This window comes from Pseudooceanicola sp. NS-SX9 (assembly GCF_057380705.1).
In genome coordinates this window covers 57672-279459 of sequence record NZ_JBXXRN010000002.1, presented here as the reverse complement: position 1 = coordinate 279459, position 221788 = coordinate 57672, and the positions used below count along the sequence as shown (strand labels likewise).

The window sequence follows — 221788 nt, the reverse complement described above, 5'->3', positions numbered from 1 at the left end:
TGCGGCCCGGGCCCCGATCAGCAGGGCATGCACGGCATTGGTCGGATCACCCTGCAGCGTGTGGTTTCCCGCGAGCGCCGGGGCCAGCAGGCCCATCCCCTCGCCCCGGACCCCGTGGCAGGCGGCGCAGTTGACCTCGTAGGCCAGCGCGCCGCGCTGCATCGCGGCAGTTCCCGGATCGAGCGGCTGCGGCGGCGCCCCGGCGGCGGCGGGCACCGATTTGAGGTAACGCGCCATCGCCAGCAGGTCATCCCGGGTCAGGTATTGCAGCGAATGCTCGACCGCCTCGGCCATCGGCCCCGAGGCCATGGCATGTCCGTTGGTCCCGGTGCCAAGGTAATCGGCCAGCGCCTGCGTGCTGTCCGCCCCGATGCCCAGATGCGGGTTCGAGGTGATGTCGGGGGCAAACCAGTCGCCCAGCGACGCCCCCTGCAGATAGCGGCCCGCGATCTCGGCCCCAAGCGCATTTCGCGGGCTGTGGCAGGCCGAACAATGCCCGCCCGCATCCACCAGATAGCGGCCCCGGTCGGCCCCCGTGGCATCGCCGTCAAAGCCTCGGTTGTCGAAGAACAGCATGTCCCAGCCCAGCATGGCCAGGCGGATGTTGTAGGGGAAGGCCATGCCGCCGTTCTCGTCGATGCGGTTCGATACCGGCGCCAGGGTCGACATGTAGGCCCAGAGGTCGTGCATGTCCTGATCGGTCAACTTGGCATAGGCGGTATAGGGCATCGCGGGATAGAGGAATCCCTTGCTGCCCTGCCCGTTGCGCACCGCGTCGAAGAAGTCGCGCTCGGTCATCGCGCCGATGCCGGTGGCGCGGTCGGGTGTGATGTTCGACGACACCAGCGTGCCGAAGGGCGTGGCGATCCGGTAGCCGCCGGCCATCTCTCCCTGGTCGCGGGTGTGGCAGGCGGCGCAGTCGGCGCTGCGCATCACGTAGGCGCCACGCTTGATGGCGGCGGCATCGGTGCTGTGCACATCCGCCAGCGCCACCCGGTCATCCGCCCCGCCGTTGCGCGCGGTGCTAGCGGTGCGCCAGGCCCAGCCGCCCGCTGCCGCGGCCGCAATGACGGCCAGCAGCGCGATGCCGATGCCGATCTTCCTGCGGCGCGGCGCCGTTTTCACCATGGGTTTTGCCATTTGTTAAGCCTCCACCAGCGGGCCGGGGTTGCGCAGATAGGTCTGATGGATCGCCTGGGCGGTGCGGATCGCCAGCGCGCCCACCGTCCCCGTCGGGTTGTAGCCCGAGTTCATCGGGAAGACCGAGGCCGAGCAGATGAACAGGTTGTGGCAGTCCCAGCTTTGCAGATAGGGGTTCACCGCCGAGGTCTTCGGATCTGCCCCCATCGGCGTACCGCCGATGACATGGTCCGAGGCGATGATCGAGGTGGTGAACGGCTTGTCGGCGAAATTGAAGGGCGTGATGTGCTGCGCGCCCATCTCGCGGGCGATCTCGACCGCGCGGTCCATGGTGAATTTCGCCATGTTCCGGTCGCTTTGCGAATAGTCGTAGGTCAGGCGCAGCAACGGCTGGCCAAAGCGGTCGCGATAGGTCGGATCCAGGTCCAGATAGCCCTGCTTGATCGGCATCGACGAGCCCTGGTTGAAGATCGTCGTATAGCCCTGGTAGCTGTCCCGGTAGGCCTGCTTGAAGCCCGCGCCCCAGCGGGGGGCGCCTTCGGGCAGCTTGCCGGCCTTGCTGATCGGCGCCCCGTCGCGCGCCAGCGTCAGCATCCCCGCGCCATGCAGGAAATCAAGGTCGCTGTGGTCAAAGTTGTCGGCGTTGAAATCGTCGATCTGGCTGCCCAGGCCGCCGGCGCCGATGAAGGGGTTCATCTGCTCGCCCTCGATCCACATGTCGACGCCCGACACGGTCTGGAAGCTGAAGTTGCGCCCGATGACGCCCGACTGGTCGCGCGGATCATAGGGCTGGCCGATGCCCGACAGCAGCATCAGCCGGGTGCTGTCGACCTGGAAGGCGGTGATGCAGACGATGTCGCCCTGCTGGCTGTGTTCCCGGCCCTGCGCATCGACATAGGTGACGCCGGTGACGGTCTTGCCGTCGGCGGCCTTGTCGATGCGGATCACGCAGCTTTCCGTCAGCAGGCGGAAGTTCGGCCGCCGCATCAGCACCGGCAGCACGCAGGCCTGCGGCGAGGATTTCGAGAAGTTGCCGCACCCGAAGCCCAGGCAGAAACCGCAATAACTGCAGGCCCCCATGCTGACGCCCAGCGGGTTCACATAGGGCTGGGACAGGTTGGCGACCGGAATGGTGAACGGGTGATAGCCCATCCGCTCGGTTGCGGCATTGAACACCTCCATCGAGCGCAGCGTCTTCAGCGGCGGGGTGGGGTAGTCGCGCGCGCGCGGCCCCTCCAGCACGTTGCCGCCGGGGATCTTCGTGCCGGCGATGTTGCCCGCCTTGCCAGAGATCCCGGCGATGCGTTCCCAGCGGTCGTAGAAGGGTTCCAGCTCGTCATAGGTGATGCCCCAGTCCTGCAGCTGCAGCTCGCCGTCCTCGGCGCGGGCCAGGCCATAGCGTTCGATGGTCTTGGAACGGATTTCGAAATCGTAGGGGTTAAAGCGCCAGGCCATGCCGGCCCAGTGGAAGCCCGCGCCGCCAACCCCGCCGCCCAGCTCGAAGATGCCGAAGTCGCGCTGCGGTGCGGCGGTCTGCCCGAGGGTGTTGCGGAAGGTCAGGGTGTTGTCCTTCGGCGGAGAGAACAGCTCCTTGCGGATGCCCCACCGCAGCTCGTCGGGATCGACGGCCGGGGGCGTGTGGGTCGAGGTGTCGGTCCAGGGGCCGCGGTCGATTGCCACGACGTTGAGGCCCGCACGGGTCAGTTCTTCGGCCATGAGCGAACCCGCCCAGCCGAGGCCGACGACGATGACGTCGGCTTTGTCCTTGGTTGCCATATCTGCTGCCTTGCTATGGGGCCGATCCGCCGCGTCAGTCGCGCGGGATCAGGCTGACAGGTTCGAGGTCGAGCTTTTCGCCCACCCGGTCGACGTAAAGCCGGTAGTCGTAGCGCGCGCCGGGAAAGCCGATCAGCTTCCAGCCCGCCATGTCCCGGTTGCCGCCATAGATCGGATCGGCGAAATACCCTTCGCGGACGTTCTGCAGCATCAGTTCGAAGAAGGCCTTGGTGTTGATATCGGCCCCGAGGCTGAGCGAGCCGTCTTCCATGCCGGTCAGGATTTCATCCTGGCGATTGGGCTGCAGGTCGGCGAAAGCGGCGCCATCGGTCTTCTGCGCATAGGCGTCCAGTGCCTTCAGCCCGGTGTCGTAGCGTTCGCGCGGGGTTGCGATGAACTGCGGTGCCTGGGTCAGCGCATCGTCGCCGGGCCGCTTCGGCCCCGCGCGATACAGCTGCGCCCCCGCGCCGAACCGCCCCGCCAGCTGGCTGTCCAGGAAATCGACACAGCCTGCCTGGCTGGCCGAGGGGCCCAGATCGTCGGCCGGGATCAGCCGGTCGAAGACCGCGGTCACGGTGCGGCGGGCCGTATCGTCGGTCAGCACCTGCATCTGGCCGCCCCTCAGGGCGGGGCTGGGCAGGAAGGCCTGGTCCAGGGCCATGGTCGTGGGATAGCCGCGCATCTCGGCGGCGGCGGCACGGCCGGCAACGGTCCCTGCGGCGGCCATGGCGCCGAAGGACAGCAACGCTTCGCGTCTGTTCATCGTGTTCACTCGCTTCTGCGCCGGAGAGAGAGGCCGGCGATGGGGCCGCTCCGTCCGGCCGGACACGACAGGGCAGGGCGATCGCCGCTGCGACAGGCAGGGCGATGCGCCTGCGGCCGGGGCAGGAGACGGAGGGTCGCGTGCCGGATAGGCGTGGCGTCCGGCCGTGACAATCGGCCGCCCGCCGGAATGCGGCCGGGCGTCGCCAGAACCTCTCAAAATGAAAGAAGGGAAGGGGGGTGCCGCCCGGGAAACCGGCTGCCGTGGCCGGGCCTGTCCCGTGTGGCCCGAACGCTCCTGCCCCGGGCCTGCCGTAGCGACATCCGGCGGGTCGGATCGATGATGGATCTGCTGGCGCCCGGGTCCAGCGGATGCCGTCCCAAGGCGAAATCCCGCCGGGCGTCCTGACCCGGCCGGGCAGATGGCAGACCCCCAGCGACATCCGCCAGATCCGCGCCGCCGTGGCGATTGCACCGGTCTTTCGGATCTGTCGCGTCCCCGGCGGGGGCCCGCCGCCGCGCCGACAAGGGCTGTGTCATTCGCTGCCCCATCCCGTTTGCGTCATGGATCAGGCGAAGCGCCACAGCCGGGAAAGGCCAGGATGTGGGGCGGTTCTGCGAACCGGACACCTCTGTCGGGGAAGGATGGAGGGGCTGGGGCCGAAGGCCGAGTTCAAGCTGACCATCAGGATCTTGCCACCGGTCGCGATCAGCTCGGATCGCGGCGGATGGCACATCGTCAGCCATGCCACGAGGCAGTACAGGGCCATGCAGGTGCCTGCCCGAGCGGCCATTTGGACGGACCCTGCCCCTCCCTTCGGACATCGCCGTGCAATGTCCTGTCGGGAGGCGAACCGGCGGAACCCGACCCTGGCCTTCCAAGGGGGCGGCCCAGGTCCCGCAGGCGGCAATGCCGGGCCCTGTCCTTCCCCGGCCGGATCGGCATGCACCGTACCTCCCGCGCATATCGTTGCCGCTGGATCTGCGCATCCTGCGATGACGGACGGGCTTGGGCATGGTCATGCAGCCCGTCTGACCGCATGGCCGCGCGATGTGACACCTGCACCGGCTGCGGTGCGCCTCAACGCGCCTTGCCACCGGTCTGTCCCGGGTGACACCGCGCGCGTCTGCTGAGGAACCGGAACAGCTACGGCGCGGCGTGCGCAGCCCGAGACTTCTGGGACCAATCGGCCGCTGACGAGCGCGTCAGGGGCAGGCGGTCAAAACCGCTATCTGACGGACAAGCGCCCGTTCGGTGGCATGCTGGCACATATGGCGCATCGCCTCCTGAACGTCTTCGGACCAGAGCGCTTCGAGCGCGTGCCATGGATCGGGCCCCGGGGCCGCCACGCGGACGTTCACCAGGGCACACAGCCGCCGTGCTGCAGGCGGACAGCAAAAGCATGCGCGGGCACCGTGCCGCGTTGTGCGGTTCGGGCGGCCGGCCATCGGTCGACCCTGAACGCATGTACCGGATGCTGCAAAGGGGCCGGCGGGCCGGGAAAAGGCCCGAGAGCGCCGCCGCCTGCGGTGATCGTCATCGCAGCCCCGGCCTTTGGGCCGAGGCTGTCATCTAATCGCATGTCATACTGCAGTACCTTTCCGCTGTTTGGGAGACATCCTGTGCGGGGAGCAGTGTCATCTTTGCGGTCGGCATATGCAGCCGGATGGTGGGACTTCGCGGAGAACCTTCCAATGTGTGGCGCGCATGTATCGGCTTGGACGGATCGGCTGGTGCAACAGCCTCGGCGGAATGGTTCTGGCCACGTCCCGGCAGGGACGTCCGGGTCGCGTCGAAAGTCGACGCGGAATTGGTTGCGGTTCAGACCACGGGGTCGGCTTGTCGTTGGAAAGTCTGACCGGATTTCAGCATCGTGTGCATGAGAACCGCCAGCTTGCGCGCCACTGCGACGACGGCGCGCTTGCAGCCGATCCGCTCCCTTGGCTTCAGGCCCCAGGATCTCAGCGCGCTGTCGACCGTGGTTCTGGTCAGCACCACGGTGGCCGCCTCGTAGAGCAAGCCCCCAGATGGGCGTCCCCGCGTCGGGAGACATGGCCGTCGTCGTCGACCTTGCCGGACTGATAGCGACGCATGGTCAGCCCTATCCAGGCAGCGACCGATCGGGAATTTCTGAAGTTCGCGGGATCTTCGATGGCCGTGGTGAAGGACATCGCGGTGATCGCTCCGATGCCGGGGATGGACATCAGCCGCCGGCAGGCCCCGTTACGCCGGGCGCGGCGCAGCAGCTGGCGCCCCAGTTCAGCGGCGCGACTGCGGACATTGATCCAGGCTTCCAGCAACGGCAGAAGGACATGTTCGAGGTTGCCATAACCTGCAAGGCGTCGCCGGACTTCCACCTCGAAATGGCCTCCCTTTGAGGCGGGCACGATCAGGCCGAAGGTCTTCATCAATCCGCGGATCTGATTGGAAAGCTCGGTCGAGACCCGAACCAGGCGCCGGCGTGCCGCGACCAGCCTGCGCGCCAGCATACTGTCGTAACTCTTCACGCGGACCTCGCGGTAGAAACCGATCTCGGCCGAATGGGCCAGGCCGTCGGCATCATTGGCGTCGGTTTTGTTCGGAGCCATGTCGAGCGCGGCCTTTGCATGTCTTGCGTCGATGCAGATCGCAGGAATGCCTTCGGCGCTCAGGGCGTGAAAGAACCAGACCGACAGCGGACCGGTCTCAAATACAACCCGCTTTGCATCCGGGGCGCGCCACCGAAGAACCGCCGCAATTGCACGTGGATCCGAGGTGCATTTGCCGCGCCAGACCCGTTGGCCGCCCCGGCGAACGGAGATTGCCGTCTCTTTCAGGGATACGTCCAAGCCGATATCGTCACGCATGGTTGTTCTCCATTCGATGTCTGGGCCCGGTGTCCATCGTGAGCCCGTATCCGCATCCTATCGGGGAACAACCACCGGCCCAAAATCCGCAAGGCACTATGGCTGCGGGCGACTCGCGCCCGCGATTACCCCATGTGAGGAGGATCCCCTCACCCCGGCCCGCCGGTGGTTCTGCCGCCTCGTCTAGACAGATCGGGGACCGGATCGTTCCAGCTTTTCACGGGCCCGCCAGCGATGGCGCTGAGACAGGGGTCTGTATCGGCCCCCGTTCAAGGACATGCTGGCGCGGGTGGCTGGGGCGCGAGGACAGCCGCTGCACCCGGGGCGATGTCAAGGGATGGGCTGTTCTGGCAGGCGGGCCTCGCGTGCCAAACGGCAATGCCGACAGCAATCCTGCCCCCGCCAAAGCGGCACAGGCCCTTCTTCGCCGGCCCCCCAACGATATGACCGATCCGTCTCACGCGGTCATCGTCGCGGCCAAGACCACCTTTCCAATCCGCCGTGCCGCAGTTGGGCCCCTGCGACAGGGGCCTGATCGTCCGACGGATCACTTGCCTCTGTCCCGCCAGCACCTGGCGGCCGATACGGGCCAAAGCTGCGGATATGCCCGGCTGGCGGGTCGAAGGGCGGGGCGGATCGGGCCCCATATCCCGGTGTCCGGCAAGTCCGAAGGGGTGCCACGGCCATTCCGGCGAGGGCCTGCAGCCTTACTCTCCAGGCCGGGGCCTGCACCTGTCCGGGCAGGATGACGACGAAGACATTCTGGCGAACCCTGCGCCAGGCACACATCGGCCCGATCAGGGACAATGCCCCGCGTCACGACACGGGCCGGTTGCATGGGCCGCGCCCGCCAGCAGCCCTCCGAAGCGAAATCTTCGCAAGCGCGCGAAACCGTTCCCGCAACAGGGCCGCCCGGGGGCCGGACATGCCGCCCGCAGCCACCTGGACCTGAGGCCGAGACAAGACCGTTACAACGGAAAACGCGGGGTCTGTCCGGTCGAGGCAGATCCGCCCCTTGGCCCATCAAGACAGTCAACCTTGGAAAACGCGCCGGGCCGCAGCACGGGCATATGGCGCCCAAGAAGGCCCCGCCATGCCCGAACAGGGGCGGCCTTCTGGTGCTGCGCATCCCTTCCGGGCCGTGTGATCAGCAATTTTCCGACAGCAGGATCCTGAAGGGAAACTCCTGCTTTTTGATCAATGCATCTTCGGCGCCTGTGGCCCATTCCGCGATCGCGGCGATTGCGCCGTCCATGATCTCGAGGCCGGGATGTTCGAGGATCACATGGACCCGTCCCGCCTTCAGCATCGCCCGGGTCGCGGCCGTAAGTTCGTTGCCGACGACAAGGATGTCCGGCCTGCGCGCGTCGCGCAACGCATTGACGGCGCCTTCCAACCCGCCACCGACAACGAAGATCCCGCGCAAGCGGCTGCCGGCCTTGCCCAGAAGCGTGGTCACCGCCCGCGCCGCACCCATGTCGCATTCGCCGCTGGAGAGGGCGGGCAGGACGCTCAGGCGGCTGTCCCTTTCCCTCAGGAACGCCCGGAAGCCTTCTTCCTCGACCCACTGATTGCGAAAGAAGGCGCCACCGTTCACCAGACCGATACAGCCCTCCGGGCCTGCCAACCTGGACATGAACCAGGCCGCCGTACGCCCAAGGTCGCTTTCGTTGCTTCCCACCACGCCCGGCGTCGCCGCACAGCCAAGCCCCGATATCACCGGCAGGACGGGGATGCCCCGGCGGTCAAGATCCTGGACAGCCGCATGAACCGTCGGGTGGTCGATGCAGTGGCAGGCGATGACGTCGCAACGCAGCGCCAGGTCCGACAGGGCGGCAACCGTGGCCTCGGGTTCGGGCCGGGACAGGTGCCGGGTGATGATCCGCGCCTGGATGTCGTGGCGTCCTTCCGCCGTGGCTGACGCACGCCGCGCCATGTCCAGAAAGGTGCGCCGGGTGCTGGCGTTCAGCAACAGGCCGATGCGGCAATGGGGGGCCCCTGTTCGCAAGCGGCTGCGGATCACGCCAGTGCCGTGAAAATTCACCTCGGCCGCGATTTCCAGGACATGTTCAATCGTTGCCCGCTTGACCGGCAGGCGTCCGGTCATGATGCGATCGACGGTCGACACGCTGACACCTGCGGCCTTTGCCAGTCCCTTGTGCGTGATGCGCTGCAATTCGGTCCCCGCGTCCTTGCAAGCCTGCGCATTGGCGCCTCGGCCCGGCCCGGGGCGCTCCATCCGGCCGGGCCCCCTCAGTGTCTTTCATTTTGACGCTTTCCGAAAGCGTTCTTCGGCCTTTTCTTGGCCGTGTGAAATTGCGTTGATCTAAGAGGCCCTCGTGATGCAACACAGGGGGCCCGTCGCCGGCGGGCCCCGCCAGGAGGGGGGCAGGGGGTGGATCGCTGGGCCGAGTTTCAGGTCTTCGTCAAGATCGCCGAGGCGCGCAGCATGACCCGCGCGGCCGAGGTGCTGAACAGCTCGACCTCGGGTGTCAGCCGCCAGCTGACCAATCTTGAAACCCGGCTGGGTGTGCGGCTGATCCAGCGCTCGACCCGGCAACTTAGCCTGACCGACGAGGGTGAACGCCTGTATGGTCAGGCCCGCGATCTGCTGTCCACCTGGGAAGAGGCCGAGGCCAATGTCCGCCTCGGGTCGCATCTGCCGACAGGGCGGCTGCGGGTGGGCGCTTCGCTGTCGTTCTCGCTGTTGCACCTGATCCCGGCGGTTGCGCATTTCCGCGCGCGCTATCCGCAGATGGCAGTCGAGATCGTGTCCTCGAACCGCTACTACGACATCATCGAAAACGGGCTGGATCTGGCGATCCGCCTGCGCCGGGTCGAGGCCGACAGCTCTATCACCATCCGCCGCATTGCAGAGACGCGCCGCCTGCTGGCCGCATCGCCCGACTATCTGCAGCGGCACGGTGTGCCGCAACATCCAGAGGATCTGCTGTCCCATGACCTGATCCTCTATTCGCTGGCGGACAACTGGAACGACCTGTTGTTCACCAGGGGCGCAGACCGCGTGAAGGTCGCCGTCGATGGTGCGCTGATCATGAACGACGGCCAGCTGATCTGCGCCGCCGCGCGGGCGGGGCTCGGCATTCTTGCCCAGCCCACCTATATCCTGCAGGCCGATCTGGACGCCGGGCGGCTGGTGCGGGTGCTGGATGACTGGGATCTGCCGCGCCTGACAATGAACATCGCCTATCCCAGCAAGTACTTCGTCCCGCTGCGCACGCGCCTGTTCATCGACTTCCTGGTCGAGGACTTCCGCCGCAACGGGTTCGAGGAACGGTGGACGGCATGACGCCCGCTTTTTGCAAATCCCGCAAGAATGTTTCCCGGACCGGGCCGTTAATCCCGCTTCGGGAAATTGTTAGACCCTTGCACAGGCGGACGGCGCGGTACCTTGGAGGGGGCCGCGCCACATGGATCAGCCGCCGAAAACTCTCTGGGAGGAGAATGGATATGAGGAAAACACTGGCCCTGGCCATCCTGTCGTCGACCGTCCTTGCCAGCGCATCGCTTGCTGCCGATACCAGCAAGGTGTTCTTCCTGCTGCCGAACACGACCACCATCCGGTTCGAAAGCCGCGATGCGCCGTTCTTTGTCGAGGCCATGAAGGACCGTGTGCCGGGCGCAACCGTGACCGTGCAGAACGCTCAAGGGGATCCCCAGCAGCAACAGCGCCAGATCGAGGATGCCATCGCCCAGGGCGCCGATCTGATCGTGCTGACCTCGGCCGATGCCAACCTTGTCGCCGGTGGCCTGGCCGCCGCCGAGGCGGACAATATTCCGGTCATCCTTTACGATCACGACGCGATCGGCGGCAAGGCCGATGCGCATGTGGTGTTCGATTCCCTCTCGGTCGGCCAGGCGCAGGGCCGTCGCGCCGCCGCGCTGATCGAGGCGATGGACAAAAGCCCGGTCAAGGTGGCGCGGATCAAAGGCAACCAGGGCGAATACGGCACCAGCCAGTATGAAAAGGGCCAGGACGAATTCCTGATGCCGCTGGTCAAGGCAGGCAAGGTCAAAATCGTCTGCGACCAGTACATCCAGAACTGGGATCCGACGCTGGCACAGGCCTTTGCCGAGGACTGCCTGACCCGCAATGGCGGTGATGTGGACCTGTTCCTGGGCATGAACGACGGCACCACCGGCGGCGCAGTGGCTGCGCTGATCAGCCAGGGCTATGCGCCGGGCGACAAGATCGTCACCGGTGGTCAGGACGCAACGGTCGAGGCGCTGCGCTATATCGCGCAGGGCTGGCAGGACAATTCGGTGCTGAAGGACCTGCGCAAGGAAGCCGACGCCGCCGCCGATGTCGCAGCGTCGATCCTGGCGGGCCATGGTGTGCCGGCCAAGCTGGTGAACGGCACGGTCAACAACGACTACATGGATGTGCCGGCGGTCTTGCTGCCGGTCAGCAACATCACGCGCGACAGCCTTGGCGATGTCGTGTCCGCCGGTGTCTGGACCTGGGCCGAGATCTGCCAGGGCATCGAAGACACCGAGGTCTGCAAACAGAACCACTAAGCCAAACCGCAGGCGGCGCACCCCGTCGCCTGCACCATCCATACACAGGGGAGGAACCACCATGACGGACATGAGTGCCGGTCGGGAAAGGCATGCCCAGACATCGGGCGCGGTGCCGCTGATCTCGATGCGCAACATCCACAAGAAATTCGGCTCGCTGCATGCGCTCAGGGGGGCGTCGATCGATGTTCACGCCGGCGAGGTCGTGGCGCTGGTGGGCGACAATGGCGCGGGCAAGTCCACGATGGTCAAGGTCATGGCGGGTGTCCACATGGCGACCTCGGGCGACTACGAATTCGAAGGCAAGCCGGTCAGGATCACGTCGCCGACAGATGCCAATGCCCTGGGCATCCAGACCGTCTATCAGGATCTTGCGCTTTGTTCGAACCTCGATGCGGTGCAGAACCTGTTCCTGGGCCGCGAACTGACCGGATCGGGTCTTTTCGGACGCCGCATCCAGCGCGCCGAATGCGAGGTCAGGGCGCGCGACGTGCTGAAGCGGATGCGCCTTGGCAACCTGTCCCTGACGCGCCCCGTCGGTGCCATGTCGGATGGTCAGCGCCAGAATATCGCCATCGCCCGGTCGATCCTGTGGACGCCCAAGGTGGTGATCCTGGACGAGCCGACCGCAGCACTCAGCCATTCCGCCGCCGAACAGGTGGCCGAGCTGATCCGCACACTGGCCGATCAGGGCCTGGGCATCGTCGTGGTCAGCCATGACATCCACAATTTCGTCGTCAACGCCACCGACCGGATCGAGGTCATGCGCCTGGGCGCAAACGCGGCCAGTTTCCGCACCGGCGATGTGACCGGCGAACAGGTCGTCAACGCCATGGTCGGCGGCAATGAAGGCGTCAATCTCGCGGGGTGACCGCAGCAGAAATCGGAGGAATTCCCCATGGCTGAAGCCATCACATCCGCGCCGCCGCTGGTGCGCCGCCGCAGCATCGGCGACCTTCTGGCCCGTGACCTGCGCGCGCTGCCCATCGTCATCGGCCTGATCGCGCTGTGGATCTTTTTCGCGGTGCAAAGCGACGTGTTCCTGACGGCGCGCAACCTGTCCAACCTTCTGGTGCAAAGCACCGTGGTCGGCATCATGGCCCTGGGCATCATGTTCGTGCTGCTGGTCAAGGAAATCGACCTGTCGGTCGCCGCAATCAACGGTGTGACATCCGTCTTCATGGCGAAACTGATTGTCGAGGCGGGCGTGCCCCCCTGGGTTGCGGTGCCCGTCGCCATCGGGCTGGGCGCCGTCATCGGCAGCCTCTCGGCCCGCTGGGTCACCTTTGTCGGCGTGCCATCCTTCGTGGTCACGCTGGGCCTTGGACTGGCGCTGAACGGTCTGCAACTGATCCTGCTGCCCGCAACGGCGCGCTACAGCCTGAACGGCACCGGGCTGGAAAAGATCGCATTGATCAACATCGACGGCATCTGGGCCTGGGTCGTGCTGGCCATCGGCATCCTCAGCTTTGCCGGGCTGGTGTTTTCCGAAGCAGCCAGCCGCACCAGGGCCGGGCTGGAAACGCCGGTGATGCGCGCCGTTGTCCTGCCCATCGCAGCCGCCGCGCTGTTTGGCGGCCTTGTCGTGGCGATCCTGTCGGCCCACAAGGGCATCCCGCTGGTGGTGCTGATCTTCGGCATCCTGCTGGGCCTCGGCGGCTATGTCCTGAAACAGACGCAATTCGGCCTGTACCTGTACGCGGTCGGCAACAATGAAGAAGCAGCGCGCCGGTCGGGGATCAAGGTTCACCGGATCAAGATGGTGGCCTTTGCCATCGCGGGCGGTGTCGCGGCGCTGGCCGGCGTGATCGCCGCCTCGCGGACCCTGGGGGTTGGCGTCTTTTCCGGCGGCGGTGTCGGCGGGGGCACGCTGCTGCTGGAATCCATCGCGGCGGCGGTCATCGGCGGGGTCAGCCTGTTCGGCGGACGCGGCTCGATCCATGCGGCGCTTCTGGGGGCGCTGGTCATCGGCACCGTCAGCAACGGTCTGAACCTCATGGGTGTCGAAAACGAAATCCGCCTCATCGTCACCGGCCTTCTGCTCGTCCTGGCTGTCTCCATCGACAAGCTGATCGAGAAGGCCACGGGTCAGCAAAGCTTCTGACCCATCCGGGCCCGCGCCAATGCTCCCTCCCGGCGCGGGTCCGACAGTTTCACGGGTGGCTGGGCGCCACCCTGCGCAAAGGACAGACGCCATGTTGCAGACATCAGACGCGCCGTTCGACGGCGGCTATTTCGAAGAGGAAAGATCGGCGGATGTGGTCAATTCCCGCATCGGTGACGGTGCCGACCCCCGCCTGAAGCAGGTCGTCAGCATCCTGACCAGACATCTGCATAACGCGGTCAAGGAAATCGAACCGACCCACGAGGAATGGTTCGCCGCGATCCGCTTCCTGACCGAGACCGGGCACATGTGCAACGACTGGCGGCAGGAATTCATTCTGCTCTCGGACGTTCTGGGGGTGACCATGCTGGTCGATGCGATCAACCACCGCCGCCCCTCCGGTGCTACGCCGAACACGATCCTGGGGCCGTTCTACATCGAGGGCGCACCGCATTACCCGAACGGGGCCAATATCTGCCTTGACCACAAGGGCACGCCGACGCTGGTGCGCGGGCGTATCCTGGACGTCGACGGCAACCCGGTCGCAGGCGCGCGGATCGACGTCTGGCAGACCAATGACGACGGGTTCTACGACGTGCAACAGCAGGGCGAACAGCCGGAATACAACCTGCGCGGCGTCTTTGCGTCGCAATCCGACGGGCGCTACTGGTTCCAGACGGTCAAGCCGCGCTTCTACCCGATCCCCGATGACGGCCCGGTGGGCAGGATGCTGGGCGACCTGCACCGCCACCCGAACCGCGCCGCCCACATGCATTTCATCGTCACCGCCGACGGCTATGACGAGATCATCACCCACATCTTCACACCCGACTGCCCCTACCTGAAGGAAGACACGGTGTTCGGCGTGAAGAAGGACCTGGTGGCCGAATTCCGCACCATCGACGACCCCGAAATGGCCGCCGCATACGGAATGGCGAACCCCTTCCTGATGGTGGATTGGGATTTCGTGCTGGCGGCCAAGGCCAAGGCAAACGGACAACAGTCATGAACATCAAGGATATCAGCCTCTGCGCATCCTACTGGACGGTTGCGGGCAACACCTATCCCGGCGCCCCGTCCGAGATCAGCCCCTTGTCCCTGGCCGAACGGGCCGAGGTCTGCGGGCGCACCGGCTGGCAGGGCATGGGCTTTGTCATGGATGACATCGAGGCGTCGATCGCCCGCTACGGCATGGCCGGGGTGCGCGGCATCCTTGCCGACAACAACATCCGCAATGTCGAACTGGAATTCCTGGTCGACTGGCACCTGACCGGCGACCGCCGGGCGCTGTCGGACCGGATGTATGCCCGGATGCTGGAGATCAGCGATGCCCTGGGTGTGGTCAAGATCAAGCTGGGCGGCGGCGTCTTTGAAACCGGGGCGCCCGACACCGGCGCCATGCGCGCGGCGCTGTTCGACATCTGCGAAAAGGCGAAGCCGCTGGGCATCGACATCGCGATCGAATTCCTGCCGTTTGCCAGCATCAACACCATCGACCGGGGGCTGGAGCTGTTCCGCGATCTGGGCGTGACCAACGGGGGGCTGCTGGTCGACACCTGGCATGTCGAACGCGGTGGCATGACGGCGGATGACATCCGCAAGATCCCGGCCGAATTCCTGCGCGCCGCCGAACTGGACGACGCGGGCCCCGAGGTGATCGGCGATCTGTTCAACGATTCCACCCATTACCGCAGGCTTTGCGGTGAAGGCTCCATCGACATCGCGGGCCAGATCCAGGCGATGCTCGACCAGGGCTATCGCGGCTATTGGGGGGTAGAGCTGATCTCGGCCTACCACCGCCACCTGCCGCTGGAGATGGCCGCGCAGCGCGCCTTCGACACCACCCTGCAACAGTTCGCCGCCGTGACCTTTCCGGCCGACTGACACGCATATCCAAGGACAAGACAGATGATCGGAATAGCAGTTCTTGGCGCAGGCCGGATTGGCAAGATCCATGCCGGCAACGTCGCCGCCAACCCCCGCGCCCGGCTGATCGCCGTGGCCGACCCCTTTGCCGAAGCATGCGCGCCGCTGGCCGCCAAGTACGGCGCCGAGGCCATGACCGACCCGATGGCCGCCATCGCCCGCGATGACGTGGACGCGGTGGTGATCGGCACGCCCACGGACACCCACATCGGCCTGCTGACCCGCGCGGTCGAACTGGGCAAGGCGGTGCTGTGTGAAAAACCCATCGACCTCGACCTGGGCAAAAGCACCGAGGCCGCAGCCCGGATCGAGGCGCTGAAGGGCCGGGTCATGCTGGCCTTCAACCGCCGCTTCGATCCGACCTTTGCCGAGGTGCGCCGCGCCATCGACGCAGGCCAGATCGGCGCGGTGCGCCAGGTGGTGATCTCCAGCCGCGACCCGGGCATGCCGCCCGAAGGCTATGTGAAATCGTCGGGCGGGCTGTTCCGCGACATGACGATCCACGATCTGGACATGGCGCGCTGGCTGCTGGGCGAAGAGCCCGTCAGCGTCACGGCGATGGCATCGCGCATCGTCGATGCGGAAATGGTCGGGAAATACGACGACTATGACACCGCCATGGTGATCCTGCAGACCGCCAGCGGCAAGCAGGCGCATATCAACAACTGCCGCGAGGCGGTCTATGGCTATGACCAGCGGATCGAGGTGCTGGGCGAAACCGGCATGCTGACCCATGACAACCTGCGCCCGACCACCATGCGCCTGACCACGGCCGACATGACGGACGCACAGCAACCGCTGCTGAACTTCTTCCTCGAACGCTACACCGCCGCCTACCGGGCCGAGATGGATGCCTTTGTCACGGCGCTGGCCGACGGCACGGCCCTGCCGACCACCGCCGCCGATGGCGTGCAGGCGCTGCGCCTGGCCGAGGCCGCGCTGCAATCCGTGCGCACCGGCCAGACCGTTTCCCTGTAATCCCAAGGAGAAAACCCCATGACCTATGCCATCGGCGCCGATACCCCGCTGGGGATTGCCTGCCTCGGGATCACCCATCCGCACACCTCGGGCCGGGTGAAGGCGTTCCAGCGCATGCCCAACGCCCGCGTTCTGGGCGCCTATGACGACAGCCCGCTTCTGGCGCCTTTCGTCGACGCAATGCAAATCGAGGCGCGCAGCAAGGAAGACATCCTGGCGGACCCCGCGGTCCATGCCGTGATGATCCACCCCAAAAGCTACCGCATGGCCGACTGGGCCATCGAGGCGATGGAGGCGGGCAAGGCGGTGCTGTGCGAGAAACCCGCCGGACGCGGATCTGCGGACACCGAACGGCTGGTAGAGACCGCCGAACGCACCGGCCAGCTGTTCCAGGTCGGCTATTGCTGGCGCTATGCGCCCTCGGTCGACAAGATGCAGGAGGTTCTGCAAAAGGGCCAGCTGGGCAAGATCGTGCAGGTGCGCGCCCATGCCGGCTGTTCCCACGGCGAGGCCGACACCGATCACATGCGCCAGCCCGGCGACATCGGCGGGGCCTTCTATGTGATCGGCTGCCACACCATCGACCGGCTGCTTCTGCACTTCGGGATGCCGAAATCGGTCAACGCACGGATCACGAAATTTCCGGGGCTCATGCCCGACGCCGCCCGCGAAGATGTCGCCGGGGCGATCCTGACCTATGACGACAAGATGATCACCGTCGATTTCATGTCCTGGGATCCGATGCCCTGGACCGAAAGCTGGGACATCACCGCCTATGGCACCGATGGTGTCATGTCATCCCGCCCGATGCCCGCAACCTACAGGATCTACAGCACCGGCAAGCACGGCCTGCCGATGGGCTGGACCGAATACAACGAAAATTCCTTCCCCGAGATCTGGGCCGTGCGCAAGACCGTTTATTCCCCCGAGATCGCCGAGATCGGCAACCCGGTCTACTTCGACCGCGAGGCGGCGGCCTTTGAACACGCGTTGCGCAGCGGGGCGCCGTCCAATGTGCCCGCCAGCCAGGCGCATAACATCAACCTGATCCTCGAGGCGCTGTTTGCCTCGTCCCAGCAGGGCGGGGCCGAAGTCACGCTCTGACCCGGGTCAATATCGGGCAGACCATCGCCCGCCCGCGTTTCGGGCAGGCGGTCACCACATCCGGGAGGACATCATGATCAAGCATATCGTCATGTGGAACATGGCCGGCGCCACCGCCGAGGAACGCACCCGTGCCGCCGAGCATCTGCGCGCCCGGTTCGAGGAAATCCGGGGCGAAATTCCGGGGTTGCTGCACCTGGAAGTCGGGTTTGACCACAGCCGCGTGGCATATGCCTGCGATGTCGTCCTCTACACGGAATTCGACAGCCAGGAGGCGCTGGACGCCTATGCCACCCATCCGGCGCATCTGCGGGTCAAGGACGCGCTTGGCGCATCCCGCATCGCCCGGCATCAGGTCGATTACCGCGTCTGAGATGCCCGGGCCAGACACGCATCATCAAAGGACATGTCCATGAAGGATTTCACCTATACCGCCCTGCCGTCCAGGGTGGTCTTTGGCCCCGGCAAGCTGGCCTCCGTCGCCGACGAGGTTGCAGCCATCGGCGCCAGCCGCGCGCTGGTCCTGTGCACGCCACCGCAGCGGGCGCAGGCCGAACAGGTGGCGGCCCTTCTGGGCGACCGGCTGGCGGGCATCCACGACGGGGCGGAAATGCACGTTCCCATCGAAAGCGCCCGCATGGCCCGCAGGCTTGCGCGGGACCTGGATGCGGATTGCGCCGTGGCGGTGGGCGGCGGTTCGACCATCGGCCTGGGCAAGGCCATCGCGCTGGACTCGGCGCTGCCGATCATCGCCATCCCGACGACCTATGCCGGATCCGAGATGACGCCCGTCTATGGCATCACCGAAAACGGTATCAAGACGACGGGCAAGGACGCGCGTGTCGTGCCGAAATCGGTCATCTATGACCCGGAACTGACCTATTCCCTGCCGGTGGGCATGTCTTTGGTCAGTGGCATGAACGCCATCGCCCATGCCGCCGAAGGGCTTTATGCCAGGGACGGAAACCCGGTGATGTCGCTGATAGCCGAAGAAGGCATCAGCGCGCTGGCCGCAGGGATGCCGGTGCTGCAGAGCCGCCCGGATGATGTCGGGGCGCGGTCGCAATGCCTTTATGGCGCGTGGCTGTGCGGCACGGTTCTTGGCCATGTCGGCATGGCCTTGCACCACAAGCTTTGTCACACGCTGGGCGGCAGCTTCAACCTGCCGCATGCCGAGACACATACCATCGTCCTGCCCCACGCGCTGGCCTACAACAGTCCCGCCGCCCCTGACGCCATGTCCCGCATCGCCCGCGCCATCGGGGCGGACGATGGTCCGGCGGGGCTGCACGCGCTGGCCCGGCAACTGGGTGTTCCGACGGCGCTGCGCGATCTGGGCGTTGCGGAGGCAGACCTGGATCGAGCTTGCGAAATCGCCCTTGCAAACCCCTATTGGAACCCGCGTTCCATAGAGGCGGCACCGCTGCGGGCCCTGTTGCAGCGGGCCTGGGAGGGAGCCGAGCCGCAGCCGTGAGAGGCCCCCGCATCTGGCGGGGTGCAGCGGCTGGCTTGCCGCCCGACGGGCCATGCAGCTGCCTGTGCGCGTCTGTCATCGGGCAGTCGCGCCCCGCTCGATTTCGCTTCGGACCTGGGGCGGTGCCTCTCATCGGGGTCACGTTTCCATGCGCCGTCTCATCTGGCCTGCCATGGCGCCGGCCCCTGCATGCCGGTGCCGGACCAGCGGCCGGGCGCCCTGCCAACTGTCGCGGACTGTTCCAGCCGCACAAGGCATCCACGCCATCCCCTACGGGCCCGTCGTGGTTTCGGCAGGCTTCAGATCATGGGGGACCTGATGACCATGGCAAAGCTTTGCGTCATCCCCCGGCATGCGGTGCCTGACCAGGGCAAGCTGGCGGGATACGGCCACGATCACGCCGCCGATCCGGCGATGGGTCTTCTCCGGATGCCACCGTCAGCCGCACACGGCCATCTGAACTGGCTGATGACCCAAATGTGCCGCAGACACGGCCTAGACCACCACGTCGATCTCCGGGGGCGGGGCCCCGGCTGCCACGGCCGAGAGGTTGGCGATCATCCGCCGCAGCGTATCGGCAAGGCTGTCGGCCGAGACCGCCCCCACATGCGGCGTCACGATCACCCGGTCGAGCCCCAGAAGGGGGTTGTCCGGGGGCACCGGCTCTTCGGCAAAGACATCGACGGCGGCGCCGCGCAGATGGCCCGACAGGACCGCCTGCGCCAGGTCGGCCTCGACCACCACGCCGCCGCGCGCCAGGTTCACCAGCAGCGCGCCGGGCTTCATCTGCGCCAGCCGCCGGGCGTCGATCAGGCCGCGGGTCCCCTCGTTCAGCGCGCAATGCAGCGACACCACGTCGGACCTGGCCAGCAGGTCATCCAGCGGGGCGAAGCGCACGCCAAGCGCGTGTTCCTCGGGGGCGGTCAGGGGGCTGCGCTTGGTATAGAGGACCTCGCAGCCAAAGCCCGCCAGCAGACGCGCCAGCGCCTTGCCGATATGGCCCAGCCCCACGATGCCTACCGTCTTGCCCGACAGCCGGTAGGATCCCGGCGCCAGTTCCGCCTTGCGCCAGTGTCCGGCCTGCAGCCCGACATGGCCGCGCACGATGTTGCGCTGCAGTGCCAGCATCATGCCCAGCGTCGTCTCGGCCACCGCCACCGCGTTCGAGCCCGTCGTGCGCAGCACCCGCACGCCATGGGCGCGCGCGGCGTCGCAATCAATGTTGTCATAGCCCACGCCCCATTTGTGCACCGCCCGCAGGCCGGGCGTGGCCATCATCGCGGCATCGACGGGGACGTCTCCGGTGATGGCGAAATCGGCACCCTGCAGTGCGGCGCGCTGATCCTCGGGCGCGCGCGAGGCGGCGGTCGCGACCTGCCAGCCGTGGGGCAGGAAGGCGCGGATCTGCTCCAGCCGTTCGGGGCGGGCGGGGTCCAGCATCACCAGGCGGATCATCGCGGCCCCCTAGAGCGCAAAGCGCACGCCGGGCCGCGCCAGGCCGCCGCCCAGGGCCGCCACCGTGCCGTCGGCGCGCCAGCAGGCGGCACCGGTCATCATGCCGTCGGGGCCGAAGGCGATGGCATTCATGCCGCCGCCGATATGGGGGACCACCCGGACCTCGTGGCCCATGGCCTGCAGGGCAGGCAGCAGGGGGGCGAAGGCGGGCTCGATCTCGACCGGGCCGCCTTGGGTCCAGATGCGGGGGGCCTCGACGGCCTCTTGGGGGCTCATGCCGTGGTCGATCAGGTTGAGGATCGCCTGCATCGCCGAGGGGAAGATGCGCACCGCGCCGGGCAGGCCCAGGGCGAAGGCGGGGCGGTCGTCCTTCAGCACGATCATCGGCGCCATGCTGGTGGGCACGCGCTTGCCCGGCGCGATCGACAGCGCCCGGCCGGGCGTCGGATCAAAGTTGCACATGTAGTTGTTGGGAATGATGCCGGTGCCGGGCACCATGAAATTCGCCCCGAACAGCCCGTTGATCGTATGGGTGGCGCTGACGATCATGCCGTCACGGTCGGCGACGGTGACATGGGTGGTGTCGTGGCTTTCGCGGCCCTCGGGGCCCAGAGGCGCCGCACCGCCGGTGTCGCGCAGCCGCGCCAGGCAATCGCGCGCATAGGCCTTGGAGGTATAAAGATCCACCGGCACATCGACGAAGGCCGGATCCCCCGAAGCCGCCCGGCGGTCCTCGAAGGCCACGCGCAGGACCTCGGCGATCAGGTGCAGCCCCTCGGGCGCGCCAAAGCCCATGCCCTTGATGTCAAAGTTTTCCAGCATGTTCAGCATCTGTGCCACATGCACCCCGGATGAGGCCGGAGGCGGCGGCCCGGCAATCCGGAACCCCCGGTAATCCGAAAAGATCGCCTCGCGTTCGATGGCCCTGTAGCCGGTCAGGTCATCAAGCGTCAGATAGCCCGCATCGGGGCCGCCGGTCTGCATCCGCGCGACCAGGGCGCGGCCCAGCTCTCCGCCGTAAAGGGCCGCGGCGCCGTCGCGCTGGATCAGCTCCAGGCTGGTGGCATAGTCGGGCATGGTCAGCCGCTCGCCCACCTTGGGCGCACAGCCGCCGGGCAGCATGACGGCGGCGATGGCGGGATCGGCGGCCAGGTCGGCGGCATGGGTCTGGATGGCGCCCTGCAGGTAATGCGTCACCGCAAAGCCGCGTCGCGCCAGGGCGATCGCAGGGGCGATCACATCGGCAAAGGGCAGGCGGCCGTAGCGCGCCTGCATCTGGCACCAGCCCGCCAGGTTGCCGGGCACCGCCACGGCCGAGGCGCCGATCAGGTTGCGCCGGTCCTTGGCGACCAGGAAGGTGGCATCTGGCACCTCGTCGGGTTCGTAGATCTGGTCGTGCATCCCGGCGGCGGCAGTGGCCAGGGCATCGACCACCACATGGCGCCCGTCGGGCAGGCGGATATGCGACACGCCCCCGCCGGCAATGCCAACCATCATCGGCTCGACCACAGTCAGCGCCAGCAGCGAGGCGACGGCGGCATCTACGGCATTGCCGCCCTCGGCCAGCACCTGCTGACCCGCGGCCGAGCCCAGCGGATGGTTCGTCACCACGACGCCACCGGCGCCCGAGGCGGGCTGTTTCTCGCAGTCGAAGGGCAGGGGGGCGGGATGCGGCATGGTCTTTCCTTGATCGTTTCCCGGGGCCGGTAAGGCAGCGCCGGTCCGGCCGAGCCTGACCCAGATCCCCGGCGATGTGCAAGGGTCGCCGGGCGGCAAAGCCCCGCCTTTGCGCCCGGGCGCCCGTTGCCCGGGCACGGCACCGTCTTCCGCCCCGGTGCGCCGTAACGGCAGCACAGGGGGGCTGCGGTTTTTCTTTACAGGTGGTTTTCCGGCTGCTACCGGTAAGGGGCTTCTGGCCGCGCCAGAGGCATCGGCCTGCCAAAAGAGCCAGGCCGCAAAGCGCCCGGGCCATGTCCCGGCCCCTTTCCCATAGTGCCATTCCGCTGCCGGCCCGCTGTGCCGGGGCCTGATGCCGTCCGCTGCCGTTCCGGGTACGTCCCCGGCGGTCCGGGCGATGGGAAAGTTGCGCCAAATCATCCCATCAGTGAGGTACGCAATGAACATCACCCGTCGCCAGACGCTGGGCCTGCTCGGCTCGGCCGCCGCCCTGTCCTGCCCCGGCATCCTTCGCGCCAAGGAGGCTCCGATCATCGTTTCGGGCCTTTACGACCTGTCGGGGGGCCTCGACGTCTATGGCAAGCCGATTGTCGACGCGCTGAAATACGCGGTGGCCGAGCAGAATGCCAAGGGCGGCCTGCTGGGCCGCGAGGTCCAGCTGAAGCTGTTCGACCCGCAGTCCAACATGCAGCTTTACGCCCAGTTCGGTCGCCAGACCGTGCTGGCCGACAAGCCCGCCGTGGTCTTCGGCGGCATCACCTCTTCCTCGCGCGAGGTGCTGCGGCCGATCATGCGCCAGTTCAAGACGCTCTATTTCTACGCCAACCAGTACGAGGGCGGCGTCTGCGACCGCAACATGTTCGCAACCGGCGTGACCCCGGGCCAGACCGTTGAAAAGCTGGTGAAATATTCCTGCGACACCTTCGGCAAGAAGGTCTATATCGTGGCGGCCGACTACAACTATGGCCAGATCACCGCCGACTGGGTGAAGAAGTTCACCGCCGACAATGGCGGCGAGGTGCTGGATGTCGAATTCTTCCCCCTCGACGTGACCGACTTCAAGACCTCGATTTCCAAGATCCAGGCGGCGAAGCCCGATTACGTCTGGTCGGCGCTGGTGGGGGGCGCGCATATCTCGTTCTACCGGCAGTGGCAGGCGGCGGGGATGCACGGGCAGATCCCGCTGTCCTCGACCACCTTCGCCGGCGGGAACGAGCATGTGATCCTCACGCCCGAGGAATGCAACGGCTTCATGGTCTGCCAGAACTACCTGCAAGAGCTGGACAATCCGGTGAACAAGGCCTTCGTCGCGGGCATCCACAAGATGTACGGCGCCGATTATCCCTATATCACCGAACTGGCGGCGGGCGCCTATCAGGGCTTCCAGCTGTGGGCCGCGGGCGTCGAGAAGGCCGGCACCCCCGAGCGCATGGCCGTGACCGAGGCGCTGGAAACCGGCATCGGCCTTGAGGGGCCCAGCGGTCACGTGCAGATCGACCCCAAGACCCACCACACGATCATGGATGTGCACATCGCCCGGGTCGAGAACCGCGGCCTTGAGCTGGTGCAGACCTTCCCCCAGCAGCCCCCCGCCGATACCGCGATGTCCTGCGATCTGCAGGCGCATCCCGACGACACCAAGCAATACGTCATCAGCTTCTGAGACCGGGCATGGATTTTGCTTCTCTTCTGACGATCGAGATCCTGGGATCTGCGGCCGTCCTGGTGCTGATCAGCATCGGGCTGGCCGTGGTCTTCGGGATGATGAAGGTCATCAACATGGCGCATGGAGAGTTCCTGATGATCGGGGGCTACATCGCCATCTATGCGACGAACCACCTTGGCCTCAGCTTCTGGCTGGCCTCGCTGGTGGTGGCGCCGCTGGGCGTGGGCCTGCTGGGGCTGGCGCTGGAATGGCTGGTGGTGCGGCACCTTTACGGCCGGATGCTGGACACGATGCTGGCGACCTGGGGCATCAGCCTGGCGCTGATCGGGGGGATGACGATGCTGGTGGGCAACACGACCACCGGGATCTCGACGCCGCTGCCCAGCGTCACCATCGGCGCCTATTCGGTCAGCGGCTATGGCATCTATCTGATCGGGCTGGCGGTGGCGGTCTTTGCGGGGCTTTACGCGCTTTTCAAATTCACGCCCTTTGGCCTGCAGGCCCGTGCCACCACCCAGAACCCCGCCATGGTCGAGGCGCTTGGCGGCAATCCGCGCCGGATCTATGCGCTGACCTTCGCGCTTGGCGCGGCGCTTGGCGGACTTGGCGGGGCGGCGCTGGCGCCCATCACCGGCGTGATCCCGACGATCGGGGCCACCTATATCGCCAAGGCCTTCATCACCGTCATCTGCGGCGGTGGCGCGGTGATCGCGGGCAACCTGTCGGCCTCGCTGCTGTTCGGCACCGTCGGGCAGGCCTTCACCTTCCTCTACACCCCGGTGATCGGAGAGGTCATGCTGCTGGTCGCGGCGGTGATCCTGATCCGCATCCTGCCCCAGGGCATCACCGGGCGCTTCTTCCGGAGGTCCATCTGATGACCCGTTCCCTGCAGGCCACGGGCCTTGCGGTGATCCTTGCGGCGGGCCTCTGGCTGCCGCAGGTGATCGAACTTTATACCATCTACGAGCTGACGATCTATGTCGTCATGGCCACCCTGGCGCTCAGCCTCGCGTTCATCTGGGGCAAGGGCGGCATCATGTGCCTGGGCCAGGCCAGCTTCTTCGGGCTGGGCGCCTATGCCTATGCGGTGGCGGCGATCAACCTTGGGCCGGGGCTGGCGGCGGTGGCGATCTCGGTCGCGGTGCCGGCGCTGTTCGCGGCGGTGCTGGGCTATTTCATGTTCTACGGCCGGATCAGCGACATCTACGTGGGCGTCATCACGCTGGCGGTGTCGCTGATCCTGATGAACCTGGTGAACTCGACCTCGGGGCCGCAGTACCATATCGGCGCGGCGCAGCTGGGGGGCTTCAACGGCATCACCGCGATCCCGACGCTGGCGGGCCCGGGCGGCACGCCGCTGGATCCGGCCGACATCTTCCGGCTGTCGCTGGTGCTGCTGGTCGTGTGCCTTGCGGGCATCGCGCTGTTCCTGCGCACCCGCCCCGGCAAGGTCGTCATCGCCATCCGCGAGAACGAGCACCGGGCGGAACTGCTGGGCTACAACGTGGCGCTGTCAAAGCTGCTGACCTTTGCCACCGGCGGCGCCATCGCGGGCCTTGCGGGCTGCATGTTCGTCAACTGGGGCGCCTTCGTCAGCCCGACGATCTTTGCCCTGGTGCAATCGGCGCAGATCATCATCTGGGTCATCGTCGGCGGCCGCGGCACGCTGGTCGGGCCGATCCTGGGCTGCATCGCGCTGCAATGGGCAACGACCCGTCTGGGCGCCCAGCAGGCCATCCAGGTCAATCTGGTGCTGGGCGTGGTGCTGACCTTCTTCGTGCTGGTGGTGCCCGCGGGCCTGGCGCCGCTTTTGGCCGGGCTGATCCGCCGGGTGATCCCGCGCCGCCCCGTTGCTGCCACAAAGGAGACCCGCGCATGACCTCCGACATCATCCTAAAGGCCGAGGGGCTGGGCATCAGCTTTGGCGGCGTCCATGCGGTCAAGTCAGTGGACTTTGCCTTGCGCGCGGGCGAACTGCGCTGCCTGATCGGGCCGAACGGGGCCGGCAAGACCACCTTCTTCCGGCTCCTGAGCGGCCAGTACAAGCCCACCCGCGGCACCGTCACCTTCCGCCGGCAGTCTCTGGCCGGGCTGCTGCCCTACCAGATTTCCCGGCTGGGCATCGGCATCAAGACCCAGGTTCCCAGCCTGTTCGACGGCATGAGCGTGGCCGAGAACCTGGAACTGGCGCTGCCCCGCCGCCTGCCCCGCCCCGAGGCCCAGACCCGGCTGGAGGAGGTCCTGGCCGACATCGGTCTGGCCGATCTGCGGGACCGCCCCTGCGCCGAGCTGGCCCATGGCCAGCGCCAGTGGGTCGAGCTGGGCCAGATCCTGGCTGCCCGTCCGGCGGTGGCGCTGCTCGATGAACCCGCCGCCGGCATGACCCATGCCGAAAGCCTGAAGACCGTCGCCATCATCCGCGACATCACCCGCCACAGCGCCGTGATCGTGGTCGAGCACGACATGGATTTCATCCGCCTGATCGGCGAGCGCGTCACCGTCTTCGAACAGGGGGCCGTCATCGCCGAGGGCCGCTTTGAGGACGTCGCCCGCGATCCGCGGGTGCGCGAAGCCTATCTGGGCCGCAAGGAGACCGCCGATGCTTGAGATCACCGCCCTCAATTCCGGCTATGGCCGGGTGCCAGTGCTGCGCGATCTGGGCCTGAGCGTCGGGCAGGGGGACTGCGTGGGCGTGCTGGGCCGCAACGGCATGGGCAAGACCACTCTGCTGCGCGCCATCATGGGTGAACTGCCCGCCTGGTCCGGCCAGATCCGCAAATCCGGCCAGGACCTGACCCGGGCCGCCACCCGCGCCCGCGCCCGCGCTGGCATCGGCTATGTGCCGCAGGGCAAGCAGCTGTTCCGAAACCTCAGCGTGCAGGACAACCTGCGTATGGGCTGCGTCAAGGATTTCTCCGGGGCGGGGGCGGAAATGGCCGCCGTTTTGCGCCTCTTCCCGCGGCTTGAACGGCTGCTGGAGCGTCAGGCGGGGATGCTGTCGGGCGGCGAACAGCAGCTGCTGGCGCTGGCACGTTGCCTCTGCGGGCGCCCCGACCTGATCCTGCTGGACGAGCCGACCGAGGGCATCCAGCCCTCGATCTGCGACGAGATCATCGACGTGTTGCTGGAGCTGCGGCGCACCCGCGGCCTGTCGATCATCCTGGTCGAGCAGGACATCGCCTTCCTGTGGCAGATCTGCGACCGGGTGCTGGCCATCGACAAGGGCAGCGTCGTGCGCACGCTGGACCCGAAGGCGCCCGGTTCGACCGAGGGCGCCAGGACTTTCATTGGGATCGAAGGGTAATCCATGACCATCCGCAAACCCGGCACGGCAGATGTCGCCGCTGCCAGCCTTCACTATGACCTGGGTCTGGACGCCCCCGCCATCGCGGCCTTCCGCGACCTGCTGGAGGGCGTGGCCGAGGATTACCGCATCGTCGACACCCTGACCGAGGATCTGCCGCCCGTTCGCTATCCGCGCACCCCCGGCCAGCGTCCCGCCCCCGAGGACAACCCCTTCAACGCCTGGTACATCCGCACCCGTGTCGAGGGCGCGCCCGAAGGCCCGCTGAAGGGGCTGCGGGTGGCGCTCAAGGACAACATTTGTCTGGCGGGCGTGCCGATGATGAACGGCGCCGACACCCTGCGCGGCTACACCCCCGAGATCGACGCCACCCTGGTCACCCGGATGCTGGACGCCGGCGCGGTGATCGAGGGCAAGGCGCAATGCGAATATTTCTGCGTCTCGGGCAGCAGCCACACCAGCGCGCTTGGTCCGGTGCCGAACCCGCATGATCCGGCGCGCTCGGCCGGGGGGTCGTCTTCGGGGTGCTCGGCGCTGGTGGCGGCGGGGCTGGTCGATGCGGCGATCGGCACCGATCAGGGCGGATCGGTGCGCATTCCCGCGGCCTATGCGGGCTTTGTCGGCATGAAACCCACCCACGGGCTGGTGCCCTATACCGGCCTGATGCCGGTCGAGATGACGCTGGACCATCCCGGCGTCATGGCGGGCAGCGTGGCCACCAATGCCCGCGTGCTGCAGGCCATCGCCGGCCCCGACGGTCTGGACCCGCGCCAGATGAACCTGCCCGAGGCCCGCGACTATACCTCGGATCTGGATCGGGGCTGCAAGGGTCTGCGCATCGCCGTCATCCCCGAGGGCTTCGGCTGGCCGAATTCCGAACCCTGCGTCGACGATGCCGTCCGCGCCGCCGCCGCCCGCTATGCCGATCTGGGGGCAGAGGTGGCGCAGGTCACGCTGCCGATGCACCGCAAGGGGCACGCGATCTGGACCCCCATCGCGGTCGAGGGCACGGTGCACCAGATGGAGGGGCTGAACTATGGCTCGAACTGGAAGGGGCTTTACCTTGGCTCGCTGATGCGGGCGCAGCGCGACTGGCGGGCCAATGCGGCGCTGTTCCCCGATGATCTGAAATCGGTGCTGCTGGCGGCGCATGTCTTCGGCACCCGCCACCACGGCGCCTATTATGCCAAGGCGCAGAACCTGGTGCGCCAGCTCAAGCGGGCCTATGAAACCGTGCTGGCCGATCACGACCTGCTGCTGATGCCCACCGTGCCGCTGCAGGCGCCAAAGCTGCCCGATCCCGATTGCGATCCGGCGACCTTCGTGGGCCGGGCGCTGGAAATGAACGCCAATACCGCCCCCTTCAACGCCACCGGCCTGCCCGCGATCAGCCTGCCTTGCGCGCGGGTCAACGGGCTGCCCGTCGGCATGATGCTGATCGGGCGGGACTTTGCCGAGGGGATGCTGTACCGTGCCGCGGCAGCCTTCGAGGCCGCCCATGACTGGAAGACCCTGTGATGCACCCGCTGACCTGCACGCGGGACGGCCTGCCCGTGGGGCTGCTGTTCTCGGAGATGAGCCCCACCGCTGCGGTCGAGGCCACCCAGGCCGCCGCGACCGAACTGGCCATCGAAGAGGTCAATGCCGCGGGCGGCATCAACGGCATTCCGCTGGTGCCCTACCGGGTGCCGGTGGGGCCGCGCCCCGCGGATTACCTGCGCGCGGCCGAGGCGCTGTGCGACCAGTTCGGCGTGCGCACCCTGTTCGGCACCCATATGTCGAATTCCCGCAAGGCGGTGTTGCCGATGATCGAGGGGCGTCAGGCGCTGCTGTTCTACCCGACCCTCTATGAAGGCTTCGAGTTCTCGACGCATTGCATCTACACCGGCGCGGCGCCGAACCAGAACTGCCTGCCGCTGGCGCGCCACCTGCTGCGCCACCATGGCCGGCGGGGCTATTTCATCGGCAACAACTACATCTTTGCCCATGAATCGAACCGCATCATGCGCGACCTCTTCGAACAGGCCGACGGAGAGATCCTGGGTGAAGACTACCTGCCCATCGGTGCCCCGCCCGAGGCGCTTTCGGCGGTGATGGCCCGGCTAGAGGCCGCCCAGCCTGATTTCGTCTATTCGACCGTGGTGGGCAGCGACACGATCCGGCTGCACCGGGCCTTTGCGGGCACCACCTTGCGGGCGCGCGGGGTGCCGATTGCCAGCCTGGCGACCAACGAATCCGATCTGGCGCGGATGGGCTCGGACCTGGCCGAGGGCGCGATTGCCGCCGCCCCCTATTTCCAGACCCTCGACACGCCCGCCAGCCGCGCCTTCGTGGCCGGGATGCAGGGCCGGTTCGGCGATGCGATGGCCGTCACCTCGGGGGCCGAGGCCGCCTATTTCCAGGTCCACCTGTTTGCCGCCGCCGCACGGCGTTGCGGCACGCTGGCGCTGGAACGGGTGCGCGAGGCGCTTTGGGACGTGACCCATGAGGCACCCGAAGGCCCGGTGCGGCTGGACCGTTCGACGCATCACACCCACCTCTGGCCGCGGGTGGCGCAGGCCGATGCCGGGGGGCGCTTCCGGGTGCTGGAAAGCGCCGCCCAAAGCGTGCGCCCCGAACCCTACATGGTCGACCACTGCATCGAGGAACGCCCGACCGAAGATGTCTAGCGCGCGCCGCAAACCCCGTATCAGCGAACTGAAGGGGACCCGCGTGCTGGTCCTGCTGCCCCCCGGCGACGAAGCCGAGGGGCTGGTGACGCACCTCATTCGGATCGGCTGCCTGCCACGGCTGGAATGGCCGATCCCCGCCCGCCTGCCCGAGGACACCGACGTGGCCATCGTCACCGTCGAGGCCGATGCCCGCGAAGAGGTCCGCCGCCTGATCCAGAACCTGACCGAGCGCAGCCCGCCCACCATCGCACTGACCGGCTACGAGGATCCCTCGACGTTGCAGCTGGTGCTGGAACTGGGGGCTTCGGCGGTGATCGAGCGGCCGATCAAGCCCTTCGGGCTGCTGACAAACCTGATGATCAGCCGCGAAGCCTGGCGCCGCCGCCAGGCCGATGCCCGCCGCATCGCCGAGGCCGAGGCACAATCCCTGGGCCTGAGCGTGATGCAGGTGGCCAAGCTGATCCTGTGCCACCGCGACGGCATCGAGATGGCCGAGGCCCACCGCCTTCTGCAGCGCCGCGCGATGAACGGCCGCCGCCCCGTCGAGGCCGTGGCGCAAGAACTGATCGTCGCCCAGCCGGGGCTGGCGCTGCGGCTGGGTGATCCGCAGGACTGACGGGGATCCGCCCCCGATGGCGTGGCAATGACCCTCGCGGCCGTCCTCGCCATCGATGACGCCTGCAGGGTGCAGTGCGCTACTGTTCTGGCAGCAGGCGCCTTCCATCGCCGGATCGACGCTGTGGGCGTGGTCATCGGTCGGCAGGCCAAAGGTGGTTGTCGACATGCCGGACCCCGTGATCGTGCCGGACACCGGCAGCGGGCCGTCCAGATCGGTGCTAAGGTCGTTGGTCTCGTCGCTGTAGATCCCGAAATTCGATACCGTCCCCGAGGTCGTCGAGGCGTCGAAATCGGCAGTGATCGCCAGCGAGCCCGGGGCATTGAAGATGCCGCCTTCCCTCTCAGGCCCGATGCCTAGGTTGCCCAAGAGGGCGGCGCTGGCGTCGGGCAGGGTTTCGGCGATGCCGGCCTTGGCCAGGGATACCGGCTCCGATTGGGTCCGCGCGCGTTCGAAGACGGCGCCGATGTCGGCGGCAGGGGCGGTCTCGTCGGCGAGATATTCGCCCGAACCTCACTCCGAAAGGCATCCAGACAGGACCGGGAGGAGGGCTCCGCCTTTGGGGACGGCCCCCATGTCGGGATGGTCTGCCGGATGGAATGAACCGGCGGGCCGCATCGGCCTCATGGCTTCGTGGGAAGGGCAACCCAAAGGCGAAGGTCCAAGCCTGAACTGCGCGCGGTCTTCAATGCTTTCAGCGGCATGTGGTGCCCCGCCGGGATCCTGAAGCGATGACATTCCGGGCGCCCGGCCGTAAAGGTCTTGGCAGGGCTTGACAGGGCCCGTGCCCCCCGTGCAGCCGACACGGCATACACACGGCATTCACCATGTCATAGGGCCCCGGGACCCAGAGAGGGGATGGCGTCCGAACGCGCATCCGGCTGGCGCCGCCCTTGTCCGCAAGGGGCCGGAAGGCGGTCACGATACGGCAAGGCTGCCTTTTCATTTTTAGGTGCATTTGATTTACATGATTCTCCTTTAGCGTGCAATTAACCACGCTTTCCAGCCGCGAGGCTGCGGACCAGACTGACTGACGCGCTTCCGAGGGAGGATCAGACATGGCGCTTCTGGATGTGGCCCTGGCCCAGAGTTCCGTCACCTACGTGGACACCACCACCAGCCCGGACGAGACCGACCTGGTGGATGCCGGGGTGCTGACGGCCGACACGGTGGTCTATTACGGCAACGGCACGCTGAACCTGACCGATGTGCTGGGGGCGAATGCGCTGACCGATGGCTATACGGTGGTCACCGGCGGGGCGGATGTGACCTATGATGTCGGGATCCTGGACGTCAGCGCGCTGACCTCGAACACGATGATCATCGACGGCGACAGTTCGATCACGCTGGATGCCAGTGCGATCAGCGTCGCCAGCAGCGTGACCAACCTGCTCAACAATACCACCATCGCCTTCAGCGGCTCGGGGGCGGGGACCTTTACCTACGAACGTCCCACCATCGGCCTGCTGTCGGCCACCTACATCACCGTCGAGGAAATGGGCGGCGGCGACAAGGTCGTGATCCCGATTGCCGGCGACGGCTTTCTGGGCGGCAACCAGTACACGCTGCGGGTGGCGGCGGCGGGCTACAGCGGCGGCTACCTGACGCTGGTGAACGGCACGGGTCTGAACGCGGTCTATGTCCAGATCGCCATGACCCAGGCGGAATACGATGCCTTCGCCGCCAACCCCACGGCCTATCTGAATGGCGCGACCGACACCTTCACCTTTCCCGGCACCGATACCGGCGATGTCTACGAAATCCCCTGCTTTCTGCGCGGCACGCTGCTGGACACCCCCGGCGGCCTGCGCCGGATCGAAGACCTGGCGGTGGGCGATCTGGTGCTGACCCGCGACCACGGCCCCCAGGTGGTGCGCTGGATCGGGGCGCGCAGACTGTCGCGGTTCGACCTGCTGCGGCAGCCGAACCTGGGGCCGGTGCGCATCCGGGCCGGGGCGCTCGGGCGGGATTGTCCGTCGCGTGACCTGCTGGTGTCGCCGCAGCACCGGGTGCTGGTGCGCTCGAAGATCGCGCAGCGGATGTTCGGCCAGACCGAGGTTCTGGTCGCCGCCAAGCAGCTTCTGGACATCGAGGGCATCGAGTTGGCGCAGGGGCTGGCCGAGGTCGAGTATTTCCACTTCCTCTGCGACGACCACGAGATCGTGCGATCGAACGGCGCCGAGACCGAAAGCCTGTATCTGGGCCGCGAGGCGCTGAAAAGCGTGGGGTCCGAGGCGCGGGCCGAAATCGCCGCGCTGTTCCCGACGCTTCTGGCCGGGGCGGCGGAACCCGCGCGGGCACGCGTCATGCCGCGCGGACGGGTGGCCCGCCGGATGGTCGACCGGCACAACCGCAACCATCGCGCGCTGGTGTCCTGACGCCGGTCTGGCCCGCCCCCGGCAGGGACGGGCCTTTCGTGAAAGGGCCTTTCGCGACTAGGCTTTTCGCGACAGGGCCTTGCGGAGCGGGGCCTTGCGGGAAAGGGGCGCCTCAGCGCGCCCATTCGCCCTTGCGGAAGACCGGCACCCGGGTGCCATCGGTACGCAGGCCGTCGATGTCGGTGTCAGGCCCGCCGATCATCCAGTCGACATGGATCATCGAGCTGTTGCCGCCCTGTGCCGCGATCTGCTCGGCGCTCAGGCTGGCGCCGTCCAGGAAGCACTTGGAATAGCACTGACCCATGGCGATGTGGCAGGCGGCGTTCTCGTCGAAGAGGGTGTTGTAGAACAGCAGCCCCGTCTGCGAGATCGGCGAGCTGTAGGGCACCAGCGCCACCTCGCCCAGCCGCCGCGCGCCCTCGTCACTGTCAAGCATCCGCTGCAGCACGGTTTCCCCCTTCGAGGAGCGCGCCTCGACGGCGCGGCCGTCCTCGAAGCGCATCTGGATCTCCTCGATCAGGGCGCCGTTGTGCGACAGCGGCTTGGTGGCGCGCACGGTGCCGTTGACGCGATGGGCATGGGGGGTGGTAAAGACCTCTTCGGTGGGGATGTTGGGGTTGCAGGTGACGCCGTTCTGCGCCGCCGATGCCCCGCCGTGCCATTCGTGCCCCTCGGCCAGGCCCACCGTCAGATCGGTGCCGGGGCCGGTGAAATGCAGCGCCTCGAAGCGTTCCTCGTTCAGCCAGGACGACCGGGCCCGCAGCGCGGCATTATGCGCGGCCCAGGCGGCGACCGGATCGTCGTTCATCACGCGGCTGGCGGCAAAGATCGCATCGGCAAGCTTCGCAATGGCCTCGGCCTCGGGCAGGTCGGGGAAGACCTGTCGCGCCCAGCCTGCGGTCGGATAGGCGGTGATGTTCCAGTTGATCACGAAGGTCGAGATCTTTTCCAGCGCCGGCTTGTAGGCCATGGAATTGGCCTTGTTGGCGCGGGCGACCTTCTCGGGGTCCTGGGCGGCCAGCGCCATCGGATCGGCCCCGGCGATGGCCATGCGCGCGGCACCTGCGTCAAAGGCCTGCGCCATGCCGCGGTACAGCCAGTCGGGCGCACGGTCAAAGCTGGCGTCGGGGGCGTTCTGGAAGCGGGCGCGGGCGATCTCGTCATCCGACAGGATCGGGGTGACGATGCCGGCACCGGCGCGGTAGGCGCTGGCGGCGATCTCGCGCACCAGGGGCAGGGCCTCGGCGGGGGCGGTCAGCACCAGGTCCTGACCCGGCTGAAGGTTGAGGCCGACGCGCACCGCGACATCGGCAAGGCGGGCCAGCAGGACGGGATCTAGGACGGGGGCGGTCATGGCAACTCCTTCGGTCTGGGGGCTCGGGTGGCGAAGCCCTGAGAGGAACCTGCCGATCCCGGCGGCGAGTGCAAGGGGGGCGGTCCGGTTTGGCGATGTTCATCGCGGCCCTGAGGGGCTAGACTGCGCCCCGGAGGGGTCGCCGCGGCGGCCCGTGGGACGGCCCGAAGGCACCGCTGCCCCGGGAAGAGAGGAGGCCACCATGCCACAACCCGAAATCCTGCCCCTTGCCATCGCGGCGCTGGTGCTGCTGGCGGCCTATCTGGCGGTGCGCATCGTGCCGCAATCGGAAAAGCATGTGATCGAACGGTTCGGCCGGCTGCGCGCGGTGCTGGGCCCGGGGATCAACTTCATCCTGCCCTTCGTCGACCGGGTGGCGCACAAGATTTCCATTCTGGAGCGCCAGCTGCCCACCGCCGAGCAGGACGCCATCACCTCTGACAACGTGCTGGTGAAGGTCGAGACCAGCGTCTTCTACCGCATCACCGAGCCGGAAAAGACCGTCTACCGGATCCGCGATGTCGATGCCGCCATCGCCACCACGGTCGCGGGCATCGTGCGCTCCGAGATCGGCAAGATCGAGCTGGACCAGGTGCAGTCGAACCGCACCGCCCTGATCGAGCAGATCCGCGAGGCGGTGCGCGCCATGGTCGACGACTGGGGCATCGAGGTCACCCGGACCGAGATCCTGGACGTGAACCTGGATGATGCGACGCGGGCGGCAATGTTGCAGCAGCTGAACGCCGAGCGCGCCCGCCGCGCGGCCGTCACCGAGGCCGAGGGCCGCCGCCGCGCGGTCGAACTGCAGGCGGATGCCGACCTTTACGCCGCCGAGCAGGCCGCCAAGGCCCGCCGTGTCACCGCCGATGCCGAGGCCTATGCCACCGGCGTCGTCGCCAAGGCCATTGCCGAAAACGGCATCGAGGCGGCGCAATACCAGGTGGCGCTGAAGCAGGTCGAGGCGCTGACCGCTGTGGGGCAGGGCAGCGGCAAGCAGACGGTCATCGTTCCGGCGCAGGCGCTGGAGGCCTTCGGGGATGCCTTCCGCATGCTGCGGGGCAAGTCGTGATCCCGGGCTGGGCCTGGCTGGTCGGCGGCTGCGTGCTGGCCATGCTGGAGCTTCTGGCCCCGGCCTTCGTGTTCCTGGGCTTTGCCATCGGCGCGGCGCTGACCGGGGTTCTGGTCTGGACCGGGCTGCCGCCGGGGGGCTGGATGGCGGTATCGTTGGGGCGGCAGTTGATGGTCTTTGCGGTGCTCTCGGTGCTGGCCTGGCTGGCGCTGCGCCGCTGGGCGGGGGTGCGCCGCGGCCAGGTCAGGATCTGGGACCGCGACATCAACGACTAGGCGGCGGCCAGCCCTGCCGGGCCCGCCACAGCACCGCCGCATCGGCATAGCCCAAACGGCGGGCCAGTTCGGCGCGGCTGTCGATGCCCTCGGCCTCCAGCATCGCCAGGCGGCGACGGCGTTCCTCGGCCAGCAGGGCACCCAGGTTCTGGCCCTCGGCGGCCAGGCGGCGCTGCAGGCTGCGCGGCGCCATCCCCAGATCGCCCGCCAGCGCCGCCAGCGTCACCGGTGCCACCCCCAGCCGGGCCGAGATCCGCCCCCTTAGCCGCGCCGCCACCGGTCCCGCGCCGCCCCCCATCACCAGGTCCGAGACATGGCGCCGGATCACCGCGATCAGGTCTCGGTCCTCGGGGCGCACGATCCGGTCGATGCCGGGCTGGTCGCACAGGATGCAGTCGCTGGCCTGGCCGCCCACCACCGGCCCGCCGAACAGATGTTCCAGCGGCCCCGGATCCGGGACCGGCTGCACCAGCTGCACCTCGAGCGGCGCCCAATCGGGATCAAAGCCCAGCCGGATCAGCTGGCTCATCGCGGCCAGGCTGAAGACCGCATCCTGCGGAAAGCGGCCGGGCGCGGTGCCGATCACCCGATAGCCCAGCACCACCATGCCCTCGGCCCGGCGGACCGAGACCTCGGTCGCGCCCTGCAGAGCCGAAGTATACCGCGCCAGCCTCTGCAGGCCGCGCCAGATGCTGGCGGATTGCAGCACCAGAATGCCCAGCGGCCCCAGATCGCCGGGCCGGATCCGCGCCCCCAGCCGGGCCCCCAGCAGGGGGTCGCGGGCGCGGGCGGCAGCGGCTTCGAAAAACGTCAGGTAGGCCCCCAGCGGCACCGGCGCGTAATCGTCGGTCAGTGCCTCGGGATCGATCCCCGCCGCCTGCAGCGCCGTCCCGATCAGCGCCGGATCAGCCGAGAAATGGTCCAGGATCGGCCGCAGGACCGTGGCGCGTACTGCCACATTTCCGGGCAGCCCGGGTGAATCATGCATGCTGGATGTCATTTATGCCCCAAGAGCCGCAAACAGTGGCGTGAATTATCGCAGATCTGGCGCGATTTACAATTTCAGCGTCGGCCTGTCCCGCAGTCTTGCCCCAACGTGAGACACCAGACAGTGAGACAGGAATGACCACCGCATCAAACGCGGGTCAGCTGACCCGGAACTCCATCGGCCTCGCCCATATCGTCTTTTTCGTCGTCGCCGCGGCCGCGCCGCTGACGGCGGTGGTGGGCGCGACGCCCCCCGCCTTTGCCTTCGGATCGGGCGTCGGCGTGCCCGGCGCCTTCGTCGTCGCCGGGCTGATCTACCTGGTCTTCTCGGTGGGCTTCACCGCCATGAGCCGCCATGTCGGCAATGCCGGCGCCTTCTACGCCTATATCACCCAAGGTCTGGGCCGCCCGGCGGGCATCGGCGGGGCGCTGATGGCGCTGGCCACCTATTTCGCCGTGCAGCTGGCGATCTACGGGCTGATCGCGGTCTTTCTGGGGGGCGCGATGCAGGGGCTGGGGATCACGCTGCCCTGGTATGTCTGGTCGCTGATCGTGCTGGGGCTGGTCACCATCTGCGGCCAGTTCAACATCGCCGTGTCGGGGCGGATCCTGGGCCTGTGCATGCTGGCGGAAATCGCCATCCTGACGCTGCTGGATCTGGGCATCATCCTGAAGGGCGGCGCCCAAGGCATCACCTTGGACGGTCTGCACCCGGCGCAGGTCTTCGGCCCCGGTTTCGGCGTGACGCTGGTCTTCGTCATCGGCTCCTTCATCGGCTTCGAGGCCACCGCCATCTTCGCCGAAGAGGCGCACCGCCCCGAACGCACCATCCCCCGCGCAACCTATCTGGCCGTCGCGATCATCACCGTCTTCTACGCCTTCTCGACCTGGGCCATCGTGCAGTACTACGGCGCGGCCAAGGTGGTCGAAGTGGCCAATGCCTCGCTCGATGCGTTCTACTTCACCGCCGCCGGAGACGTGCTGGGCGGCTGGGCCGTGGCGGTGCTGAACATCCTGCTGATCACCAGCCTGTTTGCCTGTGTCCTGAGCTTCCACAACACGCTGAACCGCTACCTGTTCGCCCTTGGCCGCGAGAAGCTGGTGCATGAGGTGCTGGCGAAGGTCCACATGGACCATGGCTCGCCCTACATGGCGGGGCGGGTGCAGGCGGTGCTGGTTGCCGTGGCGATCGCGATCTTTGCCCTGCTGCAGGCCGATCCCTATACCGTGGTGTTTTCCTGGATGTCGGGGCTGGCGGTGGTGGGCATCCTGGCGGTGCAGGTGCTGGTTTCGGCCGCGATCATCGCCTTCTTCCGCCGCAACAGCTTTGGCCGCAGCCCGCTGGTGACGCTGGTCGCGCCGCTGGTGGCACTGGTCCTGCTGGCCGCCTGCTTTGTCCAGGTGGGGCTGAACTTCGGCATGCTGACCGGCAGTTCCAACCCCGTGGTGCTGGCCTTCCCGGTGCTGATGCTGGTGCTGGGTCTGGCGGGCGGCCTTTTCGCCCTGCGGATGCGCAGCGCCGATCCCGATGCCTATGCCCGGCTGGGCAAGGCCTTCGACTGACTTCGGGCGCTCCGGCGCCCTACTGAAAGACAGGACAATTCCATGAACACCCATGTTTCCCCGCAGGCCACCCTGCCGCGCCACCCGCTGGACCCGATCACCGCGGCCGAGGTGCAGATCCTGAAAGCCACCCTGGCCGAGGCCGGCATCGAAGGTCCCGCCATCCGCTACAGCTATGTCATGCTGCGCGAACCCGCGCGCGAGACTCTGGCCGCCTGGACCCCCGGCGCCACGGTGCCGCGCGAAATCGGCGTGCTGGTGATGGACAAGGACGCCAACACCGCCCGCGAGATGGTCGTGGATGTGGTCGCCCGCAGCATCGTCCATGACCACGCGCTGAACCCCGCCACCGATGGCTGGGGCCCGATCCTGGACGAGGATTACGTTGCCGCCGAAGAGATCGCCAAGGCCGATGCGGGCTATCGCGCGGCGCTGGCGAAACGCGGCATCACCGATCTGGACCGGGTGCGCTGCGCGCCTCTGTCCGCCGGGGTCTTCGGTCATGAGGACGAGGTCGGGCTGCGCATGATCCGCGTCCTGAGCTTCCTTGATACCGAGGGCACGCATGCCATGTTCGCCCATCCGATCGAGGGCGTGGTGGCCCATGTGGACCTGACCGGGCATCGGGTGCTGCGGCTGGTCGATACCGGCTATCCCACCGTTCCGGCGGAAAGCGGCGACTATCTGGACCCCGCCGTCACCGGGCCGCTGCGCACGGACATGAAACCCCTGCACATCACCCAGCCGGAAGGCGCCAGCTTTACCATGAAGGACCACGTCCTGCGCTGGCAGAACTGGCAGATCCGGGTGGGCTTCAACGGCCGCGAGGGGCTGACGCTGCACGACATCGCCTTCAATGATCGCGGCCGGATGCGCCCGATCCTGAACCGCGCCTCGGTGTCGGAAATGGTCGTCCCCTATGGCGAGCCGCAACCCACCCACGACTGGCAGAACTACTTTGACGCCGGCGAATACCAGTTCGGGCGGCTGGCGAATTCGCTGGTGCTGGGCTGCGACTGCCTGGGCAAGATCCATTACGTCGACGCCACCGTGGTCGATGATTTCTGCGAACCGGTGCTGCTGCCCAACGCCATCTGCATCCACGAGGAAGACTTTGGCACCCTCTGGAAGCACACCGATTTCATGACCGGTCAGGGCCAGGTGCGCCGCCAGCGCCGCCTTGTCATCAGCTTCTTCGTGACGGTGGGCAACTACGACTACGGCTTCTACTGGTACTTCTACCTCGATGGCCGGATCGAGCTGGAATGCAAGGCCACGGGCGTCGTCTTCACCTCGGGCCACCCGGGCGGAGCCTATGAATTCGCGACCGAAATGGCCCCCAGCCTTGGTGCGCCGATCCACCAGCACATGTTCTCGGCGCGCCTTGACGTGGCGATCGACGGCCCCCGCTGCCATGTCGATGAAATCGAGGTCGCGCGGCTGCCCATGGGGCCTGAAAACCCGCTGGGCAACGCCTTTACCCGCACGATCACCCGCCTGACCAGCGAAACCGACGCCCAGCGGATCGCCGACAATGCCAAGGGCCGCGTCTGGCGCATTGCCTCGTCCGAGGCGAAGAACCGCGTGGGCGAGCCCACCGCCTTCGTGCTGGTGCCCGAGGGCCAGCCACTGCTGCTGGCGGCGGACGAAGCCTCGATCCGCAAGCGGGCGCATTTCGCCACCCGCAGCCTGTGGGTGACGCAGTTCGACCGCGATCAGCTGTGGGCGGCAGGCTATACCCCGAACCAGCATCCGGGCTATGCCGGTCTGCCCAGCTATGCCGCCGGCAACCGCAGCGTCGATGGCGAGGACATCGTGGTCTGGCACAGCTTCGGCCTGACCCACTTCCCCCGCCCCGAGGACTGGCCGATCATGCCGGTGGACTACGCGGGCTTCAAGCTGCGCCCCGAGGGGTTCTTTGACCGCAACCCGACGCTCGATGTGCCCGAAGACCCGAACGGGCGCGAACATTCCGCGCGCTGCTGCGGCATGGGGCACTAGGGGCATGGGCCTGTGGCACCTTGGACTGCTGGGGCTGGCGGGGGCGGCAACGGCGATCTGCCTGCGCACCGCGCCGTCCCGGGCCATCGCGCTGCAGGCCCTGCTGTCCTTCGGCGCGATGGCGGTGGCGATGCTGGCACCATGGCCCGCCGTGGCCCATGCGGCGGTCTGGGTGCTGGTGGCGGCGGGGACCCTGCCGCTGCTGCTGCGCCTCGCCCCCGGAGACATGACGCTGCACCGCTCGGTCTCGTGCCTGGCGATGGGGGTGGTGATGGCGGGGGCGGCGGCGCTGAACAGCGGCGTGATCTGCGGCGGCGGCCAGATCGCGCTGCTGAGCGCGCAGGGCCTGTTCCATACCCTGCTGCCCGCCGGCACGATGTACCTGGTGCATCTGGCGGCGCTGGCCGCGGGCCTTTACCTGGTGCTCAGCCTGGGGTTGGCGCTGCGCATGGCCCCGCGCGCCCACCGGGCCGAGACGCTGCTGATGTGTGCCGCGACCCTCGGCATGGCCTTGCCTGCGCCCTGAGGGCGCTCTGGCGTTCCGGCGCCGGGTTTGCGATCCTTGCGGGCCTTGCCACCGGTCCGGGACGTGATCATGCCGCTTTCCTTTCTTGTTGCCGCCTGGGCGCTGTGCCTGGTGATCTCGGCGCTTGGGTTCCTGCGCAGCGACTGGTTCATCAGCATCGGCTACGGGCTGTCGATTTCGGGGATGGCGGTGCTGTCGGCGCTGTGGTTCGCGCCCTCGCTGGGGGGCATGGCGGCGGTACAGTTGCTGCTGCTGCTGGCCTATGGGCTGCGACTGTCGATCCACCTGATCCGGCGCGAGGGGCGCCCGTCTTACGCTGCGGAACTGCAGGCCTCGAAGGCGCGCAGTGCCGGGATCCGGGGCGGGGCGAAGGGGGCGATCTGGCTGGGCGTTTCGGCGCTTTACGTGGCCATGGCCTGGCCCGGCGCGGTGGCTGCGGCGCATCCGGGGCTGCGGCTGTCGGGCATTGCGGGTCTGCTGGTGATGGCGGCGGGGCTGGTCGGTGAATACCTGGCGGATGTGCAGAAGACCCGCGCCAAGGCCACGGCCCCCGGCGCCTTCGTGCGCACCGGTCTTTACGCCCGCTGCCGCTATCCCAACTATTTCGGCGAGATGGTCTTTTGGTTCGGCAATGCGCTGGCTTCGGTCGCGGTGCTGGGCACGCCGCTGTCATGGGGGCTGATGGTGGTGGGGCTGGCCTGCATCTGGCTGATCATGCTGGGATCGGCCCGGCGGCTGGAGCTGAAGCAGCAGGCGCGCTACGGCGCCGATCCCGCCTTTGCCGATTACGTCGCCCGGGTGCCGGTGCTGGTGCCGTTCGTCCCGCTTTATTCCCTGCAACGGCTGAGGATCTATCTGGGCTAGGCGGCCAGCGCCGGGTAGGTGAACAGCAGCAGCTGCAGCAGGTTAAAGCCGAAATGGCACAGCACCGCGCTGCGCAGCCCGCCGCCGAACTGATAGGCCACCCCATAGGCTAGCCCCGCGCCCCCGGCCAGCACCGCAAAGGCGGCTCCGCCCCCAAGATGGGCCAGCCCGAACAGCGCCGCCACCGTCAGGATCGCGGGCCAGCGCCCGATGCGGGGGGCCAGCCCGGCCTGCAGGTAGCCGCGAAAGAAGGCCTCTTCCGGCAGGCAGGTCAGCAGCAGGTTGCCGGCGATGAACAGCGGCAGCCAGCCCGGCACCGAGACCTCCCAGGCGATGAAGCGGATCTCCAGCGCCAGCGCAAGGACCAGCGCCAGGATCAGCGCCGCCCCCCCGATCGCGCCACGCTGCAACGGGCCGGGCGCACGCAGCAGCCCCGGAAGGGCCAGAAGCAGCAGGAAGAACGAGAACGGCTTTTCCAGTCCGACGCCGTAATCGAAGGGCAGGCTGCGCGGGCCGGTCTGGACCTGGGCCAGCAGCACCACCCTGTCCGAGCCGGGCACCAGCCCCAATCCGAAGGCCAGGCAAGCCAGGATCAGCGCCGCATGGCCAAGGGGATGCAGGCGCGCGGGCAGGCGTGGCAGGCGCGCCGCCGCCAGCAGCGCCGCCGCGCAGACCGCCGAAGTGCCCGGGCCCTGTACGCCGGTGATGCAGGCCAGCAGCGCCGTCAGGGCCAGCAGCACCAGCGCGGCGACACGCCAGCCGCGCCAACCGGCGCTCAGCGCCAGCAGCAGGGGCAGCCAGGGGGTGATCTGTGGCCAGGGGGCTGCCAGGGTCATCGGTGCGGGCCTTTCGGGGCTGCGGCCCGGGCCGGGGCCGGGCGGGAAACTGTCGCGCCGGATCTAGCAGCCCTGTCCACTGCTGGCACCTGCAAAGGGGCGGATCAGCCCGCCGGGGCCGGCGTCGCGAGGTAGGCCATGACCATGCCGATGATCATCGCCTTCTGTTGTGCGCGCAGCTCCGGGGCCAGCATGTCGCGTTCGAACAGCGCCTTGAAGCTATGCCGGTTGGCCACCCGAAACACGCACAGCGCCGAGATCATCTGATGCAGGTCCAGCGCCGCAACGTCGCGGCGGAACTGCCCGGCCTGCTGCCCCCGCTGCAAGATCTCTGCCAGCAAATCCAGGATCCCGCCGTTCTGCGATCGCAGGACCTTCGATTTCAGCAGGTGCTCGGCGCGGTGGATATTCTCGATCATCACCAGCTGGACAAAGTCGGTATTGTCCGTGTCGTGATCGAAGGTCGAGGCGATCAGCTGTTCCATCGCCTGTTCAGGCGGCAGGCGGTGCAGCTGCAGGTCGGCTTCCAGCGCGCGGATCCTGGCATAGGCCTGTTCCAGCACCGCCAGGAACAGGCCTTCCTTGTTGCCGAAGTAATAAAAGATCATGCGTTTTGAGGTCTGCATCTGTTCGGCGATGCGCTCGACCCGGGCGCCCTGGTACCCTGCGGCGGCGAATTCATGGGTCGCGGCCACCAGGATGTCGTCTCGGGATTTCTGGGCGGCGCGCTGCCGCTGGGTCTGGGGAAGGTCCTGCATGATGGCGCGACTAAGCGGTTCGCGGGGGGTGCTGGCAAGCCCGAAGCGGAAGGGGCTGACGCGAAAGTGACCGTTTTCCGGCGCGACATTCCGTCTCTGGCCATCAACCCAAAAGTGAACGGTTTCAGCGGTATGATGCCGATGGAGGGCGCCCCGGCAGGGGCAGCATGCGCCTTGGGCATATCCGCTATGCATGGCATTTCGCGACGAAAGCGGTATGGCGGCGGCGGGACTCATGTACCGTGCGGTTAATGAAATTCCGCAACGGGGGTCAATGCAGTCAAACGGACGGATTGAGATGACAGAGAACACATACGCGGTCTCCAGGACCGCGCGGGGTGTCCTGGTCGTGCTTGGCATCCTGTTCGCCCTGGTCGGGCTTGGCCTGGCGGGCGGAGGGATCATGCTGATCACCCGGGGCGGAAGCTGGTACTATCTGGCGATGGGCCTGGCGGTGCTGGTGGCGGGCGTGCAGATCGCCCGGGGCCGGATCGGCGGGGCACGGCTGTATTTCGCGGCGGTGATCCTGACCGCGATCTGGGCCTTCTGGGAGGCCGGGCTGAACTTCTGGGCGCTCGAGGCCCGCATCCTGACCTTCACCATGGCGGCGCTGGTGCTGTCGTTCTTCGTGCCGCTGCTGCGTCGCGCCGGAGGGTTGGCGCCCAAGACGGGCCCGGCGGCCAGTCTGATGGTGCTGCTGGCGGTGGTGAACGGCGGGCTTTTTGCCGGCATGTTCCTGCCCCATGGCATCCACAATGCCAACATCGACACCGCGGCCCTTGCCGCCGCCCAGCCGAACCCGCAGCAGAACTGGTCCAGCTACGGCGGCAATGGCAAAGGCCAGCGCTTTGCCGCGCTGAACCAGATCACCCCCGCCAACGTGCAGGATCTGAAGGTTGCCTGGACCTTCCGCACCGGTGACGTGCCGCAAAGCCCCGGTGGCGGCGGTGCCGAGGACCAGACCACCCCGCTGCAGATCGGCGACACGCTTTATGTCTGCACGCCGCACAACAGCGTCCTGTCGCTGGACGCGACGACCGGCAAGGAAAACTGGCGCCACGATTTCCCGACCGACACCCGGACCTGGGTGCGCTGCCGGGGCCTGGCGTATTTCGACGCCACCCAGCCGCTGCCGCAACCCGACCTGCCGCAGTCCAGCCCGGTCACCCCGGTCAGCCTGGATGCGGATGCGACCTGCCAACGCCGCATCTTCATGAACACCATCGACGCCGTTCTGGTGGCGCTGGATGCCGATACCGGCAAGCTGTGCAGCGATTTCGGCACCGACGGCAAGGTCGATCTGAAGGCGGGTCTGGGGGCGGCGCAAAGCCCGCTTTATTCGCTGACCTCGCCGCCGACGGTGGCAGGTTCGACCGTGGTGGTGGGCGGCCGGGTGGCCGACAACGTGGCGCTCGACATGCCAGGCGGCGTGGTGCGCGGCTTTGACGTGATCACCGGCCAGCTGAAATGGGCCTTCGACCCCGGCAACCCCCAGGACCGCGCGGCCCCCGCTGCGGGCCAGACCTACACCCGCTCGACGCCGAACGTCTGGGCGCCGATGACCTATGACGCGCGCTCCAACACCGTCTTCATGCCCGTCGGCAACGCCGCCATCGACCTTTGGGGCGTGCCGCGCACCCAGCTGGACGAGAAATACGGCGCCTCGATCCTGGCCCTCGATGCCACCACCGGCAACGAGAAATGGGACTACCAGACGGTGCACCACGATCTGTGGGACTATGACGTGCCGATGCAGCCGACGCTGCTGGACTTCACCGCAGCCGATGGCAGCAAGACCCCGGCGCTGGCGATCGGCACCAAGATGGGCCAGCTGTTCGTGCTGGACCGGGTCACCGGCCAGCCGCTGACCAAGGTCGACAACATCCCCGTCAAGCCCGGCCCTATCGAGAACGAGCAATATGCCACCACGCAGCCGCTCTCGACCGGGATGCCGCAGATCGGGGCGCCGGTCCTGCATGAAACGGACATGTGGGGCATGACGCCCTTCGACCAGCTGGCCTGCCGGATCATCTTCCGGGGCATGCGCTATGACGGGCTGTTCACCGCACCGGGGCGCGACACTTCGCTCAGCTTCCCGGGTTCGCTCGGAGGGATGAACTGGGGCGGGCTGTCCTACAACCCGGTGACCCAGACGCTGTTTGCCAATGACATGCGCCTTGGGCTGTGGGTCAACATGGTGCCGCAGCAGGCGAATGCCAAGGCCAGCAACGGCAGCGAGGCCGTCAATGCCGGCATGGGGGCTGTGCCGCTGAAAGGCACGCCCTATTCGGTGAACAAGAACCGCTTCTTCTCGCCGCTGGGCATTCCCTGTCAGACCCCGCCCTTTGGCACGCTGAGCGCGGTCGACATGAAGACCCAGAAGCTGGCCTGGCAGATCCCGCTGGGCACCGTGCAGGACACCCGCCTGTTCGGCATCAAGATGAGCCTGCCGATGCCGATCGGCATGCCGACGATCGGCGGGTCGCTGGCGACGCAGGGCGGGCTGGTGTTCTTTGCCGCAACGCAGGACTTCTACCTGCGGGCCTTTGACCAGACCACCGGCAAGCAGGTCTGGAAGGCCCGTCTGCCGGTCGGCAGCCAGGGCACGCCGATCAGCTATGTCTCGCCCAAGGACGGGCGTCAGTATGTCGTGATCTCGGCCGGGGGGGCGCGCGACAGCGACATCCGCGGCGATTATCTGGTGGCCTATGCGCTGCCCGAGGCAGCGCACTGACCCTTCCGCATGCGGACAGACCATTGGGGGCGCCGAAGGGCGCCCCCTTTTGCATTTGCCCCCATTTACATTTGAGGCCGGGCGCGCTGCCCCATGCCGCTGGCGGATCTGCGCCCGACAGAGCGCCCTTGGGGGGCGTGCCCCCCAAGGCCGGGATCAGACCCGCAGCAGGGATTTGATGGCGCGCCGTTCGTCCATCGCGCGATAGCCCTCGGCCACATCGGCCAGCGGCAGCTCCAGGTCAAAGACCCGGCCCGGATTGATCTCGCGGCGCAGGACGCTGCCGATCAGATCGGGCAGGAAGCGGCGCACCGGGGCCGGCCCGCCCAGCAGCTGACGCTGTGCAAAGAACAGCTCGGCCCCGTCGAAGGTGACGCCATGGGGCACGCCGACAAAGCCCACCGCCCCGCCGGGACGGGCACCGTAGATCGCCTGGCGCATCGACTGGGCATGTCCCACGCATTCCATCACCGCATCGGCACCGACACCGCCGGTCAGCTCCTGGATCTTGCGGATACCGTCTTCGCCACGATCACTGACGATGTCGGTGGCGCCGAACTCCAGCGCCAGCGCCTGGCGGGCGGGGTGGCGCGACATGGCGATGATGCGTTCGGCCCCCATCTGCCGGGCCGACAGCACCGCCATCAGCCCGACCGCCCCGTCGCCGACCACCGCCACCGTCATGCCCGGCTGCACCCCGGCCGCATCACAGGCAAAGTAGCCCGTGCCATAGACATCCGAAACCGCCAGCAGCGACGGGATCAGGTCTTCGTCAGGCGGGGCCTCCAGTGCCACCAGCGTTCCGTCAGCCAGCGGCACCCGCGCCAGCGGCGCCTGCGCCCCGGTCATGAATTCCCGCTGCTGGCAGGAGGACTGAAAACCATGGGCGCAATGCGGGCAGCTGTTGTCGGACAGCACGAAGCTGCCGACAACGAACTGTCCCGGACGGACCGAGGTAACCTGTGCCCCGACGGCCTCGACCACGCCGCAGTATTCATGACCCATGGCCTGCGGGGCGGTGACCGGCTGGGCACCGCGATAGGGCCAGAGGTCGGACCCGCAAACGCAGGAGGCCGCCAGGCGGATGATCGCATCGGTGGGTTTCAGGATCTCGGGCTCGGGCACGTCCTCGAAGCGGACATCCCCGGCACCGTAGAGCATCGTGGCTTTCATGGATCTTCCTTTCGTTTCCGGCGGCAAGATAGGCCTGCGGACCCGAACGGATTAGCCCGCGACGCGCGCTTGCGGTGATGCGCGGGCGTCATGAATGGCGCCACCTAATCGCGGTAGCGCAGCGCCTCCAGCACCAGCCGGAAGGCGGGCGAGGCCTGCCGGCGCGACGGATAATAAAGGTGATAGCCCGGGAAGGGCGGCGAGAAGGCCTCGAGCACCGGTTCCAGCCGTCCGGCCGCGATCATCTCTCGCAGGTGGTAATCGGGCAGGCAGCACAGGCCCAGCCCGTCGAGGCAGGCGGCGATGATCACATCGACATCATTGCTGACCAGCTGCCCCCCGACCCGCAGGTTGAGCGGCCTGCCGTCATGTTCGAATTCCCATGGGTAAAGCCCCCCAAGCGTCGGCAGGCGCAGGTTGATGCAATTATGCGCGGTCAGCGCCTGCGGCGTTTCGGGGCGGCCATGGGCGGCGAAATAGGCCGGGCTGCCGACTGTCAGCATCCGCAGGTCGGGTCCGATGCGCAATGCGATCATGTCCTTTTCGACATCCTCTCCCAGCCGGACCCCGGCGTCGAAGCGGCCTTCGACGATGTTGGTCATCTGCTGTTCGATGGCCAGTTCCAGCTGCACGTCGGGATGTGCGGCCAGCACCGGCGACAGCCGCGGCCAGAGGATCTCGGTTGCGGCATGGCGCGAGGTGGTGATGCGCACTGTCCCCGCCGGCCGGCTGCGCAGCGCATCAAGCGAGGCCAGCCGGCCGGCAATGTCGTCGAAGGCGGGGCGCAGGGTCTCGGCCAGCTGCTCTCCGGCGGGGGTGGGGGCGACATTGCGGGTGGTGCGCGTCAAAAGCCGCAGGTCCAGCCGTTCCTCCAGCCGCCGGACCGTATGGCTGAGGGCGCTCTGCGAGGTCCCCAGCCGCGCCGCGGCACGGGTAAAGCTGCGCTCTTCGCAGACCGCGAGAAAGGCCATCAGGTCTCCCAGTTCATCGCGCTTCATTCCGCGCCTCCTGCGTGAAAGGACAAAGCCTGCATTGCTAGCGGGGCCGCGGCGGGCCGGTCAAGGCGCCGCGCATCCGGCGGTGGGGGGGCAAAGCCCCCGAAGGCGCCAGGCACGGGGGGGGGGCGGTGGATGCGGGCCCTGCAATATCGGGTTGGCCGGGCCCCATCCCACAAGCCCCATCCCAAAGACCATGCCTGCCACAGGCAAGCCCCGGCGATCCGGGCGGGACGCGGTGGGGTGGCCCCCGACCCGGATCGTCGGGGCAAGGCCAGGCCAGGGCCTGTGCGGTGGCCGGTATGCCCCGGAGCACCGGCAAAGATTAGCCCGGTTCGCGATATTGTCGTGATGCGGCCGCTTCATCAATGTTGCGCCCGATCCTGCACCGAAGGGGCCTGCGGTGCCCCGGGCCGGACGCCCCGGCGCAGGCGGCTTGTCGGACAGCCCCCGTTTTCGCAGGTCGCAGCCGCGCCGCGATCCGGCCATGCCCCGATGGCGCCGAAGGCCGCCGTCCGGGGATAAGGGCCTGAAAGATGCCCCGCCCCCAGCGGGATGGGGGGTTAGCGGACCCAAGGCGGGGGGCGTTTCCCGAAAAAGGCGTCGATGCCCTGGATGGCTTCGCTGTCTTCCCAGCTGTCCGCCAGCCGCTCGATCGTGGCGTCGATGGTCGCGGCGTCGATGGCGGGCCCAAGAAAACGGGCCAGCGCCTTGGCGCGGCCGACGGCGCGGGGTGCCGCGGAAAGGTAGGGCAGGACTTCGGCGTCAATGGCCGCGTCCAGCTGTCCGGCGGGGACCGAACGCGCCACGATGCCAAGCGCGGCGGCCTCGGCGCTGTCGAAGAGGCGCCCGGACATGAAGACCCGCCGGGTGCATCCCTCGCCCAGCCGGGCCATGACATAGGGGCCGATCGTGGCCGGGATCAGGCCCAGCCGCGTTTCGGTCAGCCCGAACCTGGTGCCCTCTGCCGCGATGGCGACATCGCAGACGCAGGCCAGGCCGATCCCGCCGCCGAAGGCGCCGCCGTGGATGCGCCCGATCAGCGGCACGGGCATCGTGTTCAGCGCCTGCAGCATCCCGGCCAGCTGGCGGGCCGCATGCAGGCGCGTCGCCCGGTCGGCATGGATCTGCGCCTGCATCCAGCCCAGATCCCCCCCGGCGCAAAAGACCTTGCCCGCGCCGGCCAGGACCATCGCGCGGGTCGTGTCCCGGGTGCCGATGCTCTGGGCAAGAGAGGTCAGCTCGGCGATCATGGTCGCGCTCAGGGCATTGCGCGTATCGGGACGGTTCAGCGTCACATAGACGATACCCCGGTCATCCCGGCGCAGATCAAGGGTGTCATAGGTCATCGCGCATCTCTCAGGCCCTTGGCAAAGTCCGCCGCGACCGCCAGCCGGTCGGCGTCGATGCCGGTTGTCATTCCCTGCTCCGCCAGGAAGGCGATGACCCGTTCGGTTGCGACATTGCCCCTTGCGCCCGGGGCATAGGGGCATCCCCCCAGACCTGCGACGGCCGCATCAAAGCAGCGCAGCCCGCGGTCCAGGCTGACGGCGATGTTGCGCAGGGCCAGGCCGCCGGTGTCGTGGAAATGGCCGGCCAGACGGTCCGCGGGGATGGCTTGCAGCACGACATCCAGCATCGCGCCGACGCGCCCGGGGGTGCCGGCGCCGATGGTGTCGCCAAGGCTGATTTCGTAGCATCCCATCGCCAGCAGAGCCTGTGCCACGGTGGCGACGCTTTGGGCGGGGACCCTGCCGTCATAGGGGCAGTCGGTCACGCAGGACACATAGCCGCGCAGCGGCAGGCCCGCCGCCCGGGCCGCCGCCGCCACCGGGGCAAAGCGGACCAGGCTGTCGGCAACCGAGCAGTTGATGTTCGCCCGACTGAACCCCTCCGAGGCCGAGGCGAAGATCGCCACCTCATCCGCCCCGGCGGCCAGGGCGGCCTGGAAGCCGCGCAGGTTCGGCACCAGGGCGGCATAGGCGGTGCCGGGGACGCGGCGGATGCCCGTCAGCACCGCCGCCGCATCGGCCATCTGGGGCACCCATTTCGGACTGACAAAGCTGGTGACCTCGATCTTGCGAAAGCCGCAGGCGGCCAGCAGCTCGACCAGCCTGATCTTGCGCGCCGTCGGGACCTGGGTACGCTCGTTCTGCAGGCCGTCGCGGGGCGCCATCTCGAAGATCGTGACGGGGTCAGTCATGGTGGGGCTCCAGGGTCAGCAGGATCGCGCCATTGCCGACCTGCTCGCCCTCGGCAGCCAGCAGCTCGGCCACGATGCCGTCGCGGGGCGCCCTTAGGGTGTGCTCCATCTTCATGGCCTCCAGCACCAGCAGGGCATCGCCCCGGGCAACCTGGGCGCCGACCGCCGTGGTGACGGCGCGGACCAGCCCGGGCATGGGGGCGGTGACGACATCGCCGCCCGCATCATCCTCTGCCGCCACAGCCAGCACATCGGGCACCCGGAACCCGAAGCCCTGGCCATCCAGGAAGACCGAAACCTGCCCGCCCCGGCACAGCACATGGGCCGAGCGCTGCCGCTGCGCGGTCAGAAAACGCACGTCGCTTCCCCGGATGGCCAGGACCGACAGCTCCAGCGTCTGCGGGCCATCGCAGATGCGGTAGTCGGCCGGTCCCGCGAAGGCCACGGTCAGTGCCTTGCGGGTCCCGTCGGCCTCCAGCGTGACCGAGTGCTGCGCGGTTTCCCAGTGTCGCCAGCCCGAAAGGCAGCTCCAGGGATCGTCAGATGCCGCAGGGCGCAGCAGGCCGAGGGCGCCGAGGGCGGCCAGCGCGGTGACCTCGGGAGGGGCTGCGGGCGGCGGCATCAGCACCGCAAGATCGCGCCCGATCAGCCCCGTGTCGACCTGCCCCCTGACCACCGCGTCATGGCGTGCCAGCGCGCCCAGAAAGGCCAGGTTGGTGACCGCACCGGCGATCCGGCAGCCCTCCAGCGTGGTTGCAAGCCGGTTCAGCGCGGCATCCCGGGTCGGGCCATGGACGATGACCTTGGCAATCATCGGATCATACCACGGGCTGATCTCGTCCCCGTCCCGCACGCCCGCGTCGATCCGCACGGGGCCGCGATCAAAGGCAACGGCATCGGGAAAGTGCAGGTGGTCCAGCCGGCCGGTCGCGGGCAGAAAGCCCTTCTGCACGTCCTCGGCGTAGATCCGCGCCTCGAAGGCCCAGCCGTCGATCCGCAGTTGATCCTGCGTCACCGGCAGCGGTTCTCCGGCTGCCACGCGCAGTTGCAATGCGACGAAATCAAGGCCGGTGATCGCCTCGGAGACCGGATGTTCGACCTGAAGGCGGGTGTTCATTTCCATGAACCAAAAGCCGTCCTCGCGCAGCGGACCCGAGGCATCGACGATGAATTCGACCGTCCCGGCCCCGCTGTAGCCGATGGCCCGGGCCGCATCGACCGCCGCCCGCCCCATGGCCTGACGCAGGGCGGGGGGCATGTCGGGCGCGGGGGCTTCCTCGATGACCTTCTGGTGGCGGCGCTGCAACGAACAGTCGCGTTCGAACAGGTGGATCACATGGCCATGGGCATCGCCGAACACCTGGATCTCGATGTGGCGCGGCCGGGCGATGTATTTTTCGATCAGGCAGGCCGGGTCACCAAAGCTGGCCTGCCCCTCGCGGCGCGCGCCTTCCAGCGCCGCCGGGAAATCTTCGGGCCTTTCGACCAGGCGCATGCCCTTGCCGCCGCCGCCCGCGCGCGCCTTGATCAGGACGGGATAGCCGATCCGCGCCGCCTCGGCGGCCAGCAGATCGGGGTCCTGGCTGGCGCCGTGATAGCCCGGCACGACCGGGACACCGGCCTGTTCCATCAGGGTCTTGGCCGCATCCTTCAGCCCCATCGCCCGGATCGCGGCGGCGGAGGGGCCGATGAAGACAAGGCCCGCCGCCTCGACTGCGGTCACGAAATCCGGGGCCTCCGACAGAAAGCCATAGCCCGGATGGATCGCTTCGGCGCCGGTGCGCAGGGCGGCCGCGATGATCTTGTCGCCCAGAAGATAGCTTTCGGCGGCGGCAGCCGGGCCAAGGCGCACCGCTTCGTCGGCCATCGCGACATGACGGGCGCGGGCGTCGGCATCGGAATAGACGGCCACCGTCCGCACCCCCAGGCGCCGGGCGGTGGCGATGATACGGCAGGCGATTTCCCCCCGGTTGGCGATCAGGATCTTCTTGAACATCGGGGCCTCCTTACATCCTGAACACGCCAAAGCGCGTCGGTTCGATCACCGCGTTCAGCGCCGCCGAAAGGGACAGGCCCAGGACCTCGCGCGATTTGCGCGGATCGATGATGCCGTCATCCCAGAGCCGCGCAGAGGCATAGAGCGGATGCGACTGGCGTTCGAACATCTCCAGGGTGGGGCGCTTGAAACGCGCCTCGTCTTCGGCGGACCAGCTGCCGCCCCCGCGTTCGATCCCCTCGCGGCGCACGCTTGCCAGCACGCCCGCCGCCTGTTCGCCACCCATGACCGAGATCCGGGCATTCGGCCAGCTCCACAGGAAGCGCGGGCCGTAGGCGCGCCCGCACATGCCGTAATTGCCCGCCCCGAACGATCCGCCCACCAGCAGGGTGATCTTGGGGACCCGGGTGGTGGCAACGGCGGTGACCAGCTTGGCGCCATCCTTGGCGATGCCGCCGGCCTCGTAGCTGCGCCCGACCATGAAACCGGTGATGTTCTGCAGGAAGACCAGGGGGATGTTGCGCTGGCTGCACAATTCGATGAAATGGGCGCCCTTGACGGCGCTTTCCGAAAACAGGACCCCGTTGTTGCCGATGATGCCCACGGGCATCCCCATGAGATGGGCAAAGCCGCAGACCAGGGTCGTGCCGTAGCGCGCCTTGAACGCATCAAAGCGAGAGCCGTCGACCAGCCGGGCTATGACCTCGTGGATGTCATAGGGGATGCGCAGATCGGCCGGCACGACGCCCAGGATCTCTTCGGGATCATAGAGCGGCGGCTCGATCGGGGCACGCTCCAGCTGCTGCGGCTTCGTCAGGTTCAGATTGGCCACCGCCCGGCGCGCCAGCGCCAGGGCATGGGCGTCATCCTCGGCCAGGTCATCGGCCACGCCCGACAAGCGCGTATGCACATCGCCGCCGCCAAGCTCCTCGGCCGAGACGACCTCGCCGGTGGCGGCCCTGACCAGCGGCGGTCCGGCCAGAAAGATCGTGCCCTGGTTCTTCACGATGATCGTGACATCCGACATGGCGGGCACATAGGCCCCGCCCGCCGTGCACGCCCCCATGACCACGGCGATCTGCGCAATGCCCTTGGCCGACATGTTGGCCTGGTTGAAGAAGATCCGGCCAAAGTGATCGCGGTCCGCAAAGACCTCGTCCTGGTGCGGCAGATGTGCCCCGCCGCTGTCGACCAGATAGACGCAGGGAAGGTGATTGGCCTCGGCGATCTCCTGGGCGCGCAGGTGCTTCTTGACCGTCATCGGATAGTAGGTGCCGCCCTTCACGGTGGCATCGTTGCACAGGATCATGACCTCGCGGCCGCAGACGCGCCCGATCCCGGCAATCAGGCCCGCGCCGGGCGAGGCCCCGTCGTAAAGGTCATGCCCGGCAAACAGGCCGATTTCCAGGAAGGGGGCGCCGGGATCCAGCAGGCCCGCAACCCGGTCCCGCGGCAAAAGCTTGCCACGGGCAAGATGCCGGGCCCGCGCCCTGTCGCCGCCGCCTGCGGCCGCCATCGCGGCGGCCGCCCGCACAGGTGCCATGGCCGCTTCGTGCGCGGCGCGGTTGGCGGCAAACGCCGCAGAGCGGGGCGAAATCGAGGACTGCAGCACGCTCATCAGCGCATCGCCCCCATCAGTTCCCGCCCGATCAGCATGCGCCGGATCTCGGATGTGCCGGCGCCGATCTCCATCAGCTTGGCATCCCGGAAGATCCTGCTGACGGGGGTTTCGTTCAAAAAGCCCGCGCCCCCCATGGCCTGCACCGCCTGATGCGCGACCACCATCGCCTCTTCCGAGGCATAGAGCACGCAGGCCGCCGCATCCTGGCGCGTCACCTGGCCACGATCACAGGCGCGGGCCACTTCGTAGACATAGGCGCGGGCCGAGTTCATCTTGGTGTACATGTCCGCGATCTTGCCCTGCATCAGCTGGAAATCCCCGATACTTCGGCCGAACTGCCGGCGCTGGACCATGTAGGGCATCACCTCGTCCAGGCAGGCGGCCATGATGCCAAGGCCGATCCCCGACAGCACCACCCGTTCATAGTCCAGCCCCGACATCAGGACACGCACCCCCTCTCCGACCCGGCCCAGGACGTTGTCGCGGGGCACTTCGACATCCTCGAAGATCAGTTCCGCCGTGTCCGATCCGCGCATGCCCAGCTTGTCGAGATGCGGTGATTGCGAAAAGCCGGGCATGGTCCTTTCGATCAGGAAGGCGGTGATGCCCCTGGATCCCGCGTCGGGATCCGTCTTCGCATAGACGACAAGCGTATCGGCCTCGCCGCCATTGGTGATCCAGAACTTGCTGCCGTTCAGCACGAAGCGGTCGTCCTTGGGGGCCGCGCGCAGGGCCATGCCCACGACATCGGATCCGGCCCCGGCCTCCGACATCGCCAGAGCGCCGACGTGTTCCCCGCGGATCAGCCCGGGCAGGTAGCGCTGTTTCTGCGCCGGGGTGCCGTTCAGCGCGATCTGGTTCACGCACAGGTTCGAATGCGCCCCGTAGGACAGCGCCACCGAAGCGCTGGCCCGGGCGATTTCCTCGATGGCGACGACATGGGCCAGATATCCCATCCCCGCGCCGCCATCGGCTTCGGCCACGGTGAGGCCCAGCAGGCCCAGGCGGCCCAGCTCTTGCCAGAGCGCGGAGGGAAATGCGTTGGTCCTGTCGATCTCCTGCGCCATCGGTCGCAGCCGGTCCTGCGACCAGCGCTGCACCATGGCGCGCAGGGCGTTCACCTCTTCGCCCAGGTCGAAGGTCATGGATGCCGTGAACATGTCGTCTCCTCCTCATGCCGCGATGGCGCTCTTGCTGCGGTTGGGCCGTGCCAGGCGGATCCGGTCCCGTCCCTGCGTCCATCCCTGGCGGGAGCGCCGGCGGAGCGGATCACCACCGCGCCCCTCCCGTGGCGACAGCAACCCTAAGGGGATCATAGCCGTATCCGGCTCTGCGCCAAGATGTCGTGACGGGGCCGCTCCGTCGGCCAGGTCTCGCAGCCGCCCGCGCAACACCGTGTCCGGCGCGCGCGGCGGCGGATCAGCGGACCACCTTGCGATCCACCCCGACACCCCTGCATGCCCGCCGTTTCCGAGAACCGGAAGGGAAGGCATCGACCTGCCCATCCGGGGGGCGCCCAGCAAAGGCCTGCCGGTCCCCTGGCCAGGGGGCGGGCGGATGGCGGCCCCAAGGCACTGTCGGCCTGAATTCCGCGCCCTGTGGACATCCTGCCGGGTCATCTGGCTGCGGCACCGGGCATTGCCGCTTGACCTTGGCCCTGGTTCGCGCCAGCCCTGCGCGGCAAGGAGACCCCGACATGACGGCCCCAACGCAGATCCGCCTTCCCGGCCTGCCCGACCTGCAGCTGCAACCGATGCAGGCCTGTCATCTGGACGGGCTGCACGCGCTTTCCGTCAGCATCGGCTGGCCGCACCAGCGCGGCGACTGGATGGCCAATCTGGCAGCGGGGCAGGGCATCGTCGCGGTGGACGGGCTGGGCCGGGTGCAGGGTTCGGCGATGCATTTTTCCTATGCCGAGGGGCCCGCAGCCGTGGGCATGGTGATCAGCCACCCGGGCCTGCCGGGTCCGGCGCTGAAGATGACCCTGGCCCAGGAGATCGCCGCCCGGGCGGGGGCCGGGGGCACATTCCTGAATGCCTGCGGCTTCAATACCACCGCCTTCGGCCGGCTGAAGGCGCGGCCCGTGGCGGGCGTCTTCCAGTTCCAGGGGGTGCTGGGCGCGCTGCGGCACGAAGGGCCCTTCCGTACCGAGGCCGCGGGTCCCGCGGATCTGCCGCAGATCGCCGCGCTGGATCATGGTGTCTACGAGGCCGACCGCTCGGCCGTTCTGGGGGCGTTGCTGAAGGGCAGTGACGCGCGGGTGATCCGGCGGGGTGGGCAGGTCGTGGCCTTCGCGCTGTGTCGAGCGTTCGGCCGGGGCGTGGCGGTGGGGCCGGTGGTGGCGGATGACGATGCCATGGCGCTGTCTTTGGTGGCAGAGCTGCTGGCGGGGCGTCAGGGGGTCTTCGTGCGGGTCGATACCCGCAGCGCCCAGGGGCTGTTCGCCGATTTCCTGCGCGCCCTGGGCCTGAGGGTGAACCAGGTTGTCACCACCATGGCGTTTCGTCCCCCGGCCCAGAGGCGCTTCCGGCGATGCCAGGCGCTGTCGGGGCAATCGACCGGTTAGGCGGCCCGCGCTCGCGCATCACGCAGGTGTCAGGGCGCTGACGCAGCTATGAATTGATCTTGCCGGGCTTTGCAGGCCCAATGCACAAAGCCAGCCCGTGCCCTGCACGCATCAGCCATCCGTTTGACCCCTTTCCCTTTTTCCGGCCCCCCCCGGGCCGATGACCGGAGACCCTTTCCCGATGACCAAGACCGAGACCCTTCCGATGCGGGGGCTGATGGACAGCCCCGACAGCTATGGCCTCGTCTCGAGGCTGTTTCACTGGGCGCTGGCCGCCCTGATCCTGTGGCAACTGGTGGGCATGATCCTGAAGGTCAGCCTGGGCCGGGTGCCCGTGGTGTCCTTCTTCGTCAGCCATCACCAGCAGCTGGGCAGCATCATCTTCTGCCTGGTGGTGCTGCGGATGATCTGGGCGGCGCTGAATGCCGGCCGTCGTCCCGGCCATGGCCCGGGCCTGCTGGGGCGGGCCGCGCGGCTGGGGCAGGGTGCGCTGTATCTGGTGATGCTGGCGGTGCCCGCCATCGCGCTGATCCGGGCCTGGGGCGGCACCCGCGGCTTTGCCCCCTGGGGCTTTCCTATCTTCACCCCGCGCGACACCGCCATCGGCTGGACCCGTGCGCTTGGCGAATGGCACGGCACGCTGGGCTGGGTGCTGCTGGCGCTGATCGCGGGCCATGTCGTGATGGCTCTGGTGCACCAGTTCGCGCTGCGCGACGGCACGCTGCGCCGCATGGCCTGACGACACTTCCGGCGCGGCGTGATTCTCTGCCGCGCCGGAGGCTTTCCCAGCGTCACCCCTAGATGTAGTAGGCGAACGGGCCCCTTACCTGTTGATGTGGTGGAAGCGTGGAAAAAAATTCCTCTTGCACGATCCAAGCACAACCCTGTGGACAAATTCCGGCACAAATTTCAGGGGGACGGCAAGCCGACTGAATCCCAACAGCTTTTCGTCCCCACCGGGGGATAGCGGTTTTGCCCCCATCTGGGGGTATGTCGCCCCCCGCGTCCGCACCCGGGAAATGCGGAAAAACCCGGTTGACCGAGGCCGGTGTCCTCCCCCAAATTGTGATTATTCGAGGGGCCGCCACTAGATCTGGTAGGCATTCCGCGCTTCAGGACAAGTCACCTTCGCCCGCCTGCTGCTGTTGCGGCCGGACACCGCGCGCCTTTCTCTCGGGTGTGTGAAGGGGTGCCCTGCGGCCAGGACCGGTGCGTGTGCGCCCCACGGTGTGTCCGGAACGGGCCCCAGGCCAGTCCGTTCCGTTGTCTGGGTATTGGGATCGGGGGCAATCGGAATGAAGATCGAACGCAGGTTCACGCAGGCCGGGCAGGACGCCTATGCCGGGATCACCTTCGTCACCACCACGTCGGAGATCCGCAATCCCGACGGCACCGTGGTCTTCCACCTCGACGCGCTGGAGGTTCCCGCAAGCTGGAGCCAGGTCGCCTCGGACGTCATCGCGCAGAAGTATTTCCGCAAGGCCGGGGTCCCCTCGGCCCTGAAGCCTGTCCGCGAAAAGGACGTGCCCGAATTCCTGTGGCGCAAGGTCCCGGCCGAAGGCGCAAGCCTGGGCGGAGAGACCTCCTCGAAGCAGGTCTTCGACCGGCTGGCGGGCGCCTGGACCTACTGGGGCTGGAAGGGCGGCTATTTCAGCACCGAAGCCGACGCCCAGACCTATTTCGACGAGATGCGCCACATGCTGGCCACCCAGATGGCCGCGCCCAACAGCCCGCAATGGTTCAACACCGGCCTGCACTGGGCCTATGGCATCGACGGTCCGGGGCAGGGCCATTACTATGTCGATTTCAAGACCGGCAAGCTGACGCGCTCGGCCTCGGCCTATGAACATCCGCAGCCGCATGCCTGCTTCATCCAGTCGGTGAAGGATGACCTGGTGTCGGATGGCGGCATCATGGACCTGTGGGTGCGCGAGGCGCGGCTGTTCAAGTACGGCTCGGGCACCGGCACCAACTTCAGCTCGCTGCGGGCGGCGAATGAACGGCTGTCGGGTGGCGGCAAGTCCTCGGGGCTGATGGGGTTCCTCAGGATCGGCGACCGGGCGGCGGGCGCGATCAAGTCGGGCGGCACCACGCGGCGCGCGGCCAAGATGGTCATCGTCGATGCGGACCATCCCGACATCGAGGACTTCATCAACTGGAAGGTGAAGGAGGAACAGAAGGTTGCCTCCATCGTCGCCGGTTCGAAGATGCACGAGCAGAAGCTGAACGCGATCTTCGCCGCGATCCGCGATTTTGACGGCAAGGACGGTGAGCACTACGAGCCCGCGGAGAACGCCGCCCTGAAGACGGCGATCCGCGCGGCCAAGTCCTGCGCCATCCCCGAGACCTACATCAAGCGCGTGCTGGATTACGCGCGGCAGGGCTATGCGGGGATCGAATTCCCGACCTATGACACCGACTGGGACAGCGAGGCCTATGCCAGCGTGTCGGGCCAGAACTCCAACAACTCGATCCGCGTCACCGATGCCTTCCTGAAGGCGGTGAAGGAGGATGCCGACTGGGAGCTGATCCGGCGCACCGACGGCAAGGTCGCCAAGACGATCAAGGCGCGTGATCTGTGGGAAGACATCGGCCATGCCGCCTGGGCCTGTGCCGATCCCGGCATCCAGTTCCACGATACCGTCAACGCCTGGCACACCTGTCCCGAAGATGGCGCGATCCGCGGATCGAACCCGTGTTCGGAATACATGTTCCTGGATGACACGGCCTGCAATCTGGCCTCGATGAACCTGCTGACCTTCCTCAAGGACGGCCAGTTCCAGGTCGAGGACTACCTGCACGCCACCCGCCTGTGGACGCTGACGCTGGAAATCAGCGTGACCATGGCGCAGTTCCCGTCGCAGGAAATCGCCCAGCTGTCCTATGATTTCCGCACCCTGGGCCTGGGCTATGCGAATATCGGCGGGCTGCTGATGAACATGGGCCTCAGCTACGACAGCGACGCGGGCCGGGCGCTGTGCGGCGCGCTGACCGCCATCATGACCGGCACCGCCTATGCCACCTCGGCCGAGATCGCGGCCGAGCTTGGCCCCTTCGCAGGCTATGCCCGCAACGCCGACCACATGCTGCGCGTCATGCGCAACCACCGCACCGCCGCCTATGGGGCCACCGAAGGCTACGAGGGGCTGACCGTCAGGCCGGTGCCGCTCGACCTGTCGAACTGCCCCGACCCGACGCTGGTCAAGGTCGCGATCGCCGCCTGGGACGAGGCCGTGGCGCTTGGCGAACAGCATGGCTACCGCAACGCCCAGACCAGCGTCATCGCGCCCACCGGCACGATCGGGCTGGTGATGGATTGCGACACCACCGGGATCGAGCCCGACTTTGCCCTGGTCAAGTTCAAGAAACTGGCGGGCGGCGGCTATTTCAAGATCATCAACCGCTCGGTGCCCTCGGCGCTGGCCAAGCTGGGCTATGGCCCCGCGCAGGTCGAGGAAATCGTGGCCTATGCCGTGGGTCACGCCAGCCTCGGCAACTGCCCCGGCATCAACCACACCGCCCTGATCGGCCACGGCTTCGGCCCCGAGGAGCTGGCCAAGGTCGATGCGGCGCTGAAATCGGCCTTCGACATCCGCTTCGTCTTCAACAAGTGGACCCTGGGCGAGGCCTTCTGCCACAAGACCCTTGGCATTCCGACGGCCAAGCTGAACGACCCGACCTTCGACCTGCTGCGCCATCTGGGCTTTGACCGGTCCCAGATCGAGGCGGCGAACGACCATGTCTGCGGCACCATGACCCTGGAAGGCGCGCCGCACCTGCGCCCCGAACATCTGGCGATCTTCGATTGCGCCAATCCCTGCGGCAAGAAGGGCAAGCGCTTCCTGTCGGTGAACAGCCACATCCACATGATGGCGGCGGCGCAGTCGTTTATCTCGGGGGCGATCTCGAAGACGATCAACATGCCCAACAGCGCCACGATCGAGGACTGCAAGGCCGCCTACGCGCTGTCGTGGTCGCTGGGCATCAAGGCCAATGCGCTTTACCGCGACGGCTCGAAGCTGTCGCAGCCGCTGGCCGCCGCGCTGGTCGCGGATGACGACGAGGCGGCCGAGGTGCTGGAAAGCGGATCGGTCCCCGAAAAGGCCGCCGTGCTGGCCGAGAAGATCGTCGAGAAGATCATCGTCCGCGAGGTCGCCCGCGGCCGCGAAAAGATGCCCGAACGCCGCAAGGGCTATACCCAGAAGGCCATCGTCGGCGGTCACAAGGTCTATCTGCGCACTGGCGAATACGAGAACGGCACCCTGGGCGAGATCTTCATCGACATGCACAAGGAAGGTGCGGGCTTCCGGGCGATGATGAACAACTTCGCCATCGCCGTGTCGGTCGGGCTGCAATACGGCGTGCCGCTGGAGGAATTCGTCGACGCCTTCACCTTCACCAAGTTCGAACCGGCGGGCATGGTGCAGGGCAACGACAGCATCAAGAACGCGACCTCGATCCTGGATTACATCTTCCGGGAATTGGCGGTGTCGTATCTGGACCGCACTGACCTCGCGCATGTGAAGCCGCAGGGCGCCACCTTCGACGACATCGGCCGCGGCGAGGACGAGGGCAAGTCGCAGCCCGCGGCAGACACGGCCGCGTCGAAATCGCTGGAGGTTCTGAAACACATCTCCTCGACCGGCTATCTGCGCAAGCGGGTCCCGCAGGAGCTGATGGTGCTGAACGGCGGCAGCTTTGCCGAGGTCGCCTCGGGGCTGGCGGCGGCACCGCAATCAAGCACGGGCCTCGCGTCCGGCGCGGTGACGATGGATGCGCGCGCCAAGGCCCGGATGCAGGGCTACGAGGGCGACCCTTGCGGCGAATGCGGCAACTACACGCTGGTCAGGAACGGCACTTGCATGAAGTGCAATACCTGCGGCGGCACCTCGGGGTGCAGCTGATGCAGGGCAATGGCTGGGGCCGTCGCCCCAAGGCACAGGTGAAACCGCGTGGCCCCCTGTCCGGGGCCACCAGGAAGAAAGGCCAGAGGGCCATGTCGAAACACCATGTTCATCCCCAGGAAACGGACCGTCCCATGGAGCTGATCGTCGGGAACATGCGGGTCGTGCCGAAGGAAATGCACCTGATCCCCGGCGGGGCCGTGGCGGAACTGACGGGGCCGGCGCTGTATTCCGTGCTGGATGCCACCTGCGACGGGCGCGTCTCGGTCGAGGTGTTCGGCACCAAGGGCGGCACCCGGTCGATGACCGTGACCGAGATCAAGATGCGCGGCGCCACCTCGACGGTGACGCTGCAGGAAAGGGGACCGGCCGTCGTTCTGAACTGACGTCCCTTTCCGCGCAGACGGGGCCGCACCGACGGGTGCGGCCCCCTTCGGCGCTTTGGCCTGACTTGACCGGCTTGGCCGGACGGGCAGGGCCCGCAGCCCCGCAGATCCGCCCCAAGCCCCCGCCGGAAACGCGCCGCCCCCGGCGGTCCTTGCCTGTCGGCCCCCGCCGGTTACGGGCGCCCCCCTCCGGGCAGTCCTTGCTTGCCAGCCCCCGCCATCGCGCGGGCGCCGCGTCCTAGACGCTGATCAGCTGGCATCCTGCGTCCCGGCAGGCGGCTTGGACGGCATCAGGCAGGGGACCTGCCTGCACCACCACCTCGTAATCCCAGATCCGGCCCGCCCCCATCGGTACCGCGCGCCCGATCTTCGAGCTGTCGAAGACCAGCACCCGGCACGCGGCACTGTCCGCGATCGCCGCGCGGGCGCGCAGTTCGTCCATGTTGAAATCCAGCACCTCGCCCTGCGGGGACACGCCGCCGCAGGAAAACACCGCCGTTTCCAGCCGGTAGGGCCGGAAGAAATCCAGCGCATCCGCCCCGATCACGTCAAGGTCCCGCAGCCGCACCGCGCCCCCCGCCAGCCGCGCCTGCAATCCCGGCGCACCGCGCAGCGCCATCAGCGCATGCAGGCTGTTGGTGGCCAGGAACAGGTCCCGCCGCACCGCCAGCGCCCGGGCGATTTCCTCGAGCGTGGTGCCGGTGCCAAGGGCAATGCGCGCGCCATCCCCGATCAGATCCGCCACCGCAGCCGCAATCCGCAACTTTTCGCTGCGCGCCACGCTCAGCCGTGGCTGATAGCCGATGTTCTCGGCCGTCTCGGGCAGGCAGGCGCGGCCGTGGCGGCGGCGGATCCGGCCGTCCTCGTCCAGCGCCCGCAGGTCGCTGCGCAGGGTCTGCACGCTCACCTGCAACCGGTCCGACAGCTCTTGCGCCGAAAGCGGGCCGTGCAGCGACAGCAGGGTCAGGACATGATCGCGACGCCGGGCCAGATGGGTCATGGGCTTTCCTACGAAACCTTTGGTGCTTCTGGCCTAGGGGATCGTGGCAGGCTTTCATAGCGTCAATTGTGCTTTCTTCCGAAATGTCACGGAGGTGTCATGAAGGGGCTGTAGCCGGAACAGGCCCGCCGAAGGCCGAAGATGGCTTTCGAACGAAAACAGTTCAGGAAACGGATGTTCCAATGAAACTGCGTGTCGCTGCTCTTCTTGCCGCCCTTCTGCCGCTGTCGGCCCAGGCGGAAACCCTGACGCTTTACACCTCGCAGCCCAATGCCGATGCCCAGGCGACGGTCGATGCCTTCATGGCCGCCCATCCCGACATCAAGGTCGACTGGGTGCGTGACGGCACCACCCAGCTGATGGCCCGCCTGCAGGCCGAGATCTCTGCCGGTGCGGCCCAGCCCGACGTGCTGCTGATCTCGGATACCGTCACGCTGGAAGGCATGGCGCAGCAGGGCCAGCTGATGGCCTATAAATCCCCCGAGGCGAAGGCCTATGACCCCGCGCTTTTCAGCCCCGAGGGCTATTATTATTCGACCAAGCTGATCACCACCGGCATCGTCTACAACACCGCCGCCAAGGATCAGCCGACCTCCTGGGCGGATCTGGTGGGGCCGGACATGAAGAACATGGTCGCCATGCCCTCGCCGCTTTATTCCGGCGCCGCGCTGATCCACCTGGCGACGCTGACCGGCGACAAGGATCTGGGCTGGGATTACTACCGCGACCTGGCGGCCGAAGGCACCCGCGCCGAGGGCGGCAATGGCGGCGTCTTCAAGGCCGTCGCCTCGGGCGAGAAACCCTATGGCGTGGTGGTCGACTACATGGCGATCCGGGCCGAGGCCAAGGGATCGCCGGTCAAGTTCGTCTTCCCGAAAGAGGGCGTGTCCTACGTGACCGAACCGGTGGCGATCCTGAAGGACGCCAAGCATGTCGATGCGGCGAAGGCCTTTGTCGATTTCCTGCTGTCGCAGCAGGGCCAGGAGCTGGTGCTGAAGATGGGCTACATCCCGGCGCGCGCCGATATGGGCGTGCCTGCAGGCTTCCCGGCGCGCGACCAGATCCGGCTGATGTCCTTTGACCCGGCAAAGGCGCTGGCCGATGCCGACAAGAACAAGGCCGCCTTCGCCGAGATCTTCGGTGTGAAATGAGCGTGATCCACGCGCGCAACCCTCAAGGCAGCCGGTCCGAGGGCCGGCTGCTTTCCCTCATGATGATCCCCGTCATCGTCCTGACGCTGGCCCCCGTGGCGCGTCTGCTGATCGAGGGGCTGAGCGGTCCCGCAGGCCTGCAGGCCATGGCCGGGGTTCTGACGGCCGAGACGACGCGGACCGCGCTGTGGCATTCGCTGGGGACGGCGGGGCTGGGGACGGTGATCTCTTGCCTGCTGGGCGGGGCCTTTGCCTTTCTGGTGGCGCTGACCGATCTGCGCGCCAAGGCCGCGCTGGTCTTTTGCCTGATGATCCCGATGATGATCCCGCCGCAGATCACGGCCCTCGCGTGGACGCAGCTGACGGGGCCGTCGTCGGTGCTGTTGAAGACGCTGGGGATCGCGCCGCCGCTGGGCGCGCCGCAGCCGCTTTATTCGCCGATGGGCATCGCGCTGCTCTTGGGGATCCAGCATACCTCCATCGTTTTCCTGACCCTGCGGGCCGGGCTGCGCGCCATCCCGCCCGAGGCGGTCGAGGCCGCCCGTGCCGCAGGCGCCCGGGGATTTCGCCTGTGGCGCCAGGTGGTTCTGCCGCTCAGCCTGCCCAGCCTTGCCGCCGGTACCGCCATGGCCTTTGTCACCGCCCTGGGCAATTTCGGCATTCCGGCGATGCTGGGGATCCCTGCGCGCTATTCGACGCTGCCGACGCTGATCTACCAGCGCCTGTCGGGGATGGGCCCTTCGGTGCTGCCCGAAATTTCGGTGCTGGCGCTGCTGATCGGGGCGGTGGCGCTGCTGGGGGTGATTGCCAACCGGTTGTTCCTGCGCCGCCGCGCCTATGGGCTGATCGGGCTGGCGAACCGCCCGCTTGAGGTCTCGCTTGGCCGGGCGCGTCCGCTGGTCGAACTGCTGCTGTGGGGCGTGATCCTCGCGATCCTTGTGCTGCCGCTTCTGGCGCTTGTGGCGACCTCCCTCGTGCCGGCCTACGGGGTGGCGCTGTCGCTGAAGACCATGACCTTCGCGGGCTGGTCCGAGGCGCTGCTGCATCAGCCGGTGACCGCGCGGGCCTTCGGCAATTCCTTCCGGCTGGCGGGGGCGGCGGCGCTGGTGCTGATGGCGATCTGCCTGCCGCTGGGCTGGCTGATGCTGCGCCGTCCGACCCGGCTGACGCGGATCTTCGATCTGCTGGTGGATCTGCCCTATGCGCTGCCGGGCGTGGTGCTGGCCATCGCCTGCATCCTGCTGTTCCTGAAGCTGCCCTTCACGGACCGCACGCTCTACGGCACCGCATGGATCATCTTCATCGCCTATCTGGCGCGTTTCTTCCCGATCATGCTGCGCCCGGTGCAGGCGGCGCTGGCGCAGCTGGACCCGGCGATGGAGGAAGCCGCGCAATCGGCCGGTGCCTCGCTGCCCAGGCGCCTTGCGACCATCCTTCTGCCCCTCATCGCCCCGGCTGCGGCGGCGGGCGCGATCCTGGTCTTTCTGACCGCCTTCAACGAACTGACCGTCTCGGCGTTGCTGTGGTCCTCGGGGACCGAGACGCTGGGGGTCGTGATTTTCAACCTTGATGACAGTGGCGAAACGGTCATGGCCTCGGCCGTGTCGGTCGCCGTGGTGGGGGTGGTGGTGGCGCTGATGGCGCTGATCCAGGCCTGCGCCCGTCATCTTCCGAAAGGAGTTGTCCCATGGCAGAACTGACGCTGCGGGGGCTGGGCAAGCGGTTCGAGGGCGCCCCGCGTCCGGCGCTGGCCGATGTAACCGCGACCATCGCCGATGGCGAATTCATCGCGCTGCTGGGGCCTTCGGGCTGCGGCAAGACCACGCTTTTGCGGCTGCTGGCGGGCTTCGAGGCCCCGACCGAGGGCGAGATCGCGGTGGATGGCAGCCCCATCGCCTCGACCCGCCAGATGGTCCCGCCCGAGGACCGCAACATGGGCATCGTCTTTCAGAGCTACGCGCTATGGCCGCATATGTCGGTGGCGCGCAACATCGCCTATCCGCTGGAAATCCGCGGTGTGCCCCGGGCCGAACGCCGCACCCGTGTCGCCCGCGCGCTGGAAATGACGGGCCTTGCCGACTATGCGGATCGCGCGCCCGCGGCGCTGTCGGGCGGGCAGCGGCAGCGGGTGGCGCTGGCGCGCGCGCTGGTGGCCGAGCCCTCGGCGGTGCTGCTGGACGAGCCTCTGGCGAACCTCGATCTGGCGCTGCGCGGCACCATGCAGGAGGTCTTTGGCGATTTCCACGCCCGCACCGGTGCCACCATGGTCTATGTCACCCATGACCAGACCGAGGCGATGGCCATGGCCAACCGCGTCGCCGTCATGTCCGAAGGGCGCATTCGCCAGTTCGCCGCCCCGGAAACCCTCTATAACGAACCCGCCGATGCCTTCGTGGCGGGCTTTGTCGGCGATGGCGCCGTGGTGCCCGTGCACCCAGAGGGGCCGGGCCATCCCGGTCACGCCCGCGTCAGCCTGCTGGGCCAAAGCCTTCAGGCCCGCGCCCGCGCCGATGCCCCCGATCACCTGTGCATCCGCCCCGAGGACATCACCCTGTCCGACGACGGCCCGATCCGCGCCCAGGTCACCACCTGCACCTATCAGGGCGGCCGCTTCCGGTTGCGGCTGCGGGCGGGGCAGGGGCTGGATCTGGTGGCCTTCAGCCGCGCCCGCCTGCACGAGGGCGCGCCCCTTGGCCTGCGGATCGGCACCCCCTGGGCGTTCCGGGCAGGTCAGCATGGCTGAGGTCCAGATCCTGTCGGGGCTGGGCGACAAGGGCCCGGCCTGCATCCGCGTCACCCATCCCGGTGGCTGCTGGCTGCTGGATTGCGGCCATGGCCCCGAGGCCTCGGCGCCGTTCCGTCCCGAATGGCTGCGCGGGGTGGATGCGGTCTTCATCAGCCATGATCACGTCGATCACATCGGTGGCGCTGCCCATGCCATTGCCGCCGGTCTGCCGATCCGTTGCACCGCGATCACCGCCCGCGCCCTGCCGCCCGGCGCCCTGTTGCAGGAGATCCCCGTGCAGGGGCAGACGGTCTTCGAGGGCGTCACCGTCACCACTGGGCGCAATGGCCATGCCCTGGGCGGGGTCTGGCTGCATCTGGATCTGGGCGAGGGGCTGTTCTATTCCGGCGACTGGTCCGAGGAATCCCGCTGGTTCGCCTTTGACGCCCCGCCGCCTGCGCGCACCGCGCTGATCGACGCCAGCTACCACCTGGATCCGGTGCCCCAGGCCGAGCGCAAGCGCGATCTGGACCGACTGCTGGCGGGGCTGAGGGGGCAGGTGCTGTTGCCGGTGCCGCCCTCGGGCCGGGCGGGAGAGCTGGCGCTGCACCTGATGGCACGTGGCGAGGTCAGCCTGGACGACACCTGCCGCGACATCCTGCGCCAGGCGCTGGCGGCGGGGGCGCCCGCAGGCATCCGCCCCGGCGCGGCGGCCCTTGCCCCGCTGCTGGGTCGGCCCTTCGATCCCGACGCGCGGTTCCTGATCTGCGACAACCCCAATGCGGATGCCGGTCAAAGCTGGGCCATGGTGCAGAAGGCGCGCGATGCCGGGCGGCTGGGGCAGGATTTCCACGTCGTCTTCACCGGCCACATGACCGCCCATGCCCGCGCCATCGGCCGCCACCCGGGCGGGCATTTCACCCGCTGGAACGTGCACCCGCCGCTGCCCGACCAGATGGCGCTGGTCGGGCGTCTGGGAGCGGCCCGCTTTGCGCCGCTCTTCTGCCCCTTGCCCGAGGATTACCTGGTCGAGGACCGCACCCGGGCCGAGCTGTTCTTCCACGAAAGGGTGGTGCTGTGATCCGCAATACCTTCCCCCGCCGCGCCTTCTGCGTGATCCGCCATGGCGAGACCGACGCCAACCGCGCAGGCCTGATCGCGGGCCGGACCGAGGCGCTGCTGACCGATGTCGGGTTGCGGCAGGCACGCGCCCTTGCGGATCTGCCCTGGCCGGAGCGCCTCTCGGTCTTCGTCAGCCCGCAGGCGCGCGCCCGCCACACCGCCGCGCTGGCCTTTCCCGGACGCTCTGCCGTGGTGCTGGAGGGCCTGCGCGAACGCAACTGGGGCGATCTGGAAATGGCGCCGGTGTCGCAACTGACGCCCCGGGCCGAGACGCCCCCCGCGGGCGAGCCCTGGGACGACATGCTGACCCGCGTGGCGCGCGCCCTGGGGCAGGCGCTGTCGCTGCCGGGGCCGGCGGTCCTGGTCGCCCATTCCGGCACGATCCGCGCCATCCGCCGCCTGACGGGGGGCAGCGAACATGGGCCAAGCCCCCGAAATGCCGCCCCGATCCTGTTCCGACCCGGCCCGGGCGGATGGCAGGAGGCCGGGCTGACCCACGACCTGAACGAGAAGGATCTGAACGATTGGATTGCGTGATCTTCGATATCGACGGCACCCTGGCGCGCTTTGACAGCGACCGGCTGGGCCATCTGGTGCATGATGCCGAAAAGCAGTGGGATGCCTTCCACGACGCCATGGCCGACACCCCCGAGATCGAGCCCGTCGGCCGTCTGCTGCGCAAGCTGAAGGCGGGGGGCGATGCCATCGTGCTGTGCTCGGGGCGGCCCGAGGGCTGGCAGCATCGCACCGAAGCCTGGCTGGCGCAGGCGGGGCTGCCCTATGACGGCATCTACCTGCGCCCCGAGGCCGCCGACCGCTGGCCCGACCCCGAGGTCAAGGCGCATCTGCTGGAAAAGATCCGCGCGGATGGCTTCCGGCCCTGGCTGGTGGTCGATGACCGCGCGTCGGTCGTGGCGTTCTGGCGGGAAGCGGGGCTGGTCTGCCTGCAATGCGCGCCGGGGGATTTCTGAAACGAAAACGGCGCCTTGCGGCGCCGTCCCTTCGGGGAGAGTATTTTCGGTCAGATGAAAGAACCGGGCGCTTTTCGGGGGCGCCCGGTTGTCCTGTCAGGCGCGGCGCCAGGCCACCAGCCAGATCGCGACAAGGATCAGCGAGGCAATGGCATTCCAGCTGGCCATCGACAGGCCCCACATCGACCAGGCGACCTGATCGCACTGCACCAGCGGCGCCGTCATGATCTGGTTGAACAGCTGGTCCGAGCTGAGGGCACCCACACTGCCGGAGGTGCAGGTTGTGGGGCCTTCGACGATGTGGCGTTCGACCAGGGTATGGTAGAGGCCGGTGCCCGCGGTGGTCAGGGCCGCGAGGGCGCCCAGAGGCGCAATCCAGCGCCAGCCGGTCAGCGTGGCCAGAAGCCCCAGAACCACCGCCACCACATGGGGATAGCGTTGCAGCAGGCACAGGTGGCAGGGCGCCAGCCCGCCGATGAACTGGAAGCCCAGGGCCCCCAGGAGGAGGGCGGCGGACCCGGCCGCGGCCAGGAGCGTCGTCTGTCTGTAGGTCATATGTACTTCACCACCAGGAAACCGGCGATCAGGATCACGAAAAACACGGTGAAGACAAGGCCGAGGCGCTTCTCGATGAAGTCACGAACGGGTGACCCGAATTTCCACAGCAGCGCGGCGATGATGAAGAAACGCAGGCCACGCGCGACGATCGAGGTGATGGTGAAAGTGACAATGTTCATCCCCGTCCAGCCGGACATGATGGTGATCACCTTGTAGGGGAAGGGCGTGATGCCGGCGCCCAGCACGGCCCAGAAGCCGGCATTGTTGAACTTCTGGTTGAAGGTCTCCATGGAATCCGCCTTGCCGAGGTGTTCCAGGATGGGCTTGCCGATGCTGTCGAAGGCGAAGGAGCCGATCGCGTAGCCCAGCATCCCCCCCAGCACCGAGGCGATCATGGCCACGAGGGCGATGGTGAAGGCGCGGCTGGGACGGGCGATGATCATCGGGATCATCAGCAGGTCCGGAGGGATCGGGAAGAACGAGCTTTCCACGAAGGCGACGAGCGCCAGCGCCCAGAGCGCATGGGGGTGATCCGCCATGCGGATGGTCCAGTCATAAAGTCTTCTGATCACGGGAATGCCTGAAATTGCTTGTGCCAAAGGGCTTGTGCGCTCCAGAGACCATGGGCTTTGGCGGGGGTCAAGCCGTTGCAGGGGTCGCGGCCCATGCACGCGGGGCGAGCGGCGGATGGCCGCGAAAATGCTTCGCAAAGAGGCTGGACCTGTCCCTTCGGGGACGCTACACGGAGCGGGCGGCCCAAGTGGCGAAATGGTAGACGCAGGGGATTCAAAATCCCCCGCCGCAAGGCGTGTCGGTTCGAGTCCGACCTTGGGTACCATAAACAAAACGCCCTGTGACATGATCCGTCGCAGGGCGTTTTTTCATTGGGTTTTATGGCCTTTTGAGTGCTGTTCCGGTTGCGTTCCGGTGGCACTTCTGGGCACTTGGTTACGCAGATATTCCGCATGGTGCGTAAACTTGGCCTCGATACGAAAACTCGCAACTGGATGGCGTGCCGAAGTGGCGCGCAAGGGGGTTCGTACCTCCAAGGTATTCCCCACACAGCGGGAAGCCAAGGATTGGGCGGCGCGGCAGGAATACTTGATCCTCAATCGGGAAGCGGTTGCCTCGGCGACGCTCTTCGCGGATGTGCTGGACCGGTATGCCCGCGAGGTGTCCGTGACCAAGCGGGGCGAGATGTGGGAAGTCCGCCAGATCGAACGTCTGAAGACGGGGGCCTTGGCAAGGAAGGCGGTATGCGACCTGACGGCCGAGGATTTTGCCGGCTGGCGGGATGCGCGGCTGCGCGATGTGGCACCGGCGACCGTGAACCGGGAAATGAACCTGCTGTCGGCGGTGATGACCCAGGCACGGCGGGAATGGGGCATGGTCTCGCGCAATCCGATGAGCGACGTGCGCCGCCCCACGGCCCCGCACAAGCGCGAACGGCGGCCCCAGCAGGAAGAGCTGAAGCGCCTGGCGCATGTTGCCGGGGATGACTTGGGCATGGCCCAGGCGCGGGCCTATCATGCGTTCCTGTTCGCGATCGAGACCGGGATGCGGGCGGGGGAAATCTGCGCGATGTACTGGGCCGATATCGACCTGGAGCGCCGCTTCGTGCGTCTGCCCAGGACGAAGAACGGCCGCTCGCGCGATGTACCCCTGTCAGCCGAGGCTGTACGGCTGCTGGAGGCGTTACCCAAGGCCGCGCCGGTCTTTGCCATGACCTCGGCGCGGCTAGATGCCAACTGGCGCAAGCTGCGCGGGCTGGCGGCAGTCGATGGGCTGACTTTCCACGATTCTCGCCACGAAGCGATCACGCGCCTGTCGCGGAAACTGGATCCGCTGGCGCTGGCCAAGATGGTTGGGCACCGCGACATCAAGATGCTGATGATCTATTACGATGCCACGGCTGAGGAATTGGCCCAGCGGCTTGACTAAGCCGCTGGAACCTTGACTTGCCGTGTCCGCCCGTGGCCGCGCACTTCGATTTCGCCGGCGTTGATCCGACGGTAGATCGTTGATCGGTCGCATCCATATCGGGCCGCCGCCGCGGTGATAGACAGCCATTGCGGTGCCGGTGTGATCATCGCCCCGCGCAGCGCGGCCGTCAGCTCCTGGACGTCGCGACGCAGCGCGGCCAGTTCCGCAACCGGCACCAGGGCGAAGGTCCCTTCATTGCTCATTTGCTGCACTCATTCTGGTCCAGTTCCACTTCCACCTTCTGATCTGGTTGACGATAGATCGTCATCCGCGGGCCGTCCGCGTGCCATGTCGCGACGTATCCATCCTTGTGGTTGGCCATGATGGCCACGACCTGCGGTTCATCCCCAAGGTCGAGGGTGTCTTCCAGATCCTCGGGGGACGTGAGGTCGTCACTGCTCCAGCCCTGTCCTGGGCCATGGGCAAGTGCAGCTACGTCGAACGTCGCAGGTAGGGCGGGATCGAACGCCCACCTATCGCCGTCCTTGGTCGCGGTGTGATAGGTCAGATCGACAGCGGAACACGGGAAGGATTGGCCGTCCCTTGCCGGGGCGTCGCGTGACCATTCGGGATCTGGCTTTGCCAGCCAGTTGGCCCAGCCGTCCAGCGTCGGATCGCAGGGCACAACTTCGTCCGCGAAATCGTCCAGGTAGTAGAGCGTTTCGACCTGATGCGCGGGTGCCTGGACGCCGGCGGCCGGTTTTCCGTGAGGGCGGGTCATGGAAGGATCTCCTCCCCGCGCTGGTGCAGCATCATGGCGAAGATCGCCACGTCCACCGGATCGCCCTTATCGACATGGCCGCGCAGCAGGTCGGACAGGAAGCCCCGGCTGCACGCCTCCTTGTCGTCCCAGCCGCCTCGCCCTTCGCTGCGCTTCTTCGCCAGCTTGGCCTTCATCACGACAGCGAACCGGTCAACGGCATCGTCGTCCGGGTGGGCGTCTGTGGCGAGGTCGAGGGCAGAGAGGATGCGGCGCTCGTGGTCCTCATCGCACCCAGCCATGGCATCCGCCTCGTCCTTGAACGGGGCGCAGCCGGGACGGCTCGCAGTAAATCCCGCCTTGCCTTGGTGGCGGTACCCCCATCTTCCGAAGTCGAAGCAAACGGTATAGGAGAACTCTCCACACCTGCCTATGCGATAGGTTTCCCCCTCGGGCGGGTCATACCACACCAGCGGCTTGACCCGCACGCGAGCCGGGGCTGCGTCGAGCTTGGCCTCGGGGGAGCAGACCGGGCAGCATGCGTCGCCCATGTAGACAAGTCCGCCGCATGTCTGGCATGGGGCTTCCGCCTGTCCGGCCCTCAAGGCCTCGTTCTCGGCGCGCAGGGCGGCAAGCTCGCGCCGCAGGGTAGACATGCTGTCGAGTTTCCCTTCGGCCTTCTGCGCCCGTCTATGGAACCGCTGCGCACGGGCCTCTGCCTGTTTGGTTCGTCCGGCCTCGGCTGCAAGTATCACGGACAGCGATTGGATGGTTTTCTGCGTTCCTTGCATCCCATAAAAACCCTCCATTGCGAGATATTCGTCCACGTCCTTTTGGGCCGGCGCCTGCGGTTTCTGCTGGTCAGTCATCGCTCTACCTCCAGAGAAACAGCCAGAGGGGCCAGGTGAGGCCAACGCCAAATCCGATGACGAAATAGGCTGCGAAGGCAAATGCCAGGACGGTCCCCAGGACTGTGACGACGAAATACGAAATGTCCCTCATGCCTTCAGCTCCCGCCGCATGCCGCGCAGCATCTTGCGCATTTCCAGCGCCAGCGCGGTGCAGACCAGCCGGACGTGCCGATTGTCGCTTTCGTCTGCAAGCTGCTGCGCCTGGTCCTTCGCCTCCTTGAGGCGCGTGTATTCATCGAGCATGGTCACTCCTTTCTGGTGGTCGCGTCGGCGCGCCAGGGCTGGCCGGCGTCTTCGCTGTGGCGGTAATGGGGGCGGCCTCCGAGGATCTCGGCGGCGGCTTGCAACGCGATGGGGCTGCGGCTGTTTAGGGCTGCCTCGATCAGGTTGAGCGCATCGTCGCTGGCGTCGGTCATGGCGTTGGCGAGATGGCGGCGCTGGTCGGCGCGGCGGAGGCTGTCGCGGGCGGTGACGGTCATGCGGCCAGCTCCATCGGCACCGCAAGGTGCGCGCAGTTCGCCCGTACCAGCGCCTCGGCCACGGTCGGGCAGACGCTGTTGCCGCAGCAGCTGATCTGCACGTCCTTCGTGAAGGCGTTCCAACGCCAGTCTTCGCCGTCCTGGAGCCAATGGCCCTCAATCACGTAGTCGCGCGGGAAGCCCTGTGCGGTGAACAGCTCGCGCGGCGTGAGCATGCGCATCCCGATGTCCACGATCACGTAGGTGATCCCGTCGATCTCCAGCGTCACGAACTCGCCGCCATCCCATGCGTCGTGGGCGCGCAGGAAGTCCGCGACCTGGCGCGCCCGGACTGCGTGGGCCTCGCTGAAGGGCGGCACGTCCAGGTTCGCCTGCATGTGAGCCATGCGATTCTTCGTCGTGATCGTGTGGTACGGGGCATCCGTGCGGGCGCCGGTGCCGGTGCCGTAGTATTTCGCGAAGAAGGCCGCGACCGGCATCTGCTGGCTTCCGCTGGCGGTGATGGTTGCCATGGGGTCCGTCGCCGGGCGTCCGGGGTTTACGCTGCCAGGGCGCCGGCCATCGTTGTTGTGCTGGGCGAGGAAAGCCGCGCAGGTCGCATGCTTGGTGCCGCCTGCGACCACCGTCCCGAGAGGGCGGTGGATGTCGAGCGATCGAGGCGCTTGCCCCTGGCGCTCGCCATATCCGGTCTGGATGAGCGTCGGCACGATCACGGAATTCTGGTCCTTGGTGCTGGCGCAGATCGTGTGGTGCGGATCCGTGACGGACCGGCAGCGCCCGCCCTGCTGGGCGTAGGTCAGGACCGGCGCCAGGAGGGCGCTGTGACCGCCACCCGCAAGCACGGTGGGGTGCGGCGCGGTGATGGCGCTGTCGCGCCTGTCGGTACCCTTCAGGGACATCAGCGAGGGCGCGACGACGGCATGCTGGATGCCGCCCATGGTCACGGTGCCCAGGGGGTCGGTCAGCGGGTATTCCCGGCGCCCGCCGCTGTCACCATGCGCGATGCTGGCGAGGTAGGGCGAGAGCATACCGAGAGGCGCCGCGCCGCCCGGGCGCTTCACGTAGCTGTTGGCGGTGACGGTCGGCAGAGGGGCATCCATGGCGGAGCCCGTGGCGCCGGAATTGAACCGGGTGATGCTGGGGGCAATGAGGGCCTTTTCGCCGCGGTGCGCCGCCGTGATCGTGCGGAAGGGTTCGTTCACCGCTTCCAGCCGCCCGCCATGGGTCAGGTTGACCAGGAACGGCTGGTCGCTGTCCAGCACATAGCGCTTCATGCCGCGTGCGATCCGGGCCAGCGTGTTGTTCGCCAGCGGGCGCACCGCGCGGAGCCCGTGCTTTTCCAGGACCTCGGCCTTGGTGTCGAAGATGCTGGGGCAGGGCTGGGACCAGTCGATGCACTCGGCGGCGGTACGGTAGGGCAGGCGCTTGCCCTGCCGGACAGCGCGGCTGGACGGATCGCCGTGGGACGGCTTCGGCCAGACGATGGGCTTGCCGTCGAAGCGGATGATGACGAAGAGCCGCTTGCGGATCGTTGGGGCGCCGAAGTCGCAGCCGCGCAGCTCGCGGGTGGCGATCTTGCCGCCAAGGCGGCGGATTTTCTTGCACCAAGCGGCGAAGGTCTGGCCGCGCCGGTCGGGGCAGGGCATCAGGCCCTTGGGGGTATCGACCAGCGGTCCCCAGTCCTTCCATTCTTCCACGTTTTCCATGATCACGACATCGACCTTGCCGCCGGTCTTCTGGATCCGCTCGATCCAGCCGGGGATGATCCACGCGAGATCCCGGATATTGCGCTCGACCGGCTTGCCGCCCTTGGCCTTCGAGAAATGCTTGCAGTCAGGGCTGAACCACATGAGGCCGATGTGACGTCCCGCGAGGCGGTCCGCTGGATCGACGTGATAGACGTTCTCGGACAGATGCAGGGTTTCGGGGTGGTTGGCCGCGTGCAGGGCCAGAGCCGCCGCATTGTGGTTGATGGCAATGTCGGGGCTGCGGCCAAGGGCCATTTCAATCCCGGTCGAAGCACCGCCACCGCCCGCGAAGCTGTCCACGATGAGCGGGCGGGTTTCGTCGGTGGGGCCGATGGGCTCGGGGAAGTGGAAGAGGGAAGATCCGTCCATCACGCCATCCCCAACGCTTCCATGTACATCTGCGTCACCGCCTCTTCCTCGGCGATGTCGTTCTTGTCGCGCTTGCGCAGGGCGATGATCTTGCGCATCACCTTTGTGTCGTAGCCACGGCCCTTGGCCTCGGCCATGACCGCCTTCTGCTGGTCGGCAATGTCCTTCTTTTCCGCCTCCAGGCGTTCGAAGCGTTCGATGAACTGGCGCAGCTCGGTGGCCGAGACACGGTAGGCCTTGTCGGCGACTGCCTCGTCCTCCGGCGTGTTCTTCACCGGCGGTTTGCCGGCGGCGGCGCGCGCCTCCTGGTCGAGCTTGCGCATCGCGGCGCCGCGCTTCACCGCTTCCAGTTCCCTGCGCAGGTCGTCCACGGTCACGACCGTGCGCTTACCGAGGTGATCGGCCGGGCTGACGATGCCGATGGCCTGCAGCTGGCCGATGATCCGCGAAGCACGGCCATAGCCGATACCGAAGGTGCGCTGGATGTAGCTGGTCGAGGCGACCTGTTCCTTGATCACGTGGCGGGCGGCCTCGTTGAACAGCTCGTCCCGGGGCTCGGTGATCTTGCTGCCGATCATGGAATGGATTTCGCCGTCCGCGAGGGGGATCGTCGTCTGCATGGTCATGGTGATGTCCTGGTCAAGCATGGTCTGGCTCTGGCTGGGTCAGGCGCGCATCGGCATCAGGACCCACAGCGCCTGCGGGTCATCCGAGACGATGCGCGCCGGTGCCGAGGGCTCGGCGGTGGAAAGGGTGAAGGTCGGCGTCACGGCGCCCTGCGCGCGCAGGTATTCGATATTGAAGCTGGCGCGGGTGTGGGGGCATCCATCCGAAATGGTGCCCTGGAGCGGCATGGCCATGGTGTTCCCCTCGGGGGACCGGACCGTCATCCGGCCTGCGGCCAGATCCAGTTCCGCCGCATTGCACCGCTGGTTGCAAACCGTCCGCGCCAAGGCGCCTGCGCGCCTGGCGGCATGGCCGCTGAGATGCGCCACCATCGCCTGGCTGGGCGGGGGAATGACGCGGGCATAGTCTGGATAGGTGCCGTCGATGGTCTTGCTGGCGAAACGGATGGTGCCGCTGGTGACCTCGATGAAGGTGGCGCCTGCGGAGTTGGCGCCCATCGCGACCTTGACCGGTTCATTGCCACCCTTGGCAAACAGGCTCAGCAGGACCTCAACCGACTTGCGGTGCACGATCAGGCCGGGCCGCTCTGCAGGGCTAAGGCTGGAAAGATTGATCGGCTCGTCGGTATCGATGCGCGCCAGGCGGTGCCCATCGGTCGCCACGCTGCGCACGGTGCCACGCTCCGGGTCGGAGGTCAGAAACACGCCGTTCAGGTAGTAGCGGGTTTCCTCGGTGCTGATGCAGTGCCGACTGAGCCGGAAGAGGCGGGCCATCTGGTCCTGGCTGAGGGTGAAGGCGGGCGTGAATTCCGAATGCTTGAGACCCGGGTATTCGTCTGCAGGCATGTGCGCGTTCAGCGTGATCTCGGTTTCGCCGTCGCTGAGCTGGATCAGATCCCCGATTGGGTCATGCGAAATGGTCAGGGTAATCGGCCCGGCCGCATCCGGCATGAGCCCGGCCAGAACGCGCGCTGCGACCATCACCGTCGCGGTGCCCTCGGTTTCCGCTTCCAGGTCCATCGACATTTCGATGTCCAGATCGGTGCCGGTGATCGTGATCGACTGGTCGCGGATTTCGACGCGCAGATAGCCCAGAATGGGGAGGGTGTTCCGCCGTTCAATCACCTGGTTGAGCAGCGCCGTCGCGTGCTTCAGTGCGTCGCGCGGGATGATTGCGCGGGCCTTCACGGCCGTCATGTCCTTCGGGCTTTGGTGCAGCATTGCGGTTCTCCTGGCTGGCGTCCGTCGCTGCCCCGGGCATCCGGGGCAGAAAGAGGCGTCAGTCGCCCATGAGCGATTTGCCCTGGTTGATCTTGCGGGGTTCCGGCCGGGCCCATTCCGGCAGCTTGAGGGTGACGGACTTGCCGGGCGTGCTGCTCAGGATCTGAAGTTCGGAGGACCGCTGAGCTGCGACCGTTGCCTTTGCCCAGGGCTGGATCTTGGCGAAGAGGCTGGCGCGGATGCCGCCTTGCAGGGGCAGGCTGTTCGGGTCCCCGCGATCTGCCAGCGCGACCTTCAGGATGTGCGTCTTCTGCAGATCGTCGTTCAGCTCCAGCAGGATCGCGTCCTTCTGGGTGTCCAGGGCCCCGCCGAAATGGGCTTCCTGCGCCTGCAGGCTCAGCCCGATGCGGACATAGGGCCCGGATTTGGAGCTGGTCCCCAGGGAGATGGTGAAGCCTGACTTGGAAGTCGTCGCGGCGAAGGCTTTCGGGAAGAAGGGCGGCATCTCGGTCTCCGGTTGCAATGGCGTCCGTCGCTGCCCCGGGGCGCCCGGGGCAGAAAGAGGCGTCATCCTTGGGTCAGGTGAGACTGGCGCGGACCAGGCAGTCCTTGGCTTCCAGCTGCTTGCGCAGGCCCGCGCTCTTCTCGGGGCCATCGGGCAGGGCGGCGTCCATCTGCTGGGCAAGGTCGCCGACGGGCTTGCTGACGGCTTGCAGGTGTTCCGGCAGATGCGCATAGGCGAAGTACTTCATGATCGGGTTGGGCATGGGGTGTTCCTTTCGGGGATCGGGGTGGAATGCCCGATTGAGATCAGTTGAGGTTGAGCAAGAGGCCGGCGGAGGTGTCGCCCAGAACGGTCTTGGGCATCACGCCATCCCAGCGGCGGGCGCGTTCGTAATCGATGATGAGGGGGTTGTTCGCGATGGCCTGCTGCTGCGCCTGGATGGCGGATGCCTGCGCTTCGCCTTCCAGCCGGATGGCCTCTGCCTTGGCGGCTGCCTCGGTCTTCACGCGATAGGCTTCGCCATCGGCCCGCGCCCGCGCCGCGTCCCGCTCGGCCTGGGCGGTCTGCACGGCCTGCTGGGCTTGGGTCTTCTGGCGTTCCAGGCGGTAGGTTTCCTGCGATGCCTTCTCGCGCTCTTCCTCCTTGGCCATGACGGCCTCAAGGTAGCGATCAGGGAGCACGATGTTCTCGATCTGGAGCGATGCCAGGATGGCCGGGTAGGGGCCGAGGGCATCCTGAAGGTTCGTCATGATCCGGCTGGCCGCCGCGGCGCGGTCGGAGATCAGGTCAGAGGCCTGAAACTCTGCCAGGCCCGCCTTGGCCGCCTGCAGCAGGCCGGTCTTGCGATTGGCCGCGACGGCGGTCTGGGCGCGGTCGATCCACCGGTCCATGGCGTCACGCTGCGTGGCGCCCGCCGCCATGACGCGGTGCAGGTCGATCTGGAAGCAGCCGAAACGGTGGGGCCCGAAGCTGCCGCCGGTCTCAAGCGCAGCGTTGGCGAAGGCGTCGGCGCGTTCCTTGGCGCTGCGTCCCTCGATGCTGCGCAGGAACTGGGCGAGGGGATCGTGAAGGGCGGTCATGTCCGCAGCCCCGCCGCGCGAACCTTCTCGCTGAAGGTGGAAAGCGTGGCGTCGAGGAGGTGTTCGGCGTCGGGCGGCGCTTCCACGGCCCGGACCTCAGTCCAGCAGTGGCGGCGCAGATACTTCGCTGCGGCCTTGTCGTCGGCCTCCAGGACCAGGGTGATGGAATGCAGGATGGCTGCTGCCTCTGGCGCTCTGTCCGCGCCCAGATACGCCCGGAACCGGGCGACCAGAGCGCGATACAGGTCTGAGCGCAGCTCGGCCACGTCAGGCATCTTCCCGACCTCGCACAAGTGCTGCGCCTGGTAGAATGGGTCGGCCTTCACCGCCTGCAACGCAGCGTGCAGCGCGTCATCGGGGGCCATGCCGTCCTGGTCGGCCTTCTCGATATGGTCCAGCAGATCCTGGCTGGCGCGTCCGCCCGGGAACAGCAGGGCCAGAACCAGTTCCACGGCGGCGATCACGTCCCCGGTCATGTCCGCACCTCCAGCGTGTAGTCGACCAGGCCGAGGGTGCGCGCGGCGCGGCGGGCCTCGCCCTCGGTGGTGTAGCGCCAGTAACGGCCGGTTTTGCAGCAGGTCAGGATCATGCTGCACCGCCTTCCTGGGACGGCAGCGCGTCGGTGCGGAACAGGACGAAAGACATGTCATACTCATCGGGCCGCCGACCATGCCGCCAGTGGCCCCAATGGGCTTGCAGAAGGCCGCGGCCGTCGCGCTTGGTCACGGACAGATAGATCGGATTGGCGTGCAGGTCGTCAAAGCCCTCGGCGACGACAGCCACCAGTTGCTTGGCCTCATGCTCGGTCTTGCAGATCGCCAGCAGTTCCTGGCCGCCGAGGATCGCCTTGCGCATCGCGGCGATGTCGTTGCAATCGAAGCTCATGCCGCGTCCCCGCTGGTGGGCGCGCTGCTGTGGCGCGCCTGGAGGTCGGCAATGCGCACCGCGACGCGGGCCTGAACGGGCAGCAGGGCCTCTGGCGTCCATTCGCCATTGTCGGAGGGCCGGCACGGCGCGGTGACGCGCAGGTTCAGCTCTGCAAGGTAGGTGGCGCGGTCAAGGCTGAGGGGCGCGCCTGCGGCCGCCTTGATCTGTGCCCACGACCGCAGGCGCTGATAGGGGTGCTGGGCCGCCAGCTCGGGCGTGCAGAGCAGCGCCAGAGCATGGGGAAGATCGGGTGCGTGCATGTGGGCCTCCATCGGTGTGATGGGGGTGAAGTTACATTGGGAAAATTCCCAACGTCAATCAAAAATTGGGTAATATGCCAACTTTAGGTTGGAGGATGTCCGAATCCTATCCCCTTTGGTGGTCCGTGTCCGCCTTGCGACGGATGGCAGTTCCTTGTGCTGTGGCAAGTATTGCAGAGGAACTGGCGCCGTATGCGCTGATCTGCACGGAAAGGGCGACTATCATGTCGGCGCCGAGCTCGGCGGCCTGCTCGCGGAGGTCTAGAAGTACTGCGTCGCGGGCTTGTGCGAGCGCCTGGCGGCCCGCTTTGCTCTGTCCGCCCCATATGTCTCTAGCGCCGACGGATAGGTCTTTGAGGACATTCACGCCGATCACTGCCTCCGAAAACAGCGCTCCGCAGCGCGTGAATTGGCTATCACTGATCCATGATTCAGTTGATAGCTCAACGGAGGGAGCGCTCAATCTCATCCTCCGTTTATCAATTTCAGAAGGGGAAATGGCTGGGGTTTCCGGGGTTCCTCCATACTGCTCTTGAAGGCGCGTCCTCTCCGCAGCGCAGGATGGGCAGTATCCGCTCGGATTTATGCTTTTGAAGTCAAACCTTTCAAAGCAACCCTTGCAAATCTTCATCTATCAACACTCCTTTCGTTCTGGTAATGTTCCATACATGAAGAGCAGATCCGTTTCCGAATCCTTGTGTGCCCTCATTGATCTCCTGACGGATGAGGAGGCTTTTCGGTTGTATCTGCATCTTGACTTGATGGAAGAGCATCATGCTCGCGACCGGCAAGAAGGGCGCTTAGAGACGCTTCCAGTAGCTGCTGCTCTCGGGGTGACAGCTTCGCAACCTGGTCGATGAGGGAGTTGCGGGCTGCCTTGGCGGTCATTCCCATAAACTCTTCAACGGTCTCGCCGAATGCGCCCGCGACGCGAATTGCGTCCTCGACGCCCATGTTCCGAGACTTCCCATATTTGAGGCTGTAGAGGGCGTCCTTCGGCACGCCGGCCATCTTTGCGATGTCGGTTACCTTCGCTCCTGTTCGCTCAAGGTGGTAGTTAAAGGCTTCGCTGAAGGAATTATGCATGGCCCCAAGATACTTGGGGAGGATTCCAATTTCGAATGGGAAAAAACCCATTGACTGGTTTGGGAAATTACCCAATATCATGACCCCATGTGCTACCAAACCATACTCGATGAACTGGATGCGTACTGCCGGTCGGCTGGCCTGAAGGCGTCGACGGTTTGCGTTCGTGCTCTGAATGATAGCCGGTACGTGCAGCGCCATCAGCGCAGGCTTTTGGTCCTTGATCGGGACATCCAGAAGCTTCGTGACTACATGGCCGATCACCCGCCGCTAGCCGATAGAGCTGGCGAGGCTGCCGAATGAACTGGCCGCGCTTCCCTCGCATGATGTGCCGTCTGTCCCTCATGCCCCCCACATGCCCTCATTCCGCACCGCAGCGAAGCAAAAGGACTTTCCCATGTCGCATGACCTCCTGGCCCACATGTTCCGCAGCCTTGTCCAGTCGGTTGGCGGGGTGGAGGCGGCGCGGGCCGCGATTTCCGCCTCGACCGGAAAGGACGTGAGCATCGGCACAATCTCGAAGGTCGCGAACGGGCACGCGGAATTGCCGCTGTCCTGGGCCTGGGCGATGCAGGACGCGACGGGCAACCGTTGCTTCGATGCCTATCGCGAGGATCGGGTGGGTCCGCGGCGTGACGGGTCGCGGGCTGACAGTCACCTCGACCACCTGCGCGAGGCGGCCGAAATGGTCGAGGCCATCGCCATGGCCGAGGCGACGCCCAGCCGCGAGGCCCTGGTCCGCGCGCGGGCGGAAACGGCGGATGTCGCCAAGCAGGTGGATCAGACGCTCGCGTTCTTCGATGCCAAGCTTGCCGATCTTGATGCGGATGAAACCGGGCGCGGCCGCCCCGCCATGTTCAAGCCGCGTGGGGCTGCATGATGGGGGGCGATCCGTTCTCGGATGACCGGCCGGACTGGCCCGGCCTCTTTGATCGCGCCCAGGGCACAGGGCTGCTGATCCGCGCCCCGTTGCCGGTCGCGGTGCCGCATCTGCAGCGGCGCCTGGCGTTGCTGGCCCTGCCGGGGCTGCCCGGCGCGGCCGGTATCGCGATGGTGCGCGAGGCGGCGGCGTGGTCCTCCTGGTGCGCCGTCTGCGACATCACCGCCGTTTCGCCGCTGCTGGTGGGCGAGGCCATGCTGCGCGATGACCTCGACGCGCCGACGCTGCCACCGGGCAGTGCCGTCAGTTTCTCGACCTGGACGCTTCGGCTGTTGCTGCGGTGCCAGGCGGTGATCGTGCCGCCGGTGGCGGGCTGGGATCAGGATCCGGGCGTCTGGGCTATCGCCGCCTGGGCGGTGCGTCACAGCATGACCCTAGCGGTGATCTACGGAGGCCGGACATGACCGCGATGATGCTGAAGCCCGTCTCGACGGACACGCTGGAGGTGTATCCGTACCCGCGCGGGACGCGGCTGGACACCCACTTCTTCTTCAACTTCCACTATGACCGTTGGCTTGAATCGGACTTTTACACCAAGACGGCGGCCAAGGGGGATTGGGATGTGCAGGGGTTGGCGCTGGCGCTGTGGTGCCGCGCCAGGAAGCAAGATCCCGTTGGGACGCTGCCGAATGATCAGGTGCTGATCGCCGGATACCTCGGTCTCTCCATGCAGGCTTGGGAAGGCTACATGCGTCGCGATCCGTCGCCCTTGTACGGGTGGAAGCCCTGCTTGGTCGGCAATGAGGTGCGCCTCATGCACCCGACCGTGACCGAGGTGGTCGCCGAGGCCATGGGGTCGCGCAACAAGAACGCCGACAAGGCATCCGCAGATCGAGAGCGTAAGGCGCTGACAAGGTTGCGTGCATCGCTGCGAGAGCTTAATTTCGAGCGCATCTCAGAGGATGGGCACCTGGTCGTCAGGCTGCACGTCTGGCTCGACAAGACATATCCGGAAGGGAACCGGACGGCTGTCCGAATTGTCGAAGGGATTGAAGCTCTTACAAGGCGATAGGCATTCTGTCCGTTTCTGTCCGGCGGACAGAACTGGACGAAATGCGGACAAAACGCGCCGCAATTCTGTCTTCTACATGAAAGGAAAGGAGACAGAAAAAAGAGGAAATCGAGAAAGAAAGACGGCCCCGGACACAACCGTTGCCGCAGGTGTGGATAACTCCCGACAGGGCAGAGAAAGGAGGAAGGCATGGAAGACGCTGACCAGAAGACCGAGACGAAACGCGACCGCGTGCGCAGGCTGCTGCTGACGCCGCTGGCCGAGATGGGGTTCCGCTTCCCGAAGGGCACGGCGCCCGAGGACGGCCAGCGCCGCCTCGACGGGATCGCGGATGACCTGGCCTATCTCTCGGATGTCAGCCTGGAGCGTGTCCGGCTGGCGATGCGCGACAAGGGCGAGGGCAGCGCGCGCTGCTTCTGGCCGGCGCGGGCGGGCTTTGTGGCCTTCGCCCAGATCGCGGAGCCGCGGCCGCTGGAGGAGCTGCCGGGGCTGGCGAGCTGGTTCGGCAGCGAGGCCGGCCGACAGGCGCTGGCCGGCGACCGGCTGGTCGCCGAGTTCCGGTATTGGCTGCGCCACCATCGCCCGCCACTGACCCCCATGGATCGGCAGAGGATCGCGGGATTGGCAGGTGAGCTGTCGGACCGGGTGATGCGGCTGCGCGACAAGCAGCGGCGCGGCTGGGATCTCGACGGGCCGGATGCCGACTGGCTGCGGTCCTATGAACAGGACGAACAACGGGCGCGGGCCCTGGTGAACAAGGAAAAAGCAGCATGAGCATGATGGGGCCGATCGGTCTGCAGCGTCCGGGCGTGGGGGCTGACAGCGTGGTCTACGTGGATGGGCGCGGCGTGTCCTGGGCGACGGTCTGGCCGCCGCAGTTCGGGCATGACCGGATCGCGGAAAGCGACCGCGCCTGTGCCGCGCTGCTGGCACGCGCCATGCCGCCCGCCGCCTGCGGTGATGCGATCCCGGTGGCACCGGGGCGCGGACCGATGATCCGGGTCACGCCGCAGCGTGTGGCGCGGGACGCGCAGGGCCGCATCGTGATGGTGGCTGATGGCTATCTTGGCCGGGACGCAGCCCGTGCGGCGGATGCCTTCGACATGATGACGGCCCAGGCCTCCCGCCGTCATGCGGGCGAGGTGCGGCGGGCCAAGCGGGAAGGTCGGGATGCACCGGCTTTTGTCGCTCCCTTCACGGTCGCGCAGGTCGATGTCGCCCGCGCCTATGCCGCGCTGACCGAACGCTGCAACGCCTCAGGCGTGAAGTGTTCCTCGGTCGAGGCGCTGCGCACGCAGAGCGGGGGTGGCGGTGATCGCGAGGCGGCAATCTTTCAGGACTTCGAGCGGTTGCGCAGCTATCACCGCCGGATCGGCGACGGGCTGGTGAAGGAGGTGCGCCGCATCCGCCCGGATGGTCGCAGGCGCACCGCGATCCGGGCGCGCTTCCTGGTGGATCAGGTCTGCCTCGGCGGAAAGAGCCTCACGGAGGTCCTGGATGCGTGCGGCTGGGGGGATTGCGCAAAGACGCGAGATGCGCTGCGCATGGGCCTTGCAGCGGCGCTGGATCGCATGTCGAGCCACAAGGTTCAGAAAGGGGCTTGACGCTTAGGCCGACCGGATCGCATAACTATGTCATCATCACCAATTGCGCCCGGAGCGGATCACACCGCTGCCGGGCGTTTTCATGTCCGCCGGATGGAGCCTGGTGATGTCGAGGATGTGGACGCTGGGGCGGCTCCATCCGGCACCCTTCGGAGACATCGATGACAAAGCTCAAGGGGCTGAGGCCGAGGCTCGGCCACCTGAAGCCGCGCGTCGCCTACCATCGCCCGGACTATGATCGGACGCGGCGCGAGAAGTACGCCTGGCGTGCCTGGTACAACACCGCCCGGTGGCAGCGCCTGCGGTGGGCTTGCCTGACCCGGGACCTGTTCACCTGTCGGATGTGCCGCATGATCGAGCCGGACACGTCGAAGCTGGTGGCGGATCACGTGGCCGCGCATCGGGGCGACCCGGCGCTGTTCTGGGACCTGTCCAACCTGCAATGCCTGTGCGCCCACTGCCACAATACCGTCAAGCAGCGGGAGGAGGCGGCCGAGCGGCGCGGCGCTCCGGCTGACCCTGCGGGAGGTCGCGGTCGGGCCCGGGGCTGACCGGGCGGTAGGGGGGGTACGATCCCCAGGGAGGCCGTGGGGCCTAAACCGGTACTGTCCTTACAGGGAGAGAATTTTTTTGGCTGACCAGGAAAATCCGGACGGTGTGGACCTCTTCGGGAACCCCGTCTTCACCAAGAAGGGCAAGCGCGGTCGGCCCGCCTTTGAGTGGACCGAAGAAAACTCCAAAAAAGTCAGTATGTTGCTGGCTCTGGGCTGGGCGAATATGCGGATCGCCGCGTGCATTCTCGATCCCCGGACCGGCAAGGCGATCTCGGAACCGACGCTGAAACGGCATTTTAGATCCGAGCTGTCGGAGCGGGACGCGATGCGCGACCGGCTCGATGCGCGGCGGTTCGAACGCACCTGGGACGCGGCCGAGACCGGCAACATCGGTGCCGAGCGCCTGCTGGTCCAGATGTTGGAGAAAAACGACCTCATGGGCGCCGGTCGCAAGTTCAAGGATGCGCAGCGCGGCAAGCGGGTTTCGAACGACACCAAGGAAGAGAAGATGGGCAAGAAGGAGGCCGCGGCCAAGGCTGCGCACGAGAGCGCAGCCGACACCGAATGGGGCGACGACCTGGACCTGCCCGGCTTCCGGGCGAACTGATCCATGTCGGCCCCGTTCGGCGCCGATCACTTCCGCGAGGATTGGTGTACCGCCGTCCCGGACTGGGAGGATCGGATCAAGCAAGGCCGCTCACTGATCCCGGATCTGCCGCTGTTCGATGACCAGGCCGAGAAGGCCCTGCGGATCTTTCGGCGCCTCCGGGTGCCCGACCTGATCGGCCAGCCGACCTATGGCGAGGTCTGCGAGCCATGGGTCTTCGACCTGGTGCGGGCGATCTTCGGGTCATATGACCCCGAGCTGAAAAGGCGGATGCTGCGGGAATTCTTCCTGCTGATCCCGAAGAAGAACGGCAAGTCGGCCATCGCGGCGGCGATCATCCTGACCGCCTGCATCCTGAACGAACGGCCAGAGGCCGAGCTGCTGCTGATCGCACCGACGATCAACATCGCCAAGATCGCCTTCAAGCAGATCTGGGGCATGATCCGGGCCGATCCCGAACTGGACAAGCGCTTTCACGTCCGGGAACACCTGCGCACGATCACCCACCGGGTCAGCCTGGCGGAAATCGCGGTCAAGGCCGCAGACGGCGACGTGATCACCGGCGGCAAGGCCACCTACACGCTGATCGATGAGACCCACGAATTTGCCCGCAAGAGCCGGGCCGAAGGGGTCTTCCTTGAGCTTCGCGGCGCGCTGGCGTCTCGGCCCGAGGGCTTCCTGATGCAGATCACGACGCAATCGAAAGAGCAGCCCGCCGGGGTGTTCAAGGCGGAACTGGACGTCGCGCGCAAGGTGCGGGACGGCAAGATCAACTCGCCGATGCTGGCGGTCCTCTACGAGCTGCCGGTGAAGCTGGCGAAACGCTGGAAGGACGAAAAGACCTGGGGGATGGTCAATCCGAACCTGGGCCGGTCGGTCGATCCCGATTTCCTGCGGGACCAGCTGGCCAAGGCCGAGGAAAAGGGCGCGGCCGCGCTGCAGCTTCTGGCGTCTCAGCACTTCAACGTGCAGATCGGCGTCGGCCTTGGCGGCGGCTGGAACGGGGCCCGTCGCTGGGACAAGGCGGCCGAGCCCGGTCTGACGCTGGAAAGCCTGATCGAACGCTGCGAGGTGGCGACGGTGGGGCTGGACGGCGGCGGCCTGGACGATCTGTTCGGGATCGGTGTCATCGGTCGCGAACGCGAAACCCGCCGGTGGCTGTCCTGGTATCACGCCTGGGCCCATCCCGAGGTGCTGGAACAGCGCAAGGAAATCGCTCCGGCTCTGCAGGACTTCGCCGCCGCCGGGGATCTGACGCTGCTGACCGAGGATGAGCCCCTGGGCGACATCGAGGGCGCCACGGACATCGTGCGCCAGCTGCTGGAGGCGGGCCTGCTTCCAGAGAGCGACGCCATCGGTATGGATACGGTGCAGATCTCGTCCATGATCGACATGCTGGTGTCCATCGGCGTTGACGAGGAACAGGTGCGCTTCATAGGCCAGGACTGGCGGTTGTCCCCGGCCATCTGGGGCGTCGAGCGCAAGCTGAAGGATGGCACCTTCCTGCACGGCGGCCAGCCGATGATGAACTGGGTTCTGGGCAACGTCAGCGTTGAACAGCGCGGGTCCGCGGTGCGGATGACCAAGGAAACGGCCGGTCGGGCTAAGATCGACCCGCTGATCGCCGGCATGAACGCCTTCATGCTGATGAGCCGCAACCCGGTCGCCTCCGGGTCGCGCAAATTCGAATATACCGGGATGTGAGCATGGGAATTCTCGATTTCATGCGGCCCGCCGTGCGGCGGGACGAACCTGCTGCGCGTGTCGAGCCTTCCGTCTCGGCCGCGCAGCCCGACAATGTGTCCAGCGAACGACAGTGGCACGGGTTTCAGGTCAGCGGCAGCCGCTCGCGGGCGGGTGTTCGTGTGAGCGAACGCACGGCCCTGTCGATCCCGGCCGCGATGCAGGCCCTGCGGATCCTGTCGGGCGTCTTCGCGATGACGCCGCTGCACTATTACCAGAAGACCGACAAGGGCAGGGTCCAGGCGGTCGATGACCCGGCCTCGGACCTGTTCCGGGTTGGGCCGAACAGCCACCAGACGCCCTTCGCCTTCCGCGAGTTGCTGATGATGGACCTGCTGTTGTCCGGCAACTTCTATGCCTATGTCAGCCGGGATCGTTTCGGGCGCCCGCGGGTTCTGACGCGGCTGCGGCCCGGCATGGTGCAGCCTGCCGAGTATTTCTCGCGGGAAGAGGGCACCACGGTCTTCTATGACGCGACCTTGCCGGATGGCACGTCCGAGCGGTTTCCGGCGCGCGACATCTTCCACGTGCCGGGGTTTTCCCGCGATGGCATCGAGGGGCTGAACCCGATCCGATATGCCCGCGAAGCCCTGGGCGGCGCCATCGCGACCTCTGATCACGCCTCCAGGTTCTGGGACAAGGGCGGGCGGCCTTCGACGGTGCTGACGGCGAAGGACCGCATCAGCCCCGAGGACAAGGCGCGGATCCGGGCCGATTGGAACGCCCTTTACGCCAATGGCAACGGCGAAGCGACGGCGGTTCTCGACCAGGAGCTGAAGGCCGAGTTCCTGACCCACAGCATGAAGGACAGCCAGTTCCTGGAAACCCGGCAATTCCAGGTCGTGGATCTGGCCCGGATCTGGGGCGTGCCGCCGCACCTGATCTTCGACCTGTCCCGGGCGACCTTCGGCAATATCGAACAGCAGTCGCTGGAATTCGTCATCTACCACCTGGGCCCGCATTACGCGCGGATCCAGCAGGCCGCGACCAAGGCGCTGGCGCTGCAGGGGTTCTACTTTGAGCACGTCACCGATGCGCTGGTGAAGGGCGACCTCAAGAGCCGGATGGAAGCCTACTGGCTGCAGCGCCAGATGGGCATGGTCAACGGCAATGAGCTGCGCCGCTACGAGAACAAGCCCGACATCGGGGGCGCGGCGGGCGAGGACTACTGGATGCCCAGCAACATGCAGGTTGCCGGGCAGCCTCCGGCAGGCGGCAACGGAGAGTAATCGTGAAACAGGAACTGACAGCACTGGTTGCGGCCATCCGGTCGCAGCCCTGGGCCATCGTGCCCGAATACATGCAGGCAATCGAGGCCATCGCCCTGCGCGCCATGGACGCGGACGTGCTGAAGCAGGTCGCGGCCGATGGTCATGTCGATATGGTGGCGTCCAGCCTTTCGGCGGTGGCAGCGGTGGGCGCCCGGCTGGAAGGGTCGCAGATGAGCACCATCCGCGATGGCGCGGCCGTGGTGCCGCTGATCGGCGCGATCTTCCCGCGGGCCTCGATGATCGGGGCCTCGACGGGCGGCACGGCGCTTTCGACGTTCATGCAGGACATCCGGGTCGCGCAGGCCTCGCCGGATGTCGAGCGCATCGTGGTCCTGGTGGACAGCCCCGGCGGGATCGTCTCGGGGATCGGGGAAGCGGCGCAGTCGCTGCGGTCCTCGACCAAGCCCATCACCGCGTTCGTGACGGGCACGGCGGCCTCGCTGGCCTACTGGATCGCGTCCCAGGCCTCCGAGATCGTCCTGGATCGCGCGGCCCGGGTCGGCTCTATCGGCGTGCTGGCCTCGCTGTCGCAGCAGGAGGCGCCCGACAGCAACGGGCACCGATCCTACGAGATCGTCAGCAGCAACGCCCCGAACAAGCGGCCCGACCCGACCACTGAAGAGGGGCGGGCCTCGATCCAGACCGAAATCGACGCGGTGGAAGCGATGTTCATCGCCGACATCGCGGCGGGGCGAGGTGTGTCCGAGGCACGGGTCCGCGCGGACTTCGGGCGCGGCGGCATGATCGCCGCCGGCCGGGCCGTCCAGCTCGGCATGGCAGATCGCATCGGCACCCTCGACGAGGTGCTGGGCAAGCGCACCGGGGCACCCCGGGCGAAGATGGCAGGGCGGCGCGCCAGCGCCGCTGCCGAACTTGAAACGCGGCGGCGAGCCGCAACAAGGAGTTGACCATGGACAAGATCCTGGCGCTGAAGGCCCGCCGCGCGGGCATCCACGAGAAGATGGACGCGCTGATCGCGGCGGTCCCCGAGGGCGAGGACTGGACCGATGCCCAGGCCTCTGCATTCGATGCCCTGAAGGCGGAAGACGACAAGGTGGCCGCTGACCTCGCCCGGCTGGAGGACATGGAAGCCCGCCGCGCGCAGGCTGCCCGCCCGACGGCACCGCTGCCTGGCGGCCCGGCGGCACCGGCGGCAAGTGTTCCGGCGGCACCGGCCGAGAAGGGCCTGACCTTCGCGCGCATGGTCCGCACCATCGCGGCGGCGGGTGGCAACGGTTACGTTGCCCAGCAGATCGCTGAGGCGAACGGCGACAGCGGCCTGTTCGCCAACCAGAACATGACCACCGGTGCGGCTGGCGGCTTCATGGTGCCGGAGGATGTGTCGGAAGAGGTGATCGAGCTGCTGCGCCCCGCGAGCGTGGTCACCGCCATGGGGCCGCGTGTCGTGCCCATGCCGAACGGCAACATGACCACCAACCGCCGTGCATCGGGCGCGAGCTTTGGCTATGGCGGCGAACAGCAGGATGCCAAGGCCACCGGCTATACCTACGGGCAGGTGAAGCTGTCGGCGAAGAAGCTGTCCGGTATCATCCCGATCTCGAACGACCTGCTGCGCTCCAGCTCGACGGCCGTTGACCGGTTGATCCGCGACGATGCGGTGGCCGATGCCGCCCAGATCCAGGACCGCTATTTCCTGCGCGGCTCCGGCACCGAATATGCGCCGAAGGGGCTGCGCTACCAGCACGTCGGCACGTCGTTCGCATCGTCGCACGTGCTGACCATGACGGCCTCGCCCGACCTGCAGAAGGTCGATAACGATCTGGGCCGCATGGAACTGGCCCTCGGCAACTACAACGTGGTGTTCACGGGGGCCCACTGGATCATGGCGCCGCGCACGGCGATGTACCTCACGAACCTGCGCGACGGGAACGGCAACAAGGCCTATCCCGAGATGGCGGACGGGATGCTGCGCAAGAAGCCGGTGCACATCACCACCGAGATCCCGATCAACCTGGGCGATGGCGGCGACGAATCCGAGATCATGCTGGCGCACCCGGGCCACATCCTGGTGGGCGAGCACATGGGCATCCAGATCGCGATGTCGACCGAGGCTGCCTACAAGGATTCGGACGGCCAGATGCAGGCCGCGTTCTCCCGCGATGAAACCCTGATGCGCATGATCATGCAGCACGACATCGGGCTGCGGCATCTGCCCGCGGTCGCGGTGCTGACCGGCGTGACCTGGGCGAGCTGACCCAAGCGATGAACCGGCGGGCCTGAGGCCCGCCTTTGCTTTCTGACTGGCAAGGGAGTTCAGTCATGACCACCCAAATTCGCAATATCGGCGCGCTGATCAGCGTGCTGCGGGCCTCGGCCAATATCTCGGCCGTGGCCGCAGGCACGGGCGATGCGACCGAAGTCGTCGGGGCCATCCTGGACCGTGGCGAAATCGGCTTTCCGCAATCGGGCGTGCTGGCCATCCCGTTTTCCGCGGTGCTGGCCGAGGGGGCAACCCTGTCGATCGCGGCGGCCATCGAAACCGGCGACGCCGAAGACCTGTCGGATGCCGTTGACCTCAAGACCGTCGCTGCCGCGGTGGTCGCCACCGGCCCCACGGGCGGCGGAACGGTCAACGGCACGCTGCAGATCGACACCGCGCTGATGGGGGCGAAGCGCTACGTGCGGGCGAAATTCACCCCGGATCTGAGCGCCACCGGCACCGATACCGCTGCGATGTCCGCCGTCATGGTCTTCGGCGGCGCGGATCGCCTGCCGCAATGAAGGCGGTGAAATTCCTGCGCGCGTGGCAGATGTACCAGCCCGGGGAACGGGCGGGCTTCGATGACGTGATCGCAGATGGCCTGATCGCCAGCGGTATCGCTGCCGATCCCGGAAAGATGGGCGCAGCGCCCGCCGCGGTCACGCCTGACAGCATGTCCTGGGACATTGCCGGTCGCGCGGCGGTCGGGGGCGTGACGGTGATCCGCGGCCCGGCCGAGATCCCCGCAGCGTCCGTCCCTACGACCACGAAGAAGAAGTCCTGACATGCGCCTGACCAGAATTGACGCCCCCGATGGCCTCGCGCTCGACCTGGAGGATGTGAAGCTGCATTGCCGTGTGGACGGCGGGGACGAAGACGCGCTGATCACGGGGCTCATTCTGGCGGCCCAGGACTATCTGGATGGCCCGACCGGGATCCTCGGCCGGGCCATCTTGACCCAGACCTGGCGTCTGGATCTGCCGGTCTGGCCGGATCGGATCCAGCTGCCGGTCGAGCCTGTCACGGCGGTCTCGATCACCTATGTCGATGCCGATGCTGTCGAGCAGACCCTTTCCGAGGATGCTTTCCAGCTGATCGACCAGCCCGGTGCCAAAACGCTGCTGGAGATCCTGGCGAAGCCCACGCTCACGCTTCAGTCGCCCAAGCTTCTGCCTGTTCGGATCACCATGACCGCGGGCTTTGGTGGCGCGGCGGATCTGCCTCCGGGGCTGGTCGTGGCGATGAAGATGCTGGTCGGGCACTGGTATGCGAACCGGGAAGCGGTTGGCGCGCAGGCGGGAATGGCGCCGATCCCGCTGGCGATTGACGCCCTTTTGTCGCGCTATCGGGTGAAACTGTGAGGCCCGCGGGGCGCCTGCGGGACCGCATCGTGATCGAGCGTCAGGCCGAAAGCGATGAGGTGGACGTGCACGGCAATGTGCTCGGCGCCTGGTCGGAGCTGGTCGCAGTCTGGGCCGATGTCCTGGAAACCACCGGCAAGCAGAAGCTGGAGAGCGGCGCGGTCAATGCCAGCCGAACGGCAACGGTCCGCGTGCGGCGCTGGAGCATGACGGCCAGCATCACGTCGGCGGATCGTGTCGTGGCGCGGGGCGAAACCTGGAACATCCGCAGCATCATCCAGCTCGACCGGGAAGGTGCCTGGCTGGAGATGCTTTGTGAAACGGGGGTGGCAACATGAGCGGCAAGGCAGATTTCCAGCGCGCCCGGCAACGCCTGCGGGGGTTGACCGAGGCAGTTACGAAGGAGGCCGAGGCCGCCAACGTGGAAAGCGGCAAGGAAATGGTCCGGATTGCCAAGGTCCTGGTGCCGAAGGGCAAGACCGGTGTCGCGCAGCAGAAGATCCGGGGCATGAAGGTTGCCAACGGGTATCTGGTCGATTTCGGCCCGATCTCGCGCATCTTCGAGGGCGGGACGGCGAAGCGCACGACGAAAAAGGGGCAGAACCGCGGCAAGGGGCCGAAGCGCGCCTTCGTCAGTGCCACGCTGAGGGCCACCAGCAAGGCCCGGAAGGCACGGATGCGGGCTGCCCTGCGGCGTGGTGTGAAGGCGGCGAACCGTGGCTGACCCCTATGACCTTGAGCTGCAGGTCGCCTTGGTCGCGGCCCTGCGCGCTGCAACCGGCGTGTCGGATGCCGTCGGCGGCCGGATCTACGATGAGCCGCCAAAGAGCCCGCGCTATCCCTTTGTCCGTATCGGCAACATCGCGCAGGACCCGTTGCGCACGGATGGCGGGAAGGCGGCGGACGTGGCGTTCTCGGTCGAGGTGCATTCCCGGCCGACGGCCTCGGGGCGGGTCGAGGCCAGCCAGATCGCGGGCCATGTGGTCGAGGCCCTGGATGAACAAGAGGCAGCGGTCGCCCTAGCGAGCCGCCTCATGGTCCAGCTGCTGTGGCTGGGCACCAACGTCGCCCGCGAGGACGACGGCGAAAGCTACCTGGCGATCACGACCTTTCAGGCGCTGATCGACGGCTGAGCCCATCGCGCCCTTGGGCAAGGCGATTTCATCACACTTCAGGAGGCTGTCATGGCCAAGCAAAAGGGCCGGCTGCTGCTGGCCAAGATCGGTGACGGGCAGGAAAGCGAGACCTTCACGACCCTCTGCGGTCTCACGTCCAAGACGATGACGCTGAACAACAACAACGTCGATGTCACCACCACCGACTGCACCACGCCGGGCGGCCAGCTCTGGCGCGAGCTGATGACGGGCGTCCGTTCGATGGCCGTGAGCGGCAACGGCTATTTCGAGGACAGCGCGTCCGAGGCCCGGCTGCTGGCCGTGGCGCATGGCGCCGGGCAGACCGACCTGGCCGATGCCATCGCCAATTTCCAGATCATCGTGCCGGACTTCGGGACCTTCCAGGGCGCCTTCCATGTGGACAGCCTGGAATATGGCGGTGAACAGGAGAACGGCGTGACCTATTCGATCTCGCTGGCCTCCGGCAGTGTCATCACCTTCACCGCGGCCACCTGATGGCCCTGGCGAAACAGGCCCCGCGCGGGGGCATCGTGGCAGAGCTGGATGGACGGACGCACCAGCTTCTGCTGCGCAATGCCGAGATCGAACGGTTCGAGGAACACCATGGCCTCGGGATCTTCGATTTCCTCGACCAGCTGTTGGGCCGGAAGAGCGGCCCGCAGGCGCGCCATGTCCGCGACATCGTGGCCCTGGGCCTGGTGGGGGCAGGCCTGGCAGATCGGGCGGCCGATGCCATCCTGGCTGACCTGCCGCCTTCGGAGAACCATCGACTGCGCCGTGTCGCCTACGACCTGGTGGTCGTGGCCTTCCTTCCCGAGAAGGACCGTCAAAAAAAAAGCGACGGGCAAGGGGATGGATCGCCGGAAGCGACGGCGGCGGAAGCGGAGGCTGGGACCTCCGAGGACGCATCCGAAACCTCGCCGGAGCCGGACTGACGCCGGATGACGTTCGGCGGATGATCCCGCGCGACCTGGTGCTTTGGGTCGAGGGCTGGAACGACATGCATTCGGGCTCTGAGCCGGAGGCGCCGACTGCCGATGAATTTGCCGAGCTTGTGAGGAAATATGGCTGACAGCAGCGAAGACGTGGAAAGCATCGCCATCCTCCTGCGTCTTGAGCAGCAGGAATTCGAGCGCCGTGCCAAGCAATCCGAGCGGTCCCTGCGGACCCTCGAAGCGCGCTATGATCCCCTGATGCGGGCGCAGTCGCGGCTGGAGCGAGAGCAGCGCCAGCTGGATCAGGCCATGGCGGCCGGCAAGATCACCCAGCAGAACTACAACACGATCCTGGCGGCCGCCAAGAAGCAGTACAACGACACTGCGGCCGCCATCAACGGCGCCAATGCCGTCATCGAGCGCCAGCAGAAAAGCATGGGCGGGATGGCGGCCGTCTTCCAGCGGAACAAGGGGGCGGTCCAGCAGCTTGGCTATCAGGTTGGCGACTTTGCCGTGCAGGTCGGCAGCGGGCAGAATGCCATGGTTGCCTTCGCCCAGCAGGGCACGCAGCTGCTGGGTGCCTTCGGGCCGGTCGGTGCCATTCTGGGCGCGGTTCTGGCCATCGGGGCGCCCCTGGCGGCCAGCTTCATGGCGAGCGGCGAAAAGGCCGATACCCTGAAGGAGAGCATCAAGAGCCTGAGCGAGGCGGTCTCGGATTACCGCGCGGCCGTGGAAGGCGTCAGCACGCCCTCGCATGAGCTGGCGGCCAAGTATGGGGACCTTGCCCAGCGGGCATCGGAGTTCCTGGAGGTCACGCGCGAGATTTCCCGCCTTCGCTCTGATGAAGCCATGAAGGCGACGGCCCGCAGCATCGCGGACGGACTGGGCGTGGATGTAACGGGGCTGGATCCGAACCAGATCCGTGATGTCGAGGGCGCGCTGTCTGCGTTGTGGGAGGAACGCCGCAAGTTCAGGATGCCGGCCAGCTACGCCGATGAAGACCAGTTTGAGCAGGCACAGGCCCGCTTTGACGAAATCAACGACCAGATCCAGAAGCTGGAGAAGCTGCAGTCCAGTGGGCTGTTTTCGTCCGGGATGGGAGACTTGGCCGATGCGCTAGGCCTGACACAGCAAGAGGCCGCCGAGGTGGCTGCGCGCTTTGCGGAGATCGGTAACGCGGCGGGCCCCAAGCAGGCGGCCGATGCCATGCTGTCGCTGGTCGACTATATCTCGGACGCCTCCGGCAATCTGAAAGATGCCAACCAGAACGGAAAGGATCTGTACGACCAGCTGATCGACGCAGCCACGAAAGCCCTCGAATTCGCGGGCATCGACATGGCCAGCAATCTGAAGGATGCGGCAGATGAGGCGCGGCGGCTGTCTGACAACCTGCCCGACGCGGCCTCGCGCATTCAGAGGGGGCTGGATGCAGAGGCCTATGGCGGTGCCCAGAGTTCGATGCGGGAAGCGCAGGCAAAGCTGCGGATCGGTGGCGATCTCGGGGACGTTGACCCGGCTTACCAGAGAGCCAAGGATGCAGAGGAACGCGCCAGGAAGGCTGCTGAAAAGGCGGCCAGCCGGTCCGGGCTGCAGAGCCAGAAGAAGGATGCGGCCGAGGCTGCGAAGTGGGTCACCAAGTACAGCACAGAGCTGGAAAAGCTGCAGGCCGATCTGGCTGAGCTGAACAAGCTGAACGACAAGGGGGCCTTTGCCGGGTCCCCGGAGACCTATGCTCGGGCTCTCAAGGATCTCAACACGCAGATCGAGCACGCGAAATTTTCGAAGCTGATCGATGGTTTCGACAGCGTGTCCGATGCCATGGCCCGCGCCATCGTGAATGGCGAGGATCTGGGGGATGCCCTTGCCTCGGTTCTGGGAAACGTGGCGACCCAGATGCTCTCTTCGGGGATTTCCACCCTTTTGAAGACGTCGTTCACGACGCTGATCGCCAGCGCGAATGGAAACGTGTTCTCGGGTGGCCGGGTTCAGCCGTTCGCGCGCGGGGGGGTGGTCAGCAGCCCGACCGTGTTCCCGATGTCGGGTGGCAGTACCGGGCTGATGGGGGAGGCAGGGCCGGAGGCGATCATGCCGCTGGCGCGTGGGCGGGATGGGAAACTTGGGGTCAAGATGAGCGGCGCAAGCTCTGCTGGGGCATCGCAGGGCGTTCATGTGACCTTTGGCGTTGCTTCTGACAACAATGGAAACTTCCTGCCGTTCGTGGATGCCGTCAGCCAGGGGAACGCGGTGTCGGCATCTCGCATGATGGCCAAGCGCAGCGCGCGGTCCTTGGATCTGGCGTCGCGCAGTTATGACGCGCGGGGGACCACGGTATGAGCCGCGCCATCATCGACATCCCGCGGTTCCTGCTGCGGGCGAGCCTGGTTGATTGGGATATCGACTGGCGCGGCCAGTCGGCGGGTGGCGATACCGCGGGGGGTGAACAGGTGGTCTACAACGCCTTTCCCCGCTGGGTGGGGTCGCCGACGATCCTCCTGCCGGGGCCGATGATCGGGGTCTGGCGGGCGATCCGGGCGCAGGCCGAGGGGCGGGTCAATGCCTACCGGGTGCCGATGGTCGATCCGGTCTCGGTCCGGCCGCAGGCGCGGGACTGGCGGGCGGATCTGCAGGCCTGGCAGCGCGGGATCTACCGGCCGCACCGGCCGGTGGTCACCTGCACCGCGGCCGTGGCCGCGGGCGCCACCTCGATCACCGTGAACGAGGCGGTGGCGGGCCAGCCGGTGCGGGTGGGCGCGTTCCTGAGTTACGACGACTGGCCCTTCGTGGTGACGGGGCGCGCGGGCGCGGGGGCGGCGGTGACGCTGCAGGTCAAGATGCTGCGCACCGCCATCCCGGCGGGCGCGGCTATCGATCTGGCGGCCTCGGGGGTGTTCCTCGGGACCTCCGACACGATGGGCAACCCCGCCTACGACACCAGCGGCGTGGCCTCAGTGGATCTCGACTTCAGGGAATGGATTGGGAGGTGAAAAGGCATGTTTCTCGTGATTACCATCGGCTTCGGCGGCTTGCTCAATATCTCTGCAATGACCTGGCTCTTTGTTGTTCAGCGTCGATTGAGAAAAGAACTCCGTGAAGAGGTGGAGGCGCGCCGGAAGGCGGGGCGGGACACGCATGAGGAACTCCTCAGTCTCAGCGGGCGCATCAGTAAAGTATGGATGTTGTCCATGGGCCTCGACCCCGAAGAGGTCGAGGCAGACCAAGGGCTGACGCTGCACTAGATCAACGGCGCCGATCATCCTCGTCGATGATCCGCCGAATGCTCTGTGGAGATGTGCGTTCTTTCGAAGACTTCAGGGCCATTTGGATTGCCATTTCCATGCCTTCCAGGCGGCGCTTTAGCTTATCCACTTCCTTCTCCAGGCTCTCAATTCTCTCTTTCTCGTTCATATCGAATCCCTTTCATCAAATGGTTGTGGTGACCTGATGGTGGGGTGCGGGTCTGGCGACTGTCCAGAGCCTTGGGGGCGGCCATGCGTGGCCGCCCCTTTCCATTCCAATATCAGGGGCCGTCATGAGCTTCTTTCCGGCGGGGTTCGACCCCCGGGCGCCGGCGGCACGGGTGCTGCGGCTGGCCAATCTCAGCACGCCCGATGGCGACTTCGGCTTCATCGTCGGGACCGAGGGGCGGTTTACCGACGTGACCGGCAAGGCGTGGGTCGGCTCCACGCTGATCACGGCGGGCGATACCGAGATGTCGCTGAACGGCACCGCACCCAGCGGGTCGGTCACGCTGTCCTTCCTGCAGGACCCGGATGCGCCGGATCTGGTGGCGCAGGTCCGTGCCCTTGGCCCCGATTACGTGGCGGGGCGCGCGATTACCTTCTGGATCCAGCCCTTCGCGACTCTGGAAGAGATGTACGCGCCGGTCTTCGCCCCCTGCCTCTATGCGACGCGGGTAATGCGCAAGATCAGCATCACCGCCTCGGGCGCCCAGGACCGCGCGATCAGCCTGAGCTTCGAAGGGCCCTTCGAGTTCCGCAAGGGCGCCCGGCGCAGGATCTACAACACCACCGACCACGGCCAGCTGTTGGGCGCGGCCAACCCGAGCCTGACCTACATCCCGACCAACAACCGCTGGCCCGAGAAAATCTTTGGATGACATGACACCTCTCTATTCCTTCCTGCACCAGCAATTGTTGGTCCCATTCGTTTGGGGTGGGTTCGACGGCGGATCGGATTGTATGCTGATGCTGGCCGATTGGTTCACCAATCAGCATGGGTTTGACCCGGCGCATGATCTGCGTTTGACCTATGATGATGCGCGCAGTTGTCAGAGGTACACGGGCTTCATCAGTGACCCCGTGGGTCTTGTCGCCCGGATTGCAGAGAGCCGGGGCGGCTTGCGGCGCACGGATCATCCCGTGAAGGGCGATGTGGCTGTCATCCGCATTTTGGAGGGGCGCCGGTCTGTCACGGTCGGTGGCATCTGCCTGGGCAAAGCCTGGGCCATGAAGACCGAAGGCAATCGCGGCAGGGGCGTCCACACCCGTGATGCGGCGCTGGTCGAGGTTATCGCAGCATGGGGTATGAACTATGTCGATCCGTAAGGGGCTGATCCTGGCGCTGCTGCTTGGGACGACTGCGATCCCGGCCCCGGCGCACGCCGATCCGGTGACAGGCTTCGTGGCCCTGGCCTATGCGGCGTCCAGCGCGGCGACGCTCTATGCCGGGTACATTGGCAGCGCGGCGCTGGCGACGGCGGCCATCGCCACGACGAACTTCCTGGGCCAGGCGCTGCTGGCGCAGGGGCTGGCCTATGTGGCGGGCAAGCTGACCTCGAAGACCAGCAACCCCTATGCCAGCACCTTGCAGAACTATGCCCAGCCGATCAGCTACATGCAGCGCGGCTACGGCACGGTGCGCGCGGGCGGGGTATTCGGCTACACCGGGTTCATGGACAACCGGCGGCATTACACCATCCTGGTGGCGGCACATTCGACGGCGGGGCCGGTCACGCAGTATCTCTCGGATCGCGAGGTCGAGATCGACGCGGAGGGCAATGTCACCTCCGACGCCATGGCGGGCTATGGCAATATCCGCCCCTTTACGGGGCAGGCCGGGCAGGCGGCCGATGCGGTGCTGATGGCAGCCTTCCCGGAGATCACCGCAGACTTCGACTTTGCGCAGCTTTCCGGCGCGCATCTCTGGGCGAAGCGGGTGAAGGTCTCGGACCTGGCGACCGTCTATCCGGATGGCGACATCTGGGCCTATGCGCCGGTCTGGAAGATGAACGACCAGATCCTCGATCCGCGCGACGGCACGGCCAAATGGACCGACAATGCCGCGCTCTGCTTCGCCCATGAGATCGTCCACTACCTGAGTGCCGGGGTGGACTGGGACGAGGTGGCGGCAGAGGCCGAGGCCTGCGACGTCCTGGTGACCAACGCCGAAGGCACCACGCAGCGCAAATGGACCTTCAACCGCAGCTATACCGACGATGCCGCCTGGGACGACATCTGCGCGGAATTCATCGCGGCGGCGGATTGCTTTGTCTACGAGCGGCCTGATGGCAAGGTGGGCTTCAAGGTTGGGCGCTGGATCGACCCGGAGGTGACGCTGGAAGCGGATGACTTCATTAGTCTTTCGCTGGATATGGGCGAGGATCTGGGCGCCAACAGCCAGTATACGGTCAAGTATGTCGAGCCGCTGAACCGCTACCAGGAAACGCCCTCGGGCGTCTGGGTGCAGGATGACACCGTCAAGCGCGTGGCCTCCGAACTGCAGGTCTACCCGATCAACTCACACAACCAGGCCAGCCGCATCAACAAGCGCCGGGCTCTGGTTGAGCATGCGGAGTGGTCTCTGAGCGGGACGATCAAGCTGATCGGGTTCGAGCTGATCGGCCAGCGATTCTTCCGCATGGTGCATCCCGAGTTCGGGCTCGATGCCATGTTCGAGATCGGCAAGCTGCAGGTCAATGAGGACGGGATGACCTTCGACATCGAGGCCCGCTCTGTCACGGAAGAAGACTTTGCCTTCGATGCCGCCAACGAGGAACCGGAGCGGCCCGCCTATGATCAGGTCCAGAGCGACGACAGCGTGGCGGATCAGACCGGCTTCGCGGGCGCGGTGCTGTCGACCTCGAACGGGGCGGCGGCGATCACCTGGAGCTGGGACGCGGCCGACGGCAGCCTGCACCAGCAGGTGCGGATCATGTCCTCGGACGCGGGCGTGGACTGGCAGGTCTATACCTTCACCGAAGGCCAGACGAGCTGGGTGGCGACGGGGCTGGTCGATGGCGCGCAGTACCAGGCGCAGGTGCGCAACCAGACCGGGGCGGGCCGCGTCGGGGACTGGTTCCCCGAGGTGCCGGTCGTAGTGACGGCGGTAGCCTACACGACCGCGCCCGGGGCGCTGTCGGGCTTCGATGCGGTCGCGGACGGGTCTGACGTGGCGCTGTCCTGGAGCGCGCCGAACGACGCCAATTACTTCGCCACCCGGATCTGGCGCGCGAGCTATGACGCGGCGCCTTCCGGCGGGGCGGACTTCGCGGACGCCTCGGCCATCCACGTGGAATACGGCACGGCCAGCGTGGCCGATGCCTACACCGATCCCGGCCCCGGCGCCGGGGCGCATTACTACTGGGCCGAGGCGATCAACGCCTCTGGCGTGGCGGGCACCCGGGCGGGCCCGGTCGAAGTCATCATCTCGTAATCGGAGGCCGTTCATGGCTGTTTTGCAAACCCAGATCACGGGCCCCGTTGTGCTGCCCGATGGCAGCGCGGCGACCACCGGGCAGGTGGTCTTCACCCTGCGCTCCTGGGACAAGCAGGACGGGGCGCTGATCGTCCATGGGCCGGTGGTGGCCGAGATCGCCGACGGTATCATTGATGCTACGCTGTTTCGCACCGCCGCCGGAGAGATCGGCACGCCCTATGATGTGTCCTATGTCTGGTGGGATGCCAATGGGGAGGTCCACGGCCTGCCGATCGGACCGATCGCGATCACCGGGGCCGGGCCCTATGCCTTGGCGGACCTGTTGCCGGCCTCTTACACCCCTTCGACCCAGCCCGACGCGCTGGCTCAGGCCATCGCCGCCGCCACCTCTGCCACCACCGATGCGGCGGCGGCCGATGCGGCGCGCAGCCAGGCTGCCCTGGCCGCCGCCCAGGCGGCGCTTTACGAGGGGCACTGGGTCGATGACGTGGATGCGCTGCGGGCGGACACGGCCCTGACCTTTGCGGCGGGCGACGGCCAGGTGGTCGAGGGCAAGATCGTCCGCACCCGGACGAACGAAGTGCCCTTCCGCGTGGCGGCCCAGGGCACCGCGCTCTTTGATGAGGTCAGCAATCCGACCGGCTATCATGTGCAATCCGCGGGCGCGGTGCCGTTCTACGTCAACCTCAACAAGTACGAGCTGAAGGCCGAAGGCTTCGGCATGCGCTTCACCGGCGATGCCGCCGATGCCGAGCAGAACTCGGCCGCGCTGGCTCTGGCCACCGGCTGGTTGCAGACCGAGGGGCAGGGCGGGCGCATCCTGCTGGCCTCCGAAGGGCATTGTCTGCTGAAGACGCCACCGCGCTTTGCCGACAATATCGAGATCGACCTGGGCGGCGGTATCCTCGACAGCGCAGAGACCGATGACACCAGTTTCCTGCAGTCGCGCCTGCTGCGCGTCGGCTCCATGCACCCGATCGATCTGGCCAAGTTGAGCTGGCATCCGGTTGCGGCGGTGACCAACGGATCGCAGGGCCTGACGCTGCAGACCTCGGCCAATGCTGCCTACTACCAGGCGGGCGACATGATCCTGCTGGTCTCGGCCAGCCCGGAGATGACGACGGTCAGCACGTCGGTGGCAAGCTGGGGACAATGGGCGCGGATCACCGCAGTATCGGGATCCACGATCACCCTGGAAAAGCCGGTCACCACGCCGCTGGATGCCGGGTCCGGCACCATCGGCACCGATTGCGCCGGCGCCTGGATCGCCAATGTCGCCTATCGCACCCGGCTGCTGAAGGCGGCAGAGGCGGGCATCTATGACGGCGGGTATCCGCATATCGTCGTGCGCCCGCGACTCTGCAACGGCACGCTGCGCAACCAGGTGAACGCGGTCCTTCAGCGCACCGGCATGTACTGCCCGGACTTCGAACGGCTGGTCATCGACCCGGGTCGGGCGGCGGCGGGCTATGGCTTTGCCTATCTGAACGCGGTGTCCTACGGGCGCTTCCACAATATCGAGACGGGCTTCGAGGCGCGCGCCGCAGAGGTGAAGATGATGTCGCATGACACGGTCTTCACCGATTACCGCGCCTTCAAGCGCAACCTGGGCAGCACCGTCGAGGATGTGGTGATCGCCTTCGGGGAAAGCAGCCGCGAGATCGTGTTCCGGGGTCTCTATGTCGATGCCGGTGTGACCAACAGCGGCGACGCGCTGAGCACCAACATGGTGAACTTCTCCGGCGCCACTGACTGCGGGATCGAGGATGCCGTGATCCACGGGCATACGACCTATGCCTCGTTGATCGACAGCAATGATGACGGGATCGACGGTACGAACGACCGGAACTTCGTGCGCCGCAGCGTGCTGCACAATGACAGCACTGTGCACGTCGATCTGCGCGACAAGGGCACGCGGATCGAGGATGTGCGCTTTGTCGGGCAGGCCAGTCTCTACAATCTGCGCTTGAACGGGGATGCGCTGCAGACGCGGCTGAGCCGGGTCACCTTCGACAAGGAAATGCCCGCCCAGATCCTGGCCGGGACGGACAGCACGCGGGTGCGCAATGTCCTGTCGGAGGTGGTGGGGATCAGCAGCCTGACATTCCAGACCTCGGCCCAGGGGCGGATCGTCACGCGGGGCAATCGCAACGCGGCGACGGATGCGATCCTGGCCGCCGGTGCCACGCGGGATGACTTCAGCCTGTCGTCGATCTCCAGCACCACCGAGGTGCTGATCGGCAATCCCCTGGTGCTGCCCGCCGGGACGCCGGCGACGGGCGATCTGTTCACCTGGCGAGCGCCAATCGAGTTCTCGGGCGCGGCAGGCACGCGGTATCTGTCCGCGCGGGCGGCGGTGGACATCAACAACAACGCGACCGCGCTGGATGCCTCGGACGATACCAACGTGCTGTTCTCGGTCACGCTGCCGGCGACCTGCGTGGAAGCGGTGATTGATCTGCAGGTGGCGATCATCGCGGCGACGCAGATGGTCGGGTTCTGCAAGATCTTCGACGTGAACAACAACAAGACCTACGGCCATGTCATCCGCCACACGGCGGCGGACTTTGCGACCTACCCGCTGCGCATCGAGCTGTCCGGCTACGTCACCTCGGGCGATCTGATCGTGCCGCGCGGCATCATGCGCGATCTCACTTTCCGAGAGGGGTTCAACCCATGACCACCACGGCGGCTGAGCTGATCAGCCTGATCGACACGACGATTGCCACGGCAGAGGCGGCGGGAACCAGCGTCGATGACGCGCTGGCGGCGCTGGATCTGTCCACCACGGCACAGATCTGGGACGAGGAAATCCCCCAGGCCGATCCGACGCTCACCCGGCGACTGGTCTGGATGAGCGCCTTCGGCATCAAGGCGGGCGCCTGGAGCGGTGACGCCGCGCTGCTGGCGGCCTGGTCCAGCCCCGGGCCTGCGGTGGTGCTGGCCGAGGCCATCCGCATCTGGCGCGCCAATGCCGCCGCACGCGAAGGGGTGTGACGTGACCGATCCAACGAAGGACCCCGCCGTGATGGGCGGGATCTATGAAATCTGGCGCGCCTGGCGGGGCACCTTGCCCGATCAGTTCTTCGGGCTGCTGCTCTCTGGCGTGGGCGGGGCCTATGTCCGGGCGGTGTTTGTCCCGGAGGTCAGCCTGCTGCGCCGCGTGCTGGAGGGGGTGGCGGGGGTGTTCTCGGCCATGACCCTGGGCTGGCTGCTGGGGGGCATCATCGATGGCATGTTCGGTGTCGGCATGTCGGCCTATTGCGCCAGCGCGTTCCTGATGGGCGAGGGCGGCATCGCCGCCGTGCGGGGTCTGCGCCGCGCCCTGCTGAAACGGGTGGAGGGCTGACATGCTGCTGATCTGCAACCACTTAACTTCGGCCCTGGTGGTCATCGCCTGCTGGTGGCTGGCGCATCAGAACGCCCGGGCGCGGCCGCCGGGGCGGTGGATCTCGGCCGGTTACGCGGGGCTGGGGTTCAGCGTGCTGCTGACCGCCATCGTCCGCCAGCTGGGCGTGCCTCCCGAGGCGCTCTTCATCCTGTCGAAAGCGATCCTGGCGGTTACGCTGATCCTGGTTATCCTGCGCCGCACAAGGCGCGGGATGCCCTGAGGGGTGGGGCTGACACAGTGCTGAAGAGAGTAGGTGAACGACCTCAGCAAGCTCATGTGGATGGAAGGTCAGCCCCGCGTTCAGGAAAGCCGTTCACAGCCTGGCCGTCAATGCCGAACCCAAGGGGGGCGGATCGGTCCGGTGCGCCCTGCCATTGGGGTGGGGGGTGAGGCTGGCGCAACTCGTTACGACGGATAACAAGTCGGTAGGGGTGCCTTGGTAGAGGGAAACCGCCAGCCTCTCCTATATTAAATATCTAAAATGCACCTTTATGCAACCTAAAGTGGCGTCCCGGGGCTGAGGGTTTGGCCCCGGATCGGCGGATCTGGCCCCGCGGCACGCCCGCGCCGCCCTCGCCCCCCTCCTGAAACATCCCGACACCGACCTGCCGGCGAGAGCGCCGACAGGTCATCCTCGCCCCGCTTCGGCGGGGTTTTTGCATTGGAGAAACCCATGCCCGACATGACCCTTGGCCTGACGGCCGAGATCCGCGCAGCCGCCGAGGCCTACGGCTGCACGCCCGCGCAGACCGCCTACATCCTGGCCACCGCCGCCTGGGAGACGGCTGCCAGCCTCGAACCCGTGCGTGAAGCCTTTTATCTGGGCGACAAGGCCGAGGCCTACCGCCAGGGCCTGCGCTATGCGCCCTGGTACGGCCGGGGCCTGGTGCAGCTGACCTGGCAGCAGAACTACCTGTTGGCGGGCCAGAAGCTGGGCCTGGACTTCATCACCGACCCCGACGCGGTGCTGGCGCCCGAGGCCGCGGTGCAGATCCTGGTGCGGGGCGCGATGGAAGGCTGGTTCACCGGCAAGAAGCTGACGGATTACGTCTCGGCCATGCGCTGCGACTTCCCGGGCGCACGGGCGGTCATCAACGACACCGACCGCGCCGCCGACATCGCGGCCCTGGCCACCGAATACCTGGCCGCCCTGCAACCCGACACCCGCCGCACCCTGCGCCGCGGTGCCTCGGGCGCGCCGGTGCCGGAGCTGCAGTCCCTTCTGGCCGCCCAGGGCTTCGATCCCGGCCCGGCCGACGGCCGCTTCGGCCTGCGCACGGAAACCGCGGTGACGGCCTTCCAGACCGCCCACCGCCTGCAGCCCGACGGCATCGCCGGCCCCGCCACCTGGGGCGTCCTGCTGGCCGCCTGACCCTTTCCTCAAATCTCCGGAGATACCGACATGAGCGCCATCGCTCTCAATCTCGCCCAGCCGCTGATCCTGTCGCTGCTGGGCGCCGTCATGACCGCGCTGCTGGCTTACCTCGCCAAGCAGGCCAAGGCCTACCTGGGCATCACCCTGCAGGCCAAGGCCCAGGCCGACCTGCATTCCGCCATCCTGAGCGGGGTGAAGGCCGCCCTGGTCGACTACGCCAAGGATGGCAAGATCGACAATCCCTCGGCGATCTACGGCCCCGTGCTGGCCTATGTGAAGGAAAGCGTGCCCGACGCGCTGGCGACCCTGCAGCCCAGCGATGGCCTGCTGCAGCAGCTGATCCGATCGAAGCTGACGGAGGTGCTGGGCACCGCCTCGGCCTGATCCCGGGAGGGGGCGTCCGCGCCCCTTCACCCCCGCTCCGGGCGGGGGCAGCGGTGCGTAGATGCTGCTGGTAGACTCGAATGCACGCTCGCAAAATCGCTTCGGTTGAAAAACATTTCGCCTCTATTTAGGTCTTGAAGCAAAACATGAGATGAAGACATCATCTGAAAGATGGAAGTGGTAAATATTATTCCAAAGATGGGGCGTGGTTGGCAGGTCGGTTGACTCTATAGGTCATTCATGTGAAACCTAATGCTTGAATGGGGATGGCTTTCTTATATTGGGTGATGATTTGAGCGGTATCGGTCGTCGGATAAAGAAGGCTCTAGTTGATGCACAGAGTGGTGACTACGAATCTTCTGCTGTGTCCATCTTTCAGGCGGTCGATGCGACTGGACGGAAACGCTATCCAAACAAAGGGAATAGCGCACGTTTCAAAGCCATTATTTCAGACCAAGAGGATATCATCTCAGCGGTTGCGCTTGGGTCTGTTTTTTCTGGCTGTACCTATAACGGAATTTCCGTACCCGAAGCGATTTGGAAATTTGCGCGCAATCCATTGATGCATGAGGCGGAGCTTGATCCCAGAATTCGCTTTGATAGCGTTGCATTGTTATTGGGTAGAGTGTGGCACTTCCCCCCATCGTATTTGATCGGAATTTCTTTGGGCATGATTAGTGCTAAGGAAAATTTTGGAGAGGTTGAGGTGATTACTGGAGAAATAACTTTTTGGGGCAAGAGATTTCCAGTGCAGGACCTTTGGGGGGCAGAGGATATGTTGAGGGCATTGCTTCCTTGATTTTGGTGGGGCGAGCTCGCTTGTCGGTCCAAGTTGTGGTCCGGCCCAGATGTCTGGTTGTGAGGCGGGCCGTCGCGTTTCGGTACGTGCGAGTGCGCCCGACTTTCTGACGATGCTGCATCTCTTCAGTGAGTTCCTGCGCACTCATACATTCTAAGTTTTCGGAGGAATTAGGAAATTCGTGGATCTGTAGTTGTCGGAGCACCACGGCTCTGCGATTCGATGGCTTTGATGAGTTTCCCAAGAAAATCAGGGGGGACTGGAGAGGGCCTAGAATTTACCCATGCTGACCCAGTCCACTGCGAGGGCGGCGAAGCGGATCACCTACACAAAAAGATGATGTCGTCGCTCGCATTTTTTACGCAGAAATTATCGTACTAAATTGTAAATGTTGGAAAAATGAATTCCGACCTTGGGTACCAATAACTTAGCGGGCATTCGCCATTTCGGCCCGCTGCCACTCCCAGAGTGCACTCCTAGTTTCTCAATTTGTTCGCGGTTCATTCCCGACGCTTCTGGGCGGCGCGACTCAGGGCCTTTCGGCTGGCCTTGCGACGGTAGAAGGCGACCATCTCGGCGGATTGGCCGGTGACGGCCTGGATCTCGGCATCGGTGGCGCCGGCCTCGGCCAGTTCGATGATGGCCAGCTTGCGCAGCCCGTGCAGGACATAGGGGCGGGCGCGTTCGCCCAGGTCGCTGCGCCAGGCACGGAACCGCTTTTCGACCGCGTCATAGCCCAGGGGCTGGGTGGCGTTCTTGGCCAGGATGTAATCCCCGCGCTCGGTGTAGCGGGACACGGATTTTTTCAGTGTGCGACACCGAAAGTTGCAGCAGGCGATTTCCGCTCATACCGTTGTCACGGTGAGCGTGTTGGTGTTGTCGACAGCGATCTTGCGCACGCCGCCGTCAGGGCGGCGCGTGATGATCCCGGCGCCATCCGTGAACAGCTCCAGATCGCCTGACGCCTTCAGCCGCATGGCCAGTCGGAAAACGCCGCTCTTGGCGTTGTAGATCTCGACCAGGCTGTCGCCGACACCGCCCGCATTGCCAGCCGACAGGATCAGCGTGTTGTCATCCTGCCCGCCGGTCCCGATCAGCAACCCCTTGGGCAGGTTGGCGCCGCTGGATGAGCGATCCAGATCCAGGAGCAGATCCAGAACCACCGCCGGGATTTCGGCGCTTTGCAGCCGCATCCCCTCGCCGCTGGTGGCGCGGAACAGGTGGTTGTAGAGCGGATAGGACCCCGATGACCGCAGCGGCTGGATGTTGTGATATTCGACGGGCGCTGTTGCACAAATCAGATGATGACCGCAGTTCCCCTTTCTCCGGACACACTTATCCCAGTGCCACGGTGACCGGGATGCCGAGGGCAGTGAAGCGGTTCATTACCGCCGCACGGATCTGAACTTCGGCAACCTTGCGGTCGAAGTCGCGGGACATCAGCTTCTGTCCGAGTAGCTTTACGCAGTTCATTTTCATTTCCACTCTGCTACGTCGGTGGTAGCCGCTCCAGTTCCGCCACAGCGCCCGGACAAGATGCTTTGACGTCCGCAGTATCTCGTTGCGCGCTCGGGCTCCTGCCGTGTCCGGCTTCCAGGGTCTCGCGTTGCGGCGGGGCGGAATGATTGCTGCCGCACCGCGGTCAGCGATGGCGTCGTGGCAGGCGCGCGTGTCGTAGGCACCGTCTGCTGTAACGGTGGCAATCTCCTGATCCGGGGGCAGCTGGGCAAGCAGGTCCGGCAGCATCGGCGCGTCGCCGACATTGCTGGAGGTGACCTCGACTGCCCGGATCTCCAGCGTTTCCTCATCGATCCCGAGGTGGAGCTTGCGCCAGACCCTTCGTTTCGAGCCGCCATGCTTGCGCGTGTGCCACTCGCCTTCGCCTTCCACCTTGATGCCGGTGCTGTCCACGAGCAGATGCAGCGGCCCCTTGGAACCGCGATACGGGATCGTCACGTTCAAGGTCTTCTGGCGACGTGACAGAGTGCTGAAGTCCGGCACGGACCAGCCGAGCCCGGACAGTTCGAGCAGGCTCGCCACGAAACCGGTCGCTTGGCGGAGCGGCAGCCCGAGGAGTGTCTTGAGGGTGAGGCAGGCCTGGATCGCAGCGTCGCTATAGGCCTGCTGACGGCCGCGACGCCCCGACGGAATGGCTTCCCAATGCATCGAGGGATCGAACCAAACGGTCAGTGATCCGCGCTGCCTCAGCGCCTGATTGTAGTTTTGCCAGTTGGTGGTCTTGTAGGTCGTCTTCGGAGGTCTGCTCATACCTTCCGGCTACTACATTGGATTCGCGAGGTGAATCCCTCGCCCCTTTGTGCAACAACGCCGACCTATGGCCTGGCCTACAAGGAAGAGGGGCAGCTGCTGAACGGCGATGGCACCGGGCAGAACCTGACCGGGATCCTGCCGCAGGCCTCGGCCTTTGCTGCAGCCTTCGTGCCGGAGGACCAGACCGCCATCGACACGCTGCGCCTGTCGATCCTGCAGGTGGCGCTGGCGGAATTCCCGGCCACCGGCATCGTGCTGAACCCGATCGACTGGGCGCGGATCGAGCTGACCAAGGATGCCCAGGGCCGGTACATCATCGGCAATCCGCAGGGCGTCATCGCGCCGACGCTGTGGAACCTGCCGGTGGTGGCGACCCAGGCCATGGCCGCCGACAGCTTCCTGACCGGGGCCTTCCAGCTGGGCGCCCAGGTCTTCGACCGCTGGGAAGCGCGCATCGAGACCGGCTACGAGAACGACGACTTCACGAAGAACCTGGTGACGATCCTGGCCGAGGAACGGCTGGCGCTGGCGGTCTACCGCCCCGAGGCCTTCGTGACCGGCGACCTCGGCTTCGTCGCCTGATGGACAGTGGGGGCCGATGGCCCCCGCCTCATGATCGGAGAGGCAGATGGAGACGTTCAAGGTGATGCGCCGTCCTATCGGGGACCGGACCTATGAAAAGGGCGATGAACGGCTGGCCGAGGCCAGCGACGTTGCGCATCTGGTGCGCGCGGGCACCCTGGTGGTCCCCGAGACCAAGGGGGATGCGCCGGAAGAGGTCAAGGCGCCGCGCCCGGATCGCGCGGGTGATGCCGGATGACCCCGGTTCGGATCACGGCGCCGGCCGCGCCCATCGTGCCGCTGGAGGATCTGAAGGCGCATCTGCGGGTCGATGATGCGGAAAGCGAACCGATCCTGACCGCGCTGGAGCTGTCGGCCGTGGCGCTGATGGACGGCTATCGCGGCATCCTCGGCCGCTGTATCGGGGAACAGGTCTGGCAGATCCGGGTGCCGCGGGCCGGGACCTGGACGCTGCCTTTGCCCGATGTCAGCGCGGTGACGGATGAAGAGGGCACCGCGTTGGACTGGCAGGACTGCGCCGGGATGGCGCGCGTCACCACCGGCGATGCCGCGACGCTGCGCTTCACCTGCGCGCTGCCCGAAGACCGGCTGGATCTGGTGAAGATCGCCATCAAGCTGCTGGTGGCGCATTGGTTCGACAACCCGGCGGCGGTTGCGGCCGGGGGGGGCGGCCGAGCTGCCCCTGGCCTTCGCCACGGTCATCGCGCCGCTGCGCTGGCGCTCCGCATGAGCGCCGCGGGACAGCTTGACCGGCGCATCCAGATCCTGCGGGCCGCGGTGATCGACGACGGCTTTACCGAGCGCCCGGGGGATTTCGAGGCCCACGGCACCCCGATCTGGTCGGGTCGCCAGGACGTCAGCGCAAGGGAGGCCGCGGCGGCCGGCACGCTTTATGCCCAGGTCACGGCTCGCTTCACCCTGCGCGCCAGCAGCTTCACCCGGGGCATCACGGCGCAGGACCGGATCCGCCACGACGGGCGCGACTGGTCCATCATCGGCATCCGCCAGCTTGACCGGCGGCGCTTCCTCGAAATCACCGCCACCGCGAGGATCGACACATGAAGGTGAAGGTTGAGGGCCTGAAGGACCTCGAACAGGCGCTGAACGAAATCGCCAAGAAATCCACCCGTAAGGCGGTGATGCGCCGGGCCATGGCCAAGGCGGCCGAACCGATGCGCGCGCTGGCCGAGCAGAAGGCGCCCGAGCGGACCGGCACGCTGAAGGGTGGGATGAAGATCAGCACGCGCTTCGTGGGCGAGGTCGGCAACGCGGCCTATGCCGCGACCCTGCGCAAGGGCGGCAGCAAGGCCGAGGCGGTCAAGGCCTCGATCGCGGCGCGGCGAGCGGGCAAGGCGGTGAACCCGGCGGTGGTGCTCTGGCGCGCAGCGAGGCACCGCAGAAGGGCGACATCGCGGTGCTGCGGTGCGTCGATGCGGGGCGGGCGGTCTCGGTCGGCGGGATCTGCCTTGGCTCCGCCTGGGCGATGAAGACGGAAGGGGCGCGCGGCGGCGGGGTGCACACCCGCGATGCGGCGCTGGTCGAGGTTATCGCAGCATGGGGTATGAACTATGTCGATCCGTAAGGGGTTGATCCTGGCGCTGCTGCTTGGGACGACTGCGATCCCGGCCCCGGCGCACGCGGATCCCGTAACGGGCTTCGTGGCCCTGGCCTATGCGGCCTCCAGCGCCGCGACGCTCTATGCCGGGTACATCGGCAGCGCGGCGCTGGCGACGGCGGCCATCGCCACGACGAACTTCCTCGGCCAGGCGCTGCTGGCGCAGGGGCTGGCCTATGTGGCGGGCAAGCTGACGGCGAAGACCAGCAACCCCTATGCCAGCACCCTGCAGAACTATGCCCAGCCGATCAGCTACATGCAGCGCGGCTACGGTACCGTACGGGCGGGCGGGGTCTTTGGTTACACCGGGTTCAAGGACAACCGGCGCCATTACACCATCCTGGTGGCGGCGCATTCGACGGCGGGGCCGGTGACGCAGTACCTCTCGGACCGCGAGGTCGAGATCGATGCCGCGGGCAATGTCACCACCGACGCCATGGCGGGCTATGGCAATATCCGCCCCTTTACCGGCCAGGCCGGGCAGGCGGCCGATGCGGTGCTGATGGGGGCTTTCCCGGAGATCACCGACGCCTTCGACTTTGCGCAGCTCTCCGGCGCGCATCTCTGGGCCCGGCGGGTGAAGGTCTCGGATCTGACGACGGTCTATCCCGATGGCGACATCTGGGCCTATGCGCCGGTCTGGAAGATGAACGACCAGATCCTTGATCCGCGCGACGGCACGGCCAAATGGGCCGATAACCTCGCGCTCTGCTTCGCCCATGAGATCGTCCATTACCTGGGCGCCGGGGTGGATTGGGATGAGGTGGCCGAGGAGGCCGAGGCCTGCGACGTCCTGGTGACCAATGCCGAAGGCACCACGCAGCGCAAATGGACCTTCAACCGGACCTATACCGACGATGCCGCCTGGGACGACATCTGCGCCGAGGTCATCGCGGCGGGGGATTGCTTCGTCTACGAGCGGCCCGACGGCAAGGTCGGCTTCAAGGTCGGGCGCTGGATTGATCCGGAGGTGACGCTGGAAGCGGGGGATTTCCTGAGCCTGACGCTGGAGGCGGGCGCGGATCTGGGGGCCAACAGCCAATATACGGTCAAGTATGTCGAGCCGCTGAACCGCTACCAGGAAACGCCCTCGGGCGTCTGGGTGCAGGACGCGACCGCGCCGCGCGTGGCCTCGGAGCTGCAGGTCTATCCGATCACCTCGCACAACCAGGCCAGCCGCATCAACAAGCGCCGCGCCCTGGTCGAGCATGCGCAATGGTCGCTGAGCGGGACGGTCAAGCTGATTGGCTTCGAGCTGATCGGCCAGCGGGTCTTTCGCGTGGTGCACCCGGAGCTGGAGCTGGATGCGGTCTTCGAGATCGGCAAGCTGCAGATCAACGAGGACGGGCTGACCTTCGACATCGAGGCGCGCTCTGTGACCGAGGCCGACTTTGCCTTCGATGCCGCCACCGAGGAACCGCAGCGGCCCGCCTATGCCGAGGTCCAGAGCGACGATAGCGTGGCGGATCAGACCGGCTTCGCAGGCGCGGTGCTGACGGGCAATGGCGCGGCCGCGATCCGCTGGAGCTGGGACGCGGCCGATGCCAGCCTGCACCAGCAGGTGCGGATCATGTCCTCGGATGCGGGCGTGGACTGGCAGATCTACACCTTCACCGAAGGTCAGACCAGCTGGGTGGCGACCGGCCTGATCGATGGCGCGCAGTATCAGGCGCAGGTGCGCAACCAGACCGGGGCCGGCCGCGTCGGGGACTGGTTCCCCGAGGTGCCCGTGGCGGTGACGGCCATCGCCAATACCACCGCGCCCGGGGCGATCTCGGGCTTCGATGCGGTGGCGGATGGATCGGACGTGGCGCTGTCCTGGACGGCGCCGAACGATGCCAATTACTTCGCCACCCGGATCTGGCGGGCGCGCTATGACGAAGCCACCACGCCGGACTTCACGGAGGCCTCGGCCATCCATGTGGAATACGGCACCGCGAGCGTCGCCGATGCCTTCACCGATCCCGGCCCCGGCGCCGGGGCACAGTATTACTGGGCCGAGGCGATCAACCGCTCGGGGCTGGCGGGGACGCGGGCCGGGCCGGTCCAGGTCCTTATCTCGTAAACGGAGGCCGTCATGGCTGTATCGCAAACCCGGGTCACCGGCCCCGTCGTGCTGCCCGATGGCAGCGCCGCGACCACCGGGCAGGTGGTCTTTACCCTGCGCGGCTGGGACAAGGAGGGCGCCGCGTTGGTGATGCATGGCCCGGTCATGGCTCCGATCACCGAGGGCGCCATCGACGTGACGCTGTTCCGCACCGCCTCGGGCGCGGCGGGCACGCCCTATGACGTCTCTTACGTCTGGTGGGACGAGATGGGCGAGCTGCGCGGCCTGTCCATCGGTCCGATTGCGCTCTCGGGCGCGGGGCCCTTCAGCCTGGCCGAGCTGCTGGCCACGTCCTACGCCCCCTCGACCCAACCCGACGCGCTGGCGCAGGCGCTGGCGGCGGCGCAGGCGGCCACGGCGGATGCCACGGCGGCGGCGCTGGCCGCGACCCAGGCGGCGCTCTACGAAGGCGTCTGGCAGGATGATGTCGCCGCGATCCTGGCGGATACGGCGATGACCTACGCGACCGGATCGGCGGGCCAGGTCAGCCCGGGCCAATATGTGCGGACCCGCAAGGAGGGCCACAGCTTCCTGGTCCTGCCGCTGGGCAGCGCGGCCTTCGACCCGGCCAGCGCCCCGGAGGGCTACAACCTGGCAAGCCCGGGCGGCGTGCTGCTGTTCTTCGTGCGCCCCGCCTCGGGGCGGGTGGCGGCCAGCGCCTTCGGGGCCCTGGGCGACGGCGTGACCGACGACATCGCCGCGCTGGAGGCCTGGGCCGCCTATATCGCCTGCTACGGCTGCACCGGCCTGCTGGAGAACGTCACCTATCTGGTCAGCCGCACGCTGCGGGTGCTCGGCACCTGCGGCATCGAGGGCGGCGAGCGGACGCTGCTGAAGGCCACCGCCGGTTTTGCGGTGGATTACACCGATCCGGTCAGCGGCAGCTATGGGGTGGGCGTGATGACCGGGCTGGCGCCGGTGCTGATGGTGGACGGGCGGCCCGATGCGGTCGAGGGCAACCCGACGCGGATCCCGCATACCTTTGACATCGCGGTGGATGGCAGCGGCGTGGCGCCGGTCGGGGCGCTGTTCTGCGGCATCCTGCCGGTGCGCACCCGGGGCATCCGGGTGGGCGTGCCAGCAGGCGGCGAAGAGGGCCGCGCCTTCGTCCAGTTCGGCCCACATCTGGGCGCGGGTCTTGCCGCGCGGCGGGACATGCAGCCAGCGGACACCGCTGTTGCAGAGCCTTGTGCAGGGCGGGTGCATGACGGCCATCAGGTCCCAGCCGTCGTTCAGGTGGTCGCGGATGTCGCCGGTGATGTGGCGGTTGCTGCCGTCTTCTGAAGACAGGAGGTCGCAGGACCAGACATCATGGCCACGGGCCGCAAAGGCGCGACGCATGATTCCGCTGGTCTCGCAACCGATGAGGATGCGAAGGGATTGCCGAGCTGAACCATGTCGTGCATGGCAAGCGGTCCGAGAAGCTGAGCGATGATGCCCGGCAGCTGGCCTTTGAGGGCGAGCCGTTGTCGCGCCATTGGTCCGAGCGACAAAGGCGAGCGAAACCGCCGTCGCCGAGGGCGAGACCCGCAAGGAGCAACCACGGCGCCGCGCCGGTCACGACAGCGCAACCTCGGCCATCTGCCTGCGGGCTTGCCACGCATCGAGCGTGTGATTGATCCAGCCAGCCTCGATTGGTCGCCATTGTCGCGCCATCGGTCCGAGCGACGATGGCGACGCGGCTGCGGCCGCATGCATCGGATTGGCGAGGACCGCACCGAGCGCCTCGACATCATCCCGGCGCAGCTTCGTGTGCTGGTCGACATCCAGCCGAAGTATGCCTGCCGTACCTGCTCGGATGGGCTCACCCAGGCGGTCGCCGCGGACGCCAGTATCATCCAGGCTGACGCGAACCGGCAGAACTCCACGCCGAAGTCGGACTGGTGCCCCGCCAGCATCGATCCCGAAGACGCGCCTCAGCATGCAGGCCGGGCCGCAGCCCGGATGGTCGATCCGGGGAGCGGCCCTTTGACGTGAAGACTGTGTTCAGTGCCCCCATCGCATCGAGATCGGATCGAGCGGGCGCAACAGCCCCAGCAGCTCGGCCCGGGTTTCGGGGGGCAGGGGGGGCACCGGATGGCGGCAGAAATCCGATCCGAAGACCCGGCCCTCGACCATTGCGGCCTTGGCGGCGCGGAAGCCGCATTGCCGGTTCTCGTGTTGCACGGCGGGCAGCAGGCGGCCATAGCCCGCCACGGCGCGGTCGCGATCACCGCTGCGATGCGCCAGCACCACCGCGCGGATATGTTCAGTCACCATGGCCGAACACATCGTCGCCACCGCCCCGGCATCCAGATCGGCCAGCATGGTGACGCCTTCCTCGCCGTCCATCGGGCTGACCACAGCCGGTCCGCCCTGCGCGATCAACCCGCGCAGCTTGACCGCGGCGCCGGTGCATTCGATCTTGAAATGCTGGACCATCTCGATCTCGCGCGCCATGCGGGCCAGCAGATCGACCGGCAGATCGACCCCGGACAGCGGCGCATCCTGCACCACGATGGGGATGCCTATCTCGCCCACGCGGGCGAATTGCGCATAGGTCTGTTCGGCCGTGCCCTTCATCAGCGCCCCGTGATAGGGCGCCATCATCATCACCGATCCCGCGCCGCACGCCTTGGCCAGCCGGGCGCGCTCGACCACGATGGGCGTGGCGTAATGCGAAATCGTCACCATCACCGGGATCCGGCCCGCGACATGCTCCAGCGACAGCCGTGTCAGGGTCTCGCGCTCGGCATCCGAGATCAGGAACTGCTCCGAGAAATTCGCCAGGATGCAGACGCCGTCCGCCCCCTGGTCGATGATGCAATCCAGCACCCGGCGCATCCCCGGCAGATCGAGCTGCCCATCGGCCAGGAAGGGGGTGGGCGCAACGGGCCAGGCGCCGGTCAGTTGGGTGGTCATGCTCAGTCCTCGATGCGGAAATGCTGCAGGTGCTTGTCGCTGATCGAGATCCCGAGGCCCGGCTTGTCGTCGTCGAGCTGCAGGAAGCCGTCGACCGCATCCGGGTCGCCCTCGAAGATGTAGTAGAACAGCTCGTTTCCGACCTCGACATCGAAGACCGGGAAATATTCCGAGATCAGGCAGTTCGCATTGGCCATCGTCAGGTGGTAATTGTGCATCTGCCCGGCATGGGGGATGACCGGCACCTGGAAGGCCTCGGCGATGGCGTTGATCTTCTGGGCGGCGGTGATGCCGCCGACGCGGTTGGTGTCGTATTGCAGCACCGAAACCGCCTTGCGCGCGATCAGATCTTTGCAGCCGATGACCGAGAACTCGTGCTCGCCGCCCGAGATCGGCACGATGTTCATCGCGTTCAGCTCGGCATAGCCTGCGACGTCATCGGCGATCACCGGCTCTTCCAGCCAGCGGGGTTCGTATGGCGCCAGCTTCGGCAGCATCCGCCGGGTGTAGTCCAGCGTCCAGCCCATGTAGCATTCCAGCATCAGGTCGGCGTCATAGCCGATCACCTCGCGCACGGCTGCGACGCGGCGCAGGTTCTCGCGCATCCCGGCCATGCCGTCCTTGGGGCCCCAGCCGAAGCGCATCTTGTAGGCCTGATAGCCGTTCTTTCTGGCCGCCTCGGCCTCGGCCTGCATCGCCTCGACGGGGCCGGAATAGAGCTTGGAGTAATAGACCGGGATCTTTTCCTTGGTGCGCCCGCCCAGCAGCTTGAAGACCGGCTTGCCCACCAGCTTGCCCATCAGGTCCCAGATGGCGATGTCGATGGCCGAGATCGCCGTCATCCCGATGCCCTTGCGGCCCCAGGCATGGCTGCGCCGGTACATCTTTTCCCAGATATAGGCGTAGTCGAAGGGATCCTCGCCGATGACGAGGGGGGCGAACCAGTCGTCGATCGCCTTCTTGACCAGCGCGGGCGCCAGGGCCGCGTTGCCGATGCCCACGGTGCCGTCATCGGTCTCGATCTCGACGGTCAGCCACTGGTGGAAGCGGAAGCTGTCCATCGCATCGCCGCCGCGGTGGATGATGTCCGAGGCATTGGTGCAGAAATGCCCGGCGGGCGGCACGGTGGGGCCGGTCCATGTCCAGACGCGGGCACGGACGGATTTGATCTTGGTCATGGGATACCTTTCTGGTGCGGGTCCGGGCCTGGGGCCGGGGCAGACAGGGCTGACGGCCGGGCGCCGCGGTGGGGCGGCGCCCGGGGGGGATGCGTGGGAAGGGGGGGCGGTGCCCCCGAGGGGGGCAAGGAGGTCAGGCGGCGGGTTTCGCCCGTTCGGCCGCCATGGTCAGGGCCAGATCCTCGATCATGTCCTCCTGACCGCCGACCATGCCGCGCCGCCCCAGTTCCAGCAGCAGGTCGCGCGCGGGCACGCCATAGCGCGCCTCGGCCCGTTCGGCGAACAGCAGGAACGAACTGTAGACCCCCGCATAGCCCAGGATGAGCGAGCTGCGGTCAACCCGCACGGGGCGCTGCATCATCGGCAGGATCAGCTCTTCGGCGGCGTCCATCAGCGCGAACAGATCGGTGCCGGTGTCGGCGCCCATCCGTTCGAAGACCGCGGCCAGGACCTCGGTCGCGGCATTGCCCGCGCCTGCGCCCAGCCCCGCCAGCGCGCCGTCGATGCGGTTCGCCCCGGCCTCGACCGCGGCGACGGAATTGGCGATCCCCATCCCGAGGTTGTTGTGGCCGTGAAAGCCCAGCTCGGTCTCGGGGGAAAGGGCGTCGCGCAGCGCCCCGATCCGTGCGGTCACGTCGGCGGGCAGCATGTAGCCGGCGGAATCGGTGCAATAGACGCAGCCCGCGCCGTAGCTTTCCATCCTCAGCGCCTCGGCCACCAGCCGGTCCACATCGGCGCGATGCGCCATCATCAGGAAGCCCACCGTATCCAGCCCGGCCTTGCGGGCGAAACCGATGTGCTGTTCGGCGGTGTCGGCCTCGGTGCAATGGGTGGCGACGCGCACGCCCGAGATCCCGGCATCCATCGCCGCGCGCAGGTCGTCGACGGTGCCGATGCCGGGGATCAGCAGCGCCGAGATCCGCGTGTGGCGCACCGCGTCGCGCACCGCGCGGATATAGTCCGGGTCGCTTTCCGCACCAAAGCCGTAATTGACCGAGCCGCCGCCCAGGCCATCGCCATGGGTGACTTCGATCCAGGGCAGCCGGCCGCGGTCGGCGGCCTGCGCCACCGCCACCATCTGCGCCTTGCTGATCTGGTGGCGCATCGGGTGCATCCCGTCACGCAGGCTCATTTCATGCAGGGTGATCTTGCGGTTCTCGATGGTCATGGGGGGGCTCCTCAGGCGGCGCGGGCGGGCAGGGTGACGACGCCTGCCGCCACGTCGCGGGCAAAGGTTTCGGCGGTGCGCAGCGCGGCCGAGGTCATGATGTCCAGGTTGCCGGCATATTTGGGCAGGAAGTCCCCCAGGCCCTCGACCTCGACATAGATCGAGACGCGGTTGCCGTCGAAGACCGGCCCGTTCACCAGCCGGTAGCCCGGCACATAGGTCTGCACCTCGCGGACCATGGCCGCGACCGAGGCACGGATGGCGTCCTGATCGGGCGTGCCTTCGGTCAGGCAGTGGATGGTGTCGCGCATCAGCAGGGGGGGCTCGGCGGGGTTGACGATGATGATCGCCTTGCCGCGTTTCGCGCCGCCCACGCGCTCGATCGCGCCGGCGGTGGTGCGGGTGAATTCGTCGATGTTCTTGCGCGTCCCCGGCCCGATGGATTTCGAGGCGACGGCGGCGACGATCTCGGCATAGGCGACGGGCTGCACGGACGAAACCGCGGCCACCATCGGAATGGTCGCCTGGCCACCGCAGGTCACCATGTTGACGTTCATTTCCAGACGGCGGGCATGGTCGGCCATGTTGACCGGCGGCACGCAGTAGGGGCCGATGGCGGCGGGGGTCAGATCGACCATCAGCACCCCCAGATCATTCAGCTTGCGCGAGTTCTCGGCATGGACATAGGCCGAGGTCGCGTCGAAGGCGATGCGGATGTCATCGGCCAGCACATGCGGCAGCAGCCCGTCGACACCTTCGGCGGTGGTCTTCATCCCCATCGCCTGCGCGCGCGCCAGCCCTTCCGAGGTGGGGTCGATCCCGACCATCCAGACCGGTTCGATCCAGGCAGAGCGTTGCATCTTCATCAGCAGGTCGGTGCCGATGTTTCCGGGGCCGATCAAGGCCGCCCGAAGTTTGCGTTCCATGGTAGAACCTCTTGAATTACATTCCGAAAAGGGATGGCAGCCAAAGCGACAGCGCCGGGATGTAGGTGATCACCAGCAGCAGGATCAGCAGCAGCACCAGCGGCCGCATGGCGCCCTTGACCACCTCGGTCAGAGAGATCTGCGCGATCCGCGAGGCGACGAACAGGTTGACGCCCACCGGCGGCGTCACCATCCCGATTGCCAGGTTGACGATCATGACGATGCCGAAATGCTCGGGGCTGATGCCGACGGCGGTGACCAGCGGCAGCAGGATCGGCGTCATGATGATGATCGCGGCCAGCGTCTCCATGAAGGTGCCGATGATCAGCAGCAGGACATTCAGCAGCAGCATCAGCAGCAGCGGGCTGCTGACGGTCGAGGTGACCAGATCCGCCAGCATCACCGGGATCCGCTCGATCGCCAGGACCCGGCCAAAGATGGTGGCGGTGCCGACGATCAGCATCACCGTCGCGGTGGTCAGGGCGGCACTGGCAAACAGCTTGTACAGCTGGGCCCATTTCAGCTCGCGGTAGACGAAGAGGCCGATCAGCAGCCCGTAGGCCACGCCGATGGCCGCGGCCTCGGTCGGGGTGAAGACGCCGCCGTAGATGCCGCCCAGGATGATGACGGGCACCAGCAGCGCCCATTTCGCATCCCACAGGATGTCGCGGGCCTGGCGCGGGGTGATGCGTTCGGCCTGCGGCACCTGGCCTTCCTTGCGCGATTGCCACCAGGCGTAGACGATCAGCGCGACGCCGATCAGCAAGCCCGGGATGATCCCCGCCATGAACATCTTGGTGACCGAGACATTGGCCGATGTCGCGTAGATCACCATCGGGATGCTGGGCGGGATGATCACGCCCAGGCTGCCGGCCGAGGCCACCAGCCCGGCCGAGAACGCCGGCCGGTAGCCTTCGCGTGCCATCGCCGGAAACAGGATCGCGCCGATCGCCGCGACCGTCGCCGGCCCCGAGCCCGAGATCGCGGCGAAGAACACGCAGGTCGCCACCGCGATGATGGCGAGCCCGCCGCTGTAGCGCCCGAAAAAGATCTTGCCGGTGTTCAGCAGCCGTTGCGACAGGCCGCCCTGGCCCATCAGCTCCCCGGACAGGATGAAGAAGGGGACGGCCATCAGCGGAAAGCTGTCGATGGCGGTGACCAGGCCCTGCGGCACGAAGTTGATCCCCACCTTCCCCGAGATCACCAGCGCCGCGGTCGAGGCCAGCCCCAGCGAGATCGCAATCGGCGTGCCGACCGCCAGCAACAGCCCGAAGAGGCCGAAAAGCGACAGCGAGATCATGACGGGCTTCCTTCGGTGGCGGCGGGCTCGGCCGCGGTTTCGCGGCCAAGGGCGCGGATGTCGGCCCACAGGTTCTGGATCAGCCGGATCAGCACCAGGAAGAAGCCGCTGACGGGGGCCAGGTAGACCCAGGCCATCGGGATGCCGAGGGACGAGGATTTCTGGCCGAAGCGCAGCAGCTTTTGCACCAGGAACCAGCCCTGCCAGACCACCAGGATGGCAAAGACGCCGGTCAGCAGGGTGGCCAGGATGCGGAACCAGGGGTGGAAGCGCGGCGGCAGCAGGTCGACCGCGGCGGTCACGTTGACATGGGCACCGTGCTTCACCCCGTAGGACACGCCCAGATAGGTCATCCAGACAAAGCAGTAGCGCGAGGCCTCGTCCGACCAGGTCAGCGAAGCGGAAAAGACATAGCGCATGATGACCTGCATCACGATCAGCACGCTCATCGCGGCCAGCAGCAGGACGACGAGCGCCTCTTCGACATGTTCATCGAGAAATTTCATCGGACATCCTTTCGGGCAGGACCGGGGCCTCGACCGCCTTCGGAACAAGGCAGGAGGTCACGCCGGGATCCGGGGAAGGAGGCGCCCGCCGCAGGGGGGGGGCGGACGCCGGGATGACGGGTTACTCTTCCTGGGCAGTGGCGATCACGCGGTTCACCAGATCCGCCCCCGCCTTCTTGCGCACCAGATCGTAGATCGGGCCCATCTTGTCCGAGAACTGCTTGATCTCTTCCGGGGTCAGATCGGTGATCGTCACCTGGGGCATCGCGGCAATGGCCTTTTCATCGGCCTCGACCGCCATGGCGCGCTGGTCCCTGGTGGTTTCGGCCACTGCATCCAGGAAGATCTTGCGGTCGCCCTCCGACAGCTTGGCCAGGCTGTCGGGGTTCATCAGCAGCACCCAGGCGCCATACAGGTGGTTGGTGCGGGTGATGTACTTTTGGACCTCGTAGAACTTCATGTCGTAGAACAGGTTGATCGGGCCCTCCTGGGCGTCGAAGGTCCCCTGTTGCAGGGCGGTGAACAGCTCCGAGAAGGCCAGCGGAGAGGGGTTGGCGCCGATCTCGCGCCAGGCGGCGATATGGACCTCGTTTTCCATGGTGCGCATCTTCATCCCCGCAAGGTCGGCGGGGGTGTGGATCTCGTGCTTGGAATTGGTCAGCTGGCGAAAGCCGTTTTCCCAGAAGGCCAGGCCCACCAGCCCGACATTTTGCAGCCCGCCCAGCAGCTGCTGGCCGATGTCGCCATCCAGAACGCGGAACACCTCGTCGCGGTTGCGGAACACGAAGGGCAGGTCGAGGGCGAAGAAATCCTTGTCGAAGCTCGCCACCGGCGCGGTCGAGACGAAGGCCATGTCAAGGTTGCCCAGCTGGATCGACTCGATCTGCTCGCGTTCGCCGCCAAGCTGGCTGTTGGGGAAGATCTGCAGCCCCATCCGGCCGTCGGTCCGCTCCTGCAGGCGCTGGTTCAGCAGTTCCAGCGCATGTTGCCCGGTGCTGGTCGTCGAGGACGAATGCCCCACCCGCAGCAGGATCTGCGGATCGGCCGAAGCCGGGCCCGCCATCAGTCCGGCGCCTGCCATCAGGCCAGCCGCCATCGCACCGCGCATCAGCGCGGAGAGCTTTTCGAAACGCATGGGGTCTCCTCCCTGAACAAGAACCCGTTCCCCGCCCGATGCAGATCGGGTGGCGGTCCGGGACGGCGGATCGGCTCCCTACCGATACACACTGTCATTCAGGGCTAGTAATTTCCGCTCAATTTGTCAAATACTAGATTTACTTTGCAACATATGAGAAATTGCACAGGCGATTTCAGGGAAGGAGCATCCGGTGTCCGGGCAGCAATCGACATTGACCGATATGGCAAGCGCAGGGGGCCTGCTGGCCGGGCTGCGGGCCTTGCCGGGCGCAGAGACCCTGCGCGCGGGCGACCAGCTGGATCTGGCGGCCTTGCGCGACTGGAGCGGCGAACAGGGCGGCCGACCGCTGGCCCATGTCGCGCCGCGCTCGGCCGCCGAGCTTTCGGCGATCCTGCGCTACTGCTGCGCCCATGGCATCCCGGTGGTGCCGCAGGGAGGGCTGAGCGGCCTTGCCGGGGGCGCTGTCGCCTCGGAGGGCTGCCTGCTGGTGTCCTTGTCCCGGATGGCCGACATCGAGGAGGTGGACCTGGCCTCGGGGCTGATGACCGTGCAGGCGGGCGTGCCGCTGCAAATTGTGCAGCAGCGCGCAGCCGAAGCGGGGATGTTCTTTGCGCTGGATCTGGGGGCGCGCGGATCGTGCCAGATCGGCGGGGCCATCGCGACCAACGCGGGCGGCAACCGGGTGCTGCGCTATGGCATGATGCGCGATCTGGTGCTGGGGCTGGAGGTCGTGCTTATGGATGGCACGGTTCTGGACATGATGAACCGGATGCCCAAGAACAACGCGGCGATGGATCTGAAACCGCTGTTCATCGGTTCGGAAGGGACGATGGGGATCATCACCCGCGCCATCATCAGGCTGCATCCCGGGGTGGCGGGGGCCAATGCGGCGCTGGTCGCGGTGCCGGGCTTTGACGCGGCGCTGGCGCTGCTGCGGATGGCGCAGCGAACGCTCAGCAGCCGGGTGTCGGCCTTTGAGCTGATGTGGAACGACTACTACCGCGCCGCCGCCGAGCAGGGCGGGCTGCGGGCGCCGCTGGCCCCGGACCATCCCGTCTACGTGCTGATCGAGATGCTGGGCCCCGACCCCGAGGCCGACCGCCCCACCTTCGAGGCGATGCTGGAAACCGCCTTCGAGGCGGGGCTGCTACTGGATGCAGTGGTGGCGCAGAACGCACGCGAGGTCGACAGCTTCTGGGCGCTGCGCGATGCGATTTCAGAGCTTCTGATCCATTATAAGCCGAAGATCAGCTTCGATGTCTCGGTGCCGCTGGCGCGTCTGGGGGATTGCGTGACGCAGATGCGCGCGGCGCTGGATGCGGCCTTTCCCGGTTTGGTGCAGCTGTATTTCGGCCATGCGGGCGACAGCAACCTGCACCTTGTCACCGGCCACATGGACCGCTACGGCGCCTCGGAACGGGCCGTGGAAACCATCGTCTACGGCATCGTGCGCGACTTCGGCGGATCGGTCTCGGCCGAGCATGGCATCGGGTTGCACAAGAAGCCCTGGCTGTCCTACAGCCGCCGCCCCGAGGAGCTGGCGCTGCTGCGCAGCCTGAAGGCGACGCTGGATCCGAAGGGGCTGCTGAACCCCGGCAAGGTTCTGTAGGGGCAGCGGCAGGGGGCGCGGCTGCTCAGCGCGGCAGATAGCCGATTTCCCGGCTGATCTGCTGCGCCGCAGCCTTGACCACCGGGATGAGGGCCCGGATGCGGTCCTCGGGCATGTAGGTGATGGCGCTCGACAGGCTGATGGCCGCGGCAATCCGGCCCAGGGGATCGCGCACGGGGGCCGCCACGCAGCGGATGACGGGGCTGTCATCGCCCAGATCCAGCGCGTAGCCGCCGCTGCGATAGTCCTCCATGCGCTGGCGGAAGGTCTCGGGGTCGGTGTCGCCGGAGCGCGCCCGCCGGTTTTCCGCCAGCACCTCCTCCAGCTCGGCGGTGTCACAATCCAGCAGCAGCGCCATCCCGATGCCGGTCGAGGTCAGCGGCCGGCGCCCCCCGATCCGCGAATTGATCTCGACCGGGCGATTGCCCTGGATCTTGTCCAGATAGACCACCTCGGGGCCGCTGCGCATGCCCAGATGGACCGTCGCGCTGCTCTCCTCGGACAGGGCGGCCAGGAAGGGGTGGGCGATGCGGACAAGGTCCATCTCTCCATAGGCCTGAAAGCCCAGCTCGATCAGCTTCGGGCCCAGTTCATATTCGCGTCCGCGCGGGCTGCGCAGATAACCGCGCTCGGCCAGAACGGCGGCAAAACGGTGCGTGGTGCTGTAGGTCATGCCGGTCAGGCGGACGATATCGTTGAGCGAGGTCGCACCGCGGGCGACGGCCTCGATGACATCCAGCCCGCGGACAAGGGTTTGGCTTTTCTGCGGCCTGTCATCTGCCAAGGCGATTTGCTCACGTTCTGTATCAGGTTTGGCCTGTCATAGCATCATGTACCCCGAACTCCACAAGCTTCACGCAGCGCCCGCCGGCTTGGACGACGTGATCCGACAGGACCGCTTTGAACCCGATCCATGGGGCGCCACGAAGATGCGCGTGCATTTCCATGGCAAAAAGACGTCATTGTCCTTGACCGGCAACCTTCACGGCCGGGTCCGTAGCCATGCCGCCACGATACCGCGAAGTCCCCCGTCGCATTTCAGTGGCTCCCAGAGCCTGGCCTGCCATCTGACAGCGATCACCACGACCGTTCCGCATCCGCGTGTTCAGGCAACTTGGGAGGGCGCGCCATGTTGTCCTGCGGACCAGGTGGTATCGCCGCCAGCGGAACCATTGACCGTGAAGCAATCCACCACTGCCGACAGTTGCCGGGCTTCCTGTTCAAGCGCGGCACAGGCGGCCGTCGTCTCTTCGAACATGGCGACGTTCTTTTGAGAGGCATTGTCGAGCTGGCCAACCGCCTGGTTGATTTCGCCGATGCCACGGGACTGCTCGCCGGAAGAGGTGGCGATATTGCCGACGTGATCCGCGATTTCCACCACAGAGGCGATGATCGTCTCCAGCGCCTTGCCGACCTGGCCCACCGAGCTGACGCCACTGGCGATCTGCGACGTGGATTGGCCGATGATCCGATTGATTTCGCTGGCAGATTCGGAAGCTCTTTGGGCAAGCGCGCGCACCTCCTGGGCAACAACGGCAAAGCCTCGCCCGGCCTCCCCCGCCCGGGCCGCTTCGACCCCGGCATTGAGCGCCAGCAGATTGGTCTGGAAGGCAATGTCGTCGATGACGGCGGTGATGCGGCTGATCTGCTTTGAGGAATCCTCGATGCTGCCCATGGTGGCGACGGCTTCGGTCATGACACCACGGCTGGTTTCGGCACTGCGCCGGGCCGAGCCGACCAGCTCATTGGCCTTGGAAGCGCCGCTGGCGGCCGAGGCGACGGAGCTGGTCAGCTCTTCCAGGGCGGCGGCGGATTCCCCGAGGGTTGCGGCGTCGGATTCCGTGCGGCGCGACAGATCTGCGGCGGCACGGGCGATCTCCTGGGAACTGTGTGAGATCGTAAGGGTCGATGTGGACAGTTGGTGCACGACCTGGCTGAGTGTATTGATCGCGTCGTTGAAATCCTTGCGCAGGGCATCATAGGCGCCAGGGAAGGTGTCGTGGATCTCGTGGGTGAGGTCTCCGGAGGCCAACTTCTTGAGGCCCATGGCCAGGGCGCCGACAACCTGCTCTTGTTCTTCCGCGCGCTCCCGGGCGACCTTTTCCTCGGTCTCCTGCAGCGTCTTGCGTTCCAACGCACCGTCCCGGAAGATCTGCAGTGCCCTGGCCAGGCGACCAAGCTCGCCACTGCGCGCAAGGCCAGTGACCTCCGCAAGATCACCGCCCGCTAGGCGTTCGGTGGTCCGGGTAATGCGGTTGAGCGGGCGCACGACCATGAGCCAGGTCAGCACGGGTAGCACGCAAAAGAGGGCGAGGCTGAGAATGCCGATCAGGGACATGGTGGCCCTGGCACTGGTGATGCTGGCCTCGATCGATCCTGCCGCGACACCGATCGCGGATCGGGCAGACCGGCTGTAGGCCGCAATGCGGTTGCGGATTTCCGCCACGGTTTCGGTGGCCGTGCGCTCTGCCTCCAGGGCATCCGCCGTGGCATCCAGGGCCGCCGCGCGGGTCTGGGGAACGCCGGTGTCGGGATCTGCGAGGCCAAGCATGGCTTCGATGGCGGCCTGAAGCTCGGGCGTTTCGCCTTTCTGGAGGTCCCGCAGATGCGCGGCGGCCTGGGCCAGGTCATCGCCGCGGCGGGCGAGTTCCTCGGGGGTGCGGGCCAGAGAGGCCTGGAGCGCCGTTGCGAAGAAGGCCTTGGCGACGCTGTCGAGGGTGCCGATCTCCATGATCCGTGTCACCTGGTCATCCAGGAGCCTGCGGATTGCGCCGGAATTGCTCGATTTCGTGTCCTCGGTCTGGATCTCAAGCTCGAAAGAGATGTCGTCAAGCGCCGTCGCCAGCGCCGTATCGGCGCTGCGGCGCAGTTCGAGAAGCGCGCGGATGTCGGGCTTGCGGCTGAAGGGGATGGGCTCGAAGGCAGCGGCCATGCCGTCGCGGGTCGAATTGACTGCTTGAGCAGCGGCCTGGGTGCCGGGATCGGCGACCAGCTGTTCGGTGAGGACATCAAGAGAGCGCGAGGAAGAGAGCGCCAGATCGCGGAGGATCGAGAGGGTGGCGCTGTCACTGGTGCGCACGGCGGCCAGGGCCAGGCCGCTGATCAGGTTGATCTCTGCCCGGGCCTGCTGGGTGGCGGACAATAGGGCCACGTCGCGGCTGACCAGTTCTGTCAGGCGCCGGTCGACACCTTCGATGGTGGCCTCGCCGTTCATTGCCAGCTCGAAGTAGGCGTCATCGGCGGCCGTCGCCAGGGCGGCGGAAAGCTCGGCATCAAGATCGGTGGCACGTTCGACTGCAGCGGCGATCTCGTCTCCGCGCAGGAATTGCGCCTGCCGCTCGGCAGCGAGATCCGCCAGCGCCTGGCCGGCGCGCTGCAGCGCAGGCTGCAGGTCCTTGCGGGCCTCTGGCGCGAGCTTCGCAATACGCTCCTGCGCCGTGGCGATGATCCCGCTCGTTTCGGACTGCATCTGCTGCAGGGCGGGAAGATCCACGGCGGCGAGCAGGTCCGAGAGGTTGCGGCCGATCTCCTGGGCGGAGGTCGAGACATCCGCGCTTTGTTCCAGCTGGGGCAATCTTTCCGCGCTGAGGTCTCCGACCTCCGTCGCAACGGACTGGAACACGTTCCAGCCGACGACGACAGCAGCCACGGTCATGGCCGCCATCGCGCCAAGGACCACGACCAGGCGTGCGAGTACGCTACCGAAGACATCCATCCTGAAGCTCATCCATTCTGTACCGAAGTCCGGGGCCGGCCCTGGGACCGGCGCCCATTTGCTGGGGACCGCGCGGGCGCGCCCGCGATGCCCGGGCTCAGCCGCCTTGGCCGACAGGCACGGGCGTGAAACTGCCGTCGGGCTGGATCTTGGTCAGGAAGACGACGTCCGATCCCTGGTTGTCATTCGGCCCATAGGTGAGGGTGAACCCGCCCAGATCGAGGGTGCCGAGCCCTTGCAGGGCCGCAAGATAGCTTTCGCGGGTCAGGTCTCTGCCCGCGGCGTCCAGCGCGGCGATGGCGACGCGACCGGTGATATAGCCTTCCAGCGAGACGAAGCCGGGCTTGGCGGCCGGATCGGCGGCGGTCAGGGCTGCGTGATAGGCACCGACCAGCGGCAGGCTGTCATCCCAGGGGAAGGGGACGACCTGGCTGATGATGACGCCCTCCCCCTCGCTGCCCAGTTCGGCGGCCAGGGCATCGGACCCCACGAAGGAAATGTTCACGAAGACCGGCGACATGTTCATCTTGTGCGCCAGGCGGATGAACTCGGCGATCGGCTTGTAGGCGCCGACCATGACGACGGCCTGTGGATCGGCCTTGCGGATGGCCAAAAGGGCGGTCTTCACGGCAACGGTGTTGCGGGTGTAGGTGCCCTGGGCCACCAGGGTCATGCCGTGGCTTTCCATGGCGGCGGTCACGCCGTCCAGGCCGACACGGCCAAAGCCATCGTCCTGATAGAGGATGGCAATCCGCTCAAGGCCCAGATCCTTGACGAGGTGGTCGATCCAGACTGCGGTTTCCGCGCCATAGGTCGCCCGGATGTTGACCACGTTCTTCAGCGCCGGGTCACGCAGGAAACCGGCGCCGGTGAAGGGGCCGATGAAGGGCAGGTTGGCGGCGGTGGCCAGGGGCTGCGTCGCCTGCGAGGTGGGTGTGCCGACGGGGCCGATGAGGCCGATATGGGCGTTACCCTCGATCACGTCGCGGACCACGGTCATCGAGCGGTCGGGCTCGTACCCGTCGTCATAAGTGTCGAGCGCGATCGTCCGTCCGTTCACCCCCCCCTTTCGGTTTGCCTCGTCGAAGGCGGCCTCGATCCCCTGACGCATCCCGGTGCCGAGTGCGCCGGCGGGGCCATCGAAGGCGGCGACCTGGGCGAATGTGACGGTGGTATCCGTAATTCCCTGCTCCGCATGGGCGGGGGACAGGGCCGCGACGGCGAGCAGAGAGGCCACGCCAAATACGTGCTTCATCATTGCAGGGTCCTTCCGACAAGTGCATCGCAAGCAGGCTATGCATGAATTTCCTTTCCAGAAGCTTAGGCCAGTTCAAGAGTCTCCCTCCTTCCCTAACAAGATACTGAAGCACCCTGGCCCCGACGCCCTTCATGGAAGAGGCGTCATCGACACCACTGGACAGATGTGGCGATGCACGGATCGGCCGGGATTGCAGGATCGCTGTTCAGCCGGTCCGGTCCTGGGTCGCGCAGGCTGCTGCGGGATCCCCGGCCCGGGATCGGAATGGTCGTCAATGATGCTGCGGTCCCTGATTGCGCGCTCGACCGGCTCTGTGGCGGGGCGGGGCGTCCCTCCATCGCACCGGATCGGCTGATCCGGGCCAGCCGGCGTCAGATCCTCCTTTCGATCCGATCCGGGCAGCACTCTTTGGAACAGACCGAGTGCAACCTTCTGTTTCGTTGGCTCGTGGGCCTGCGTTCGAACAGAAGGAGCCGTCCGGCAAGGGCGTCCTCAGGGACCCTGCCTTGGTCTTGGGCCATGTGAAACGGGACGGTGACCGGGTGACATCCGGCGCCTTCGTCGAGGGGCTGATCCATGCGAAATCCGAGGGGCGCAGGATCCACCTCTTCTGGCAGCACAGCCCGGGCCAGCCCGTTGACGTGCGGGATCTGGCCGGGAACGCGAAGAGCCTTTCGGACAAGGGGCTGCCAGTGCGCGATGGCGCAAGGCGCGCGCGGCCCATGCGCGAATGACGGCGGGCACCATCGGTGGTCTGTCGATCGGCTGCCGCAAGATCCGCGCCGCGCCCGCCGACGGTGTGCCGGTGCTGGCGAGGCGGGACCTTCCCGATGAACGCCCCCGCCCAACAAACGCCACCGCCCAACAAACGCCACCGAGAAACTGTCGCCCGTGACTGCTGAATATGTGGGGCCGAAGGTGGCTCTGGCGCGCTATGCCGTCACCGCACGACACTGTTGTGCGCACTTGTCCCGTGACAAAGGGGTCAGGCGGGCAGGGGGTTCCAGCAGGCGAGGCCGCGCAGCAGCGGCGGCGCCCCGTCGTGGCAACGCGGCTGGACGCGCGGGCAGCGCAGGGCCAGTGCACAGCCCCTGGGCGGCGTGCTGCCGGGGCGCGGCGGCGGCAGGGTCCCCCCGTTCGGCCGCAGCAGTGCCGCGCTGAGCGGATGCCGCGGAGCGCTGAAAAGGCGTGCGGGGGGCGCATCTTCGACCAGGCGGCCACCGCAAAGGATGCCGATGCGCTCGGTCTGCTGGGCGGCGACCCCCAGGTCGCGCCCCACCAGCAGCAGCGCCAGCCCCATCCGGTCGCGCAGGCGCTGCAGCAGAACCAGCATCCGGCTGCGCTGCGTCGGATCGGCACCGGGCCCGGGGTCTTCGGCGATCAGCAGGTCAGGGCGCCCGGCCAGGGCCAGCGCCAGGCCCAGTGGCTGGCGGATGTCCTCCGGCAGGACGGCGGCGTCGCGCAACGCCATGTCCAGGCCCAGCTGGTCCATCAGGCTGCGGGCGGTGCGCCGGGCGCTGTCGGCGGCGGCACCGGTGTGATGGCGGATGGCGGCCTCCAGCTGCTCGGCGGCGGAACCTGCGTTTCGCGGTGCCAGCCCGGCCAGGGCCACCCGCAGGCCGGGCGCCCCCGCCTCGGTCCCTTCCAGGCGGATCTGGCCGGTGATCCGGGCGGGTGGCGGCAGTTGCCCGGCGATGGCACGGGCCACCAGCGCGGCATCACCGCCATCCTCAGAGACCAGCGCCAGCGCCTCGCCCTGGGCGATCTGCAGGTCGATGCCCCGCACCAGCTGGGTTTCACCCAAGGTGATCCGCAGGTCGGTCAGGCGCAGCAGCGGCCGGCCCCGGGCCAGCGCCCGGCCGGCCGTCAGCGGATAGTCGGTGACCAGATAGTCCAGCGGACGCTCGGTGCAGAAGCGGGCATAAAGCGCAGGCCCCTGGCGCGCGGCCCTGAGATCCAGCGCGCCGTCCAGCACCACCAGATGGGCATCGCTGATCACCGGGCCCAGCGTGGCAGCGGCGCGAAACAGCAGCAGGTCCGAGGCCTGCGGCACATAGAAGGCCAGCCGCGCCGTCTGGCCCAGCCCGGCATAGTGCTGCAGATCCTCAAGGCTGCCGATGCGGACGGCGACGGTGCTGTCGTGGGTCAGCGCCAGCGCCTGGGCGGCAGTGGCACGGTCGAAGGTCAGCAGGATCGCGCGCCGGCCCATGCCATGACGGGACAGCGCGGCGATGACGGCCTCGACCGGGGTGGCCTTGAAATCCAGCAGCAGACCGGCCCCGGACGGGGCCAGCCGCGCCAGCGCATCCTCAAAGCGCAGCATCCGGTCGGCGCCGGGGGTGCCGTCGGCCTCGGTCAGCCGGACCGAGGCAAGCTTGGCATCGGGCACGGCGGCGATCGGACCGGCGCCGTTGGTGGTGCGGTCAAGGGTTTCGTCATGCAGCAGCCACAGCGTTCCGTCGGCCGAGGCGCGCAGATCGACCTCGATCCACGAAAGCCCGGCGGCCAGGCAGGCCGAGAGCGATGCGGCGGCGTTCTCGGGCTGGTCGGGGCCAAGCCTGCCGCGATGGGCCACGATACGGGTGCTGCGGGGGCGCATCAGGCCCCGCCGTGGCAGGACGGGGGCAGGGGGGCGGGATCGGCCATCGTCACGTCACCGGAACCAGGGGGGACGGGCCCTGGCATCGAGCCCGTCTGTCGCAATCAATCTAGGGGTGTCGCGGGGTTCCGCGCAAGCCTTCGCCTGCGACGGCGATCAGGACTCCAGGGCGTGGAACCTGCGGTTCCAGTAGGCCGAGGCCGTGACCCCGGGGGCGGTGACGACGCCGACGATCTCGGCGAAGATGACGGTATGGGTGCCGACATCCAGACGTTGCGTGACTTCGCAGTCGAAGGACACCACCGCGCCGTCAAGCGCAGGCGCGCCGGTCGCGGTCTCGCGCCAGCGGGCCTGGGCAAAGCGGTCCTCCATCGGGGTCTTGCCGCCGAAGAGCATGGCAAGGTCCTGGTGATCCGGCCCGACGGTGTTGACGCAGAGCGCGTCATTGCCGGCAAAGGCCGTCGCCACACTGCCTGAGCGGTTGACGCAGACCAGCAGCGTCGGCGGTTCGGCGGTGACCGAGCAGACCGCCGAGGCGGTGAAGCCCGCGCGCCCCGCGGGGCCGTCGGTAGTGACGATGTTTACCGCCCCCGCCAGGCGCGACATGCCCTCGCGGAAGAGATCGAGCGATACGCGGGCAAGCGCCTGCGGCGGGGTTTCCTGAGCGTCCTCAAGTTTCATGGCGGGGCCTTTCCTGTCTGTCGCGGCAGACAACCATGTCTGCGCTCCGGGGTGTAGTGAGAAAGCGGCACGGGGGCGATGAAGTTTCCAGAGGCGTGATCAGCCGGGGCCGGGTTCTCTGTGGTGAAGGTGGCGCCTTTCAGCCGGGTGATCGGTGTCGCGGCGCGTCACGACCAAGATCCCCGGCGGCATGCCCCCTGGCCCGGTCAGACCGGGGGCCGTGACCAAAAGCATCTGCAGCAGCGTCCAAAGGGACATCCCGCCGCTGCGCCCCAGCCCCCGCGAGGGACCTCGGCCATGTCGCCCTGCCTCATCCGCATCGACGCCTGCGCCTGTAGCCACCATTGGGGCCGCGGGCTTGCGTAACCCGGTCATACTGTCCGGCTGATGCCGCCGCTGTAGGTCAAAACTGACCTGAAACGCGGCACGTCCGACGGTGAGGAGGTCCGTGGCCGCGGAAGCCTGCAAACCATGAAAAGGTCATTTGCGCGGCCTTAACGCGGCCAACAATGCGGTTTGTCGAGATCAGGTCCGAGGACCAGCAGACGCTTCTCTCCTTGCACCGCACGTCGTTGTTCGACAGCGCAGCCAGTTGATTAACATGCTTCGGAGCCTGGCTGCGGAATGCGGGATCACCACCGCCCGGGGCGTCGCGCGGACCATCGATGTGCCTAAGGCCTCATCAAGGGCAAGCAGTCCGGGTTCCCAGAACTGGTCCTGCGGGTGCTTGGCCGTCAGCGGGTCGAACTGCACAGGGCCGATTGCGAAGGTGCGTTCGTGGAAAGTGTTGGCGTCAGCTTCGGCATCGCGATCCGCATCAGCCAGGTCAGGCAAGGGATTTCAAGCATCTGTCGCAAAAACTGCAAGGCGGACCGGGGGCTTGCGGTGGTGCCCGGCGATCTGGCCGCATGTGGGCAGGCCCGAGGCTCCCGGCGATCTGGCAGGCCACGTCTGCATCGCTCACAACCGGCTCGCTCAGGCCGAGACCGGGGAGCTGAACTGTGGAACGGAAATCCCCCACCACCGTGCCGTGGATCGCGCGCCACAATCCACAGCACGGCAAAATCGCCCTCTCGCGGCTGGCGCGGCGTGACGCGCCGCAACGGCAAGATGGGGGCTTGCCCGCAGATGATCCATCTGGCCCAAACCCTTTAGACGGTCGTTTTCATTGCGGCTATCGAGCGGAAATTTTGTTTATAACCTGAATTATGTAATATTAAAAGCAGGCCAGATCCGGCGCATCGGGTCGCATCACGCCTTCCGGAACATCGGACAGGACAGGATCGGACTCCGCGCCGATCAAAATCTGCCCAGATTGAAAACTTGTTGCATTCGGATGAAACCCGGATCCGAATAAGTGCAGTTTTATCAAACCTAGCCGCTGGCTACGACCTGTTCCTGTGACGGCCCGTCGGGTGACCGGACGCGCCCCTTCGATGATGCACAGGAGACGACCATGACCTTCGAACTCAGCCGCCGCGGGATCCTGATGGGCGCCGCAGGGTTTGCCGCCAGCCTTGCCACCCCGGCCCTGGTGCGCGCCGCCGGCAGCCAGGATTTCACCGGCAAGACGCTCAGCCTGCTGACCTGGTCCGACAACACCGGGCTGGCCGTGCTGGAGCAGATCGTCAAGCCGTTCGAGCAGGCCACCGGCGCCAGGGTCATCGCCGACCGCACCGGCAGCACCTCCGAGATGGTGGCCAAGCTGCGCGCCAGCGGCAGCCGCCCAGCCTATGACGTGATCACCCTGGCGGGCGTCGGCGCCATCACGCTGGCGGATGACGGCCTGCTGGCCAGGCCCGACCTGAACAAGCTGCCGAACCTTGCCGATGTCGATCCGCGCTTCCGCACCGGCGCCGACGGGCACGGCATCGGCTACCTGCTGTGGACCGGCGGGCTGATCTACAACACCAAGACCTTCAAGACCCCGCCGAAAAGCTATGCCGAAATGTGGGATCCCTCTCATGCGGGGCGGGTCTTCCTGCCGCCCTCGACCTAGACCGATGCGCTCGATACCATCGTCGCGACCGAACGGATGCTGGGTGCGGGCAAGGCCGACACCGACCATGCCGATGGGCGTTGTTGCAGAAAGGCGGCCTGAGACGTGAGTGCCCCTTTCCCGTTCAGGCTCAGGCCACGCGAACAACCTCGGCGGTGCCGAGCGCGTTGAAGCGATTGATAAGAGCGACGCGGATGTGGATTTCGGCGGTTTGGCGATCGGGGTCCCTTGCAGCGATGCGCTCGCCGAAGGACTTGATGCAGCGCATCTTGGCCTCCACGCGGCTGCGAGCGTGGTATCCGGTCCACCGTTTCCAGAACGCCCGGCCGTAGTGACGTGTGGCGCGCAGGGTTTCGTTGCGCGCCTTGGCAGCCGGGCAGTCCTCTTTCCAAGCCCGACCGTTCCTTCGGATCGGTATGATTGCCGAGCCGCCGCGTGCGATGATGGCGCTGTGACATCGGCGGGTATCGTAGGCGCCATCCGCAGTCACGGTGCCGATGTCCTCGTCCTCGGGGATCTGGCCCAACAGGTCTGGCAGGATGGGGCTGTCGCCTTCCCGGCTGGGGGTGAACTCAACGGCCCGGATATCCGAAGTGGTAGTGTCCATTGCCAGATGCACCTTGCGCCATTGGCGACGACCCTGAACACCATGCTTGCGGGCCTGCCATTCGCCGTCGCCAAGAAACTTGATGCCGGTGCTGTCCACCAGCAGATTCAGCGGCCCGTCGGCACGACGATAGGGGATCTGCACCTTGAGGGTCTTCTGCCTACGGCACAGCGTCGAGTAGTCGGGAATGGGCCAGTCCAGTCCTGCGAGCCGCAGGAGGCTCGCGACCATCCCGGCTGTCTGTCTGAGCGGCAGTTTGAACAGCACCTTGATCGACAGGCAGAACTGGATCGCGGCATCCGAGAAAACTGGCGGGCGCCCTGGGCGTCCCTCATGCGGCGCGTGCCAGGCCATCTCCTTGTTCAGCCAGATCAGCAGTGACCCGCGCTTCCTGAGCGCATCGTTGTAGGTAGACCAGTTTGTCGTGTGGTAGCGGGCGGGCTTGGGCTTGCTCATGCAGCGCGTCTAACCGCATGGATTCCCGATGTGAATCCTTCACCGGCTGAGTTCTGCAACAACGCCCATCGATCCAGTCCTGCACGCGCACATGGGCTGCGGCTTCCTCGGCCAGGGGACGGTTTTCAACCGCATCAAAATGACCTGCAAGCGCCGCTTCGATGTCCCGGGGCCGCGTGTTGTGCCCTTCGATCAGGTTCGAGTAGTGGGCATTCATGATACGGGTCATCGCCCGCAACTCGGCCGCGCTGTCCGGGTGCAGTCTGCGCCCGAGCGTTTCCGCCGCCGACCGGATCTCCAGGATCAGGTCCGTCAGTTCGACGGGGACGGCCTCTTCGATACCGCAGGGTTCGATGCGCGCGGGTGTTTCAAGCATGGCTGATCTTACGATTGGGCGTCAAACGATGCACATGGCTGGATCCGGCGCACAGGGTTGCATCATGCCATCTGGAAAATCGGACATGATCGGACGCCGCGCCGATCAAAATCTGTCCCGATAGAAAATCTCGTCGCCTTATCAGGTGACCCGGATCCGAATAAGTGCGGTTCTATCAAAACCCGACCTGTTCCTGTGACGGCCCGTCGGGTGACCGCATGCGCCCCTTCGATGGTGCATAGGACCATGCCCTTGGAACTCAGCCGCCGCGGGATCTTGATGGGCGCCGCAGGATTTACTGCCAGCCTTGCCACCCCGGCCCTGGTGCGCGCCGTCGGCAGCCAGGATATCACCGACAAAACGCTCAGCCTGCTGACCTGGTCCGACCTGAACAAGCTGCCGAACCTTGCCGATGTCGATCCGCGGTTCCGCACCGGCGCCGACGGGCGCGGCATCGGCTACCTGCTGTGGACCGGCGGCCTGATCTACAACACCAAGACCTTCAAGACCCCGCCGAAAAGCGATGCCGAAATGTGGGATGCCTCTCATGCGGCGCGGGTCTTTCCGCCGCCCTCGACCTGGACTGATGCGCTCGATACCATCGTCGCGACCGAACGGATGCCGGGTACAGCCAGGGCCGACACCGACCATGCCGATGCCGCCGCGCCTGAGCGTGCATGCAAAAGGCCCGCCGTGGCGGGCCTTTTCATCGTCTTCGCAGGGCCTTACAGCTTGCCGGTCAGCTCCGGCACGGCGGCGAACAGGTCCGCGACCAGGCCGTAATCGGCCACCTGGAAGATCGGCGCCTCTTCGTCCTTGTTGATTGCCACGATCACCTTCGAATCCTTCATCCCCGCAAGGTGCTGGATCGCCCCGGAAATCCCGACCGCCACGTACAGCTCGGGTGCCACGACCTTGCCGGTCTGGCCAACCTGCCAGTCGTTCGGCGCAAAGCCCGAATCGACCGCCGCCCGCGAGGCGCCCACTGCCGCGCCCAGCTTGTCCGCCAGCGCCTCGATCAGTGCGAAATCCTCTTCCGAGCCAACGCCGCGCCCGCCAGAGACGACGATCTTCGCCGAGGTCAGCTCGGGCCGGTCCGAGGCCGCAACCTTGTCCTCGACCCAGGCCGACAGGCCCGGATCCGCCACGGCGCCCAGCGTCTCGACCGGGGCGGCGTTGCCCAGGCCCGCCGCCTCGAAGGTCGAGGTCCGGAAGGTGATCACCTTAACCGAATCCTTGGATTTCACAGTCTGAATGGCATTGCCCGCGTAGATCGGGCGCTCGAACGTATCGGCATCCACCACGGAGGTGACATCAGACAGGATCATCACGTCGAGAAGGGCCGCCACGCGCGGCAGGATGTTCTTTGCATCCGAGGTCGCCGGCGCCACGATGTGGCTATAGCCCGGCGCCAGGGACAGGATCAGCGCCGCGACGGGCTCGGCCAGGCGGTGGGCCAGGGCGGCGTCCTCGGCCACCAGCACCTTCGCCACACCGGCGATGGTGGCGGCTTCGGCACCGGCAGCGGCGCCCAGGCACAGCACGGTCACATCGCCCAGCGTCTGGGCGGCGGTCACGGCCTTGGCGGTGGCATCCAGTGCCAGCGCGCCCTCGTTGATCTCGGCAAGCAGCAGGACAGCCATCACAGGATCCCCTTCTCTTTCAGTTTCGACACCAGCTCGTCGACCGAGGCCACCATCTCGCCGGCCTGACGCGCTGCGGGTTCCGAGGTCTTGACGATCTCAAGCCGCGGGGTCACGTCGACGCCCAGCTCGGCCGCGGTCTTTTCGGCCAGGGGTTTCTTCTTGGCTTTCATGATGTTGGGCAGCGAGGCATAGCGCGGCTCGTTCAGGCGCAGGTCGGCGGTGACGACCGCGGGCAGCTTGACGCTGATGGTCTGCAGGCCGCCGTCGACCTCGCGGGTGACGGTGGCGGCATCGCCCTCGACGCCCACTTCGCCGGCAAAGGTCGCCTGGGACCAGCCCAGCAGCGCCGACAGCATCTGCCCGGTGGCGTTCATGTCGTTGTCGATGGCCTGCTTGCCGGCGATGACCAGCTGCGGCGCCTCTTCGGCGACGATCGCCTTCAGGATCTTGGCGACGGCCAGCGGCTCGATATCCTGATGCACGTCATCGGCCGCAACCACCAGGATGGCGCGGTCGGCGCCCATCGCCAGCGCCGTGCGCAGGGTTTCCTGCGCCTGCCTGACGCCGATGGAAACCGCAACAACCTCGGTCGCGATACCCTTTTCCTTCAGCCGGATCGCCTCTTCCACGGCAATCTCGTCGAACGGGTTCATCGACATCTTCACGTTCGCAAGATCGACACCGCTGCCATCCGCCTTCACGCGGACCTTCACGTTGTAGTCGATGACCCGCTTCACGGGCACGAGGATCTTCATGCGTCTACACCTTCCTTGGTCTTCCATGGCACATCGCCCTGCGCCGCCCAGAACATCGGACCGCCGCGATCGCGCGGGAAACCGTAGCCATGAACCCAGACCACGTCGATATCCGAGGCGCGCCGCGCGATGCCCTCCTGCAGGATGCGCTGGCCCTCCTCGATCATCGGGCGGTGGGTGCGGGCCAGGATCTCGGCCGCGTCAAGCGTGCGGGGGGTGACGCCGGACTGCGCCCGGGTGGCGGCAATCAGCGCCTGCACCTCGTCCGAGAGCGCCCTGCCCTCGGGTCCGTAATCATACCAGCCGCGCCCGGCCTTCTGGCCAAAGCGACCGGCCTCGCAGAGCGCATCGGGGATGGCATCCGTCACCCCCATCGACTGCCGGTTGCGCCAGCCGATGTCGAGGCCCGCCAGGTCCTGCATCTCGAACGGGCCCATCGGCCAGCCGAAATCGCGGAATGCCTGGTCCACCGCCTGCGGGGTGGCGCCATCCATCAGCAGCGGCGTCAGCGCATTGGTGCGCGCCATCAGCATCCGGTTGCCGATGAAGCCGCGGCAGACACCGGCGACGACCGCCTGCTTGCCCAGCCGACGCGCCAGTTTCAGGGCCGAGGCCATGACATCGGGCGTGGTCTCGGCGCCTTGGACGATTTCCAGCAGTTTCATGATGTTGGCGGGCGAGAAGAAATGCAGCCCCACCACGTCGCCGGGCCGCGAGGTGGCGCGGGCGATCTCGTTCACGTCAAGATACGAGGTGTTCGTCGCCAGGATCGCGCCCGGCTTCAGCACCGCGTCAAGCTCGGCGAAGATGGTCTTCTTGACGCCCATATCCTCGAAGGCGGCCTCGACCACCAGATCGCATTGCGCCAGATCCTGCGCGCTCAGCGTGCCCAGGACGCGGGACTTGCGGTCGGCGGCCTTGTGATCGGCCAGCCGTCCCTTGGCGACCGCGCGGTCATAGGTGTCGTGGATGCGCTTCAGGCCGCGCTCCAGCGCCTCGGGGCTGGTTTCGCGCAGATGCACCGTCAGACCCGCATCGACGAAGGCCATGGCGATGCCCGCCCCCATGGTGCCCGCGCCGATGACGCCCACGGTCTCGATCGGGCGGGGCGTGGCGGCGGCCTCGGCGGTATCGGGTTTGACCGCCTCGCGTTCCGCGAAGAAGAGGTGGCGCAGTGCAGCCGAGCGCGCCGATCCCGCCGCGTCATCGAAGAGCGCGCGTTCCGCGACCATGGCCTCGGCGAAGGGCAGCGCCACGGCCTTGCGGATCGCCTCGGCGGCCAGATCCGAGGCGGTGGATTTCGTCGCCCGGCGGTTCTCGGCCGCGATCCGATCAAAGGTCGCGGGATCGCAGGGGGGCATCGCGGGCTTGCGCGCGGACACCGGCGGGGGGGCCGCGCCTTCGGCCAGGCGGGCCTTCAGGAAGGCGATGGCGCCGTCCAGCAGGTCATGGTCGACGCGGGCGTCGATCAGCCCGTGCAGCTGGGCCTCTTCGGCGCCCATCATGCGGCCGGTCCCGGCCAGCGACAGCGCCACGTCGGCGCCCGCCAGATAGGTCGTGCGCACGGTGCCGCCGGCGCCGGGCAGCAGGCCCAGACGGACCTCGGGCAGGCCGACCCTGGCATCTGCCAGCGCGACGCGCCAGGTGCAGCCAAGCGCCAGTTCCAGCCCGCCGCCAAGCGCCGTGCCGTGGATCGCGGCGACCGAGGGGTAAGGCAGCGCCTCCAGCCGGTCGATCAGATCGCGCAGCATCGGGCGCAGCACCTGGCCCAGCTCGGAAATTTCGGCACCGGCGACAAAGGTGCGCCCGGCGCAGGCCACCACCAGCCCGGTGATGCCGGTCATCGCGGCCAGCTCGTCCAGCCTTTGCGCCACCGAGATCCGCAGCGCATGGCTGAGCGCATTCACCGGCGGCCGGTCGAGGGTCAGGATGGCAATATCGTCGCGGCGCTCCAGCCGCGTGAGGGGAGCGGTCATGTCGGTTCTCCTTGTCTCGGGGGCTCAGATGACGCCGCTGGCGCGATGCGCGGCGATCTGTTCGGGCGACAGGCCCAGGCGGTCCTTCAGGATCTCGTCGGTATCGGCCCCCACATGCTTGGCGGCCCAGCGGACCCGGCCCGGGGCATTCCTGAGCTTCGGCACCACGTTCTGCATCCGCACCGTGCCGAAATCCTCGTCCTCGACCTCGGTGATCAGCTCCCGGGCCTGGAAATGCGGATCGGCAAAGATCTGTTCGGCGGAATAGATCGGCCCGATGGCCCCGCCGACCGCGCGGAAGGTTTCCAGCACGTCGTCCAGGTCATGATCGCCGATCCAGGCGCCAAAGATCGCGTCCAGCTCGGGCTTGCACTGCAGGCGCTGCGGGTTGGTGGCAAAGCGGGGATCCTCGATCAGATCGGGGCGGCCGATGGCGCGGGCATTGGCCTTGAAGGTGCTTTGCGTCGATCCCGTCATCGTCACGTAGCGCCCGTCGCGGGTGCGGTAGACATTGGCGGGGGCGGTGTACTGGTTGTGGTTGCCATCGCGTTCACGCACCTGGCCCACCTGATCATATTCGATGGCCAGGTTTTCCAGCAGCCGGAAGGTGGCCTCGGTCAGGGCGAGGTCGATTTCCTCGCCCTTCAGGCGGTTGCGGTCGATGCCATGCAGCGCGGCGAGGATCGAGAACGCCCCGAAGAGGCCCCCGAAAGCATCGGCGATCGGATAGCCGGGATGCACGGGGGGGCGGTCCTTTTCGCCGGTGATATGGGTCAGCCCGCCCATCGCCTCGAAGATGCGGGCGAAACCGCCCTGGGGCGCGTTGGGGCCGGTCTGGCCGAAGGCGGTGACGCGCAGGATCACCAGTTTCGGATTGATTTCCCACAGGGTATCGCGGTCCAGACCCCAGCGGGCCAGCGTACCGGGGCGGAAGTTTTCCACCAGCACGTCGGCATCCTTCAGCAGCTCCTTCAGGATCGCCGCGCCTTCGGGTTTGCGCAGGTCCAGCGTGCCGTGCTTCTTGCCGCGGTTGGTCACCTTCCACCACAGCGGCTTGCCATCGCGGAACGGCGGGAAAAAGCGCAGCCCGTCGCCCGGCCCCGGCATTTCGAACTTGATCACATCGGCGCCGAAATCCGCCAGCAGCGAGGCCGCGAAGGGCCCGGCGATGATGGTGGCGATGTCGATGACCTTGAGGCCCTTCAGCGGCCCGAAGCCCTGGCTTGCGTCGTTCATCGGTGTCTCCTTTCCTGCGGCCGCTCAGGCGCGGAAGCGGGCCTCGGGCAGTCCGCGGACCCCCAGCCCTTCGATTGCAAAGAGATGCCCGCCCATCGGGTGGGCCGAGACCGCGCGCCCGGTGCCGGAATCGCGGATCGAGGTGACAAAGAGCGTCTCCATCCCCGGCCCGCCGAAAGTCAGGCTGGAGGGCAGGTCGCTGGGCGCGGGCAGCAGCCGGATCAGCCGCCCCGCGGGATCAAAGCAGCCGATCTGCCCGCTGCGGATCAGCGCGGCCCACAGGTTCCCCTGCGCATCCACCGTCGCCCCGTCGACGCCCGATCCCAGCCCCGCCGTGTCGATATGGCGGCGGCGTTCGCCGGGGGTGCCGGTTTCGGGATCATAGTCGCAGGCCCAGACGCAGCGTTCGGGCGTGTCGGTGTAATAGAGCGTCCGGCCATCGGGGCTGAAACACAGCCCGTTGCCGACCTTCAGCCCGCCCCCCAGCACGCGCCGGGTGCCGCAGCCCACCTGATAGAGCGCGCCCAGCGGTTCCGCCCCCCGCCCCATGCCGGCACACAGGAAGCGGCCCTGCCGGTCCATCTTGCCATCGTTGAGGCGGGTCGCGGGATCGGCGGCCTCGTCATGCAGGACGACAAGGCGGATCTGCTGGTCGGGGGTGAAGAGCATGACGTGATGCTCTCCGGCGACCAGCAGGCAGCCTTCGGACGCCAGGGCCACGGCACCCAGATGCTCTCCGAAGGCATGGTGCCCGGCGGGAACGTAGCGGCCCTGGTGCCACGCCAGGCTGCGCAGCACCCCCGCCACCCCGTCGATCCACCACAGCACCTGCGCCTGCGGATCCCACAGCGGGCTTTCGCCCAGGGCATCGGGGGTGTCGGTCAGGCGGGTGACGCGCAGGCCATGGTCGGCCAGTTCGGGGCGGTGGCTCAGATCATGCATTGCCCCGCGCCTCCTGCGTGGCACCGCCGCGGATCAGGCCGCGCAGGCCGCTGACGGCGAACCACAGCACGATGGCGATGGTGATGACCATGATGGCGCAGCTGATCGGACGGGTGAAGAAGCTGTCGAGATGCCCGTTCGACACCACCAGCGCCCGGCGGAAGTTTTCCTCCATCATCGGGCCCAGCACGAAGCCCAGCAGCAGCGGCGCGACCTCGAAGTTCAGCTTTTTCATGCCCCAGCCCAGGAAGCCGAAGAACAGCAGCACGTAGACATCCATGACCTGGAAGTTGACCGAATAGATGCCGATGCAGACGAAGGCCACGATGACCGGGAACAGCATCTTGTAGGGGATCGACAGGATGCGCACCCAGATGCCGATCAGCGGCAGGTTCAGCACCAGCAGCATCAGGTTGCCGATGACGAAGCTGACGATCAGGCCCCAGAACAGGTCGGGCGAACCCGAGATCACGTTGGGCCCCGGCAGGATGCCGTGCACCATCATCACCCCCAGCATGATCGCCATCACCGGATCGCCCGGGATGCCGAGGCTGAGCGTCGGGATGAAGGCCGCCTGCACCGCCGCGTTGTTCGACGATTCCGGCGCCGCCACCCCTTCGACCGCGCCCTTGCCGAAGCGTTCGGGATGGCGGGTGATCTTGCGCTCCATCGCGTAGGAGATGAAGGTCGCCACCACCCCGCCGGTGCCCGGCAGCGCGCCGAAGAAGGCCCCGATCAGCGAACCGCGCGCCATCGGCCCCGGCATCCGGGCGAATTCCTGTTTCGTGGGCAGCATGGTGCGCAGCGACAGCTCGCTTGCCTTGACCGATGATTTCACCTCTCGGCCGGCATTGGCGATGATCTCGGGCAGGCCGAACAGGCCGATGGCAACCGACACCAGCGACAGCCCGTCATAGAACTGCGGCATCCCGAAGGTAAAGCGGGCGACACCGCTGTTCAGATCCAGCCCAACAAGGCCCAGCGTCAGCCCCAGCGTCACCGCCGCCAGCGAGCGGATGGTGCGCCCCGACCCGATCAGCGCCGCCGCGATCAGCCCCAGCAGCATCAGCGCGAAATATTCCTGCGGCCCGAACTTCAGCGCCAGGTTGGCCAGCGGCACGGCGAACAGGATCAGCAGGATCACCCCGAAGGTCGAGCCCACGAAGGACGAGATCGCCGAGGTGAAGAGCGCCACGCCCGCACGCCCGTTGCGCGCCATCGGATAGCCCTCGATGGCGGTGACGGCGGCGGTGGCGGTGCCCGGCAGGTTCAGCAGGATCGAGGCGATCGAGCCCCCGTAGGAGGCGCCATAGTAGATCCCCGCCAGCATGATCAGCGCCATGTGCGGCGTCAGCTGGTAGGTGATCGGCAGCAGCATCGCCAGCGTCGCCATGGTGCCGATGCCCGGCAGCACGCCCACGAAGGTGCCCAGCGACACGCCGATCAGGCAATACATCAGCCCCTGCCAGGAGGCCGCGACCGAAAGGCCCAGGGCCAGGTTGTGCAGAACGTCCATCTCAGAAGGCCTCCAGCTGCAGGCCCAGCCCCACGCGGAAGACCAGGAAACACATGACGGCGGTCACGACGGCCAGCGTCAGGCCGCCGATGATGGTGGTGCGCCGGTCGGCAAAGGCCGCCAGCAGCACCGCGATGAAGATCGACGGGATCAGCCCGAAGCGTTCCACCGTCAGCGCAAAGCCCAGGAAGGCCGCCGCCAGCAGCACGATGCCGCGCGGATCGGATTTGGCGGCAAAGGCCGCGTCCTCGTCCGGGGTCGACAGCACCAGCAACCACAGCCCGAGCGCGCACAGGATCGCCCCCAGCAGCATCGGGAAATAGCCCGGCCCCATGTCGCGCAGGCTGCCGATGTCGTAGCTGCGGGACTGGAACAGGATGTAGATCCCAAGGGCCAGTGTCAGCACGCCAGCCAGCAGGTCTTCGCGTCTCTTTTTCAAGTGTTGCAACATCTTATCCTCCCGGACCGCGAAGGGTCCCTCGTTGCGTCACGTGGCGTCTGTCGTCTCCTCCGACAGGACGGTTTCCAGGGCGGGCAGGCCCAGCACGCAGGCATGGACGGCCAGATGGGCGCCAAGGCGCAGCATCTGCCGGATCTCTGCGAGGCTGGCGCGCTCCTCCTGCGCCTGCCGGATGGCCGGGCGCAGCGCGCCCGGGACCTGGGCCGTGAAGGCCCCGTGCAGGGCGACGCGCAGCAGCGCGGCCTCCTTGGCGGAAAGCCCCGCCGGGCCTTCCGTGCGCCGGGTCAGCCGGGCGAGGCGGCGCAGGTATTCGCCGTCCTCCTCCAGCTGCTCCGCACCCGGCATGTCGTTCAGGATCGCCTCGGCCGCCAGCGTCGCCTCGGCCCCCTGCGCGGCGCAGAGGCGGAAGACATCCATCAGATCGGCCTCCGAGGCGCCCGCCTTGCGCGCCAGCCCGATGTGCAGCTCCAGCCCCGGGCCGAACATGTGCGCCCCCGAGGCATCGAGGGCCACATAGGCCAGTTCCACCATGCGTTTCGACAGCGGCCCCGTTTCCGAGGCATAGGCGGCATAATCCGCATAGGCCTCCAGGAACTCGGGGTCGCGGTTCAGCAGGGTTTCCGTCCAGGGGCGCCAGTAGCCGCGGCGGGCGATGAAATCGGCCTTGCGGGCCTCTCGGGTCATGGTCATGCGGGGCTCCCTGCCGGGATCACCTGCCCGGTCACATAGGCGGATTGCGGGCCTGACAGGAAGGCCAGAAGGCCCGCGATACCGGGGGTGCGGGCGGCAACGGTATTGACCCGCCAGCCGCGCCCGCCCCATTCCAGCGCCAGGGTGCTGGCCATCATGCCAAGGGCGGCGGCGGCGGCCTGGGCCTCGGGGGGGCCAGCAGGATCCGTGACCAGCGTCAGGGTGAAACCGCGGCCCGCCAGGCGGTCCTCGCACAGGGCGGCGATCCGGCGCAGCCGCGCGAGGGCCTGGGTGGCCTCCTGCGGGGGGGCGGTGTCGATCAGGGCGGAAAGGCGCGGCAGCCGGGCCAGATCCTCGGGCAAGGCCACGGGGTGATCGGCGGCCAGTCCAGGGACGGTGCCCAGCACCGCCAGACCCGCGCCCGGCAGATCGCAGGGATCATCGGGGCCCAGCTCGCCGCCCGCCGACAGCCCGGTGCCGCCATCGGCCTGCAGGCAGTGCCCGGCCAGGGGGGCGCCCGCATCCGACAGCAGGAACAGCGCCGCCTGCGCCATGTCCTGCGGCAGGCCGATGCGGCGCAGCGGGATGCGGGCGCGGGCGGCCTCAAGATCCAGCGCGCCCTCGGCCACCAGCCGGTCGACCAGCGCGGTGCGGATAAAGCCCGGCGCCAGCGCCACGACCCGGGGCGCCAGCGCCCGGTCCAGCGCCGCCGTCAGCGCGACGATACCGGTCTTGGTGGCGCTGTAGACGCCGCGCTTCAGCAGCGGCCGGAAGGCCGCGCCCGACGCCAGGTTCACGATCACGCCCGACGCCCCGATCAGCGGTGCGGCCGCGCGGGCGATCTCCGACTGGGCGCCCAAGTTGATCGCCACCAGCCGCGCCTGATCGGCCTCGGGGATCTGCGTCAGGAAGCGGCGCGAGGTATCGGTGAGGCCTGCGTTGTTGACCACCGCATCCAGCCCCCCCAGCAGATCCGCGGCCCGGCCCGGCAGCGCGCCGGCCTGACCGGCATCCGCCAGATCCACCTGCACCGCCGCATGCGCGGGCCCCAGATCCGCCGCACAGGCACTGGCCCGCGCCCCGTCGAGATCGGCCAGAACCACCCGGGCCCCGGCCGCAGCCAGCGCCTGCGCGATGGCCAGGCCAATCCCCGAGGCCGCGCCGGTGACCAGCACGCGCCGCCCGGTCACCCCGGGGATATGCGGATGCGCGGCCGCCACCTCAGAGGTTCCCCATGTTGATGCCACCATCGACCATCAGCACCTGGCCGGTGACGAAATCGCTTTCGGGGCCGGCCAGATAGGCGATGGCGCGGGCGATGTCCCCGACCGTGCCAAGACGCCCCAGCGGCGTGCGCCGGACCCGCATCGCGTCGCGTTCCTCCGAGCGGTGCTTGGCGGTGCCCTCGGTCGGGATGGCCGAGGGGGCAACGGCGTTGACCCGGATCCCCTTGGCGCCCAGTTCCGCCGCCGCGGCCCGCGTCAGGCCGGTGACACCCGCCTTGATGCCGGAATAGACCAGCGAATTCGGCGCCGAGCGGAACGCCGCAGAAGAGGCCACGTTGACGATGGTGCCGCCCTCGGGCAGCACGGCCGCAGCCGCCTGGATGCCCCAGATGACGCTTTCGAAGCCGATCGAGACCATGCGCGACACGGTTTCCGGTGCCACATCGGGGATCGACTGGTAGCGGACCCAGGCGGCATTGTTGACCAGGCAGTCGAGGCGCCCGGTGGCCTCGGTCACCATGGCGATGGCAGCGGCAACGCCGTCGCGGGTGGCGACGTTCTGCACCACGGGGATGGCACGGCCGCCCTGCGCCTCGATCCGGGCCACGGCTTCGGCCACGAAATCCTCTTTCAGGTCGTTGATGCCGACGGTCCAGCCACGGGCCGCCAGTTCCGCCGCCGCGGCAAAGCCGATGCCATGGCCCGAGCCGGTGATCAGAACGGCGGGAGCAGTGTCAGACATGCGCCGCCTCCCCCGTCAGGCCCGCGCCCACCGACGCCAGCACCGAAGCCGCCTGCCCCTGCGCGGCCTGCGCCTTGACCTGGCGCAGGTGGCGGTGCAGCACGACCTCCCAGGTAAAGCCCATGCCGCCGTGGATCTGGATGGCATTTTCCACCACGTCGGCGCCCATGTCGACAGCGCCCAGGAAGGCGGCCTGCGCGGGCAGGATTTCCCCCTCGCGCTTCAGGGCGCGGGTCAGGGCGTTGCGGATGGTTTCGACGCCCAGGCATTCGCGGGCCAGATGGTGACGGATCGCCTGATTGGCGGTCAGCACCTTGCCGAACTGGCGGCGTTCCTGAGCGTAATCGGCGGCAAGTTTCAGGCTGGCATCGGCCGCGCCCAGGATCAGCGCCGTGCGCAGGATCAGCGCCCGCGCCTGCAGGGCCGCGACCTGATCCGCCGACAAGGCGATGCCTTCGAGGCCCGCGGGCACGACAACGGTCGCCTCGGGGCATTCCAGATCAAAGCTGTCGTCTTCGGTGATGGTCAGGGAAGCCGTATCCAGCAGTCGCGCACCGTCCAGGCCGAAGACCAGCACGCTGTCGCAGATCGTGGCCAGGGGGGCTGCGCCCACCGTGCCCGCATCACCCGCCAGACCGCGCCAGGCGATGGTCGCGACCTCGGCACCCGATGCCAGCGCCTCGGCGCGTTCGGGGGCGATGGCGGCCAGCGCCTCGGCCAACAGCAGGGTTTCCAGCAGCGGGAAGGCCAGACGACCACCTGCGGCGGCCTCCATCACCGGCACGGCAAAGGCCACCGGCAGGCCAAGGCCGCCGACCGTTTCCGGCGCGATCAGGCCCGACAGACCGGCCTCGGCCAGCAGGGCGGCACGGTCGCGGGGGCTGCGATCGGCACAATCGGCCACCACGGCCACGGCGGTTTCGGCGAATTCCTCGGGTCTCAGATCGGTGTCGAGGCTCATGCCTTCTCTCCCCGTTTCAGGTTCAGGATCCGCTTGGCGATGATGTCCAGCTGGATCTCGGTGGTGCCGGCAAAGATCGTCTCGGCCCGGCCCTTGAGGTAGACATCCTCCATCCGGTGTTTCGCGCCCATCAGCTCGGGGCCGCCATCGACCGGGAACTGCGCCACGATGTCCATCGCCAGCTCCGAGAACCGCTGGTGCGCCTCGCTCCAGTAGAGTTTCGGGAACGAGCCCTTGGGGCCGATCTCCTCGCCCTCGATCAGCTTGCCGACCAGGGTTTCGACATGGCCCTTCAGCAGCTCGGCCTCGACCTGGGCGCGGGCCAGATCGTCGCGGTAGCGCGCCAGCAGCGGGCGGGTGCGCGCATCCGATCCGCAGGCGGCGATCAGGTGGTGGATTTCCCCCTCAAAGCGCCAGGCCCGGTGCATCCTGTTGGTGGCGCGTTCGATCGACAGCACGCGGCTGGCGGCGGACCAGCCCTGATCGACCTCGCCCAGCATGTCCTCGGGCGGGATGATCACATCGTTCAGGAAGACCTCGCAGAAGCTGCGCTTGCCGTCGATGGACTGGATTTCGCGCACGTCGACGCCGGGCAGATCCAGGCGCATGGCGAACATCACCAGACCCTTGTGACGGTCCTCGGGCTTGCCCACCCGCGCCAGCAGCAGGCAGCGCGCGGATTTCGAGGCGCCCGAAGTCCAGATCTTCTGGCCGTTGATCTTCCAGCCGTCGGCGGTTTCCTCGGCCCTGGTGCGCAGCGCGGCCAGGTCGGACCCCGCGCCGGGTTCCGAAAAGCCCTGGCACCAGATGTCGGTCATATCCAGGATGCGCGGCAGGAACTCTTTCTTCTGGTCTTCGCGCCCCACCGTCAGGATGATCGGCCCGGCCAGTTCCTTGCCGATGGAATTCACCGCCTCGGGCATGGGGGTGCGGCCGATTTCCCGGCTGACGTCCAGATGTTCGCGCAGGCCCATGCCATGGCCGCCATATTCGCTGGGCCAGGTCAGGCCGATCAGCCCGGCGCGGTACAGCTGCGCCTCCCAGGCGCAGGTTTCGGCCAGGGTGCCGGGCTTTTCATGCACGCGGTCGGTGCGCAGGTTTTCCGGCAGGTTCGCGTCCAGCCACTTGCGCGCATGGGATGCCGTGCCCGGGGCGCCTTCCGGCAGGGCGTTCATGGAAACGGAAACGTTCATTCCGCAGCCTCCGCTGAGGGGGTGGAAAGGGGCGCGCGCGGCACGATCAGCGCATCCAGCGCGACCGCGCCCTGAGGACGCGCGAGCAGGGGGTTGATGTCGACCTCGGCCACGGTATCGGCATGGGCCACGGCAAAACGCGACAGCGCCGCGATGGCCTGCGCGACCGAGGCCAGATCGGCAGGCTGGCTGCCCCGTGCCCCCGCCAGCAGCGGGAAGGCGCGCAGGGATCTGACCATCTCCATCGCCTCGGCCTCGGTCACGGGGGCGACGCGCAGGGCGGTGTCGCGGAAGACCTCGGCATAGATGCCGCCCAGGCCCACCATGACGACGGGGCCGAAGATCGCATCGGTCGTGGTGCCCAGGATCAGTTCGGTCCCGCCCGAGATCATCGGCGTCACCAGCACGCCGTCGATGCGGGCATCGGGCGCAGCCTTGGTGACGGCGGCAAGGATCCGGTCATAGGCGGCAGAGGCGTCCTCGGGCGCGACGCCCAAGGACACGCCGCCGATGTCGGACTTGTGCAGGATGTCGGGCGAGACGATCTTCATCGCGACCGGCTGACCGATGGCGCGGGCCGAGGCCAGCGCGGCGGCGGCATCGGTGACGACATCCTCGACCGGGAAGGGCAGACCGGCGGCGGCAAGGGCGGCCTTGGCGCCGGCCTCGTTGCGGGTCGCGTCCTCGGGCAGGATGGCTGCGGCAATGTCGGGCGTCGCAAGCGGGACGGCCGCACGCACGGCCGCGACACGGGCCAGCCCCGCGATCCCCTCGAACGTCGCGTCGATGGTGGGGAAACAGGCCACGCCCATGTCCTGCAATTCGCGCACCGCGTCCTCGGGGCTGGCGACGCAGGCCACCAGGCAGCGGTCGGGATGGCGGGCGGTCAGCTCGCGCAGGGTGTCCATGTAGACGGTGCGCAGACGGGGGATCTCAAGCCCCAAGGCCAGCATCAGGCAGGTGACGGAATTGGCGTCATCCTGCAGCACCGTGCCCACCAGCTGGCCGAGGATCTCGGGGTTGGCGGACATCTGCGCGGTGGCATCGACGGGGTTCTTGGCCGAGGCCAGCGGCAACACCGCATGGATCTTGGCCGCCGTTTCCGCCGCGATGGGGTTCAGCGCCACGCCGGAATTTTCCGCCGCATCCGCCATCATGATGCCAAAGCCGCCCGAAGCCGCGATGACCGCCGCCGAAGGCCGGGTGCCCGGGCTGCGCTGGCCGAGGCAAGCCACGGCCGATCCCAGCTGCACCAGCGCCTCGAGCGAGCGCACGCGCACCGCGCCGTAGCGCTCGAAGACCGCGTCGAACACCCGGTCCGCACCGGCAAGCCCGCCGGTATGCGACAGCGCCGCCGCCTGGCCCGCATCGCTGGAGCCGATCTTCAGCACCACCACCGGCTTGCCGGCCTTGCGCGCGGCCGCCAGCGCCGCCGACAGCCGCCCGGCATCGCGGCAGGTTTCCATGCAGACCAGCACGACCTTCGTGGCCGCGTCCGTCGCCAGCCACGCGATTGCATCGGCAATATCCACGTCGCATTCATTGCCAAGCGCCACGAAACGGCTGATCCCCGCCCCGGTGCTGCCCAGCATCTTCATCGCCACCGATCCGATATTGCCGCTTTGCGACACGATGGCGACCGGCCCTTCGGCGGGCATCGCGGTTTCCAGCGCGACCGAGAACGTGCCGATGGCGCGTTCGGGCACCGACACGGAGCCAAGGCAGTTCGGCCCCAGCACGCGGATGCCGGTTTCGGCGGCGATGCGGGTCAGGGTATCCTGGCGGGCGATGCCCTCGGGGCCCTGTTCGGCGAAACCGGCGGACAGCACGATGGCGGCAGGCGTGCCGCGCGCGGCCAGTTCCGCCAGCGCGTCAACGGCCCCCTGCCCCGGCACCGCGACCAGCGCCAGATCGGGGGTTTCGGGCAGATCGGCGACGCTGGCATAGGCCGGCAGGCCCTGGATCTGGTCCGCCTTGGGGTTGACCGGCAGGATGCGCCCGGCAAACCCGTGCTGTTTCAGCAGGCTGACCGGGCGGCCACCGGTCTTCGACGGGCTGGCCGAGGCGCCGATCACCGCGATGGATCGCGGCCGGAACACCTGATCAAGGCCCCGCCCAAGGGTATCTTCGGAAACCGTCATGTTCAGCGCCCCTTGAACTCGGGCTGGCGCTTTTCGAGGAAGGCCATGCGGGCCTCTTTCGCATCCTCGGTCTTGGCCAGCATCATCGTGTAGTTCTGTTCCATCCGGTAGGCATCGCGCTGCGGCATATGCTCGACCAGGGTCATCGCCTGCTTGGCGTAGCGGATCGCCACCGGGCTTTTCGCGGCGATCTCCTGCGCGACGGCCATGGCGGTAGGCAGCAGGTCCTCGGGCGCGGTCACGGCCTCGAGGACATTGCGTTTGTAAAGCTCCTCGGCGGTCAGGCGGACGCCGGTGTAGAACATCCGCCGCATGGTCGAGCGCCCGAAAAGCGTGTTCAGCATGGACGCGCCACCCGCCAGGCCGACGTTGATCTCGGGCATCCCGAAGACCGCGTTTTCAGAGGCATAGTAGATGTCGCAGGCGGCCATCAGCCCCAGCCCCGCACCAAGCGCCGGGCCGTTCACCGCGGCGATCACCGGCTTGGCGCATTCGCGGATCGCATTGCCGGTCTCGCGGGTGATGCGGTTGTGTTCCAGGAAATCACCGGCACGCTCGGCATCGGGGCGGTCCTTCAGATCGGCCCCGGCGCAGAACACTTTGCCCGCCCCGGTCAGCACCGCGCAGCGGATGTCTTCGCGTTCGGAAATCTCGTCGAAGATGGCAATCAGGCGGTTGCGGGCGGCGCGGTTCAGGGCGTTCACCGGCGGCCGCGAGAGCGTCACCAGCGCCACATGCCCCTCGATCCGCAGCGTGACGGATTCGCCCTGATCGGGCGTCTGATCTAGTGTCATGGGCTCCTCCTCCATGCTGACCAACCGGTCAGTCACCATAGGCGTAACAGCCGTTTCTTGATCTGACAAGACAAAAGATGCGACGAAATGGCTTTGACTGACTGCCCGGTCAGCGCCTAGATTGAACCACGAATCGCGTTCGCCCGGCACGGAGAGACGGGTCTTGCGTGGTCATGGAGGAGGAAAATTCATGAAGTTTTTCAAAGCCCTTGGGCTGGCGGTCACGGCTGCTGCATCGCTGGCGGTGCCGATGGGGGCAAAGGCGCAATCCGGCGACCCGATCCATATCGTGGTGCCCTATGGCGGCGGCGGGACGATCGACTCGATCGTGCGGATGCTGGCGGATGAAATGTCGAAATCGCTGGGTCAGCCGGTGGTCGTCGACAACAAGCCCGGCGCCAACGGCATCGTCGGGGCGCAATACGTCGCCTCGTCCAAGCCCGATGGCAAGACCTTCCTGGCGGGCGGCACCGGCCCGGTATCGCTGAACGTGCTGCTGCGTCCGAAACTGCCCTACAAGCTCGACAGCTTCACGCCGGTGGCGATGCTGTTCGACGGCCCGCTGTCAGTCAGCGTGGCGACGAAAAGCGGCATCGGCAGCCTGGCCGAGCTGAAGGATTTCCAGGCCAAGGCCGGCCACCCGCTGCGCTATGCGACCCTGGGCCCGGGCAGCGTGACCGACCTGTTCGGCCGCCGTCTGGCGCAGGCGATGGACGTCAAGATGGTCGACGTGTCCTACCGCAACAACGCCTCGGCGATGGTGGACCTGCTGGGCGGCCAGAATGACCTGAGCTTTGCCACCCCCATCGCGCTGGTCGAGCAAATGAAGGCGGGAGACGTCAAGATCCTGGCCGTCACCACCGAGAAGCGGATGGAGAAATTCCCCGACATCCCCACCCTGACCGAACTGGGCTACCCGCTGGTGGCATCGTTCTGGACCGGCCTGCTGGCGCCCAAGGGCACCCCTGAGGCCGATGTGACGCGCGTGGCGGATGCCGCCAAAGCGGCGATGAATTCCGACAAGATCCATGCCTTCCTGACCGAACAGGGCCTGACGCCCAAGCCCGGCGGCCCGGATGCGATGGCCCAGCAGCTGCAGTTCGACACCGACACCTGGGGCAAGATCATCAGCGACGAGCACCTCAGCCTCGACTGATCCGAAGGCCCACCGAAAACCCCCGGAAAGCGCGCTTTCCGGGGGTTTTTCATGCGCCGAAGGTCACTCGGACAGCAGGCCGTTCAGGATCAGGTCGCAGTAGTCGCCGGCGATCTCGACGGCGGTCTTGCCGCGTTCGGGATTGTACCAGCGGTGCATCCAGTTGATCGACGACAGGATCAGCCGCCCCGCCAGCGCCACGTCCAGGTCGCGGAACTCGCCCCGGTCGATGCCCTCTTGCAAGAGGGCGCGCAGGCGCTGCTCGAAGGCCTTGCGGCGCTTTACCCGTTCCTCGTGGCGGTGATGGTCGGGATCGTTCCAGAAGGCCGAGCTGGCAGCGATCCAGGCCCAGCGGTGTTCTTCGAAGAAGCCGGCCGAGGCGGTCATGAAGGCACGCACCCGTTCCGCCGAAGTGCCGTCTTCGGGAATGCGCTCCTCGACATAATCGTAAAGCCGCTTGGTCGCGTTGAAGGCGATCTGGGCGTAAAAGCTGTCCTTGTTTTCAAAATGATGGTAGAGCAGCGCCTTGGATACGCCCGAGGCCTCGGAGACATCGCGCATCGATGTCGCGTCAAAGCCCTTCTCGGCAAAGATCCGCGCCCCGGTTTCCAGCAGCAGCTCGACCCGGCTTTGCGGCGCCGGGGCCTTGTCGTCTTCCGTTTCGCTCATCATGCCTGCCCGTTTCACTGTTTCGACAAGCATACCGGGCGACTGACCGATCGGTCAACCCACTGGAACACTCAGCACTTCCGACCAATGGCGGGCCACGTGATCCAGGTAAAGGCGCACCTTGGCGGGGACCTGCACGGTTTCCAGGAAGGTGGCGTAAATGCCCTCCTCCCAGGTGGTGTTGGTGACACGGGCCTTGGGCAGCAGACGCAGCAGACGGCCCTGCGCCAGATCCTGCGCCACGGTGTAATCGTCCAGCAGCGCCACGCCCGCGCCGCGCCGGGCGGCCTCCAGCAGGACCTGGCCGTTGTTGCTGGCAAAGGCGACGGGGACGGGGAATTCGCTGTAGCTGCCGGCCATATCGAATCGCCAGTACATCCGGTCAGGGTTCATCCAGTAGACCAGGCAGGCGTGATCCAGGATCTGCGCAGGCGTCTCCAGCGGGGGGGCACGGTCCACGTATTCGGGCGCGGCCACCAGCACGCGCTCGCTGGCGAACAGCTTGCGACGCATCAGGCCCAGTTCCTGCGGCGGGGCGATGCGGAAATCGATGTCATAGCCATCCTCGCGCAGGCGCACAGGCCGTTCGCCCAGGTGCAGCTCGACCGTCAGATCTGGATAGAGGCGGTCGAAGGCCGGTTGCAGCGGCGCCAGAACCGAGACCCCGAACATGGTCCGCGAATGCACCCGCAAGAGGCCCCGCGGGGCGCTTTGCAGGGCGGTCACGTCGGCCTCGACCGCGCCCAGCTCTGCCAGGATCGCCTCGACCCGCTGGACATAGACCTGGCCCGCCTCGCTCAGCGTCAGGCTGCGGGTCGAGCGGTGCACCAGCGTCGCGCCCAGCTCGGCCTCCAGTTCCGCCACCAGCCGCGACACGGTGGGCGGCGACAGGCCCATCCGGCGCCCCGCGGCCGAAAAGCTGCCCTCTTTCACCGCCGTTACCAGCAGCGTCATCGCGCGCAGCTTGTCCATGGGCCATCTTTCCGGTTTCTGAAAAGGTCACGTCCAGATTTGACCCATTACGTCACCTCACGCAATGGCCTAGGCTGAAAACACATAACGCACTCACATGTATTGGAGGAGTACCATGGAGTTCGGAGTTTTCATCCTCGCGCAGCAGCGCGGGTACCATCAGACGTCCCATGAAGTCATCGGCAATTCGGTCGAGCAGACCGTCCTGGCCGAGCAGGCAGGTTTTGATGCCGCCTGGTACGCGGAGCACCACTTCAACAACTATTCCCTGTCGCCCTCGCCGCTGATGATGGTGGCCCATGCCGCCGGCAAGACCAGCAAGATCCGCCTGGGGTCTGCCGTGTGCATCCTGCCGCTCTATCAGGCGCCGCGCTTCCTGGCCGAGGTGGGCTTTGTCGATACGGTCTCGAATGGTCGTCTGGAACTGGGCATCGGCTCGGGCTACCAGGAGTTCGAGTTCGAGCGTTTCGGCACCTCGCTGGCCGATGCCGGTCCGATGTTCGCCGAATACCTTGACGTGATCCCGCAGGCGCTGACCCAGAAGACCTTCGAATACCACGGCAAGTATCTGAACATCCCGCCGTCCTCGCTGTCGGTGCGCTGCGTGCAGGATCCGATGCCGCCGATCTGGGTGACCACCGGCAACCCCAAGGTCCGCGAGCGCGCCATGCGCGAGGGCCACAACCTGTTCGTCACCGTGCTGCATGGCGATCTGGACGCGATCCAGGGCCTGCGCACCAAGCTGGAAGATGCCGCCGAAGGCGCGGGCACCAATCTGGCCGACACCAAGCTGGGCTTCCTGCGCTGCGGCTATGCCTCGGACAACAAGGCGGAAATCGAAAGCTACCTGGACAGCGCGCGCTTTGCCCGCCGGCTGTCGGAATCGCTGCGCGACCGGCGCCAGCAGACCGATGACGGCTATCTGATGCAGGAAGTGCCCCTGCAAAAGGAAATGTCGCTGGACGAGATGGCCGCGAACCTGCCGGTCGGGTCCGTCAACCAGGTCATCGACCGCCTGCTGGCGGAAATCGAGATCCTGAAACCCCAGCACATCGCGCTGCAGACCCAGCTGGGCGATTTCGACCAGAAGACCATGCTCAAGCAGATCGAGCTGTGGGGCGACAAGATCATCCCCGCCGTCCGCAAGGCCCTTGGCAGCGACGTGACCGAACCCAAGCGCGCCACGGCCTGAGCCATGCGGATCCATGTCACCCCCGAGGTGGCGCCCTGGCTGGCCGATCCCGGCAACCTGCGCGCCTTCTCGATCCTGATGGATGCGCGGCTGCGCGACAGCCGTCAGGCGGCGCTGTCGGGGATCGCCACGCACAGCGACGACGATCACGCCTGGGTCCGCCCCGGCGCGATCCAGGCGCTTAGCCCGCTGGCGGGCGATGCCCAATGGGATGCGGGCTTTGCCGCGATGGTCGATTTCGCCGCCCGCCACGGCTGGCTGAACGATGCCGGAGAGATCCGCGCCCATATCGAATGGGCCGACCTGCCCGAGGCCGTGGACGCGGCCAGCTTCCGCAATGCCATGCGCAAGTTCGGCAGCGGTGTCTGCATCGTCGCCGCGGGCGAGGGCGAGGCCCGGGCGGGCATGACCGTCTCGGCGTTCTCGTCGCTGTCGGCCGACCCGCCGATGGTGCTGGTCTGCCTGAACCGCGGCGCGTCGAACCATGACGCGCTGGTGGGGGCGGGGCTGTTCAGCATCAACATCCTGGGCGGCGACCAGCAGGAAGAAGCGATGCTGTTCGCCGGTCAGCGCGGCGTCACGGGTGCGGCGCGGTTCGAGGCCTCGGACTGGGCTGCCAGTCACCACGGCGCCCCGGTCCTGCAAGGTGCGCACCAGACGCTGGTCTGCGTGCCCACTGGCCAGATGCGCGCGGGCAGCCACACCATCCTGACGGGCCGCGTGATCGAGGCCCCTCCCGCCTGCGCGGCCGCCGCGCTGGTCAATTACGACGGGGCGATGCAGCCGGTTCGGGCGCAGGCCTGACCCACCCGTCGTCAGGTTCGCCGACCCTCCCTCGGCAACCTCGGGGCGCAGCCCGGGTCCTCCGCCCGGCTGCGCCTTGGGTCGTTTCAGGCCTCAGATCGGCAGGCGGCCCTGCAGCCAGATCAGCGATGGCCAGGCACACAGCCAGATCCAGAAGAACCGGTTCAGCCCGAACAGCAGCGCATTCGACAGATGGAACGCCGCCGCCAGCCCCAGCCCCGCCAGCAGCGCCAGCGGATGCAGCAGGAACAGCGGAAACGACACCTCGACCAGCATCACCAGCCAGCCGCCCCAGAAGGTGACCAGCCGGCGCCGGGCCAGCCGCCGCAGCCCCTCGCTGACCGGATAGGCCGAGAACAGGAAGACATCGCGCAGCGCCTCGCCGCGCCGCCAGGCGGGGTTCGCCAGCTTCACCTGACCCGAGACGACGTAACTTAGCACCAGTTGCAGCGCCAGATAGCCAAGCGCCACCTGCGCCCAATAGGGATCGGGGGAAAGATGCGCAGCCGACAGGCACGCCAGGATCAGCAGAGACATCTTGTCGGCGCCGCCGTTGAACGGCCCGTCGTAACGCCACAGCCACCACAGCCCGCAGCCGAACAGCCCCCAGACCGCAGGCGCCGCCATCCGCGGCAGCAGCAGCAGCGCGCAAAGGGCCAGCCGCAGGATCAGCCAGGGCCGCGCCGCGCGGTCGATCACCAGCTGTTCCAGCGTCTGCTGGGCCAGCGCCAGCGCCAGCAGAACCTCGGTCAGGCGCCAGGCGGTGGCGAACTCCACCTCAGCCCTGCCCGTCCAGCGGCGCCTGATACAGGACCTCGTGCCTCAGGCCCGCAGGACCCTGGCTGACGAAGACCAGCCGCAGTTCCACCGCGCCGGGCGACAGCTGGCGCACATGGCGTGCAAGGTCGCGCCGGGCATGGTCCGAGCCCTGCTCGACCACCCGTTCCGACAGGCTGACCAGATAGAGCGCCCGGTTCCAGCGCGGGTTCCAGACCATCCGCCGCAGCATCCGCAGGGGCGTGACATGGGCGGGCCGCGGCGTGACCTCGGCCCAGGGGGATCCGGGCCCGCGCGCCTCGACCCGGGGCGAGGGCGCCACCGCCCGGAAGAACCGCCACGAGGGGATCAGCGCAGGCAGCAGCAGGTGAAGAAGATGCACAATGACCATGGCCGGGACACTGCCCCGGCCATGGTTAAGGTGCGGTTATCCGGTTACGCCTCGCGGCGCTTGCGCATCTGCCTGGTGATGTTCAGCTGGTGGATCTGGCTGGTGCCTTCATAAAGGCGGAACAGCCGGATGTCGCGATAGTAGCGTTCAATCGAGGAATGGTCCCCCACGAAGCCCGCACCGCCAAAGACCTGCACGCAGCGATCCGCCACGCGGCCGCACATTTCCGACGCGAAGTATTTGCAGATCGAGGCCTCCAACGCGATGTCGCGGCCCTCGTCGCGGGCACGGGCCGTGGCCAGGACCAGCTGTTTCGCGGCCTCGATCTCGGTCCGGCAATCGGCCAGCAGGGCCGCGACCAGCTGGTGGTCGATGATCGCGGTGCCGAACTGGCTGCGCCCCTCGGCATGGTCCAGCGCCATGTCCAGCATGCGGATCGCCGGGCCCGTGCACAGCGCCGCCAGATGGATGCGCTGCTTGTTCAGCACCTTCATCGCGGTCTTGAAGCCGACGCCCTCGACGCCGCCGATGATGGCCGAAGCCGGCACGCGGCAATCCTCGAAATGCACCTCTCCGACCGGAGAGCCGCGCTGGCCCATCATCCGGTAGCCGCCCGAGGTCCGCAGCCCCGGCGTGCCGCGCTCAATGATGAAGGCGGTGACACCGCGCGCGCCTTGGCTGTCGGGATCGGTGCGGGCGAAGACGGTGAACAGATCGGCAATGGGCGCATTGGTGATATAGCGCTTCATGCCGTTCAGAACATAGTGATCGCCATCGCGCACTGCGGTGGTTTCGATGTTGCTGGCCTCGGATCCGGCGTTGACCTCGGTCAGCGCAAGCGATCCCGTGGCTTGACCGCTGGCCATCAGGGGCAGGTAGTTCTGCTTCTGCGCCTCGGTGCCGTCGGCGACCAGAGCCTCGGATCCGATGCCGGTGTTGGTGCCGACGCGGGCGCGGAAGGCCACCGCGCATTGCGACAGTTCCAGCGCACCCAGGATCAGTTCCTCGGTGGTCAGGCCAAGGCCGCCGTATTGTTCGGGGATCGACCAGCCGAAATAGCCGCGCGCGGCCATGTCGGCGACGATCTCTGCCGGGACCTCGTCGGTTTCGGCCACAAGGTCTTCGGCCGGATGGGCAACGGTGCGCACCCAGTCATGCACCCCGTCCAGCAGGGCACGCAATTTTGCTTCGTCGCGGATCATCGGTTCCTCCCCCTCAGCTCCAGTCCGGTTTGCGCTTTTCGATGAAGGCCGCGAGGCCCTCGGCCGCCTCAGAGCCGAAGCGGGCGCGGTTCATGCGGCGGGCCTCAAGATCCAGCTGCGCGGCCAGGCCCTGGGTGGGGGCCAAAGTGATCTCTTCCTTGATCACCGCCATCGCCTGGGCGGGACCGGCGGCCAGCTGCGCCGCGATGTCCTGCGCCTGGGCCAGGACCTCTCCGCCCTGACACAGCCGGTTGATCAGCCCCAGATCATGCAGCCGCTGCCCCAGCACCGGCGCACCGGTCAGGCACATCTCTGTCACCAGCGGACGCGGCAGCGCCATGGTCAGGAAATGCGTGGCGCCGGCATCGGGCGTCAGGCCGATCTTCACATAGGCGACGACGAACTTGGCCTCGGGCGTGGCCAGGATCATGTCACAGGCCATGGCCAGCGAGAACCCCGCCCCCGCGGCCCCTCCCTCGACCGCGGCGATCACCGGCTTGGGGCAGGCCCGCACCGCAAGGATCATCGCATTCAGGGCATCCATGTTGGCGCTGACCTGGGCCATGGTCATCTGCGCGCTGGCCTTCAGCCCGGCGATATTGCCGCCCGAGCTGAAGAACCCCGCAGCCCCGGTCAGCACGATGGCCCTGACGGAGGGATCTTCCGAGGCCATGCGCAGCGCCGCCCCCAGTTCACGGTAGTTGTCCGGCGTGATCGAATTGCGCGAGGCCGCGCCGTCCAGCGTCAGGGTCAGCACCGCGCCATCAAGAGCCGTGCGCAGGATGGTTGCATCGCTCATCAGACCCGCTCCAGCACCAGGGCGATGCCCTGACCTACGCCCACGCACATGGTGCACAGCGCATAGCGCCCGCCCGTGCGTTGCAGCTGGTAGGCCGCGTGCAGCACCAGCCGGGCGCCCGACATGCCAAGGGGATGGCCCATGGCGATGGCCCCGCCATTGGCGTTCACATGGGGCGCGTCATCGGGCAGGCCAAGATCGCGCAGCACGGCAAGGGCCTGGGCGGCGAAGGCCTCGTTCAACTCGATCACGTCCATCTGCGCCAGCGTCAGCCCGGCGCGCGCCAGAACGCGGCGCACCGCCGGCACCGGACCCACGCCCATCACCCTTGGCTCCACCCCGGCCGAGGCCATGGCCACCACCCGCGCAAGGGGCTGCAATCCGTTGGCCGCCGCCGCCCCGTCCGAGGCCAGCAGCAGCGCCGCCGCCCCGTCGTTGACGCCCGAGGCATTGCCCGCCGTCACCGTCAGATCCGGCCCGTTGACGCCCTTCAGCCGGGCCAGGCTTTCGGCGGTGGTGCCGGGGCGGGGATGTTCATCGACGGCAACCACCAGCGGATCGCCCTTGCGCTGCGGGATCGTCACGGGGATGATCTCGGTCGCGAAGATGCCGGCGGCCTGGGCCACCTCCCAGCGGCGCTGGCTTTCGGCGGCGAAGGCGTCCTGATCGGGACGGTTGATGCCGTAATCGGCCGCCACGTTGTCGGCGGTCTGCGGCATGGAATGGCTGCCATGGGCCTTGTGCAGCGCCGGGTTGGTGAAGCGCCAGCCGATGGTGGTGTCATAGACGGTGGCCTGCCGCGACCAGGCGGTTTCGGCCTTGGGCATGACGAAGGGCGCGCGGGTCATGGATTCAACCCCGCCTGCCAGCATCAGATCGGCATCGCCTGCCCGGATCGTGCGCGCCGCCAGGCCCACCGCATCCATCCCCGAGCCACAAAGCCGGTTCACCGTCGTCCCCGGCACCCCCACCGGCAGCCCTGCCAGCAGCACCGCCATGCGCGCGACGTTGCGGTTGTCCTCTCCGGCCTGGTTGGCGCAGCCCAGGATCACGTCATCGACCGAGGCCCAGTCGACGCCGGGGTTGCGCTCGGCCAGGGCCTTGAGGGGCAGCGCCGCAAGGTCGTCGGCGCGCACCGCAGCCAGCGCCCCGCCATAGCGGCCGATCGGCGTGCGCACCGCGTCGCAGATAAAGGCTTGGTTCATGTGATCCTCCCGTAGTCCTCCTGACCGCCACTGACTAACCGGACGGTCAGTGCGACTGTAAGCATGTTTCCGCAACGGTTTCCAGTCCCGAGTTCACCCCCATGCCCGCAAAGGAAAACCGCCGCCCCGGGGGTACGGGACGGCGGTCAGCTCGGGACTGGCTATATGGGTCGGTGCCTCAGGCGCGCGACAGCAGGCTTTGCGGACGTGCCCGCGCCAGCGAGACGGTCAGAGCGGCAGTGATCCCCGCCTTCACGATGTCGCCGGGGATGAAGATCAGCACCAGCCGGGCGGATTCGCCCAGCGTCTTGCCCAGCACCATCGCCATACCGACGACGCCGAAGGCATAAAGCACCACGATCCCCCCGATGACCGAGGCCACCGTTGCCACCAGCCCCAGGGGTGCCGCGCGCCAGCGCTCGACGATCAGCCCGGTGACGAAGGCCGCCGCGACCCAGCCCGCCAGAAAGCCCGCAGTGGGCCCCGCAAAGACGCCCAGCCCGCCGCGTCCGCCCGCCAGCAGCGGCAGGCCAAGCGCCACCAGCGCCAGGAAGACGAGGACCGCCAGCGCACCGCGCCGCGCCCCCAGGATGGTGCCCGCCAGCATGATGCCCATGCTTTGGGCAGTGACGGGGATGCCGAAGCCCAACGTCAGTTTCGGCATGAGGCCGAGGGCGGCAATGACGGCGGCGAACAGCGCCACGTGCGAGACGGTCTTTTCCATGTCGATATCCTTGTCGGAAAGGGGTCAGTCGTCGGGATCGGTCAGGCCGCCGCGCGCCTTCAGCGCCTCGGCCACGTGATCGGCATCATCAAGCGCCAGCAGCGTCAGCGGCAGGATCACCCGCCAGCGCGGCCCCCGCAGGCTGCGGGCCCGCCAGCTGCGGGTCAAGAGGGCGCCCTTGTCGGTCAGCACGGGAATGGTGCGGATGACCAGCGCCAGGCAGATCTCGGCGGCACGCAGATTCAGGCCCAGGCGCGCCAGCGGCCGCAGCAGGGCGTGCAGGACCTCCATCATGTCGGAAAGCCGGGTGGTCATGGTCACCAGGTTCGCCAGCCCCACCGCCGTCACCATCCGCATGACGATCACCGCCCCGCCCACCGGATCGCCCGAGGCCGCATCCCAGATCATCACGATCACCGCCACCGGCCACAGCACCCGCAGCGCCCGCAGCCCGGCGCGGGCAAAGGCGCGGCCGGGCAGCAGATAAAGCGTCACCATCAGCGCCAGCGCCACGGCATGGAACAGCGCCGATGTCATCACCGCCAGCCCCACCGTCGCCACCAGCAGCGCCGCCAGCTTGGCCGCCGCCGGCACGTCATGGGCCCGCGTCCTAACCGGCGAGGTCAGAGATATCATCGCTCTCTCCCTGTCGCGCCATCTCGGCCAGATAGGCGGGCAGGACCTCGGCGGCGGGTCCCTGGGCGCAGATCCGGCCGCGTTCCAGCCACAGGATCGTCTCGCAGTCGCGCAGATCCTCGGGGGCGTGCGAGACATGGATGATCCCGCCGTCGTAATGCCCCAGGTAGCGCATCAGCTGCGCCTTGGTGGGAATGTCGAGCGCCGCAAAGGGTTCATCCAGGATCAGCACCCGCGGCTTCATCGCCACCACCGCCATCAGGCAGACCAGGCTTTTCTGCCCCTGCGACAGCGCCGAGACCGGGACCTCAGCCCAGTCGGCCTTGCCGAAGGCCGCCAGGACGGCACGCGCCGCGTCCTCGGCCGGGCGGCGGCGGCCCAGCAGCTGGCGCAGGCCAAAGCTGACCTCTTCCAGCACGGTGGGAAAGATGATCTGGTGGTCGGGGTTCTGGAACAGGATGCCCACGGTGCGCAGCGCCGCGCGGCGGTCCTTCAGCACGTCGATGCCGTCCAGCCGCAGCTCTCCTTGCGAGGGCGCCATCAGCCCCGCCAGCAGCCGCGCCAGCGTCGACTTGCCCGAGCCGTTGCGACCCACCAGCCCCAGGCTGCGAAAGCCGATGTCAAGGTCCAGCCCGTCCAGCACGGGACGGTCGTTCAGGCGCAGGCCGACGCCCTTCAGGCGCAGGGAAATGGGGCTGTCTTGCGGCACGGGACGGCTCTGGCCTCCGGGTTCGGGTCTCCTCGGGGGGTGACATGCCTTCAAGCAGCGGCGGACGCAAGATGGTTGCGCCGCCACCTGTCCCGCGGCTGCGACAACTTGCCCCTACGGCGGGCATTCTGTCGCGCCCGATTTTCTGGCACTTCCCCTCGCATGGCCGTGATCCGTCACATCCTGCTGCCCGCCCTCTGGGCGCTGACCCTTGCGCTGGTCAGCGTCGTCTCGGCCATGCACATGGCGCCGGGGCGCGGCATGATGCAGATGGCGCCGATGGCGCAGGCCATGGACCACATGGGCCAGATGGCGGGCATGGACCACGATGCGCCGTCGGGCCATGCCGGCCACGGCGGCTATCACTGCCCGTTCTGCCACCTGCTGCCCGAGGCCCCGCCGCCCGCCGCCCCCGATGCCCATCGGGTGCTGCTGTCGGATTACCACCTGCCCCGCCCCAGCCCGCAACGGCTGCCGCGACAAAGGCTGGACTTCGGGCTGACGGCGCGCGCGCCCCCGATGGCGGTCTGATCCCCTTTCCTTTGCATCAGACCCATCCCCCCGCGATCCGCGGGATCCATCGGAGTATCCGGATGAAACACCTTCTTTGCACCGTGGCCGCCCTGGCCGCGCTTTCCAGCCCTGCCCTGGCCCATGTCACCATCGCCGAAGGCACCATTGCCTCTGGTGCCACCGGCAAGATCACCCTGCGCGTGCCGCATGGCTGCGACGGCAAGGCGACCCATGCGATCCACCTGACCATCCCGCAGGGCTTCTACGCGGTGAAACCCATGCCCAAGGCGGGCTGGGACCTGTCGATCACCACCGGCCCCTATGCCACGCCGATGACCAGCCACGGCAGCACCGTCACCGAAGGCCCGCAGGAGGTCACCTGGTCCGGCGGCACGCTTGAGGACGCCTGGTATGACGAATTCACCATCCGCGGCACCGCAGGCCCCGACCTTGCGCCCGGCACGGTGCTGTATTTCCCGACCAGGCAGGACTGCGACGACGCTTCCGTCGACTGGAGCGACACCTCGGGATCGCATGACGTGCCGAACCCGGCGCCCAAGATCACCGTCACCGCCGCCGAGGCGCCCGCCCATGACCATGGCGACATGGCGATGAAGATGGACGCGCCCAAGGCCGTCACCCTGGGCGATCTGACCCTGGGCCAGGCCTTTGCCCGCGCCACCCTGCCCAATGCCCCGGTGGCGGGCGGCTTTGTCAGCATCACCAATGCCGGCGCCGCCGATCGGCTGGTCTCGGCCACAAGCCCCGCCGCCGGCCATGTGGAGATCCACGAGATGGCGATGCAGGACGGCGTGATGAAGATGCGCCCGCTGCCCAAGGGCCTGCAGGTTCCCGCCCATGGCAAGGTCGATCTGGCCCCCGGCGGCTATCACCTGATGTTCATGGACCTCAAGCAGCCGCTGAAGGAAGGCCAGACGGTCGACGTGACGCTGACCTTCGAACATGCCGGCACCGTCACCCTGCCGCTGGCGATCCTGGCGCCGAACGCCAAGGGCATGGATCACATGGATCACGGCACGGGCCACATGGCCAAGCCCGCGGCGAAGAACTGACATGTCGCGCTTTGCCGAACGCATGACGGTCGGGCTGGTGGGGGCGGGCCTTGTGGCCGCCCTTGCCCTGCTGGTGATCGAACCCCGCGTGCAGGCCAACAAGGCGGCCCTGCTGGGCAAGGGCGACTACCGGCTGGAACGCACCGACGGGGGCACGTTCACCCAGGCGACGCTGAGCGGGGCGCCCTCGGCGGTGTTCTTCGGCTTCACCCATTGTCCCGATGTCTGCCCCACCACCATGGGCGATCTGGCGCTGTGGAAAGAGGACCTGCCGCAGGCGAAGGACCTGAAGGTCTATTTCGTCTCGGTCGATCCCGAACGCGACACGCTGGACCAGCTGCGGGGCTATACCTCGTGGGTGCCGGGGGTGATCGGGGTGACGGGTGATCCGGCGGAAACCCGCAAGGCGCTTTCCAGCTTCGACATCTTCGCCAACCGGGTCGATCTGGGCGGCGGAGAGTACACGATGGACCATACCTCCTACGTGATGCTGTTCGACGCCAAGGGCATGTTCGTCGAGGAAATCCCCTATGGATCCCCCCCCGACGTGGCCGAGGACAAGCTGAAGAACCTGCTGGCCGGCAATCCCGAGGGGCGCGGCGCAAGGATGCCCTCGGACCTGATCGGGCAGATCTGCTACACGTTGCAGGACAAGGTGCTGTAGCTCCGCGACGGCGGGCGGCCCCGGCGGGCCGCCCCCTTCCTGCCCCGCGGGAAAGGCGCCCGCACATTCGCCTGTGCCTTGCAGCGCCCACCTGCCCTGTCCTACCCTGACGGCCATCCCGGGCCCGCCCGCCGGGCCTGAAAGGAGACCACCTTGACCGCCACCAAGGACACCCCCGCGCTGTCGCAGAACCCCCATGCGGTGCGCGAAACCCGCGAGAAGAACCTGGAAATCGCCATCGGCCGCCAGATCCGCGACCTGCGCAAGCGGCAGCGGATGACCGGTTCCGACCTGGCGGCGCAGGCGGGGCTGTCGGTGGGGGCGCTGTCGAAGATCGAGAACGGCCTGGTCTCGCCTTCCCTGTCGACGCTGCAGGCGCTGGCCGACAGCCTGAGGGTGCCGATCACGCAGCTCTTCTCGGGTTATGACCAGCCGCGCACCGCCGTCCACGTCAAGGCCGGACAAGGGGTCGAGATCAAGCGCGCCGGCACCCGCGCGGGCCATCAGTACAACCTTCTGGGCCATATCGGCTCGACCGACAGCGGGGTGGTGGTGGAACCCTACCTGCTGACCCTCAGGGACGAAAGCGACACCTTCCCGGTCTTCCAGCACGAGGGGATCGAGATGCTCTACATGCTGGAGGGCACGCTGGAATACCGCCACGGCGACACGCTCTATGTGCTGGAGCCGGGGGATTCGCTGCTGTTTGATTCCGATGCGCCGCACGGGCCGGAACGCCATATCGCCCGGCCGATCCGCTACCTGTCGATCATCTGCTATCCGCAGTAGGATCCAGCCGCGCCATCAGCGCCTCGCACAGCGCATGAAAGGCCGGGTCGCGCAGCAGCTCCGGGCCCCGGGGGCGGGGGAAGGGGATTTTCACCACCTCGGCCACCCGGCCCGGGCCCGATTGCATGATCACCACCCGGTCGGCCAGAAAGACGGCCTCCTCGATGCCATGGGTGACCAGCAGCGTGGTCAGGCGGCGTTCGGACCAGATGCGCTGCAATTCGATGTTCATCCGCCGCCGCAGGATCTGGTCGAGCGCCCCGAAGGGTTCGTCCAGCAGCAGGATCTTCGGATCGCTGACCAGGCTGCGCGCGATCGCCACCCGCTGCCGCATCCCCCCCGACAGTTGCCCCGGCAGGTGGCGGTCCCAGCCCGTCAGCCCCACCAGATCGATCAGCGCCCGGATCCGCCCGTCATGGGCGCGCACCGGCCGCTTCAGCACCTGCAAGGGAAAGGCCACGTTGTCGTAGACGGATCGCCAGGGCAGCAGCGCCGGATCCTGGAAGGCAATGCCCAGATCGCCGCCCGCCCGGAAGGCCACCGGATCGCGGCCCTGCAGGCGCACCTGACCCGCGTCCGGCTGATCCAGCCCCGCCACCATCCGCAACAGCGTGGACTTGCCGCAGCCCGAGGGCCCGACGATGGCCACGAATTCGCCCGGCGCCACGCGCAGATCGACGCCGCGCAGCGCCTCGACCGTGCCCTCGCGGGTGGCAAAGCGGCGGCCGAGGCCCCGGATCTCGATGTCGGGGACGGGGGTGTCAGTCATCGCGCGGCTCCGGTCCCAGCCGCGCCTTGCGATAGTCGCGCGGCGCCATGCCATAGCGGGCCCGGAAGGCCCGGCTGAAATGCGGGAAATCGCGAAAGCCGCGGCGCAGGGCGATGGCGGTGATCGGCTCGGCCGAAAGCATCCCGTCGCCCAGATCGCGGCGGATGCGTTCCAGCCGCTGCGCCTTGATCCAGCCGGAAACCTGCAGCTCCTCGCCCTCGAACAGGGCATAGAGCGCGCGCAGCGACAGCCCCTGCGCCCCTGCCACCGCCGCAGGCGTCAGTGCCGGATCATCCAGATGCGCCAGGATATGCGCCTTGGCGCGCGCCAGCTGCGCCTGACGCCCCGCGCTTGGCCGCCCCTCGCCCGCCATGTCCGACAGCGCCGTCACCAGCAGCGCCACCACATGCGCCCCGATGCGGTCCGCCAGCGGCGCCCGGCCGCTTTCGGGGCGTTCATCACAGACCGTCAGCACGAAATCGAACAGGAACCGCCCCGGCAGAGACTGCCCCGAGACCTGCCGCACGATCAGCCCCTCCAGCCCCGCCACCCGGTCCGCCAGCTGCGCCCGCGGCACCTTCAGCGCGATCTGCCGGTAGGGCCCGTCAAAGGTCATCCGGTAGGGCAGCTGGCTGTCATACAGCACGATGTCGCGCGGCTGCACCGCGATGGCGCGGCCGTGCTGTTCCAGCCGGCAGCTGCCCTCGACCTGCAGGCAGACCTCGTACCACAGATCCTCGGTGCCGATCTGCGCCTCGTCGCGCAGCACCTCCGTCGCGGTCGAGACGAAATCCGCCATCAGCACCGCCCCGCATTGCAGCCACGACAGCGCGCCGAAGAATTCGGCCCCCGGCCCCTCGGCCAGGACGCTCGATGGGAACAGCCGGTTCGCCGTCTCCTGCCACAGCGCATGGCGGGCCTCGCGCCCGACCACACTGGTCGAAACGCTGTGCCAGCCGGGGGCGGAAGGGGAATGCGCGCTCATCTGGGCCTCTGCTTCGGGTCCGGCAGGACTGCCATGCCACGGCGCGCCGGAAAAGGGCGAAAATCCCCCGCTCGCCCCACGGTGAAGCCCTGCCGTTCCGGCGCCTCTGGGCAAATCGCCGCCGAAAGGGTAGCGGTGGGATCATGTCACACCACGAAGGCCCCCTCTCATGAGCACCGAACCCAGGATCGTCCTCTTTGCCCTCGGCGGCACCATCGCCTCGCTTCAGGGCGCGAGCGGCAGGGCCGTGGCAGGCGCGATGACCGGGACCGAGCTGGTCGATACGCTAAACCTCGATCTGTCGGTGACGCTGGAGGTGGTGACGCTGGCGCAGAAGCCCTCGAATGCGATCACCTTCGACGATCTGTTCATGGTGCGCGACTGCGCCGCGCAATCGCTGGCCGAGGGCGCAACCGGCGTCGTCATCAGCCAAGGCACCGACACGCTGGAAGACAGCGCCTATCTAATGGACCTGATCTGCGACTTCCCCGAGGCGGGTCTGGTGCTGACCGGGGCGCAGCGCGTGCCCTATGCGCCCGGCAGCGACGCCGCCCCCAACATCCGTGACGCGATCACCGTTGCCGCCTCGCCCGCCGCCCATGGCGCCGGCGCGCTGCTGGTCTTCGACCAGTCGGTGCACGAGGCGCGCCATGTCCGCAAGGTCTCGACCTACCGGCTGGGGGGCTTTGCCTCGGTCGGGCATGGGCCGCTGGGCACGGTGGATGGCGATTTCGTCGACCTGCGCCGCCCGGTGCCCTGGGCCAAGCCGCATTACGGCAGCCTGACGCCCCCCCTGCCCCGGGTCGACATCCTGCCGGCGGCCATGCAGGCCTCTCCCCTGCTGCTGCGCGCCGCCGTCGACAGCGGCGCCAAGGGGCTGGTGCTGGATGGCTTCGGCCGGGGCCAGGTACCGCGCGACTGGATGCCCGTGATCCGCGAGCTGCGCGCAGAGGGCATCGCCATCGCCATCACCAGCAGCACCCTCTCGGGGCGGCTGGCCGAGGATTACGACTATCCCGGCTGCCTGGCCGAGCTGAAGGCCCTTGGCGTGGTCCCCCATGACGAGGTGACCGCGCGCAAGGCCCGCCTGCAGCTGATGTGCGAACTGGCGGCCCTGCGGCCGGCCGACTAGGCCGATCAGCCCAACTAGGCCGCGTTGAACCGGGCCGTGGTGGTGTCGCAGGTGTAAAGCCGCGCCAGATCCTCGGCCCGGGCGGCCAGATCGGCCACGGCGGCGATGATCCGGTCGGCCTGCGCGTCATCGTGCAGGTACGACAGGTTCAGCCGAGTCCAGCCGGGTTTCTCCAGCTCTTCGCCCGCCGCCAGCCGCGCCATCAGCGCGTCCGAGGCCGCTGCATCGATCCCCAGCAGCCGATGCGCATAGGGGCCCGCGCAGGCACAGCCGCCGCGCGCCTGCACGCCGTAGTGATCCGACAGCATCCGGGTGAACAGCTGGTGGTGCACCCGGCCCTTTGCCCCGAAGACGCGGAAGCTGAAGACCGGCAGCGCGGCGCTGTCCGCATTCTGGCCCAGGATCTGCAGTTCCGGCACCTGGACCCAGGCGGCCAGTGCCCGCTGGCGCAGCGCCTCGTCCCGTTCGCCGATGACCTTGGTGCCGACCGCCGCCTTCACCATCACCGCCAGCGCCGCGCGGATGTCGGCGACGACATTGGGCGTTCCGGCCTCTTCGCGGGCCTCGACCCGGCCCGAATAGACCTGCGTCCAGGGCGAGACGAAGCTGACCGTGCCGCCCCCCGGCAGCGTCGGCGTCGCCCGCGCCACGATGCTGTCGCGCACCACCGCCACGCCGGATGCGCCGGGGCCGCCGGGGAACTTGTGCGCCGAAAAGACGATGGCATCCTTGGCGCAGCCCGTGCCCGACTTCATGTCCATCTCAAGATAAGGCGCGCCGCAGGCATAGTCCCAGATCGCCAGCGCGCCATGCGCCTTCAGCATCCCCGTCACCGCGTCCGTATCGCTCAGCAATCCCGTGACGTTCGACGCGGCCGAGAAGCTGCCGACGATCAGCGATGCCCCCTGTGCCTCCTCCAGCGCCGCCTGCAGCGCCGCCATGTCGACACCGCCGCCCCGGGCCTCGGGCAGTTCGGTGACGCGCGCGCCGCTCTCGCGCCAGGGCAGGATGTTGGAATGGTGCTCGTAGGGGCCGATCAGCACGCGGATGTCCTCGCCCGCCGCCACGCGCTCGCGCAGGTTCAGCAGGCCAACGATCCGGTTCAGCCCGCCCGTGGCGCCATTGCCGGCAAAGATCACGTGGCAGTCGGCGGTGGCACCCAGCTGCGCGGCGATGATGGCGCGGGCCTCTTCGCGCATCCGGGTGATGGTGCGGCCGACAAAAGACGCCTCCGTATGGCTATTGGCGTAATAGGGCAGCACCTCGGCCTGGACGAAATCCTCGACCTGGCGCAGCGCCCGCCCCGAGGCCACGTAATCGGCATAAAGCAGATGCTGCGTGCCGAAGGGGGTGTCAAAGGCCATCCCCTCGCCGATCAGCCCGGCGCGGATCTGCTCCAGCGCATCGGGCCGCGACAGGCTGCGGGCAAAACGCTGCAACGCCGTCAGGGAAGCATCCGGGGAGGTCGGGAAGGACAGGGCCTGGGTCATTTTACCGCTCGCAGATCATTTGCGATGGATAATATTGACATATGGCGCATATTTTCGTCTGATTATCTACATCATTCCCGAAATTTTGCAGTATCTGACCCAATCATGACCATCAATCTAGATGAAACGGATCGCCGGATCCTGCACGCCCTGCAGCGCGACTCCGCGCGCTCGCAACGCGAGATCGCCGAGCTGGTGGGCCTGTCGCAGAATGCCTACTGGCGCCGCCTGAAGGCGCTGGAAGGCGCCGGGGTGATCACCGGCTACCAGGCGCGGCTGGATCCGCAGGCGGTGGGGGCGGATCTGATCGTCTTCTCGATGGTGCGCACCCGCAGCCATTCCGCCGACTGGCTGAAACGCTTTCGCGCCCATGTCGCCACCATCCCCGAGATCATCGGCTTTTACCGCATCGGCGGCGACTACGATTACCTGCTGAAGATCGCCACCAGCGACATGGCCAGCTATGACCGCGTCTACCAGCGCATCATCGAAAAGATCGAGCTGGAGACCATCACCTCCTACTTCACCATGGAAACCATCCTCGACGACCGCTCCCTTCCGGTCTGAGCCCGTTTCGTGATCATTCCCGCGACGCCGGTTCCGGCAAAGCCGAAACTGCAATTGCAAACGATTACAAATGGTGATCTGGCTGGGGAATACCGGTCCGCCCGGGCGTCGATGCCCCGGCCCCGGAGCCTGCGAGGACCACAATGACCCACCCAACCGACACCACCGGCCCGGCTGCGACCCCGGACCAGAAGCTGCCCTTCGTCACCGGCCACGACTACTGGACCACCCATGCGGGGCTGGGCCTGCGGGCGGTGCGCTTTGCCGACGGCCCCCACGGCCTGCGCGTGCAAAACGACGAGAACCCCGACCACCTGGGGCTGGAACGCTCGGCCCCCGCCACCTGCTTTCCGCCGGCGGTGACGCTCGCGTCCTCCTGGGACGAAGCCCTGATCGAGGAAGTCGGCGCAGCCCTCGGCCGCGAGGCCCGCGCGATGGGCGTCGACGTGGTGCTGGGCCCGGGCCTGAACCTGAAACGCAGCCCGCTGTGCGGCCGCAACTTCGAATACTATTCCGAGGACCCGCTGCTGTCAGGCCTGCTGGCAGGCGCCTCGGCCCGCGGCATCCAGAGCATCGGCGTCGCCGCCTGTCTCAAGCATTTCGCCGCCAACAACCAGGAGATCGACCGCCACCGGATCTCGGCCAACATGGACGAGCGGACCCTGCGGGAAATCTACCTGCGCAACTTCCAGATCGCGCTGAAATCCTCTGGCGCGTGGTCGGTGATGACCTCCTACAATCGCGTCAACGGCGTGCATGTCTCGCAGGATCCGCTGCTGCTGGAGCAGATCCTGCGACAGGAATGGGGCTTTGACGGGCTGGTGATTTCCGACTGGGGCGGGGTCTATGATCCGGTCGCGGCGATCAATGCCGGGATGGACCTGCGGATGCCGGGCCGCCCCACCGATCCCCGCATCGCCCAGGCCTTCGCCCGCGGCGAGGTGCCCGAGGCGCGCCTTGACACCATCATCGACCGCATCGCCCTGCTGGCGGAACGCACCAGCGGCACCCCCTGCCCCGTCGATCATGACGCCCACCACGCCCTGGTCCGCCGCGCCGCCGCCGAAAGCGCGGTGCTGCTGAAGAACGACGGCGCGCTGCCGCTGGATCTGGCCTCGATCGGGTCGCTGGCGGTGATCGGCGAACTGGCCCGCACGCCGCGCTATCAGGGCGCCGGCAGTTCCCGGGTCCATGCCACCCGTGTCACCACGCTGCTGGACGAACTGATCGCCCGCACCGCCACCTGCCCGCTGACCTTCGCCCCCGGCTATACGCTGGCGGATGGTGCCCCCGACGAGGCCCTGCTGTGCGAGGCCCTCTCGGCCGCGCAGGAGGCCTGCACCGTGCTGCTGGTCCTTGGCCTGCCCGACAGCGCCGAGGCCGAGGGCGGTGACCGCGACAGCATCGACCTGCCCGCCCAGCAGCTGGCGCTTCTGGACACCCTCGCCCGCGCCGGCATCCCGGTGATCGTGGCGCTGGCGAACGGCGCCGTCGTCACCACCGCCCCCTGGCGCGACGGCGCCCGCGCCATCGTCGAATTCTGGCTGACCGGCCAGGCCCAGGGCGAGGCGATGGCCGACATCCTGCTGGGCGATGCCAACCCCTCGGGGCGGCTGGCGGAAACCATCCCCGTGCGGCTGCAGGACAGCCCCGCGCACCTGTCCTTCCCCGGCGAATTCCAGAACGTCACCTATGCCGAGGGCATTCACATCGGCTATCGCTCCTACGACGCCCGCGACGTGGCGGTCGACTATCCCTTCGGCTTCGGCCTGTCCTACACCACCTTCGCCTATGCGGGCCTGTCGGTCGATGTCTGCCCCCTCGGGGACCCGATCGCCTTCCGCGCCCGGATCGATCTGACCAACACCGGCGCCCGCCCCGGCGCCGAGGTCGTGCAGCTTTACGTCCACGAGCCCGCCGCCCCGGTGATCACCCCGCCCCGCGAACTGCGCGGCTGGGCCAAGGTGCACCTCGCCCCCGGCGAGACCCGCACCGTCGAGATCGCCGTCCCGCGCGCGCATCTGCAGCACTGGCACCCCGAAGCCGCCGCCTGGGTGCAGTCGGGCGGCCCGACCGAGGTGCAGATCGGCGCCTCGTCCCGCGACATCCGCCTGACCCAGAGGATCGACCTGCCCGGCCGCCCGGTACCGGTGCGGCTGGATGCCTGGTCGCGGCTGGGCGACTGGCTGGACCACCCCGTCATGGGGCCGAAGATCCAGACGCTTTTTGACGAACGTGGCGGCGTCAAGGGCCGGGCGGGTGATCTGCTGAGCGATCCGGTGGGGCGGCATTCGATCCTCTCGGGTCCGCTGACCTCGATCGCGCAGATCCCCGGCGTCCCCCTCGACCCCGAGGATCTGGCGCGCCTGTGCACCGAGGCCGAAGCCCTGCCCGCCTGAGCCCCCTAGGAAACGACGCGGCCGGCAGGGATCCCTGCCGGCCGTCTTTTGGTGATCTTCCCCGCGGGGAAGACGCCGCTCAGCCCTGATGGGGCCCGCGCAGTTCCTGCAGCTGGCGCCGCAGGGCGTTCCATTCGGCGGCTTCCTCGGGCCGGCCCTCGTCCTGGCATTCGCGGACCTTCTCGGCCAGCCGGACCTCGGCCTTGCGGCCCTGGGCCCGGTACAGCGCCCGGGCCATCGTGGCGGTTGTCATGGTGTTCATCGGATCCTCCTCCTTGAGGCCGCGCGGGGCGCGGCTGGCGCCATGCTACAGCAAAACCCGCCCCTTTGCAGCCGCGCGGCCAGATGCCGCCGTCAGCCCTCGATGCGGATCTCGGTCAGGGTGGGATCAAGGCGACGCAACGCGGCATCAAGGCGGGTCTGGAAATGCGTCCGCACGTAGCTGGCATGGAAGGCCGAAGGCGCCGCCAGCACCAGCCGCCCCTGCCCCGCCGACACCTGCCGCAGCGCGTGGAACCAGGCGCCATAGGTCACCGCGTCCTCGGCCTGCAGATGCGCCTGCAGCGCCGCCCAGGGCCCCGTCCCCTGCGGCACGGGATGGGCGCGCAGCGGCACCACGTTGCTGTCCTGGGGCGGCTTGCGGGCCGGGTCCAGCCGTTCGACGAAATCGGGGCCGATGTTGTCCCAGGTGGGGCGCGTGTCTTCCAGCATCCGCTCCAGGTCCAGGCCATAGACGCTGAGGCGCCCGCGGGCGCCGCGCTGCTTGGGCACCAGCCAGCCCATGGCGCGCAGACAGGCCATCTCTCGTCTGACGGTGCGTTCATCCACCGACCACAGCCGGGCGATTTCGCGTTGACCGACGCAAAGTTCGTCCCGCGCCCAGTTGTAGCGGGCGGTGATCAGCGCCATGATCCGCAGCACGCGCCGCTGCGCCAACCGGTCCTGTGCCAGGGCATGGGCCATCAGCGCCGACAGAATGTCGTATTTGCGTGCCGCCGCACCCGGTCCGGCGGGTTTCGCCACCTGCATCGTCGTCTCCTGCAGGGGGCTGCCCTGCCTGCCTGTCTCGTCCTCCGGGGTTTGGAACCCCGCTGGGAAGGGCTTGCCAACGCTCTTCCTCGTTCTGTGGCCATTAACGTCCGGTTTCTCGATTCTGTCAAGCGGGGGCGGTCAGGGGACGGATGCGAACCCAATCAAACGAAATGAATTGGGTATTAATAGGTATTGGAGGACAGTTTCTTGTGTCCTCTAATCCGCTGGAAATGTCCCCTATTCCAGTCCCCTGCCCGGCAAACTGTCCTCTATTTCCGGCCCCCTTTGGCGGCATCGGCGGCCCGGGGCGGACGGGAACGATTCGTCCGGGGTTCTCCGGGCTGTTCAGGGCGTAAACATCCCCGCGGGGAAGATCGACGTTCAGTAAACTCTCTCTTTACCGGAAAAGCAAATCCGGCGTATTTAGGAAACAGAGCAGAATTTACGTTGAGGTTTTCATGTATACCCATACCGATCTGGCGCGACTTCAGGCGCAGTCGCTGAAGATGCAGGGCTGGATCCGCCAGCAGACCTTCAGCCCCGAGCACACCAAGACGCTGCGCCGGTTTTCCTCGTGGGAGGTGTCCGAGCTGATCTTCCGCATCAACCAGTCGACCTTCCGTGGCCGGCTGGCTGCCGACCCCAGTCTTCCCGGCGGGGAAGTCGAGGAAGACGGCCGCCAGCGCTGGTATTCGCTGGAAGAGATCAACGAGCTGCGCCGCCGCATGAAGATCAACCGCAAGTCCCTGATGCCCGAGCGCCCCGCCGGCAAGCGTGCCTTCCGCGCCGCCGTTGCCAACTTCAAGGGCGGTGCGGGCAAGTCCACCGTGGCACTGCACCTCGCCCATGCGGCGGCGCTGGATGGCTACCGGGTTCTTGTGGTCGACTTCGACCCCCAGGCGACACTGTCGCATTCCATGGGCCTGACCGACGTGGCCGAGGACTATACCGTCTGGGGCATCATGGCCCGCGACCTGATCCGAGAGACCGATCGGATGAACGCTGCCGTCACCGGCGCGGCCTCCGGGACCGCGCTGCCGCAGCGCAAGATCCCCGCCTCGATCCGCGACATGGGCCTGGACGAGCTGCGCCATGCAGATTTCATCAAGACCACAGCCTGGTCCACCATCGACATCATCCCCTCCTGCGCCAACGCCGCCTTCGTCGAATTTGCCTCGGCGCAGTACCGGCACCTGAACCCGGAATGGACCTTCTTCGCCGCCGTCAGCCGCTACCTCGATGGCATTGCCGATGACGATTACGACCTGATCCTGTTCGACTGCCCCCCCGCCATCGGCTACCAGTCGATGAACGCGGTCTTCGCCGCCGACATGCTCTATATCCCCTCTGGCCCCGGCTACTGGGAATATGACAGCACCACCTCCTTCATCGGTCAGCTGGCCGAGGCGCTGGAGGATCTCTCGCACGGCTTTTCCGGCACCTTCCCCGCGGGGAACATCACCCTGCCCAAGGCCTTTGCCGACATCCGCTTCCTGATGACCCGCTACGAGCCCGGCAACGACCTGCACCGCGCGATGCTGGAAGCGTTCCGAAAGGTCTTTGGCGATCATGTGACTGAACACCCGATCGAAATGACCCGCGCGGTCGAGCAATCCGGCCGCTTCCTGTCCTCGGTCTACGAGATCGACTACCGCTCGATGACGCGCGAGACCTGGCGGCGGGCCCGCGCCAGCTTTGACCGGGCCTATGAAGAGTTCAAGACCAACGCGATCGCGGCCTGGGACAAGGTCTGAAAGGAGGCTGAGGCATGGCACGCAAGAGACGAATGTTCGACATCGAAATGCCCGAGGAGGCCGCCCCGGCGCAGGCCCCCGCGCCCGCGCCCATCGTCCCCGCGGGGAAGGTCGCCGAGGACGCCCCCGAGACCCCCGAGGCGCCGCGCCGCCGCGGGCCCATGGCCACCGCCATCGGCGAGACCGCCGAAAGCAGCCGCGCCCGCCACGAGATCGAGGCCCAGATCCGTGCCGAGAACGACGCCCTGGCGCATGAGCACATGCGGCTGAAGCGCCTTGGTCTGGTGATGGAGTTGCTGCCCCTCGACAGCATCGACACCGCCAAGCTGGTGCGCGACCGCGCCAAGGGCATCGACTACGAGCTGGCCGAGCTGAAGGGCTCGATCGCCTCTCTGGGGCTGTCGAACCCGATCCGGGTCGAGGCCCGCGCCGATGGCCGGTACGAGCTGGTACAGGGCTTCCGCCGTCTGGCCGCCTACCGGGCGTTGCTGGACGAGACCGGCGAGGCCGAGCGTTGGGGCACGATCCCGGCCGTCGTCACCCAGCCCGGCGACGAGCTGGAGACGCTCTATCGCCGCATGGTGGACGAGAACCTGGTGCGCAAGGACATCTCGTTCGCCGAGATGGCGCAGCTGGCCATCGACTATGCCGCCGACCCCTCGACCCGCGAGGATGACGCCGACAAGGCCGTGGCCGAGCTGTTCCAGTCGGCGGGCTACCAGAAGCGCAGCTACATCCGCAGCTTCATCAAGCTGATGGCGCGGCTGGGCGACACGCTGCGCTTTGCCCCCGACATCCCGCGCGCTCTTGGTCTGGCGCTGGTCCAGAAGATCGAGGAGGTCGAGGGCGTGGTGCCCGCGATCAAGGCGGATCTGGCGCCGATGGACAATCGCTCGGTCCGGGACGAGCTTGCCGTGCTGCGCCGCCACGCGGGCCTGTCAGAGGCCGCGCCCGCGCCCAAGGCCGCTACCCCCAAGGCCAAGGCGCCCGGTGCTGCGCGCACCAGCTTCCAGTTCCAGCGCCGCGAGGGCCGGGCGCGCTGCACCGCCTCGAACGGGCGGCTGGAGCTGCGGCTGGAGCGCGACTTTTCCACCATCGACCGGCGGCGGCTGGAAGAGGCGGTGAAGCAGATGCTGGACCAGCTGGACTGAGCCTTCCCCGCAGGGAAGACCCGACGCCCCCGGAGCCGCCCTCCGGGGGCGTTTGCATTTGGGCGCCGGGCCGTGCCGCTGTGGGGGCGGGGGCCGGGCGTCGGGGGCGGGGGCCGGGCGACGGGGCAGGCAGGCAAGGGGGCTTCCCCGCGGGGAAGGCCAGGCAGGGCCGGGCGAAGGGCCACGAAAGGGCTTGCACGAGGGGCGGGGCATGGCACCTTTTTCTGGGTCTGGGTCTGGGTCTGGGTCTGGGTCTGGGTCTGGGTCTGGGTCTGGGTCTGGGTCTGGGTCTGGGTCTGGGTCTGGGTCTGGGTCTGGGTCTGGGTCTGGGTCTGGGTCTGGGTCTGGGTCTGGGTCTGGGTCTGGGTCTGGGTCTGGGTCTGGGTCTGGGTCTGGGTCTGGGTCTGGGTCTGGGTCTGGGTCTGGGTCTGGGTCTGGGTCTGGGTCTGGGTCTGGGTCTGGGTCTGGGTCTGGGTCTGGGTCTGGGTCTGGGTCTGGGTCTGGGTCTGGGTCTGGGTCTGGGTCTGGGTCTGGGTCTGGGTCTGGGTCTGGGTCTGGGTCTGGGTCTGGGTCTGGGTCTGGGTCTGCTTCCCTGCGGGGAAGGTGCGCTTCGCGGTTGCGGTGGCCAAAAGGGGCAGGGGGAGGCTTGCGGCAGTCTCGTTCCTGCAGAGGGGGGCTCGGGGTCTGGCGGCGGGGTGGCAGTGCGGGCAGGCCCTCTCGACAGGCTGGGCCCGGCGCGGCGGCGTGGCTGGAAGGGCGGGACCTGTCGGCGCGTGCCGGAGCCTATGGGCAGGGCTCCGCCGGACCGGGACCTTCCCCATGGGGAAGGGATTTATCGGACGCAAGGGGAGGGGCCATATCGCGGCGGTAAAGGGCGCTAAATTCCCCCATAAGCGCCGCTTCCAACATCCGTCTTGCGGAAGGATATGTGTCTGACTATTGTCAGGTAAATTCCTCATGAGGCCCAGAATGCTGAAAGATCCCGTTGCCCGTACCCGCCGTTTCCACCGCGCCGTCACCACCGAAGCCGGCGTGCTGGATGCCTCGTTCCTGGGGCGGGGGCGGCCGCTTGGCCCGGCGCGGGTCCTCAATGCCATCGGCCGTGGCATCACCGACATCGCCGAGATCCGGCATTACCTGCGCCTTGACAGCGGGCTGGCCAGCCGCCTGTTGCGCGGTCTGGAAGATGAAGGGCTGATCACCACCGGTCCCAGCCCCGAGGACGGCCGCCGCCGCATCGCCCGGCTGACCGCCAAGGGCGAGACCGAGTTCGCGGCCTATGAATCCCTCTCGGATGCGCAGGCCGAGGAGATCATCGCCCGCCATCCCCGCCCCGAGGTCCTGCTGGCGGCGATGGATATCGTCGCGACGGCGCTGGCCTTTCCGCGCACCACCTTCGAGGAGGTTAGCCCCACCGATCCGCGCGCGCTGGCCTGCCTGACCGCCTATTACGAGGAACTGGGCCGAAGGCTGCAGCAGGGGTTCGACGTGCGCCTGTCGGCAGATCCCGAGGCCGCGGCGATGATGCCGCCGCAGGGCAGCTTCCTGCTGGCGCTGTCGGACGGAATGCCGATCGGCTGCGTCGGGCTGAAGGGCACCGACAAGGGCTATGCCGAGATCAAGCGCATGTGGGTATCGCCTGCGGCGCGCGGCATGGGGCTGGCGCGGGCGCTGATGGAACGCACCGAGGCCCGCGCGCGGGAGCTGGGCATCACGCTGCTGCGGCTCGATTCCAACTCGGCCCTGCCAGAGGCGGTGGCGCTCTATCGCAAGCTGGGCTGGAGCGAGATCCCGCGCTTCAACGAGGATCCCTATCCGGATGTCTTCTTCGAGAAGGCCCTGCAGGACGACAGCCGCATGTGAGCGAAGGGCAGGGGGGCCTTCGGTGGTCCGGTGGTCATCGGGGGGCCCGGGCTGCGGCGCCGGAGCGGGTCCGGCGATAAGGGCTGTCCCTGGGGAAGTGTCTGCCCGCGCCCGGAAAGAGCAGTGGCGGATCGTTGCGCGGGATCGCCAAGCCGGGGACCTGCCCCCGGGCATCGAGGGGGTCATGGCACGCCTCTGCCTCGTCTGACGGTGGCCCGGTCTGGCAGCGGCCCCGCCTGGCAGTGGTCCCGTCTGACCGCGCGGCAGGATTTGCCGGGAGCGATGCCGGGCCGCTGCACAGGCTGACCTGCGGCGCCACGGGCTCGGCCCGGGGGCGGTCCAGAAGCGTGCCAACTGGAGGCTCATGGGCCCGGGCGGCGGCGGGCATTCTTCCCGGCGGCACCGTCTCGGCGGCACGGCAGGGATCCCATCGCGGGGCAGAGCGGCGCCGCGCATCGTCGCGAATGCCTCGACGGTCCGATGCGATCCCCGGACCATGGGAGGGGGCCGCGCGGCAGATCCAGTCACGGGAAGCCGGCGCGCCGGGCAGGGGGGCACGCTCTGCCATACGGCTTGCGGATCTCGCCCGGCTGTCCGCCGGGCGGCCGACCCCCTGCAACACGGGGCAGCGCGACGGCAGTGTCGCCGTCGGGACCGGCTGCACCGGAATGACCAGGATCCACCTTACTGTCAGCAGGCACGGGCGGCCCGTCAGGGCAGGGATCACACCGGACAGGCTGGCTGCGATCTGCGGATGTCGGGCGGCGTTGTTGCAGAAAGGCGGCCTGAGACGTGAGTGCCCCTTTCCCGTTCAGGCTCAGGCCACGCGAACAACCTCGGCGGTGCCGAGCGCGTTGAAGCGATTGATAAGAGCGACGCGGATGTGGATTTCGGCGGTTTGGCGATCGGGGTCCCTTGCAGCGATGCGCTCGCCGAAGGACTTGATGCAGCGCATCTTGGCCTCCACGCGGCTGCGAGCGTGGTATCCGGTCCACCGTTTCCAGAACGCCCGGCCGTAGTGACGTGTGGCGCGCAGGGTTTCGTTGCGCGCCTTGGCAGCCGGGCAGTCCTCTTTCCAAGCCCGACCGTTCCTTCGGATCGGTATGATTGCCGAGTCGCCGCGTGCGATGATGGCGCTGTGACATCGGCGGGTATCGTAGGCGCCATCCGCAGTCACGGTGCCGATGTCCTCGTCCTCGGGGATCTGGCCCAACAGGTCTGGCAGGATGGGGCTGTCGCCTTCCCGGCTGGGGGTGAACTCAACGGCCCGGATATCCGAAGTGGTAGTGTCCATTGCCAGATGCACCTTGCGCCATTGGCGACGACCCTGAACACCATGCTTGCGGGCCTGCCATTCGCCGTCGCCAAGAAACTTGATGCCGGTGCTGTCCACCAGCAGATTCAGCGGCCCGTCGGCACGACGATAGGGGATCTGCACCTTGAGGGTCTTCTGCCTACGGCACAGCGTCGAGTAGTCGGGAATGGGCCAGTCCAGTCCTGCGAGCCGCAGGAGGCTCGCGACCATCCCGGCTGTCTGTCTGAGCGGCAGTTTGAACAGCACCTTGATCGACAGGCAGAACTGGATCGCGGCATCCGAGAAAACTGGCGGGCGCCCTGGGCGTCCCTCATGCGGCGCGTGCCAGGCCATCTCCTTGTTCAGCCAGATCAGCAGTGACCCGCGCTTCCTGAGCGCATCGTTGTAGGTAGACCAGTTTGTCGTGTGGTAGCGGGCGGGCTTGGGCTTGCTCATGCAGCGCGTCTAACCGCATGGATTCCCGATGTGAATCCTTCACCGGCTGAGTTCTGCAACAACGCCAAGGCGAAGCTGCGAGAGGACCGCCAGGAAGCGATTGGGCCGAACGATGTCTGGGCCATGGATTTTGTCCATGACCAGCTGGCCATTGGCAAGAAGCTTCGCATCCTGACCGTTGTCGACACCCATTCACGGCTCTGTCCAGCGGCCGATCCCCGTTTCACCTATCGTGGCGAGGACGTCGTGCAGACGCTGGAGAAGGTCTGCGCCCAGGTCGGCTACCCGAAGACCATTCGCGTCGATAATGGCAGCGAATTTATCTCTCGCGACCTCGAACTCTGGGCCTATGCCAACGAGGTCACGCTGGACTTCTCACGACCTGGAAAGCCGACCGACAACGGTTTCATTGAGGCGTTTAACAGCAAGCTCCGGTCCGAATGCCTGAACGCCCACTGGTTCATGAGCCTTGCCGACGCCCGCGAAAAGTTGGAAGCTTGGCGTCGACACTACAACGAGGACCGACCCCACAGCGCGATTGGATACAACGTCCCGATTGCCATGCATTATCCCGATGGCGTCACCGGCCCGTCATCGTGAGGCAGCTGAAAAATCCAACTTCCGGCTGTCCAAGTTTGGGGAGCAGTGCAACAGCGGACCGGTCTCATATACGACCCGCTTTGCATCCGGGCCGCGCCGCCGAAGAACCGCCGCAATTGCACGTGGATCCGAGGTGCATTTGCCGCGCCAGACCCGTTGGCCGCCCCAGCGAACGGAGATTGCCGTCTCTTTCAGGGATACGTCCAAGCCGATATAGTCACGCATGGTTGTTCTCCATTCGATGTCTGGGCCCGGTGTCCATCGTGAGCCCGTATCCGCATCCTATCGGGGCACAACCACCGGCCCAAAATTCGCAAGGTACTGCGGCTGCGGACGACTCGCGCCCGCGATTACCCTATGTGTAAAAACGGACCGGCATGGGCGACCCCAAAACGACGTTCTCCCGAAGGAGCCGCGGCCGTATTTCGTTCTGGCGCGGAGCGCCGCATATGGGCCACTCGGGAAACTGCTTCCGACAGATTCTCGAAATTGGCGTTTCCAAACAGCCCCGGCCGACCCCGGTCAGCCTGCCGCCCCGGCCTTGCTTTGGTGGGCGCGCAGATCACCGTTCCGGCCTGCCGCCTTTGCAGCGGGTCGGACAAACGGGCCTGCCGGGATCCGCCGCCGTTCCCCGCCCCGGGGCCTGAAGGTGGGCCGGGGGGCAGCCGCAGTTGGTGCTAGTCGCTGAGGAACTTGCCGCGGAAGAACACCAGCGGCTCGCCTGCGCCGGCCGCGCGCACCCCCTGCACCGCGCCCAGCACGATCGCGGTTTCGCCTTCCTCGATGACCCGCGTCACCTTGCAGTCGAACACCCCGAGCGCCCCCTTGTAGACCGGTGCGCCGGTGACAAGCGTGTCCCAGTCTTCGGGAACAAAGGGTTTCTCGCCCTTGCCGCCGAAGGCGGTGGCCAGCGCCGCGCAGCCCTCGGGCAGGTAGTTGACGGCGAAATGGCCGCTTTCCAGCACGCCCTGCAACGCCGAGGTGGATGTGCCGATCGACACCAGCATCACCGGCGGATGGGCCGAGACATGCGCCGCCGACAGCCCCAGAAAGCCGTTCGGCCGGCCGTCTTGCAGGCAGGTGACGACGGTGGCGCCGGTGGCGCGTTCGCCCAGCGTGCGCCAGAAGGCGCCCATGTCGATCTCGGGTTCCTTGGCTTCGAAGGTCATGGCGCTGTGTCCTGCTGTGGTCCTGGGGTGGCGCCAGCAAGCCCGCCCGATGGGCGATGTGCAATGGGGAAATCCCGCGCGGGGCGGCGGCAGGGCCTGTGCCCTCGCGGCAGCGGATCAGGGGGCGGGAAAGACCAGGCAGACCTCGGTGCCGCGGGCCGAACTGGCGATGTGCAGATCCGCCCCGATCCGGCGGGCCCGCTGCTGCATCCCCTGCAGCCCGTATTTCGGCCGCCCGCCAGCGGGCGCATCGGTGTCAAAGCCATGGCCGTCGTCGCGGATGCAGATCCGGTCGCGGTCGGTGTAGATGGTGATCACCCGCGCCCCGGCATGCTTGATGACGTTGGTGATCGCCTCCTGCACGATGCGCGCGATCTGCAGGTTGCGCGAGGGGTTGACCTCGGTAAAGGCGGGTTCCTCGCCGATCTGCCAGTCAAAGCGCAGGCCGTGGCGGTCCAGCAGCCCTTCCAGGCGCGTGCGCTGCATCCCCAGCAGGGTGATCAGGCTTTCGTCATTCTCGATGCAGTCGAGCATCAGCGCCAGGTCGCGCAGCATGTCCTCCATCGCGTCGCGCAGGGTGGCATCGCCAATGGCGTTGTTTTCCATATAGGCCATGGTGCCGACGATCTGGCTGCCCAGGCCGTCGTGCAGGTCCAGCATGATGCGGTTCCTTTCCTCATGCACGGCCTGCTGACGCTGGGCGCGGGCGTTCAGGGCAAAGCTGCTTTCCAGCTCTTGGGTCTTTTGCGCGATGCGGTCCTGCAGTTCGGCGGTCAGGCGTTCATAGCCCTCAAGGCTGCGGATGAACTGCGACACGATCAGCCACATGCCCACCACCGTGGTCAGCAGCGGCATCAGGTGCAGCAGGTGGATGCTGCGCGGCGGCGCGCGCGTCAGCCATTGCATCAGCCCGTCCAGCGAAAAGGTCAGCGCCGCCGACAGCGCCAGAAAGAACACCAGATAGTCCGAGCGCGGCAGCTGGGCGCGGTGGCGGCGCAACAATTCGACCGTGGCGAAACCGGTGAAGATGATCACCAGCATCACCGGCGTCGAGACGTGATCCACCTGCGAAATCGGCAGCGCCGCCATCAGCACGATGCCCGCCAGGGTGGCCAGGATGTGCAGGCGTTCCAGCCGCAGCGGCGCCAGATCCAGCAGGCAGCGGACGAATTTCAGCATGCTGAGCGAATAGAGCGACAACGAGGTGATCTGGGTGATCTTCCAGATCCGGTAGGGGCCGACGGGCAGGTTGGTGCCGAATTGCGCCAGGAACACGCAGGCACAGGCGCAGCACAGGCTGAGCCACAGGTGCTTTGGGTCCTGCGGCCTGCGGATCCAGATCATCGCAAAGCCCAGCGTCAGCAGGATCATCATCCCCAGCCCGAACAGGCTGAGCGCAGGTCCCATCATCATCCGCTCGCGATAGGCCGGGCGCAGCAGGTCGGCGGGGCCGAAGAACACCTGGTGCAGGTCCAGCCGTCCCGGCGTGCCGCCCTGCAAGATCACGTCCAGCCTGTTGTCCCCCTGATGCAGCAGCGCCGGAGAGATCTGCGCCAGCAGCGGCTGGTTCCACAGCCGCCGGTAGGGCAGGGGCTGGGTCAGCAGGGCGCCGTTGATTTCGATCGTCACATCATCCGACAGTTTCGGCAGGTAGACCGCCTGGACCTGCTCCGGGACCGTGTCGAGATGCAGCGTGGCGCGCAGGTGGTGCAGCTCGGGGGTGGGATCGTAGCGGAACGGGGTGAAATAGGGCAGCGTGATCGGGGTGGGCTGGGTGCAGGCGGGATCATGGCACAGTGCCATGTGGTCGATCATCTGCGTCCCCGCGACCGGCTGGATCAGCCCGACGCGCAGCGACATCATCAGCGTGAACAGCACCGCGATCCACAGCACGACCACCGACCAGGACCGCAGGAGCGACAATTGCATCGGCGCCTCAGATCATGCCGGCCTGAGAGGCCTGGGCGACGGCCTCCATGTTCGAGCGCACCTCCAGCTTGCGGTAGATGCTGGTGATGTGGTTGCCCACCGTGCCGGGGCTGATGCCCAGCTGTTCGGCGATCTCGCGGCGCTTGTAGCCACGGGCGACGGCACGCAGGATCTCGGTCTCGCGCTCGGTCAGCAGGTCGGGGTCCTGGGTGGTGCTGTGTGGCAGGCCGGATTTGACCATGTTCAGCACATGGCGCGCGATGGCCGGGCTGATCGGGCTGCCGCCCGCGATCAGCGAGGTGATGTCGGATCCCACATCGCCCAGATTGCCGCCCTTCAGGATATAGCCCTTGGCGCCGGCGCGGATCGCCTCGACCACCCGGGCCTCGTCGCCGAAGATCGAGATCACCAGCGCATCGACCGTCCAGTCGGCCTGCTGCAACATGGCGATGGCCTCGATCCCCGATCCGTCCGGCAGGCCGATATCGACCAGCACCACCCGGGGGCGGCGCTCGAAGATCATCGGCATACCCTGGTCCAGCGTGCCCGCGACCCCGGCGACATTCAGGCCCTCGGTGGCTTCGATGGCGGATTGCAGGCGGCGTGAGATCTCGGGCCGGTCCTCGAGGATGAGCACGGAATGGGCAGTCATGGCGGGCCTCGGAACTGATCGTGTGAGCAGCCTATCACGGCAGAAAAACGCTGCCATGTGCTAATCCACCTATATGGCGCCGCCCCGCAGCATGGCACACAGAATGGGCAGCGGGTTCCTGATCCGCCGCTGTCCGCCGCAAGACCTTTTGGCCATCAATGCCTTTGCATAGGACTTTCCCCTGCCATCTGCCCGTCACGGTTTCCGCCCGTGGCGGGCAATTGCATGGCCCTTGCGTTGCCTGTCTGCCTGATGCGCCGCCGTCCCGTGGCGTGGCAGCGGCGCATCGCGGCCCGGTTGTGCGCGACGGGCCCCGAGGTGCCCCTTGGCCCGGGGCAGGCGCCGCGCTAGCCTTTCGCCATGACACGCCGTGCGCCCCCTTCGCCCCCCCCCGTTGATCCGCCGCGCCCCGCCCCCGACTGGGCGCGCGATGCCGCCTGGGACGACCCCGAGGACGCGGCCTTTGCCTGTGGCGGGGCGCTTGCGGCGCTGCAGGCTGCGCTTGGCCATGCGGGCCTGCCCGCGGCGCTGCTGCGCGACCGGCTGGCGCTGCGCGCGGCCGAGGCCTGCGCCGCGCTGGAAGGCCGCCCCGAACGCGCGGGCGCGCTGCGCGATGCGCTGCACCTGATGCGTCCGGGCGATCAGCCGGGACCCGGCGGCGCGATCCTGCGGGACTGGCGCCGGGCCTGCCTGCATCCGCTGGCGGCGGGGCGGCTGCTGGCCGATGCGGGGCCTGCCGATGCCGGGCAGGGATCGCCGGTTGCGCAGGCGGCGCGGGTGCTGCGCGCCAGCCTTGACGACGATCCCCGCGCCGAGACCCGCGCCCTGATCCGTGCCGATGCGGCGCTGGCGGCGGCGCTTGGCTGGGACCACCTGCTGCCGCTGCTGGCGCTGAAGCTGCCCGCCCGCGCCCTGCGCCTGCCCGAGGCCGAGCTGCGCCTGGCCTGCTGTCGCGCCCTGCTGCCCGCCACCCGAGAGGCGCTGTCGCTGGCGGCCGAGCTGACGCGGCGCGCGGGCGTGTTGCAGGCCGTGGCGCCAAGGCTGCGCGCCAAGACGGCGCCGGCCGCGCTGCGGCTGTTCCTGTCGCAGGATGCGGTGACGCCTTCGGCGCTGGCGGCGGTGATGTCGGACCGCGCCGCGCGCCGGCTGTGCGACCGGCTGGTGTCGCTGGGCGCCGTGCGCGAGCTTTCGGGCCGCGACAGCTTTCGCCTCTACGGTCTGTGATGGCCGAGGGGTTCGACAGGGAACTGGCCGATCTGGCGCCGGGCGCGCGCTGGCAGGAATGGCTGCGCCGGATCGAGGCGGTGCTGTTTGCCAGCGCCACCCCGGTTCCGGCGCAGGATCTGGCGCGGGTCGTGGGGGCGGGCGCTGCGGTGGAACTGCTGCTGGAGGATCTGTCGGCGGCGCTGGCCGATCGCCCCTACGAGGTCGTCCGCGTGGCCGAGGGCTGGCTGCTGCGCACCCGTCCCGCCTATGCGCCGGTGCTGCGCGCCGCCGCCGATGTCGCCGCCCAGCAGATGGACCTGCGGACCTGGGACGTGGCGGTGCTGGCCGCCATCGCCTATCACCAGCCGATCACCCGCGACGGCCTGAAGGAGATCTTCGGCAAGGAGGTCAGCCGCGACCTGATCGGCCGTCTGCATGGCCGCGGCCTGATCGGCACCGGCCCCCGCAGCCCGCGCCGCGGCGCCCCCTATACCTATGTCACGACCGAGGCCTTCCTGGTGGCCTTCGGCCTGGAAAGCCTGCGCGATCTGCCCGACCCGGAACAATTGCAGGATGCGGGCCTGTCGGGCGGCGCCTAGCCGATCACGTCATCGGACCAGGCGGCGTGTTTCAGCGGCGCGCGCGCCTCGGCCAGCAGCACGACCTGGGCGGCGGCCCGGGCGTCCTCGCCCGCGTCGTGGTGATCGAACTCCAGCCCCAGATGATGCTTCAGCGAGGCCAGCCCATGGCCGCCGGCGCCGCGCAGTTCGGGCCAGGCGCGGCGGGCGGTGGTGACGCTGTTGTGCCAGTCCCAGGCGGGCTCGGGGCGGCGGGCGGCCAGGCAGGCGGCGCGGATGGCGCTGCGGTCGAAGCCCGAATGCTGGTAGACGGGGCGCCCGGCCAGGGCGGGTTCCAGCAGGTCCAGGACCCGGGCGATGCCGGGCGCGCCCTGCACCATCGGCCGGGTGATGCCGTGGATATGGGGGAAGACCCAGCGGTCGGTGCCGGGATCGACCAGGCTGACCCAGGGCTCGATGCTGTTGTCGGGGCGCACGCAGGCCAGACCCAGCTGGCAGATGCTGCCGCGATCATGGTTCGCCGTCTCGACATCAAGGGCGAAGAAGCGGAACGGGCCGGTGGGAAAGGCGGGCGGCTGGGGCATCGGGGGCTCCGGGTTGGGTTGGGGCAGCATAGGCGGAGGGGCGCCGAGTGTCATCCGGGATCGCTGCGGGGGGCGACGGAAAAAGGGGCCTGAGGCGTACCATTGGTCGATGCGGCGCTCACGGCTTCTTGGGTTTGCGTTTTCGATAGAATCGTTATATCTAAAATTACGATATAACGAAATGAGGATACGATGAGACATCATCGCGATGACAGATCCGGCGAAGGCCGGGAAAACGGTGGCCGCGGACGCGGCATGGAACGGCGCGGCGAAGGCTGCGGTGAAGGACGGGGCCCGAAAGGCGGCCGTGGCGAAGGGCGGGGCCGGGGCGGCCGGGCGATGGATTATGGCGACCTGCGTCTGGTGGCGCTGTCGCTTCTGGCCGAGGCCCCGCGCCATGGCTACGAGCTGATCCGCGCCTTCGAGGAACGCTCGGGCGGCCGCTATGCCCCGAGCCCGGGCGCGGTCTATCCGATGCTGCACTGGCTGGAGGACATGGGCTATGCCGCAGCCGAGGTCGAGGGCACCCGCAAGTCCTATGTGATCACCGACGAGGGGCGCGCCTTCCTGGCGGCATCCGGCACGGCGGCAGCTGCCGCCTTCGAGCGTCTGGCCGCCAGCCGCGGCAAGGGGCCGATGGACCAGACGGTGGGCGAGGCGATGCATCGCCTGAAGATGGCGCTGCGGCAGCGCGAAGGGGCGGGGCCGCTTGACGCCGAGACCGCCCGTGGCGTGGCCGAGGCGCTGGACGCCGCGGTGCGCCTTTTGGAGCCGAAGGAGGACTAGGCAATGGACACGGCCATGGCAGAGGTGCTGGTCGATTTTCACCAGCGTCTGGCGCGGGAGCGCGAGGACCGCAGACGGGGCATCGAGGGGCCCCGCCTCATGGCTGTGGGCCCCGAGACGGGGCAGCTGATGCATGTGCTGGCCCGCAGCCTGACGGCGCCGCTGATCGTCGAACTGGGCACGGCCTATGGCTATTCCGGGCTGTGGCTGGCGGATGCGGCGCGGCAGACGGGGGGGCGGGTCGTGACCTTTGACATCGATGCGGGGCGGCAGGATCAGGCGCGCGCCGCGCTGGCGCGGGCGGGCCTGGCCGGTCAGGTCGAGTTTCGGCTGGGCGATGCGCGGGCGCTGATCCCGGCGCTGCCCGAGGCCGTGGATTTCGTGCTGATGGACCTGTGGAACGCGCTTTACCTGCCGTGCCTGCAGGCGATCCTGCCCAAGCTGCGGTCGGGCGCCATCCTGGTCAGCGACAACATCCGCCCAGGCGATCCGGCGATGGCCGATTACCTTGCGGCGCTGCGCGCAGTGCCGGGGATGGCGACGGTGCTGGTGCCGGTGGGGCAGGGGCTGGCGATCAGCCGCTACCTGCCGGGCGGAGCAGGTGCCGTCTGAGGCCCCGCGGCAAGCGCCCCGGGCGGGTCCCGCCGGCCGCCGCCCGGATCCGGGATCGGTGGCTTCATCGGTGCCTTTGGCAATCCGTCAGGCAGGCCGATCGACATTCCCAAAGGCGCCCGTCAACAGAGGCCCCGGCGCCGCGCATCCACCGGCAAGGCCCTCGGCGCCCGCATCCGGCCCCACCGGATGCAGACCTTGGGCGGCGTGTGTCGCAAAACCCTGCAATCCGAAAATTGTCCTGAAATCCTGGACTGTCGTTCCGTCCGGGAGCCCGATGTTCAGGGGCGGCCTTGCGGCAAGCCATGCTGCGGATCTGGCCGGTTTGGCCGGATCAACGACGTTTCAACACGATCAGCGGGGGCTCGACCGGTGCCTTTGGGGGCTGTCCGGGCCGGAAGACGCGGGACCGGGCCACTATGCCCGGCGGCTGCGCAGGCCTTCCTGGAACCGGGCCCAGGCAATCGCCGGGCTGACGCCTGCGGGCCAGAAGGGCTGGAAGGCGATCGGGCGCATGGCACTGACCGGCAGCACCGGCGTGCGGGCGGGGCCTTCGGCCAGCACGGCGGCCATCTCGGCGCCCATGCAGGTGGCCATGGCGACGCCGCGGCCGTTGTAGCCCAGGCAGACATAGCCCGTCTGTTCGATCTGATGAAGATGCGGATAGTGATCCGCCGTCATCGCCACGCGCCCGTTCCAGCCATATTCCCAGCCCACCTGCTTCAGCTCGGGCCAGAGCCGTTCGGCATAGCGCACGAGGCCGGGGAAGGCGCCGGGCCCCGAGGCCTCGGCCATGCGGCCACGGCCGCCAAAGACCAGCCGGCGCTGCGCATCGACGCGGTAGTAGGTGGTGACCGGCCCGACTTCGAACAGCGATTGCCCGGCCGCCAGGATCCGCCCGGCCAGCGCCTCGGGCAGGGGGCGCGAGGCGACGATGGCGCTGAACACCGGCAGCACCGAGCGCCTGAGCCCGGGCAGCAGCTGGCCGCTGTAGCCATTGGTGGCAAACAGCACCTTGTCCGCCGTCACCTTGCCCTTCGCCGTCGTCAGCGCCCAGGAGCCGATGCGCTTTTCCGCCTTCAGCACGGCACTGTCGCCGTAGATCCGCACCCCCGCCGCGCGCGCTGCCGCCGCCAGCCCCAGGGCGTATTTCAGCGGGTTCAGCTGGCCGCCCCTGGGATCGATCAGCCCGCCCAGATAGCGGTCGGTGCCGGTCATCGCGGCGACCTCGGGGGCCTGCAGCAGGCGGTAGTGAAAGCCCGTGCGCTCGGCCTGGGCGGCCAGCGCCTGCAGGTCGGCCAGGGCGCTGGCGCTGGTGGCGGCGCGCAGCGTGCCGCCACGGCGGATGTCACAGTCGATGCCCAGCCGCGCGACCAGGTCGAACACCCGGTCGGAGGCGCCCTGCGACAGATGCATCATCGCCTCGCCCAGATCGCGGCGGACGTCTTCGGGGCCGGATTTCAGCCCGGGATTGATCTGCCCGCCATTGCGCCCCGAAGCCCCCCAGCCCGGCCCGTTGGCCTCCAGCACCACCACGTCAAGGCCGCGTTCCGCCAGATGCAGCGCCGCCGACAGCCCGGTGAACCCCGCCCCCACGATCGCCACCCGCGCCGATGTGGAGCCGCTCAGCGCCACGCGGGGCGGCGGCGCCTCTGGCAGGGTGCGCGCATAGAGGCTGTCGGGCAGGGGCTGCCCGCTGCGGGTGGTCACGGTGTCGTAGATCATGCCAGGGGGCTCCGGCCTAAAGGATGCGGTGACCGTACAGCAGTCGCGCCCGCGTGCCAGAGGGCGGCACCGCAAAACCGCATCCTGTGGCTTCCGGGTGCCGCTTGCTGCCTGCCCGGCAGGCGTCAGAGCCCCGGCGCATGCAGGCTGACCCGGCTGGCGCCGCCGCCGCGACGGCTGACGCGGATCTGCACGGGGATGCGGTCCTTCATCGCCTCGACATGGCTGATCACGCCGATGGTGCGGCCCTGGGCCTGCAGCGCCTCCAGCGCATCCACCGCGACATCCAGGCTGTCGGCATCCAGCGCCCCGAAGCCCTCGTCGATGAACAGCGTCGCTGCCAGCCCGCCATGGCTGCCCATCCGGCTGAGCGCCAGCGCCAGTGCCAGCGACACCAGGAAACGCTCGCCCCCCGACAGCGATCGGGTCGAGCGCGTCTCGTCCCCCATGTCGCGGTCGACGATATGCAGCGCCAGATCGTCGCCGCCGCGCGCCAGCCGGTAGCGCGGCTTCAGCTCGGTCAGGTGCTGGTTGGCGCGTTCCACCAGCATCGACAGCGTGACGCCCTGGGCGATCTGGGCGAATTTCCCCCCCGAGGCCGATCCCACCGCGGCATTGACGGCGGTCCAGGTTTCCAGCTCCTGCCGGGCGGTGTCGATCTGCCCGCAGAGCAGCTGAAGATCCGCACGCAGCCGGTCGTCGGCCGCCAGTTGCGCCCGGATGCCGCCCTGCCGGCTGAGACCCGCGTCGCGGGACGCCTCGACCATACGGCGCTGGTCGGTCAGGGCGTCTTCGGGGGTGTCGGGGGTGCCCTCGGCCTGCAGCGTGATCAGGTCCCGGCGGCGGGCGGCGAGGGTGGCGCGGGCCTCCTGCAGGGCGTTGGCAAGGGACTGCTGGCGGGCGCGCAGGCTCGGGGCCTGTTGCGGCGCGCACGCCAGCAGATCCGGGAAGGTGGCCGGGTCCAGCCCGGCCTGCGCCAGCCCGTCGGCGAGCGCGGTTTCGGCGGCCTGAAGCGCCTGCTGTGCGGGCCCCAGGGCGTGGGTGGCCTGGTCGTGGCGTTCGATCAGCATCGCCTGTTGCGCCTCGGCGCGGGACAGGACACGGGCGGCCTCGGCGCGGGCGTCGGCGGCGGCAAGGCGGGCGGCGTTGTGGCGGGTGCGGTGCTGGCCGGTGTCCTCTCCGTCCAGCAGCGCGGCACGGGCCTGGGCCAGGGTCTGGAGGGCGCTCTGGCGGCCCTCGTGCAGGCGCTTGGCCTCGGTGGCGGTGTGCTGCGCCGAGGCAAGGGCACTTTCGGCGGCGGCGATCTGCGGCGCCAGCGCCTGGCGGGCGGTCTGGGCTGCGTCGCGGGCGGCGGCCTGCTGGCGCCAGGCGGTGACAAGGGTTTCCAGCTGCGCGCGCAGGCCTTCGGCGGGCAGGGGGGCGGGCAGACCGGCGGCGGTGACAAGGGGCGTCAGCGCGGCCTCGATCTGCTGCTGGCGGGCGGTCAGGTCGGCATGACGGCCCTGCGCCACGGCATACGCCTGACAGGCCTCGGCCAGCGCGGCCTGCAGGGCCTGGCGGTCCCGCGTGCGGGTGTCGATCCCGGTGGCCCGAAGGTCCATGCGCTCGCGTATCGTGTCGGCCTCGCGGCGGGTGTCGGCCAGTGTGCGGCGGGTCGCGTCAAGGGCATCGGCGCGGTCCTGTGCGGCCTGCAGCAGCGCCGGCAGCAGCGGCAGGGCGGCCTCGGGCGTCTCGGGCAGGGGGGTGTCGTCGCGGGCGGCATCGAAGCGGACCCGGGCGGCAGCGGCCGCCTGGCGCGCGGCGGCGCCCGTGGCCGATGCGGCCTGCTGCGCCAGCCGGTGGGTTTCGGCGGCGGCGGCGCTGTCGTCGCGGGCTTGCCGGGCACTGTCGCGGGTGTTGCGGGCGGCCTGCAATTGCTCGCGCAGCGCCTGAGCCAGCCCGGCAAGGGCACTGTCGTGCTGCACCGGATGTTCGGTCGCGCCGCAGACCGGGCAGGGGGATCCCGGGGTCAGGTGGCGGCGCAGGTCGGCCGCGCGGTCCGAGGCTGCGGCCTGAGCCAGATCGGCGGGCGCTTCCAGCGCGGCGGCGGTGGCCTCGGCGGCGGTCAGGGCCTGCTGCGCGGTTGCAAGTTCCGTCAGGGCGCGGTCTCGGGCTAGGGCCGCCTGTGTCGCGCGGTCATCGGCCTGACGGGCGTCATCGCTGGCCGTCGCATGGTCCTCGGCGGCGCGGCGCATGTCCTGCAAGGATTGACGGTGGCGCGACAGCTGCGCGGCCTGGGCTTCGGGATCCTCTGCCGCCAACGCCTGAAGGGCCGTCCGCGCGGCCTCCAGCGTCTGCTGATCCTGCGCCTGCGCCTGCCGGTCGGCCTCGGCCGCGGGGGCGAGGGCATCAAGCTGCGTCTGCAGTGCGGCGGTGCGCTGATCCTGCGACCGGGCTTCGTCCTGCAGGGCCTGCGCTTCGGCCCCGAGGGCGCGGCGTTCGTCGAGCCGCGTGCACAGATCATCCCAGCGGGCCGTCAGGGCCGCGACCCCGGGGCGCGCCGCAAGCGCGGCTTCGGCCTGGTCCAGATCGGCCCTGGCCGCCCTATCCTGCCGTTGCAGATCCCAAAGCGCGGCCAGGGCCCGGTCCAGCGCATCAGTGGCGCGGCGGGCGGCGGTTGTGGCGGTTTCGGCCTCGGTCGTGGCAGTGCCGAGCAGGCTGTCAAGCCGCGTGGCCTCGCTCCAGACGGGACCGAATGTCTTGAAGCTCTGCTCGGCCTCGGCATGGGCGGTTTCGGCCAGCGCCAGGGTTGCGGCCGCAGTGCTGCTGTCGGACTGCGCCTGCAAAAGCGCGGCATCGGTGCGGGTCCGGGCCCTGGTCAGGTCCTGCAGCGCCTGCCGGCAGGTCTGTACCCGGTCGTGGGTGGGGCGCAGGGCCAGTGCCGCGTCGAGGTCCTGCAGCAGGCGCGCCTGGGCGGCGGCGGCGTCGGAGGCGGCCTGGGCTTCGGCCTCGGCACGCTGCGCCGCGTCGGTGCGGGCGCGGGCCTGGTGATGCGCGGCATGGCGGGCCTGATCGGCGGTGATCGCGGCCAGCTGCGCGGTCAGGCCGGTCAGCGTTTCGGTCAGGCTGGCGTCTTCGGCGGCAAGGGCGCTGCGGTCCTCGGGCGTCAGCACGGGGGTGGCGCCGCGCTGCAGTTCCAGCGCCTCAAGTGCGCGGCGGGCTGCCTCGGTGCGTTCGTAGATGCGGCGCGAGATGTCGCGGTAGATCTGCGTGCCGGTGACCTTTTCCAGCAGCGCGGCGCGATCGGCGGTGCGGGCCCGCAGGAAGGCGTCGAAATCGCCCTGGGCCAGCAGGCAGGTGCGGCGGAATTCGTCGTAGCTGAGGCCGGTGATCTGTTCGACCCGCGCGGTCACCAGCGATTTCTGGCTTTCCAGTACGGCTTCGTCGGGCAGTTGCATCAGCACCCGGTCGTCCTGCTGCATCCGGCCTGCGGCCCGGGCCCGGGCGCGCCGGGCGCTCCAGCCGGCGCGGTAGGTCTGGCCGTCGGGGGCGCGGAAGTCGACCTCGGCAAAGCCCTGGGCCGTGCCGCGCCGCAGGATCGATCGTGGGTCGTTCGAGCGGATCGTCTGGCCCTCGATATCGGGCACGTCGTCATCGCTGCCCTCGGCCGACAGGCGCGGGCACTTGCCATAGAGCGCCAGGCACATCGCGTCGAGGATCGTCGACTTGCCCGCCCCGGTGTCGCCGGTGATGGCGAAGAGGCCGGCGGACCGCAGCGGCTCGGCGGTCAGGTCGATCTCGAAACGTTCGGAGAGGCTGGCGAGGTTGCCGCCGCGGATGGCCAGGATCTGCATGGCTCAGACCTCCTGTGCGGCGTCGCGGAAGGCGGCAAGGTGGCGGGGCTGGGCCTCTGTGCCGTTGGCGCGCAGGAAGGCCTCGCGGAAGAGGGCCTCGGGGGTGGTGTCCGAGAGCGACAGCGGCGGCGGCGCGGCGGCGGTGTCATCGGTGCGGCGCACCCGCAGGCCGGCGGGGCGCAGCGGGCGTTCGGCCATCAATTGTTCCGCCTCGGCGATCAGCACCGAGGCGGGTCCGCAGGCCTCCAGCTCCAGGGCGACGAAGGGCTGCAGGCCCCGGGGGCAGGCGGGATCTGCCGCCAGCGCATCGAGCGCTGCCGGCAGATCGGCGCGCCCCAGCCGCCCGCGGGACGGCAGGCGGTGCAACGGCGCCGGGCGCGGGATCGGACGGTGGCGCTGCCCAATCTGCCCGTCCTGCAGATCGAGGATCGTGACGCCATGGTCATAGCCCGCCTCGGCGGCCGACAGGGGAAAGCACGACCCGCTGTAACGGATCCGCCCGCCATCAAGGCTCTGGGGCCGGTGCAGGTGCCCGAGCGCCACATAGGCAAAATCGGGCGGAAAGACATCCACCGGCACCGCATGTTCGCCACCGATCAGGATGTGGCGCTCGGCGCCCTCGGTTTCGGTGGCGCCGGTGCAATGCAGGTGCCCCATGGCGATCAGCGGCAGATCGCCCGCGCGGGCCCGCGCGCCATCGGCCATCATGGTATGGAAGCGGCGCACCGCCTCGACCACCGGCGAGCCGCGCTCGGCCTCGGCGGAAAGGCTCAGTCCCGGCAGGTCGGCGGCGCGCAGGAAGGGGATGGCGCAGACCTGGGCCACCACCTGCCCGTTTTCCCGCAGCGGCACCAGATGTGCGGCGACATCGACGCCGCCGTCGGCCAAACGCCTGAGCGTGCCGAAGACATGCACGTCAAGCCCCTCCAGCACCGCCCGGGGCGCCTCCAGCCGGCCGGCCGGATCGTGGTTGCCAGAGGTCATCACCGTCACCAGCCCGGGCCGTGCCTCGCGGAAGCCCCGCAGCGCGGAATAAAGCAGCCGCTGCGCCTCGCCCGAGGGGTTGATGCCGTCGAAGACGTCGCCCGCCACAAGCAGCACGTCGATCTCCTCCTCGACCAGCACCGCCGTCAGCCGCTCAAGCCACAGCGCATGTTCCGCCTCGCGGCTCCAGCCGTTCAGGGTCTGGCCAATATGCCAGTCCGCCGTGTGAAGAATGCGCATCCCGCCCCCGCCTTGCCCCGAACCCCCGTTATGCCCAAGGCCCGCCCCGGATGCCAGATCCCCTCCCCATTCATCTTTCCGCAAATATGCCGGGGGTGAACTGGGGCCCGCAGGGCCTCAGGAGGGGGCAGAGCCCCCTGCCGCCGCCTGCCACGCGGCCTCGGCCCAGGTCTTCAGCTGCAACGCCTCCCGCCAGCGGTCCGACATCTCGCGCCCGTCGGGGCCGGTGATGGCGTAATCGGGCGGGCCCAGTTCGCACAGGAAGATGCAATCCTCCCCGGGATGACGCTGCTGCCAGCCCGCGAACCCTTCCTGCCACCAGGCGCGGAACTGCGCGACCCAGCCGGCATTCTGCGGGAAATCCAGCGCCAGCTGGATCTGCTGGCGGCTGGCGACCCGGCCCTGGAAACTTTCCGAACGCGCCAGCAACCGCGAGACATGCCCGGCCGTGTCCGGCGTCAGCGGCAGGTCCATCTCTCGCCCCGTGACGTAATGCGACAGGTCGGCGCACAGCTGCATCTCGGGGATCGCGTCCAGCAGGCACAGCGTCGCGAACATGTCGTTGGTGATGCAGTTGCGGTGCGTTTCGAACAGCACCGGCATCCCCTCGGCCTGTGACATCTCGATCCAGGCGCGGATCACCGGGATCATGCCCGCGACGCTCAGCGGCATGACCTGGCCGATCACCACCACGAAGGGCGCGTCGTGCTTTTTTGCCAGCCGCAGCGTGGGACGCAGCGCCTCGATGGTCCGGGGGAAGTCGACGAAGAAGGGACGCAGACCCGCGCGGCGCATCATCGGCAGCACTTGCAGGATCTCCGCGTGCGGGGTGGCGCCGAAATCCAGCGCCATGCCGGCGAAACCGGCATCCGCCACCTGTTCCACCACCGCCTCGTAGGGCAGGATCGTGCCGCTGGCATCATGGGGCCGCATCGACCACAGCGCCTGGTAGACCTGAAGCGCGCTCATTCCGCGGGCACCCGCAGCGTGCCGCGGCCGCGCGGCACCACCCAGACCTCGTTCATCGGATAGTCGTCCTCGTTCCCGCGCGACAGCTTGCGGATCACCTCGATCTGGAACTCGATCCAGCCCATCCGCCAGACCGGGCCGGCGCTGGCCTCGATGCGCGCATTCAGCGCCTTCAGCTGCCAGAACGGCACGGCGGGAAAGACATGGTGCGCGGTGTGATAGGGCATCTGCCAGCACAGCCACCGCATCAGCGCATTGGTGCGGGTGGAACGGGTGTTTTCCAGGATGTTGTCCTCGTGGCTCAGGCCCAGGTGCTCGATGGTGTTCTGCAGCTGGTGGACGGGTTTCGTCAGCACCATCGGCAGGATCCAGAAGGTCAGCCAGGCCCAGTTGCCGAAGGCCAGCGACCCCAGCAGGACCGCCAGATAGAGGCCCAGGTGGATGCGGCTTTCGCGGATGATCTTCGCCTCTTCCTCGGGGCGGATGTAGGGTTCGACGATGATGCCGCGGGCGCGCCGGATCAGCCCCGCCACCCGGTTGCGCCAGTAGCTGAGGCCCGACAGCCACAGCAGGTAGCTGCTCAGCGTATAGGGTTCGCGCACCAGTTCGCCGTCACGCTCCCAGTCCTGGGTCCAGCGGTGATGGGCGAAATGCTGCACCTGATCATAGTCGCGCGGAAAGATCATGACAAAGCCCACGATCCGGCCCCAGACCTCGTTCAGGCGCTTCGTGGCAAAGACCGTGCCATGCGACAGCTCGTGCTGGGCAGCATAGAGGAAATTCACCAAGACCCCCAGCACCGCGCCTGTCAGCAGCACCCAAGGGGTGCCCATCGCCAGCCAATGCGCGAAGGCCGCCAGCGCGATCGCCCCCAGATGGCTGCCCAGTTGCCGCCATCCCCGCGCATCCGATCGCTGCGTCAGCCGGTGCAGCTCGGCCGGGTCCAGCAGTTTGCGGCGCGAAAAGCTCGCCTCCATCGGTCGTCCTCCTGAAGATTTCGGTCAGGGTAATCTTTCAGGATTTGCAGGACTATTGACATTTTTGGGCCGAAAAGATGCAATTGATACATGAATATCCCGCCGCTTCCCGCCCTGCAGCTTCTGGATGCGCTGGAGCGTAGCGGATCGCTGCGCGCCGCCGCCGATGAGGTCCACCTGAGCCAGAGCGCCGTCAGCCACAAGTTGCGCGCGCTGGAGGCGCGGCTGGGCTTTGCGGTGACGCGCGCGCAGGGGCGCGGCGTGGTGCTGACGCCCGAGGCGCTGCGCTATCTTGCGGGGGTGCGGCCGGCGCTGGCGCTGCTGCGCGATGCGCACCGGGCGCTGGATGCACCCGAGGGCGCACTCAGCATTGCGGCCTGTTCGGGGCTGGCGGCCTGCTGGCTGGCGCCGCGGCTGGGCGGTTTCCGGGCGCTGTTCCCGGGGATCGAGCTGACGCTGGCCAGCTTTGCCCTGACCGAACTGCCGCCGCCTGCGGATCTGGGCCTGTTCTTCACCGATGCGCCGCCGCCGGGGGCGGAACTTCTGGTGGATGTGACCTTCTTTCCGGTCTGCAGCCCGGATCTGATGTACGAGGGCGCGGGCCTGACCGGGGCCGGGCTGCGCGGCGACCAGTTGCTGCATCTGGACGCAGGCGCCGACTGGGCGCGCTGGCTGGCCGCGGCGGGCCTGCCCCCGCCCGAGGGGCCGGGGCTGCGCTTTACCGGGTTGCTGGCGATGTATGCGGCCGCCGAGGCGGGGCTGGGGATCTGCCTGGGCGACAGCCTGACGGCGGCGCGGGCGCTGGCGACGGGCCGTCTGGTGCGCCCCTTCGGCGCCGAGATCCCGACGCCCGCGCGCTACTGGATCGTGGCGCCGCCCGGCGGGTTGTCGGCCCCGGCGCGCGCCTTCGCCGACTGGCTGAAGGACGAGATGGCCCCCGATCGCCGCCGAGTGGCTGCGCCGCTGCCGGGCCAGGGCGCCTGCGGATAGGGGGGCGGGCCTGCCGGAGCCTTCGGCGGCGGGGCGCCGGTTGGCGCCTCCTGAAGGCTTTGTGAGCGGATGAGAGCATTTGTCCTCTCGACCCGGGGGCCCGGGACGGGCATGCGGGACGCGGATAATCGGGCTGCAAACCGACCGAAACGAAAGGATCTTTCATGCCGCGACTGCTGATCGCCCTGCCGCTTCTGGGCCTGCTTGCCGCCTGTGCTGCGGGGCCGCGTACCGACATCACCCAGTTGACCCCGGCGGAATCCCAGGCGCTGTTTGCCACCGGTGATGCGGCGATGCAGGCGCATGACTACCGCGCGGCGCTGCGCGCCTATCTGCCCGCGGCGCAGTCCGGCAATGCGGCGGCGCAGGCCAAGCTGGCGCAGATGTACCGCACCGGCTGGGGGGTGCGCGCGAATCCCAGGCTGGCGCGGCAATGGGCCGACAAGGCGGCGATGAAGAGCGAGCCTTCGGCGATGCTGACGCTGGGGATCCTCTATGCCACCGGCCAGGGGGGCGAGAAGGATCTGGACCGCGCCGCCGAATGGCTGCGGCTGGCGGATGGCCATGGCCAGAAGGGGGCGGCGCTGTACCTTGGGCGGATCGCCCGCAGCCAGGGCAAGGCGCAGACCGCGCTGGCCTATTTCCGCGAGGCCGCCGACCAGGGCGATCTGGGCGGCATGATGGCCCTGGGCCACGCCTATGCCACCGGCGCGGGCACGGCGCAGGACTTTGCCCAGGCGGCGCTGTGGTATGGCAAGGTGGCCGAGCACCGCGATGTCTCGGGGGTGCCGGGGATGGTGGCGCTGGCCGATCTCTACCAGAAGGGCCTCGGGGTCGAGCAGGACGACGCCACCGCCCAGACCCTTTACGCCGCCGCCGCCCAGCTGGGCGACAAGACGGCGAAAAAGGCGCTGGCGCAGATGCAGGGCGCCATCTGAGGGCCCGGGGGGGCGGCCATCGGCAAGCCGCCGCCCCCCGACCCGCCCCCTGTCCGAAGGTCGCAGATGGCGGACATTCCCCGGGCGCGCGGGACGGGCTATCCTTCCCGCCGGGAGGACTTCGACGATGATGAATTCAAGACATGCCGACCGCGTGATGCAGACCGCCGCCGATCCCGGCGCTGCCGCCCGGTCGCGGCTGGCGGCGTCCTGGCGCCGCTCTCTCGATCATTACGGGCTGGATCCGGCGCAGCGGGGCGACGTCCAGCGCCTGACCGAAGGCGCCCTGGCCGAGGCCCGCGCCCGTTCGGCCGCCATCATGCGCACCGCCGGGCCGCGGCTGGATGCGCTGTACCAGCTGGTCGGCGCCTCGGGCTGTGCGGTGCTGCTGACGGATGCGCGCGGGCTGGTCATCGACCAGCGCTGCTCGGCGGGCGACAGCCGGGTGTTCGACCGCTGGGGCCTGTGCCCGGGATCGGACTGGTCCGAGGCCTCGGAGGGGACCAACGGCATCGGCACCTGCATCGCCGAGGCCCGTCGCGTCATCGTCCACCGCGACGAACATTTCCACGCCCGCAACATCGCCATGAGCTGCATGGACGCGCCGATCTTCGGCCCCGAGGGAGAGCTGATCGGCGCGCTTGACGTGTCCTCGGCCCGCGCCGACCAGACCGAGGGCTTCAACCGGCTGATCGCCGCCATGGTCGCCCAGACCGCCCGCCAGATCGAGGCCGATACCTTCCGCGCGGCCTTCCCCGGTGCCCGCATCATCGTCGGCGATCATGACGATACCGAGGCCGCCGTGCTGCTGGCGGTGGATCAGGACGACATCGTGCAGGGCGCCACGCGGGGTGCGCGCCGTGCCTTCGGGCTGGTGGCGGATGGCCCGATGCCGGGGCTGCCGGCCTCGGACCTGCTGGGCCGCGAGGATGGCCCGACGGGATTCGAACGGGCGCAGCGCGCGGCGGTGAACCGGGCGCTGGCGCGCGCCAACGGCAATGTCTCGGAGGCGGCGCGGACGCTGGGCGTCGGGCGCGCGACCCTTTATCGCCGGATGAAACGGCTGGGAATTCACTGAAGCGGCCCCCACCTGTCTCGCGGCTGAGACAGGTGCGGCCCCCGATCCGCCGGACCCCCGGTGACAACCGCCCCGCCAGATCCCATCCTGAAAGCATACCGGTGGAGGACCGGCAGACTTCAGGAGGATCCCATGAACGAGATGACCCAGGTCGGCGTCGAATACGTTTCGCCCTTCAAGACCCGCTACGACAACTTCATCGGCGGCAAGTTCGTCGCCCCGGTGAAGGGTCAGTACTTCGACAACATCACCCCCATCACCGGCGAAGTCGTCTGCGAAGTCGCACGCTCGAGCGCCGAGGACGTAGAGCTGGCGCTGGACGCCGCCCATGCCGCCCGCGAAACCTGGGGCAAGACCTCGGCCGCGGAGCGTTCGAACATCCTGCTCAAGATCGCCGACCGCCTCGAGGAGAACCTCGAGCTGATCGCGACCGCCGAGACCTGGGACAACGGCAAGCCGATCCGCGAGACCATGGCCGCCGACATCCCGCTGTCGGTCGACCACTTCCGCTATTTCGCCGGTGTGCTGCGGTCCCAGGAAGGGACCATGTCGGAAATCGACAACGACACCGTCGCCTACCACTTCCACGAACCGCTGGGCGTCGTCGGCCAGATCATCCCGTGGAACTTCTCGGTGCTGATGGCGGCGTGGAAACTGGCGCCGGCGCTGGCTGCGGGCAACTGCATCGTGCTGAAACCCGCCGAACAGACCCCGGCCGCGATCATGGTGCTGGCCGATTGCATCGCCGACCTGCTGCCGCCGGGCGTGCTGAACATCGTCAACGGCTATGGCGCCGAAGTGGGCGGGCCGCTCGCCAAGAGCCCCCGCATCGCCAAGATCGCCTTCACCGGCTCGACCGAAACCGGCCGCATCATCATGCAGGCCGCGACCGAGAACCTGATCCCCGTCACGCTGGAACTGGGCGGCAAGTCGCCGAACATCTTCTTCAGCGACGTGATGGCCGAGGATGACGCCTTCCTCGACAAGGCGGTCGAGGGCTTTGTCCTCTTTGCCTTCAACCAGGGCGAGGTCTGCACCTGCCCGTCCCGCGCGCTGATCCAGGAAGACATCTACGAAGAGTTCATCAAGCGCTGCATCGCCCGCGTCGAGGCGATCAAGCGCGGCGATCCGCGCGACATCAACACCATGGTGGGGGCGCAGGCCTCGAAGGAACAGCAGGACAAGATCCTGTCCTACCTGACCATCGGTGTCGAAGAGGGCGCCCAGGTGCTGACCGGCGGCAAGGCTGCCTCGGTCGAGGGTCTGGACGGCGGCTATTACATCGAGCCGACGATCCTGAAGGGCCACAACAAGATGCGCGTCTTCCAGGAAGAGATCTTTGGCCCGGTGGTTTCGGTCACCACCTTCAAGGACGAGGCCGAGGCGCTGGCGATCGCCAATGACACGATGTACGGCCTTGGCGCCGGTGTCTGGACCCGCGACGGCACCCGCGCCTACCGCTTTGGCCGCGAGATCGAGGCCGGCCGTGTCTGGATCAACAACTACCACGCCTACCCGGCCCATGCGGCCTTCGGGGGCTACAAACAGTCGGGCATCGGCCGCGAGACCCACAAGATGATGCTCGATCACTACCAGCAGACCAAGAATATGCTGGTCAGCTACAACCCCAACAAGCTCGGTTTCTTCTGACCCATCCCTCCTCGGAAACCCGGGCTGACTGCCGGCCTCTCCTCCCCAAACTTGGGGCCGGCAGTCCCTAGACAGGATCCCCCAGGACCCGTGGCCCCCGATCCCTCCGGGGGATCAAGGGCTCCCGGGGGGACCTTCGTCAACTGGATCCTTCGGGATCTGCTGGGGATCCTCGGCGGTGCCGCGTTCCAGCGTGCCGCCGGGGATCCCCTTTCTTTTGCGCGCGATTTCCAGGATCGGGGGCGGCTTGCAGCCCGATGGCAAGGGCCGAAGGCATGGCCGGGGCAGCGGGCGTCGGCAGCGTTTCCCGCCGCGCGGCATGCGGGGACGCCCGGCGGGCAGATCCGCCTGGACCCGGGCATGGTGTTTGCGGCGCAGGCTGAGGATCGGACCGGCGGGGATCGGATCTGTAAGGGTCCGTATCAGGGATGGGCAAGAGCGCTGCCCTTTCGCGATATCCCGCCCCGTCCTTTTGCGCAGGTCAGGCCGGATGGGCCAGCCCCTCCAGCCGCGGCGCCAGGCGCGACAGGGTGGCCAGGGCCGGGGCGGGGCGGTCCTCGATCCGGGCGATGCGGTGCAGGGCCAGGGTGCAGGCGCGGCGGTCGCGGGGCGACAGGTCGGCGCGCGCCAGGGCCGCATGAAGCTGCAGCACGGCCTGTCCGACCTGCAACGCCTGCAGGCCTTCGGCGATCGCGGCCTCGGGGCGCTGCCCGGCGCGCGCGCCCAGCCGCATCAGCCGCAGCGTCCGGTGATAGAGCCGCGCCTGCCAGACCCGCCGGTGGTGCAGTGCGCCCGGGTCGCGGGCAAAGGCCGCCAGGTCGTGGCGGGTCATCCGGGTCAGTGTGTTCAGGCGGCGGTCCAGATGGGCGGGGAAGACGAAGCGGTACATCCCCCAGGCGCAGAGCGGCGCCATGATCACCCCCAGCCCCGCCATCAGCGATTGCGCCGGGCTGCCGGTCAGCGGGAAATGCGGCTGCAGGGTCAGCAGGAAGACCATGTTGTAGTCAAAGCTGATCGCCGAGGCCCGGCTGTGCGCCGCCACCAGCGCCCCCGCCAGGATGAAGGGGAACATCATCACGATGATCTCGGCCTCGGAGGTGGCATGGGGCCAGACCAGCCAGCGGCAGGCCAGCATGGCGGCAACGCCGGTGCACTGGCCCATGGCGACATTGGGCATCATCCGCACCGGGCTGTCGAAGGTCGAGAAAAGCGAGATCATCACCGACAGCCCCAGCATCATGATGTTGCCCGCCGCCCAGCCGGTGCCCTGCCAAAGGCTGCCGACCAGCAGCAGTGCTGCGAAGGCGCGCAGGCCCGCCTCGCGCGCGCCGACCCAGTCGCGGTGCAGGATGACGGGGGGATGCGGGTGGGGGGCGGCGTCTGTATCGGTCTCCAGCCCCGCCAGCGCCGCGCGCAGGTCCTGCAGCGCCTCGGCGGTCGGGGCATCGGCCAGCTGTTCGGCCGCCTGCAGCCGCGACAGCGCCTCGGGCAGGGCGCCATTGCGCAGGGCCAGGGCCGCCTGGTGCAGCAGGGCGGGGGCGCAGGGGCGGTCAGGCAGCAGCAGCGCCACCGCCGAAATCAGCACCGCCCGCACCGCCCGGATCCGCGCGCGCGAGCGCAGCGAACCTGCCGCATGGGGATCAAGCCCCTCTTCGATCAGCGCGATGCGCTCCAGCAGGGCGGCGCGGCCGGGGCTGTCGGGCGTCGCCAGATGCGCCAGCACGTCGGCCGCCAGATCGCGCGCCCGGGCCCGCAGCCCCACCGCCGCATCGAGGCGCCGGGCAAAGGCCAGCCCCACCAGCGTCGCCACCAGCACCCCCGTCAGCACCGTCAGCACCCGGTCGATGCCGATGGCCCAGACGTGTTCGGGGCGGCCGATGTCGATCAGGCAGACCATGGCGGCGGTATAGCCCGCCAGCACCGTGCCATAGGCGGTGAAGCCGCGCAGCAGGTTGCAGACCGCGGTGCAGGCCGCCACCCACAGCGCCAGCCCGAGGACCAGCGCCATGGGCTCCCACCGGTAAAGGTGCACCAGCCCCACGCCCACCAGCGCCCCCAGCACGCTGCCCAGAAAGCGGAACAGGCTTTTTTCCAGCAGTTGCCCCCGCAGCGGCTGCGAGGCCGCCCAGACCGACATTGCCGCCCATTGCGGATGTTGCAGCCCCAGCATCCAGCCCAGCCACAGCGCCAGGCAGGCGGCCAGCGCCGTGCGCCCGGCAAAGGCCAGCTTGCCGGGCCCGTAGCCCAGCCGGTTCAGGAAGGCGGTCATGTCCGTGTGCTCCGGTCGGTGGCGTGGATGCGGGCCTCGATCCGGTCAAAGCCTTCGATCATGCGGCTCAGGGTGGCGTCGTCGACATCGGCCAGCAGAAGGTCCTCGATCTGCTGCAGCCCGGCGCGGATGCGGGCCACTTCGGCGCGTCCCAGATCGGTCAGCAGGATGCGCCGGGCGCGGCGGTCGGCGGGATCGACCTGACGGCGGATCAGACGGCGCGCCTCCAGCAGGTCCAGCAGCCGCACCAGGCTTGAGGCATCCAGCGCCACGCGCTCGGCCAGCTCGGCCTGGCTGACATCATCGCCGCCAAGGGCAAGGTTGACCAGCGGCCCCCAGGTCGCATCGGTCAGCCCCGATTGCGCCAGGTCGTGGTCCAGCATCCGGCGCCACTGGCGCGCGACGGTGACCAGCCGATAGCCGATCTGGCTGCGGGGCGTTTCCTGCATGGATGGAGACTCAAATAGTTTGGATTGCCATCTATCTAGCCGCACCCCGTCCTTGCGGCAAGTCCCTTCATGCGGGTGCGCCCCGGCATCAGCACCGGGGCGCACAAGGGAGGGTCAGATGTCGTTCAGCAGCGAGGGATCGAACATGCCGGCATCGACCTTGATGCCGACGCTGTGCAGCGTCTCGAGGGTATTGGCGATCCAAGTATCGCTCATCGAGAAGACGCCGCCCGGGGCGGTCATCAGCCCGACCTGGATCTGCGAATGGAAGGCGGTCATCTGGGGCGTGTAGCCATTGCCCTTGAACCAGCTGTCGCCCCAGCCCTGGGCGGCCTTGCCGGGGGCCTTGAATTCGGCTTCCCAGCCCTGGCGCGAGGCCCGCAGGAAGCCCACCAGATCGGCGCGGCGCGTCTTCAGCGTCTCTTCGGTGACGCAGACCAGGTTCTGGCCATAGATCAGCCCGGCATCCGAAAACAGGATGTAGCCCGCCTTCTTGCCCGCCGCCTGGCCGATCACATAGGGCATCGAGGTCATGAAATCGATCACCGCATCCACCTGGCCCAGCACCAGCGGCGTCGGGTCGAAGGTGTAGGGCACGATCCTGACCGAGGCCGCATCGACGCCCGCATGCTGCAGCAGCAGGTGGAACAGCTCCAGGTTCAGAGCGGGGCAGGCGACGGTGCGCCCGGCCAGATCCGCGACCGAGGTGATTCCGCTGTCTTCCAGAAAGATCACCGCATCGGGGCTTTTCTGGAACTGCGCGCCGATGACCTTGAAGGGGGCGCCCTTCTCGATCGCCTGGGCGGTTTCCGGCGGCGAGGTCAGCGCCACATCCGCCTTGCCGGTCAGCAGCGCGGCCTGCGGGATCACGTCCGGCCCGCCGGGGATATAGTCGATCGACAGCCCCTGCGCGGCATAGAGGCCCTGCTCCATCGCGATGTAATAGCCGTTGAATTCCGGGTCGTTGACCCAGATCGCCTGCAGCGACAGGGACCGGGTGGCGGCCCGGGCGGGCAGGGCTGCGGCAGCAAGGGCACCAAGGGCGGAGGCGCCGAAGGCGCGGCGGGACATCAGGCTCATGTCGGGATCCTGCGGAAAGGGAAGGGGCGGCTCGGGATAACTTGATAACCCGTGCGTGATAACTTGTTCTTCTGTGCACGAAACGCTAGGGGGAGTGCAAGATCCCTTCATTCCGGTCCCCCCTTCATGCGTGTTCTGCGATCCCTTCTGCCGGTGCTGGCGGTGCTTCTGCTGTGGCAGGGGCTGGGGATGGCCGTGCCTGCGGCGCGGCTGATCCTGTCGACGCCCTGGGCCATCGCGGGGGGCCTGTGGGCGGATGGGGGGCTCTTCGTGCTGCATGGCGGGGCGACGCTGGGGATCGCGCTGCGGGGGCTGGGGCTGGGCGGCGGGATGGCGCTGCTGGCGGCGCTGGCCTTCTGCCGCTGGCCGCGGCTGGAGGCCGCGCTGCGGGGGGTGAACATCGTCCTTTATACCGCGCCCGCGATCGTGGTGGGCCCGCTGCTGGTACTGGTCTTGCGGGGCGATGCGCCGCAGGTGCTGCTGTCGGCGCTGATGGTCTATTTCCCGGCCATGACGACGGCGCTGGCGGGGCTGCGGCAGGTCGATCCGCGGCTGGCGGATCTGGTGGCGGTGCATGGCGGCACCGAGGGCACCCTGCTGCGCCATGTCCGGCTGCGGGGCGCGCTGCCGCAGCTTCTGGCCGCCCTGAGGGTCGCCGCACCGCTGGCGGTGCTGGGGGCGGTGCTGGGGGAATTCGGCTCGGGGACGCGGCAGGGCTTGGGGGCCTTCCTGCTGTCGGCGCTGGCGCAGGGCAACCCGGCGCGGCTGTGGGGGATCGCGCTGGTGACGGCGGCGATGGGGCTGGGGGGCTACCTGGTCTTCCTGTGGCCGGCGCGGCGGCTGGTGCCGCGCGACGGCAAGGCGCTGCTGCTGCCGCCGCAGGCGCGGGGCTGGGGGCTGGGGGCTGGTCGCGGTGGCGCTGCCGGTGCTGCTGTGGGCGCTGCTGCCACGGCTGGCGCATCTGCCGGCGCTGATCGCCCCGGGGCCGGGGGCGGTGCTGGCGTTTTTGGCGGGCCCCGAGGCCACGCCCCTGTGGCGGGCGCTGGCGCAGACGCTGCCGGTGGCGGGGCTGGGGATGCTGGCGGGGCTTGCGCTGGCCAGTGCGCTGGCGGCGCTGTCGGTGCTGGCGCCGGGGCTGGCGCGGGCGCTGCTGCCGCCGGCGCTGCTGGTGCAGAACACGCCGCTGATCGCCATGGTGCCCTTCGTGGTGCTGGTCTTTGGCCGGGGCCTTGCGGCGGAGGTCTTTCTGGCGGTGCTGGTGGTCTTCTTTCCCGCCTATGTGGTGCTGGCGCAGGCCTTCCGCGATCTGCCGGGGGCGGCGCGCGACCTGCTGGCGGTCTATGGCGGCACGCGGTTGCAGCTGCTGCGCCATGTCGCCTGGCCCGCTGCACGTCCGGCGCTGTTCACCGCCGCCCGGCTGGTCGCGCCGATGGCGCTGCTGGGGGTGATGGTGGCGCAATGGCTGGTCAGCGGCCTGGGGCTGGGCCATCTGCTGGATGCCGCGCGCGGCCGGATGGATTACGACACCGTCTGGGGCGGCGCGCTGCTGTCGGTGCTGGCCTCGGCGCTGGTCCACGAAGCGGTGGCCTGGCTGGAGCGCCGCGCCCGCGCGATCTGCTGAGCCCGCAGGCGTCACGCCCCCATCGCGGGCCCATCGCGCGATCGTCAGAGCCTTTCCGCTGCTTCCCCCGCAAGGGCTATTCCAATTCTTCACGCTCAGGTGTCATGGTGGCGGTAACTGCACGACCAAAGGGATATCGGGGACAACGTGGGCACCGGAGTTAGAATAAGGGACGCGACCTTCGCCACGGCGCTGGCGCTGATGATCGGATGGGTGCTGTGGGTCGGCCAGCCGGTGCTGGTGCCGGTGCTGGCGGCGCTGATCTCGGTCTATGTGCTGTCGGCGGCGGCCTCGGCGATGGAGCGCGTGCCGCTGCTGGGCCGCCTGCCACCCTGGGCGCGGCGCGCGCTGGTGCTGGTGCTGTTCGCGCTGGCGGTTGTGCTGTTCTTCATCCTGGTGATCAACAACCTCAGCCAGGTGGCCTCGGCCCTGCCGAAATACGAGGCCAACCTTGAGGCGCTGATCACCCAGCTGGCCGGCATGGCCGGGATCGAGGACCAGCCGACATGGGAGAACATCCGCCGCGCCACCTTCGACCGGATCAACTTTGGCTCTTATATCACGCCGGCGCTGCTGTCGCTGCGGGGGCTGGGGGCGATGCTGTTCCTGGTGGTCCTTTATGCGGCCTTCTTCATGGCCGAACGCGGCGTGCTGGCGCAGAAGGTCGTCATCGCCATGGGCGGCGAGGCCGAGGGCAGCCGCGCCCTGGACCTGCTGGGCCGGATCAACGAACGCATCGGCGGCTACCTTCTGGTCAAGACCACGCTGAACGGCATCCTGGGGGCGATCTCCTATGCGGTGCTGCTGCTGCTGGGCATCGAATTCGCCCTGTTCTGGAGCGTGCTGATCGCCTTCCTGAACTACATCCCCTACATCGGCTCGCTGGTGGGGGTGGTGTTCCCGGTGCTGCTCAGCCTCGCGCAGTTCGGCGACATCTGGATGTCGGTGCTGGTGCTGGTCAGCCTGACCATCGCGCAGATGTTCGTCGGCGCCTATCTGGAACCGCGCATGATGGGGCGGGCCTTCAACCTGTCGCCCTTCGTGGTGCTGCTGGCCCTCGCCGTCTGGAGCACGATCTGGGGCATCGCGGGGGCGGTGCTGGCGGTGCCGATGACCGCCTCGATGGTCCTCGTCTTCGCCGAGATCAAGGCGACCCGGCCGGTGGCGGTCATGCTGTCGGGCACCGGCCGCGTCTGAGGCCGGTTGACTGAGGGGAAAGCGGGCAGTTTGTCCGCCTTCCCGATCCTTTTACCGCCGAAATCCGTTGCAGGACTGGTCAGATGCCCGGGCGGCCTACACTCTTCCCAAAGGGGTACGGCGGCAGGAGGGCACCGCTCATGGGATATGCATCGGATATCGGCGGTACGCGCCATGTGTTCGCCTCGTTGAAGACGCTGCTGGCGAAGGCCAGTCCGGAACGCTCCGGGGACCAGCGGGCGGGGCTGGCGGCCTCGGGTCCGGTCGAGCGTCTGGCGGCGCAGATGGCGCTGGCCGATGTGCCGCTGCGCGCCTTTCTGGCCGAGGACATCCTGGGCGTCGAGGGCGACGAGGTCACGGCGCTGATCTTTGCCCGCCACGATCCTGCCGCCTTCGCCCCCATCGCCGCGCTGACGGTGGGCGAGTTCCGCGACTGGTTGCTGGATCCCTGCACCGACAGCGAGCGGCTGAAGGCGATCCGCCAGGGCCTGACCCCCGAGATAGTGGCGGCGGTGTCCAAGATCATGCGCCTGCAGGATCTGGTGGCGGTGGCGGCCAAGGTGCGGGTGGTGACGCGGTTCCGCAGCACGCTGGGGCTGCCGGGGCGGATGGCGACGCGCAACCAGCCCAACCATCCCGCCGATGACAGCCGCGGCATTCTGGCGGCGGCGGTCGACGGGCTGATGCTGGGGACGGGGGATGCGGTGATCGGGGTCAACCCGGCCTCGGACCGGCTGGAGGATTACATCCGCATCGTCTCCCTGCTGGAGGACCTGCGGCTGACGCTGGACATCCCGACGCAGCACTGCTGCCTGGGGCCTGCCGCCACCGCTCTGCGCGCGATCGAGGCGGGCGCGCCGGTGGATCTGGTCTTTCAGACCATCACCGGATCGCAGCAGGCCAATGCCGCCCTGGGGTTCGATCTGGCGCAGCTGCGCGAGGCCCGCGAGGCGGCGCTGTCGCTGAACCGCGGCCCCGCGGGATCGAACGTGATGTATTTCGAAACCGGCCAGGGCGCGGCCCTGTCGGCCCAGGCGCATCACGGCATGGACCAGCAGACCATGGAAACCCGCGCCTATGCGCTGGCCCGCGCGCTGGACCCGCTGCTGGTGAATTCGGTCCTGGGGATCATCGGGCCGGAATGCCTGTTCAACGGCAAGCAGATCATCCGCGCGGGGCTCGAGGATCATTTCTGCGGCAAGCTGCTGGGCCTGCCGATGGGGATCGACGTGTGCTGCACCAGCCATGCCGATGCCGATCAGGAGGACATGGACAGCCTGCTGATCTCGTTGGTGGGGGCGGGGGTGAATTTCGTCATCACGGTGCCGGGCGCCGATGACATCTCGCTGACCTATCAAAGCCTGTCGGCCCATGATGCGGTCTTTGTCCGCGAGACGCTGCACCGCCCTCCGGCGCCGGAATTCGAGGACTGGCTGGTCAGCATGGGGGTGATGGATTGCGGCGGCCGCACCAGCGACGGGGCGGAACTGCTGCAACGGCTGGCGGGCGTGCCGCTGCTGGAGGCTGCCCAGTGACCGATCCAGTGATCGGCCCGCTGTCCGAGCGGCTGCGGCAGCTGACGGTGGCGCGGGTGGCGCTTGGCCGGTCGGGGGGCGGGGTGCCGACGCGGGCGGCGCTGGCCTTTGCGCTCGATCAGGCCCGCGCCCGCGAGGCGGTCTGGTCGGCGCTGGATGTCGCGGCCTTGCGGCAGGCACTGGCCGCCTATCCGCTGAGCGAGGTCTTCAGTGCCGCGCCCGACCGAGCCACCTATCTGCGCCGCCCGGATCTGGGGCGGCAGCTGGCGGGCCCGGGGCCGGATGTTTCGGGCGAGGATCTGGTGATCGTGCTGGCGGACGGTCTGTCGGCGGCGGCGGTGACGGCGCAGGCGCCGGGTCTGGTGCACGGGCTTCAGGCGGGGCGCGCGCATCCGGCGCCGGTGGTGCTGGCGCATCAGGCGCGGGTGGATCTGGGTGAACGCATCGCCGCCGGGGCGGGCGCCGTGCTGGTGCTGATCGGCGAGCGCCCGGGGCCTTCGGCGGCCGACAGCCTGGGCGCCTATCTGACCTGGGGTCCGGGGCTTGAGGCACCGCGCCGGCTTTGCCTGTCGAACATCCGCCCCGGCGGTCTGGATCCGGCCGAGGCCGCCCTGCGCCTGGCGGCGCATCTGGGCGGTGAACGGGTCGTGAAAATGCCGGGCCGCGGGGGGACCGCGCCCGGCATCGTGTAAGGCAGCCCCCCCTTGCGGGAGGGCCGGGAGATCAGAACTTCTTGGTCAGAGCGACGTTGAAGGTGCGCGGCTCGCCACGGAAGTTGAACACCGTCGTGCTGCCGACGCGGGTGTAATAGGCCTTGTCAAAGACGTTATCCACGCCCACTTCCAGCGTCAGGTCGTTCTGGAAGTGCTTTTGCGCCATCAGGTCGACCACGCCGTAGCCCGGGGCCTCGATGCCGTTCGACGAGAACGACGACATCGTGGTCCAGCGCCCGCCGAAGGTCCAGTTGGCGAACATGCCCTCGGTCACGTCATAGGCGGCCTGCAGCTTCAGCATGTGCTCGGGCGTGTAGGTCGAGAACCGCTCGCCCGCATCATCGCCGTTCAGGTATTCGGTATGGGTGTAGGTATAGCCCGCCGACAGGTGCAGGTTCGGCGTCGCCTCGCCCGACAGCGTCAGCTCGACACCTTTGGATTCCACCTTGCCCTCGGCCACGTAGTAGTCGTCGACGGAGGTGGCGCGGTTCACTTCGCGCAGGTCGAAGATCGCGGCCGAGACGTTCAGCCCCGAGGCCAGCTGTGCCTTCACGCCGGTTTCGAACTGCTTGCCCTCGACCGGGTCCAGCAGCTTGCCGTTGGCATCGGTGTAGGACTGCGGAATGAAGATCTCGGAGTAGCTGGCATAAAGCGTGGTGCCGGGCGTCAGGTCATAGGTCACGCCGGCGAAGGGGGTGACGTGGTGCTGGACGTCATAGCTGGACACCGTGGTGCTGCCGGTCGACAGCGTGGTGACCGAGGACGTGCCTTCGTACCAGCTCAGGCGCGCGCCGCCGATGAAGGTCAGCCGTTCGACAGGCGACAGGCGCAGCTGCGAATAGAGGCCCTTCGAGGTCGTGTCGGTGACGGTGCGGCTGGTGTAGCTGACGGTGGGGGCAGCGACGGCCGAGGCATCCCAGTTGTTCAGGTCGAACGTCCCCGAGATGACGCCCGTCGCCGAATACATCGTGCTGTCGACCTTCTGGTAGTCGGCGCCGACGATGGCGTTGCCGGCCCAGCTGCCCAGCGAGAACGGCGCCTCGATATGGGCATCAAGGGCGGTGCTTTCCTGGTGGAAGTCGCGCGCCAGCCAGCGCAGCGACGACACGGTGTTGTCCGAGGACGCAGCCGAGCCCGCATAGCCGTAAAGGAAGGTCGCATCCTGCACCGAGCGGCGCATCGACACCTTCATCGTGGCGCCATTGTCGAACTTGTGTTCGGCCGCAAGGACGTAGTCGTTGGTGTTGTTCTCGAAGTTGTTCCAGTCCATCACCGTGGTGGCGGAACTGTCGGTCCAGATCAGCGAGCCGTCGGAATAGGTGGGCAGGCCGTTGTAGGGGGTGATGTCGCGTTCCATGTGGCTGATCGAGAAGGTCAGCTTGGTGTCGGGCGTCACGTCCCAGGCGACGGTACCGTACAGCGACTTGACCCCGTTGGTCACGCCATCGACCCAGCTGTCGCCGTCGCCATAGGCTGCCACGAAGCGCCCGCGCAGGGTGCCGTCGGCGTTCAGCTTGCTGGAGATGTCGAATTCGCCGCGCTTCTGGCCGTTGCTGTCGTAGGACGCCTTGGCATAGCCCGTCATCTCGGTCGCATCGGCCTGCTTGAGGCGCATGTTGATGGCGCCCGCCGGTTCCCCGGTGCCGATGAACAGGCCCGCCGGGCCCTTCAGAACCTCGACGTGATCGACGATCGACAGGTCCGGCTGGGTCCCGTAGATCGAGCTGACCGGCGCCGGCAGGCCGTCGTAGTAGAGGTAGTCGAATTCGTAACCGCGCGAATAGATCGACGAACGCCCGACGTTGTTGTTCAGGATCATGATGCCGGGGGTGTCGTTCAGCGCATCTTCAAGGGCGGTGTAGTTGCCGTCCTCGATCTGCTTGCGGGTCACCACGGCGGTGGATTGCGGCACCTTGCGGGCCTCCATCGCGGCCTTCTCGCCGACCGAGACCAGATCCGAGGTATAGCTGTTTGTGCCCTCGGTCTCGTAGCTCGATCCCTTGATTGCGATGGCGTCGAGGTCGATCACATCCTGGGCAAGGGCCGGGCTGGCCAGTGCCGTGGTGGCCAGCAGCAGGCCGAGCGTGTGTCGCGTAAAGGCGGGCATGTCTTCACTGATCCTTGAATATCCGAGTGTTTCAGTCGATCATTAGGGCGCCAGCCTTCCGCCAGCCAGCGGCCGACCTTCGCGGTGCGGTCAAAAACGTTCGTCAGACGGTCAGATCGGGAAAGTGTGAAGCCATGGTGGGGCAGGCGGGAAGGGACCTCGTGCGGGAAGCCGCCGGGGGACGCAGCGGCATCGGCGGGATGTTGCAGATGCCGGGACTGTGTTCCGAGGTGAGCCTGCTGCCCTCGGGTCTGCTGCTGGAGCGCCTCTGGGGGGCGCCGCGCGCCCGGGTGAATGTGGGGCTGACGCGGGCGCCGGGCGTGGCGCTGCATCTGGTGCTAGAGGGGCGGATGGGGGCGGCGGTCGATGGCGTGCCGCTGGATCTGTCGCGCCAGACGGGGCGGCCGCCGCGGGTGATCTTCAGCGCGCTTGGTGTCGCGACGCCGGCGCGGCGGCAGATGCGGGCGGGCCAGGCGGTGCGGATGATCAGCCTGCATCTGGGCTGGGACTGGCTGGCGCTGCGCGGCCTGCAGCGCGAGGCGGTGCTGGGCGGGCGCCTGCACCGCTGCGAAAGCTGGCTGGCCGCGCCCGGCGATGTGACCCGGGCCGAGGCGCTGTTTGCGGCGCCGCAGGGCCTGCTGCTGCAGGAGGCGCTGGCGCTGTCGCTGCTGGCGCAGGCCGCCGACAGCCTTGCCGCCACGCCGCAGGGGCTGAAGGCGGCCGACCGCGACCGGCTGCACCGGATGGAGGCCCTGGCGACCCGCCCCGGCCCCCTGCCCACCCCGGAAGAGATCGCCGCCGCCGGCAACATGAGCGTATCGTCGATGCAGCGCCTGTTCCGCCGCGCCCATGACCGTCCGGCGCTGGCCTGGATGCGCGAGGCCCGCCTGCAGCAGGCCGCCCGCGCCCTGCAGGCGGGCCAGCCCGTGGCCGAGGCCGCGCGGATCGCGGGCTATGCGACCCCCACCGCCTTTGCCACCGCCTTCCGGGCGTTCAGCGGCATGGCGCCATCGCGCTATGCCGCCGGGGCCTGATCAGTCGGTGCTGGATTTCTGCCACAGGTTCATGCCCAGATCCTGGGCGTGGCGGTCGATCTCGGCCAGCTCCGCGTCCTGGAAATCCAGCCGCGCGCAGGCATCGAGGTTCTCGTCCAGCTGGCGCAGGCTGGAGGCCCCGATCAGCGCCGAGGTCACGACCGGCTTGCGCAGCACCCAGGCCAGCGCCATCTGCGCCAGCGTCTGGCCGCGCGCCTCGGCGATGGCGGTCAGGGCGCGGATGCGGGCAAAGGTGTCCTCGTTCAGGAAGGAAGGCCGCAGCGATCCATCCTGCGCCGCGCGCGATCCTTCGGGGATGCCGTTCAGGTAGCGCGTCGTCAGCAGCCCCTGCGCCAGCGGCGAGAAGGCGATGATCCCCAGGCCCAGATCCGCGCAGGTGTCGGTCAGCCCGTCCTCGATCCAGCGGTTGAACATCGAATAGCTGGGCTGATGGATCAGCATCGGCGTGCCCATGGATTTCAGGATCGCCACGGCTTCGCGGGTGCGGGCGGGGGAATAGCTGGAAATCCCGGCATAGAGCGCCTTGCCCGAGCGCACCGCCTGATCCAGCGCCCCCATGGTTTCCTCAAGCGGGGTGTCGGGGTCGAAGCGGTGCGAATAGAAGATATCGACGTAATCCAGACCCATCCGCGTCAGCGACTGGTCGAGGCTGGCCAGCAGGTATTTGCGCGATCCCCATTGGCCATAGGGGCCGGGCCACATGTCGTAGCCCGCCTTGGTCGAGATCACCATCTCGTCGCGGTAGGGGCGGAAATCCTCGGCCAGGATGCGGCCAAAGTTGATCTCGGCGCTGCCGGCGGGGGGGCCATAGTTGTTGGCCAGGTCGAAATGGGTGACGCCGCGGTCGAAGGCGCGGCGCAGGATGGCGCGCTGCACCTCAAGCGTGCGGTCATCGCCAAAGTTTTGCCACAGCCCCAGCGAGATCGCCGGCAGCTGCAGCCCGCTGCGGCCGGTGCGGCGGTAGGGCATGGTGTCATAGCGGGTGGCTTCGGCGCCATAGGGTGTGGTCATCGTCGTTCCTGTCCTGTTCCGGCCATTTGTGTGGCCGTGGCGGGGCGGCGTCAACCCTTGGGTGTCAGTCCATAGCCTTCAACCCTCGGGCGGCAGGTCGCGGCGCAGGGTCTCGATCAGCAGGGCCAGGGCGCGGGACGGCGGGCGGCCCTCGGGCCAGACCAGATAGTAGTGCCCCTGCGCCGGGGCATAGTCGGGCCAGGCGGGCACCAGGCGCCCGGCGGCAAAGGCGGGTTCGGCCAGGTAATCGGGCAGCAGCGCCAGGCCAAAGCCCAGGGCGGCGGCCTCGGCCAGGTTCGAGAACTGGTCGAACAGCATCCCCCGCAGCCCCTCGGCGCTGGTGCCACGGCTTTCGAACCAGTCCTCCCAGGCGCCGGGGCGGCTGCTGAGGTGCAGCAGCGGCCGGCTGAGCAGCGCCGCCGCATCACCCTGCGCCTGCGGCACTTGCCCGGGCGCGCCGCAGGGGATCAGCCGTTCCCCCGCCAGCGGCAGATAGGCCATCCCCGGCCAGTCGCGCAGCCCGAAATGCACTGCCGCATCGACGCCCTCGCGCGGCAGGTCGAAGGGGGCAAGCCGGGTGGTCAGCGCCAGCGTGATCCCCGGATGCGCGGCCGAGAACGCCCCCAGCCGCGGCGCCAGCCAGTGCATCCCGAAGGCTGGCCGGATCGCGATGGCCAGGCTGGTGCGGGCGCCCGCGGCGCGGATCTTCAGCCCCGCCCGCGCCAGGTCCTGCAGGCTGTCGCGCACCGCGCGGGCGTAATCGGCGCCGCCCTCGGTCAGCACCAGCCCCTTGCCCTGGCGCTGGAACAGCACCACCCCCAGCTGGTCCTGCAGCACCTTCAGCTGGCGGCTGACGGCTGAATGCGTCAGCGCCAGGTCCTCGGCCGCCGCCGTCACCGATCCCAGCCGGTCGATGGCCTCCAATGCCAGCAGCGACGGCATCGAGGGCAGAAAACGTCTGGGCGCCAACATGTGAGTTTTCCTTGGATGTCTGTGACGAATATTCGCTTTTTCGGGCCAAATCTGCCCCCTAACGTTCCATTTTGTAAAGATGGGCCATGCAAGGCTCCGACAGGGAACAGGGCAATGAAACTCAAGGGCAATCTCTGGCGCGCCTCCAGCGCGATGCAGGTGGCGGCGGTGCCGTTCGCCGCCGACGATACGGTGGATCTGGCGATCATCGGGGGCGGCTTCACCGGCTGTGCCGCCGCGCGCGAGGCCGCCCGCCGCGGCGCCTCGGTCACCGTGCTGGAGGCCGAGACGATCGGCCATGGCGGCTCGGGGCGCAATGTGGGGCTGGTGAATGCGGGCCTGTGGGTGCCGCCCGAGGAGGTGCTGAAACTGATCGGCGATGGCCCGGGGCGGCGGCTGATGGCGGCGCTGTCGCAGGGGCCGTCGCGGGTCTGGAAGATGGTCGAGGACGAGGTGATCGACTGCGAGGCAACGCCTGCGGGCACGCTGCATCTGGCGCATTCGCCCGCCGGTCTGAAGGATCTGCAGGAGCGCACCCGCCAGGGTCTGGGCATGGGCTGGCCGATCCAGCTGCTGGATGCCGAGGAAACCCGTCGGCGCACCGGTTCGCAGGCCTTCCACGGCGCGCTGCTGGATCCGCGGGCGGGCACGGTGCAGCCGCTGTCCTACGTGCGCGGCCTGGCGCAGGCGGCGCGGCGCGCCGGTGCCACCCTGCACGAGGGCAGCCCGGTCAAGGGCGTCAGCCGCGAGGGTTCGATGTGGGTGCTGTCGTGCAACGGCCACAGGCTGCGGGCGAAACGGCTGCTGTTGGCCACCAATGCCTATTTCGACGGCCTGGCCGTGCCGAAGGCACCGCAGTTCGTCGCCGTCAGCTACTGCCAGTTCGCCACCGCGCCCATGTCGCAGGCCCTGCGCGCCGAGGTCCTGGGCGCGGGCGAGGGCTGCTGGGACACGGCGCCGGTGATGTCGTCGTTCCGCATCGACAAGGCGGGCCGGATGATCCTGGGCGGTATCGGCAACCTGGAGGGGCCCTATGGCCCGCTGCACGCGGGCTGGGCGCGGCGCAAGCTGAAGGCGGTCTATCCGCAGCTGGCCGATCTGCCCTTCGAACATGAATGGCGTGGACGCATCGCCATGACCGGCGATCACATTCCGAAGATCCTCAGCCTGGGGCCTGATGCCTTCGCGGTCTTCGGCTATTCCGGGCGGGGCATCTGCCCGGGCACGGTCTATGGCACCGACCTTGGCCAGGCGATGCTCGAGGGGGATCTGTCGGTCCTGCCGATGGATCCGGTCGAAACCCATGCCGAAACCTGCCCGCGCCTGCAGGAGGTCTATTTCGAGACCGGCGCGGCGCTGACCCATGCGGCGGCAGTGCGCCTTTAGGGGCGGGCTGGCGTGGCGCCTTTCGGGGGCGGGCGGCGGATCGCAAGGGCGGTCCGCCGCGGCCCGCGCGGACAGGCTTTTCGCGTGGACCGCGGCGGGGACCGGGCAATGCGCAGGCGGCGCTGAAGGTGCCGGGTGCGGTGTGACCCGTCCCCGGCTGGCGTCAGATCCGCCGGCGCATCGCCAGCCCTTCGGCATCGAAAAGATGCGTCTTGCCGGGCTGCGGCGTCAGCCAGGCGGTGTCGCCGCGTCGCAGGGCAACCTCGCCCGAGGCGCGCACGTTGATCAGGCCTACATCGGTTTCGACATGCAGGAAGGTGTCCGAGCCCAGATGCTCGGACAGCGTGACGCGGCCCTGCCAGCGCCCGTCCTGCGCCGAGACATCGACATGTTCCGGCCGCACCCCCAGCGTCGCGGCGCCCTGGGCCCGGGCCTCGGGGCCGGTGATGAAATTCATCCGGGGCGAGCCGATAAAGCCCGCCACGAACAGGTTGCGCGGGGTCTCGTAAAGATCAAGCGGGCTGCCCACCTGTTCGATCCGCCCCGCCTGCAGCACCACGATCTTGTCGGCCATGGTCATCGCCTCGACCTGGTCGTGGGTGACGTAGATCATCGTCGTGCCAAGGGTCTCGTGCAGTTCGGAAATCTCCAGCCGCATGTTGACGCGCAGCGCCGCATCGAGGTTCGACAGCGGCTCGTCGAAGAGGAAGGCGGAAGGTTCGCGCACGATGGCACGGCCGATGGCGACGCGCTGACGCTGGCCGCCCGACAGCTGCCCGGGCTTGCGGTGCAGGTAGTCCTTCAGGTTCAGCACCTCGGCCGCGCGGGCGACCTTCTGGCGGGCCTCGGCCTTCGGCACCTTCGCCATCTCGAGCGGGAACAGCATGTTCTCCTCGACGCTCATGTGCGGATAGAGCGCGTAGCTCTGGAACACCATCGCCAGGCCGCGTGCCCCCGGCGGCAGCGCTGAGACATCGCGCCCGGCGATGTCGATGCGGCCCTCGCTCAGGTCCTCGAGCCCCGCGATGATGCGCAGCAGCGTGGACTTGCCGCAACCCGAGGGGCCGACGAAGACGACGAATTCGCCTTCCTCGATCGTCAGGTCCAGCGGCGGGATGACCTCGACGGGGCCAAAGCGCTTGACCACCTTGTTCAGTGTGATGCTTCCCATGGTCTTTCCTTCCTCAGGCGTCCGCCAGGGCGCGCCGGAACCCTTGTGTGGTCTTGTCGCTTTCGATCCGCCAGCGCAGGATCTCGTGGATCAGGTCCTGCTTCAGCGCGGCGCAGTCGGGATCGTCCCAGCGGTTCACGCGCTCTTCGGGGTCGGCCTTCAGGTCGAACAGCTGGCCTTCGGGGCTGTCGATGAAATGCACCAGCTTCCAGTTCCGCCGTCGCACCATGGTCATGAACCCGGTCGAGGTCAGGATCGCGTCATTGGCATGTTCGGCAAAGACCATCTCTCGGGGTGGTTCGGTGCCCTCGATCACCGGGGTGAGCGAGCGCGCCTCCATCCAGTCGGGCGGCGTGATGCCGGCCCATTCCAGGATCGTCGGGCCCCAGTCGAACAGCGACACCAGATCGGCGCGCCGGGTCACGGGAATGCCCTTGCCCCAGCAGAGGGCGGGGACGCGGACGCTGGCCTCGAACATGTTCCATTTCTGCGAATGGCCATGATCGTTCAGGCTGTCGCCATGATCCGAGGTGAAGACGATGATCGTGTTGTCGAGCACCCCGCGACGGTTCAGCGCGGCGATGATGTTGCCGACCTGCGTGTCGATCATCGAGACATTGGCGTAGTAATGTGCGCGCTGCATCCGCATCTGCTCGGCGGTGGGGTCGGGCAGGTGGACGACGGCGTCGTGATCCTCGGCCAGGTGGGCGGCGCGCAGCTTCCGCATCGGCGCGGGCTGGGTGTCGAAATCGTAGCGGATCGGTTCGGGCAGGTCGTGGCGGTCCTTGTAGAGGTCCAGGAATTCCTGCGTCGGGTCATAGGGCGGATGCGGCCCGGGGATGCCGATCTGCAGGAAGAAGGGCTCGGTTCCCTTGTAGCGCTCCAGCCACATGCAGGCGAGGTTCGGCACGAAGGTGTCGGCGTGCAGGTCCTCGGGGGCGTCCCAGACATAGCAGCCCAGCCGTTCCCGGTAATCGGGCAGGGTGCGCTGGCTGACCCGGCTGGGCCGGTGCACGCCACGGATCCAGAAGGCCTTGTCCCAGGTGTCCAGGTAGAAGGGCAGGTTGGGGTGGTCGCGGTCCTTGTTCTCGACCACGTGGCGTTCGTCATAGCCGAAGGGCCCCTCGACCGGCCAGGTGTGCATCTTGCCGACGTTGACGGTGCGATAGCCCGACTGCTTCAGCAGGCCGACCCAGGAATAGACCCAGCGTTCGTCGTTGCGGAAGACGCCGTTGGTATGCGGGAACGTCCCCGAGAACAGCGAGGCCCGCGACGGGCTGCACGAGGGCGAGGTGACGTACATGTTGTCGAAGGCGGTGCCCTCCTCGACCAGCCGGTCGAGGTTCGGCGTCTGCATGTGGGGATGGCCCAGGGCGCGGATCGTGTCGATGCGCTGCTGGTCGGTGATGATGAAGACGATGTTGGGGCGCGGGCCGGTGGCTGCGTCGGGGATCTGCGGTTCGGACATGGAGGGTTATCCTTTCACGGCGCCGCCCAGCGACTGGACGATGTACTTGTTGGCGACGATGATCACGGGGACGATGGGCAGCGTCAGGGCGATGGATGCCACCGCGATGGCGCCCCAGTCGACGCTGGCATAAGAGACGAAGTTCATCACCGCGACCGGGGCCGTCACCGTATCCGAGCGTGTGATCACAAGGCTGAAGAAGAAATCGTTCCAGGCCAGCAGGAAGCTCAGGACGCCGGCGGCGACCAGCCCGGGGCGGGCGGCGGGAATGACGATGCGCCACAGCACGGTCCCCAGCGAGGCACCGTCCATCAGCCCGGCCTCGATCAGCTCGTTCGGGATCTGCGCGAACGAGGTCCACATGGACCACACCACGAAGGGCAGCGTCAGCGAGGTATAGGCAAAGATCAGCCCCGGATAGGTGTCGATCAGCCCGGCCTTCACGTAGACCAGAAACAGCGGGATCACGAAGCCCACGGGCGGCGCCATGCGCAGCAGCAGCAGCAACCAGGACGCGAGGAAACGGTTGGCCGAGCGCCGCTTGGCCAGCGCGAAGGCACCCGGCACCCCCACCGCCAGCGCCAGCAGCGTCGAGCATCCGGCGGTGATGAAGCTGTTCAGCAGCGCCTTCGGGAAGTCCGACCGCGCGATCGAGCGGATGTTGTCGAGGGTGAGTGCCGTGGGGCTGTTCCAGATCGGGTCGAAGACCGCCGATTGCGGGCGCAGCGCCAGGATGATCACCCAGACCACCGGCAGCAGCGCGAAGGCCAGGCACAGCACCATCATCGCCACGCCAAGGGCCCTCTTGGCGCGGTAGGCGGGGGTCGGGTCATGCATCGGAGAACCTCGCGTTGAAGCGGGCGATGTAAAAGCTGATGACGGCGGCGAAGACGAACAGGAAGACCGCGATCGCGGCGCCATAGGCGACGTTCGAGTTCTGGAAGGTCTGCACATAGGCATAGTAGTTCGTCGCCTGCGTCGCCCGCCCCGGCCCGCCCGAGGTCATCACGAAGATCAGCGGGAAATGCTTGAGCGTCTCGATGAAGCGGAACAGCGCCACCATCAGCAGCGTCGGATAGAGCAGCGGCAGCGTGATGCGGAAGAAGCTGCGCACCCGGCTGGCGCCGTCCAGCGCCGCGGCTTCCTCGAGGTCGGGGGA

The 221788-nt window shown here is 67.7% G+C and carries 207 protein-coding genes, 1 tRNA gene and 9 pseudogenes (2 of these 217 only partly in view); 111 read left to right on the top strand and 106 right to left on the bottom strand.

What is annotated here, in order from left to right:
* From AC2ITM_RS18275 to AC2ITM_RS18255, 5 genes and pseudogenes are all read right to left on the bottom strand, one after another.
* Window positions 1–1140, bottom strand: partial view of a c-type cytochrome gene (locus tag AC2ITM_RS18275; protein WP_486469565.1) — the 5' portion only. The gene continues 186 nt to the left of window position 1, outside the view; only the first 1140 of its 1326 coding nucleotides appear in the window; it begins with the start codon at window positions 1138–1140; its stop codon lies off the left edge, out of view.
* A 3-nt stretch (window positions 1141–1143) separates the two neighbouring features.
* The gene (locus AC2ITM_RS18270; RefSeq protein ID WP_486469564.1) at window positions 1144–2916 is read right to left on the bottom strand and encodes a GMC family oxidoreductase; all 1773 of its coding nucleotides are present in this window, start codon (window positions 2914–2916) and stop codon (window positions 1144–1146) included.
* Window positions 2917–2950: 34 nt separating this feature from the next.
* The gene (locus AC2ITM_RS18265; protein ID WP_486469563.1) at window positions 2951–3679 is read right to left on the bottom strand and encodes a gluconate 2-dehydrogenase subunit 3 family protein; all 729 of its coding nucleotides are present in this window, start codon (window positions 3677–3679) and stop codon (window positions 2951–2953) included.
* A gap of 1821 nt (window positions 3680–5500) precedes the next feature.
* Window positions 5501–6525: pseudogene (locus AC2ITM_RS18260) on the bottom strand (IS110 family RNA-guided transposase).
* Window positions 6526–7672: 1147 nt separating this feature from the next.
* Entirely contained in the window at window positions 7673–8701 is a 1029-nt protein-coding gene (locus AC2ITM_RS18255; protein ID WP_486469562.1) for a LacI family DNA-binding transcriptional regulator, read from the bottom strand.
* Between the two features lie 219 nt (window positions 8702–8920).
* On the opposite strand from AC2ITM_RS18255, the gene AC2ITM_RS18250 reads away from it, so the two are divergent.
* From AC2ITM_RS18250 to AC2ITM_RS18205, 10 genes are all read left to right on the top strand, one after another.
* Window positions 8921–9835 (top strand): LysR family transcriptional regulator, encoded by a 915-nt coding sequence (locus tag AC2ITM_RS18250; protein WP_486469561.1) that lies wholly within the window; start codon window positions 8921–8923, stop codon window positions 9833–9835.
* Between the two features lie 161 nt (window positions 9836–9996).
* Window positions 9997–11064 carry an ABC transporter substrate-binding protein gene (locus AC2ITM_RS18245; RefSeq protein WP_486469560.1) on the top strand — a complete coding sequence of 356 codons (1068 nt, stop codon included), beginning with the start codon at window positions 9997–9999 and terminating at the stop codon, window positions 11062–11064.
* Window positions 11065–11125: 61 nt separating this feature from the next.
* A complete protein-coding gene (locus AC2ITM_RS18240) occupies window positions 11126–11935 on the top strand; it encodes an ATP-binding cassette domain-containing protein (RefSeq protein WP_486469559.1) in 810 nt (269 codons plus the stop codon).
* A 27-nt stretch (window positions 11936–11962) separates the two neighbouring features.
* Complete coding sequence (locus AC2ITM_RS18235; RefSeq protein ID WP_486469558.1) at window positions 11963–13168, top strand: sugar ABC transporter permease; 1206 nt, start codon at window positions 11963–11965, stop codon at window positions 13166–13168.
* Window positions 13169–13259: 91 nt separating this feature from the next.
* Entirely contained in the window at window positions 13260–14177 is a 918-nt protein-coding gene (locus AC2ITM_RS18230; RefSeq protein ID WP_486469557.1) for an intradiol ring-cleavage dioxygenase, read from the top strand.
* On the top strand, window positions 14174–15052 hold the full coding sequence (locus AC2ITM_RS18225) for a sugar phosphate isomerase/epimerase family protein (RefSeq protein ID WP_486469556.1): 879 nt from the start codon (window positions 14174–14176) through the stop codon (window positions 15050–15052). The genes AC2ITM_RS18230 and AC2ITM_RS18225 overlap by 4 nt, the downstream gene beginning before the upstream one ends.
* A 24-nt stretch (window positions 15053–15076) precedes the next feature.
* Window positions 15077–16072, top strand: a complete 996-nt coding sequence (gene iolG, locus AC2ITM_RS18220; protein ID WP_486469555.1) for an inositol 2-dehydrogenase — start codon at window positions 15077–15079, stop codon at window positions 16070–16072.
* A gap of 18 nt (window positions 16073–16090) precedes the next feature.
* Entirely contained in the window at window positions 16091–17176 is a 1086-nt protein-coding gene (locus AC2ITM_RS18215; RefSeq protein ID WP_486469554.1) for a Gfo/Idh/MocA family protein, read from the top strand.
* Window positions 17177–17249: 73 nt separating this feature from the next.
* The gene (locus AC2ITM_RS18210; protein WP_486469553.1) at window positions 17250–17549 is read left to right on the top strand and encodes a Dabb family protein; all 300 of its coding nucleotides are present in this window, start codon (window positions 17250–17252) and stop codon (window positions 17547–17549) included.
* Window positions 17550–17582: 33 nt separating this feature from the next.
* On the top strand, window positions 17583–18650 hold the full coding sequence (locus tag AC2ITM_RS18205) for a maleylacetate reductase (protein WP_486469552.1): 1068 nt from the start codon (window positions 17583–17585) through the stop codon (window positions 18648–18650).
* 495 nt (window positions 18651–19145) lie between these two features.
* Here AC2ITM_RS18205 and AC2ITM_RS18200 read toward each other — a convergent pair whose 3' ends face one another.
* On the bottom strand, window positions 19146–20105 hold the full coding sequence (locus AC2ITM_RS18200) for a 2-hydroxyacid dehydrogenase (protein ID WP_486469551.1): 960 nt from the start codon (window positions 20103–20105) through the stop codon (window positions 19146–19148).
* Window positions 20106–20114: 9 nt separating this feature from the next.
* Window positions 20115–21782: a gamma-glutamyltransferase gene (gene ggt / locus AC2ITM_RS18195; RefSeq protein WP_486469550.1), complete on the bottom strand. Its 1668-nt coding sequence runs from the start codon at window positions 21780–21782 to the stop codon at window positions 20115–20117.
* A 439-nt stretch (window positions 21783–22221) separates the two neighbouring features.
* Here ggt and AC2ITM_RS18190 point away from each other — a divergent pair, with 439 nt between their 5' ends.
* From AC2ITM_RS18190 to AC2ITM_RS18150, 9 genes are all read left to right on the top strand, one after another.
* Entirely contained in the window at window positions 22222–23445 is a 1224-nt protein-coding gene (locus tag AC2ITM_RS18190; RefSeq protein ID WP_486469549.1) for an urea ABC transporter substrate-binding protein, read from the top strand.
* Between the two features lie 8 nt (window positions 23446–23453).
* Complete coding sequence (locus AC2ITM_RS18185) at window positions 23454–24323, top strand: ABC transporter permease subunit (RefSeq protein ID WP_486469548.1); 870 nt, start codon at window positions 23454–23456, stop codon at window positions 24321–24323.
* Window positions 24323–25327, top strand: coding sequence for an ABC transporter permease subunit (locus AC2ITM_RS18180; RefSeq protein WP_486469547.1), 1005 nt, complete (start codon window positions 24323–24325; stop codon window positions 25325–25327). Before AC2ITM_RS18185 ends, AC2ITM_RS18180 begins: the two co-directional genes overlap by 1 nt.
* Window positions 25324–26055, top strand: coding sequence for an ATP-binding cassette domain-containing protein (locus AC2ITM_RS18175; RefSeq protein ID WP_486469546.1), 732 nt, complete (start codon window positions 25324–25326; stop codon window positions 26053–26055). The genes AC2ITM_RS18180 and AC2ITM_RS18175 overlap by 4 nt, the downstream gene beginning before the upstream one ends.
* On the top strand, window positions 26048–26752 hold the full coding sequence (locus tag AC2ITM_RS18170) for an ABC transporter ATP-binding protein (RefSeq protein ID WP_486469545.1): 705 nt from the start codon (window positions 26048–26050) through the stop codon (window positions 26750–26752). The genes AC2ITM_RS18175 and AC2ITM_RS18170 overlap by 8 nt, the downstream gene beginning before the upstream one ends.
* Window positions 26753–26755: 3 nt before the next feature.
* On the top strand, window positions 26756–28270 hold the full coding sequence (locus AC2ITM_RS18165; RefSeq protein WP_486469544.1) for an amidase: 1515 nt from the start codon (window positions 26756–26758) through the stop codon (window positions 28268–28270).
* Entirely contained in the window at window positions 28270–29421 is a 1152-nt protein-coding gene (locus tag AC2ITM_RS18160) for a transporter substrate-binding domain-containing protein (protein ID WP_486469543.1), read from the top strand. Before AC2ITM_RS18165 ends, AC2ITM_RS18160 begins: the two co-directional genes overlap by 1 nt.
* Window positions 29414–30040 (top strand): ANTAR domain-containing response regulator, encoded by a 627-nt coding sequence (locus tag AC2ITM_RS18155; protein ID WP_486469542.1) that lies wholly within the window; start codon window positions 29414–29416, stop codon window positions 30038–30040. Before AC2ITM_RS18160 ends, AC2ITM_RS18155 begins: the two co-directional genes overlap by 8 nt.
* Before the next feature lie 1058 nt (window positions 30041–31098).
* Complete coding sequence (locus AC2ITM_RS18150; RefSeq protein WP_486469541.1) at window positions 31099–32418, top strand: Hint domain-containing protein; 1320 nt, start codon at window positions 31099–31101, stop codon at window positions 32416–32418.
* A gap of 112 nt (window positions 32419–32530) precedes the next feature.
* On the opposite strand, the gene AC2ITM_RS18145 is transcribed toward AC2ITM_RS18150, so the two are convergent.
* Window positions 32531–33772 carry an aminopeptidase gene (locus tag AC2ITM_RS18145; protein WP_486469540.1) on the bottom strand — a complete coding sequence of 414 codons (1242 nt, stop codon included), beginning with the start codon at window positions 33770–33772 and terminating at the stop codon, window positions 32531–32533.
* A 202-nt stretch (window positions 33773–33974) separates the two neighbouring features.
* Between AC2ITM_RS18145 and AC2ITM_RS18140 the strand changes: the two genes are divergently transcribed.
* Window positions 33975–34841: an SPFH domain-containing protein gene (locus AC2ITM_RS18140; RefSeq protein ID WP_486469539.1), complete on the top strand. Its 867-nt coding sequence runs from the start codon at window positions 33975–33977 to the stop codon at window positions 34839–34841.
* Between the two features lie 41 nt (window positions 34842–34882).
* Window positions 34883–35116 carry an NfeD family protein gene (locus tag AC2ITM_RS18135; protein WP_486469768.1) on the top strand — a complete coding sequence of 78 codons (234 nt, stop codon included), beginning with the start codon at window positions 34883–34885 and terminating at the stop codon, window positions 35114–35116.
* Here the strand turns inward: AC2ITM_RS18135 and AC2ITM_RS18130 are convergent.
* A complete protein-coding gene (locus AC2ITM_RS18130; RefSeq protein WP_486469538.1) occupies window positions 35106–36104 on the bottom strand; it encodes an AraC family transcriptional regulator ligand-binding domain-containing protein in 999 nt (332 codons plus the stop codon). The two genes, AC2ITM_RS18135 and AC2ITM_RS18130, sit on opposite strands and share 11 nt — an antisense overlap.
* A gap of 134 nt (window positions 36105–36238) precedes the next feature.
* Here AC2ITM_RS18130 and AC2ITM_RS18125 point away from each other — a divergent pair, with 134 nt between their 5' ends.
* From AC2ITM_RS18125 to AC2ITM_RS18110, 4 genes are all read left to right on the top strand, one after another.
* A complete protein-coding gene (locus tag AC2ITM_RS18125; protein WP_486469537.1) occupies window positions 36239–37666 on the top strand; it encodes an APC family permease in 1428 nt (475 codons plus the stop codon).
* 42 nt (window positions 37667–37708) lie between these two features.
* Window positions 37709–39667 carry a primary-amine oxidase gene (locus AC2ITM_RS18120; protein WP_486469536.1) on the top strand — a complete coding sequence of 653 codons (1959 nt, stop codon included), beginning with the start codon at window positions 37709–37711 and terminating at the stop codon, window positions 39665–39667.
* A gap of 4 nt (window positions 39668–39671) precedes the next feature.
* A complete protein-coding gene (locus tag AC2ITM_RS18115) occupies window positions 39672–40193 on the top strand; it encodes a hypothetical protein (protein WP_486469535.1) in 522 nt (173 codons plus the stop codon).
* Window positions 40194–40262: 69 nt separating this feature from the next.
* Window positions 40263–41057 (top strand): DUF1295 domain-containing protein, encoded by a 795-nt coding sequence (locus tag AC2ITM_RS18110; RefSeq protein ID WP_486469534.1) that lies wholly within the window; start codon window positions 40263–40265, stop codon window positions 41055–41057.
* Here AC2ITM_RS18110 and AC2ITM_RS18105 read toward each other — a convergent pair.
* Both AC2ITM_RS18105 and AC2ITM_RS18100 read right to left on the bottom strand, forming a co-directional pair.
* Window positions 41054–41893 (bottom strand): CPBP family intramembrane glutamic endopeptidase, encoded by an 840-nt coding sequence (locus AC2ITM_RS18105; protein ID WP_486469533.1) that lies wholly within the window; start codon window positions 41891–41893, stop codon window positions 41054–41056. The genes AC2ITM_RS18110 and AC2ITM_RS18105 overlap by 4 nt on opposite strands.
* 104 nt (window positions 41894–41997) lie before the next feature.
* The gene (locus AC2ITM_RS18100) at window positions 41998–42651 is read right to left on the bottom strand and encodes a TetR/AcrR family transcriptional regulator (RefSeq protein ID WP_486469532.1); all 654 of its coding nucleotides are present in this window, start codon (window positions 42649–42651) and stop codon (window positions 41998–42000) included.
* Window positions 42652–42949: 298 nt separating this feature from the next.
* On the opposite strand from AC2ITM_RS18100, the gene AC2ITM_RS18095 reads away from it, so the two are divergent.
* Window positions 42950–45385 carry a membrane-bound PQQ-dependent dehydrogenase, glucose/quinate/shikimate family gene (locus AC2ITM_RS18095; RefSeq protein WP_486469531.1) on the top strand — a complete coding sequence of 812 codons (2436 nt, stop codon included), beginning with the start codon at window positions 42950–42952 and terminating at the stop codon, window positions 45383–45385.
* Window positions 45386–45541: 156 nt separating this feature from the next.
* Here AC2ITM_RS18095 and AC2ITM_RS18090 read toward each other — a convergent pair whose 3' ends face one another.
* The 7 genes from AC2ITM_RS18090 to AC2ITM_RS18060 form a co-directional block, all read right to left on the bottom strand.
* Window positions 45542–46558 (bottom strand): zinc-dependent alcohol dehydrogenase family protein, encoded by a 1017-nt coding sequence (locus AC2ITM_RS18090; RefSeq protein WP_486469530.1) that lies wholly within the window; start codon window positions 46556–46558, stop codon window positions 45542–45544.
* A gap of 104 nt (window positions 46559–46662) precedes the next feature.
* Window positions 46663–47556, bottom strand: coding sequence for a LysR substrate-binding domain-containing protein (locus tag AC2ITM_RS18085; protein ID WP_486469529.1), 894 nt, complete (start codon window positions 47554–47556; stop codon window positions 46663–46665).
* A gap of 560 nt (window positions 47557–48116) precedes the next feature.
* The gene (locus AC2ITM_RS18080) at window positions 48117–48902 is read right to left on the bottom strand and encodes a crotonase/enoyl-CoA hydratase family protein (protein ID WP_486469528.1); all 786 of its coding nucleotides are present in this window, start codon (window positions 48900–48902) and stop codon (window positions 48117–48119) included.
* A complete protein-coding gene (locus tag AC2ITM_RS18075) occupies window positions 48899–49756 on the bottom strand; it encodes a hydroxymethylglutaryl-CoA lyase (RefSeq protein ID WP_486469527.1) in 858 nt (285 codons plus the stop codon). Before AC2ITM_RS18075 ends, AC2ITM_RS18080 begins: the two co-directional genes overlap by 4 nt.
* Window positions 49749–51752: an acetyl/propionyl/methylcrotonyl-CoA carboxylase subunit alpha gene (locus tag AC2ITM_RS18070; RefSeq protein ID WP_486469526.1), complete on the bottom strand. Its 2004-nt coding sequence runs from the start codon at window positions 51750–51752 to the stop codon at window positions 49749–49751. The genes AC2ITM_RS18075 and AC2ITM_RS18070 overlap by 8 nt, the downstream gene beginning before the upstream one ends.
* Window positions 51753–51762: 10 nt before the next feature.
* A complete protein-coding gene (locus AC2ITM_RS18065) occupies window positions 51763–53370 on the bottom strand; it encodes a carboxyl transferase domain-containing protein (protein WP_486469525.1) in 1608 nt (535 codons plus the stop codon).
* Complete coding sequence (locus tag AC2ITM_RS18060) at window positions 53370–54533, bottom strand: acyl-CoA dehydrogenase family protein (RefSeq protein ID WP_486469524.1); 1164 nt, start codon at window positions 54531–54533, stop codon at window positions 53370–53372. Before AC2ITM_RS18060 ends, AC2ITM_RS18065 begins: the two co-directional genes overlap by 1 nt.
* A gap of 536 nt (window positions 54534–55069) precedes the next feature.
* On the opposite strand from AC2ITM_RS18060, the gene AC2ITM_RS18055 reads away from it, so the two are divergent.
* From AC2ITM_RS18055 to AC2ITM_RS18040, 4 genes are all read left to right on the top strand, one after another.
* Window positions 55070–55939 carry a GNAT family N-acetyltransferase gene (locus AC2ITM_RS18055; RefSeq protein ID WP_486469523.1) on the top strand — a complete coding sequence of 290 codons (870 nt, stop codon included), beginning with the start codon at window positions 55070–55072 and terminating at the stop codon, window positions 55937–55939.
* Window positions 55940–56120: 181 nt separating this feature from the next.
* Window positions 56121–56678: a cytochrome b gene (locus tag AC2ITM_RS18050; RefSeq protein ID WP_486469522.1), complete on the top strand. Its 558-nt coding sequence runs from the start codon at window positions 56121–56123 to the stop codon at window positions 56676–56678.
* Between the two features lie 556 nt (window positions 56679–57234).
* Window positions 57235–60843, top strand: a complete 3609-nt coding sequence (locus tag AC2ITM_RS18045; protein ID WP_486469521.1) for a vitamin B12-dependent ribonucleotide reductase — start codon at window positions 57235–57237, stop codon at window positions 60841–60843.
* Window positions 60844–60977: 134 nt separating this feature from the next.
* The gene (locus tag AC2ITM_RS18040; protein WP_486469520.1) at window positions 60978–61229 is read left to right on the top strand and encodes a hypothetical protein; all 252 of its coding nucleotides are present in this window, start codon (window positions 60978–60980) and stop codon (window positions 61227–61229) included.
* Window positions 61230–61467: 238 nt separating this feature from the next.
* Here AC2ITM_RS18040 and AC2ITM_RS18035 read toward each other — a convergent pair whose 3' ends face one another.
* Window positions 61468–62229 carry a DeoR/GlpR family DNA-binding transcription regulator gene (locus AC2ITM_RS18035; RefSeq protein WP_486469519.1) on the bottom strand — a complete coding sequence of 254 codons (762 nt, stop codon included), beginning with the start codon at window positions 62227–62229 and terminating at the stop codon, window positions 61468–61470.
* A 182-nt stretch (window positions 62230–62411) separates the two neighbouring features.
* Between AC2ITM_RS18035 and AC2ITM_RS18030 the strand changes: the two genes are divergently transcribed.
* The 6 genes from AC2ITM_RS18030 to AC2ITM_RS18005 are packed head-to-tail and all read left to right on the top strand — an operon-like array spanning window position 62412 to window position 68198.
* The gene (locus AC2ITM_RS18030) at window positions 62412–63380 is read left to right on the top strand and encodes an ABC transporter substrate-binding protein (protein WP_486469518.1); all 969 of its coding nucleotides are present in this window, start codon (window positions 62412–62414) and stop codon (window positions 63378–63380) included.
* Window positions 63377–65080, top strand: a complete 1704-nt coding sequence (locus AC2ITM_RS18025) for an ABC transporter permease (RefSeq protein WP_486469517.1) — start codon at window positions 63377–63379, stop codon at window positions 65078–65080. Before AC2ITM_RS18030 ends, AC2ITM_RS18025 begins: the two co-directional genes overlap by 4 nt.
* The gene (locus AC2ITM_RS18020; RefSeq protein WP_486469516.1) at window positions 65068–66123 is read left to right on the top strand and encodes an ABC transporter ATP-binding protein; all 1056 of its coding nucleotides are present in this window, start codon (window positions 65068–65070) and stop codon (window positions 66121–66123) included. The genes AC2ITM_RS18025 and AC2ITM_RS18020 overlap by 13 nt, the downstream gene beginning before the upstream one ends.
* A complete protein-coding gene (locus tag AC2ITM_RS18015) occupies window positions 66116–67186 on the top strand; it encodes an MBL fold metallo-hydrolase (protein ID WP_486469515.1) in 1071 nt (356 codons plus the stop codon). The genes AC2ITM_RS18020 and AC2ITM_RS18015 overlap by 8 nt, the downstream gene beginning before the upstream one ends.
* Window positions 67183–67764, top strand: coding sequence for a histidine phosphatase family protein (locus AC2ITM_RS18010; protein ID WP_486469514.1), 582 nt, complete (start codon window positions 67183–67185; stop codon window positions 67762–67764). Before AC2ITM_RS18015 ends, AC2ITM_RS18010 begins: the two co-directional genes overlap by 4 nt.
* Complete coding sequence (locus AC2ITM_RS18005; RefSeq protein ID WP_486469513.1) at window positions 67761–68198, top strand: phosphatase domain-containing protein; 438 nt, start codon at window positions 67761–67763, stop codon at window positions 68196–68198. Before AC2ITM_RS18010 ends, AC2ITM_RS18005 begins: the two co-directional genes overlap by 4 nt.
* A 96-nt stretch (window positions 68199–68294) precedes the next feature.
* Here the strand turns inward: AC2ITM_RS18005 and AC2ITM_RS18000 are convergent, their stop codons facing one another.
* A complete protein-coding gene (locus tag AC2ITM_RS18000) occupies window positions 68295–68753 on the bottom strand; it encodes a disulfide bond formation protein B (protein WP_486469512.1) in 459 nt (152 codons plus the stop codon).
* Window positions 68750–69328, bottom strand: a complete 579-nt coding sequence (locus tag AC2ITM_RS17995) for a YqaA family protein (RefSeq protein ID WP_486469511.1) — start codon at window positions 69326–69328, stop codon at window positions 68750–68752. The genes AC2ITM_RS18000 and AC2ITM_RS17995 overlap by 4 nt, the downstream gene beginning before the upstream one ends.
* A 182-nt stretch (window positions 69329–69510) precedes the next feature.
* Here AC2ITM_RS17995 and AC2ITM_RS17990 point away from each other — a divergent pair.
* Window positions 69511–69594: transfer RNA gene (locus AC2ITM_RS17990), tRNA-Leu, on the top strand.
* Between the two features lie 182 nt (window positions 69595–69776).
* Window positions 69777–70697 carry a tyrosine-type recombinase/integrase gene (locus AC2ITM_RS17985; protein WP_486469510.1) on the top strand — a complete coding sequence of 307 codons (921 nt, stop codon included), beginning with the start codon at window positions 69777–69779 and terminating at the stop codon, window positions 70695–70697.
* On the opposite strand, the gene AC2ITM_RS17980 is transcribed toward AC2ITM_RS17985, so the two are convergent.
* The 17 genes and pseudogenes from AC2ITM_RS17980 to AC2ITM_RS17900 all read right to left on the bottom strand — a co-directional run bounded on the left by AC2ITM_RS17980 (window position 70694) and on the right by AC2ITM_RS17900 (window position 80851).
* Entirely contained in the window at window positions 70694–70942 is a 249-nt protein-coding gene (locus AC2ITM_RS17980; RefSeq protein ID WP_486469509.1) for a helix-turn-helix transcriptional regulator, read from the bottom strand. The genes AC2ITM_RS17985 and AC2ITM_RS17980 overlap by 4 nt on opposite strands.
* Window positions 70939–71460, bottom strand: a complete 522-nt coding sequence (locus AC2ITM_RS17975) for a hypothetical protein (RefSeq protein WP_486469508.1) — start codon at window positions 71458–71460, stop codon at window positions 70939–70941. Before AC2ITM_RS17975 ends, AC2ITM_RS17980 begins: the two co-directional genes overlap by 4 nt.
* Window positions 71457–72308, bottom strand: coding sequence for a hypothetical protein (locus tag AC2ITM_RS17970; RefSeq protein ID WP_486469507.1), 852 nt, complete (start codon window positions 72306–72308; stop codon window positions 71457–71459). Before AC2ITM_RS17970 ends, AC2ITM_RS17975 begins: the two co-directional genes overlap by 4 nt.
* 129 nt (window positions 72309–72437) lie before the next feature.
* The gene (locus AC2ITM_RS17965) at window positions 72438–72593 is read right to left on the bottom strand and encodes a hypothetical protein (protein WP_486469506.1); all 156 of its coding nucleotides are present in this window, start codon (window positions 72591–72593) and stop codon (window positions 72438–72440) included.
* 2 nt (window positions 72594–72595) lie between these two features.
* The gene (locus AC2ITM_RS17960) at window positions 72596–72829 is read right to left on the bottom strand and encodes a hypothetical protein (RefSeq protein WP_486469505.1); all 234 of its coding nucleotides are present in this window, start codon (window positions 72827–72829) and stop codon (window positions 72596–72598) included.
* A complete protein-coding gene (locus AC2ITM_RS17955) occupies window positions 72826–74946 on the bottom strand; it encodes a DNA cytosine methyltransferase (RefSeq protein ID WP_486469504.1) in 2121 nt (706 codons plus the stop codon). The genes AC2ITM_RS17960 and AC2ITM_RS17955 overlap by 4 nt, the downstream gene beginning before the upstream one ends.
* A complete protein-coding gene (locus AC2ITM_RS17950) occupies window positions 74946–75269 on the bottom strand; it encodes a DUF2312 domain-containing protein (protein ID WP_486469767.1) in 324 nt (107 codons plus the stop codon). The genes AC2ITM_RS17955 and AC2ITM_RS17950 overlap by 1 nt, the downstream gene beginning before the upstream one ends.
* A gap of 111 nt (window positions 75270–75380) precedes the next feature.
* Window positions 75381–75524: pseudogene (locus AC2ITM_RS17945) on the bottom strand (DNA translocase FtsK); the annotation flags it as partial.
* Window positions 75525–75611: 87 nt separating this feature from the next.
* Window positions 75612–76769, bottom strand: coding sequence for a DNA polymerase III subunit beta (locus AC2ITM_RS17940; protein WP_486469503.1), 1158 nt, complete (start codon window positions 76767–76769; stop codon window positions 75612–75614).
* A gap of 82 nt (window positions 76770–76851) precedes the next feature.
* Entirely contained in the window at window positions 76852–77298 is a 447-nt protein-coding gene (locus tag AC2ITM_RS17935; RefSeq protein ID WP_486469502.1) for a hypothetical protein, read from the bottom strand.
* A 73-nt stretch (window positions 77299–77371) separates the two neighbouring features.
* Window positions 77372–77560, bottom strand: a complete 189-nt coding sequence (locus tag AC2ITM_RS17930) for a hypothetical protein (protein ID WP_486469501.1) — start codon at window positions 77558–77560, stop codon at window positions 77372–77374.
* Between the two features lie 43 nt (window positions 77561–77603).
* Window positions 77604–78377 carry an SPFH domain-containing protein gene (locus AC2ITM_RS17925; RefSeq protein WP_486469500.1) on the bottom strand — a complete coding sequence of 258 codons (774 nt, stop codon included), beginning with the start codon at window positions 78375–78377 and terminating at the stop codon, window positions 77604–77606.
* Window positions 78374–78853: a hypothetical protein gene (locus AC2ITM_RS17920; RefSeq protein ID WP_486469499.1), complete on the bottom strand. Its 480-nt coding sequence runs from the start codon at window positions 78851–78853 to the stop codon at window positions 78374–78376. The genes AC2ITM_RS17925 and AC2ITM_RS17920 overlap by 4 nt, the downstream gene beginning before the upstream one ends.
* A gap of 109 nt (window positions 78854–78962) precedes the next feature.
* Complete coding sequence (locus AC2ITM_RS17915) at window positions 78963–79262, bottom strand: hypothetical protein (RefSeq protein WP_486469498.1); 300 nt, start codon at window positions 79260–79262, stop codon at window positions 78963–78965.
* The gene (locus AC2ITM_RS17910; protein WP_486469497.1) at window positions 79259–79564 is read right to left on the bottom strand and encodes a hypothetical protein; all 306 of its coding nucleotides are present in this window, start codon (window positions 79562–79564) and stop codon (window positions 79259–79261) included. The genes AC2ITM_RS17915 and AC2ITM_RS17910 overlap by 4 nt, the downstream gene beginning before the upstream one ends.
* 106 nt (window positions 79565–79670) lie before the next feature.
* Entirely contained in the window at window positions 79671–80033 is a 363-nt protein-coding gene (locus tag AC2ITM_RS17905; protein ID WP_486469766.1) for a heavy metal-binding domain-containing protein, read from the bottom strand.
* Between the two features lie 236 nt (window positions 80034–80269).
* Window positions 80270–80851: a hypothetical protein gene (locus tag AC2ITM_RS17900; protein WP_486469496.1), complete on the bottom strand. Its 582-nt coding sequence runs from the start codon at window positions 80849–80851 to the stop codon at window positions 80270–80272.
* Between the two features lie 196 nt (window positions 80852–81047).
* Between AC2ITM_RS17900 and AC2ITM_RS17895 the strand changes: the two genes are divergently transcribed.
* The 22 genes from AC2ITM_RS17895 (at window position 81048) to AC2ITM_RS17790 (ending at window position 97270) form a co-directional block, all read left to right on the top strand.
* A complete protein-coding gene (locus tag AC2ITM_RS17895) occupies window positions 81048–81530 on the top strand; it encodes a hypothetical protein (RefSeq protein WP_486469495.1) in 483 nt (160 codons plus the stop codon).
* Window positions 81527–81994, top strand: a complete 468-nt coding sequence (locus AC2ITM_RS17890) for a hypothetical protein (RefSeq protein ID WP_486469494.1) — start codon at window positions 81527–81529, stop codon at window positions 81992–81994. Before AC2ITM_RS17895 ends, AC2ITM_RS17890 begins: the two co-directional genes overlap by 4 nt.
* Entirely contained in the window at window positions 81991–82602 is a 612-nt protein-coding gene (locus AC2ITM_RS17885) for a hypothetical protein (RefSeq protein WP_486469493.1), read from the top strand. The genes AC2ITM_RS17890 and AC2ITM_RS17885 overlap by 4 nt, the downstream gene beginning before the upstream one ends.
* Before the next feature lie 189 nt (window positions 82603–82791).
* Window positions 82792–83376 carry a hypothetical protein gene (locus AC2ITM_RS17880; protein ID WP_486469492.1) on the top strand — a complete coding sequence of 195 codons (585 nt, stop codon included), beginning with the start codon at window positions 82792–82794 and terminating at the stop codon, window positions 83374–83376.
* A 2-nt stretch (window positions 83377–83378) separates the two neighbouring features.
* Window positions 83379–84206, top strand: coding sequence for a hypothetical protein (locus AC2ITM_RS17875; protein ID WP_486469491.1), 828 nt, complete (start codon window positions 83379–83381; stop codon window positions 84204–84206).
* 161 nt (window positions 84207–84367) lie between these two features.
* Window positions 84368–84757, top strand: coding sequence for an HNH endonuclease (locus AC2ITM_RS17870; protein ID WP_486469490.1), 390 nt, complete (start codon window positions 84368–84370; stop codon window positions 84755–84757).
* A 79-nt stretch (window positions 84758–84836) separates the two neighbouring features.
* Window positions 84837–85367, top strand: a complete 531-nt coding sequence (locus AC2ITM_RS17865; protein WP_486469489.1) for a hypothetical protein — start codon at window positions 84837–84839, stop codon at window positions 85365–85367.
* Window positions 85368–85370: 3 nt separating this feature from the next.
* The gene (locus tag AC2ITM_RS17860; RefSeq protein WP_486469488.1) at window positions 85371–87071 is read left to right on the top strand and encodes a terminase large subunit; all 1701 of its coding nucleotides are present in this window, start codon (window positions 85371–85373) and stop codon (window positions 87069–87071) included.
* Between the two features lie 2 nt (window positions 87072–87073).
* Window positions 87074–88339, top strand: coding sequence for a phage portal protein (locus tag AC2ITM_RS17855; protein ID WP_486469487.1), 1266 nt, complete (start codon window positions 87074–87076; stop codon window positions 88337–88339).
* Window positions 88340–88341: 2 nt separating this feature from the next.
* Entirely contained in the window at window positions 88342–89289 is a 948-nt protein-coding gene (locus tag AC2ITM_RS17850) for a S49 family peptidase (protein ID WP_486469486.1), read from the top strand.
* Between the two features lie 2 nt (window positions 89290–89291).
* On the top strand, window positions 89292–90596 hold the full coding sequence (locus AC2ITM_RS17845; RefSeq protein WP_486469485.1) for a phage major capsid protein: 1305 nt from the start codon (window positions 89292–89294) through the stop codon (window positions 90594–90596).
* Window positions 90597–90661: 65 nt separating this feature from the next.
* Complete coding sequence (locus AC2ITM_RS17840) at window positions 90662–91123, top strand: hypothetical protein (protein WP_486469484.1); 462 nt, start codon at window positions 90662–90664, stop codon at window positions 91121–91123.
* Window positions 91120–91386 (top strand): hypothetical protein, encoded by a 267-nt coding sequence (locus AC2ITM_RS17835; RefSeq protein WP_486469483.1) that lies wholly within the window; start codon window positions 91120–91122, stop codon window positions 91384–91386. The genes AC2ITM_RS17840 and AC2ITM_RS17835 overlap by 4 nt, the downstream gene beginning before the upstream one ends.
* A gap of 1 nt (window position 91387) precedes the next feature.
* The gene (locus AC2ITM_RS17830; RefSeq protein WP_486469482.1) at window positions 91388–91963 is read left to right on the top strand and encodes a head-tail connector protein; all 576 of its coding nucleotides are present in this window, start codon (window positions 91388–91390) and stop codon (window positions 91961–91963) included.
* Between the two features lie 29 nt (window positions 91964–91992).
* Window positions 91993–92301, top strand: a complete 309-nt coding sequence (locus AC2ITM_RS17825; protein WP_486469481.1) for a head-tail adaptor protein — start codon at window positions 91993–91995, stop codon at window positions 92299–92301.
* A complete protein-coding gene (locus AC2ITM_RS17820; protein ID WP_486469480.1) occupies window positions 92298–92687 on the top strand; it encodes a hypothetical protein in 390 nt (129 codons plus the stop codon). The genes AC2ITM_RS17825 and AC2ITM_RS17820 overlap by 4 nt, the downstream gene beginning before the upstream one ends.
* Window positions 92680–93096: a DUF3168 domain-containing protein gene (locus AC2ITM_RS17815; RefSeq protein ID WP_486469479.1), complete on the top strand. Its 417-nt coding sequence runs from the start codon at window positions 92680–92682 to the stop codon at window positions 93094–93096. Before AC2ITM_RS17820 ends, AC2ITM_RS17815 begins: the two co-directional genes overlap by 8 nt.
* 51 nt (window positions 93097–93147) lie before the next feature.
* A complete protein-coding gene (locus AC2ITM_RS17810) occupies window positions 93148–93594 on the top strand; it encodes a phage major tail protein, TP901-1 family (RefSeq protein ID WP_486469478.1) in 447 nt (148 codons plus the stop codon).
* Complete coding sequence (locus AC2ITM_RS17805; protein WP_486469477.1) at window positions 93594–94034, top strand: GTA-gp10 family protein; 441 nt, start codon at window positions 93594–93596, stop codon at window positions 94032–94034. Before AC2ITM_RS17810 ends, AC2ITM_RS17805 begins: the two co-directional genes overlap by 1 nt.
* Before the next feature lie 129 nt (window positions 94035–94163).
* A complete protein-coding gene (locus AC2ITM_RS17800; RefSeq protein ID WP_486469476.1) occupies window positions 94164–96368 on the top strand; it encodes a hypothetical protein in 2205 nt (734 codons plus the stop codon).
* Window positions 96365–97018 (top strand): hypothetical protein, encoded by a 654-nt coding sequence (locus AC2ITM_RS17795; protein ID WP_486469475.1) that lies wholly within the window; start codon window positions 96365–96367, stop codon window positions 97016–97018. The genes AC2ITM_RS17800 and AC2ITM_RS17795 overlap by 4 nt, the downstream gene beginning before the upstream one ends.
* Window positions 97019–97024: 6 nt before the next feature.
* The gene (locus tag AC2ITM_RS17790; protein ID WP_486469474.1) at window positions 97025–97270 is read left to right on the top strand and encodes a hypothetical protein; all 246 of its coding nucleotides are present in this window, start codon (window positions 97025–97027) and stop codon (window positions 97268–97270) included.
* Between the two features lies 1 nt (window position 97271).
* Here AC2ITM_RS17790 and AC2ITM_RS17785 read toward each other — a convergent pair whose 3' ends face one another.
* Window positions 97272–97439, bottom strand: a complete 168-nt coding sequence (locus AC2ITM_RS17785) for a hypothetical protein (RefSeq protein WP_486469473.1) — start codon at window positions 97437–97439, stop codon at window positions 97272–97274.
* A 124-nt stretch (window positions 97440–97563) separates the two neighbouring features.
* On the opposite strand from AC2ITM_RS17785, the gene AC2ITM_RS17780 reads away from it, so the two are divergent.
* From AC2ITM_RS17780 to AC2ITM_RS17735, 10 genes are all read left to right on the top strand, one after another.
* Complete coding sequence (locus AC2ITM_RS17780; RefSeq protein ID WP_486469472.1) at window positions 97564–98151, top strand: hypothetical protein; 588 nt, start codon at window positions 97564–97566, stop codon at window positions 98149–98151.
* Window position 98152: 1 nt separating this feature from the next.
* Window positions 98153–98599, top strand: a complete 447-nt coding sequence (locus AC2ITM_RS17775) for a DUF6950 family protein (protein ID WP_486469471.1) — start codon at window positions 98153–98155, stop codon at window positions 98597–98599.
* On the top strand, window positions 98586–100706 hold the full coding sequence (locus tag AC2ITM_RS17770) for a phage tail protein (protein WP_486469470.1): 2121 nt from the start codon (window positions 98586–98588) through the stop codon (window positions 100704–100706). The genes AC2ITM_RS17775 and AC2ITM_RS17770 overlap by 14 nt, the downstream gene beginning before the upstream one ends.
* Window positions 100707–100719: 13 nt before the next feature.
* A complete protein-coding gene (locus tag AC2ITM_RS17765) occupies window positions 100720–103389 on the top strand; it encodes a hypothetical protein (protein WP_486469469.1) in 2670 nt (889 codons plus the stop codon).
* A complete protein-coding gene (locus AC2ITM_RS17760) occupies window positions 103386–103706 on the top strand; it encodes a hypothetical protein (protein ID WP_486469468.1) in 321 nt (106 codons plus the stop codon). Before AC2ITM_RS17765 ends, AC2ITM_RS17760 begins: the two co-directional genes overlap by 4 nt.
* Window position 103707: 1 nt before the next feature.
* Window positions 103708–104058, top strand: coding sequence for a hypothetical protein (locus AC2ITM_RS17755; protein ID WP_486469467.1), 351 nt, complete (start codon window positions 103708–103710; stop codon window positions 104056–104058).
* A 1-nt stretch (window position 104059) separates the two neighbouring features.
* A complete protein-coding gene (locus AC2ITM_RS17750; RefSeq protein ID WP_486469466.1) occupies window positions 104060–104320 on the top strand; it encodes a hypothetical protein in 261 nt (86 codons plus the stop codon).
* A gap of 453 nt (window positions 104321–104773) precedes the next feature.
* Window positions 104774–105472: a peptidoglycan-binding protein gene (locus tag AC2ITM_RS17745; protein ID WP_486469465.1), complete on the top strand. Its 699-nt coding sequence runs from the start codon at window positions 104774–104776 to the stop codon at window positions 105470–105472.
* Between the two features lie 30 nt (window positions 105473–105502).
* Window positions 105503–105859, top strand: coding sequence for a hypothetical protein (locus tag AC2ITM_RS17740; protein WP_486469464.1), 357 nt, complete (start codon window positions 105503–105505; stop codon window positions 105857–105859).
* 280 nt (window positions 105860–106139) lie between these two features.
* Window positions 106140–106658 (top strand): hypothetical protein, encoded by a 519-nt coding sequence (locus AC2ITM_RS17735; protein WP_486469463.1) that lies wholly within the window; start codon window positions 106140–106142, stop codon window positions 106656–106658.
* Between the two features lie 500 nt (window positions 106659–107158).
* Here AC2ITM_RS17735 and AC2ITM_RS17730 read toward each other — a convergent pair whose 3' ends face one another.
* The 3 genes from AC2ITM_RS17730 to AC2ITM_RS17720 form a co-directional block, all read right to left on the bottom strand.
* Complete coding sequence (locus AC2ITM_RS17730) at window positions 107159–107455, bottom strand: tyrosine-type recombinase/integrase (protein ID WP_486469462.1); 297 nt, start codon at window positions 107453–107455, stop codon at window positions 107159–107161.
* 48 nt (window positions 107456–107503) lie between these two features.
* A complete protein-coding gene (locus tag AC2ITM_RS17725; protein ID WP_486469762.1) occupies window positions 107504–107851 on the bottom strand; it encodes a hypothetical protein in 348 nt (115 codons plus the stop codon).
* A 142-nt stretch (window positions 107852–107993) separates the two neighbouring features.
* Window positions 107994–108926 carry an IS5 family transposase gene (locus AC2ITM_RS17720; protein WP_486469761.1) on the bottom strand — a complete coding sequence of 311 codons (933 nt, stop codon included), beginning with the start codon at window positions 108924–108926 and terminating at the stop codon, window positions 107994–107996.
* Window positions 108927–108992: 66 nt separating this feature from the next.
* Here AC2ITM_RS17720 and AC2ITM_RS17715 point away from each other — a divergent pair.
* The 5 genes and pseudogenes from AC2ITM_RS17715 to AC2ITM_RS17695 form a co-directional block, all read left to right on the top strand.
* Window positions 108993–109511: pseudogene (locus tag AC2ITM_RS17715) on the top strand (phage major capsid protein); the annotation flags it as partial.
* Window positions 109512–109557: 46 nt separating this feature from the next.
* Window positions 109558–109749, top strand: a complete 192-nt coding sequence (locus AC2ITM_RS17710; RefSeq protein WP_486469760.1) for a hypothetical protein — start codon at window positions 109558–109560, stop codon at window positions 109747–109749.
* Window positions 109746–110573 (top strand): phage head completion protein, encoded by an 828-nt coding sequence (locus tag AC2ITM_RS17705; RefSeq protein WP_486469759.1) that lies wholly within the window; start codon window positions 109746–109748, stop codon window positions 110571–110573. The genes AC2ITM_RS17710 and AC2ITM_RS17705 overlap by 4 nt, the downstream gene beginning before the upstream one ends.
* Window positions 110570–110998: an HK97 gp10 family phage protein gene (locus AC2ITM_RS17700; protein ID WP_486469758.1), complete on the top strand. Its 429-nt coding sequence runs from the start codon at window positions 110570–110572 to the stop codon at window positions 110996–110998. Before AC2ITM_RS17705 ends, AC2ITM_RS17700 begins: the two co-directional genes overlap by 4 nt.
* An 81-nt stretch (window positions 110999–111079) precedes the next feature.
* On the top strand, window positions 111080–113191 hold the full coding sequence (locus AC2ITM_RS17695; protein WP_486469757.1) for a phage tail protein: 2112 nt from the start codon (window positions 111080–111082) through the stop codon (window positions 113189–113191).
* Window positions 113192–114382: 1191 nt separating this feature from the next.
* On the opposite strand, the pseudogene AC2ITM_RS17690 reads toward AC2ITM_RS17695, so the two are convergent.
* Window positions 114383–114574 (bottom strand): annotated as a pseudogene (locus AC2ITM_RS17690) (hypothetical protein); the annotation flags it as partial.
* 59 nt (window positions 114575–114633) lie between these two features.
* Between AC2ITM_RS17690 and AC2ITM_RS17685 the strand changes: the two are divergent.
* Together AC2ITM_RS17685 and AC2ITM_RS17680 are read left to right on the top strand one after the other, a co-directional pair.
* Complete coding sequence (locus AC2ITM_RS17685; RefSeq protein ID WP_486469756.1) at window positions 114634–114852, top strand: hypothetical protein; 219 nt, start codon at window positions 114634–114636, stop codon at window positions 114850–114852.
* Window positions 114767–115060: pseudogene (locus tag AC2ITM_RS17680) on the top strand (IS66 family transposase zinc-finger binding domain-containing protein); the annotation flags it as partial. The gene AC2ITM_RS17685 and the pseudogene AC2ITM_RS17680, both read left to right, overlap by 86 nt.
* A 159-nt stretch (window positions 115061–115219) precedes the next feature.
* Here the strand turns inward: AC2ITM_RS17680 and AC2ITM_RS17675 are convergent.
* From AC2ITM_RS17675 to AC2ITM_RS17645, 7 genes are all read right to left on the bottom strand, one after another.
* Window positions 115220–116134 carry a dihydrodipicolinate synthase family protein gene (locus AC2ITM_RS17675; RefSeq protein WP_486469755.1) on the bottom strand — a complete coding sequence of 305 codons (915 nt, stop codon included), beginning with the start codon at window positions 116132–116134 and terminating at the stop codon, window positions 115220–115222.
* 2 nt (window positions 116135–116136) lie between these two features.
* Window positions 116137–117312 carry an L-rhamnonate dehydratase gene (locus AC2ITM_RS17670; protein WP_486469754.1) on the bottom strand — a complete coding sequence of 392 codons (1176 nt, stop codon included), beginning with the start codon at window positions 117310–117312 and terminating at the stop codon, window positions 116137–116139.
* Between the two features lie 133 nt (window positions 117313–117445).
* Window positions 117446–118480 (bottom strand): 4-hydroxy-2-oxovalerate aldolase, encoded by a 1035-nt coding sequence (gene dmpG, locus AC2ITM_RS17665; protein WP_486469753.1) that lies wholly within the window; start codon window positions 118478–118480, stop codon window positions 117446–117448.
* An 11-nt stretch (window positions 118481–118491) separates the two neighbouring features.
* Window positions 118492–119406, bottom strand: a complete 915-nt coding sequence (locus AC2ITM_RS17660; protein ID WP_486469752.1) for an acetaldehyde dehydrogenase (acetylating) — start codon at window positions 119404–119406, stop codon at window positions 118492–118494.
* A gap of 16 nt (window positions 119407–119422) precedes the next feature.
* Window positions 119423–120706: a TRAP transporter large permease gene (locus AC2ITM_RS17655; RefSeq protein ID WP_486469751.1), complete on the bottom strand. Its 1284-nt coding sequence runs from the start codon at window positions 120704–120706 to the stop codon at window positions 119423–119425.
* Window positions 120703–121212, bottom strand: a complete 510-nt coding sequence (locus AC2ITM_RS17650; RefSeq protein WP_486469750.1) for a TRAP transporter small permease — start codon at window positions 121210–121212, stop codon at window positions 120703–120705. Before AC2ITM_RS17650 ends, AC2ITM_RS17655 begins: the two co-directional genes overlap by 4 nt.
* 121 nt (window positions 121213–121333) lie before the next feature.
* On the bottom strand, window positions 121334–122347 hold the full coding sequence (locus tag AC2ITM_RS17645; RefSeq protein WP_486469749.1) for a TRAP transporter substrate-binding protein: 1014 nt from the start codon (window positions 122345–122347) through the stop codon (window positions 121334–121336).
* Window positions 122348–122570: 223 nt separating this feature from the next.
* Here AC2ITM_RS17645 and AC2ITM_RS17640 point away from each other — a divergent pair, with 223 nt between their 5' ends.
* A complete protein-coding gene (locus AC2ITM_RS17640; RefSeq protein ID WP_486469765.1) occupies window positions 122571–123959 on the top strand; it encodes an FAD-binding oxidoreductase in 1389 nt (462 codons plus the stop codon).
* A gap of 25 nt (window positions 123960–123984) precedes the next feature.
* Here AC2ITM_RS17640 and AC2ITM_RS17635 read toward each other — a convergent pair whose 3' ends face one another.
* The 3 genes from AC2ITM_RS17635 to AC2ITM_RS17625 form a co-directional block, all read right to left on the bottom strand.
* Window positions 123985–124743, bottom strand: a complete 759-nt coding sequence (locus AC2ITM_RS17635) for an IclR family transcriptional regulator (RefSeq protein ID WP_486469748.1) — start codon at window positions 124741–124743, stop codon at window positions 123985–123987.
* Between the two features lie 321 nt (window positions 124744–125064).
* Window positions 125065–127674, bottom strand: a complete 2610-nt coding sequence (locus AC2ITM_RS17630; RefSeq protein ID WP_486469747.1) for a methyl-accepting chemotaxis protein — start codon at window positions 127672–127674, stop codon at window positions 125065–125067.
* Between the two features lie 97 nt (window positions 127675–127771).
* Entirely contained in the window at window positions 127772–128932 is a 1161-nt protein-coding gene (locus AC2ITM_RS17625) for an ABC transporter substrate-binding protein (RefSeq protein ID WP_486469746.1), read from the bottom strand.
* 171 nt (window positions 128933–129103) lie between these two features.
* Here AC2ITM_RS17625 and AC2ITM_RS17620 point away from each other — a divergent pair, with 171 nt between their 5' ends.
* Complete coding sequence (locus tag AC2ITM_RS17620; protein WP_486469745.1) at window positions 129104–129457, top strand: transposase; 354 nt, start codon at window positions 129104–129106, stop codon at window positions 129455–129457.
* The gene (locus AC2ITM_RS17615; protein WP_486469771.1) at window positions 129439–129666 is read left to right on the top strand and encodes a hypothetical protein; all 228 of its coding nucleotides are present in this window, start codon (window positions 129439–129441) and stop codon (window positions 129664–129666) included. Before AC2ITM_RS17620 ends, AC2ITM_RS17615 begins: the two co-directional genes overlap by 19 nt.
* 251 nt (window positions 129667–129917) lie before the next feature.
* On the opposite strand, the gene AC2ITM_RS17610 is transcribed toward AC2ITM_RS17615, so the two are convergent.
* Together AC2ITM_RS17610 and AC2ITM_RS17605 are read right to left on the bottom strand one after the other, a co-directional pair.
* The gene (locus tag AC2ITM_RS17610) at window positions 129918–131531 is read right to left on the bottom strand and encodes a glycerophosphodiester phosphodiesterase family protein (RefSeq protein WP_486469744.1); all 1614 of its coding nucleotides are present in this window, start codon (window positions 131529–131531) and stop codon (window positions 129918–129920) included.
* A gap of 156 nt (window positions 131532–131687) precedes the next feature.
* Entirely contained in the window at window positions 131688–132212 is a 525-nt protein-coding gene (locus tag AC2ITM_RS17605) for a flavin reductase (RefSeq protein WP_486469743.1), read from the bottom strand.
* A gap of 1456 nt (window positions 132213–133668) precedes the next feature.
* On the opposite strand from AC2ITM_RS17605, the pseudogene AC2ITM_RS17600 reads away from it, so the two are divergent.
* Window positions 133669–134202, top strand: a pseudogene (locus tag AC2ITM_RS17600) (ABC transporter substrate-binding protein); the annotation flags it as partial.
* A 139-nt stretch (window positions 134203–134341) separates the two neighbouring features.
* Here the strand turns inward: AC2ITM_RS17600 and AC2ITM_RS17595 are convergent.
* On the bottom strand, window positions 134342–135274 hold the full coding sequence (locus AC2ITM_RS17595) for an IS5 family transposase (RefSeq protein ID WP_486466497.1): 933 nt from the start codon (window positions 135272–135274) through the stop codon (window positions 134342–134344).
* 433 nt (window positions 135275–135707) lie between these two features.
* On the opposite strand from AC2ITM_RS17595, the gene AC2ITM_RS17590 reads away from it, so the two are divergent.
* On the top strand, window positions 135708–136433 hold the full coding sequence (locus AC2ITM_RS17590; RefSeq protein ID WP_486469742.1) for a hypothetical protein: 726 nt from the start codon (window positions 135708–135710) through the stop codon (window positions 136431–136433).
* On the opposite strand, the gene AC2ITM_RS17585 is transcribed toward AC2ITM_RS17590, so the two are convergent.
* Genes AC2ITM_RS17585 through AC2ITM_RS17520 form a run of 14 tightly spaced genes read right to left on the bottom strand, consistent with a single transcriptional unit; the run spans window position 136376 to window position 151928 of the window.
* Window positions 136376–137293 carry an electron transfer flavoprotein subunit alpha/FixB family protein gene (locus AC2ITM_RS17585; protein ID WP_486467163.1) on the bottom strand — a complete coding sequence of 306 codons (918 nt, stop codon included), beginning with the start codon at window positions 137291–137293 and terminating at the stop codon, window positions 136376–136378. The genes AC2ITM_RS17590 and AC2ITM_RS17585 overlap by 58 nt on opposite strands.
* On the bottom strand, window positions 137293–138051 hold the full coding sequence (locus AC2ITM_RS17580) for an electron transfer flavoprotein subunit beta/FixA family protein (RefSeq protein ID WP_486469741.1): 759 nt from the start codon (window positions 138049–138051) through the stop codon (window positions 137293–137295). Before AC2ITM_RS17580 ends, AC2ITM_RS17585 begins: the two co-directional genes overlap by 1 nt.
* Window positions 138048–140027 carry a 3-hydroxyacyl-CoA dehydrogenase NAD-binding domain-containing protein gene (locus tag AC2ITM_RS17575; RefSeq protein ID WP_486469740.1) on the bottom strand — a complete coding sequence of 660 codons (1980 nt, stop codon included), beginning with the start codon at window positions 140025–140027 and terminating at the stop codon, window positions 138048–138050. The genes AC2ITM_RS17580 and AC2ITM_RS17575 overlap by 4 nt, the downstream gene beginning before the upstream one ends.
* 24 nt (window positions 140028–140051) lie before the next feature.
* Entirely contained in the window at window positions 140052–141263 is a 1212-nt protein-coding gene (locus AC2ITM_RS17570; RefSeq protein ID WP_486469739.1) for a CaiB/BaiF CoA transferase family protein, read from the bottom strand.
* A gap of 24 nt (window positions 141264–141287) precedes the next feature.
* Window positions 141288–142205, bottom strand: a complete 918-nt coding sequence (locus AC2ITM_RS17565; protein ID WP_486469738.1) for an SMP-30/gluconolactonase/LRE family protein — start codon at window positions 142203–142205, stop codon at window positions 141288–141290.
* Window positions 142198–143721 (bottom strand): tripartite tricarboxylate transporter permease, encoded by a 1524-nt coding sequence (locus AC2ITM_RS17560; protein WP_486469737.1) that lies wholly within the window; start codon window positions 143719–143721, stop codon window positions 142198–142200. Before AC2ITM_RS17560 ends, AC2ITM_RS17565 begins: the two co-directional genes overlap by 8 nt.
* 1 nt (window position 143722) lies before the next feature.
* On the bottom strand, window positions 143723–144160 hold the full coding sequence (locus AC2ITM_RS17555) for a tripartite tricarboxylate transporter TctB family protein (protein ID WP_486469736.1): 438 nt from the start codon (window positions 144158–144160) through the stop codon (window positions 143723–143725).
* Between the two features lie 48 nt (window positions 144161–144208).
* Window positions 144209–144871, bottom strand: coding sequence for a carboxymuconolactone decarboxylase family protein (locus AC2ITM_RS17550; RefSeq protein WP_486469735.1), 663 nt, complete (start codon window positions 144869–144871; stop codon window positions 144209–144211).
* The gene (locus AC2ITM_RS17545; RefSeq protein WP_486469734.1) at window positions 144868–146121 is read right to left on the bottom strand and encodes an SDR family NAD(P)-dependent oxidoreductase; all 1254 of its coding nucleotides are present in this window, start codon (window positions 146119–146121) and stop codon (window positions 144868–144870) included. Before AC2ITM_RS17545 ends, AC2ITM_RS17550 begins: the two co-directional genes overlap by 4 nt.
* Complete coding sequence (locus tag AC2ITM_RS17540; protein WP_486469733.1) at window positions 146093–146839, bottom strand: SDR family NAD(P)-dependent oxidoreductase; 747 nt, start codon at window positions 146837–146839, stop codon at window positions 146093–146095. The genes AC2ITM_RS17545 and AC2ITM_RS17540 overlap by 29 nt, the downstream gene beginning before the upstream one ends.
* Window positions 146832–147800: an acyl-CoA dehydrogenase family protein gene (locus AC2ITM_RS17535; RefSeq protein WP_486469732.1), complete on the bottom strand. Its 969-nt coding sequence runs from the start codon at window positions 147798–147800 to the stop codon at window positions 146832–146834. Before AC2ITM_RS17535 ends, AC2ITM_RS17540 begins: the two co-directional genes overlap by 8 nt.
* Window positions 147797–148993 (bottom strand): acyl-CoA dehydrogenase family protein, encoded by a 1197-nt coding sequence (locus AC2ITM_RS17530; RefSeq protein WP_486469731.1) that lies wholly within the window; start codon window positions 148991–148993, stop codon window positions 147797–147799. Before AC2ITM_RS17530 ends, AC2ITM_RS17535 begins: the two co-directional genes overlap by 4 nt.
* Window positions 148990–151134 carry an acetate--CoA ligase family protein gene (locus AC2ITM_RS17525; protein WP_486469730.1) on the bottom strand — a complete coding sequence of 715 codons (2145 nt, stop codon included), beginning with the start codon at window positions 151132–151134 and terminating at the stop codon, window positions 148990–148992. The genes AC2ITM_RS17530 and AC2ITM_RS17525 overlap by 4 nt, the downstream gene beginning before the upstream one ends.
* Window positions 151135–151136: 2 nt before the next feature.
* On the bottom strand, window positions 151137–151928 hold the full coding sequence (locus AC2ITM_RS17520) for an enoyl-CoA hydratase/isomerase family protein (protein WP_486469729.1): 792 nt from the start codon (window positions 151926–151928) through the stop codon (window positions 151137–151139).
* Window positions 151929–152118: 190 nt separating this feature from the next.
* On the opposite strand from AC2ITM_RS17520, the gene AC2ITM_RS17515 reads away from it, so the two are divergent.
* A complete protein-coding gene (locus AC2ITM_RS17515; protein ID WP_486469728.1) occupies window positions 152119–153084 on the top strand; it encodes a Bug family tripartite tricarboxylate transporter substrate binding protein in 966 nt (321 codons plus the stop codon).
* A 63-nt stretch (window positions 153085–153147) separates the two neighbouring features.
* On the opposite strand, the gene AC2ITM_RS17510 is transcribed toward AC2ITM_RS17515, so the two are convergent.
* Together AC2ITM_RS17510 and AC2ITM_RS17505 are read right to left on the bottom strand one after the other, a co-directional pair.
* Window positions 153148–153753, bottom strand: coding sequence for a TetR/AcrR family transcriptional regulator (locus AC2ITM_RS17510; protein ID WP_486469727.1), 606 nt, complete (start codon window positions 153751–153753; stop codon window positions 153148–153150).
* A 54-nt stretch (window positions 153754–153807) separates the two neighbouring features.
* A complete protein-coding gene (locus AC2ITM_RS17505) occupies window positions 153808–154725 on the bottom strand; it encodes a LysR family transcriptional regulator (protein WP_486469726.1) in 918 nt (305 codons plus the stop codon).
* Window positions 154726–154840: 115 nt separating this feature from the next.
* Between AC2ITM_RS17505 and AC2ITM_RS17500 the strand changes: the two genes are divergently transcribed.
* On the top strand, window positions 154841–155917 hold the full coding sequence (locus tag AC2ITM_RS17500; protein WP_486469725.1) for an LLM class flavin-dependent oxidoreductase: 1077 nt from the start codon (window positions 154841–154843) through the stop codon (window positions 155915–155917).
* 3 nt (window positions 155918–155920) lie between these two features.
* Window positions 155921–156721, top strand: coding sequence for a flavin reductase family protein (locus tag AC2ITM_RS17495; RefSeq protein ID WP_486469724.1), 801 nt, complete (start codon window positions 155921–155923; stop codon window positions 156719–156721).
* A gap of 93 nt (window positions 156722–156814) precedes the next feature.
* Here AC2ITM_RS17495 and AC2ITM_RS17490 read toward each other — a convergent pair whose 3' ends face one another.
* The 8 genes from AC2ITM_RS17490 to AC2ITM_RS17455 form a co-directional block, all read right to left on the bottom strand.
* Window positions 156815–157498, bottom strand: coding sequence for an HTTM domain-containing protein (locus AC2ITM_RS17490; protein WP_486469723.1), 684 nt, complete (start codon window positions 157496–157498; stop codon window positions 156815–156817).
* Between the two features lies 1 nt (window position 157499).
* A complete protein-coding gene (locus AC2ITM_RS17485) occupies window positions 157500–157880 on the bottom strand; it encodes a hypothetical protein (protein ID WP_486469722.1) in 381 nt (126 codons plus the stop codon).
* Between the two features lie 53 nt (window positions 157881–157933).
* Window positions 157934–159091, bottom strand: a complete 1158-nt coding sequence (locus AC2ITM_RS17480; protein ID WP_486469721.1) for an acyl-CoA dehydrogenase family protein — start codon at window positions 159089–159091, stop codon at window positions 157934–157936.
* Window positions 159092–159104: 13 nt separating this feature from the next.
* The gene (locus AC2ITM_RS17475) at window positions 159105–159890 is read right to left on the bottom strand and encodes an oxepin-CoA hydrolase, alternative type (RefSeq protein ID WP_486469720.1); all 786 of its coding nucleotides are present in this window, start codon (window positions 159888–159890) and stop codon (window positions 159105–159107) included.
* On the bottom strand, window positions 159890–161095 hold the full coding sequence (gene pcaF, locus AC2ITM_RS17470; protein ID WP_486469719.1) for a 3-oxoadipyl-CoA thiolase: 1206 nt from the start codon (window positions 161093–161095) through the stop codon (window positions 159890–159892). The genes AC2ITM_RS17475 and pcaF overlap by 1 nt, the downstream gene beginning before the upstream one ends.
* Window positions 161096–161273: 178 nt before the next feature.
* Window positions 161274–161819, bottom strand: a complete 546-nt coding sequence (locus AC2ITM_RS17465; RefSeq protein WP_486469718.1) for a biotin transporter BioY — start codon at window positions 161817–161819, stop codon at window positions 161274–161276.
* Between the two features lie 24 nt (window positions 161820–161843).
* Window positions 161844–162455, bottom strand: coding sequence for a CbiQ family ECF transporter T component (locus AC2ITM_RS17460; RefSeq protein ID WP_486469717.1), 612 nt, complete (start codon window positions 162453–162455; stop codon window positions 161844–161846).
* Window positions 162430–163164 (bottom strand): energy-coupling factor ABC transporter ATP-binding protein, encoded by a 735-nt coding sequence (locus AC2ITM_RS17455; protein WP_486469716.1) that lies wholly within the window; start codon window positions 163162–163164, stop codon window positions 162430–162432. Before AC2ITM_RS17455 ends, AC2ITM_RS17460 begins: the two co-directional genes overlap by 26 nt.
* A gap of 162 nt (window positions 163165–163326) precedes the next feature.
* Here AC2ITM_RS17455 and AC2ITM_RS17450 point away from each other — a divergent pair, with 162 nt between their 5' ends.
* From AC2ITM_RS17450 to AC2ITM_RS17435, 4 genes are all read left to right on the top strand, one after another.
* Entirely contained in the window at window positions 163327–163695 is a 369-nt protein-coding gene (locus tag AC2ITM_RS17450) for a DUF2946 family protein (protein WP_486469715.1), read from the top strand.
* A gap of 62 nt (window positions 163696–163757) precedes the next feature.
* On the top strand, window positions 163758–164750 hold the full coding sequence (locus tag AC2ITM_RS17445; protein ID WP_486469714.1) for a copper chaperone PCu(A)C domain-containing protein: 993 nt from the start codon (window positions 163758–163760) through the stop codon (window positions 164748–164750).
* Between the two features lies 1 nt (window position 164751).
* The gene (locus tag AC2ITM_RS17440) at window positions 164752–165414 is read left to right on the top strand and encodes an SCO family protein (protein ID WP_486469713.1); all 663 of its coding nucleotides are present in this window, start codon (window positions 164752–164754) and stop codon (window positions 165412–165414) included.
* A gap of 153 nt (window positions 165415–165567) precedes the next feature.
* A complete protein-coding gene (locus AC2ITM_RS17435; protein ID WP_486469712.1) occupies window positions 165568–166203 on the top strand; it encodes a helix-turn-helix domain-containing protein in 636 nt (211 codons plus the stop codon).
* Here AC2ITM_RS17435 and AC2ITM_RS17430 read toward each other — a convergent pair.
* Both AC2ITM_RS17430 and AC2ITM_RS17425 read right to left on the bottom strand, forming a co-directional pair.
* Entirely contained in the window at window positions 166184–166972 is a 789-nt protein-coding gene (locus AC2ITM_RS17430; protein WP_486469711.1) for an ABC transporter ATP-binding protein, read from the bottom strand. The genes AC2ITM_RS17435 and AC2ITM_RS17430 overlap by 20 nt on opposite strands.
* Window positions 166965–167957: an AraC-like ligand-binding domain-containing protein gene (locus AC2ITM_RS17425; protein ID WP_486469710.1), complete on the bottom strand. Its 993-nt coding sequence runs from the start codon at window positions 167955–167957 to the stop codon at window positions 166965–166967. The genes AC2ITM_RS17430 and AC2ITM_RS17425 overlap by 8 nt, the downstream gene beginning before the upstream one ends.
* 169 nt (window positions 167958–168126) lie before the next feature.
* On the opposite strand from AC2ITM_RS17425, the gene AC2ITM_RS17420 reads away from it, so the two are divergent.
* Window positions 168127–169089: an asparaginase gene (locus AC2ITM_RS17420; RefSeq protein ID WP_486469709.1), complete on the top strand. Its 963-nt coding sequence runs from the start codon at window positions 168127–168129 to the stop codon at window positions 169087–169089.
* A gap of 14 nt (window positions 169090–169103) precedes the next feature.
* Here AC2ITM_RS17420 and AC2ITM_RS17415 read toward each other — a convergent pair whose 3' ends face one another.
* The gene (locus tag AC2ITM_RS17415; protein ID WP_486469708.1) at window positions 169104–170579 is read right to left on the bottom strand and encodes an aminotransferase class V-fold PLP-dependent enzyme; all 1476 of its coding nucleotides are present in this window, start codon (window positions 170577–170579) and stop codon (window positions 169104–169106) included.
* A 105-nt stretch (window positions 170580–170684) separates the two neighbouring features.
* On the opposite strand from AC2ITM_RS17415, the gene AC2ITM_RS17410 reads away from it, so the two are divergent.
* Together AC2ITM_RS17410 and AC2ITM_RS17405 are read left to right on the top strand one after the other, a co-directional pair.
* The gene (locus AC2ITM_RS17410; RefSeq protein ID WP_486469707.1) at window positions 170685–171146 is read left to right on the top strand and encodes an Lrp/AsnC family transcriptional regulator; all 462 of its coding nucleotides are present in this window, start codon (window positions 170685–170687) and stop codon (window positions 171144–171146) included.
* A gap of 143 nt (window positions 171147–171289) precedes the next feature.
* Window positions 171290–173545, top strand: a complete 2256-nt coding sequence (locus AC2ITM_RS17405; protein ID WP_486469706.1) for a glycoside hydrolase family 3 C-terminal domain-containing protein — start codon at window positions 171290–171292, stop codon at window positions 173543–173545.
* Between the two features lie 79 nt (window positions 173546–173624).
* On the opposite strand, the gene AC2ITM_RS17400 is transcribed toward AC2ITM_RS17405, so the two are convergent.
* Complete coding sequence (locus tag AC2ITM_RS17400) at window positions 173625–173807, bottom strand: hypothetical protein (protein WP_486469705.1); 183 nt, start codon at window positions 173805–173807, stop codon at window positions 173625–173627.
* Window positions 173808–173899: 92 nt separating this feature from the next.
* On the bottom strand, window positions 173900–174574 hold the full coding sequence (locus AC2ITM_RS17395) for a DnaA N-terminal domain-containing protein (protein ID WP_486469704.1): 675 nt from the start codon (window positions 174572–174574) through the stop codon (window positions 173900–173902).
* Window positions 174575–175035: 461 nt separating this feature from the next.
* Between AC2ITM_RS17395 and AC2ITM_RS17390 the strand changes: the two genes are divergently transcribed.
* The 3 genes from AC2ITM_RS17390 (at window position 175036) to AC2ITM_RS17380 (ending at window position 179345) form a co-directional block, all read left to right on the top strand.
* The gene (locus tag AC2ITM_RS17390) at window positions 175036–176331 is read left to right on the top strand and encodes an AAA family ATPase (RefSeq protein WP_486469703.1); all 1296 of its coding nucleotides are present in this window, start codon (window positions 175036–175038) and stop codon (window positions 176329–176331) included.
* Between the two features lie 14 nt (window positions 176332–176345).
* On the top strand, window positions 176346–177482 hold the full coding sequence (locus AC2ITM_RS17385) for a ParB/RepB/Spo0J family partition protein (protein WP_486469702.1): 1137 nt from the start codon (window positions 176346–176348) through the stop codon (window positions 177480–177482).
* Between the two features lie 969 nt (window positions 177483–178451).
* Window positions 178452–179345, top strand: a complete 894-nt coding sequence (locus tag AC2ITM_RS17380; RefSeq protein WP_486469701.1) for a bifunctional helix-turn-helix transcriptional regulator/GNAT family N-acetyltransferase — start codon at window positions 178452–178454, stop codon at window positions 179343–179345.
* Between the two features lie 817 nt (window positions 179346–180162).
* Here the strand turns inward: AC2ITM_RS17380 and AC2ITM_RS17375 are convergent.
* Entirely contained in the window at window positions 180163–181095 is a 933-nt protein-coding gene (locus AC2ITM_RS17375; protein WP_486466467.1) for an IS5 family transposase, read from the bottom strand.
* Between the two features lie 66 nt (window positions 181096–181161).
* On the opposite strand from AC2ITM_RS17375, the pseudogene AC2ITM_RS17370 reads away from it, so the two are divergent.
* Window positions 181162–181695, top strand: a pseudogene (locus tag AC2ITM_RS17370) (integrase core domain-containing protein); the annotation flags it as partial.
* A 51-nt stretch (window positions 181696–181746) separates the two neighbouring features.
* On the opposite strand, the pseudogene AC2ITM_RS17365 reads toward AC2ITM_RS17370, so the two are convergent.
* The 4 genes and pseudogenes from AC2ITM_RS17365 to AC2ITM_RS17350 form a co-directional block, all read right to left on the bottom strand.
* Window positions 181747–181920: pseudogene (locus tag AC2ITM_RS17365) on the bottom strand (IS110 family transposase); the annotation flags it as partial.
* A 452-nt stretch (window positions 181921–182372) separates the two neighbouring features.
* Entirely contained in the window at window positions 182373–182864 is a 492-nt protein-coding gene (locus tag AC2ITM_RS17360) for a flavin reductase family protein (protein WP_486469700.1), read from the bottom strand.
* A 117-nt stretch (window positions 182865–182981) separates the two neighbouring features.
* Window positions 182982–184793 carry a sensor histidine kinase gene (locus AC2ITM_RS17355; protein ID WP_486469699.1) on the bottom strand — a complete coding sequence of 604 codons (1812 nt, stop codon included), beginning with the start codon at window positions 184791–184793 and terminating at the stop codon, window positions 182982–182984.
* Between the two features lie 7 nt (window positions 184794–184800).
* Entirely contained in the window at window positions 184801–185445 is a 645-nt protein-coding gene (locus AC2ITM_RS17350) for a LuxR C-terminal-related transcriptional regulator (protein WP_486469698.1), read from the bottom strand.
* A 360-nt stretch (window positions 185446–185805) separates the two neighbouring features.
* On the opposite strand from AC2ITM_RS17350, the gene AC2ITM_RS17345 reads away from it, so the two are divergent.
* On the top strand, window positions 185806–186669 hold the full coding sequence (locus AC2ITM_RS17345; RefSeq protein ID WP_486469697.1) for a DUF1403 family protein: 864 nt from the start codon (window positions 185806–185808) through the stop codon (window positions 186667–186669).
* Window positions 186669–187250 carry an SMC-Scp complex subunit ScpB gene (gene scpB / locus AC2ITM_RS17340; RefSeq protein WP_486469696.1) on the top strand — a complete coding sequence of 194 codons (582 nt, stop codon included), beginning with the start codon at window positions 186669–186671 and terminating at the stop codon, window positions 187248–187250. The genes AC2ITM_RS17345 and scpB overlap by 1 nt, the downstream gene beginning before the upstream one ends.
* Here scpB and AC2ITM_RS17335 read toward each other — a convergent pair.
* Window positions 187247–187813, bottom strand: a complete 567-nt coding sequence (locus AC2ITM_RS17335) for an exonuclease domain-containing protein (RefSeq protein ID WP_486469695.1) — start codon at window positions 187811–187813, stop codon at window positions 187247–187249. The genes scpB and AC2ITM_RS17335 overlap by 4 nt on opposite strands.
* Window positions 187814–188152: 339 nt before the next feature.
* On the opposite strand from AC2ITM_RS17335, the gene AC2ITM_RS17330 reads away from it, so the two are divergent.
* Together AC2ITM_RS17330 and AC2ITM_RS17325 are read left to right on the top strand one after the other, a co-directional pair.
* The gene (locus AC2ITM_RS17330) at window positions 188153–188599 is read left to right on the top strand and encodes a PadR family transcriptional regulator (RefSeq protein WP_486469694.1); all 447 of its coding nucleotides are present in this window, start codon (window positions 188153–188155) and stop codon (window positions 188597–188599) included.
* Window positions 188600–188602: 3 nt separating this feature from the next.
* Entirely contained in the window at window positions 188603–189211 is a 609-nt protein-coding gene (locus AC2ITM_RS17325) for an O-methyltransferase (protein WP_486469693.1), read from the top strand.
* A 417-nt stretch (window positions 189212–189628) separates the two neighbouring features.
* Here AC2ITM_RS17325 and AC2ITM_RS17320 read toward each other — a convergent pair whose 3' ends face one another.
* From AC2ITM_RS17320 to AC2ITM_RS17300, 5 genes are all read right to left on the bottom strand, one after another.
* On the bottom strand, window positions 189629–190936 hold the full coding sequence (locus AC2ITM_RS17320) for an NAD(P)/FAD-dependent oxidoreductase (RefSeq protein WP_486469692.1): 1308 nt from the start codon (window positions 190934–190936) through the stop codon (window positions 189629–189631).
* A 125-nt stretch (window positions 190937–191061) separates the two neighbouring features.
* The gene (locus AC2ITM_RS17315; protein WP_486469691.1) at window positions 191062–194769 is read right to left on the bottom strand and encodes an AAA family ATPase; all 3708 of its coding nucleotides are present in this window, start codon (window positions 194767–194769) and stop codon (window positions 191062–191064) included.
* Window positions 194770–194772: 3 nt separating this feature from the next.
* Complete coding sequence (locus AC2ITM_RS17310) at window positions 194773–195993, bottom strand: exonuclease SbcCD subunit D C-terminal domain-containing protein (RefSeq protein ID WP_486469690.1); 1221 nt, start codon at window positions 195991–195993, stop codon at window positions 194773–194775.
* A 117-nt stretch (window positions 195994–196110) separates the two neighbouring features.
* Window positions 196111–196962, bottom strand: coding sequence for a sugar phosphate isomerase/epimerase family protein (locus tag AC2ITM_RS17305; RefSeq protein ID WP_486469689.1), 852 nt, complete (start codon window positions 196960–196962; stop codon window positions 196111–196113).
* Window positions 196959–197939, bottom strand: coding sequence for a fatty acid desaturase (locus AC2ITM_RS17300; RefSeq protein ID WP_486469688.1), 981 nt, complete (start codon window positions 197937–197939; stop codon window positions 196959–196961). The genes AC2ITM_RS17305 and AC2ITM_RS17300 overlap by 4 nt, the downstream gene beginning before the upstream one ends.
* 90 nt (window positions 197940–198029) lie before the next feature.
* On the opposite strand from AC2ITM_RS17300, the gene AC2ITM_RS17295 reads away from it, so the two are divergent.
* The 4 genes from AC2ITM_RS17295 (at window position 198030) to adh (ending at window position 202595) form a co-directional block, all read left to right on the top strand.
* Window positions 198030–198929 carry a LysR substrate-binding domain-containing protein gene (locus AC2ITM_RS17295; RefSeq protein ID WP_486469687.1) on the top strand — a complete coding sequence of 300 codons (900 nt, stop codon included), beginning with the start codon at window positions 198030–198032 and terminating at the stop codon, window positions 198927–198929.
* Window positions 198930–199093: 164 nt separating this feature from the next.
* Window positions 199094–199867, top strand: coding sequence for a tetratricopeptide repeat protein (locus tag AC2ITM_RS17290; protein ID WP_486469686.1), 774 nt, complete (start codon window positions 199094–199096; stop codon window positions 199865–199867).
* A gap of 127 nt (window positions 199868–199994) precedes the next feature.
* Window positions 199995–200945 (top strand): GAF domain-containing protein, encoded by a 951-nt coding sequence (locus AC2ITM_RS17285; RefSeq protein WP_486469685.1) that lies wholly within the window; start codon window positions 199995–199997, stop codon window positions 200943–200945.
* Between the two features lie 132 nt (window positions 200946–201077).
* Complete coding sequence (gene adh / locus AC2ITM_RS17280; RefSeq protein ID WP_486469684.1) at window positions 201078–202595, top strand: aldehyde dehydrogenase; 1518 nt, start codon at window positions 201078–201080, stop codon at window positions 202593–202595.
* A gap of 481 nt (window positions 202596–203076) precedes the next feature.
* On the opposite strand, the gene AC2ITM_RS17275 is transcribed toward adh, so the two are convergent.
* From AC2ITM_RS17275 to AC2ITM_RS17265, 3 genes are all read right to left on the bottom strand, one after another.
* Window positions 203077–204864, bottom strand: a complete 1788-nt coding sequence (locus tag AC2ITM_RS17275) for an FUSC family protein (RefSeq protein ID WP_486469683.1) — start codon at window positions 204862–204864, stop codon at window positions 203077–203079.
* Complete coding sequence (locus AC2ITM_RS17270; protein WP_486469682.1) at window positions 204861–205313, bottom strand: MarR family winged helix-turn-helix transcriptional regulator; 453 nt, start codon at window positions 205311–205313, stop codon at window positions 204861–204863. The genes AC2ITM_RS17275 and AC2ITM_RS17270 overlap by 4 nt, the downstream gene beginning before the upstream one ends.
* Before the next feature lie 114 nt (window positions 205314–205427).
* Window positions 205428–206393 (bottom strand): ABC transporter substrate-binding protein, encoded by a 966-nt coding sequence (locus AC2ITM_RS17265; RefSeq protein WP_486469681.1) that lies wholly within the window; start codon window positions 206391–206393, stop codon window positions 205428–205430.
* A gap of 126 nt (window positions 206394–206519) precedes the next feature.
* On the opposite strand from AC2ITM_RS17265, the pseudogene AC2ITM_RS17260 reads away from it, so the two are divergent.
* The 5 genes and pseudogenes from AC2ITM_RS17260 to AC2ITM_RS17240 form a co-directional block, all read left to right on the top strand.
* Window positions 206520–207185, top strand: a pseudogene (locus tag AC2ITM_RS17260) (ABC transporter permease); the annotation flags it as partial.
* Between the two features lie 121 nt (window positions 207186–207306).
* The gene (locus AC2ITM_RS17255; RefSeq protein ID WP_486469680.1) at window positions 207307–208014 is read left to right on the top strand and encodes an ABC transporter permease; all 708 of its coding nucleotides are present in this window, start codon (window positions 207307–207309) and stop codon (window positions 208012–208014) included.
* 147 nt (window positions 208015–208161) lie between these two features.
* The gene (locus AC2ITM_RS17250) at window positions 208162–209211 is read left to right on the top strand and encodes an AI-2E family transporter (RefSeq protein WP_486469679.1); all 1050 of its coding nucleotides are present in this window, start codon (window positions 208162–208164) and stop codon (window positions 209209–209211) included.
* A 140-nt stretch (window positions 209212–209351) separates the two neighbouring features.
* On the top strand, window positions 209352–210746 hold the full coding sequence (gene eutB, locus AC2ITM_RS17245; RefSeq protein ID WP_486469678.1) for an ethanolamine ammonia-lyase subunit EutB: 1395 nt from the start codon (window positions 209352–209354) through the stop codon (window positions 210744–210746).
* Window positions 210743–211438 carry an ethanolamine ammonia-lyase light chain EutC gene (locus AC2ITM_RS17240; protein WP_486469677.1) on the top strand — a complete coding sequence of 232 codons (696 nt, stop codon included), beginning with the start codon at window positions 210743–210745 and terminating at the stop codon, window positions 211436–211438. The genes eutB and AC2ITM_RS17240 overlap by 4 nt, the downstream gene beginning before the upstream one ends.
* A 31-nt stretch (window positions 211439–211469) precedes the next feature.
* On the opposite strand, the gene AC2ITM_RS17235 is transcribed toward AC2ITM_RS17240, so the two are convergent.
* Window positions 211470–213566: a TonB-dependent siderophore receptor gene (locus AC2ITM_RS17235; protein WP_486469676.1), complete on the bottom strand. Its 2097-nt coding sequence runs from the start codon at window positions 213564–213566 to the stop codon at window positions 211470–211472.
* Between the two features lie 209 nt (window positions 213567–213775).
* Here AC2ITM_RS17235 and AC2ITM_RS17230 point away from each other — a divergent pair, with 209 nt between their 5' ends.
* Complete coding sequence (locus AC2ITM_RS17230) at window positions 213776–214600, top strand: helix-turn-helix transcriptional regulator (protein WP_486469675.1); 825 nt, start codon at window positions 213776–213778, stop codon at window positions 214598–214600.
* Here the strand turns inward: AC2ITM_RS17230 and mgrA are convergent, their stop codons facing one another.
* Window positions 214601–215632 (bottom strand): L-glyceraldehyde 3-phosphate reductase, encoded by a 1032-nt coding sequence (gene mgrA, locus AC2ITM_RS17225; protein WP_486469674.1) that lies wholly within the window; start codon window positions 215630–215632, stop codon window positions 214601–214603. It abuts the gene before it with no gap.
* Window positions 215633–215710: 78 nt separating this feature from the next.
* Window positions 215711–216604, bottom strand: coding sequence for a LysR substrate-binding domain-containing protein (locus tag AC2ITM_RS17220; RefSeq protein WP_486469673.1), 894 nt, complete (start codon window positions 216602–216604; stop codon window positions 215711–215713).
* Window positions 216605–216718: 114 nt separating this feature from the next.
* Here AC2ITM_RS17220 and AC2ITM_RS17215 point away from each other — a divergent pair, with 114 nt between their 5' ends.
* The gene (locus tag AC2ITM_RS17215) at window positions 216719–217990 is read left to right on the top strand and encodes an NAD(P)/FAD-dependent oxidoreductase (protein ID WP_486469672.1); all 1272 of its coding nucleotides are present in this window, start codon (window positions 216719–216721) and stop codon (window positions 217988–217990) included.
* A gap of 163 nt (window positions 217991–218153) precedes the next feature.
* On the opposite strand, the gene AC2ITM_RS17210 is transcribed toward AC2ITM_RS17215, so the two are convergent.
* The 4 genes in view from AC2ITM_RS17210 to AC2ITM_RS17195 are tightly spaced (at most 13 nt apart) and all read right to left on the bottom strand, a layout consistent with a single transcriptional unit that may run on beyond the window.
* Complete coding sequence (locus AC2ITM_RS17210; protein ID WP_486469671.1) at window positions 218154–219161, bottom strand: ABC transporter ATP-binding protein; 1008 nt, start codon at window positions 219159–219161, stop codon at window positions 218154–218156.
* A 13-nt stretch (window positions 219162–219174) separates the two neighbouring features.
* Window positions 219175–220629 carry a sulfatase family protein gene (locus tag AC2ITM_RS17205; protein WP_486469670.1) on the bottom strand — a complete coding sequence of 485 codons (1455 nt, stop codon included), beginning with the start codon at window positions 220627–220629 and terminating at the stop codon, window positions 219175–219177.
* 6 nt (window positions 220630–220635) lie between these two features.
* On the bottom strand, window positions 220636–221466 hold the full coding sequence (locus AC2ITM_RS17200) for a carbohydrate ABC transporter permease (protein WP_486469669.1): 831 nt from the start codon (window positions 221464–221466) through the stop codon (window positions 220636–220638).
* Window positions 221459–221788, bottom strand: the 3' end of a protein-coding gene (locus tag AC2ITM_RS17195; RefSeq protein WP_486469668.1) for a carbohydrate ABC transporter permease. It continues 555 nt past the right edge of the window; 330 of the gene's 885 nt are visible here — the last part of the coding sequence; its start codon lies beyond the right edge, outside the window — the gene reads right to left on this strand; the stop codon is at window positions 221459–221461. Before AC2ITM_RS17195 ends, AC2ITM_RS17200 begins: the two co-directional genes overlap by 8 nt.

What these genes read in the sequence shown, in the direction of transcription:
- AC2ITM_RS17505 (WP_486469726.1), bottom strand. Translation starts at nt 154,725, where the DNA reads ATGGACAAGCTGCGCGCGATGACGCTGCTGGTAACGGCGGTGAAAGAG.
- AC2ITM_RS18215 (WP_486469554.1), top strand. Translation starts at nt 16,091, where the DNA reads ATGACCTATGCCATCGGCGCCGATACCCCGCTGGGGATTGCCTGCCTC.
- AC2ITM_RS17315 (WP_486469691.1), bottom strand. Translation starts at nt 194,769, where the DNA reads ATGCAGATCCTGGCCATCCGCGGCGGCAACCTCGCCAGCCTCTCCGAA.
- AC2ITM_RS17480 (WP_486469721.1), bottom strand. Translation starts at nt 159,091, where the DNA reads ATGATCCGCGACGAAGCAAAATTGCGTGCCCTGCTGGACGGGGTGCAT.
- AC2ITM_RS17925 (WP_486469500.1), bottom strand. Translation starts at nt 78,377, where the DNA reads ATGACCGCCCTTCACGATCCCCTCGCCCAGTTCCTGCGCAGCATCGAG.
- AC2ITM_RS17905 (WP_486469766.1), bottom strand. Translation starts at nt 80,033, where the DNA reads ATGAGATTGAGCGCTCCCTCCGTTGAGCTATCAACTGAATCATGGATC.
- AC2ITM_RS17845 (WP_486469485.1), top strand. Translation starts at nt 89,292, where the DNA reads ATGGACAAGATCCTGGCGCTGAAGGCCCGCCGCGCGGGCATCCACGAG.
- AC2ITM_RS17900 (WP_486469496.1), bottom strand. Translation starts at nt 80,851, where the DNA reads ATGGCGCTGCACGTACCGGCTATCATTCAGAGCACGAACGCAAACCGT.
- AC2ITM_RS17410 (WP_486469707.1), top strand. Translation starts at nt 170,685, where the DNA reads ATGACCATCAATCTAGATGAAACGGATCGCCGGATCCTGCACGCCCTG.
- AC2ITM_RS18210 (WP_486469553.1), top strand. Translation starts at nt 17,250, where the DNA reads ATGATCAAGCATATCGTCATGTGGAACATGGCCGGCGCCACCGCCGAG.
- AC2ITM_RS17290 (WP_486469686.1), top strand. Translation starts at nt 199,094, where the DNA reads ATGCCGCGACTGCTGATCGCCCTGCCGCTTCTGGGCCTGCTTGCCGCC.
- AC2ITM_RS18050 (WP_486469522.1), top strand. Translation starts at nt 56,121, where the DNA reads ATGACCAAGACCGAGACCCTTCCGATGCGGGGGCTGATGGACAGCCCC.
- AC2ITM_RS17550 (WP_486469735.1), bottom strand. Translation starts at nt 144,871, where the DNA reads ATGACCATGACCCGAGAGGCCCGCAAGGCCGATTTCATCGCCCGCCGC.
- eutB (WP_486469678.1), top strand. Translation starts at nt 209,352, where the DNA reads ATGGGATATGCATCGGATATCGGCGGTACGCGCCATGTGTTCGCCTCG.
- AC2ITM_RS17320 (WP_486469692.1), bottom strand. Translation starts at nt 190,936, where the DNA reads ATGATCTACGACACCGTGACCACCCGCAGCGGGCAGCCCCTGCCCGAC.
- AC2ITM_RS17375 (WP_486466467.1), bottom strand. Translation starts at nt 181,095, where the DNA reads ATGAGCAAGCCCAAGCCCGCCCGCTACCACACGACAAACTGGTCTACC.
- AC2ITM_RS17785 (WP_486469473.1), bottom strand. Translation starts at nt 97,439, where the DNA reads ATGAACGAGAAAGAGAGAATTGAGAGCCTGGAGAAGGAAGTGGATAAG.
- AC2ITM_RS17930 (WP_486469501.1), bottom strand. Translation starts at nt 77,560, where the DNA reads ATGCCCAACCCGATCATGAAGTACTTCGCCTATGCGCATCTGCCGGAA.
- AC2ITM_RS17940 (WP_486469503.1), bottom strand. Translation starts at nt 76,769, where the DNA reads ATGACGGCCGTGAAGGCCCGCGCAATCATCCCGCGCGACGCACTGAAG.
- AC2ITM_RS17970 (WP_486469507.1), bottom strand. Translation starts at nt 72,308, where the DNA reads ATGACTGACCAGCAGAAACCGCAGGCGCCGGCCCAAAAGGACGTGGAC.
- AC2ITM_RS18115 (WP_486469535.1), top strand. Translation starts at nt 39,672, where the DNA reads ATGGGCCTGTGGCACCTTGGACTGCTGGGGCTGGCGGGGGCGGCAACG.
- AC2ITM_RS17465 (WP_486469718.1), bottom strand. Translation starts at nt 161,819, where the DNA reads ATGGAAAAGACCGTCTCGCACGTGGCGCTGTTCGCCGCCGTCATTGCC.
- AC2ITM_RS17725 (WP_486469762.1), bottom strand. Translation starts at nt 107,851, where the DNA reads ATGCGGCTGCAAAGCGCCGAAATCCCGGCGGTGGTTCTGGATCTGCTC.
- AC2ITM_RS17415 (WP_486469708.1), bottom strand. Translation starts at nt 170,579, where the DNA reads ATGACCCAGGCCCTGTCCTTCCCGACCTCCCCGGATGCTTCCCTGACG.
- AC2ITM_RS17200 (WP_486469669.1), bottom strand. Translation starts at nt 221,466, where the DNA reads ATGCATGACCCGACCCCCGCCTACCGCGCCAAGAGGGCCCTTGGCGTG.
- AC2ITM_RS17395 (WP_486469704.1), bottom strand. Translation starts at nt 174,574, where the DNA reads ATGCAGGTGGCGAAACCCGCCGGACCGGGTGCGGCGGCACGCAAATAC.
- AC2ITM_RS17510 (WP_486469727.1), bottom strand. Translation starts at nt 153,753, where the DNA reads ATGAGCGAAACGGAAGACGACAAGGCCCCGGCGCCGCAAAGCCGGGTC.
- AC2ITM_RS17270 (WP_486469682.1), bottom strand. Translation starts at nt 205,313, where the DNA reads ATGCAGGAAACGCCCCGCAGCCAGATCGGCTATCGGCTGGTCACCGTC.
- AC2ITM_RS17805 (WP_486469477.1), top strand. Translation starts at nt 93,594, where the DNA reads ATGGCCCTGGCGAAACAGGCCCCGCGCGGGGGCATCGTGGCAGAGCTG.
- AC2ITM_RS17660 (WP_486469752.1), bottom strand. Translation starts at nt 119,406, where the DNA reads ATGGAACGCAAACTTCGGGCGGCCTTGATCGGCCCCGGAAACATCGGC.
- AC2ITM_RS17265 (WP_486469681.1), bottom strand. Translation starts at nt 206,393, where the DNA reads ATGAGCCTGATGTCCCGCCGCGCCTTCGGCGCCTCCGCCCTTGGTGCC.
- AC2ITM_RS17705 (WP_486469759.1), top strand. Translation starts at nt 109,746, where the DNA reads ATGACCCCGGTTCGGATCACGGCGCCGGCCGCGCCCATCGTGCCGCTG.
- AC2ITM_RS17840 (WP_486469484.1), top strand. Translation starts at nt 90,662, where the DNA reads ATGACCACCCAAATTCGCAATATCGGCGCGCTGATCAGCGTGCTGCGG.
- AC2ITM_RS17445 (WP_486469714.1), top strand. Translation starts at nt 163,758, where the DNA reads ATGAAACACCTTCTTTGCACCGTGGCCGCCCTGGCCGCGCTTTCCAGC.
- AC2ITM_RS17500 (WP_486469725.1), top strand. Translation starts at nt 154,841, where the DNA reads ATGGAGTTCGGAGTTTTCATCCTCGCGCAGCAGCGCGGGTACCATCAG.
- AC2ITM_RS17710 (WP_486469760.1), top strand. Translation starts at nt 109,558, where the DNA reads ATGGAGACGTTCAAGGTGATGCGCCGTCCTATCGGGGACCGGACCTAT.
- AC2ITM_RS17580 (WP_486469741.1), bottom strand. Translation starts at nt 138,051, where the DNA reads ATGAAGATCCTCGTGCCCGTGAAGCGGGTCATCGACTACAACGTGAAG.
- AC2ITM_RS17655 (WP_486469751.1), bottom strand. Translation starts at nt 120,706, where the DNA reads ATGATCTCGCTGTCGCTTTTCGGCCTCTTCGGGCTGTTGCTGGCGGTC.
- AC2ITM_RS17915 (WP_486469498.1), bottom strand. Translation starts at nt 79,262, where the DNA reads ATGAGCTTCGATTGCAACGACATCGCCGCGATGCGCAAGGCGATCCTC.
- AC2ITM_RS18265 (WP_486469563.1), bottom strand. Translation starts at nt 3,679, where the DNA reads ATGAACAGACGCGAAGCGTTGCTGTCCTTCGGCGCCATGGCCGCCGCA.
- AC2ITM_RS18065 (WP_486469525.1), bottom strand. Translation starts at nt 53,370, where the DNA reads ATGAGCGTGCTGCAGTCCTCGATTTCGCCCCGCTCTGCGGCGTTTGCC.
- AC2ITM_RS18160 (WP_486469543.1), top strand. Translation starts at nt 28,270, where the DNA reads ATGCACCCGCTGACCTGCACGCGGGACGGCCTGCCCGTGGGGCTGCTG.
- AC2ITM_RS18045 (WP_486469521.1), top strand. Translation starts at nt 57,235, where the DNA reads ATGAAGATCGAACGCAGGTTCACGCAGGCCGGGCAGGACGCCTATGCC.
- AC2ITM_RS18085 (WP_486469529.1), bottom strand. Translation starts at nt 47,556, where the DNA reads ATGAAGCGCGATGAACTGGGAGACCTGATGGCCTTTCTCGCGGTCTGC.
- AC2ITM_RS18015 (WP_486469515.1), top strand. Translation starts at nt 66,116, where the DNA reads ATGGCTGAGGTCCAGATCCTGTCGGGGCTGGGCGACAAGGGCCCGGCC.
- scpB (WP_486469696.1), top strand. Translation starts at nt 186,669, where the DNA reads ATGGCCGAGGGGTTCGACAGGGAACTGGCCGATCTGGCGCCGGGCGCG.
- AC2ITM_RS18075 (WP_486469527.1), bottom strand. Translation starts at nt 49,756, where the DNA reads ATGACTGACCCCGTCACGATCTTCGAGATGGCGCCCCGCGACGGCCTG.
- AC2ITM_RS17380 (WP_486469701.1), top strand. Translation starts at nt 178,452, where the DNA reads ATGCTGAAAGATCCCGTTGCCCGTACCCGCCGTTTCCACCGCGCCGTC.
- AC2ITM_RS18170 (WP_486469545.1), top strand. Translation starts at nt 26,048, where the DNA reads ATGCTTGAGATCACCGCCCTCAATTCCGGCTATGGCCGGGTGCCAGTG.
- AC2ITM_RS18235 (WP_486469558.1), top strand. Translation starts at nt 11,963, where the DNA reads ATGGCTGAAGCCATCACATCCGCGCCGCCGCTGGTGCGCCGCCGCAGC.
- AC2ITM_RS18205 (WP_486469552.1), top strand. Translation starts at nt 17,583, where the DNA reads ATGTCCATGAAGGATTTCACCTATACCGCCCTGCCGTCCAGGGTGGTC.
- AC2ITM_RS18155 (WP_486469542.1), top strand. Translation starts at nt 29,414, where the DNA reads ATGTCTAGCGCGCGCCGCAAACCCCGTATCAGCGAACTGAAGGGGACC.
- AC2ITM_RS18105 (WP_486469533.1), bottom strand. Translation starts at nt 41,893, where the DNA reads ATGACCCTGGCAGCCCCCTGGCCACAGATCACCCCCTGGCTGCCCCTG.
- AC2ITM_RS17545 (WP_486469734.1), bottom strand. Translation starts at nt 146,121, where the DNA reads ATGGTGGCATCAACATGGGGAACCTCTGAGGTGGCGGCCGCGCATCCG.
- AC2ITM_RS18165 (WP_486469544.1), top strand. Translation starts at nt 26,756, where the DNA reads ATGACCATCCGCAAACCCGGCACGGCAGATGTCGCCGCTGCCAGCCTT.
- AC2ITM_RS17305 (WP_486469689.1), bottom strand. Translation starts at nt 196,962, where the DNA reads ATGAGCGCGCTTCAGGTCTACCAGGCGCTGTGGTCGATGCGGCCCCAT.
- AC2ITM_RS17475 (WP_486469720.1), bottom strand. Translation starts at nt 159,890, where the DNA reads ATGAGCGATGCAACCATCCTGCGCACGGCTCTTGATGGCGCGGTGCTG.
- AC2ITM_RS17645 (WP_486469749.1), bottom strand. Translation starts at nt 122,347, where the DNA reads ATGCGTTTCGAAAAGCTCTCCGCGCTGATGCGCGGTGCGATGGCGGCT.
- AC2ITM_RS18140 (WP_486469539.1), top strand. Translation starts at nt 33,975, where the DNA reads ATGCCACAACCCGAAATCCTGCCCCTTGCCATCGCGGCGCTGGTGCTG.
- AC2ITM_RS17205 (WP_486469670.1), bottom strand. Translation starts at nt 220,629, where the DNA reads ATGTCCGAACCGCAGATCCCCGACGCAGCCACCGGCCCGCGCCCCAAC.
- AC2ITM_RS18100 (WP_486469532.1), bottom strand. Translation starts at nt 42,651, where the DNA reads ATGCAGGACCTTCCCCAGACCCAGCGGCAGCGCGCCGCCCAGAAATCC.
- AC2ITM_RS17565 (WP_486469738.1), bottom strand. Translation starts at nt 142,205, where the DNA reads ATGCATGATCTGAGCCACCGCCCCGAACTGGCCGACCATGGCCTGCGC.
- AC2ITM_RS17800 (WP_486469476.1), top strand. Translation starts at nt 94,164, where the DNA reads ATGGCTGACAGCAGCGAAGACGTGGAAAGCATCGCCATCCTCCTGCGT.
- AC2ITM_RS17675 (WP_486469755.1), bottom strand. Translation starts at nt 116,134, where the DNA reads ATGACCACCCAACTGACCGGCGCCTGGCCCGTTGCGCCCACCCCCTTC.
- AC2ITM_RS17540 (WP_486469733.1), bottom strand. Translation starts at nt 146,839, where the DNA reads ATGTCTGACACTGCTCCCGCCGTTCTGATCACCGGCTCGGGCCATGGC.
- AC2ITM_RS17295 (WP_486469687.1), top strand. Translation starts at nt 198,030, where the DNA reads ATGAATATCCCGCCGCTTCCCGCCCTGCAGCTTCTGGATGCGCTGGAG.
- AC2ITM_RS17880 (WP_486469492.1), top strand. Translation starts at nt 82,792, where the DNA reads ATGGAAGACGCTGACCAGAAGACCGAGACGAAACGCGACCGCGTGCGC.
- AC2ITM_RS17450 (WP_486469715.1), top strand. Translation starts at nt 163,327, where the DNA reads ATGGCCGTGATCCGTCACATCCTGCTGCCCGCCCTCTGGGCGCTGACC.
- AC2ITM_RS18175 (WP_486469546.1), top strand. Translation starts at nt 25,324, where the DNA reads ATGACCTCCGACATCATCCTAAAGGCCGAGGGGCTGGGCATCAGCTTT.
- AC2ITM_RS17740 (WP_486469464.1), top strand. Translation starts at nt 105,503, where the DNA reads ATGAGCGCCATCGCTCTCAATCTCGCCCAGCCGCTGATCCTGTCGCTG.
- mgrA (WP_486469674.1), bottom strand. Translation starts at nt 215,632, where the DNA reads ATGACCACACCCTATGGCGCCGAAGCCACCCGCTATGACACCATGCCC.
- AC2ITM_RS17215 (WP_486469672.1), top strand. Translation starts at nt 216,719, where the DNA reads ATGAAACTCAAGGGCAATCTCTGGCGCGCCTCCAGCGCGATGCAGGTG.
- AC2ITM_RS17235 (WP_486469676.1), bottom strand. Translation starts at nt 213,566, where the DNA reads ATGCCCGCCTTTACGCGACACACGCTCGGCCTGCTGCTGGCCACCACG.
- AC2ITM_RS17530 (WP_486469731.1), bottom strand. Translation starts at nt 148,993, where the DNA reads ATGAACGTTTCCGTTTCCATGAACGCCCTGCCGGAAGGCGCCCCGGGC.
- AC2ITM_RS17605 (WP_486469743.1), bottom strand. Translation starts at nt 132,212, where the DNA reads ATGAAACTTGAGGACGCTCAGGAAACCCCGCCGCAGGCGCTTGCCCGC.
- AC2ITM_RS18090 (WP_486469530.1), bottom strand. Translation starts at nt 46,558, where the DNA reads ATGAAAGCCACGATGCTCTACGGTGCCGGGGATGTCCGCTTCGAGGAC.
- pcaF (WP_486469719.1), bottom strand. Translation starts at nt 161,095, where the DNA reads ATGAACCAAGCCTTTATCTGCGACGCGGTGCGCACGCCGATCGGCCGC.
- AC2ITM_RS17830 (WP_486469482.1), top strand. Translation starts at nt 91,388, where the DNA reads ATGCGCCTGACCAGAATTGACGCCCCCGATGGCCTCGCGCTCGACCTG.
- AC2ITM_RS18225 (WP_486469556.1), top strand. Translation starts at nt 14,174, where the DNA reads ATGAACATCAAGGATATCAGCCTCTGCGCATCCTACTGGACGGTTGCG.
- AC2ITM_RS17910 (WP_486469497.1), bottom strand. Translation starts at nt 79,564, where the DNA reads ATGCACGCACCCGATCTTCCCCATGCTCTGGCGCTGCTCTGCACGCCC.
- AC2ITM_RS17960 (WP_486469505.1), bottom strand. Translation starts at nt 72,829, where the DNA reads ATGACCGTCACCGCCCGCGACAGCCTCCGCCGCGCCGACCAGCGCCGC.
- adh (WP_486469684.1), top strand. Translation starts at nt 201,078, where the DNA reads ATGAACGAGATGACCCAGGTCGGCGTCGAATACGTTTCGCCCTTCAAG.
- AC2ITM_RS17980 (WP_486469509.1), bottom strand. Translation starts at nt 70,942, where the DNA reads ATGAGCAATGAAGGGACCTTCGCCCTGGTGCCGGTTGCGGAACTGGCC.
- AC2ITM_RS17625 (WP_486469746.1), bottom strand. Translation starts at nt 128,932, where the DNA reads ATGATGAAGCACGTATTTGGCGTGGCCTCTCTGCTCGCCGTCGCGGCC.
- AC2ITM_RS17330 (WP_486469694.1), top strand. Translation starts at nt 188,153, where the DNA reads ATGGATTATGGCGACCTGCGTCTGGTGGCGCTGTCGCTTCTGGCCGAG.
- AC2ITM_RS17420 (WP_486469709.1), top strand. Translation starts at nt 168,127, where the DNA reads ATGAGCACCGAACCCAGGATCGTCCTCTTTGCCCTCGGCGGCACCATC.
- AC2ITM_RS17355 (WP_486469699.1), bottom strand. Translation starts at nt 184,793, where the DNA reads ATGCAATTGTCGCTCCTGCGGTCCTGGTCGGTGGTCGTGCTGTGGATC.
- AC2ITM_RS17570 (WP_486469739.1), bottom strand. Translation starts at nt 141,263, where the DNA reads ATGAACGACGCAAGCCAGGGCTTCGGGCCGCTGAAGGGCCTCAAGGTC.
- AC2ITM_RS17275 (WP_486469683.1), bottom strand. Translation starts at nt 204,864, where the DNA reads ATGACCGCCTTCCTGAACCGGCTGGGCTACGGGCCCGGCAAGCTGGCC.
- AC2ITM_RS17765 (WP_486469469.1), top strand. Translation starts at nt 100,720, where the DNA reads ATGGCTGTTTTGCAAACCCAGATCACGGGCCCCGTTGTGCTGCCCGAT.
- AC2ITM_RS17895 (WP_486469495.1), top strand. Translation starts at nt 81,048, where the DNA reads ATGTCGCATGACCTCCTGGCCCACATGTTCCGCAGCCTTGTCCAGTCG.
- AC2ITM_RS18095 (WP_486469531.1), top strand. Translation starts at nt 42,950, where the DNA reads ATGACAGAGAACACATACGCGGTCTCCAGGACCGCGCGGGGTGTCCTG.
- AC2ITM_RS17860 (WP_486469488.1), top strand. Translation starts at nt 85,371, where the DNA reads ATGTCGGCCCCGTTCGGCGCCGATCACTTCCGCGAGGATTGGTGTACC.
- AC2ITM_RS18060 (WP_486469524.1), bottom strand. Translation starts at nt 54,533, where the DNA reads ATGTTCACGGCATCCATGACCTTCGACCTGGGCGAAGAGGTGAACGCC.
- AC2ITM_RS17775 (WP_486469471.1), top strand. Translation starts at nt 98,153, where the DNA reads ATGACACCTCTCTATTCCTTCCTGCACCAGCAATTGTTGGTCCCATTC.
- AC2ITM_RS18000 (WP_486469512.1), bottom strand. Translation starts at nt 68,753, where the DNA reads ATGACCTACAGACAGACGACGCTCCTGGCCGCGGCCGGGTCCGCCGCC.
- AC2ITM_RS18070 (WP_486469526.1), bottom strand. Translation starts at nt 51,752, where the DNA reads ATGTTCAAGAAGATCCTGATCGCCAACCGGGGGGAAATCGCCTGCCGT.
- AC2ITM_RS18125 (WP_486469537.1), top strand. Translation starts at nt 36,239, where the DNA reads ATGACCACCGCATCAAACGCGGGTCAGCTGACCCGGAACTCCATCGGC.
- AC2ITM_RS17875 (WP_486469491.1), top strand. Translation starts at nt 83,379, where the DNA reads ATGATGGGGCCGATCGGTCTGCAGCGTCCGGGCGTGGGGGCTGACAGC.
- AC2ITM_RS17285 (WP_486469685.1), top strand. Translation starts at nt 199,995, where the DNA reads ATGATGAATTCAAGACATGCCGACCGCGTGATGCAGACCGCCGCCGAT.
- AC2ITM_RS17610 (WP_486469744.1), bottom strand. Translation starts at nt 131,531, where the DNA reads ATGCGCCCCCGCAGCACCCGTATCGTGGCCCATCGCGGCAGGCTTGGC.
- AC2ITM_RS18145 (WP_486469540.1), bottom strand. Translation starts at nt 33,772, where the DNA reads ATGACCGCCCCCGTCCTAGATCCCGTCCTGCTGGCCCGCCTTGCCGAT.
- AC2ITM_RS18180 (WP_486469547.1), top strand. Translation starts at nt 24,323, where the DNA reads ATGACCCGTTCCCTGCAGGCCACGGGCCTTGCGGTGATCCTTGCGGCG.
- AC2ITM_RS17935 (WP_486469502.1), bottom strand. Translation starts at nt 77,298, where the DNA reads ATGCCGCCCTTCTTCCCGAAAGCCTTCGCCGCGACGACTTCCAAGTCA.
- AC2ITM_RS17350 (WP_486469698.1), bottom strand. Translation starts at nt 185,445, where the DNA reads ATGACTGCCCATTCCGTGCTCATCCTCGAGGACCGGCCCGAGATCTCA.
- dmpG (WP_486469753.1), bottom strand. Translation starts at nt 118,480, where the DNA reads ATGACCATCGAGAACCGCAAGATCACCCTGCATGAAATGAGCCTGCGT.
- AC2ITM_RS17650 (WP_486469750.1), bottom strand. Translation starts at nt 121,212, where the DNA reads ATGAAATTTCTCGATGAACATGTCGAAGAGGCGCTCGTCGTCCTGCTG.
- AC2ITM_RS17770 (WP_486469470.1), top strand. Translation starts at nt 98,586, where the DNA reads ATGTCGATCCGTAAGGGGCTGATCCTGGCGCTGCTGCTTGGGACGACT.
- AC2ITM_RS18120 (WP_486469536.1), top strand. Translation starts at nt 37,709, where the DNA reads ATGAACACCCATGTTTCCCCGCAGGCCACCCTGCCGCGCCACCCGCTG.
- AC2ITM_RS17440 (WP_486469713.1), top strand. Translation starts at nt 164,752, where the DNA reads ATGTCGCGCTTTGCCGAACGCATGACGGTCGGGCTGGTGGGGGCGGGC.
- AC2ITM_RS17870 (WP_486469490.1), top strand. Translation starts at nt 84,368, where the DNA reads ATGACAAAGCTCAAGGGGCTGAGGCCGAGGCTCGGCCACCTGAAGCCG.
- AC2ITM_RS17820 (WP_486469480.1), top strand. Translation starts at nt 92,298, where the DNA reads ATGAGCGGCAAGGCAGATTTCCAGCGCGCCCGGCAACGCCTGCGGGGG.
- AC2ITM_RS17890 (WP_486469494.1), top strand. Translation starts at nt 81,527, where the DNA reads ATGATGGGGGGCGATCCGTTCTCGGATGACCGGCCGGACTGGCCCGGC.
- AC2ITM_RS18135 (WP_486469768.1), top strand. Translation starts at nt 34,883, where the DNA reads ATGCTGGAGCTTCTGGCCCCGGCCTTCGTGTTCCTGGGCTTTGCCATC.
- AC2ITM_RS17575 (WP_486469740.1), bottom strand. Translation starts at nt 140,027, where the DNA reads ATGACCGCTCCCCTCACGCGGCTGGAGCGCCGCGACGATATTGCCATC.
- AC2ITM_RS17495 (WP_486469724.1), top strand. Translation starts at nt 155,921, where the DNA reads ATGCGGATCCATGTCACCCCCGAGGTGGCGCCCTGGCTGGCCGATCCC.
- AC2ITM_RS17560 (WP_486469737.1), bottom strand. Translation starts at nt 143,721, where the DNA reads ATGGACGTTCTGCACAACCTGGCCCTGGGCCTTTCGGTCGCGGCCTCC.
- AC2ITM_RS18185 (WP_486469548.1), top strand. Translation starts at nt 23,454, where the DNA reads ATGGATTTTGCTTCTCTTCTGACGATCGAGATCCTGGGATCTGCGGCC.
- AC2ITM_RS18030 (WP_486469518.1), top strand. Translation starts at nt 62,412, where the DNA reads ATGAAACTGCGTGTCGCTGCTCTTCTTGCCGCCCTTCTGCCGCTGTCG.
- AC2ITM_RS17230 (WP_486469675.1), top strand. Translation starts at nt 213,776, where the DNA reads ATGCCGGGACTGTGTTCCGAGGTGAGCCTGCTGCCCTCGGGTCTGCTG.
- AC2ITM_RS17700 (WP_486469758.1), top strand. Translation starts at nt 110,570, where the DNA reads ATGAAGGTGAAGGTTGAGGGCCTGAAGGACCTCGAACAGGCGCTGAAC.
- AC2ITM_RS17345 (WP_486469697.1), top strand. Translation starts at nt 185,806, where the DNA reads ATGACACGCCGTGCGCCCCCTTCGCCCCCCCCCGTTGATCCGCCGCGC.
- AC2ITM_RS17405 (WP_486469706.1), top strand. Translation starts at nt 171,290, where the DNA reads ATGACCCACCCAACCGACACCACCGGCCCGGCTGCGACCCCGGACCAG.
- AC2ITM_RS17385 (WP_486469702.1), top strand. Translation starts at nt 176,346, where the DNA reads ATGGCACGCAAGAGACGAATGTTCGACATCGAAATGCCCGAGGAGGCC.
- AC2ITM_RS18110 (WP_486469534.1), top strand. Translation starts at nt 40,263, where the DNA reads ATGCCGCTTTCCTTTCTTGTTGCCGCCTGGGCGCTGTGCCTGGTGATC.
- AC2ITM_RS17595 (WP_486466497.1), bottom strand. Translation starts at nt 135,274, where the DNA reads ATGAGCAAGCCCAAGCCCGCCCGCTACCACACGACAAACTGGTCTACC.
- AC2ITM_RS18245 (WP_486469560.1), top strand. Translation starts at nt 9,997, where the DNA reads ATGAGGAAAACACTGGCCCTGGCCATCCTGTCGTCGACCGTCCTTGCC.
- AC2ITM_RS18130 (WP_486469538.1), bottom strand. Translation starts at nt 36,104, where the DNA reads ATGCATGATTCACCCGGGCTGCCCGGAAATGTGGCAGTACGCGCCACG.
- AC2ITM_RS17950 (WP_486469767.1), bottom strand. Translation starts at nt 75,269, where the DNA reads ATGCGCAAGCTCGACCAGGAGGCGCGCGCCGCCGCCGGCAAACCGCCG.
- AC2ITM_RS17640 (WP_486469765.1), top strand. Translation starts at nt 122,571, where the DNA reads ATGGCAAGCGCAGGGGGCCTGCTGGCCGGGCTGCGGGCCTTGCCGGGC.
- AC2ITM_RS17535 (WP_486469732.1), bottom strand. Translation starts at nt 147,800, where the DNA reads ATGAGCCTCGACACCGATCTGAGACCCGAGGAATTCGCCGAAACCGCC.
- AC2ITM_RS17975 (WP_486469508.1), bottom strand. Translation starts at nt 71,460, where the DNA reads ATGACCCGCCCTCACGGAAAACCGGCCGCCGGCGTCCAGGCACCCGCG.
- AC2ITM_RS17620 (WP_486469745.1), top strand. Translation starts at nt 129,104, where the DNA reads ATGCACGGATCGGCCGGGATTGCAGGATCGCTGTTCAGCCGGTCCGGT.
- AC2ITM_RS17460 (WP_486469717.1), bottom strand. Translation starts at nt 162,455, where the DNA reads ATGATATCTCTGACCTCGCCGGTTAGGACGCGGGCCCATGACGTGCCG.
- AC2ITM_RS17965 (WP_486469506.1), bottom strand. Translation starts at nt 72,593, where the DNA reads ATGCTCGATGAATACACGCGCCTCAAGGAGGCGAAGGACCAGGCGCAG.
- AC2ITM_RS17955 (WP_486469504.1), bottom strand. Translation starts at nt 74,946, where the DNA reads ATGGACGGATCTTCCCTCTTCCACTTCCCCGAGCCCATCGGCCCCACC.
- AC2ITM_RS17400 (WP_486469705.1), bottom strand. Translation starts at nt 173,807, where the DNA reads ATGAACACCATGACAACCGCCACGATGGCCCGGGCGCTGTACCGGGCC.
- AC2ITM_RS17670 (WP_486469754.1), bottom strand. Translation starts at nt 117,312, where the DNA reads ATGACCAAGATCAAATCCGTCCGTGCCCGCGTCTGGACATGGACCGGC.
- AC2ITM_RS17390 (WP_486469703.1), top strand. Translation starts at nt 175,036, where the DNA reads ATGTATACCCATACCGATCTGGCGCGACTTCAGGCGCAGTCGCTGAAG.
- AC2ITM_RS18150 (WP_486469541.1), top strand. Translation starts at nt 31,099, where the DNA reads ATGGCGCTTCTGGATGTGGCCCTGGCCCAGAGTTCCGTCACCTACGTG.
- AC2ITM_RS17525 (WP_486469730.1), bottom strand. Translation starts at nt 151,134, where the DNA reads ATGACGGTTTCCGAAGATACCCTTGGGCGGGGCCTTGATCAGGTGTTC.
- AC2ITM_RS18190 (WP_486469549.1), top strand. Translation starts at nt 22,222, where the DNA reads ATGAACATCACCCGTCGCCAGACGCTGGGCCTGCTCGGCTCGGCCGCC.
- AC2ITM_RS17630 (WP_486469747.1), bottom strand. Translation starts at nt 127,674, where the DNA reads ATGGATGTCTTCGGTAGCGTACTCGCACGCCTGGTCGTGGTCCTTGGC.
- AC2ITM_RS18020 (WP_486469516.1), top strand. Translation starts at nt 65,068, where the DNA reads ATGGCAGAACTGACGCTGCGGGGGCTGGGCAAGCGGTTCGAGGGCGCC.
- AC2ITM_RS17920 (WP_486469499.1), bottom strand. Translation starts at nt 78,853, where the DNA reads ATGACCGGGGACGTGATCGCCGCCGTGGAACTGGTTCTGGCCCTGCTG.
- iolG (WP_486469555.1), top strand. Translation starts at nt 15,077, where the DNA reads ATGATCGGAATAGCAGTTCTTGGCGCAGGCCGGATTGGCAAGATCCAT.
- AC2ITM_RS17780 (WP_486469472.1), top strand. Translation starts at nt 97,564, where the DNA reads ATGAGCTTCTTTCCGGCGGGGTTCGACCCCCGGGCGCCGGCGGCACGG.
- AC2ITM_RS18080 (WP_486469528.1), bottom strand. Translation starts at nt 48,902, where the DNA reads ATGACCTATGACACCCTTGATCTGCGCCGGGATGACCGGGGTATCGTC.
- AC2ITM_RS17695 (WP_486469757.1), top strand. Translation starts at nt 111,080, where the DNA reads ATGTCGATCCGTAAGGGGTTGATCCTGGCGCTGCTGCTTGGGACGACT.
- AC2ITM_RS17300 (WP_486469688.1), bottom strand. Translation starts at nt 197,939, where the DNA reads ATGGAGGCGAGCTTTTCGCGCCGCAAACTGCTGGACCCGGCCGAGCTG.
- AC2ITM_RS18055 (WP_486469523.1), top strand. Translation starts at nt 55,070, where the DNA reads ATGACGGCCCCAACGCAGATCCGCCTTCCCGGCCTGCCCGACCTGCAG.
- AC2ITM_RS17790 (WP_486469474.1), top strand. Translation starts at nt 97,025, where the DNA reads ATGTTTCTCGTGATTACCATCGGCTTCGGCGGCTTGCTCAATATCTCT.
- AC2ITM_RS17360 (WP_486469700.1), bottom strand. Translation starts at nt 182,864, where the DNA reads ATGACCTTCGAAGCCAAGGAACCCGAGATCGACATGGGCGCCTTCTGG.
- AC2ITM_RS17520 (WP_486469729.1), bottom strand. Translation starts at nt 151,928, where the DNA reads ATGACACTAGATCAGACGCCCGATCAGGGCGAATCCGTCACGCTGCGG.
- AC2ITM_RS17220 (WP_486469673.1), bottom strand. Translation starts at nt 216,604, where the DNA reads ATGTTGGCGCCCAGACGTTTTCTGCCCTCGATGCCGTCGCTGCTGGCA.
- AC2ITM_RS17425 (WP_486469710.1), bottom strand. Translation starts at nt 167,957, where the DNA reads ATGAGCGCGCATTCCCCTTCCGCCCCCGGCTGGCACAGCGTTTCGACC.
- AC2ITM_RS17310 (WP_486469690.1), bottom strand. Translation starts at nt 195,993, where the DNA reads ATGCGCATTCTTCACACGGCGGACTGGCATATTGGCCAGACCCTGAAC.
- AC2ITM_RS17720 (WP_486469761.1), bottom strand. Translation starts at nt 108,926, where the DNA reads ATGAGCAGACCTCCGAAGACGACCTACAAGACCACCAACTGGCAAAAC.
- AC2ITM_RS18200 (WP_486469551.1), bottom strand. Translation starts at nt 20,105, where the DNA reads ATGATCCGCCTGGTGATGCTGGACCCCGCCCGCCCCGAACGGCTGGAG.
- AC2ITM_RS17325 (WP_486469693.1), top strand. Translation starts at nt 188,603, where the DNA reads ATGGACACGGCCATGGCAGAGGTGCTGGTCGATTTTCACCAGCGTCTG.
- AC2ITM_RS17210 (WP_486469671.1), bottom strand. Translation starts at nt 219,161, where the DNA reads ATGGGAAGCATCACACTGAACAAGGTGGTCAAGCGCTTTGGCCCCGTC.
- AC2ITM_RS18025 (WP_486469517.1), top strand. Translation starts at nt 63,377, where the DNA reads ATGAGCGTGATCCACGCGCGCAACCCTCAAGGCAGCCGGTCCGAGGGC.
- AC2ITM_RS17760 (WP_486469468.1), top strand. Translation starts at nt 103,386, where the DNA reads ATGACCACCACGGCGGCTGAGCTGATCAGCCTGATCGACACGACGATT.
- AC2ITM_RS18035 (WP_486469519.1), bottom strand. Translation starts at nt 62,229, where the DNA reads ATGACCCATCTGGCCCGGCGTCGCGATCATGTCCTGACCCTGCTGTCG.
- AC2ITM_RS17750 (WP_486469466.1), top strand. Translation starts at nt 104,060, where the DNA reads ATGCTGCTGATCTGCAACCACTTAACTTCGGCCCTGGTGGTCATCGCC.
- AC2ITM_RS17585 (WP_486467163.1), bottom strand. Translation starts at nt 137,293, where the DNA reads ATGGCTGTCCTGCTGCTTGCCGAGATCAACGAGGGCGCGCTGGCACTG.
- AC2ITM_RS18230 (WP_486469557.1), top strand. Translation starts at nt 13,260, where the DNA reads ATGTTGCAGACATCAGACGCGCCGTTCGACGGCGGCTATTTCGAAGAG.
- AC2ITM_RS18040 (WP_486469520.1), top strand. Translation starts at nt 60,978, where the DNA reads ATGGAGCTGATCGTCGGGAACATGCGGGTCGTGCCGAAGGAAATGCAC.
- AC2ITM_RS17855 (WP_486469487.1), top strand. Translation starts at nt 87,074, where the DNA reads ATGGGAATTCTCGATTTCATGCGGCCCGCCGTGCGGCGGGACGAACCT.
- AC2ITM_RS17515 (WP_486469728.1), top strand. Translation starts at nt 152,119, where the DNA reads ATGAAGTTTTTCAAAGCCCTTGGGCTGGCGGTCACGGCTGCTGCATCG.
- AC2ITM_RS17810 (WP_486469478.1), top strand. Translation starts at nt 93,148, where the DNA reads ATGGCCAAGCAAAAGGGCCGGCTGCTGCTGGCCAAGATCGGTGACGGG.
- AC2ITM_RS17745 (WP_486469465.1), top strand. Translation starts at nt 104,774, where the DNA reads ATGCCCGACATGACCCTTGGCCTGACGGCCGAGATCCGCGCAGCCGCC.
- AC2ITM_RS18270 (WP_486469564.1), bottom strand. Translation starts at nt 2,916, where the DNA reads ATGGCAACCAAGGACAAAGCCGACGTCATCGTCGTCGGCCTCGGCTGG.
- ggt (WP_486469550.1), bottom strand. Translation starts at nt 21,782, where the DNA reads ATGCCGCATCCCGCCCCCCTGCCCTTCGACTGCGAGAAACAGCCCGCC.
- AC2ITM_RS17885 (WP_486469493.1), top strand. Translation starts at nt 81,991, where the DNA reads ATGACCGCGATGATGCTGAAGCCCGTCTCGACGGACACGCTGGAGGTG.
- AC2ITM_RS17795 (WP_486469475.1), top strand. Translation starts at nt 96,365, where the DNA reads ATGAGCCGCGCCATCATCGACATCCCGCGGTTCCTGCTGCGGGCGAGC.
- AC2ITM_RS17335 (WP_486469695.1), bottom strand. Translation starts at nt 187,813, where the DNA reads ATGCCCCAGCCGCCCGCCTTTCCCACCGGCCCGTTCCGCTTCTTCGCC.
- AC2ITM_RS17835 (WP_486469483.1), top strand. Translation starts at nt 91,120, where the DNA reads ATGAAGGCGGTGAAATTCCTGCGCGCGTGGCAGATGTACCAGCCCGGG.
- AC2ITM_RS18240 (WP_486469559.1), top strand. Translation starts at nt 11,126, where the DNA reads ATGACGGACATGAGTGCCGGTCGGGAAAGGCATGCCCAGACATCGGGC.
- AC2ITM_RS17430 (WP_486469711.1), bottom strand. Translation starts at nt 166,972, where the DNA reads ATGACTGACACCCCCGTCCCCGACATCGAGATCCGGGGCCTCGGCCGC.